Source organism: Pseudosulfitobacter sp. DSM 107133, from assembly GCF_022788695.1.
Taxonomy (GTDB): Bacteria; Pseudomonadota; Alphaproteobacteria; order Rhodobacterales; family Rhodobacteraceae; genus Pseudosulfitobacter.
This window is the reverse complement of record NZ_CP085154.1, coordinates 3,330,256-3,560,112: the sequence shown is the minus strand read 5'-3', so window position 1 is coordinate 3,560,112 and position 229,857 is coordinate 3,330,256. Positions and strand designations below refer to the sequence as shown.

The 229,857-nt window shown below is 61.4% G+C and carries 203 protein-coding genes, 5 tRNA genes, 3 rRNA genes, 2 pseudogenes and 1 riboswitch (2 of these 214 cut by a window edge); of the genes and pseudogenes, 94 read left to right on the top strand and 119 right to left on the bottom strand.

The genetic code is table 11. The features are described from left to right. From DSM107133_RS17670 to DSM107133_RS17650, 5 genes are all read right to left on the bottom strand, one after another. Window positions 1-883, bottom strand: the 5' portion of a protein-coding gene (locus DSM107133_RS17670) for a flagellar basal body P-ring protein FlgI (RefSeq protein WP_114291722.1). Its footprint begins 218 nt before the window's first position; 883 of the gene's 1,101 nt are visible here — the first part of the coding sequence; the start codon lies at window positions 881-883; its stop codon lies off the left edge, out of view. Next, window positions 880-1,884 (bottom strand): flagellin, encoded by a 1,005-nt coding sequence (locus tag DSM107133_RS17665; RefSeq protein ID WP_114291721.1) that lies wholly within the window; start codon window positions 1,882-1,884, stop codon window positions 880-882. The genes DSM107133_RS17670 and DSM107133_RS17665 overlap by 4 nt, the downstream gene beginning before the upstream one ends. A gap of 3 nt (window positions 1,885-1,887) precedes the next feature. Further along, a complete protein-coding gene (gene flgK, locus DSM107133_RS17660; protein WP_114291720.1) occupies window positions 1,888-3,342 on the bottom strand; it encodes a flagellar hook-associated protein FlgK in 1,455 nt (484 codons plus the stop codon). A 32-nt stretch (window positions 3,343-3,374) separates the two neighbouring features. Continuing rightward, a complete protein-coding gene (locus DSM107133_RS17655; protein WP_205387738.1) occupies window positions 3,375-4,673 on the bottom strand; it encodes a flagellar hook-basal body complex protein in 1,299 nt (432 codons plus the stop codon). Between the two features lie 111 nt (window positions 4,674-4,784). Next, the gene (locus DSM107133_RS17650; RefSeq protein WP_114291719.1) at window positions 4,785-5,591 is read right to left on the bottom strand and encodes a flagellar motor protein MotB; all 807 of its coding nucleotides are present in this window, start codon (window positions 5,589-5,591) and stop codon (window positions 4,785-4,787) included. A 159-nt stretch (window positions 5,592-5,750) separates the two neighbouring features. Here DSM107133_RS17650 and DSM107133_RS17645 point away from each other — a divergent pair, with 159 nt between their 5' ends. Further along, on the top strand, window positions 5,751-6,971 hold the full coding sequence (locus DSM107133_RS17645) for an MFS transporter (RefSeq protein WP_114291718.1): 1,221 nt from the start codon (window positions 5,751-5,753) through the stop codon (window positions 6,969-6,971). Here the strand turns inward: DSM107133_RS17645 and DSM107133_RS17640 are convergent. Then, window positions 6,968-7,897: a rhodanese-related sulfurtransferase gene (locus tag DSM107133_RS17640; protein WP_114291717.1), complete on the bottom strand. Its 930-nt coding sequence runs from the start codon at window positions 7,895-7,897 to the stop codon at window positions 6,968-6,970. The genes DSM107133_RS17645 and DSM107133_RS17640 overlap by 4 nt on opposite strands. 107 nt (window positions 7,898-8,004) lie before the next feature. On the opposite strand from DSM107133_RS17640, the gene DSM107133_RS17635 reads away from it, so the two are divergent. The 3 genes from DSM107133_RS17635 (at window position 8,005) to pncB (ending at window position 10,838) form a co-directional block, all read left to right on the top strand. Beyond that, window positions 8,005-8,880, top strand: a complete 876-nt coding sequence (locus tag DSM107133_RS17635; RefSeq protein ID WP_162791941.1) for an alpha/beta fold hydrolase — start codon at window positions 8,005-8,007, stop codon at window positions 8,878-8,880. Next, complete coding sequence (pncA, locus tag DSM107133_RS17630) at window positions 8,877-9,476, top strand: bifunctional nicotinamidase/pyrazinamidase (protein WP_114291715.1); 600 nt, start codon at window positions 8,877-8,879, stop codon at window positions 9,474-9,476. The genes DSM107133_RS17635 and pncA overlap by 4 nt, the downstream gene beginning before the upstream one ends. Before the next feature lie 69 nt (window positions 9,477-9,545). After that, window positions 9,546-10,838 (top strand): nicotinate phosphoribosyltransferase, encoded by a 1,293-nt coding sequence (pncB, locus tag DSM107133_RS17625; protein ID WP_114291851.1) that lies wholly within the window; start codon window positions 9,546-9,548, stop codon window positions 10,836-10,838. Here the strand turns inward: pncB and DSM107133_RS17620 are convergent. Together DSM107133_RS17620 and arfB are read right to left on the bottom strand one after the other, a co-directional pair. Beyond that, a complete protein-coding gene (locus tag DSM107133_RS17620) occupies window positions 10,835-11,725 on the bottom strand; it encodes a DMT family transporter (protein ID WP_240310353.1) in 891 nt (296 codons plus the stop codon). The two genes, pncB and DSM107133_RS17620, sit on opposite strands and share 4 nt — an antisense overlap. Window positions 11,726-11,790: 65 nt before the next feature. Next, window positions 11,791-12,210, bottom strand: coding sequence for an alternative ribosome rescue aminoacyl-tRNA hydrolase ArfB (gene arfB, locus DSM107133_RS17615; protein ID WP_114291714.1), 420 nt, complete (start codon window positions 12,208-12,210; stop codon window positions 11,791-11,793). 72 nt (window positions 12,211-12,282) lie between these two features. On the opposite strand from arfB, the gene DSM107133_RS17610 reads away from it, so the two are divergent. Next, complete coding sequence (locus DSM107133_RS17610) at window positions 12,283-12,669, top strand: STAS/SEC14 domain-containing protein (protein ID WP_114291713.1); 387 nt, start codon at window positions 12,283-12,285, stop codon at window positions 12,667-12,669. Between the two features lie 245 nt (window positions 12,670-12,914). Here DSM107133_RS17610 and DSM107133_RS17605 read toward each other — a convergent pair whose 3' ends face one another. The 5 genes from DSM107133_RS17605 to DSM107133_RS17585 form a co-directional block, all read right to left on the bottom strand. Continuing rightward, window positions 12,915-13,526, bottom strand: a complete 612-nt coding sequence (locus tag DSM107133_RS17605; protein WP_114291712.1) for a queuosine precursor transporter — start codon at window positions 13,524-13,526, stop codon at window positions 12,915-12,917. A 90-nt stretch (window positions 13,527-13,616) separates the two neighbouring features. After that, window positions 13,617-14,453 carry an esterase-like activity of phytase family protein gene (locus DSM107133_RS17600; protein ID WP_114291711.1) on the bottom strand — a complete coding sequence of 279 codons (837 nt, stop codon included), beginning with the start codon at window positions 14,451-14,453 and terminating at the stop codon, window positions 13,617-13,619. Next, window positions 14,426-15,343 (bottom strand): penicillin-insensitive murein endopeptidase, encoded by a 918-nt coding sequence (mepA, locus tag DSM107133_RS17595; protein WP_114291710.1) that lies wholly within the window; start codon window positions 15,341-15,343, stop codon window positions 14,426-14,428. The genes DSM107133_RS17600 and mepA overlap by 28 nt, the downstream gene beginning before the upstream one ends. Next, the gene (locus DSM107133_RS17590) at window positions 15,343-16,713 is read right to left on the bottom strand and encodes an MFS transporter (RefSeq protein WP_114291709.1); all 1,371 of its coding nucleotides are present in this window, start codon (window positions 16,711-16,713) and stop codon (window positions 15,343-15,345) included. The genes mepA and DSM107133_RS17590 overlap by 1 nt, the downstream gene beginning before the upstream one ends. A gap of 66 nt (window positions 16,714-16,779) precedes the next feature. Then, window positions 16,780-17,337 carry an acyl-CoA thioesterase gene (locus DSM107133_RS17585; RefSeq protein WP_114291708.1) on the bottom strand — a complete coding sequence of 186 codons (558 nt, stop codon included), beginning with the start codon at window positions 17,335-17,337 and terminating at the stop codon, window positions 16,780-16,782. A gap of 123 nt (window positions 17,338-17,460) precedes the next feature. On the opposite strand from DSM107133_RS17585, the gene DSM107133_RS17580 reads away from it, so the two are divergent. Together DSM107133_RS17580 and recQ are read left to right on the top strand one after the other, a co-directional pair. Next, entirely contained in the window at window positions 17,461-17,751 is a 291-nt protein-coding gene (locus tag DSM107133_RS17580) for a YggT family protein (RefSeq protein WP_114291707.1), read from the top strand. A 141-nt stretch (window positions 17,752-17,892) separates the two neighbouring features. After that, window positions 17,893-19,935, top strand: a complete 2,043-nt coding sequence (gene recQ / locus DSM107133_RS17575; protein WP_114291706.1) for a DNA helicase RecQ — start codon at window positions 17,893-17,895, stop codon at window positions 19,933-19,935. Here recQ and DSM107133_RS17570 read toward each other — a convergent pair. After that, complete coding sequence (locus tag DSM107133_RS17570; RefSeq protein WP_114291705.1) at window positions 19,932-20,543, bottom strand: glutathione S-transferase family protein; 612 nt, start codon at window positions 20,541-20,543, stop codon at window positions 19,932-19,934. The two genes, recQ and DSM107133_RS17570, sit on opposite strands and share 4 nt — an antisense overlap. 144 nt (window positions 20,544-20,687) lie before the next feature. Here DSM107133_RS17570 and yaaA point away from each other — a divergent pair, with 144 nt between their 5' ends. Next, a complete protein-coding gene (gene yaaA / locus DSM107133_RS17565) occupies window positions 20,688-21,461 on the top strand; it encodes a peroxide stress protein YaaA (RefSeq protein WP_114291704.1) in 774 nt (257 codons plus the stop codon). A gap of 6 nt (window positions 21,462-21,467) precedes the next feature. Here yaaA and DSM107133_RS17560 read toward each other — a convergent pair whose 3' ends face one another. Further along, complete coding sequence (locus DSM107133_RS17560; RefSeq protein ID WP_114291703.1) at window positions 21,468-23,651, bottom strand: response regulator; 2,184 nt, start codon at window positions 23,649-23,651, stop codon at window positions 21,468-21,470. A 148-nt stretch (window positions 23,652-23,799) separates the two neighbouring features. On the opposite strand from DSM107133_RS17560, the gene DSM107133_RS17555 reads away from it, so the two are divergent. Continuing rightward, window positions 23,800-29,211, top strand: coding sequence for an alpha-2-macroglobulin family protein (locus DSM107133_RS17555; RefSeq protein WP_114291702.1), 5,412 nt, complete (start codon window positions 23,800-23,802; stop codon window positions 29,209-29,211). Then, window positions 29,208-31,217, top strand: a complete 2,010-nt coding sequence (gene pbpC / locus DSM107133_RS17550; RefSeq protein WP_114291701.1) for a penicillin-binding protein 1C — start codon at window positions 29,208-29,210, stop codon at window positions 31,215-31,217. The genes DSM107133_RS17555 and pbpC overlap by 4 nt, the downstream gene beginning before the upstream one ends. 57 nt (window positions 31,218-31,274) lie before the next feature. Here pbpC and DSM107133_RS17545 read toward each other — a convergent pair whose 3' ends face one another. From DSM107133_RS17545 to DSM107133_RS17530, 4 genes are read right to left on the bottom strand one after another with little or no spacing between them, the layout of a single operon-like run. Continuing rightward, the gene (locus DSM107133_RS17545; RefSeq protein ID WP_114291700.1) at window positions 31,275-33,320 is read right to left on the bottom strand and encodes a hypothetical protein; all 2,046 of its coding nucleotides are present in this window, start codon (window positions 33,318-33,320) and stop codon (window positions 31,275-31,277) included. Continuing rightward, window positions 33,317-36,079 carry a DUF4159 domain-containing protein gene (locus DSM107133_RS17540; RefSeq protein WP_114291699.1) on the bottom strand — a complete coding sequence of 921 codons (2,763 nt, stop codon included), beginning with the start codon at window positions 36,077-36,079 and terminating at the stop codon, window positions 33,317-33,319. The genes DSM107133_RS17545 and DSM107133_RS17540 overlap by 4 nt, the downstream gene beginning before the upstream one ends. Next, window positions 36,076-36,963, bottom strand: a complete 888-nt coding sequence (locus DSM107133_RS17535; RefSeq protein ID WP_114291698.1) for a DUF58 domain-containing protein — start codon at window positions 36,961-36,963, stop codon at window positions 36,076-36,078. Before DSM107133_RS17535 ends, DSM107133_RS17540 begins: the two co-directional genes overlap by 4 nt. Next, a complete protein-coding gene (locus tag DSM107133_RS17530; protein WP_114291697.1) occupies window positions 36,960-37,964 on the bottom strand; it encodes a MoxR family ATPase in 1,005 nt (334 codons plus the stop codon). The genes DSM107133_RS17535 and DSM107133_RS17530 overlap by 4 nt, the downstream gene beginning before the upstream one ends. Window positions 37,965-38,055: 91 nt before the next feature. Here DSM107133_RS17530 and DSM107133_RS17525 point away from each other — a divergent pair, with 91 nt between their 5' ends. Together DSM107133_RS17525 and DSM107133_RS17520 are read left to right on the top strand one after the other, a co-directional pair. Then, window positions 38,056-38,631, top strand: a complete 576-nt coding sequence (locus DSM107133_RS17525) for a DUF1285 domain-containing protein (protein ID WP_114291696.1) — start codon at window positions 38,056-38,058, stop codon at window positions 38,629-38,631. A 51-nt stretch (window positions 38,632-38,682) separates the two neighbouring features. Beyond that, window positions 38,683-39,441: a TIM barrel protein gene (locus DSM107133_RS17520; protein ID WP_114291695.1), complete on the top strand. Its 759-nt coding sequence runs from the start codon at window positions 38,683-38,685 to the stop codon at window positions 39,439-39,441. Between the two features lie 12 nt (window positions 39,442-39,453). Here the strand turns inward: DSM107133_RS17520 and DSM107133_RS17515 are convergent, their stop codons facing one another. Further along, complete coding sequence (locus DSM107133_RS17515) at window positions 39,454-40,413, bottom strand: IS110 family transposase (protein ID WP_243253540.1); 960 nt, start codon at window positions 40,411-40,413, stop codon at window positions 39,454-39,456. 716 nt (window positions 40,414-41,129) lie between these two features. On the opposite strand from DSM107133_RS17515, the gene DSM107133_RS17510 reads away from it, so the two are divergent. Further along, a complete protein-coding gene (locus tag DSM107133_RS17510) occupies window positions 41,130-41,306 on the top strand; it encodes a DUF2798 domain-containing protein (protein ID WP_347568681.1) in 177 nt (58 codons plus the stop codon). On the opposite strand, the gene polA is transcribed toward DSM107133_RS17510, so the two are convergent. The 4 genes from polA to DSM107133_RS17490 form a co-directional block, all read right to left on the bottom strand. Then, window positions 41,303-44,101 carry a DNA polymerase I gene (polA, locus tag DSM107133_RS17505; protein ID WP_114292860.1) on the bottom strand — a complete coding sequence of 933 codons (2,799 nt, stop codon included), beginning with the start codon at window positions 44,099-44,101 and terminating at the stop codon, window positions 41,303-41,305. The two genes, DSM107133_RS17510 and polA, sit on opposite strands and share 4 nt — an antisense overlap. Window positions 44,102-44,186: 85 nt before the next feature. Continuing rightward, window positions 44,187-44,723: a DUF2459 domain-containing protein gene (locus DSM107133_RS17500; protein WP_240310477.1), complete on the bottom strand. Its 537-nt coding sequence runs from the start codon at window positions 44,721-44,723 to the stop codon at window positions 44,187-44,189. Window positions 44,724-44,836: 113 nt separating this feature from the next. Then, the gene (locus DSM107133_RS17495; protein WP_114292862.1) at window positions 44,837-45,016 is read right to left on the bottom strand and encodes a zinc-finger domain-containing protein; all 180 of its coding nucleotides are present in this window, start codon (window positions 45,014-45,016) and stop codon (window positions 44,837-44,839) included. Between the two features lie 66 nt (window positions 45,017-45,082). Continuing rightward, window positions 45,083-45,547, bottom strand: coding sequence for a DUF1203 domain-containing protein (locus DSM107133_RS17490; protein WP_114292863.1), 465 nt, complete (start codon window positions 45,545-45,547; stop codon window positions 45,083-45,085). Window positions 45,548-45,734: 187 nt separating this feature from the next. On the opposite strand from DSM107133_RS17490, the gene gpmI reads away from it, so the two are divergent. Genes gpmI through DSM107133_RS17475 form a run of 3 tightly spaced genes read left to right on the top strand, consistent with a single transcriptional unit; the run spans window position 45,735 to window position 49,711 of the window. Continuing rightward, window positions 45,735-47,246, top strand: coding sequence for a 2,3-bisphosphoglycerate-independent phosphoglycerate mutase (gene gpmI / locus DSM107133_RS17485; RefSeq protein ID WP_114292864.1), 1,512 nt, complete (start codon window positions 45,735-45,737; stop codon window positions 47,244-47,246). Beyond that, on the top strand, window positions 47,243-48,373 hold the full coding sequence (locus DSM107133_RS17480; protein ID WP_114292865.1) for a peptidoglycan DD-metalloendopeptidase family protein: 1,131 nt from the start codon (window positions 47,243-47,245) through the stop codon (window positions 48,371-48,373). Before gpmI ends, DSM107133_RS17480 begins: the two co-directional genes overlap by 4 nt. Window positions 48,374-48,379: 6 nt before the next feature. Beyond that, entirely contained in the window at window positions 48,380-49,711 is a 1,332-nt protein-coding gene (locus DSM107133_RS17475) for a S41 family peptidase (protein WP_114292866.1), read from the top strand. A gap of 142 nt (window positions 49,712-49,853) precedes the next feature. Here DSM107133_RS17475 and DSM107133_RS17470 read toward each other — a convergent pair whose 3' ends face one another. The 4 genes from DSM107133_RS17470 to ilvD all read right to left on the bottom strand — a co-directional run bounded on the left by DSM107133_RS17470 (window position 49,854) and on the right by ilvD (window position 53,460). Continuing rightward, entirely contained in the window at window positions 49,854-50,225 is a 372-nt protein-coding gene (locus tag DSM107133_RS17470; protein WP_114292867.1) for a hypothetical protein, read from the bottom strand. A gap of 15 nt (window positions 50,226-50,240) precedes the next feature. Next, on the bottom strand, window positions 50,241-50,963 hold the full coding sequence (locus tag DSM107133_RS17465) for a DUF6478 family protein (RefSeq protein WP_114293095.1): 723 nt from the start codon (window positions 50,961-50,963) through the stop codon (window positions 50,241-50,243). Between the two features lie 156 nt (window positions 50,964-51,119). Then, a complete protein-coding gene (locus DSM107133_RS17460) occupies window positions 51,120-51,674 on the bottom strand; it encodes a hypothetical protein (protein WP_114292868.1) in 555 nt (184 codons plus the stop codon). Window positions 51,675-51,696: 22 nt separating this feature from the next. Next, window positions 51,697-53,460, bottom strand: a complete 1,764-nt coding sequence (ilvD, locus tag DSM107133_RS17455) for a dihydroxy-acid dehydratase (RefSeq protein WP_114292869.1) — start codon at window positions 53,458-53,460, stop codon at window positions 51,697-51,699. A gap of 214 nt (window positions 53,461-53,674) precedes the next feature. Here ilvD and DSM107133_RS17450 point away from each other — a divergent pair, with 214 nt between their 5' ends. The 5 genes from DSM107133_RS17450 (at window position 53,675) to DSM107133_RS17430 (ending at window position 60,665) form a co-directional block, all read left to right on the top strand. Further along, window positions 53,675-56,773, top strand: a complete 3,099-nt coding sequence (locus DSM107133_RS17450) for an ABC transporter transmembrane domain-containing protein (protein WP_114293096.1) — start codon at window positions 53,675-53,677, stop codon at window positions 56,771-56,773. Then, entirely contained in the window at window positions 56,770-57,675 is a 906-nt protein-coding gene (locus DSM107133_RS17445) for a CPBP family intramembrane glutamic endopeptidase (protein ID WP_114292870.1), read from the top strand. Before DSM107133_RS17450 ends, DSM107133_RS17445 begins: the two co-directional genes overlap by 4 nt. Before the next feature lie 60 nt (window positions 57,676-57,735). Then, entirely contained in the window at window positions 57,736-58,707 is a 972-nt protein-coding gene (accD, locus tag DSM107133_RS17440; protein ID WP_114292871.1) for an acetyl-CoA carboxylase, carboxyltransferase subunit beta, read from the top strand. Beyond that, window positions 58,704-59,978, top strand: coding sequence for a folylpolyglutamate synthase/dihydrofolate synthase family protein (locus tag DSM107133_RS17435; RefSeq protein ID WP_114292872.1), 1,275 nt, complete (start codon window positions 58,704-58,706; stop codon window positions 59,976-59,978). The genes accD and DSM107133_RS17435 overlap by 4 nt, the downstream gene beginning before the upstream one ends. A 138-nt stretch (window positions 59,979-60,116) precedes the next feature. Continuing rightward, window positions 60,117-60,665 (top strand): hypothetical protein, encoded by a 549-nt coding sequence (locus DSM107133_RS17430; protein ID WP_114292873.1) that lies wholly within the window; start codon window positions 60,117-60,119, stop codon window positions 60,663-60,665. On the opposite strand, the gene zapE is transcribed toward DSM107133_RS17430, so the two are convergent. Then, window positions 60,650-61,717, bottom strand: a complete 1,068-nt coding sequence (zapE, locus tag DSM107133_RS17425) for a cell division protein ZapE (protein ID WP_114292874.1) — start codon at window positions 61,715-61,717, stop codon at window positions 60,650-60,652. The genes DSM107133_RS17430 and zapE overlap by 16 nt on opposite strands. A gap of 148 nt (window positions 61,718-61,865) precedes the next feature. Here zapE and DSM107133_RS17420 point away from each other — a divergent pair, with 148 nt between their 5' ends. Continuing rightward, the gene (locus DSM107133_RS17420; protein WP_114292875.1) at window positions 61,866-63,119 is read left to right on the top strand and encodes an MFS transporter; all 1,254 of its coding nucleotides are present in this window, start codon (window positions 61,866-61,868) and stop codon (window positions 63,117-63,119) included. Window positions 63,120-63,129: 10 nt separating this feature from the next. Here DSM107133_RS17420 and DSM107133_RS17415 read toward each other — a convergent pair whose 3' ends face one another. The 8 genes from DSM107133_RS17415 to mbfA all read right to left on the bottom strand — a co-directional run bounded on the left by DSM107133_RS17415 (window position 63,130) and on the right by mbfA (window position 70,384). Beyond that, complete coding sequence (locus tag DSM107133_RS17415) at window positions 63,130-64,053, bottom strand: alpha/beta hydrolase (RefSeq protein ID WP_345889587.1); 924 nt, start codon at window positions 64,051-64,053, stop codon at window positions 63,130-63,132. After that, the gene (locus DSM107133_RS17410; RefSeq protein ID WP_114292876.1) at window positions 64,050-64,970 is read right to left on the bottom strand and encodes an ornithine cyclodeaminase; all 921 of its coding nucleotides are present in this window, start codon (window positions 64,968-64,970) and stop codon (window positions 64,050-64,052) included. Before DSM107133_RS17410 ends, DSM107133_RS17415 begins: the two co-directional genes overlap by 4 nt. Then, window positions 64,967-65,587 (bottom strand): HAD family phosphatase, encoded by a 621-nt coding sequence (locus tag DSM107133_RS17405; protein ID WP_114292877.1) that lies wholly within the window; start codon window positions 65,585-65,587, stop codon window positions 64,967-64,969. Before DSM107133_RS17405 ends, DSM107133_RS17410 begins: the two co-directional genes overlap by 4 nt. A 47-nt stretch (window positions 65,588-65,634) precedes the next feature. Next, the gene (locus DSM107133_RS17400; RefSeq protein WP_114292878.1) at window positions 65,635-66,084 is read right to left on the bottom strand and encodes a YaiI/YqxD family protein; all 450 of its coding nucleotides are present in this window, start codon (window positions 66,082-66,084) and stop codon (window positions 65,635-65,637) included. Then, complete coding sequence (gene sthA / locus DSM107133_RS17395; protein ID WP_114292879.1) at window positions 66,081-67,505, bottom strand: Si-specific NAD(P)(+) transhydrogenase; 1,425 nt, start codon at window positions 67,503-67,505, stop codon at window positions 66,081-66,083. Before sthA ends, DSM107133_RS17400 begins: the two co-directional genes overlap by 4 nt. A gap of 8 nt (window positions 67,506-67,513) precedes the next feature. Next, entirely contained in the window at window positions 67,514-68,347 is an 834-nt protein-coding gene (gene fghA, locus DSM107133_RS17390) for an S-formylglutathione hydrolase (protein ID WP_114292880.1), read from the bottom strand. Between the two features lie 98 nt (window positions 68,348-68,445). Continuing rightward, window positions 68,446-69,375, bottom strand: coding sequence for an AEC family transporter (locus DSM107133_RS17385; protein WP_114292881.1), 930 nt, complete (start codon window positions 69,373-69,375; stop codon window positions 68,446-68,448). A 34-nt stretch (window positions 69,376-69,409) separates the two neighbouring features. After that, the gene (gene mbfA, locus DSM107133_RS17380; protein ID WP_114292882.1) at window positions 69,410-70,384 is read right to left on the bottom strand and encodes an iron exporter MbfA; all 975 of its coding nucleotides are present in this window, start codon (window positions 70,382-70,384) and stop codon (window positions 69,410-69,412) included. Between the two features lie 146 nt (window positions 70,385-70,530). Between mbfA and DSM107133_RS17375 the strand changes: the two genes are divergently transcribed. After that, entirely contained in the window at window positions 70,531-71,148 is a 618-nt protein-coding gene (locus DSM107133_RS17375; RefSeq protein ID WP_114293098.1) for a TetR/AcrR family transcriptional regulator, read from the top strand. Window positions 71,149-71,166: 18 nt separating this feature from the next. Here the strand turns inward: DSM107133_RS17375 and paaK are convergent, their stop codons facing one another. Both paaK and paaI read right to left on the bottom strand, forming a co-directional pair. Beyond that, window positions 71,167-72,468 (bottom strand): phenylacetate--CoA ligase PaaK, encoded by a 1,302-nt coding sequence (gene paaK, locus DSM107133_RS17370; RefSeq protein WP_114292883.1) that lies wholly within the window; start codon window positions 72,466-72,468, stop codon window positions 71,167-71,169. Next, on the bottom strand, window positions 72,465-72,905 hold the full coding sequence (paaI, locus tag DSM107133_RS17365) for a hydroxyphenylacetyl-CoA thioesterase PaaI (protein ID WP_114292884.1): 441 nt from the start codon (window positions 72,903-72,905) through the stop codon (window positions 72,465-72,467). Before paaI ends, paaK begins: the two co-directional genes overlap by 4 nt. Before the next feature lie 114 nt (window positions 72,906-73,019). Here paaI and DSM107133_RS17360 point away from each other — a divergent pair, with 114 nt between their 5' ends. Then, the gene (locus DSM107133_RS17360; RefSeq protein WP_114292885.1) at window positions 73,020-73,367 is read left to right on the top strand and encodes a DUF2794 domain-containing protein; all 348 of its coding nucleotides are present in this window, start codon (window positions 73,020-73,022) and stop codon (window positions 73,365-73,367) included. Between the two features lie 86 nt (window positions 73,368-73,453). On the opposite strand, the gene DSM107133_RS17355 is transcribed toward DSM107133_RS17360, so the two are convergent. The 3 genes from DSM107133_RS17355 to DSM107133_RS17345 all read right to left on the bottom strand — a co-directional run bounded on the left by DSM107133_RS17355 (window position 73,454) and on the right by DSM107133_RS17345 (window position 76,071). Then, on the bottom strand, window positions 73,454-74,233 hold the full coding sequence (locus DSM107133_RS17355; protein WP_114292886.1) for an NlpC/P60 family protein: 780 nt from the start codon (window positions 74,231-74,233) through the stop codon (window positions 73,454-73,456). Then, window positions 74,230-75,621 carry a leucyl aminopeptidase family protein gene (locus DSM107133_RS17350; RefSeq protein ID WP_114292887.1) on the bottom strand — a complete coding sequence of 464 codons (1,392 nt, stop codon included), beginning with the start codon at window positions 75,619-75,621 and terminating at the stop codon, window positions 74,230-74,232. The genes DSM107133_RS17355 and DSM107133_RS17350 overlap by 4 nt, the downstream gene beginning before the upstream one ends. A gap of 69 nt (window positions 75,622-75,690) precedes the next feature. Next, window positions 75,691-76,071, bottom strand: a complete 381-nt coding sequence (locus tag DSM107133_RS17345) for a hypothetical protein (protein WP_114292888.1) — start codon at window positions 76,069-76,071, stop codon at window positions 75,691-75,693. Window positions 76,072-76,245: 174 nt separating this feature from the next. Between DSM107133_RS17345 and DSM107133_RS17340 the strand changes: the two genes are divergently transcribed. Next, complete coding sequence (locus DSM107133_RS17340; protein WP_114292889.1) at window positions 76,246-76,905, top strand: carbonic anhydrase; 660 nt, start codon at window positions 76,246-76,248, stop codon at window positions 76,903-76,905. Window positions 76,906-77,538: 633 nt separating this feature from the next. Here DSM107133_RS17340 and DSM107133_RS17335 read toward each other — a convergent pair. The 3 genes from DSM107133_RS17335 to DSM107133_RS17325 all read right to left on the bottom strand — a co-directional run bounded on the left by DSM107133_RS17335 (window position 77,539) and on the right by DSM107133_RS17325 (window position 81,561). After that, entirely contained in the window at window positions 77,539-79,182 is a 1,644-nt protein-coding gene (locus DSM107133_RS17335; protein WP_114292890.1) for a DUF4139 domain-containing protein, read from the bottom strand. A 107-nt stretch (window positions 79,183-79,289) separates the two neighbouring features. After that, window positions 79,290-80,312 (bottom strand): aspartate-semialdehyde dehydrogenase, encoded by a 1,023-nt coding sequence (locus DSM107133_RS17330; protein WP_114292891.1) that lies wholly within the window; start codon window positions 80,310-80,312, stop codon window positions 79,290-79,292. A gap of 76 nt (window positions 80,313-80,388) precedes the next feature. Continuing rightward, entirely contained in the window at window positions 80,389-81,561 is a 1,173-nt protein-coding gene (locus DSM107133_RS17325; RefSeq protein ID WP_114292892.1) for an MFS transporter, read from the bottom strand. 107 nt (window positions 81,562-81,668) lie between these two features. Here DSM107133_RS17325 and DSM107133_RS17320 point away from each other — a divergent pair, with 107 nt between their 5' ends. Continuing rightward, window positions 81,669-82,808, top strand: coding sequence for a DUF3095 domain-containing protein (locus DSM107133_RS17320; protein WP_114292893.1), 1,140 nt, complete (start codon window positions 81,669-81,671; stop codon window positions 82,806-82,808). A gap of 51 nt (window positions 82,809-82,859) precedes the next feature. On the opposite strand, the gene DSM107133_RS17315 is transcribed toward DSM107133_RS17320, so the two are convergent. From DSM107133_RS17315 to DSM107133_RS17305, 3 genes are all read right to left on the bottom strand, one after another. Then, window positions 82,860-83,627 carry an HpcH/HpaI aldolase/citrate lyase family protein gene (locus DSM107133_RS17315; RefSeq protein ID WP_114292894.1) on the bottom strand — a complete coding sequence of 256 codons (768 nt, stop codon included), beginning with the start codon at window positions 83,625-83,627 and terminating at the stop codon, window positions 82,860-82,862. Window positions 83,628-83,701: 74 nt separating this feature from the next. Next, window positions 83,702-84,406, bottom strand: coding sequence for a hypothetical protein (locus tag DSM107133_RS17310; protein WP_205387789.1), 705 nt, complete (start codon window positions 84,404-84,406; stop codon window positions 83,702-83,704). After that, window positions 84,378-84,665, bottom strand: coding sequence for a hypothetical protein (locus tag DSM107133_RS17305; protein WP_114292896.1), 288 nt, complete (start codon window positions 84,663-84,665; stop codon window positions 84,378-84,380). The genes DSM107133_RS17310 and DSM107133_RS17305 overlap by 29 nt, the downstream gene beginning before the upstream one ends. 183 nt (window positions 84,666-84,848) lie before the next feature. On the opposite strand from DSM107133_RS17305, the gene DSM107133_RS17300 reads away from it, so the two are divergent. From DSM107133_RS17300 to DSM107133_RS17290, 3 genes are all read left to right on the top strand, one after another. Beyond that, window positions 84,849-85,421, top strand: a complete 573-nt coding sequence (locus DSM107133_RS17300; protein ID WP_114292897.1) for a hypothetical protein — start codon at window positions 84,849-84,851, stop codon at window positions 85,419-85,421. 188 nt (window positions 85,422-85,609) lie between these two features. After that, window positions 85,610-86,212 carry a ribonuclease HII gene (locus tag DSM107133_RS17295; protein WP_114292898.1) on the top strand — a complete coding sequence of 201 codons (603 nt, stop codon included), beginning with the start codon at window positions 85,610-85,612 and terminating at the stop codon, window positions 86,210-86,212. Window positions 86,213-86,312: 100 nt separating this feature from the next. Then, entirely contained in the window at window positions 86,313-87,413 is a 1,101-nt protein-coding gene (locus tag DSM107133_RS17290) for a site-specific DNA-methyltransferase (protein ID WP_114292899.1), read from the top strand. 137 nt (window positions 87,414-87,550) lie between these two features. Here DSM107133_RS17290 and DSM107133_RS17285 read toward each other — a convergent pair whose 3' ends face one another. Both DSM107133_RS17285 and mutY read right to left on the bottom strand, forming a co-directional pair. After that, entirely contained in the window at window positions 87,551-88,699 is a 1,149-nt protein-coding gene (locus DSM107133_RS17285) for an alkane 1-monooxygenase (protein WP_205387790.1), read from the bottom strand. Between the two features lie 68 nt (window positions 88,700-88,767). Continuing rightward, window positions 88,768-89,811, bottom strand: coding sequence for an A/G-specific adenine glycosylase (mutY, locus tag DSM107133_RS17280; RefSeq protein ID WP_114292900.1), 1,044 nt, complete (start codon window positions 89,809-89,811; stop codon window positions 88,768-88,770). 85 nt (window positions 89,812-89,896) lie between these two features. On the opposite strand from mutY, the gene DSM107133_RS17275 reads away from it, so the two are divergent. From DSM107133_RS17275 to DSM107133_RS17265, 3 genes are read left to right on the top strand one after another with little or no spacing between them, the layout of a single operon-like run. Then, a complete protein-coding gene (locus DSM107133_RS17275; protein ID WP_114293100.1) occupies window positions 89,897-90,403 on the top strand; it encodes a DciA family protein in 507 nt (168 codons plus the stop codon). Between the two features lie 12 nt (window positions 90,404-90,415). Beyond that, window positions 90,416-91,096: a DsbA family protein gene (locus DSM107133_RS17270; RefSeq protein ID WP_114292901.1), complete on the top strand. Its 681-nt coding sequence runs from the start codon at window positions 90,416-90,418 to the stop codon at window positions 91,094-91,096. Beyond that, a complete protein-coding gene (locus DSM107133_RS17265; RefSeq protein ID WP_114292902.1) occupies window positions 91,096-92,217 on the top strand; it encodes a CaiB/BaiF CoA-transferase family protein in 1,122 nt (373 codons plus the stop codon). The genes DSM107133_RS17270 and DSM107133_RS17265 overlap by 1 nt, the downstream gene beginning before the upstream one ends. Before the next feature lie 52 nt (window positions 92,218-92,269). Here the strand turns inward: DSM107133_RS17265 and lpxK are convergent, their stop codons facing one another. The 5 genes from lpxK to DSM107133_RS17240 all read right to left on the bottom strand — a co-directional run bounded on the left by lpxK (window position 92,270) and on the right by DSM107133_RS17240 (window position 96,920). After that, window positions 92,270-93,253 (bottom strand): tetraacyldisaccharide 4'-kinase, encoded by a 984-nt coding sequence (gene lpxK / locus DSM107133_RS17260; RefSeq protein ID WP_205387791.1) that lies wholly within the window; start codon window positions 93,251-93,253, stop codon window positions 92,270-92,272. Then, complete coding sequence (locus DSM107133_RS17255; protein WP_114292904.1) at window positions 93,253-94,470, bottom strand: glycosyltransferase N-terminal domain-containing protein; 1,218 nt, start codon at window positions 94,468-94,470, stop codon at window positions 93,253-93,255. The genes lpxK and DSM107133_RS17255 overlap by 1 nt, the downstream gene beginning before the upstream one ends. Before the next feature lie 9 nt (window positions 94,471-94,479). After that, a complete protein-coding gene (locus DSM107133_RS17250; RefSeq protein WP_114292905.1) occupies window positions 94,480-94,722 on the bottom strand; it encodes a DUF4170 domain-containing protein in 243 nt (80 codons plus the stop codon). A gap of 79 nt (window positions 94,723-94,801) precedes the next feature. Then, window positions 94,802-95,587: a 3'(2'),5'-bisphosphate nucleotidase CysQ gene (locus tag DSM107133_RS17245; RefSeq protein ID WP_114292906.1), complete on the bottom strand. Its 786-nt coding sequence runs from the start codon at window positions 95,585-95,587 to the stop codon at window positions 94,802-94,804. After that, a complete protein-coding gene (locus DSM107133_RS17240; protein WP_114292907.1) occupies window positions 95,574-96,920 on the bottom strand; it encodes a metallopeptidase TldD-related protein in 1,347 nt (448 codons plus the stop codon). Before DSM107133_RS17240 ends, DSM107133_RS17245 begins: the two co-directional genes overlap by 14 nt. Window positions 96,921-97,197: 277 nt before the next feature. Between DSM107133_RS17240 and DSM107133_RS17235 the strand changes: the two genes are divergently transcribed. From DSM107133_RS17235 to DSM107133_RS17220, 4 genes and pseudogenes are all read left to right on the top strand, one after another. After that, complete coding sequence (locus DSM107133_RS17235; protein WP_162791998.1) at window positions 97,198-97,452, top strand: PepSY domain-containing protein; 255 nt, start codon at window positions 97,198-97,200, stop codon at window positions 97,450-97,452. 2 nt (window positions 97,453-97,454) lie between these two features. Next, window positions 97,455-98,030 (top strand): cytochrome b/b6 domain-containing protein, encoded by a 576-nt coding sequence (locus DSM107133_RS17230; protein WP_240310478.1) that lies wholly within the window; start codon window positions 97,455-97,457, stop codon window positions 98,028-98,030. Beyond that, window positions 98,027-98,566, top strand: coding sequence for a LuxR C-terminal-related transcriptional regulator (locus DSM107133_RS17225; protein WP_114292909.1), 540 nt, complete (start codon window positions 98,027-98,029; stop codon window positions 98,564-98,566). Before DSM107133_RS17230 ends, DSM107133_RS17225 begins: the two co-directional genes overlap by 4 nt. Window positions 98,567-98,633: 67 nt before the next feature. Beyond that, window positions 98,634-99,409: pseudogene (locus DSM107133_RS17220) on the top strand (IS5 family transposase). A gap of 109 nt (window positions 99,410-99,518) precedes the next feature. Here DSM107133_RS17220 and DSM107133_RS17215 read toward each other — a convergent pair. Beyond that, entirely contained in the window at window positions 99,519-101,051 is a 1,533-nt protein-coding gene (locus tag DSM107133_RS17215) for a DUF2125 domain-containing protein (RefSeq protein WP_114294208.1), read from the bottom strand. A gap of 159 nt (window positions 101,052-101,210) precedes the next feature. On the opposite strand from DSM107133_RS17215, the gene DSM107133_RS17210 reads away from it, so the two are divergent. The 3 genes from DSM107133_RS17210 (at window position 101,211) to DSM107133_RS17200 (ending at window position 103,918) form a co-directional block, all read left to right on the top strand. Beyond that, entirely contained in the window at window positions 101,211-101,960 is a 750-nt protein-coding gene (locus DSM107133_RS17210) for an SDR family oxidoreductase (protein ID WP_114294209.1), read from the top strand. Then, complete coding sequence (locus DSM107133_RS17205) at window positions 101,957-102,571, top strand: enoyl-CoA hydratase/isomerase family protein (protein WP_114294210.1); 615 nt, start codon at window positions 101,957-101,959, stop codon at window positions 102,569-102,571. Before DSM107133_RS17210 ends, DSM107133_RS17205 begins: the two co-directional genes overlap by 4 nt. A 150-nt stretch (window positions 102,572-102,721) precedes the next feature. After that, window positions 102,722-103,918, top strand: coding sequence for a TIGR03862 family flavoprotein (locus tag DSM107133_RS17200; RefSeq protein ID WP_114294211.1), 1,197 nt, complete (start codon window positions 102,722-102,724; stop codon window positions 103,916-103,918). A gap of 306 nt (window positions 103,919-104,224) precedes the next feature. Here the strand turns inward: DSM107133_RS17200 and DSM107133_RS17195 are convergent, their stop codons facing one another. The 5 genes from DSM107133_RS17195 to DSM107133_RS17175 all read right to left on the bottom strand — a co-directional run bounded on the left by DSM107133_RS17195 (window position 104,225) and on the right by DSM107133_RS17175 (window position 109,112). Next, window positions 104,225-104,992: a 5-oxoprolinase subunit PxpA gene (locus tag DSM107133_RS17195; RefSeq protein ID WP_114294212.1), complete on the bottom strand. Its 768-nt coding sequence runs from the start codon at window positions 104,990-104,992 to the stop codon at window positions 104,225-104,227. 12 nt (window positions 104,993-105,004) lie between these two features. Then, on the bottom strand, window positions 105,005-106,024 hold the full coding sequence (locus DSM107133_RS17190) for a biotin-dependent carboxyltransferase family protein (protein WP_114294213.1): 1,020 nt from the start codon (window positions 106,022-106,024) through the stop codon (window positions 105,005-105,007). After that, window positions 106,021-106,761, bottom strand: a complete 741-nt coding sequence (locus DSM107133_RS17185) for a carboxyltransferase domain-containing protein (RefSeq protein ID WP_114294214.1) — start codon at window positions 106,759-106,761, stop codon at window positions 106,021-106,023. Before DSM107133_RS17185 ends, DSM107133_RS17190 begins: the two co-directional genes overlap by 4 nt. A 108-nt stretch (window positions 106,762-106,869) precedes the next feature. Then, on the bottom strand, window positions 106,870-108,084 hold the full coding sequence (locus tag DSM107133_RS17180) for a crosslink repair DNA glycosylase YcaQ family protein (protein WP_114294215.1): 1,215 nt from the start codon (window positions 108,082-108,084) through the stop codon (window positions 106,870-106,872). Next, window positions 108,081-109,112: a LacI family DNA-binding transcriptional regulator gene (locus DSM107133_RS17175; RefSeq protein WP_114294252.1), complete on the bottom strand. Its 1,032-nt coding sequence runs from the start codon at window positions 109,110-109,112 to the stop codon at window positions 108,081-108,083. Before DSM107133_RS17175 ends, DSM107133_RS17180 begins: the two co-directional genes overlap by 4 nt. Before the next feature lie 114 nt (window positions 109,113-109,226). On the opposite strand from DSM107133_RS17175, the gene DSM107133_RS17170 reads away from it, so the two are divergent. Next, window positions 109,227-109,303 (top strand) — tRNA-Arg (locus DSM107133_RS17170). Between the two features lie 212 nt (window positions 109,304-109,515). Beyond that, window positions 109,516-111,960, top strand: coding sequence for an AMP-binding protein (locus DSM107133_RS17165; protein WP_114294216.1), 2,445 nt, complete (start codon window positions 109,516-109,518; stop codon window positions 111,958-111,960). On the opposite strand, the gene DSM107133_RS17160 is transcribed toward DSM107133_RS17165, so the two are convergent. The 11 genes from DSM107133_RS17160 to cbiE form a co-directional block, all read right to left on the bottom strand. Next, complete coding sequence (locus DSM107133_RS17160; RefSeq protein ID WP_114294217.1) at window positions 111,949-112,686, bottom strand: peptidase; 738 nt, start codon at window positions 112,684-112,686, stop codon at window positions 111,949-111,951. The genes DSM107133_RS17165 and DSM107133_RS17160 overlap by 12 nt on opposite strands. A gap of 34 nt (window positions 112,687-112,720) precedes the next feature. Then, window positions 112,721-113,518 carry a transglutaminase family protein gene (locus DSM107133_RS17155; RefSeq protein WP_114294218.1) on the bottom strand — a complete coding sequence of 266 codons (798 nt, stop codon included), beginning with the start codon at window positions 113,516-113,518 and terminating at the stop codon, window positions 112,721-112,723. A gap of 20 nt (window positions 113,519-113,538) precedes the next feature. After that, the gene (locus tag DSM107133_RS17150; RefSeq protein ID WP_114294219.1) at window positions 113,539-114,480 is read right to left on the bottom strand and encodes an alpha-E domain-containing protein; all 942 of its coding nucleotides are present in this window, start codon (window positions 114,478-114,480) and stop codon (window positions 113,539-113,541) included. 1 nt (window position 114,481) lies between these two features. Further along, entirely contained in the window at window positions 114,482-115,906 is a 1,425-nt protein-coding gene (locus tag DSM107133_RS17145; protein ID WP_114294220.1) for a circularly permuted type 2 ATP-grasp protein, read from the bottom strand. Window positions 115,907-116,038: 132 nt separating this feature from the next. After that, window positions 116,039-116,815: a precorrin-6A synthase (deacetylating) gene (gene cobF / locus DSM107133_RS17140; protein WP_114294221.1), complete on the bottom strand. Its 777-nt coding sequence runs from the start codon at window positions 116,813-116,815 to the stop codon at window positions 116,039-116,041. Between the two features lie 58 nt (window positions 116,816-116,873). Next, window positions 116,874-117,557 carry an energy-coupling factor ABC transporter permease gene (locus DSM107133_RS17135; protein WP_114294222.1) on the bottom strand — a complete coding sequence of 228 codons (684 nt, stop codon included), beginning with the start codon at window positions 117,555-117,557 and terminating at the stop codon, window positions 116,874-116,876. Window positions 117,558-117,663: 106 nt separating this feature from the next. After that, entirely contained in the window at window positions 117,664-118,389 is a 726-nt protein-coding gene (gene cobA / locus DSM107133_RS17130; protein ID WP_114294223.1) for a uroporphyrinogen-III C-methyltransferase, read from the bottom strand. Next, window positions 118,386-119,702 carry a cobyrinate a,c-diamide synthase gene (locus DSM107133_RS17125; RefSeq protein ID WP_114294224.1) on the bottom strand — a complete coding sequence of 439 codons (1,317 nt, stop codon included), beginning with the start codon at window positions 119,700-119,702 and terminating at the stop codon, window positions 118,386-118,388. Before DSM107133_RS17125 ends, cobA begins: the two co-directional genes overlap by 4 nt. Then, a complete protein-coding gene (gene cobM / locus DSM107133_RS17120; RefSeq protein ID WP_114294225.1) occupies window positions 119,699-120,484 on the bottom strand; it encodes a precorrin-4 C(11)-methyltransferase in 786 nt (261 codons plus the stop codon). Before cobM ends, DSM107133_RS17125 begins: the two co-directional genes overlap by 4 nt. Continuing rightward, a complete protein-coding gene (locus DSM107133_RS17115; protein ID WP_114294226.1) occupies window positions 120,481-120,840 on the bottom strand; it encodes a cobalamin biosynthesis protein in 360 nt (119 codons plus the stop codon). Before DSM107133_RS17115 ends, cobM begins: the two co-directional genes overlap by 4 nt. After that, window positions 120,837-122,036: a precorrin-6y C5,15-methyltransferase (decarboxylating) subunit CbiE gene (gene cbiE, locus DSM107133_RS17110; RefSeq protein ID WP_114294227.1), complete on the bottom strand. Its 1,200-nt coding sequence runs from the start codon at window positions 122,034-122,036 to the stop codon at window positions 120,837-120,839. The genes DSM107133_RS17115 and cbiE overlap by 4 nt, the downstream gene beginning before the upstream one ends. A 1-nt stretch (window position 122,037) precedes the next feature. On the opposite strand from cbiE, the gene DSM107133_RS17105 reads away from it, so the two are divergent. Beyond that, window positions 122,038-122,784, top strand: coding sequence for a cobalt-precorrin-6A reductase (locus DSM107133_RS17105; RefSeq protein ID WP_205387849.1), 747 nt, complete (start codon window positions 122,038-122,040; stop codon window positions 122,782-122,784). Here the strand turns inward: DSM107133_RS17105 and cobJ are convergent. The 8 genes from cobJ to DSM107133_RS17065 form a co-directional block, all read right to left on the bottom strand. Continuing rightward, window positions 122,760-123,497 carry a precorrin-3B C(17)-methyltransferase gene (cobJ, locus tag DSM107133_RS17100; protein ID WP_114294229.1) on the bottom strand — a complete coding sequence of 246 codons (738 nt, stop codon included), beginning with the start codon at window positions 123,495-123,497 and terminating at the stop codon, window positions 122,760-122,762. The two genes, DSM107133_RS17105 and cobJ, sit on opposite strands and share 25 nt — an antisense overlap. Then, entirely contained in the window at window positions 123,494-124,210 is a 717-nt protein-coding gene (locus tag DSM107133_RS17095; protein ID WP_114294230.1) for a precorrin-2 C(20)-methyltransferase, read from the bottom strand. The genes cobJ and DSM107133_RS17095 overlap by 4 nt, the downstream gene beginning before the upstream one ends. Window positions 124,211-124,212: 2 nt before the next feature. Next, complete coding sequence (locus DSM107133_RS17090) at window positions 124,213-124,842, bottom strand: precorrin-8X methylmutase (RefSeq protein WP_114294232.1); 630 nt, start codon at window positions 124,840-124,842, stop codon at window positions 124,213-124,215. Then, complete coding sequence (gene cobG / locus DSM107133_RS17085) at window positions 124,842-125,984, bottom strand: precorrin-3B synthase (protein ID WP_114294233.1); 1,143 nt, start codon at window positions 125,982-125,984, stop codon at window positions 124,842-124,844. The genes DSM107133_RS17090 and cobG overlap by 1 nt, the downstream gene beginning before the upstream one ends. Continuing rightward, entirely contained in the window at window positions 125,981-129,235 is a 3,255-nt protein-coding gene (gene cobN, locus DSM107133_RS17080; RefSeq protein WP_114294235.1) for a cobaltochelatase subunit CobN, read from the bottom strand. Before cobN ends, cobG begins: the two co-directional genes overlap by 4 nt. Window positions 129,236-129,241: 6 nt before the next feature. Further along, window positions 129,242-130,276, bottom strand: a complete 1,035-nt coding sequence (gene cobW / locus DSM107133_RS17075) for a cobalamin biosynthesis protein CobW (RefSeq protein ID WP_114294237.1) — start codon at window positions 130,274-130,276, stop codon at window positions 129,242-129,244. Then, window positions 130,273-130,653 carry a DUF1636 domain-containing protein gene (locus DSM107133_RS17070; protein ID WP_114294239.1) on the bottom strand — a complete coding sequence of 127 codons (381 nt, stop codon included), beginning with the start codon at window positions 130,651-130,653 and terminating at the stop codon, window positions 130,273-130,275. Before DSM107133_RS17070 ends, cobW begins: the two co-directional genes overlap by 4 nt. A 94-nt stretch (window positions 130,654-130,747) precedes the next feature. Then, window positions 130,748-130,965: riboswitch (cobalamin riboswitch) on the bottom strand. Between the two features lie 111 nt (window positions 130,966-131,076). Beyond that, window positions 131,077-131,886, bottom strand: coding sequence for an IclR family transcriptional regulator (locus DSM107133_RS17065; protein ID WP_114294240.1), 810 nt, complete (start codon window positions 131,884-131,886; stop codon window positions 131,077-131,079). Window positions 131,887-132,017: 131 nt separating this feature from the next. Here DSM107133_RS17065 and DSM107133_RS17060 point away from each other — a divergent pair, with 131 nt between their 5' ends. From DSM107133_RS17060 to DSM107133_RS17000, 13 genes are all read left to right on the top strand, one after another. Then, window positions 132,018-133,562 carry a M81 family metallopeptidase gene (locus tag DSM107133_RS17060; RefSeq protein ID WP_114294242.1) on the top strand — a complete coding sequence of 515 codons (1,545 nt, stop codon included), beginning with the start codon at window positions 132,018-132,020 and terminating at the stop codon, window positions 133,560-133,562. A gap of 55 nt (window positions 133,563-133,617) precedes the next feature. After that, window positions 133,618-135,207, top strand: coding sequence for an ABC transporter substrate-binding protein (locus DSM107133_RS17055; RefSeq protein ID WP_240310582.1), 1,590 nt, complete (start codon window positions 133,618-133,620; stop codon window positions 135,205-135,207). A gap of 95 nt (window positions 135,208-135,302) precedes the next feature. Beyond that, on the top strand, window positions 135,303-136,244 hold the full coding sequence (locus DSM107133_RS17050) for an ABC transporter permease (protein WP_028957835.1): 942 nt from the start codon (window positions 135,303-135,305) through the stop codon (window positions 136,242-136,244). A 1-nt stretch (window position 136,245) separates the two neighbouring features. Further along, window positions 136,246-137,133, top strand: coding sequence for an ABC transporter permease (locus DSM107133_RS17045; protein ID WP_114294245.1), 888 nt, complete (start codon window positions 136,246-136,248; stop codon window positions 137,131-137,133). Between the two features lies 1 nt (window position 137,134). Further along, window positions 137,135-138,820, top strand: coding sequence for an ABC transporter ATP-binding protein (locus DSM107133_RS17040; RefSeq protein WP_114294247.1), 1,686 nt, complete (start codon window positions 137,135-137,137; stop codon window positions 138,818-138,820). After that, window positions 138,817-139,983 carry a M20 aminoacylase family protein gene (locus DSM107133_RS17035; protein ID WP_114294249.1) on the top strand — a complete coding sequence of 389 codons (1,167 nt, stop codon included), beginning with the start codon at window positions 138,817-138,819 and terminating at the stop codon, window positions 139,981-139,983. Before DSM107133_RS17040 ends, DSM107133_RS17035 begins: the two co-directional genes overlap by 4 nt. Before the next feature lie 58 nt (window positions 139,984-140,041). Continuing rightward, complete coding sequence (locus tag DSM107133_RS17030; protein ID WP_114294251.1) at window positions 140,042-141,181, top strand: M20/M25/M40 family metallo-hydrolase; 1,140 nt, start codon at window positions 140,042-140,044, stop codon at window positions 141,179-141,181. A 785-nt stretch (window positions 141,182-141,966) separates the two neighbouring features. Next, window positions 141,967-143,428, top strand: a 16S ribosomal RNA gene (locus tag DSM107133_RS17025). Between the two features lie 256 nt (window positions 143,429-143,684). Beyond that, a tRNA-Ile gene (locus tag DSM107133_RS17020) sits at window positions 143,685-143,761 on the top strand. Between the two features lie 20 nt (window positions 143,762-143,781). Continuing rightward, window positions 143,782-143,857 (top strand) — tRNA-Ala (locus tag DSM107133_RS17015). 513 nt (window positions 143,858-144,370) lie between these two features. Then, window positions 144,371-147,246, top strand: a 23S ribosomal RNA gene (locus DSM107133_RS17010). Between the two features lie 150 nt (window positions 147,247-147,396). Continuing rightward, window positions 147,397-147,511, top strand: a 5S ribosomal RNA gene (gene rrf / locus DSM107133_RS17005). The 16S, 23S and 5S rRNA genes sit together here with 3 tRNA genes alongside, the layout of an rRNA operon. A gap of 57 nt (window positions 147,512-147,568) precedes the next feature. Beyond that, window positions 147,569-147,645: transfer RNA gene (locus DSM107133_RS17000), tRNA-Met, on the top strand. 259 nt (window positions 147,646-147,904) lie between these two features. Here the strand turns inward: DSM107133_RS17000 and DSM107133_RS16995 are convergent. Next, window positions 147,905-148,480, bottom strand: a complete 576-nt coding sequence (locus tag DSM107133_RS16995) for an IS630 family transposase (protein ID WP_162792061.1) — start codon at window positions 148,478-148,480, stop codon at window positions 147,905-147,907. Then, window positions 148,477-148,674 (bottom strand): hypothetical protein, encoded by a 198-nt coding sequence (locus DSM107133_RS16990; protein WP_114294110.1) that lies wholly within the window; start codon window positions 148,672-148,674, stop codon window positions 148,477-148,479. Before DSM107133_RS16990 ends, DSM107133_RS16995 begins: the two co-directional genes overlap by 4 nt. Here DSM107133_RS16990 and DSM107133_RS16985 point away from each other — a divergent pair. The 9 genes from DSM107133_RS16985 (at window position 148,668) to DSM107133_RS16945 (ending at window position 157,379) form a co-directional block, all read left to right on the top strand. Beyond that, a complete protein-coding gene (locus DSM107133_RS16985) occupies window positions 148,668-148,952 on the top strand; it encodes a hypothetical protein (protein ID WP_162792062.1) in 285 nt (94 codons plus the stop codon). The genes DSM107133_RS16990 and DSM107133_RS16985 overlap by 7 nt on opposite strands. A gap of 80 nt (window positions 148,953-149,032) precedes the next feature. Then, window positions 149,033-149,356 carry a transposase gene (locus tag DSM107133_RS16980; protein ID WP_162792063.1) on the top strand — a complete coding sequence of 108 codons (324 nt, stop codon included), beginning with the start codon at window positions 149,033-149,035 and terminating at the stop codon, window positions 149,354-149,356. Continuing rightward, entirely contained in the window at window positions 149,353-149,697 is a 345-nt protein-coding gene (tnpB, locus tag DSM107133_RS16975) for an IS66 family insertion sequence element accessory protein TnpB (protein ID WP_114294112.1), read from the top strand. The genes DSM107133_RS16980 and tnpB overlap by 4 nt, the downstream gene beginning before the upstream one ends. Before the next feature lie 85 nt (window positions 149,698-149,782). Beyond that, window positions 149,783-151,378: an IS66 family transposase gene (locus DSM107133_RS16970; protein ID WP_114294113.1), complete on the top strand. Its 1,596-nt coding sequence runs from the start codon at window positions 149,783-149,785 to the stop codon at window positions 151,376-151,378. Between the two features lie 70 nt (window positions 151,379-151,448). Then, a complete protein-coding gene (locus DSM107133_RS16965; RefSeq protein ID WP_114294126.1) occupies window positions 151,449-152,171 on the top strand; it encodes a hypothetical protein in 723 nt (240 codons plus the stop codon). 101 nt (window positions 152,172-152,272) lie between these two features. Further along, on the top strand, window positions 152,273-154,345 hold the full coding sequence (locus tag DSM107133_RS16960; protein WP_162792064.1) for a hypothetical protein: 2,073 nt from the start codon (window positions 152,273-152,275) through the stop codon (window positions 154,343-154,345). Between the two features lie 73 nt (window positions 154,346-154,418). Continuing rightward, the gene (locus tag DSM107133_RS16955) at window positions 154,419-155,000 is read left to right on the top strand and encodes a hypothetical protein (RefSeq protein ID WP_114294129.1); all 582 of its coding nucleotides are present in this window, start codon (window positions 154,419-154,421) and stop codon (window positions 154,998-155,000) included. A 181-nt stretch (window positions 155,001-155,181) separates the two neighbouring features. Further along, complete coding sequence (locus DSM107133_RS16950; protein ID WP_114294130.1) at window positions 155,182-155,781, top strand: hypothetical protein; 600 nt, start codon at window positions 155,182-155,184, stop codon at window positions 155,779-155,781. A gap of 17 nt (window positions 155,782-155,798) precedes the next feature. Next, on the top strand, window positions 155,799-157,379 hold the full coding sequence (locus DSM107133_RS16945; RefSeq protein ID WP_114294131.1) for a hypothetical protein: 1,581 nt from the start codon (window positions 155,799-155,801) through the stop codon (window positions 157,377-157,379). A gap of 213 nt (window positions 157,380-157,592) precedes the next feature. Here DSM107133_RS16945 and DSM107133_RS16940 read toward each other — a convergent pair whose 3' ends face one another. The 6 genes from DSM107133_RS16940 to DSM107133_RS16915 all read right to left on the bottom strand — a co-directional run bounded on the left by DSM107133_RS16940 (window position 157,593) and on the right by DSM107133_RS16915 (window position 162,434). Beyond that, window positions 157,593-157,784 (bottom strand): hypothetical protein, encoded by a 192-nt coding sequence (locus tag DSM107133_RS16940; protein ID WP_114294132.1) that lies wholly within the window; start codon window positions 157,782-157,784, stop codon window positions 157,593-157,595. Continuing rightward, complete coding sequence (locus DSM107133_RS16935) at window positions 157,774-158,427, bottom strand: TIGR02594 family protein (protein WP_114294133.1); 654 nt, start codon at window positions 158,425-158,427, stop codon at window positions 157,774-157,776. Before DSM107133_RS16935 ends, DSM107133_RS16940 begins: the two co-directional genes overlap by 11 nt. A gap of 85 nt (window positions 158,428-158,512) precedes the next feature. Beyond that, complete coding sequence (locus tag DSM107133_RS16930; RefSeq protein ID WP_114294134.1) at window positions 158,513-158,821, bottom strand: hypothetical protein; 309 nt, start codon at window positions 158,819-158,821, stop codon at window positions 158,513-158,515. An 11-nt stretch (window positions 158,822-158,832) separates the two neighbouring features. Then, window positions 158,833-160,899: a phage tail protein gene (locus DSM107133_RS16925; RefSeq protein WP_240310572.1), complete on the bottom strand. Its 2,067-nt coding sequence runs from the start codon at window positions 160,897-160,899 to the stop codon at window positions 158,833-158,835. Window positions 160,900-161,022: 123 nt separating this feature from the next. After that, a complete protein-coding gene (locus DSM107133_RS16920; protein WP_114294135.1) occupies window positions 161,023-161,691 on the bottom strand; it encodes a hypothetical protein in 669 nt (222 codons plus the stop codon). Beyond that, window positions 161,688-162,434 carry a DNA methyltransferase gene (locus tag DSM107133_RS16915; protein WP_240310573.1) on the bottom strand — a complete coding sequence of 249 codons (747 nt, stop codon included), beginning with the start codon at window positions 162,432-162,434 and terminating at the stop codon, window positions 161,688-161,690. The genes DSM107133_RS16920 and DSM107133_RS16915 overlap by 4 nt, the downstream gene beginning before the upstream one ends. Window positions 162,435-162,438: 4 nt before the next feature. On the opposite strand from DSM107133_RS16915, the gene DSM107133_RS16910 reads away from it, so the two are divergent. After that, window positions 162,439-162,939 (top strand): hypothetical protein, encoded by a 501-nt coding sequence (locus tag DSM107133_RS16910; RefSeq protein ID WP_240310574.1) that lies wholly within the window; start codon window positions 162,439-162,441, stop codon window positions 162,937-162,939. Between the two features lie 11 nt (window positions 162,940-162,950). Here DSM107133_RS16910 and DSM107133_RS16905 read toward each other — a convergent pair whose 3' ends face one another. Next, the gene (locus DSM107133_RS16905; RefSeq protein WP_240310575.1) at window positions 162,951-163,925 is read right to left on the bottom strand and encodes a helix-turn-helix domain-containing protein; all 975 of its coding nucleotides are present in this window, start codon (window positions 163,923-163,925) and stop codon (window positions 162,951-162,953) included. A gap of 35 nt (window positions 163,926-163,960) precedes the next feature. On the opposite strand from DSM107133_RS16905, the pseudogene DSM107133_RS16900 reads away from it, so the two are divergent. Beyond that, window positions 163,961-164,857: pseudogene (locus DSM107133_RS16900) on the top strand (site-specific integrase); the annotation flags it as partial. Window positions 164,858-164,870: 13 nt separating this feature from the next. On the opposite strand, the gene DSM107133_RS16895 reads toward DSM107133_RS16900, so the two are convergent. Beyond that, window positions 164,871-165,470 carry a hypothetical protein gene (locus tag DSM107133_RS16895; protein WP_114294138.1) on the bottom strand — a complete coding sequence of 200 codons (600 nt, stop codon included), beginning with the start codon at window positions 165,468-165,470 and terminating at the stop codon, window positions 164,871-164,873. Between the two features lie 495 nt (window positions 165,471-165,965). Between DSM107133_RS16895 and DSM107133_RS16890 the strand changes: the two genes are divergently transcribed. Then, on the top strand, window positions 165,966-169,685 hold the full coding sequence (locus DSM107133_RS16890) for an AAA family ATPase (RefSeq protein ID WP_114294139.1): 3,720 nt from the start codon (window positions 165,966-165,968) through the stop codon (window positions 169,683-169,685). 426 nt (window positions 169,686-170,111) lie between these two features. Here the strand turns inward: DSM107133_RS16890 and DSM107133_RS16885 are convergent, their stop codons facing one another. Continuing rightward, window positions 170,112-170,666, bottom strand: a complete 555-nt coding sequence (locus DSM107133_RS16885) for an acyl-homoserine-lactone synthase (protein WP_243253597.1) — start codon at window positions 170,664-170,666, stop codon at window positions 170,112-170,114. Window positions 170,667-171,044: 378 nt separating this feature from the next. Between DSM107133_RS16885 and DSM107133_RS16880 the strand changes: the two genes are divergently transcribed. From DSM107133_RS16880 to DSM107133_RS16855, 6 genes are all read left to right on the top strand, one after another. Continuing rightward, on the top strand, window positions 171,045-172,421 hold the full coding sequence (locus DSM107133_RS16880; protein WP_114294175.1) for a HAMP domain-containing sensor histidine kinase: 1,377 nt from the start codon (window positions 171,045-171,047) through the stop codon (window positions 172,419-172,421). A gap of 237 nt (window positions 172,422-172,658) precedes the next feature. Next, window positions 172,659-173,783, top strand: a complete 1,125-nt coding sequence (locus tag DSM107133_RS16875; RefSeq protein ID WP_114294141.1) for a DUF3734 domain-containing protein — start codon at window positions 172,659-172,661, stop codon at window positions 173,781-173,783. Then, window positions 173,780-174,526: an acetoacetate decarboxylase gene (locus DSM107133_RS16870; RefSeq protein WP_114294142.1), complete on the top strand. Its 747-nt coding sequence runs from the start codon at window positions 173,780-173,782 to the stop codon at window positions 174,524-174,526. Before DSM107133_RS16875 ends, DSM107133_RS16870 begins: the two co-directional genes overlap by 4 nt. A 37-nt stretch (window positions 174,527-174,563) precedes the next feature. After that, window positions 174,564-175,346 carry a 3-hydroxybutyrate dehydrogenase gene (locus DSM107133_RS16865; RefSeq protein WP_114294143.1) on the top strand — a complete coding sequence of 261 codons (783 nt, stop codon included), beginning with the start codon at window positions 174,564-174,566 and terminating at the stop codon, window positions 175,344-175,346. A 42-nt stretch (window positions 175,347-175,388) separates the two neighbouring features. Beyond that, entirely contained in the window at window positions 175,389-175,904 is a 516-nt protein-coding gene (locus DSM107133_RS16860; protein ID WP_114294144.1) for a DUF1269 domain-containing protein, read from the top strand. Window positions 175,905-176,277: 373 nt separating this feature from the next. After that, on the top strand, window positions 176,278-176,871 hold the full coding sequence (locus DSM107133_RS16855; protein ID WP_162792066.1) for a PH domain-containing protein: 594 nt from the start codon (window positions 176,278-176,280) through the stop codon (window positions 176,869-176,871). A 334-nt stretch (window positions 176,872-177,205) separates the two neighbouring features. Here DSM107133_RS16855 and DSM107133_RS16850 read toward each other — a convergent pair whose 3' ends face one another. Both DSM107133_RS16850 and DSM107133_RS16845 read right to left on the bottom strand, forming a co-directional pair. Then, window positions 177,206-178,576 (bottom strand): HAMP domain-containing sensor histidine kinase, encoded by a 1,371-nt coding sequence (locus DSM107133_RS16850; protein ID WP_114294146.1) that lies wholly within the window; start codon window positions 178,574-178,576, stop codon window positions 177,206-177,208. Further along, window positions 178,563-179,240, bottom strand: a complete 678-nt coding sequence (locus tag DSM107133_RS16845) for a response regulator transcription factor (protein ID WP_114294147.1) — start codon at window positions 179,238-179,240, stop codon at window positions 178,563-178,565. Before DSM107133_RS16845 ends, DSM107133_RS16850 begins: the two co-directional genes overlap by 14 nt. Before the next feature lie 196 nt (window positions 179,241-179,436). Here DSM107133_RS16845 and DSM107133_RS16840 point away from each other — a divergent pair, with 196 nt between their 5' ends. Together DSM107133_RS16840 and DSM107133_RS16835 are read left to right on the top strand one after the other, a co-directional pair. Continuing rightward, a complete protein-coding gene (locus tag DSM107133_RS16840; protein WP_114294148.1) occupies window positions 179,437-179,982 on the top strand; it encodes a DUF308 domain-containing protein in 546 nt (181 codons plus the stop codon). A gap of 12 nt (window positions 179,983-179,994) precedes the next feature. After that, window positions 179,995-180,321: a DUF202 domain-containing protein gene (locus tag DSM107133_RS16835; RefSeq protein ID WP_114294149.1), complete on the top strand. Its 327-nt coding sequence runs from the start codon at window positions 179,995-179,997 to the stop codon at window positions 180,319-180,321. Window positions 180,322-180,351: 30 nt separating this feature from the next. Here DSM107133_RS16835 and DSM107133_RS16830 read toward each other — a convergent pair whose 3' ends face one another. Genes DSM107133_RS16830 through DSM107133_RS16820 form a run of 3 tightly spaced genes read right to left on the bottom strand, consistent with a single transcriptional unit; the run spans window position 180,352 to window position 182,926 of the window. Further along, window positions 180,352-180,849 carry a DUF2867 domain-containing protein gene (locus tag DSM107133_RS16830; protein ID WP_114294150.1) on the bottom strand — a complete coding sequence of 166 codons (498 nt, stop codon included), beginning with the start codon at window positions 180,847-180,849 and terminating at the stop codon, window positions 180,352-180,354. Then, window positions 180,846-181,319: a GNAT family N-acetyltransferase gene (locus tag DSM107133_RS16825; RefSeq protein ID WP_240310577.1), complete on the bottom strand. Its 474-nt coding sequence runs from the start codon at window positions 181,317-181,319 to the stop codon at window positions 180,846-180,848. Before DSM107133_RS16825 ends, DSM107133_RS16830 begins: the two co-directional genes overlap by 4 nt. 11 nt (window positions 181,320-181,330) lie before the next feature. Continuing rightward, complete coding sequence (locus tag DSM107133_RS16820; RefSeq protein WP_114294152.1) at window positions 181,331-182,926, bottom strand: gamma-glutamyltransferase family protein; 1,596 nt, start codon at window positions 182,924-182,926, stop codon at window positions 181,331-181,333. Between the two features lie 105 nt (window positions 182,927-183,031). Between DSM107133_RS16820 and DSM107133_RS16815 the strand changes: the two genes are divergently transcribed. Further along, window positions 183,032-183,715 carry a DUF1045 domain-containing protein gene (locus DSM107133_RS16815; protein ID WP_114294176.1) on the top strand — a complete coding sequence of 228 codons (684 nt, stop codon included), beginning with the start codon at window positions 183,032-183,034 and terminating at the stop codon, window positions 183,713-183,715. A 14-nt stretch (window positions 183,716-183,729) separates the two neighbouring features. Here DSM107133_RS16815 and DSM107133_RS16810 read toward each other — a convergent pair whose 3' ends face one another. Then, window positions 183,730-184,737: an LLM class flavin-dependent oxidoreductase gene (locus DSM107133_RS16810; RefSeq protein WP_114294153.1), complete on the bottom strand. Its 1,008-nt coding sequence runs from the start codon at window positions 184,735-184,737 to the stop codon at window positions 183,730-183,732. Between the two features lie 28 nt (window positions 184,738-184,765). Continuing rightward, window positions 184,766-186,091, bottom strand: a complete 1,326-nt coding sequence (locus DSM107133_RS16805; RefSeq protein ID WP_162792067.1) for an ATP-binding protein — start codon at window positions 186,089-186,091, stop codon at window positions 184,766-184,768. A 314-nt stretch (window positions 186,092-186,405) separates the two neighbouring features. Between DSM107133_RS16805 and DSM107133_RS16800 the strand changes: the two genes are divergently transcribed. After that, entirely contained in the window at window positions 186,406-188,154 is a 1,749-nt protein-coding gene (locus DSM107133_RS16800) for a sugar phosphorylase (protein WP_114294155.1), read from the top strand. A gap of 24 nt (window positions 188,155-188,178) precedes the next feature. On the opposite strand, the gene DSM107133_RS16795 is transcribed toward DSM107133_RS16800, so the two are convergent. Continuing rightward, on the bottom strand, window positions 188,179-188,535 hold the full coding sequence (locus DSM107133_RS16795; RefSeq protein ID WP_114294156.1) for a MerR family transcriptional regulator: 357 nt from the start codon (window positions 188,533-188,535) through the stop codon (window positions 188,179-188,181). 83 nt (window positions 188,536-188,618) lie between these two features. Here DSM107133_RS16795 and DSM107133_RS16790 point away from each other — a divergent pair, with 83 nt between their 5' ends. The 3 genes from DSM107133_RS16790 (at window position 188,619) to DSM107133_RS16780 (ending at window position 195,805) form a co-directional block, all read left to right on the top strand. Next, the gene (locus tag DSM107133_RS16790) at window positions 188,619-189,407 is read left to right on the top strand and encodes an alpha/beta hydrolase (RefSeq protein ID WP_114294157.1); all 789 of its coding nucleotides are present in this window, start codon (window positions 188,619-188,621) and stop codon (window positions 189,405-189,407) included. A gap of 294 nt (window positions 189,408-189,701) precedes the next feature. Continuing rightward, the gene (locus DSM107133_RS16785) at window positions 189,702-191,483 is read left to right on the top strand and encodes an autotransporter assembly complex family protein (protein WP_114294158.1); all 1,782 of its coding nucleotides are present in this window, start codon (window positions 189,702-189,704) and stop codon (window positions 191,481-191,483) included. Then, window positions 191,480-195,805 carry a translocation/assembly module TamB domain-containing protein gene (locus DSM107133_RS16780; protein ID WP_114294159.1) on the top strand — a complete coding sequence of 1,442 codons (4,326 nt, stop codon included), beginning with the start codon at window positions 191,480-191,482 and terminating at the stop codon, window positions 195,803-195,805. The genes DSM107133_RS16785 and DSM107133_RS16780 overlap by 4 nt, the downstream gene beginning before the upstream one ends. Before the next feature lie 71 nt (window positions 195,806-195,876). On the opposite strand, the gene DSM107133_RS16775 is transcribed toward DSM107133_RS16780, so the two are convergent. The 11 genes from DSM107133_RS16775 to DSM107133_RS16725 form a co-directional block, all read right to left on the bottom strand. Further along, a complete protein-coding gene (locus DSM107133_RS16775; RefSeq protein ID WP_114294160.1) occupies window positions 195,877-196,164 on the bottom strand; it encodes a YciI family protein in 288 nt (95 codons plus the stop codon). A gap of 12 nt (window positions 196,165-196,176) precedes the next feature. Continuing rightward, on the bottom strand, window positions 196,177-196,755 hold the full coding sequence (locus DSM107133_RS16770; RefSeq protein WP_114294161.1) for a TetR/AcrR family transcriptional regulator: 579 nt from the start codon (window positions 196,753-196,755) through the stop codon (window positions 196,177-196,179). A 94-nt stretch (window positions 196,756-196,849) separates the two neighbouring features. Continuing rightward, on the bottom strand, window positions 196,850-197,686 hold the full coding sequence (gene panC, locus DSM107133_RS16765) for a pantoate--beta-alanine ligase (protein WP_114294162.1): 837 nt from the start codon (window positions 197,684-197,686) through the stop codon (window positions 196,850-196,852). Then, window positions 197,686-198,510, bottom strand: a complete 825-nt coding sequence (gene panB, locus DSM107133_RS16760) for a 3-methyl-2-oxobutanoate hydroxymethyltransferase (protein WP_114294163.1) — start codon at window positions 198,508-198,510, stop codon at window positions 197,686-197,688. The genes panC and panB overlap by 1 nt, the downstream gene beginning before the upstream one ends. A gap of 107 nt (window positions 198,511-198,617) precedes the next feature. Then, the gene (nadC, locus tag DSM107133_RS16755) at window positions 198,618-199,469 is read right to left on the bottom strand and encodes a carboxylating nicotinate-nucleotide diphosphorylase (protein ID WP_114294164.1); all 852 of its coding nucleotides are present in this window, start codon (window positions 199,467-199,469) and stop codon (window positions 198,618-198,620) included. Continuing rightward, window positions 199,466-201,034, bottom strand: coding sequence for an L-aspartate oxidase (locus tag DSM107133_RS16750; RefSeq protein WP_114294165.1), 1,569 nt, complete (start codon window positions 201,032-201,034; stop codon window positions 199,466-199,468). Before DSM107133_RS16750 ends, nadC begins: the two co-directional genes overlap by 4 nt. Before the next feature lie 5 nt (window positions 201,035-201,039). After that, the gene (nadA, locus tag DSM107133_RS16745; RefSeq protein ID WP_114294166.1) at window positions 201,040-202,092 is read right to left on the bottom strand and encodes a quinolinate synthase NadA; all 1,053 of its coding nucleotides are present in this window, start codon (window positions 202,090-202,092) and stop codon (window positions 201,040-201,042) included. 179 nt (window positions 202,093-202,271) lie between these two features. Continuing rightward, window positions 202,272-202,553 carry a hypothetical protein gene (locus tag DSM107133_RS16740; RefSeq protein ID WP_114294177.1) on the bottom strand — a complete coding sequence of 94 codons (282 nt, stop codon included), beginning with the start codon at window positions 202,551-202,553 and terminating at the stop codon, window positions 202,272-202,274. A gap of 126 nt (window positions 202,554-202,679) precedes the next feature. Beyond that, window positions 202,680-203,012 (bottom strand): hypothetical protein, encoded by a 333-nt coding sequence (locus tag DSM107133_RS16735; protein ID WP_114294167.1) that lies wholly within the window; start codon window positions 203,010-203,012, stop codon window positions 202,680-202,682. Between the two features lie 120 nt (window positions 203,013-203,132). Then, window positions 203,133-203,471, bottom strand: coding sequence for a hypothetical protein (locus tag DSM107133_RS16730; protein WP_162792068.1), 339 nt, complete (start codon window positions 203,469-203,471; stop codon window positions 203,133-203,135). A gap of 267 nt (window positions 203,472-203,738) precedes the next feature. Further along, on the bottom strand, window positions 203,739-204,683 hold the full coding sequence (locus DSM107133_RS16725; protein WP_114291353.1) for an IS110 family transposase: 945 nt from the start codon (window positions 204,681-204,683) through the stop codon (window positions 203,739-203,741). Between the two features lie 460 nt (window positions 204,684-205,143). Between DSM107133_RS16725 and lysA the strand changes: the two genes are divergently transcribed. From lysA to DSM107133_RS16685, 8 genes are all read left to right on the top strand, one after another. Next, on the top strand, window positions 205,144-206,409 hold the full coding sequence (gene lysA / locus DSM107133_RS16720; protein ID WP_114293307.1) for a diaminopimelate decarboxylase: 1,266 nt from the start codon (window positions 205,144-205,146) through the stop codon (window positions 206,407-206,409). A gap of 52 nt (window positions 206,410-206,461) precedes the next feature. After that, entirely contained in the window at window positions 206,462-209,050 is a 2,589-nt protein-coding gene (locus tag DSM107133_RS16715) for a TIGR02302 family protein (RefSeq protein ID WP_114293306.1), read from the top strand. Window positions 209,051-209,490: 440 nt separating this feature from the next. Beyond that, entirely contained in the window at window positions 209,491-210,150 is a 660-nt protein-coding gene (locus DSM107133_RS16710; protein ID WP_114293305.1) for a DUF1629 domain-containing protein, read from the top strand. A gap of 981 nt (window positions 210,151-211,131) precedes the next feature. Beyond that, entirely contained in the window at window positions 211,132-211,944 is an 813-nt protein-coding gene (locus tag DSM107133_RS16705; RefSeq protein ID WP_114293303.1) for an alpha/beta hydrolase, read from the top strand. Between the two features lie 279 nt (window positions 211,945-212,223). Further along, the gene (locus DSM107133_RS16700; RefSeq protein ID WP_240310469.1) at window positions 212,224-213,261 is read left to right on the top strand and encodes an IS110 family transposase; all 1,038 of its coding nucleotides are present in this window, start codon (window positions 212,224-212,226) and stop codon (window positions 213,259-213,261) included. A 506-nt stretch (window positions 213,262-213,767) separates the two neighbouring features. Next, complete coding sequence (locus tag DSM107133_RS16695; protein WP_114292762.1) at window positions 213,768-214,592, top strand: TIGR04255 family protein; 825 nt, start codon at window positions 213,768-213,770, stop codon at window positions 214,590-214,592. After that, window positions 214,582-215,310 (top strand): hypothetical protein, encoded by a 729-nt coding sequence (locus DSM107133_RS16690; RefSeq protein WP_114292761.1) that lies wholly within the window; start codon window positions 214,582-214,584, stop codon window positions 215,308-215,310. Before DSM107133_RS16695 ends, DSM107133_RS16690 begins: the two co-directional genes overlap by 11 nt. Before the next feature lie 12 nt (window positions 215,311-215,322). Continuing rightward, window positions 215,323-216,180 carry a hypothetical protein gene (locus DSM107133_RS16685; RefSeq protein ID WP_114292760.1) on the top strand — a complete coding sequence of 286 codons (858 nt, stop codon included), beginning with the start codon at window positions 215,323-215,325 and terminating at the stop codon, window positions 216,178-216,180. A gap of 477 nt (window positions 216,181-216,657) precedes the next feature. Here the strand turns inward: DSM107133_RS16685 and DSM107133_RS16680 are convergent, their stop codons facing one another. Then, on the bottom strand, window positions 216,658-217,479 hold the full coding sequence (locus DSM107133_RS16680; protein ID WP_114292759.1) for a zinc-ribbon domain-containing protein: 822 nt from the start codon (window positions 217,477-217,479) through the stop codon (window positions 216,658-216,660). Window positions 217,480-217,641: 162 nt separating this feature from the next. Here DSM107133_RS16680 and DSM107133_RS16675 point away from each other — a divergent pair, with 162 nt between their 5' ends. The 4 genes from DSM107133_RS16675 to DSM107133_RS16660 are packed head-to-tail and all read left to right on the top strand — an operon-like array spanning window position 217,642 to window position 220,560. Next, window positions 217,642-218,319 (top strand): ATP-binding cassette domain-containing protein, encoded by a 678-nt coding sequence (locus tag DSM107133_RS16675; protein ID WP_114292758.1) that lies wholly within the window; start codon window positions 217,642-217,644, stop codon window positions 218,317-218,319. Continuing rightward, window positions 218,316-219,224, top strand: a complete 909-nt coding sequence (locus tag DSM107133_RS16670) for an FtsX-like permease family protein (protein WP_114292757.1) — start codon at window positions 218,316-218,318, stop codon at window positions 219,222-219,224. The genes DSM107133_RS16675 and DSM107133_RS16670 overlap by 4 nt, the downstream gene beginning before the upstream one ends. Beyond that, the gene (locus DSM107133_RS16665; RefSeq protein ID WP_114292756.1) at window positions 219,221-219,958 is read left to right on the top strand and encodes a lysophospholipid acyltransferase family protein; all 738 of its coding nucleotides are present in this window, start codon (window positions 219,221-219,223) and stop codon (window positions 219,956-219,958) included. Before DSM107133_RS16670 ends, DSM107133_RS16665 begins: the two co-directional genes overlap by 4 nt. Further along, the gene (locus DSM107133_RS16660; protein WP_114292755.1) at window positions 219,958-220,560 is read left to right on the top strand and encodes a pyridoxamine 5'-phosphate oxidase family protein; all 603 of its coding nucleotides are present in this window, start codon (window positions 219,958-219,960) and stop codon (window positions 220,558-220,560) included. The genes DSM107133_RS16665 and DSM107133_RS16660 overlap by 1 nt, the downstream gene beginning before the upstream one ends. 144 nt (window positions 220,561-220,704) lie before the next feature. On the opposite strand, the gene DSM107133_RS16655 is transcribed toward DSM107133_RS16660, so the two are convergent. The 4 genes from DSM107133_RS16655 to DSM107133_RS16640 all read right to left on the bottom strand — a co-directional run bounded on the left by DSM107133_RS16655 (window position 220,705) and on the right by DSM107133_RS16640 (window position 223,972). Then, window positions 220,705-220,781: transfer RNA gene (locus tag DSM107133_RS16655), tRNA-Pro, on the bottom strand. Then, window positions 220,759-221,745: a DMT family transporter gene (locus DSM107133_RS16650; protein ID WP_114292754.1), complete on the bottom strand. Its 987-nt coding sequence runs from the start codon at window positions 221,743-221,745 to the stop codon at window positions 220,759-220,761. Before DSM107133_RS16650 ends, DSM107133_RS16655 begins: the two co-directional genes overlap by 23 nt. Window positions 221,746-221,849: 104 nt before the next feature. Further along, window positions 221,850-222,956 carry a 3-isopropylmalate dehydrogenase gene (gene leuB, locus DSM107133_RS16645; RefSeq protein WP_114292753.1) on the bottom strand — a complete coding sequence of 369 codons (1,107 nt, stop codon included), beginning with the start codon at window positions 222,954-222,956 and terminating at the stop codon, window positions 221,850-221,852. 65 nt (window positions 222,957-223,021) lie between these two features. Beyond that, entirely contained in the window at window positions 223,022-223,972 is a 951-nt protein-coding gene (locus tag DSM107133_RS16640; RefSeq protein WP_240310471.1) for an endonuclease/exonuclease/phosphatase family protein, read from the bottom strand. Between DSM107133_RS16640 and DSM107133_RS16635 the strand changes: the two genes are divergently transcribed. Then, on the top strand, window positions 223,904-224,086 hold the full coding sequence (locus tag DSM107133_RS16635; protein WP_240310472.1) for a hypothetical protein: 183 nt from the start codon (window positions 223,904-223,906) through the stop codon (window positions 224,084-224,086). The genes DSM107133_RS16640 and DSM107133_RS16635 overlap by 69 nt on opposite strands. On the opposite strand, the gene DSM107133_RS16630 is transcribed toward DSM107133_RS16635, so the two are convergent. The 4 genes from DSM107133_RS16630 to leuC all read right to left on the bottom strand — a co-directional run bounded on the left by DSM107133_RS16630 (window position 224,074) and on the right by leuC (window position 228,184). Beyond that, a complete protein-coding gene (locus DSM107133_RS16630) occupies window positions 224,074-224,889 on the bottom strand; it encodes a hypothetical protein (protein ID WP_240310468.1) in 816 nt (271 codons plus the stop codon). The genes DSM107133_RS16635 and DSM107133_RS16630 overlap by 13 nt on opposite strands. Window positions 224,890-225,231: 342 nt before the next feature. Next, window positions 225,232-225,837, bottom strand: a complete 606-nt coding sequence (leuD, locus tag DSM107133_RS16625) for a 3-isopropylmalate dehydratase small subunit (RefSeq protein WP_114292751.1) — start codon at window positions 225,835-225,837, stop codon at window positions 225,232-225,234. An 11-nt stretch (window positions 225,838-225,848) separates the two neighbouring features. Next, window positions 225,849-226,664 carry a hypothetical protein gene (locus tag DSM107133_RS16620; RefSeq protein WP_114292750.1) on the bottom strand — a complete coding sequence of 272 codons (816 nt, stop codon included), beginning with the start codon at window positions 226,662-226,664 and terminating at the stop codon, window positions 225,849-225,851. Between the two features lie 104 nt (window positions 226,665-226,768). Then, complete coding sequence (gene leuC, locus DSM107133_RS16615) at window positions 226,769-228,184, bottom strand: 3-isopropylmalate dehydratase large subunit (protein ID WP_114292749.1); 1,416 nt, start codon at window positions 228,182-228,184, stop codon at window positions 226,769-226,771. Window positions 228,185-228,612: 428 nt separating this feature from the next. On the opposite strand from leuC, the gene DSM107133_RS16610 reads away from it, so the two are divergent. Further along, on the top strand, window positions 228,613-229,857 hold the 5' portion of the coding sequence (locus tag DSM107133_RS16610) for a mechanosensitive ion channel domain-containing protein (protein ID WP_240310470.1). Its footprint extends 72 nt past the window's final position; 1,245 of the gene's 1,317 nt are visible here — the first part of the coding sequence; its start codon is at window positions 228,613-228,615; its stop codon lies beyond the right edge, outside the window.

Here is a 229,857-nt window from a genome sequence, read left to right as displayed (position 1 = left end):
TTGGTTGTACGGCCAAAGGCGCCTCTTGAATGCGAAGAGTCAAATTGCCTTGTGACACTGCCACGCGCGAAATCCTGACATCCTCGCCCATAACGATCGTTCCCGAACGTTGGTCAACGACAACGCGGGCCTTGCGCTCGGGTTCGACCGTGATGTTCTCGATCCGCCCCAAAGCATGCGCAACAGACGCCATACGCGTTTGCGGGATGTTGAGTGAAACCGTGCCGCTGTCCAACATGAAGGCAACCGGGCGCCCAAAGTCCGAGTTGATGGCGCGTTCGATGCGCGCGGCAGTGGTAAAATCCGCATTTCGCAAAGCCAGACGCAGGCTGGTAAGCGTCGACAAATCAAAGTCAATTTCGCGTTCAACTCTTGCACCGGCGGGAATAACGCCAGCGGTGGGGACGCCTTGGGTCACATTCGCGCCATTTGCTTCGGCCACCACCCCCCCGGCAATAATTGTACCTTGTGCAACTGCATAAATCTCGCCGTCGGCAGCGTTCAACGGTGTCATGATCAAGGTTCCACCCAACAGGCTTTTGGCATCACCGATGGCAGAAACGGTCACATCAATCTGCCCGCCGGCCCGTGAAAAGGGCGGAAGCGCGGCTGTCACAAAGACAGCTGCGACATTCTTGGGGCGGAACTGTTCGCCGGTCACGTTGACGCCCAGCCGTTCCAGGATGTTGCTCATAATTTCTTCGGTAAAGGGCGCGTTGCGCAATCCGTCTCCCGAACCGTTCAGGCCGACCACCAAACCGTAACCGACCAGATCGTTGCCTCGCACACCATCAAATTCAACCAGATCCTTGATGCGCACGGGGCCCGCTGCGACGATGCCTGCCAGACAGAACCAAGAAACAAAGACAATCAGCCCTTTCATCGTATAAAGTTCAGCAAAGACAGTTCGGACAGGCGAACCGTGACAGAATACAGGCCTTGGAGACGAAATTGGACTTCCTCCAGTTTGGTGGCGGTTTCATAGGGATCGGCAGCCAACAGCGCACTGCGCGCGAATTCCAGCGAAGTTGCCTCAACCGCGTTACGGGCGCGAACATCTTCAATGCGTGACTGAGAAAACCCGACCTCAGCGCGCATTTTGGTCATTTGATCTTGAGAACCCAACAGATTTTGCCCAGCTTGGGCAATGACCGCACGTTGCACCGCGACATCCAAGGCAAGGCTTGGGTCAGAAGCTATGACCCCGATTGCAGTGTTCATCATCAGGTTGCGCAACACCGGATTGTCGGCGCGGATGTCGATGTTCAATCGGTCCTGATCCGACAAAACGAAGGGCGAAAGAGCGTTGTCAGATCCCTGATAGACGGCAGCGCGGAAACCCGCGGGATTGTCAAACCAGGCCTGAGCAGCTGCAAAAATATCGGAGGCCGTGGTTTGACCAGCGACCGCAGAGATCAGCCCCGTCAAGATGGCCTCTTCTGACACCAGCGGTGCGGTATCTGTCGCTGCGCCTGCGAACAAACTGCGGCCCCCGAAATCTACGTTCAGCGAAGACACAAGGTTGGCCAGATTCGCGCGCGAATCTGCCTCGACCTGGGGCAGGACAGTTTCTACTGCGCTGGTCGAGATTAGAAGCATCGTGTCGGACAGATCGCTGGAATTCGTCTGGATGCCATCCAGAATGTTTTGCACCGTTTCGGTGAATTGGGCGGCTTCTGTGGTGGCCACCTTGTAGCCCTCCAGCACGCGTACGTCGCGCTCGATGTCGCTCAGGTAGGAAAAATTTCCAGCGAGCACCGATTTGGTGTCGGCCACGCGGCCCGTGGACAGTTCTTGCGTCAGTCGGTGAATGTCGTTTTTTAATGCCGCCCCGCGGCGTTGTAGCATGAAGGATTGTGCGAGATCGCCAAGTGTCGTGTTCATGGTTCAAAGCCTCATCAGGATGTCCATCAGTTCATCGACGGTCTCGATGATCCGTGCATTCGCGGCATAGGCCTGTTCGATGACCATCAACCTCTGCAATTCTGCGTCTGTGTCGACGCCGTCCGCCAGCTCGCGCTGGATCAGTTCGTTTAGTTGGGTTGATGCAAAGCTGAGCCTCTGGTCGGCGAAGAGGCGGTCCGAGCCAACTTGAGAGGTCAGGCTGGCGGCAAGTCCCGCCAGGCTGAAGCTGCCAGCGCCAAAATTGCCCGAAGCAACAGGTTGCTTGAGATGCAGTGCATCGGTCATGGCTTGCAACAGCGACGCATTGCCGACTTCCCCTTGGGCCACGGCATTCACACCATCGCGCATGCGCCAGGATTCGCCGCCGGTGTCGGGGTCGACTGCGGCATGGATCGCAATACGCCCGGACAGACCAACTTCATTCAAGGAGTCAAAAACAACGCCCTGATCGGTGAACAGCCCCGGATCGCCGGGTGCGCGTGTGGTATCCTCTGATATGTTCTGAAACCGTTCGATCAAATCGCGGGCTAGTGCGTCCAGTTGGGTCTGCGCCTCGGGGGCCATTTCGTCACGAATTGCAAATTGCGCAATCAGACTACCGCCGCGCAGCGGGCTGGTTTCTGACCCTGTTGCGATGGCTTTGCCGTTAATCGTCAGCCCGGACAACGCGCCGGGGTCAATCTCCATGCCGGCGGCGACGCTATATGTGGGCTCAAAGCCGATCTCGGCGGCGGAGCCGTCCAGCAAAACCGCGCCGCCGGTTGAATAGATGGCAATCGCACCGTGCGCGCGGGACACCGTGCGCAGGGGGATCATTTGTGATAGCTGATCCACCAGTAGATCGCGGTGGTCTTGCAGGGCGGCATTGTCGCGTGCCCTGCCGCCTGACTTGGCAATCTGGCCGTTGATGGCCTGCAGTTGGGAAAGGAGATCGTTGGCGGTGTTCACTTGTATATCGATTTCACGATCTGCATGGGTGCGGTCGGCCTGAATGGCATCCGATGTTGCCTTCAGGGATTGCGCCAGCGACTTGGCCGCGATCACAACACCATCCAGTCGTTCCTGTGCATCGGGACGGCTGGCGGCTGTGATCAGCGTGTTTTCAAAGGTCGCGAGTCGACCGCTTAGGGAATAGGCAACATCCGGCGTTCCCAGCCTGTCCTCGAAGCCCGCCAGAAACCGGGTCATCGCATCGTTGCGGGCAAATTCCGCACTGCTCATCCTGCGGTCATGCAGCAGCGCGGAATCGGTGTGACGGACGACGCCGTTGACCTTAACGCCCCCCTGATCGCCCAACAAAGCAGCCGAGACATCCAGACTGCGGCGCCGGAACCCGGGTGTGCCGACGTTGGCGATATTTGATGCGACGAGCTCGGATTTGCGGCTGTTGGCATACAGGCCGGACAGTGCGTTGTTCAGGGCGCCGGTAAGGGACATGAAAGGCTCCGATCAGGGGGCGGGTGCTGCGTTTAGCGTTTGATATTCGTTGTTTCCTGCAACATTTCGTCGACTGTCTGGATAACCTTGGCGTTCGATGAATAGGCCCGCTGGGTGCGGATCATCTCGGTCAGTTCGGTTGCGACATCGACAGTCGATTCCTCACGGGCATAGGCTTTCAGGTCGCCCGTGGGGCCATCGCCCGCGTCCCACAAGAAATAGGGCCCGCTTTCAACAGAGGGTTTGTAGGTTTGCGAATCCAGGGCGATCAAGCCGCCGGGGTTGGGCATATCCACCAGCGGGATCTGGTACAGAACACTGGTCACGCCGCTGTCAAAGATCGCGTTGACATAGCCATTGGCGTCAACCTCGACCGAGATCATGTTGCCCACGGGGCTGCCGTCTTTGATGATCGAGATCGGTGCGAACGTGTCCGACAGCTGGACGATCCCCTGATTGTCGCCCAACGCGCCGATATCAAACGAAACCGGGCCGCTGCCGACGTCGACAATCACCTCGCCCGTTACCGGATCATATGCCCCGCCCGTCACGGTCGTTACCGATGCGATGGTGCCGCCATCGGCGCGTGTATCGTTGAAAGTCAGGACATATTCACCGACCACGGCATCATCCTGCGCGGAATCGCGCATGGTTATCGTCCATTCATTTGAACTGCCCGTGGCTGGAACGGTGGGGGTGAATTCCAGCGATACGCTTTGCGATGTGCCCAGGTTGTCAAAATACTCGACCGACAGGTTCTGCGTTGCGCCGGCTGATCCGGCAATGGTCGATGTGGCGGGCAGATTCAGGCCCAGCGACACCTGCGTGGTCGGATCGCCACTGAGATTCAGCGAGAACTGGATCGGCTCGAGCCCGTCATTGGTGTCGCGCGGAAATGACTGGAACGTACCATCGTTGTTGGCCGGCCACCCCATCAGCAACAGGCCGGATTCACTGGCCAGATAGCCATCTTCGTCCACTCGGAAAGAGCCGGTGGTGGTCAGCATCATTTCGGGTGCGCTGTCGCCGCCCACCACGCTTGCTTTTGCCGCGACGGGCAACATGCCGCGCCCGCGCACCGCAAGATCGGTGGCGTTCGACGTGCTGACCAGCGATCCGCTTTCGCTTATCAGCCGTTGCGAAGAAGCCCGCACGCCACCCGCAGTATAAGACACCCCCGAGTTGGACAGCACCAGCGAGTTGAAATCCGTGACCACGCGCTTGTATCCGAAAGTGCTGGAGTTCGCGATATTGTCCGAAATCGACCCCAGCCGCGTCGCATTGGACTGCAATCCCGCAATACCTGCGTTGAGCGAAGAAGAAATTGTCATGGATACGCCTTTCTGCTGCATCAGAACCAAGTTGATGCAACAGATAGGCGCGGTGTGCTTAACACAGCACTAACAGATAAAATCCGTTCTATTTGTCAAAGTGCCCGGCCGCTATCGCAGGAAGACCACTTTGATACGGTTGTTGCGGATATCCATCGGGTTCAGCGTTGCGGGATCGCGGTCGGCGTATCCTGTCACGCGTTTCACCCGCCCCGCCGCCAGGCCGGCATCGTCCAGCAAATGACGCATGATTGTTGCCTGTTCGGTCGACCGGTCCCAGACCTGAACATTGGCAACCACCACCGGCTGGGCAGGTACATGTGCGCCAACCGCGATGTCGTTTTTCACGGACCGCCCGGTTTGCACCAGCAAGGCCGCCAGTCGCTGCAGCAGGGGCGTCGCCTGTCCGGTTTGCGGATCGAACAGCGGTGCGTCAGGCATCGCGAACAACTCAACAACCAGACCTTCGTCCGTCAGCTTGGTAATGACGTGTTCCAGCTCGTTTTCCATGAGGGCAGATTCGCCGCCAAATCCCATAAGCTCGGATTCAAGCATCTTGAGTTCGGTGGTTTCGGCATCGTCCGTGCCTTCGGACCCGGTTGCCCGGCTTGCGACCACCACCGGACGCACACCGCTAAAGGGCAGCGCTTCTTCTGAAAACGTGCTGTCGCCGCCAAACGACCCGTCGCCGCCGCCCGACACCCGATTGATAGCGATCGTCGGCGTAAAGTAATCCGCGATCCCTTTGCGTTGCTTTTCTGTCGTCGCGTTCAACAACCACATCAACATAAAAAAGGCCATCATAGCGGTCACGAAGTCCGCATAAGCAACTTTCCAGGCACCACCATGATGCCCGCCGCCGCCTACGACCTTTTTACGTTTGATGATGATTGGCGCCGCATTGCTTTGCGCAGCCATGTCACTCACCCTTTTATTCACCCAAGTGCAGATTTATCAGCCAAGCCTTTCCAGCGGCTTAACAAACGTAATTGTAGGTAATACTTGCCCGCGGCCTGGCAGGTGTCGGCGGTTGCACCGGACCGCGAGTTCTGCGCTGATGCAAAAAAGGATTCAGGCATGGATGAAATGACGGTTCTGGACAGCAAATATTCGTGGACCCGGCTGTTGATCACGCTGGGCGTCGCGATGGTGGCCAATGTCGGCATGTGGGCGGTGATCATGATCATGCCTGCGCTTGAAGCGGAATTTGCGCTGACCCGTGCGCAGGCCTCCATGCCCTATACACTTACCATGGTCGGCTTTGCGCTGGGCAACTTTGCGATTGGCCGTGCGGTGGACCGGTTCGGCGTGACCGGATCACTGATCGGGGCGGCCCTGGGGATTGCTGCGGGCTATACTTTGGCCCTGTTCGCAACCTCGGTGTTCATGCTCAGCGCCGCGCAACTGTTGATCGGTCTGGCCTCGGCGGTAGGTTTTGGTCCGCTGATTGCGGATATCTCGCATTGGTTCATGCGCCGACGCGGCATAGCCGTGGGCATCGTTGCCAGCGGCAATTACCTGTCGGGCGCGATCTGGCCGATGGTGCTGGCCGGGCTGCTGGCCGACAGCGGCTGGCGCAGCGTTTACACGTTTCTGGCTGTGGTCACACTGGTCACCGTGATCCCGCTGGCACTGCTGCTGCGGCGTCGCATTCCTCAGGAGGCGCAGAACGCGGCACAGGCTGCATCGGACAGCAACGCCAAATCTGTGGGCCTGTCACCACGAAACCTTGCGCTGTTGCTGGGGCTGGCAGGCGTTGGCTGTTGCGTGGCGATGTCGATGCCGCAGGTGCATATTGTCAGCTATTGCGTCGATCTGGGCTATGGCCCGGTTGCTGGCGCGGAAATGCTGTCGTTGATGCTGCTGGGCGGGGTGTTCTCGCGGCTGGTATCGGGCATGGTCGCCGACCAGTTGGGCGGTGTGCGCACACTGTTGATCGGGTCGGGGCTGCAATGTCTGGCGCTGTTTTTCTACCTGCCTTCGGACGGGCTGGTTTCGCTTTATGTGGTGTCGCTGATCTTTGGTCTGTCGCAGGGCGGGATCGTGCCCAGCTATGCGCTGGTCGTGCGCGAATACATGCCTGCGCGGTCAGCTGGTGCCTGGGTCGGTTTTGTGTTGATGGCAACCATCGCAGGCATGGCGATCGGCGGTTGGATGTCGGGCTGGATCTATGACGTGACCGGAAGCTACCAGATGGCGTTCTGGAACGGCATTGCCTTTAACCTGTTGAACGTGGGCATCATGCTGTGGCTGTTGTCACGTTCGCGTCCACGCAAGCCCGGTTTAGTCGCGGCCTAAGCCTCACCCTTGCCCGTGACCATCGGCGCCGACAGATGATCGAAGCCGCGCGCACGGGCCAGTTCGATCTGGCGCTGACGCTCGCGGAACCGCGCCTTGTCGACCTCTGACGTCTCGTCGATGCACAGGTGACAACTGACGCCGGCCTCGTATTCGGGGCGCGCCTGATCGGCGGGCAACACGGGGCGGCGGCAGGCGTGGCACAGCATGTGCGGCCCAACCCGCAGCCCGTGGCCCACGCTGACCCGCCCATCAAAGACAAAGCAGTTGCCGCTCCATGTGCTGTCCTGCTCGGGCACCTCTTCAAGGTACTTCAGGATACCGCCCTTCAGGTGATAGACATCTTCTATCCCCTGACCCAACAGGAAGTTGGTCGATTTCTCGCAGCGGATGCCGCCGGTGCAGAACATCGCGATCTTCTTGTTGTGAAAGCGGTCCTTGTTGGCCTCCCACCAGGCGGGAAACTCGCCAAAGCTGGCGGTCTGCGGGTCAATTGCGCCGTCAAAAGTGCCAATCGCCACTTCGTAATCGTTGCGCGTGTCGATCACGGCAACATCGTCGCGGGTGATCAGTGCGTTCCAGTCGGCGGGGTTTACATAATGCCCCGTCCGCGCCGCCGGATCGACATCGGGCTGGCCCATCGTCACGATCTCGCGCTTCAGCCGCACCTTCATCTTGCCGAAGGGCGGCGTTTCGGACGTGCTTTCCTTCCACTCCAGCCCCGCGCAACCGGGCAGCGCGCGAATATGCGCCAGCACCGCGTCGATACCCGCGCGCGGGCCTGCGATGGTGCCGTTGATGCCTTCGCCCGCCAGCAGCAATGTGCCTTTGACCTCCTGGGCTATGCACAGGTCCAGCAAGGCAGGCTTGATCGCGTCCGGCGCATCGAAGCGGGTAAAGTGGTAAAGGGCAGCGATAATATACATGCCACGCCAAATACGCCTGACGTCGCGACCAGACAAGAGGCACGGTTGCCGCAGGCAGACGCCACGGCAGCGTTGACGCGCCCGTGCTTCGGCTGAACGCTGTGGACATGGACGAGATAACAGATTTCACAGGCCCGGGACGATTGCTGCGTGTCAGCGATGGCAGCGGCACGCCGGTGCTGATCTCGCACGGGACATTTTCCACCGCTGCGACGTGCCTGCCACTGGCACAGAAGATCGGCGCGGGGCGGCCCACCTATATCATTGAATGGCGCGGCAGGGACATTGGCGCGGGGCGGGTTCAGCACCTTGACTACACCGGGCTAGGCGATGGCGAAATGGCGCAGGCCATTGCCTATGTCGCACAACGACACGGGGCGGTGCATCTGGTGGCCCATTCCGGCGGAGGGCTGGCCATGGCAATGGCATTGGCGCGGCATGACCTGCGCGCCCGCGTCCGCAGTCTGTGCGTGATGGGTGCGCAGGCCACGCGGTTTTATGATGGGCCGTGGCGGTTTCGCATGACCATGCTGGCGCTGGCGCAGATCGGGCGCAGGCGTGGCTATTGGCCGGTGCGGCTGATCAATATCGGGCCGTGCAACGAGGCGTCGGGCATAATGGACGAATGGCTGGGCTGGAACCGCACCGGTGTGATCGGTGACACGCATGGCCCCCTGTCGCCGCGCCTTGCCGCGCAAAAGCTGCCGACGCTGGTGCTGGCGGGGGGCGGCGACCGGTTGATCGCCCCCGTCGCGGGCTGCCGCGATTTTGCGCAGATGTTCGGCCCGCAGGCGCAGCTGGAACTGTGTGGCACCGCCACAGGCTATCCCGAAGATTTCAACCATGCCCGCCTGATCCGCTCGCGCGCTGCAGCGCAAACGCTTTGGCCACGCATCGGCAAATGGCTGTCTGAACAGGACGCAAACATTGACCCGCCGCGGCCATCCGCCTACGCCATAGGGCAAACAGGAGACACCGTATGAGCCACACCCTGATCGTGATCGACGTCCAGAACGATTTCTGCCCCGGTGGCGCACTCGCCGTGGCCGAAGGCGATATGATCGTGCCCGGTATCAACGCGTTGATGGCATCTGCTGACGCCGTTGTGCTGACGCAAGACTGGCATCCGGCGGGGCATTCCTCATTTGCCGCGTCGCATGCAGGGCACGACCCTTTTGCGCTGATCCAGATGCCCTATGGCCCGCAGGTTTTGTGGCCCGACCACTGCATTCAGGGCAGCGACGGGGCGGCTTTCCACGCCGATCTGAACACCGACCGCGCCGATATGGTGATCCGCAAAGGCTTTAACCCCGCCATCGACAGCTATTCGGCGTTCTTCGAGAACGACCATAAGACGCCGACAGGGCTGGAAGGCTATTTGCGCACCCGTGGCATCGACCGAATAACGATGGTCGGTCTGGCCACTGATTTTTGCGTGAACTTCTCGGCGGTGGATGCGGCGAAGCTTGGTTTTGACGTAACCGTTCAGATGGATTTGTGCCGTGCCATTGATCTGGACGGTTCTCTGATCGCAGCGGTCGAGGCCATGAAAGCGGCGGGCGTGTCCCTAACCTCCTGAGGCACCAGCGCCCTTGCCACTGCCCAAGTCAACGGGCAAAACAGGCAAAGCAAACGGAGAATGCCCGAGATGGTCGACATCGCCACCCGCGTCTGGAATCACAAGTGGAAGATCGACCCGATCATCCGTTCTCTGATCGACACCGACTTTTACAAGCTGCTGATGTGTCAAAGCATCTTTCATAACAAGCCGGACACGCAGGTCACATTCTCGCTGATCAACCGCACCAAATCGGTGCCGCTGGCCGACCTGATCGACGAAGGCGAATTGCGCGAACAGCTTGACCATGTGCGGTCGCTGTCGCTGTCCCGCGGCGAAAGCACCTGGCTGCGGGGCAACACCTTCTACGGCAAACGCCAGATGTTCCGCTCTGATTTCATGGAATGGTTCGAAGGCCTGCGCCTGCCGCCCTACCATCTGGAACGCAAGGGCGACCAATACGAGCTGACGTTTGAGGGCAAATGGCACGAGGTCATGCTATGGGAAATCCCTGCGCTGGCAATCCTGATGGAACTGCGCGGCCGCGCGGTGCTGGATCGTATGGACCGTTTCGAGCTGCAAATCCTCTATGCGCGCGGCATGACCCGTGTTTGGGAAAAGATCGAGGCCCTGCGCGAGGTCGACGGTCTGGGCATCGCCGATTTTGGCACACGCCGCCGTCATTCGTTCCTGTGGCAGGACTGGTGTGTTCAGGCCATGCAGGAAGGTATGGGGGACAAGTTCACCGGCACCTCGAATTGCCTGATCGCCATGCACCGCGAACTGGAAGCCATCGGCACCAACGCGCATGAATTGCCGATGGTCTATGCTGCTTTGGCGGACACCGACGACGCGCTGTTCCGCGCGCCCTATGACGTGCTGTCCGACTGGCACGACGAACACGAAGGCAACCTGCGCATCATCCTGCCTGACACCTATGGCACCAGGGGCTTTCTCGAAAACGCTCCCGACTGGCTGGCCGGCTGGACCGGTATCCGCATCGACAGCGGCGATCCGGCGGCAGCGGCCGAAGTGGCCATCGACTGGTGGAAAAGCCGCGGCGAAGACCCGACGCAAAAGCGGGTGATCTTCTCGGACGGGCTGGACGTGGACAAGATCATCGCGCTGCACAAGCAGTTCAAGGGGCGGGTGCTGCCGTCGTTCGGCTGGGGCACGCTGCTGACCAACGACTTTCGCGGACTGGTGCCGGACGATGCGCTGGCGCCGTTCTCGCTGGTGTGCAAGGCAGTCTCGGCCAACGGACGCCCGACGGTCAAACTGTCGGACAACCCCAACAAGGCCATGGGCCCGCAGTCGGAAATTGACCGCTACAAGCGGGTGTTCGGTGTCGGGGATCAGGATAAGATCGAAGTGGTGGTTTAAGCCGCCTTCTTCCCTCGCTCCCGCCACACAATCAACAACCCGCCCGCCGCGATCAGGATCGCGCCGGGGAACAGGGCGTCCCACGGGGTCTCGCCAAAGAACAGCCAGCCCAGCAGGAACGCAAACGGGATGCCAAAGTAGGAAAACGGGGCAAGGTTCGCCTGTTCCGTCATGCGCTGGCTGACCACGATAATCAGCACTGCCGTGCCGCCGAATGCCCCCATCGCCATCAGCCAGGGGATATCCGGCAGCGCCACAGGGCTGAACCCGCCCAAGGCCAGCGCCAACAGCGTCGCCCCCACCATCGCCGCCGAATTGGAATAGAAACTGACCAAGGGGCTGGGCACATCCTCGTCGAACATCCGCGCGGTCACGGCGACCAGCGCATACATGAACGCAGCCCCAAGCGGATATAGCGCATCGGTTGAAAATGTATCACTGCCCGGCTGCATCACCAGCACCACACCGGCAAAGCCGATCATCACCGCACTCCATCGCACCCAGCCGACAACTTCGCCCAGCAACGGCACCGCCAGCGCGGTCATGAACAGCGCGTTGGCATAGGTGATGGTGGATGCTGTGGCGAATTCCATCCGTCCCAGCGACAGGTAGAAAAACAGCTGGGCAACGGTCACAATCGCCCCGCGCGACAGGGCCAGCTTCCACTGCCGTAGCTTGAAACTGCGTCCGGTTTCACGCCACTTCCGCGAAGTGGCCAAGGCGATCACTGCGGGGATCAGGCCAAAAATATTGCGCCATGCGCTCAACTCGGCGGCGGAATAGTCGGCAGAGAGCAGCTTGATAATCAGCCCCATGCCGTCGAACAGCGCAAGCGCAACAAGGCTGAGCACAATGGCAAGGCCGGTTTTGTCGGTGGCGCGTATCAACGGGGCTGACTCCTGTCAGGGGCGCGGATACCTAAGCCCAGAATTCCACCAATGACCAGCACGGGTCAGTCCGGATCGACCCGCCCGCGCAACGACTTGACCTCGCCGCGCACCTTTTTTTCCTTCAGCCGCCGCTTTTTCGATCCCAGTGTCGGGCGCGTGGCGATGCGGCGTTTGGGTTTGACCAGCGCGGCCTTGATCAGATCAACCAGCCGGTCGCGGGCAATGTCACGGTTACGGGCCTGGCTGCGGGTCTCTTCGCACTGGATGACCAGCGCGCCCTCGTTGGTCCAGCGCCGTCCGGCCAGCCGTTTCAGCCGGGTCTTGACCGGATCGGGCAAATTCGGGCTGCGCGCGGCTTCGAACCGCAACTCGACCGCCGAAGACACCTTGTTCACATTTTGCCCGCCGGGGCCCGAAGAGCGCACGAAAGTCTCGCTCAGTTCCCAGTCTTCGATGGCAATGGTGTCATTGATACGCAGCATGCACCCGTTATCGCATCGGAACGATCCGGCGGGAAGGGGCGTTTGTTCGTGAATCCCGCACAGGAGACCACCATGCTGAAACTGCCATCCCTGATCCAGATCGCCACCAACCGCGCCGATCTGTATGTCTTCCGTATCACCGGCGAAGTCAGCGCCGGGGATATGACGGCGCTTGCTGCTTATCTGAACGATGTTTTCGATCAGCCCGGCAAGGTGGATTTGATGCTGATCTTTGACCGCTACGATGGCACCGTAGCCACGGGTGCGCTGGGTTGGGAGACACTGAAATCCCGCCTGCGGGCTGTGTCGAACATAAATAAATATGTTGTCGTGGGCACGCCGGAACACACGTCTGAACTGGTCGAGGCAATGCACAGCATCCTACCCGTTGATGCCGAACCCTTTGATGCGGAAATCAGCGCATGGCGCTATCTGAACGCCAAAGCGGTTGCGGCCTGAACCGGTACGAAAAAGGGCCGCCTGACGTTTGCCAGCGGCCCTCTCGAAAGTTTCAGGAGGCGGGGTCGGTTAGACCAAATGGTCCACTTGGTGGATCACATCGCCAAGGGCTGCCCTAGCAGGCATTCCTCCAAGCTGTTCCGACACCTCTCTCCAATACCTTTCTGGACACTAGAGCACCTCCTTTCAATTGTTTCAGACACTTGCAGGTTGGCACGTCAGCGCGAATTGTCAAAACACTTTTTTCAAATAAAGTGACGGGTAATCGCCCGAAAAGGGATAAGTGCTGTCAAAGCAAGCAATAATTTTACCGACCAATCTGCAACTGCCAGCGAGATCCACAGCGGCACCACGGGGCCAAAACCCAACAAAGGCAGGGCTTCTGATGCCCAGGAAACATCGGTTGCAGGATGGATGAATGACAGCGCGCCTGAAAAGGCGATCGAGAAGAACAAAATCGTGTCAACACTGCTGCTGACCAGCGTCGATGCCAGCGGCGCGCGCCACCACGCTCCATTGCGCAGCGCCGAAAAAATAGCGACGTCCAGCAACTGCGCGGTCAGGAAGGCAACGCCCGAGGCCACGGCGATGCGAAACGTCACCAGCGGACCAAATTCGCCCATGATCTGTGTGCCGATCAGGCTGCAAATGACCCCAGCGACAAATCCGGCCAGCACAACCTTGCGGGCGGCGGGGGCGCCGTAGATGCGGTTCATGATATCGGTGACCAGAAAGGCCAGCGGATAGGTGAATGCGCCCCATGTCAGCCATTGGCCGAACAGGAACTGGACCAGAATGTTCGAGGCCACGACAATGGCGGCCATGGCAATGATGCCGGGTATATAGGCGCGATTCATGCTGTGTTCCGTTCTTACGAGGGTGCGGTGACTTGGCCCGCCACGATAGCAGAGGGGCGTTCCATAGGCCCAAGCGCACAATCGTGCAAGTTATTCTGTCAGCGTGAATTCGACCATTTGGTTGCTGAAAAACGTGTAAAAGTTGTCATCGGCCACCAAAGTCAGGTGGGTGACGCCCTGCGTATCCTGCCAAAGGCTGATACCTTCGAGGTTGCCGTAGGTGCCGGGTTCGGTGGTCAGCAACGTGGTTTCGGCCAGATCGGGAGCCGACAGGTCGAACCGCCGGATACGGCTGGCAAACCCGCGAAAGGACAGGCGGCGTTCCAGAAGATAGAACAGCCCGTCAGGCCCGAAATCCGCGCCCGTGGGCAGGAAATCACCGTCGCGTGGCAGAAAGGGGCCTTTGGTCCAGCTGTGGCCATCGAACTGGTAAACGGGAAAGGGCGTGCTGTCGTTGGCAGAGTGTTCGGGGACCGTTACAACGGTGCCATCCGGCGCCACGGCCAGCGCTTCAAGCGCACGATTTTTGTCCATGGTGTTGAAGTCGGGATGCCCGCGCGGGCGATCGAACCCGCCGGCGGCGCGCTCGACGGCAATTCCTGCGGGGCCTTCCATCGACACATAAAGCCGGCCCGCCGCGTCAACAGCCAGCCCTTCGGTGTCGCCCAGATCATCTGTGCGCCCGTCATCGATTGCGCTGGACACTTTGGCCGGTTCGCCAGAGCGGTCAAAGGCCACACGGAAAAGGTTGCCACGATCCGACAGCACCAGTGCTGTGGCACCGCCGTCGAACACTTCGATGGCGGACAGCCCGCCAAAGCCTTCCGACAGACGCGGCAGCGCAATCACGCCATCCAATGTCAGTGTCGGTTCAGCTTGAACGCAGGCCGCCGCGCATATCAGCGCGAGCGCAGAACGCCAGAGCATTGCTGGGGCAGATCGGCGACAGTCAGTTCGCGGCGCGGTTTCGGTTTGGGGGCATTGGGGTTTGGTGGCGGCGGATTCAGGATGTTGTTGACCCATTCCTGTGCATCGGCGCACCCATCACCGGCCGGTGGTGGCGTTTGGTCGACACAACCGCGCGCCCCCTTGGGACAGGCAAGCCGCACATGGAAATGATAGTGGTGACCATACCACGGGCGCACCTTGCGCAGCCACGACCGGTCGCCTTTCTCATCCTTGCACATCTGCACTTTGGCCCCCGGAAAGACAAAGATCCGCGCGGTGCGGCTGTCTTGGGCGGCGGCCTTGATGATCTCGTGGTGGGCGCGGGTCCATGATCCGTTGGTATAGGCGCCGCTGGCGCGGCGGGTCGAGATCGACGAGATGTTCTCGCGCTCGGCCACGCTAAGGTTCAGGTTGGCGGCGGGCAGCATCCAGATGTCGGCGTCCAGCCCGATCTGGTGGCTGCGATGCCCTGTCAACATGGGCCCGCCACGCGGCTGGCTCATGTCGCCGACGTAAATGCCGTTCCACCCCGGTTGCTGTGCGGCCTTGCGGCTGAGCTTTTGGATGAAATCAACCAGTTCGGGGTTGCCCCAGTTGCGGTTGCGCGACAGGCGCATCGCCTGCCATGTGGGTCCGGTTTCGGCCAGTTGCACCGATCCTGCGGCACAGCCCTTGGCATAGCTGCCATAGGCAGCCGCCGGTTGCTGCGAGCCGACCCGTTCGGCCCCAAAAGCTGCCTTGGCCGATCCGCGCAAAACGGCAGGATCAACGTCAGGCAGCGGCGTGCCGTCGATGTTGGTGTCTGATTGGCCACTGCATGCAGCGGTCACGACCATCAGGGCGGCAAAACACAAACGACGCAATAACATTACTCGACCTCTCCATCCGGTTTCACCCAGACTAGCATGATCAGTCCGATTGCAAAGAGCCCGATCAGCGGCGTGACGCCAAAGCGCTGGCTTCCGCTGACTTGCGAGGCAACGGCGATCAGCGCAGGGGCCAGAAACGTCGTGGCCTTGCCCGACAGCGCATAAAGACCAAAGGCTTCGGTCATCCGTTCGGAATTGCCCTGACGGGTCAGCATGTTGCGGCTGGCGCTTTGCAACACTCCACCCGCGGCCCCGATCAGCATCCCCGCCACATAGAACAGGATGTTGGGCAGGTTGGACCCTTCGGCAAGCTGGATGCCAAAAGCCGATGTGGGCGACAGCGACACGATCAGAATAGCGGTGCCCATCAGGATGAAGCAGCACAGGACAATCAGCGGCTTTGGTCCAAAAGCACGGTCGGCATAGCCGCCCAACCAACAGAACAGCGCGCCGCTTGTGGCTGACACGATACCGAAAATGCCCACCTCCATGATGCTCCAGTTCAGCACGCCCAGTGCATAGATGCCGCCAAAGGTGTACATCCCGTTCAACGCATCACGGTAGAACATCGACGATCCAAGATAGGCCAGCAGGCTGGGGTTTTGGGGCAGGGTTACCAGCGTTTGCTTCAGATCTTTCATGCCCTTACCGAATTTGTAGCGCAGCCTCGGTGTATTTGTGGGTGTTTCTTTGACCCACAAAAAGAACGGGATCATGAATACAGCAAACCAGATGGCGCTGAAGGGGCCGACAGCGCGCGTGTTCGCCTTGGTCGCGGGGTCCAGGCCGAATGGCGGCTCAAGACCAATCAGCGTGCGCCCGGAGTCTCCGCTCACGAACAGCAGCAGCATTAGCAGCAGTGATAAGATTCCGCCTACATAGCCAAAAGCAAAACCTGACCCAGAGTAAACGCCCAATTCTTCCTTGGGGCCAAGCGAAGGCATTAGGCTGTTGGTAAAGATCGTGGCGAACTCCATCCCGACCAGACCCAAGCCAAAAAAGAACAGCGCCCAGAGCACGGAAAAGTCCTGTGGTGCGGTCCACCACAGTGCGTAGGCACCAACAAAATACATTGCCGAAAACAGCCATATCCAGGGCATCCGGCGGCCTGAACTGTCGGCAATGCTGCCCAGAATCGGCGCGAGAACGGCAATGGATATGCCCGCCACGGTCAACCCATAGCCCCACAACGCCTGCGCCTGTGCCTTGGCTGCGGTCTCGGCCATGCCACCCGCCATCAACTGCGCGGCAGCAGTCTGGGCAAAGTAGGGGCCAAAGATAAACGTCAGCAGCATCGTGTTGTACGGCTGGCTGGCCCAGTCAAAGAAATACCAGCCCCAGATCCGCTTTTTCAGTGATACGTCAGCCATTTCCGTCCCCAGCCCAGTTGTTGCCGCGATTAGAAACAGGGCCGGAGGGCATAGGCAAGGAAAGGTTTACGCAGGGTGCGCAATCTCGTCCTGCATGGGGGGCCATGGACGTGTTGCTTCGGCGTCGATCCACGCTGCGATCCAGTCGGGAACCGGTGGGCTGACGGGGCTGTGCCCCAGCGCTTCGGCGGCGCGGGCGGGATTGATGGCGCGGCCATTCTCCAACAAGGCAGAGCGGTACAGCACATGGCTGGCGCATTCGCCGTTGGTCTTCCACATCGACTGCTCCAGATACATGAACCGGTCATCCCAGCACACCAGCCGTGATTTCATCGTGAACCGTTCGAACATGGTGATGCGGCGGCGATAGCGCACCGAAGCGCCGGCCATTGTCAGCGCCCATTTGTTCCTGAACAGAACCGCGACCAACCCGCCGCGCTGCGCCATCGCCAACCGGCCCAGATCATAGAGCGTCAGGGTGCGCCCGTTGTTCAGTTCGCCGAACATGTCGATGTCCCACGGCCAGCAGATATGCCGGCTGATATGAACGTCGTTGAAGTTGGCCAATGGCGGCAGCCGACGGGCCATCAGGATATCTTTGAACAGACGGACGAAGGGGAACATGGGCGTGGCTCCTTTTTGCCCTGTTCAGTGCAGCGTGGCCACGCTGTCAACCATCACCTCGCGGCAGACTTGCCCTTTTGCCGGCGCATGACTAGTTGAAGGGCAACCAAAGAGGTGAGTCCGATGCAATCGTTGTTCCAAATCCTGATGCTGCTGCTGAATATCGTGTGGTTCTTCATCATTGCCCATGTGGTGATGAGCTGGCTGATCAATTTCCAGGTGTTGAACCTGCGCCAGCCGGTCGTGGCGCAAATCTGGTACGGGCTGAACCGTTTGCTGGAGCCGGTCTATAGCCGCATCCGCCAAATCCTGCCGCCTATGGGGGGGCTGGATCTGGCGCCGCTGGTGCTGCTGGTTGGTGTCGCCGTGTTGCGGATCGTGCTGATGAACAACGCCGGTGCGTTTTACTATTAGGCGGGTTCGGGGGCTCTGCCCCCGGCGCTGCGCGCCGCCCCCGGGATTTTTTTGAACCAGAGAAGCAGCAGACCTTGTTCACGGAATCTTAGTGTGTGACTCTGCATCAAAAGAGCAGACAATTCACATCAAGGTTTCAATATGACAGGCGCTGCCACGCTTTTGTCCGAAGTTTTCGGCTTTGACGCTTTCCGTCCCGGGCAGGAAGAGATCGTGCATGCCGTGGCGAACGGCGAAAACGTGTTGGCCATCATGCCCACGGGTGGCGGCAAATCGTTGTGTTTCCAATTGCCTGCGCTGATGCGCGAGGGGGTCACGGTGGTGATTTCTCCCCTGATCGCCCTGATGCGCGACCAGGTGCGCGCGCTGCAAGAGGCGGGGGTGTCGGCGGGGGCGCTGACCTCGGGCAATACGCCCGAGGAAACCGATGCCGTGTGGGAGGCGCTGGAGCGCGGTGAGTTGAAGCTGCTGTATATGGCGCCCGAACGGCTGGCCGCAGGGTCGGCCATGGGCATGTTGCGCCGCATCGGCGTGTCGATGATCGCCGTGGACGAGGCCCATTGCGTCAGCCAGTGGGGTCATGATTTCCGCCCCGACTATCTGCGCATCGGCGAATTGCGCCGCACCCTGAACGTGCCGCTGGCGGCGTTTACAGCGACCGCCGACATCGAAACCCAGGCCGAGATCGTGCAAAAGCTGTTCGACGGGGAACCGCCGCGTGCCTTTTTGCGCGGGTTCGACCGGCCCAACATCCATCTGGCCTTTTCCGCCAAGGACGGGCCGCGGGCGCAAATCCTGAACTTTGCCGCCGCGCGCAAGGGACAGTCGGGCATCGTTTACTGCGGCACGCGGGCCAAGACCGAAACGCTGGCGCAGGCGCTGCGCGACGCGGGCCATGGTGCGATCCATTATCATGGCGGTATGGACGCCGAAGACCGCCGCATCGCCGAACGCCGGTTCCAGCAAGAGGACGGGTTGATCGTTGTCGCCACCGTCGCCTTTGGCATGGGCATCGACAAGCCCGACATCCGCTGGGTCGCCCACGCCGACCTGCCCAAAAGCATCGAGGCCTATTATCAGGAGATCGGCCGCGCGGGCCGTGATGGTGCCCCTGCCGAAACGCTGACCCTGTTCGGTCCCGATGACATCAAACTGCGCCGGTCGCAAATTGACGAGGGGTTGGCCCCGCCCGAACGCCGCGCTGCCGATCACGGGCGGCTGAACGCGCTGCTGGGTCTGGCCGAGGCGCTGGAGTGTCGGCGCAAGACGCTGCTGGGCTACTTTGGTGAAACCGACGTGACCTGTGGCAGTTGTGATCTCTGCGACAAGCCCGCCGAGGTGTTCGACGGCACAACGGCGGTGCGCAAGGCGCTGTCCGCGATGCTGCGCACGGACGAATGGTTCGGCGCGGGCCATCTGATCGATATCCTGCTGGGCAACCGCACCGACAAGATCGCGCAGCGCGGGCATGACAGCCTGCCGACCTATGGCGTTGGCAAGGAATACGACAAACGCCAGTGGCAGGCGGTCTTCCGGCAGATGATGGGCCACGACCTGATCCGCCCCGATCCCACCCGCCATGGCGCGCTGCGGATGACCGACGCGGCCCTGCCGATCCTGCGGGACGAAACCACGATCAACCTGCGCCGTGACAGCATCCGCAGCGCGGGCACCAACCGTCGGCCGGCGGTCAAGGAAATGGTGTCGGAAGAAGACGCGCCGCTGCTGAGCGCGCTCAAGGCGCAGCGCCGGGCGCTGGCCGAGGCAGCACGGGTGCCTGCCTATGTGATTTTCACGGACCGCACGCTGATCGAAATGGCCGAAACCCGCCCTGCCACGCTGGACGCGATGGCGGGGATCAGCGGTGTCGGGGCCAAGAAACTTGAACGCTATGGCGATACGTTCTTGCAGGTCATCAACGGCGCCGCAGAGGACGTGCACCCGACGCGGCGCAAACTGGCGGGGCGGCCTGCGGGAACGGTTTATGATCAGCTGATGGACGCGCAGGCGCAACTGGCGCGCGGGTCTGCGGGGACCGACAAGCCGCTAAGCTGTTCCGCCGCGCAACTGGCGAAGGTGGCGCAAATGCGCAGTGCCGACCCCCAAGCGCTGGAACGTCTGTTGGGTGAACGCCGCGCCGAAAGATTTGGCGCGGCGTTCCTGGCTGTGTTGTCCGAAGGTTAAGCAGCCGTTTCCAACAAATCGGCGTCATACTCTTTCATCATCTTGATCGACGGACGCGCGCCGCACCGTTCGATCCAGGCTGTGACCTGTGCATTATCGGGTGCGAATTCCGGCATGAACAGGAACGGCGACACCATCAGCAGATCAGCGGCACTATAGGTGTCACCCAACAGATAAGGCTGGTGTGCCAGCGTCCGGGCGAGACTGGCATAAAGCTCTTGAGGGCCGCGGAACGTGCTGTGAAAGGCGGGATGCTCGATCTGCGCGATATGGGCGACCATCACCGGTTCAAACACATTGCCGTAATAGGCCAGCCAGCTGAGGTAACTGCCCCGCCGCGCGTCACCGATTTGCACGCCCATCGGGTTGGCGAAAAGGTCGGTCAAATACAGGATAATCGCGTTTCTTTCGCGGATCAGGGTGCCGTCATGATCCAGAAAGGGCACCTTGCCTTCGGGATGGGGATTGGCCGGATCAGGGGTGCCGAATTGCCCCTGACGCACCAAACCGACAACGCGAATGTCGACCTGGTCAAGGACATCCATTTCGATCAACAGCTGGATGATCGAGGACGAGCGGGTGTTGGGGCCGTGATAGAGCGTGAGCATGGGAGTTCCTTTGGTCTTGTTTCAGTGTCATCGGGATAACGCAGGGTGGTGACAATTTCTGGCAGTACCTCGGTGGTCTTCCCGTGATCTGGACCTTCGCGTCCCATCGGATTAGGTCAGGTGCAAACCATAGGAGACAAACAGATGCTGGTTGTGATTTCGCCTGCCAAGCGGTTGGACTGGACCGAGAGCGACATGGACATGACTGCGCCCGCAATGCAGGAAGACGCGGTGCGGCTGGCCAGGACCGCGCGCAATCTGACCCTGGGCGATCTCAAGGCGCTGATGCATCTGTCGGACGATCTGGCCCGTCTGAACCGTGACCGGTTCCAAGCTTTTGCCGCTGATCCCGAAGCCGAGGCCCTGCGCCCTGCCGCGCTGGCATTTGCCGGCGACACCTATCAGGGGTTGGACGCGGCTTCGCTGGATGCAGACGAGATGGATTGGGCGCAAGAGCATCTGCGCATTCTGTCTGGGCTGTATGGAGTGTTGCGCCCGCGCGACGCGATCCAGCCCTATCGGCTTGAGATGGGCAGCCGCCTGAAGACGCGGCGGGGCAAAAATCTGTATGACTATTGGCGCGATGACCTGTCCAAGGCGTTGAATGCTCAGGCCGAAGCGGTAAACAGCGATGTTCTGGTGAACTGCGCCAGTCAGGAATATTTCGGTGCCGTCGCACTCAAGTCGTTAAAGCTGCGGGTGATTACACCGCAGTTCATGGAGGACAAAGGGCAGGGTCCGAAAATCGTCAGCTTTTTTGCCAAGAAAGCACGCGGCGCGATGGCGCGCTTTGTGGTGCAAAACCGGCTGACAGACCCCGCGACGCTGACAGGTTTCGACAGTGGCGGCTATGCTTATCAGCCCGATCTGTCCAAGCCGGACGCTCCCGTTTTTGTGCGCCCTTACCCTGAAACCTAAGCGGTTTCAGCTGGCCTGCGCCTGTTGGGAAAGGGGGGGCTGCACCCCCTCGGGACAGGCGGCCAGAACCTGATTTTCCAGCGCGTTCTTGCGCAGGGGTTTGGTCAGATAATGGTTCAGGCCCGCGGCCATGATTGTGGCTTCTTCCTCATCCATCGCATGTGCGGTCAGGGCCACCACGGGCACCGCGGTTCCGCTTTCGGCTTCCAGCGCGCGGATGGCGCGGGTGGCGTCCTTGCCGTCCATCTTGGGCATTGAAATATCCATAAAGACCAGATCGGGCGCGAAACTTTGGAACAGCGCCACGGCCTCCTCACCGTTGTTGGCGAATTGCAGGTCGATGTTCAGATGTGCCAGCATCTTGCGCAGCACAAGTTGGTTCGTCTTGTTGTCTTCGGCCGCCATCACGCGCATTTTGCGCAAGCTGGTTGCCTTCGGCTCGGGCATCTCGGCCTTGGGCGGTGCGATCGGGCCCAAGGTTTCCAGCATGGTGAACAATTCGCGGCGCGGCACCGGTTTTTGCATCAGGGCGTGCAGGTATTTGCGTGCGGGGTCACGGTCGGCGTAGCCGGGATTGGTGCTGAGCAGAATCACGGGCATCTGGTGGCCCGCGTTGTGGATTGCCTGTGCCAATTCCAGCCCGTCCATGTCGGGCATGTTGTGATCGGTCAACACCAGATCAATGCTGTCGTTCAACATTTGCAATGCCCCTGCGCCATCCTTGCACGATACCACGTTCAGCCCCAGCATCTGCATCTGACGCTCTAGAATCAAACGGTCGGCGGCAATGTCGTCCACCACCATCACGCGGTGCACCCCTTTGGGAATGGCAGGGTGGCGTGGCACCTCTTGCTCTGCGGTCTCAAGGTTCAGAGAAAAGCCGAAACACGAGCCCTGACCCTCTTCGCTGGTCACCCAGACCTTGCCTTCCATTAATTTCACCAGCCGTTGCGAAATGGCCAGCCCCAACCCGGTGCCGTCAAACTGGCGGTTCCGCTCGTTTTCGACCTGATTGAATTCACCGAATATGTGGTCGATCTTATCTGCGGGAATGCCAATGCCCGTGTCTTCGATGGCGATGTTCACCTGACCCATACCGCCCTGATCGGCGGGCACGCCGGTGACGCGCACCAAAACGTGACCCGCAGATGTGAACTTGACGGCATTGCCGATCAGATTGGTCAAAACCTGCCTGATCCGTCCGGGATCTCCGACAAAGCGGGTGGGCAGGAACAGGTCGTAATCCAGCAGAAGTTTAAGATCCTTTTCACGCGCGGCTGGCTGCAACAGCATGATAACCTCGTGAATACAGCGTTCCAGATCGAAGGGCTCCGGGTGCAGCGTCAGCTTTTCCGCCTCGATCTTGGAATAGTCCAGAACGTCGTTAATAATGGTCAACAACGCCTCGCCCGAATTGCGGATGGTATCGACATACAAACGCTGCTCTTCATTCAGGCCGGTGTCGGTCAACAGGTCTGCCATGCCGACCACACCGTTCATCGGGGTCCGTATTTCATGGCTCATATTGGCCAGAAATGCTGATTTGGCCCGGTTCGCGGATTCCGCCACTTCGCGGGCTTCCTTCAGCCGCGCCTCATAGACAACGGTAGCGGTGATATTCAGGCCCAGCGACACGATATCGCCACCGGGGCCACGGCGGTCGATCAGCTTGACATATTGATCGTTCCACAGCCGGATCGTTGTCGGTTCGGGATAGGGAGCCATCCACCGCTGCGTCATCATGGCGCGCCAGTCATCCGGGGCCATATCGCCGGTGTTCACGATCCCTTCGTCGGTCAATACTTGCAGGATGGTGATGTAGTTCACGCCGGGGCGGATCAATTCCATACCATCGAAAATCGTCAGGTAGGCGCGGTTTGCGGCCAGCATCTGGTTGGTGTCGTCAAAAAATGCAAAGCCGTCAGTCACGGTTTCAATGGAATGCCACAGCCGCCGCTCGGCCACTTCTACCTTGTGGTGGGCCACGCTGAGATCGGATTTGACGCGAATGTTTTCATCGCGCACGGTTGCAACCTCGGCACGGGTTTCGTCAATCTCGGCGCTCAGCTCCTGTGCATGGCGGTCCAGTTTGCGGCGCGCAGCGGCCAGTTCGGATTGCTTGAGCTCAAGCAGCCGTTCAGCGGCCAGCCGGCCACGCCGTTCTTCCGCCAGTTTGTTGGCCAGCGACATGGTGCCTCCGCATTGGTCCGAGTCAGAATCCGTTCGCCAACAGGTTTCGCCCATCAAGGTAAAGAGCGGCTTAAGTTCTGTAGGAATCGTTGCCAATGCAGGCGCGCGCGTGGCAACCTCGGGCCTTGTTAGGTCGGAGGATATTTTGATGACACGTTTTGTTTTGGTCTGTGCTGCTTTGATCTTTTCGTGGGTGACGTCCACGATGGCACAAGATGTTGTCCCCGATCATCGCTATGTCTATTCGCGCGACATAGATTTTTACGGTGCCGACCTGACGCCGCTTTTTGACACCACACAATCGGCCTGTACCAACGCCTGTGATGCCAACAGCGCCTGTGTCGGTTTTACATTCAACAGCCGGTCCAACGCCTGTTTCCCCAAATCCGCCCTGACCGAACGCAAGCCCTATGAGGGTGCCTTTTCCGCCGAACGCGTCGCGACCGACCCGCGTGTGTTGGCCCAACAGGCCGCGCGCGTCGCTGATCTGGCGTTTCTCGGCTCGGGTGATCTGGAGGCTGCACGCAGGCTGGCCGAGGGGTTTTCGATCCGCTTTGCGGTGAACGGGCGCAGCGCCGAGCAGCTTCTTGATGCCGCGTCCAAGGCGTTCGGGCAGAACAACCGTGTGACCGGAATGCGCTGGATGGGTGCCGCGCTGGCGCTGACCGACCGGGGTGATCTGTGGGAAAACTGGGCCTATCACGGCCTGCGCCTTGGCAATTCGGACCCGTCTGATTTTCGCCGCCAGTCCCGCCGCGAGGCGCTGCCCGCGACGATCAACGCCTATCTGCGTGCGGATGGTGCCGGAGCCCGCGCCGCCGCTCTGCAAGGCATGGCCGAAGCCCTTGAGGCACTGAACCGTGGCCGCGACATGATCCCGGCGCTGCGTCTGGCCTATGACATCCAGCCGCGCGACGACATTGACAGGGACCTTGAGGATGCGATCCGCAAATACGGGTTCCGCGTGGTCGAACACCGCGTGGACAACGATGCCGCCAGCCCGCGCATCTGCGCCGAGTTTTCCGAAGATCTGGCCGCTTCGGGCGTTGATTACGAACCTTTCGTGCGCGTGGCCGTGGACGGGCTGGTGGTTCAGGCCGAGGACCGCCAGCTGTGCCTGGACGGGGTTGAGCACGGCGCACGTTACGAGGTGACCTTTCGCAGCGGCCTGCCCGCCGCCAGCGGGGAAACGCTGGCCCGTGATGTCACGCTGAACCTTTATGTACGAGATCGCGCTCCTCTTGTACGTTTTCCGGGCCGCGCTTACGTGCTGCCGCGCAGTGCCGATGCGGCCCTGCCGATTGAAACCGTGAACATGCCGCAGGTTAATCTGGACCTGCGCCGCGTGTCCGACCGCAACCTGCTGCGTGCCATTCAGGAAAGCTATTTTGGCGCGCCGATGTCCTATTATCAGGATCGCCAGTTTGCCGACGAGATCGCCCAGGAGGTCTGGACCGGCACTGCCGAGGTTCAGAACGATCTGAACATCGACACCACCACCCGCCTGCCACTGGGCGACGCTTTGGCAGGGCAGCCCACCGGCATCTACGTTCTGACCGCCCGCCAGCCGGATGTCGAAGGCTATGACGCGGTGACGGCCAGCCAGTGGTTTGTGCTGACAGATCTGGGACTGTCCACATGGCAGGGCATCGACGGGCTGACCGTGTCGACCCGTTCTCTGGGCACGGCACAGGCGCAGGCGGGCGTGACCCTGACACTGGTGTCGCGGGCCAACGTGGTGCTGGGTCAGGTGACTTCGGGTGCCGACGGCTTTGCCACCTTTGATGCCGGTCTGGTGCGTGGCACCGGCGCATCCGCGCCTGCGCTGCTGGTGGCGCAGATCGGCAGCGACGAGAACCCCGAGGATATGGCGTTTCTGCCGCTGACCGATCCGGCATTCGATCTGTCCGACCGTGGCGTCGAGGGCCGTCCGCCCGCGCCGCCCATCGACACGTTCATGGCGACCGACCGTGGCGCCTATCGCGTGGGCGATGTGATCAACGTCACCGCGCTGACCCGTGACGGCACGGCGGATGCCATTCAGGGCCTGCCCCTGACTGCAATCCTGACCCGCCCCGATGGCGTGGAATACAGCCGCACGCTGTCCACCAACGCGCAGGCCGGGGGGCATGTGTTCAACCTGCCGCTGGGCACCGACGTGCCGCGCGGCGCGTGGCGGCTGGACCTGAAGTCCGATCTGGAGGCCGCGCCATTGGCCACCCAGACCGTTCTGGTCGAGGATTTCCTGCCCGAGCGCATCGACTTTGACCTGGCCCTGCCCGACGCGCCGCTGCGTCTGACGGACACGCCGCCCCTGAAAATCGACGCTCGGTATTTGTTTGGCGCGGCGGGGGCCAATCTGGCGATCGAAGGCGACGTGCGTGTGCTGCGCCGTGACGGTCTGGACGACTGGCCCGGCTACAGCTTTGGCCGCTACGACACCCGCTTTTCGGCGCGCACCCGCTTTCTGGACGCCGCCCGTACCGACGCGCAGGGCCTTGCGACCCTGCCGCTGGACCTGCCCGACGTGGACCCCGAAGGACAGCTGTTGCAAGCCCGCGTGACCGTGCGCGTGTCCGAAGGATCGGGCCGTCCGGTCGAACGCCAGATCACCGCCCCCATCGCGTCCGAGGGCGTGATGATCGGGATCAATCCCGCCTTTGACGATGTGCTGCCGGAAATGTCGAGCGCGCGCTTCGAGCTGATTGCGACCGAAGGGTCGCTGCCGGTGAAATGGACCGTGAACCGTGTCGAGACGCGGTATCAGTGGTATCAGATGTACGGCAACTGGAACTGGGAACCGACCACCCGCCGCATCCGCGTCGCCTCGGGCACCGCGACGCTGGGCCAGGATCCTGTACAGGTGCAGGCCGCGACCGAGTGGGGCGAATACGAGCTGGTGGTTGAGTCCACGGGCGCGCCCTATGTCGCGTCGTCGGTCAACTTCTACGCAGGCTGGTATGGCGCGGGCGAAGGCACCGACACGCCCGACCGTCTGGACCTGTCGCTGAACGCCGACAGCTTTGACGTGGGCGACACCGCGCAATTGCGTCTGGTCCCACGCTACGACGGCACGGCGCTGATCACCGTGGCGTCGAACCGCGTGATCGAACGCCGCGTCGTCGAGGTGACGGCGGGCGAAAACATCGTGCCGCTGACCGTGGGCGCGGATTGGGGTACGGGGGCTTATGTCACCGCGTCGGTCATCCGTCCGATGGACGTGCAGGCCGGGCAGAACCCGGCGCGCGCGCTGGGCGTGGCCCATGCCGCCGTGAACCCCGCGGCGCGGCAACTGGCGGTCAACGTGACCGCACCCGAGGCGGTGGACGGACAAAAAGGCAGCTTTGACGCGACAGTGCAGGTTGATGGCATCACCGCGGGCGAAACCGCCTTTGTCACGTTGGCGGCGGTTGATGTGGGCATCTTGAACCTGACGAACTATCAGGCCCCCGACCCGTCGGACCACTACTTCGGCCAGCGCCGTCTGGGTGTTGAAATGCGCGACGTCTACGGCCGTTTGATCGACGGCATGAACGGTGCGCTGGGCGTTGTCCGTTCGGGCGGTGATGCTGCCGGACTGGACGGGTTGCAATCGCCGCCGCCGACCGAGGAACTGATGTCATGGTTCACCGGCCCCGTGACTGTCGGTGCCGATGGTACGGCAACTGTCACCATCCCGCGCCCTGCGTTCAATGGCACGATCAAGCTGATGGCGGTTGCATGGTCCGCTTCCTCGGTCGGGCAGGCGCAAACCGATGTGCTGGCGCGTGATCCGGTCGTGGTCACAGCCGCCTTGCCCCGCTTCCTGGCCCCCGGCGACACCAGCCGCCTGTTGCTGGACGTGGTCCATGCGGAAGGACCGGCGGGGACCGTGCAACTGGCGCTGGCATCCGACGGGCTACAACTGGGCACCGCACCTGCATCGTTCGATCTGGCAGAGGGTGCAACGCAACGCATCACCGTTCCGCTGAGTGCATCGCAGGCGGGTGATTATGACGTCACCGTTACGCTCACGACGCCGGAAGGCAAAGTGCTGACAAAGGCGCTGGCGCTGGGCGTGCGGGTGACCGATCCCGAAACCGCCACCACGCGACGGTTCAGCCTTGGCGCGGGTGAGGTGTTTACCTTTGACGACAACGTGCTGGCAGGGCTGCAACCGGCCTCGGCACGGGCGACGCTGGCGGCGGGTCCGCTGGCGCGTTTTGACGTGCCGGGGCTGCTGACGCAGCTGGACCGTTATCCCTATGGCTGCACAGAGCAGGTCACCTCGGCGGCGCTGCCGCTGCTGTACCTCAGCGACTTTGCCCCTGCCGCAGGGATCACCGACCTGCCCAAGCGTATCAACGACGCGGTACGTCGGGTTCTGGCGCGGCAGGACAGCAACGGCGCCTTTGGCCTGTGGCGCGCGCAATCGGGTGAATTCTGGCTGGATGTCTATGTGACCGACTTCCTGACCCAGGCGCGGGCCAAGGGGTTTGTCGTGCCGGATCTGGCCTATGATCTGGCCATCGACAACCTGAAGAACCGCGTGAACTACGCCCCAGACTTTGACAATGGCGGCGAAGACATCGCCTATGCGCTGCTGGTTCTGGCGCGCAACGGGGCCGCGGCCATGGGCGATCTGCGGTATTACGCAGATACCAAGGGCGACGATTTCGGCACGCCGCTGGCCACCGCCCAACTGGGCGCGGCGCTGGCGATGTACGGCGACCAGCTGCGCGCGGACCAGTTGTTCGCCAAGGCCAGCGCGCAGATGGATCGAAGCGCGCGGGGAACGACGGGCTGGCGCTCGGACTTTGGTACGCCCTTGCGTGATGCCGCAGGTGTGCTGAAACTGGTGGCCCTGTCGGGCAGCAACGCCATCGACCGCGCTGCAGTGGCCGCGCGCATCGGCAACACCAGCCGCAGCCTGTCCACGCAAGAGGCGGCACAGGTGCTGATGGCGGCGCAGGCGCTGAACGAGGATACGGCCAACCCCGGCCTGACCGTCGACGACCAGCCTGCCAGCGGTCCGGTGATCCAGACGCTGGAGACCGGCGGCACCCCGCACAGCATCCGCAACGTGTCGGGTGCGCCGACGGACGTGACGTTGACCACCTACGGCGTGCCGCTGGTGGCGCCGGAGGCGGGCGGCTATGGCTATGCGATCAAGCGTGAGTACTACACGTTGCAGGGGGACCCGGCGGACGGCCCCTTTGCCGCGGGTGAACGGCGCGTGGTTGTGCTGACCATCCAACCGTTCGAGAAAGTGGGCGCGCGTCTGATCGTGGATGATGCGCTGCCTGCGGGGCTTGAGATCGACAACCCCAACCTGTTGCGCTCGGGTGACATTGGCGCGCTGGACTGGCTGAAGCTGGCCGACACGGAAACCGCACAGTTCCGCGCCGAACGCTTTGTGGCGGCGGTGGATCACCGTGGCGATGATGCGTTCCAGCTGGCCTATGTGGTGCGTGCGATCAGCCCGGGCGACTATCACCATCCGGCGGCGCTGGTGCAGGATATGTATCGCCCCGAGTACCGCGCCGTGACCGCAACGGGCCGCGTGACCGTCACGCCATGATCGGCGGACGCAGCCTGATTGCCTTGGCGCTGGGGCTGGCCCTGACGGCGGGCCTGCGCGATGCGCGGGACGATTGGGTTGCGGCCACGGTGTTGCCGCCAGTGCTGGCGGAAACCTCTGTCGAGGTGCGGGCGCGCGACGGCACGCTGCTGCGTGCCTATCCGGTCGAGGACGGGCGGCAGCGGCTGGCGGTGGCGCTGGCGGATGTCGATCCGACCTTTGTGCAGATGCTGATCGCCTACGAGGACAAACGCTTTGCCCGCCACAACGGCGTTGACCTGATGGCGCTGGTGCGGGCCGCGGGGCAGGCGGCGTGGAACGGTGATGTGGTGTCCGGCGGCTCGACCCTGACGATGCAGGTGGCGCGGTTGCTGGAAAACTCGGGGACCGGACGCTGGGCGGGCAAGCTGCGCCAGATGCGCGTGGCCTGGGCGCTGGAGCGGCGGCTGGACAAGGATCAGATCCTGACGCTGTACCTGCAACACGCGCCCTATGGCGGCGCGGTCGAGGGGATCCAGTCGGGCACCCGTGCATGGTTCGCCAAACCACCGAAACGTCTGACCCCGGCGGAATCGGCGCTGCTGATCGCCTTGCCCCAAGCACCCGAAGGCCGTCGACCCGACCGCCATCCGGCAGCGGCCCTTGCCGCCCGCGACCGCGTTCTGGCGCGTCTGGACCTGCCCGCAACCCACGCGCCGGTGCCCTTGCGCATGTCCGATATGCCGCGCCTTGCGCCGCATGTGGGGGATCATCTGGTGGCCACAGATCCGCTGACGGTGCGCCATGACACGACCCTGAACGCGCGCCTGCAAAGCGCGCTTGAGACGCTGGCCGCCCGCGTGGTGCGCGACCAGCCGCGCGGGGTGTCGACGGCGATACTGGTGGCGGATCACCAGACCGGAGAGATACTCGCCTCGGTCGGGTCGGCGGACTATGCGGATGGCGATGGCGCACAGGGGTTCGTCGACATGACCCGCGCCCTGCGCTCGCCCGGTTCGACGCTGAAACCTTTGATCTATGCGCTGGCCTTTGATCGCGGGCTGGCGCATCCCGAGACCATCATGCCCGACCGCCCGACCGCCTTTGGCACCTATGCACCGCAGAACTTTGACGGCATGTTTCGCGGTGACATCACAGCACGGCAGGCTTTGCAACTGTCGCTGAACATCCCGCCCGTAGCCCTGACCGAAGCGCTTGGCCCCGCCCGTCTGATGGCCGCCCTGCGCCGCAGCGGGGCAACGCCGGTGGTGCAGGGCCAGCCGGGGCTGGCGGTGGCGCTGGGGGGTGTCGGGCTGACGCTGGGCGATCTGGTTCAGCTTTACGCGGCACTGGCCGAAGGCGGCGCGGGTCCGCGCTTGCATCTGGAGGCCGCAGCGCCAGAGGCGCCCTTGGCCCGCCTCGTGGGGCGTGCAGCGGCGTGGCAGGTGGGCGACATCCTGTCGGATATCCCGCCGCCAGCGGGGGCGGGTGTGACGGGACTGGCCTATAAGACCGGCACCTCCTACGGGCACCGCGATGCGTGGGCGGTGGGCTATGACGGGCGGCATGTGATCGGAGTGTGGATGGGGCGGCCGGATGGCACGCCGGTGCCAGGCGCCTTTGGCGGCGGGCTGGCGGCACCGGTGCTGTTCGAGGCCTTTGGCCGCCTGAAATCCACCCGCGATCCTTTGCCGCCACCACCGCCAGAGACATTGATCGTGCCCACCGCCCGCCTGCCGCAGCCGTTGCAACGCTTTGATGCGCGCTTTGGCGCGGTGCGTTCGGCGGATACGCTGACCGTGGCCTTTCCCCCCGGCGGCGCGGTGCTGGCGGGGGGTGACGGGCTGACGGTGAAGATGCGGGGCGGGCAATTGCCGCTGACCGTCCTGCTGAACGGTGCGCCCGTGGTCGCAGGGTTGCGACAGCGCGAAGTGGCGCTGGCGCTGGACGGCGCCGGGTTCAGCCGGATTTCGGTGGTGGACGCGGCAGGGCAATCAGCCTCGGTCGAGATTGAAGTGGCGCGCTAGGGGCGCTGCCCCTCGGCCTGCGGCCTCACCCCGGAGTTTACCGGGCAAGATGAAGTGTCAGCGGCGACGGCCCTCGCGCAGCCATGCGGCGACGATGAACAGCGCGCTGAGCATCAGCACCAGCCAGCCAGGCAGCAGTGCCGTGGCGCGCACGTCGCGGGTTTCGAACGCATTGCGCGGGGTCAGGCCGATCCAGCCGCGTCCGGCGGCGGGGCGGCCTTCGCGGACGTTGCGAATGTCGGGCAGGCCGTCCTCCAGCAGCAGCGTGCCGCCGCGTGTGCTGTCTATGGCGGGCTGCAGCAGTTCGGCGGTGCCGACAGTGTTTATGAATTCGCGCGGGGCAGCGGGGCCAAGGCCGATGACGGCGCTTTGGTCACCGTTTTCCAGACGGTAGAGACCGATCTCGGGGCCCTGGTAATCCGCGATGAACTGGCCGGGGGCCACGTTGCGCAGGGTCAGTTCGGTCCTGGTGCCATCGGGGGCGGTGACGGTCACGGGGGGCACGGTATCGCTGAGAGTGCGGCGTTCGATCTGCATGGACTGACCGGTCGCCGTGGCGGTCAGCGCCTCTTCTTCCAGTTCCGGTTCTTTCATCATCCAGTGCGCCAGCCGGCGCAGCAGTTCCAGCTGCGGCCCGCCGCCTTCGTAGCCGCGCGACCACAGCCACGCGTGATCCGAGGCCAGCAGGGCAACGCGCCCCTCGCCGACGCGGTCCAGCACCAGAAGCGGGCGGTCGTCGATCCCCGACATCACCACGTTGCCGGAATTGGGTGTCACGTCGATCTGGCGCAACCAGCGGCCCCAGTCGCCACGCGACGGCAGGTTGGTGGTGACGGGGTGACGCTCGCCCAGTTCGGTCACCTTGGGGCGGTACGCCTCTTCGCGCACGCGGGCGGTGGGCACGGCGGGAATCACCGCCCCCAAAGGCGAGCGGAACAGGCTGTCAGCGGTGGCAAAATCCGGTCCGGCTGCAACCAGTACGGCCCCGCCCTTGCGCACATAATTGGCGACATTCTCCAGATAGAGCGCAGGCAGGATGCCGCGCCGCTTGTAGCGGTCAAAGATGATCAGGTCGAAGTCGTCGATCTTTTCCAGAAACAGCTCGCGCGTCGGGAAGGCGATCAGGCTCAGCTCTCCCACTGGCACGCCGTCTTGCTTGTCGGGCGGGCGCAGGATGGTGAAGTGGACCAGATCGACAGAGCTGTCGGATTTCAACAGGTTGCGCCATGTGCGCCCGCCTGCGTGCGGTTCGCCCGACACCAGCAGAACGCGCAGCCGGTCACGAACGCCGTTCATCTGGATCAGCGCGGTGTTGTTGCGCGGCGTCAGCTCGTCCTCTTTGGCTGGCGTGGTGAACTGGATCACGTTGCGCCCGCCGTGCGGCAGGGTCACGGGCAGGTCGATGTCCTGACCCACGGGGATGCGGAAGCGTTGGGCCTCTTCACCGTCAACGGAAATGTCCAGCTCCGCAAAGGGTTCGGACAGGGGGGCCGCACCCATATCCTCGATCCGCAGGGTCAGGGTGACCGGCTCCCCGATGATTGCGAAGGCAGGCGCGCCGACCACGGTCAGGCGGCGGTCCCAGTCGTCGGCAAAGCCCGATTGCAGCAGGTGCAGCGGTGCAGGCAGGGCCAGCGCCATATCAGCATCATGCACCTGTCCGTCAGATAGCGCGATGAGGCCGGCGACCCGTGCCTGCGGCTCTTCGGCCAGCGCGTCGGACAAGGCGCGCATCAGCATGGTGCCGCCGTCGCCCTCGGCGTCCGGCACGGTGATGCGGCGCACTTCGGTGTTGGGGCGTGCGGCCAGTTGCGCCTCAAGCGCGTCAGCAGCCTGTGCGGTCTGTTCGCTGCGCCCCGGCAGGCTTTGCGAGGCGCTGGTGTCTTCGGCCAGGATCACGATGTCGCTCAGCGGCGCGCGGTCCTCGACCTGGTAGGAAGGTTGCGCCAATGCGGCCAGCACCACCAGCGCCGCCGCCCCGCGCAAGGCCCAGCCGCGCAGGCCACGGACCAGCGCCAGCGTTACACCGGCCAGCGTGATGACGGCCAATACGGCCAGCCATGTCCACGGCAGCAGCGGGTCAAAGATCACGGTTCCGGTCATTGGCCCAGCCGATCCAGCAAGGCAGGCACATGGACCTGATCGCTTTTGTAATTGCCGGTCAGCACATGCATCACCAGATTGACGCCAAAGCGGTAGGCCAGTTCACGCTGGCGTTCCCCGCCAAAGCCGCGGCCCACGGGCAGCATCGGATTGCCAGCGCTATCAACCGCCCAGGCCCCCGCCCAGTCGTTGCCGCCGATCACCACCGGCGTGACCCCGTCGTTGAGGTTGCGGAACGGCATGCCTTCGACCTGTTCGGCACCGGGCGGCGCGGCCTCGGCCCAGACCTCGCGGCTGGTGTAGCGGCCGGGGAAGTCCTGCAGCAGGTAAAAGGTGCGGGTCAGCACGTGGTCGGCGGGCACCGGTTCCAGCGCCGGAATGTCCAGCGGCGCGGCCAGTTCCTGCAATTTGCGGCCATTGGGGCTGGCGGTGCCAAAGCCTGCGACATTGGCGTCGCGGGTGTCGAACAGGATCAGCCCGCCCGAGCGCAGATAGTCGTTCAGCCGCGCATAGGCCTCGGCAGAGGGGCGGGGCTGGTCGGGGGTGATGGGCCAGTAGAGCAGCGGGAAGAACGCCAGATCGTCGGTTTCAAGGTTCACGCCCATCGGCAGGGCAGGTTCGACCGAGGTGCGGAAATACAAGGTGTCGGACAGGCCCCGCAGGCCGGCCTGGGCGATCTCGTCCACATCGGCGTTTCCGGTCAGCACATGGGCCAGAACGACCTCGGATGTGGCCTCGATGGCGCGCTGGATGTCCTCGTTCTGGGCATCAGCGCCTTGCGGCACCATCAAGAGCAGCGCCAGTGCCGCCACCGCCCCACGGGTCGGTCCCAGTCGCCCGGACAAGGCCAGCGACGCCACCACATCCACTGCCAGCAGCAACAGCGCCAGCGCCATCAGCAGGCCGCCCAAGGCTTCGGGCGGGGCACTGCGAAATCCGGTCACGGCGACGCGGGCGGGCCAGACGGTCGGGGTAAGCACCGCATCGGTCGTCAGCACATTGCGCGCCAGAAAGCGGTCGTCCGAGGCGTAGATGCCCGGCAGCATTTGCGGCCCAAGCGGGGCATCGACCAGCGTGGGGCCTGCGATGCCGGGCAGGGTGCCTGCATCGCGCAGCATGCCATAGCCGTCCATCACCTGTTCGGGTTGCCAGATGGTGCCTTGCAGATCGGCAGCCTCGGGCGCTGTGCCGGCCGAGGACACGGCCAGCCGCTCCAGCATTTCCACGAACAGGCCCGACAGTGGCAGGGTGGACCATTCGGCATTGGCGGTCACATGAAACAGCACCACCTGCCCTTGGCCGATGCGTTTGCGGGTGACCAGCGGCGTGCCGTCGGACAGGTCGGCGATGACCGCTTCGGCCAGATCGGGGCCGGGCTGGGCCATCACTTGCGCGCTGACCCGCACGTCATCGGGGATGTTCAGGCCGAAAAACGGCGAGCTGTCGCGGAAGGGGGCCAGCGATTTGGGTTCGCCCCAGCTCATTGCGCCGCCAACGGCACGGCCACCGCTGCGCAGGCGCACGGGCATCAGCGGGTCGATGGCATCGCGGCTCACATCACTTGCGGCAAGATGCGGGCCGGCAAAGCGCAGCAACAGCCCGCCATTTTCGACCCAGGCGGCCAGATCGTCGGTTTCGCTGTCGGACAGAGTCGCCACATCTGCCAGCACGATCACGTCAGGGTTGGCGGGCAATACATCAGTCAGCGCGCCGTCGATCAGATCGGCAGTGGGGGCCAATGCCTGATGCAGGTAGTGCAACGGCGACAACAGCTCCAGCCCTTCACGGTCCGTGCGCCCCTCGATCAAGGCGACCTCGCGGCGGCGCAGACTGTCGTCGGTCAGGGTCAGCGCACCGGCACTGCGTCCGCCCTGAATTTCAAAGCGGGTGATGCGGGCGCGCAGTTCGGCGGGCAGGACCAGCGCAGTCTGTGCCTCGGTCGCGCCATCGGAAAATTCGGCCTGTGCGGTGGCCAGCGTGGTCGGGTTGCCCGCCGGATCGCGCCCTTGGGCCAGCACGGTAACGGCGCGTGCAGGGCCAGTGGCGGCACGCAGCGCGGTGAGTTGCACAGCCCCGTCCTCATAGGTGGCGGGTATCATGCCCAACGTGTTCTGGCCCGACTGGATCACTGTCAAAGGCCCCAGCGATTCCAGTGCAGAAAGCACGCGGTCTTGTCCGTCATAGGCCAGACTGTCACCGACCCAGACTGCGCTGTCGGCACCCGTTTGCGCGATCATGGCAACGGCCTGGTCTATCTGGGTGCTGTCGGGTTGCCACGGTTCGGGGCTCAACCCTGCAAGCCGCGCGGCCCATGAGTTCGCCGCTTGAAACACAGGCGTTTCGGGGCGGGTCAGTTGTAGCACGGCCACCGTGCGGGCATCCGCGGCGGCGCGTTCCAGTTCGCCTTGCAATGTTTCGATCACTTGCGGCCAGTGGGTGGCCCCGGCCCAAGTGCCGTCCAGTACCACCAGCAGCGGGCCGCTTTCACGCGCACGCTCGGTCTGTGGGTTCATCACGGGACCGGACAGGCCAAGGATCACCAGCGCCACGGCCAGCATCCGCAACAGCATCAACCACCAGGGCGTGCGGTCTGACACTGCGTTTGCATCGGTCAGCCCCAACAGCAGCGCAACACCGGGAAAACGCCGTCGGATCGGTGCGGGAGGAACCGCACGCAGGATCAGCCACAGGATCGGCAAAGCCGCCAGAGCCACCAGCAACCACGGTGCGGTAAATCCGATGCCACCCAGAACCGTCATGTGCGCACCATCACGGAACGGTCCATCGCCCGGTACAGCCACAACAGCGCCGATTGCGCGCTGCTGTCGGTGTGATGCACGCCATAGTGCCAGCCGGTCAGCGCACACAGGCGCTGAAGCTCGGCTTTGCGGGCGGCCAGACGTTCCAGATAGCGGTCGCGCAGGTCGTTCGCTTTCAGCGTTTCGTGCCGCAGAGTACCGCCGATGCTTTCAAAGATGGTCCGCCCGCGAAAGGGAAAGGCCTCTTCCGAGGGGTCCAGAACATGCATCAACACACCGCGCACACCGCGGTCGGCGGCCTTGGTCAATGCCAGTTGTACATCCCCCATGTCACCTAGGAAATCCGATACAAACAGGGCCTGCGCATGGGGGATCATCGCGCGGTGTTCGGGCGGGCTGTAATCGTCGTCGGCATCTTCTGACAGCATCTCGGCCAGTCGCAACACCTGCATCCGTCCGCGTCGTGGGGGCAGGCGCGTGCCGGTCAGCCCAACACGTTCGCCGCCGCGCACCAGCAGGATCGCCAGCGCCAGTGTCAGCGTCCGCGCCCGCTCGGCCTTGGTTGGCAGCGCGTCGGTGCTGGAAAAGCGCATCGACGCGCCCTGATCGCACCACAGCATCACCGATTGCGCGATCTGCCATTCGCGTTCGCGCACGAATTGCGTGTCGCCCATTGCGCTGCGGCGGTGGTCGATCATCCGGCGGCTGTCGCCCGCTTGCGCCGGGCGGTACTGCCAGAAATCATCACCCGTACCCGCACGCCTGCGTCCGTGATCGCCCAACAGGACGGCACCGGCCAGTTGCTCGGCACGGGCCAGCAGCGCCGGCAGGCGCGCGGCCTGGTCCTCGGCTGACTGGCGCAGGGTGATCGGGTCTGGCGTCACGCGGCGGCCCGACGGGACAGGCCCGCTGCGGTGGTTTCGATCAGGTCAACCAGGCTGTCGCCCCGCGCCCGTGCGGCAAAGTTCAGCGCCATCCGGTGGCTCAGCACGGGCCGCGCCATATCAACCACATCCTCGGCCGAGGGGGCCAGACGGCCATCCAGCAACGCCTTGGCGCGCACGGCCAGCATCAGCGCCTGCGACGCACGCGGACCGGGGCCCCATGCCACAGTTTCGCGCACCTGCGCTGTGGCATCAGGGGAATCGGGCCGGAAGGCGCGCACCAGATCAAGGATCATCTCGACGACGCTGTCACCCACCGGCATCCGCCGCAGCAACCGTTGTGCCGCCAGCAGTTCGCCGCCCGAGAACACGGGCACCGCTTGGGCCTCGGCCTCGCCGGTGGTGGCGATCAGGATGTCACGCTCGGTCGCGCGGTCGGGGTAGGCCACATCAATTTGCACAAGGAAGCGGTCAAGCTGTGCCTCGGGCAGGGGGTAGGTGCCTTCCTGCTCAATCGGGTTCTGCGTGGCCAGAACGTGAAAGGGGTTGCCAAGCGGGCGGTCTTCACCCGCGACGGTCACGGTTTTTTCCTGCATCGCCTGCAACAACGCCGACTGCGTGCGTGGCGAGGCGCGGTTGATTTCGTCCGCCATCAGCAATTGGCAAAAGACCGGTCCCGGCACAAAACGGAACGCGCGGCTGCCGTCGGCAGCGGTGTCCAGCACTTCGGAGCCCAGAATGTCGGCGGGCATCAGGTCGGGCGTGAACTGGATGCGGCTGCCGTCCAGACCCATCACCGTGCTGAGTGTTTCGACAAGCCGTGTCTTGCCAAGGCCGGGCAAACCGATCAGCAAGCCGTGGCCGCCGCACAACAGCGCCGTCAACGTCAGATCGACAACACGCGGCTGCCCGATGAACCGCCGTGTGATCGAGGCCTTGGCCTCGGCCAGCTTTTCACCCAACGCTTCGATCTCGGCCACCATGTTTTCGGCGTCACTCATGACATTTCACTCTCGCAGGTTATATTGCACTGTATGACAACGTATCGCGCAAACGCGAAATAGCAAAAGCCGGAAGGGGTAATTTCCAGTCATGAGCGGACAAAAAACCGTGACGCCCAACGCAGACAGTCTTGTTGCGTCGATAAAAGCGGCAAAAACACGCGGGTTGCCACCTGTTGACAAGTGGAACCCCGAATTTTGCGGCGATCTGGACATGCAAATCAAGCGCGACGGCACCTGGTTTTACCAAGGCACGCCCATCGGGCGGCCCGGACTGGTCAAAATGTTCGCATCGATTCTCAAGCGTGAAGGCGATGATTACTTTCTGGTCACGCCAGTCGAAAAGGTCGGGATCACCGTCGAGGACGCGCCATTTGTGGCCGTCGACTTTGACGCCGAGGGCGCGGGCAAGGACCAGGTGCTGACCTTTGTGACCAAGACCGACGACATCACGGTCGCAGGCCCCGACACGCCGATCCGCGTCGTGCGTGATGCTGATACCGGAGAGCCATCGCCCTATGTCCTTGTGCGTCGTAACCTTGAGGCGCTGATTGACCGCAAAAGCTTTTACCGGCTGGTTGATATTGGCACCCATCACGAGGGCTGGTTCGGCGTGTGGTCCAAAGGGGCGTTTTTTGGCATCATTCCGTCGGACGAATTGCCGTGATCCCGTGCTTTTGCACTTGGCGCGCAGTGAACTCTGCGGCAGCATGGACCTATGCCACGATTTGCCGCAAATTTGACACATTTATGGCCTGACTTGCCGTTCCTCGACCGCTTTGACGCGGCGGGGGAGGCGGGTTTCAAGGCCGTCGAAGTGCTGTTTCCCTATGATTTTCCCGCCGGGGATATCCAGCGCGCTTTGCGCCGCAACGGGCTGGACATGATCCTGATCAACGCGCCGCCGCCAAATTATACCGGCGGCGCGCGGGGTTTTGCAGCCATGGCGGGGCGCGAAGAGCGGTTTGCCTATGACATGCGCCGCGCCACGCGGTTTGCGCAGGCCTTGGGCGTGCGGTTCATTCATGTGATGGCAGGCGTGGCGCAGGGCGACGGGGCGCGTGCCGTGATGGTGGAAAACCTGAAACGCGCTTGCGATCTGGCGCCCAAGGGGCTGACCCTGACGCTGGAACCGCTGTGCCCTGCATCCGCGCCGGGCTATTTCCTGAACGACTTTGATCTGGCGGCGGGGATCATCGACGAAGTGGGTGCCGACAATCTGGCGCTGCAATGGGACAGCTACCATGCCCAGGAGATCAGCGGCGATGCGTTGGCCTCTTTTGCGGCGCTGCGCCCGATGATCCGCCACATCCAGATCGGGGACGCACCGGATCGCGCGCCGCCGGGGTCTGGCACGATTGATTTCGCGGCCCTGTTCCGCGCGATTGACGACAGCGGTTACGACGGCTGGGTGGCGGCAGAGTACACGCCGGGCGGGCCGACCGAAAAAACGCTGGGCTGGATGAAGCCGGTCTAGCAACTGTATTTCTCAAGCGAGTTGAGTAGTCCATTTCTGTCGACTTTTGCAAAGGGCGTTCACGATTGTCACAAGCTTTCTTGCGACGGCGGTGATTATCACTTTGTGTGGTTTTCCGGCTTCGCGAAGGCGGTCTGCGAACGGCTTCAGGACGGGATTGTGGTGACTGGCGACGAGCGCCGCCTGGAACATAACGTGTCGCAGCGGGCGCCGGCCGCCTCCGATAGCGCGCTTGCCCCGCATCGCGCCGCTGTCATGGGCAATGGGCGCAAGGCCTGTCAGCGCGGCGGCTTGTTCGCCCGTGATCTGGCCGAGTTCCGGCATTTCAGCGATCAACATCGTGCTGGCGACCGGGCCAATGCCGGGAACTGAACGCAAGATGGCAGCAGTCGTGGCAAGGCCTTCCTCTGAGGCGATGATCTGTTCGATCCGGACCTCAAGTCCTGCAATCTGGCGATCCAGTAGGTCTTTCAGGTCACCATCCATGACGTCGAACAGATCATCCGAACCCAGTTTCGCATGCGCCTTGATTTGCGCCAAAAGCCGTTTGCGTGTTTCGACGAGCTGACCACGCTTGGACACCAAAGCCCTGAGAAGACGTATCTTTTCATGCGGCAAGGTCCGCCCTGCATCAGGCCGAAAGGCCATGAACCGCGCGATAAGCTCCGCGTCGATCCTATCCGTTTTCGCCCGCGTGCCCCGGCTGGCGGCAAAGGCTTTGATTTGCGCGGGCGGCAGTTGCCTGGTCGCGACCCCTGCAACGTCGAGGGCCGACCACAGACGCCATTCCTGCCCCCCTGTGGCCTCAAAACAAACCAGCGCACAGGCTGACTTTGCCAGGGCGCCCACGCGCGCATGCCCGTCCTCGGAATTGGGCAATCGAAGTCTCTGATTGCTTGGCAGGCAATGAATGTCCAGCCAATCGCGGCTGACATCTATGCCAAGGATTGCGTCTCGTGTTATCCTGTTCATGTTCTCTTCCTTCTGATCCGTGGTCCAAGCTGGCCACAAGCAACTGTTCGAGATGGATGAAGAGAGACAGTGCTGGCTCGCTAGCAAACGTGGTCCCAGTTCAACTTGGGCCACAAGGCTCTGACGCCATACAACGTCCCGTCAGTGACCTCGGCCAAGGTCGCTGACGGGGGAACAATAACAGATCGGAGATACAGAAGGGTCTGGACCCATTAATCTTACGTTGTCAGTTTGACAGATTTTTCCGCAGACAAGCAGCATCTGTGCAGGAATAGTGGTTCTATTTCAAACGGATGCGCCGCCTCCTCTCGGGACATTGCTGCGCAATGCCCTGCCGGGCAATGGGCTGCGGGAAAATCCGTCAAACCCGTCACGCCGAAGGCGTGCCAATATTATTAGGCGCTCCTTCGGAGCGACGGGCGGCAATTTCACTTCATTTCAGTGGCTTGGGCCGCTTGCAAATAGAACCACTATTGGCAGCACGACCCAAACCACTGAAATTTCGCGAAATTGCCGCTGACGACGTAAGATTAATGGGTCCAGACCCTAAGGGGCGCTGCCCCTCGGCCTGCGGCCTCACCCTGGGATTTTTTGAACCAGAGAAGGGTGGACCGTTTCGGGGCATTATGGAAAATCTCTAAGTATTCTTCCCGAGAGGTCTGCCGATGATTCCCGCCCGATATGCCCACATCGTCTTTGGTTTTTGCCTTAGCGGGATGATGTCGCTGATTGTATCGGGCATCAGTATGCTGCGCGCCACCGAGGTTTGGTACGGGTTCTTTGGCCTCTGGATGGGCGCGTGGCTGACCAGTTGGGCCGTGGCCTTTCCGGTCGTGCTGTTCGTGGCCCCGCTGGCGCGGCGAATGGTGACGCGGATCACCGTTCAGCGTTAGTGCGCCTCGGCCCAGTTCGCGCCCTTGCCTGCGTCCACGGTCAGTTTCACATCCAGTTTCACCACCGGATCGGCGGCGTTTTCCATCACATTGCGCGCGGCGTCGATCAGCGAGTCTTCTGACCCGTTTTCGACCTCGAACAGCAGTTCATCGTGGACCTGCAACAGCATTGTCGCAGGGATGTCAGCGATGGCCACCGGCATACGGATCATCGCGCGGCGGATCACATCGGCAGCGGTGCCCTGAATCGGCGCGTTGATCGCGGCACGGGCGGCGAAACCGGCGCGGGGGCCTTTGCTGGCGATCTCGGGCGTGTGGATCTTGCGGCCGAACAGCGTTTGTACAAAGCCGTGCTCTTTGGCGAACGCCTTGGTGTCGTCCATATAGGTGCGGATGCCGGGGAAGCGTTCGAAATAGCGGTCGATGAACCCCTGCGCCTCGGCCCGCGGAATGCGCAGGTTGCGGGCCAGACCAAAGCCCGAGATGCCGTAGATGACGCCAAAGTTGATCGCTTTGGCCTGACGGCGGATGTCGGGTGTCATTTCGTCCAGCGGTACGTTGAACATTTCTGACGCGGTCAGCGCGTGAATGTCGATGCCGTCGGCAAAGGCCTGTTTCAGCTCGGGAATGTCCGCGATATGCGCCAGAATGCGCAGCTCGATCTGGGAATAGTCCAGCGCCACCAGCGTCTTGCCCTGTTCGGCAACAAAGGCCTCGCGGATGCGGCGGCCCTCTTCGCTGCGGATCGGGATGTTTTGCAGGTTGGGATCGGTCGAGGCCAGACGCCCGGTGGATGCCCCCGCGATGGAATAGGAGGTGTGCACCCGGCCTGTGTCGGGGTTGATGTGGTCCTGAAGCGCGTCTGTGTATGTCGATTTCAGCTTGCTGAGCTGACGCCAGTCCAGAATGCGGCGCGGGAAATCATGTTCGGTTGCAAGATCTTCAAGGATGTCGGCACCGGTGGAATATTTGCCATTCGCACCCTTCTTGCCGCCCTCAAGGCCCATGTCCTCGAACAGCACTTCGCCCACTTGCGCGGGGGAGCCGACATTGAACTTGCGCCCTGCCAGCTCGTAAATCTCGTCTTCCAGCCCGGCCATCTTTTGCGCAAAGGCGTTGGACATGCGGCTGAGCGTGTCGCGGTCAACCTTGATACCGGACCGTTCCATCGCGGCCAGCACCGGCACCAGCGGGCGTTCCAGTGTTTCGTACACCTTGGTCACGCCGACGCGGTGCAATTGCGGTTTCAGGGTCTGCCACAGCCGCAGGGTGATGTCGGCATCCTCGGCGGCATAGGCCACGGCCTTGTCCAGCGGCACGCGGTCAAAGGTGATCGCGGATTTACCGGAGCCCAGCAGCGGTTTGATCGGGATCGGCGTGTGCCCCAGATAGCGTTCCGACAGTGTGTCCATGCCGTGATTGTGCAGGCCCGCGTGCTGCGCATAGGACAGCAGCATCGTGTCGTCGATGGGGGCCACCGTAATGCCAAGCTGCGCGAAAATCTTGGCGTCATATTTCATGTTCTGCCCGATTTTCAGGACCGCAGGGTCCTCAAGCACTGGCGTCAGCATCTCAAGACACTGTTCCAGCGGCATCTGCCCCTCGGCCAGATCGTCCGAGCCGAACAGATCATCGGTGCCGCTGTCCTTGTGGATCAGCGGGATATAACAGGCCTGACCCGGATCGACGCAGAGCGAAATGCCGACCAGATCGGCGGTCATTTCATTCAGACCGGTGGTTTCCGTGTCGATGGCAACCCAGCCGCGTTCGCGGATGCGGTCGATCCAGACTTGCAGGCCGGCGGCGTCGCGGACGTGTTCGTAAGCGTCCGGGTTGAACGGCACGGTTTCGGCCTCGGGCATGTCGGCGGGGGCGGGGGTCTTGTCCTCGATCACCGGCGCTTCGACGTGCAGCGCCTCGGCGATGCGTTTGGACAGGGTGCGGAATTCCATCTCGGCCAGGAAGGCCAACAGCCGCTCAGGATCGGGGTCGCGCACTTCCAGATCGTCCAGCGTGAAGTCCAGCGGCGTGTTTTCGTCCAGTTGCACCAGATCACGGCTCAGACGGATCTGGTCGGCGTGGTCGATCAGGGTCTGACGGCGTTTGGGTTGTTTGATCTCTTCGGCGCGGGCCAGAAGCGTGTCCAGATCGCCGTATTCGTTGATCAGCAGCGCGGCGGTCTTGATGCCGATGCCGGGCGCGCCGGGCACGTTGTCGACGCTGTCACCCGCCAGTGCCTGCACATCGACGACGCGGTCGGGAAAGACGCCGAATTTCTCGAACACACCGTCGCGGTTGATGCTGCGGTTCTTCATCGCGTCCAGCATTTCGACGCCGTCGCCCACCAACTGCATCAGGTCCTTGTCGCTGCTGATGATGGTGCAGCGGCCCCCGGCGGCGCGGGCCTGCACGGCGAGCGTGGCGATGATGTCGTCGGCCTCGAACCCTTCTTTCTCCTCGCAGGCGATGTTGAACGCTTCGGTCGCGGTGCGGGTCAGGGGAATCTGCGGGCGCAGGTCCTCGGGCATGGCCTCGCGGTTGGCCTTGTACTGGTCGTACATATCATTGCGGAAGGTGTGGCTGCCCTTGTCAAAGATCACCGCAACGTGGGTCACGTCGCTGCCGGTGTTGCCCTCGACATAGCGCTGCAACATGTTGCAGAACCCCGCGACCGCGCCGATCGGCAGCCCGTCCGACTTGCGCGTCAGCGGCGGCAGGGCATGGTAGGCGCGAAAGATAAAGGCCGAGCCGTCGATCAGGTGCAGGTGGCACCCTTTTCCGAATTTTGATGACATCACACCCTCGCTGCAAACTTTGACCTTCTTGTGCCACAGGCGGACCACGGCTTCCAGATGGCGTGCTTGGTACGGGCGGAATTATTCAGGGCGCGGATTGATACAGCCAGTGTGACAGGCTGACCGACAGCGGCAGCGGCGTCCAGCGGCCAAAGCGCAGACCCGCGGCACGGATCATCTTTCCGACCCAGACGTTGCAGGTGCGCAAGGCGTCAAAGCGCCCTGCGGCAGGATAGAACAGGTCGGTTGCGTTAAAGCCGGGGGTGGCCAGCGGCGTGTCGGCGGTGAAAGTGGCACGCAGGGCTGTCAGAAAACGGGTATATTGCGCATCTGTCATGGCAAGGCTGCGCAGCTTCAGCGTTGGGGGAATTGCCCCGACAGCATCCAGCCGGATGACCGAACTGTCGCCAATCATACCACGCCACGCAGCGCGTGCGGTCACGTCGCCATAGGTGCCGACGGTGGTGTAAAAGTCATGCGCGCCCCAGCCGACCAACAGGTTTTGCGCCCCGTCCAGGTCCATCAACAGCGCCGCATCAGGCAGATCGGCAAAGGCTGCGCGTGTCGCGGCGTCCAGTGGCAGCACGAAATCGTAATGGATGGGGCCTGCGATCAACAGCACCTGATGGGTGGGCGGGTTGCTGTCAGCAATCTGCCCCGAAGGAAGCAGAGCACCGACAATCGCAGCACAGGGATAACTGAAGATCAGGACAAGCAGGGCAACGGCAAGCCGTTTCAGCTGTCGGCCTTGTGATCGGCGTGGACGTATTTGCAATCGCAATAGGGGCATTCGACCCAGCCCTTGTCGTGCGGAATTTGCAGCCAGACGCGCGGGTGGCCCAATGCGCCTTCCGAGCCGTCACAGGCCACGCGGTATTGTTCGACGATTTTGGTCTCGGGGGCTTGCAGGGTCATGGGCGTCCTCATCGGTCGGATAGTCGGGCCTTTATGGGCCACAAGGACACCCCCATGCAAGGGGGATCAGTCCCTGTCGATCCGTGCCTGATAGCAATTGTTGCGCGCGCTGCGGGCGTGGATATAGGCGACCTTTGGATCGGCAAAGATCGCGGCGATGCGCTGGTGCAACGCGGGCGTGGCGGTCACGCTGCCGGTGCCATAGACAATGCGATCGTCCGCGCCATAACCCTTGATCAGATAGTCTGGCGCGGTGCCCATGACCTCGGGCAGCGCAGTGCCACCTCCGCGCTCGCAGGTGTCTGCGCACAGAAAGATCGGCCCGACTTCTGCATAGGGATGTGTGCCCGCAAAAGGTTTGTACGCCAGCACCAGCATCCCCGCGCCTTTGGGCACATGGCGCAGGCAATGGCGGCAGGGGTTGCCTGCGCCGTCGGAAATCTGGCGCTCGGGCGGGTTGCCAAAGGCATCCGGCGCGCCTGCGCGGTAGGCCTCGACGATATCGGTGGGCAGGGCGGTGAATCTGGGCATTGGGCGTCTCCTATTGCTGCGCCTAAGGATTACCGGCGCATACCGCAGCGCATCGACCCGTTTCCTGCGCAATAACTGCTCGCAGGTCACATAGGGCAGTTCAATTCCGCCAATCCGGTGCAAAACGGTTCACCCCGACGGTGCGCTGCGTTAGAACGCCATCAAATAGTCACAAAGGCCACGCTTCATCATGTCCCCAAAACCCGTAGTACTGTGCATTCTCGATGGCTGGGGCCTGCGCGAAGACACCACTGGCAACGCGCCCGCGCTGGCGGATACGCCCACCTTTGACCGTATTATGGCGACCTGCCCCAATGCGACACTGATCACCCACGGGCCCGATGTGGGGCTGCCTTCGGGGCAGATGGGCAATTCGGAAGTGGGCCACACCAACATCGGCGCAGGCCGTGTGGTGGCGATGGATCTTGGCCAGATCGATCTGGCCATCGAAGACGGATCATTCTTTGAAAACAGTGCTTTGCAGGCATTCATCGGCGGGTTGAAAGACACGGGCGGCACGGCGCATCTGATGGGCGTGGTGTCGGATGGCGGGGTGCATGGCCACCTGACGCATATGCTCGCGGCAGCCAGGGCCTGTGCCGATGCGGGGCTGCCGGTGAAGATTCACGCACTGACCGACGGGCGCGATGTGGCGCCCAAATCAGCGCAGGGGTATTTCCGCACGTTGACCGAAGCACTGCCCGCAGGGGCCAGTATCGCCACTGTTACGGGGCGTTACTTTGCCATGGACCGCGACAACCGCTGGGATCGCGTGCAAAAGGCGTTCAACGCCATTGTGCATGGCAAGGGTAACGCGGCCACAGATGCTCAGGATGCCGTGGCGCAGGCCTATGCCGCCGACACCACCGATGAATTCATCCCTGCCACGGTGATCGGTGACTATGCCGGTGCGCGGGATGGCGACGGCGTGTTCTGCCTGAATTTCCGCGCCGACCGCGCCCGCGAGATCATGGCTGCCATCGGCGCACCGGATTTCGACGCCTTTGACGCAGGCACGCGGCCTGAATGGGCGGGACTGCTGGGCATGGCCGAGTATTCGGATCAGCACAACTTCTACATGCAGACCGCCTATCCCAAGCCTGCCATTGTGAACACGCTGGGCGCTTGGGTGGCACAGCACGGGCTGCGTCAGTACCGCATCGCGGAGACCGAAAAGTACCCCCATGTCACGTTCTTCCTGAACGGCGGCGTCGAGGTGCCGGCAGATGGCGAGGACCGCTATATGCCCAAAAGCCCCGACGTGCCGACCTATGACGTCCAGCCCGAGATGTCCTCAGAAGAAGTCACCGCCCATTTGGTGCAGGCCATCGGTGACGGTTATGATCTGATCGTGGTCAACTACGCCAACCCCGACATGGTCGGCCACACCGGTGATCTGGATGCTGCCATCGCCGCCTGCGAGGCCGTGGACCGTGGGTTGGCGCAGGTCGTGGCGGCGCTGGAAGCCGCAGGCGGCGCGATGATTGTGACGGCGGATCATGGCAATTGCGAAGTGATGATCGACCCCGAAACCGGCGGTCCACATACGGCGCACACGCTGAATCTGGTGCCGGTCGCCGTTGTGGGCGCCCAAGGCACGCTGCAAGGCGGCAGGCTGGCCGATCTGGCACCGACAGTGCTGCATCTGATGAGGCTGGAGCAGCCGGCAGAGATGACGGGGAGCAATCTGCTGAAATGATCCGCGCGCTTGTCCTTTTGGCCTGCCTATGGCCCGCTGCGCTGGTGGCACAGGACGGCACTGCGCTGGCCCGCGACGCAGGCGTGCAATTGCAAGAGGCCGCGGCGCAACTGGATGCAGCCGACAGCGCGCGCGACCGGATCAAGGCGCTGACGGCGACGATCAAAGCCTATGAAACCGGACTGGCCGCCATGCGCGACGGATTGCGCCGCGCGTCGTTGCGCGAAACGCAGCTGACACGGCAACTGGCGGCGCGCGACGGGGAAATCGCCAGCTTTCTGGGCACCTTGCAGACCATTGGCGCGACGCCATCGCCCACTTCCTTTCTGCATCCTGACGGGCCGACGGGCACCGCACGGGCCGGGATGCTGCTGGCCGAACTGACCCCGGCCCTGAACGCCCGCGCTAATGGGCTGCGCAACGATCTGGAAGACGTGCAGAACCTGCGCGCGATCCAGACACAGGCGACAGCGCAGATGCAAAAGGGGCTGAGCGAGGTCCAGACCGCCCGCACCGCGCTGTCACAGGCCATGGCCGAGCGCACCGACCTGCCGCGCCGCTTTACCGAAGATCCGGTGAACACTGCCATCCTGATCGAATCCTCGGAAACGCTTGATGCCTTTGCCTCGGGCGTGACCAATATTGCGGTGGATGAACATGCGGTCAGCCTGCCGGATCTTGAGGCGCGTATCGGTGACCTGGCGCTGCCTGCGCAGGGTCTGATCCTGCGCGGCGCGTACGAAGCGGATGCGGCGGGCATCGTCCGCCCCGGCATTCTGCTGGGCACCCGCCCCGGCGCGCTGGTCACCGCACCCACGGCGGCCACCGTGCGCTATCAGGGGCCGTTGCTGGACTTGGGGCAGGTGGTGATTCTCGAACCACAGCCCGATACGCTGTTTATTCTGGCCGGATTGGGCGCGGTATACGTCAAAACCGGTGAAGTGGTGGCCACAGATGCGCCGATCGGGCTGATGGGTGGACTTTCCGCCACGTCTGCGACAACTGAAATGTCACAGGAAGGTGAAGGCGCTGGCACTGCCCGTTCCGAAACGCTCTATATAGAAGTAAGACAAGACAACGTTCCGCAGGACCCCGCTTTGTGGTTCCGCCAAGGTAAGGATGGATAAAGTCTGATGAGAAAATTCGTAATGGCCGCACTGGGCGGCACATTGGCGGGTGTAATCGCCACGACGCAGATCGCAGGCCCCCTGCTGGCGCAAGAGGCGACGCGCAATTCCAGCGTATACGAGCAGCTTGATCTGTTTGGCGACATTTTCGAACGTATCCGTTCGCAATATGTCGAGGAAGTGGAGCCGTCTGAATTGATCGAGGCGGCGATTAACGGAATGCTGACCTCGCTTGATCCGCATTCGTCCTACCTGTCGCCCGAAGACGCAGACGCCATGCGCGTGCAGACGCGCGGCGAATTCGGTGGTCTGGGGATCGAGGTCACGCAGGAAGAGGGCTTTGTCAAAGTTGTCTCGCCCATTGACGGCACGCCCGCCGCCGAGGCTGGTATCGAAGCCGGTGACTTTATCACCCATGTCGATGGCGAAAGCGTTCTGGGCCTGACACTGGATGACGCCGTTGAAAAGATGCGCGGGCCGGTCGGGTCTGAAATCGTCATTACCGTGGTGCGCGAAGGCGAGCAGGATCCTTTTGACGTTTCGATCATCCGTGACACCATCGAATTGCAGGCCGTGCGCGCCAAGACCCAGGGTGAAACCGTTGTGCTGCGCATCACCACCTTTAATGACAAGACCTATCCCAACCTTGAAGAGAAACTGGCCGAAGAAGTCGAAAAGGCGGGTGGCATCGACAACGTAAACGGGTTTGTCATCGATCTGCGCAACAATCCGGGTGGTCTGCTGACGCAGGCGATCAAGGTCTCTGACGCCTTCCTGGAAAAAGGCGAGATCGTGTCGACCCGTGGCCGTCTTGCAGAGGATGGCGACCGGTTCAACGCCACGCCGGGCGATCTGGCGCAGGGCAAGCCGATTGTTGTTCTGATCAATGGCGGGTCGGCTTCGGCCTCTGAAATCGTTGCCGGCGCGTTGAAAGACCATCGCCGGGCGATCATTGTCGGCACCAAATCCTTTGGCAAAGGGTCGGTTCAAACTGTTATGCCCTTGCGCGGTGGCGGTGCGATGCGTCTGACGACGGCACGGTATTACACGCCGTCGGGCCGTTCGATCCAGTCGCTGGGCGTTAGCCCGGACATCATTGTGCAACAGCCACGCCGCAAGCCTGAAACCGAGGAAGAAGACGGTCCGCCCCTGCTGCGTTCCGAGGCCGACCTGCGTGGTGCGATTTCCAACGACAGTCTGACCGAGGATGAAATCCGCCAGATCGAGGAAGATCGTGCCAAGGCCGAAGCCGCGGCGGATTTGCGTAAAGAGGATTACCAGCTGGCCTATGCCATCGACATTCTCAAGGGCCTGACGGCACTGGCGCCCAAAGACTAAAAATTTCAGGGGCGGCGCTGATGCGTCGCCCTTTTTCCTTTTCGACCGGTGCTGTCATCCGTCGCGGATGACACAGGAATTTTCGTTAAATCCCCTTCTTTCCGTCACCTTTGGATTTCGGCCTGAGTCTAGGGTATGTGACCTAGGATGTTTCGACGCAATGGCGGCGAAACGCACGTTTGAGCATATCCAGCTCTGCGCGCAGCAGGCTCATTTCGGCGCGCATGTCATCGCCCAGCACTTCGCCTGCCATAAGATGAAAATACGCCAGCGTGCTGCCGTCATATGTGTCGCTAATCACAAAGGTCTGGACACCTTCGGAAATAGCCTCGGAAGGGATCGGCACCTGCAACAGCCAGTGGCCTTTTTCCGGGTCTTCGGTCAGCTGCACATCCGCCACGGGTTTGTCCAGAAGGTGCACGGCCAGCTGTGGCACCTCTGCATTTTGCGAGCTGACGACACCACGCCAGATGCCGTTGGATATCTTGGTGCCTGTGACGGTCAGATTGCTCATGAAATTGGCCTTTTGCTACAGGGCGGCGCGCGGGCGGCGCGAAAAGTTCAGGTCCCGCACGACCACCTGGTTCATCTGGGGGCCTTCAAAGATCAGGTCGATCCACACCTTTTCGACCCGCTTTTCATTCAGGTTGGAATAGGCCAGATCAAATTCAACCACGATCTCTTCTTCGCGCAGCGGCAGTTCGCGCACGATCTGTTCGGTGTTCGGCCCGTGTTTGATGTTCAGTCGCGCAAAGATCTCCAGCGGATTTTCCATCTCGACAATACAGGACATACGCAACAGGTGCGTGCGCCGCAGCCCGTTTGCGGCCGCGTCGGGCAGGTCCACAACCAGCGACAGGAACGATCCGTCAAAGCTGAAAACATCCATGCGCAAACCATAGGGCGCGATATCTTCCTCGCGGGTGTTGCGCAGCTGGCGCAGGGTCAGCTCGCTGAGTTTGCAGTCGTGAAACAGGGTGATTTCACTGCCCAGCATGGATTTGGTCTGAACCGACGAAAGCCCCGGCGTGTGCAACGGACCGCGCCACAGTTCAGGGCGCCAGGCCCAATCGGAATTGTGTGGTTTTGCAAAGCTGGTCGAGCCGATCACCGGCAAGGCCAGACGTTCATCGGCTATGAAGATCAACCTGTCGATATGCGCACGCATCAACCGCGCGCTGTTGCGCAGCTGGCGCAGGGTATGCAGGTTGACGCTGTGCGCATTGCGCGCGGCACGCGCCCAGCGACGCATGGTGCGCCTGTGCGACAAACGCTCGAACAAACTGATCTTGTTACTTGGCACGGGCCGTTTCGCCTCTGGGTCTGCTCTTTTGGGTATCTAACGAAAAGCTTTCAGTCAAATAAACCGCCAATCGTACATGTGGGGCGATTTTCAGAGCCTGTTGTATTATTCAGTCTCTGTTGCCCCCTGTACCGCCGCAGTGACCTGCCTGGCCGCTCGTGTCCGGGTGCGCTGCATCAGGCGGTTCAGCACGCGGCCACCTTCTCTGCCGGTGGCGCCGCTGTCTTCGGCACCGTAGATTGCCAGCCCGACCAGATGTGATCCGATTTGCCCGGCCCCGCGCCAATGTACTGCCGACAGTCCTTTGCGGCTGGGCGCCTGGCCTTGAACCCGCAACAAAACGGCGTCCTTGGTTTCGAGCTTGTCCAGTACCTTGCCATCTGAAAGTGCCGATTCCAGGCTCGCCGCAGAAATGGGCGCGACACCTGCCTGGGCTGTCGTCAGGCTGACTGTTATCAGGCCCAACGGCGCACCATAAGCGCCATCAGGGTCGCCCAAAGTGTCGCAACGTGCCAGCACTGCAAAGCTGGATTTCAGGCTGCGCCTGTCGATGCAAAAGCCTTCGGGGGCCACAAGGGTCAGCGCGCCTCTGGCCATCGGGGCTTCGCGCAGCGGCGCTTTGGTCGCGCCGCCGCCCACGTCACATCCTGCGAGGGCCATGAACCCCGCAAGGAGGACCCCTTTACAGGTCCCAGTATTCATGCCGCTCGAGCTTGGCGCCGGGGTGGGTAACCGCCCCTTTGTACGTCGACCCGACCAACTGCGCGTATTTCCACAGTGCGCCTGCACCATAGATCGTATCGCGTGGACCTTTCCATTCGGCTTTGCGCTCGGCCAGTTCGCCATCGCTCAGCGCGACGTTGATGCTTCCTTCGATGGCGTTGATGGTAATCACATCGCCATCTTTCAGGAATGCAATCGGCCCGCCATGCGCGGCCTCTGGCCCGACGTGACCCACGCAGAACCCGCGCGTTGCACCTGAAAAGCGGCCATCGGTGATCAAGGCCACCTTCTTGCCCATGCCCTGACCGGACAGCGCAGCCGTGGTCGCCAGCATTTCGCGCATCCCCGGACCGCCCGAGGGGCCCTCGTTGCGGATGACAAACACGTCGCCCTCTTCGTAGGTGCGGTTCTGCACCGCTTCAAAGGCATCCTGTTCACATTCGAACACGCGCGCAGGGCCGGTAAAGATCTGGTGCTGGGCTTCCATGCCCGCGACCTTCACGATGGCGCCTTCGGGGGCGATGTTGCCCTTGAGGCCGACAACGCCGCCGGTTTTGGTCAGCGGAGTCGAGATCGGGTAGATCACCTTGCCGTCCGCTTCCAGCGTGACCTTGTCCAGTTCCTCGCCGATGGAATAGCCCGTGGCGGTCATGCAATCCTCGTGGATCAGGCCTGCCTTGCGCAGTTCCTTCATCACGACAAAGATGCCGCCCGCTTCGTACAGATCCTTGGCCACATACTGACCGCCAGGCTTCAGGTCGACGAAATAGGGTGTCTCGCGGAAGATGTCACAGACGTCATCCAGGAAAAAGTCGATGCCCGCCTCGTGCGCCATGGCAGGCAGGTGCAGGCCCGCGTTGGTCGAACCGCCGGTGCAGGCCACGACACGCGCGGCGTTTTCCAGCGACTGACGGGTGACGATGTCACGGGCGCGGATGTTTTTCTCGATCAGGTTCATCACCGCAGCGCCTGACGCCTTGGCGTATTCATCGCGCGACTCGTACGGGGCAGGCATGCCTGACGAGTTGGGAAGTGCCAGACCGATGGCCTCGGACACGCAAGCCATGGTGTTGGCGGTGAACTGGCCACCACAGGCGCCGGCAGAGGGGCAGGCGACACGTTCGAGAATGGCCAGCTCGGCCTCGGTCATGGTGCCGTTTTGCTGGTGGCCGACCGCTTCGAACATGTCTTGCACGGTCAGGTCGCGGTCCAGGTATTCGGCAGGCACAGATGCGCCCGACGCAACGCGCCCCGGCAGGATCGACCCGCCATACAGGAACACCGACGGCACGTTCAGACGGATCATCGCCATCATCATGCCCGGCAGCGATTTGTCGCAACCGGCAAGGCCCACAAGCGCGTCATAGCAGTGACCGCGCATGGTCAGCTCGACCGTGTCGGCAATCGCCTCGCGCGAGGCCAGCGACGACCGCATGCCTTCGTGGCCCATCGCGATGCCGTCGGTGACGGTGATCGTGGTGAATTCACGCGGGGTGCCATAGGCGGATTTCACGCCCATCTTGACCGCTTGGGCCTGACGGTTCAGCGAAATGTTGCACGGGGCGGCTTCGTTCCAGCAGGTCGCGACGCCGACCAATGGCTGGTGAATCTCGTCCTCTGTCATGCCCATGGCATAGTAATACGACCGGTGCGGCGCCCGCTCGGGCCCCTCGGTCACATGACGGCTTGGCAATTTGGATTTGTCGAACTTGCCCTTGAGCATTTTGGCCTCCCGGTGAATGAGTTGTTCTTGCAATAACGGGCAGCGGATTGGGGCACAAGACGCAAGGCTGATAAGTGAAAGGCGTGTTTGCCATGAGAATGCACAGGACCGGGGCCGCCGGCGCACAATGGCGCTGCTTGATTTCGCCTGGTGCGGGACATACTTTGCCATACTGAAAGTCCCACACGCCCGCGCGGCATTATTAGGCGGGTCCATGGAACGCACTCTGTTCAGTTTTATCTGGAAATACTCGAAACGCGAACAGGTGCTGCTGCTTCTGGTTACGCTGGTCACCTTTCCGTTCCTGTACGCCACGCTGGAGCTGCCCAAGCGGATCATCAACGATGCCATCGGTGCCGATTCCGACGTCATCACCTATCTTGGTGTGGACATGCCGCAGGTTGTGTTCCTGCTGGTCCTGTGCGGCATCTATCTGGTGGCGGTGTTGGTACATGGCTTGCTGAAGATGCGCCTGAACACGATGAAGGGCATTGTGTCAGAGCGGATGCTGCGCCGGCTGCGGTATACGTTGATTGCACGCATGATGCGGTTCCCGCGCAGCTATTTCCGCACCACCTCACAGGGCGAACTGGTCAGCATGGTCACATCCGAGGCCGAGCCGATGGGCGGGCTGATGGGCGACGCTCTTGCGCAGCCGGTGTTTCAGGCGGGCCAGATGCTGATCATCGTGGTGTTCCTGTTTGCACAAAGCATCTGGTTCGGGCTGGCCGGTATCGCGCTGATCCCGTTGCAGGCGTGGCTGATCCCGATGCTGCAACGCCAGATCAACGTCCTGAACAAAGCGCGGATTGTCGAGGTGCGGGCCCTGTCATCCGAGATCGGAGAAAGCGCCGCAGGCGTCACCGATCTGCGCACCAATGGCGGCTGGCGTTACCGGCTGGCGCAGTTCACCGACCGGTTGGGGCGCTTGTTCGATATCCGCTATCGTATCTACCAGAAGAAATTCTTCATGAAGTTCCTGAACAACTTCATCACGCAGCTGACGCCGTTCTTTTTCTACTCGGTCGGCGGTTATCTGGCGATTAACGGGCAAATTTCGGTGGGTGCGCTGGTGGCCGCGCTTGCGGCCTACAAGGACCTGTCGAGCCCGTGGAAGGAACTGCTGACCTATTACAATCAGGTACAGGACATGTCGGTGCGCTGGGATGTGGTGATGGAGCGGTTCGCGCCCAAGGGCATGGTTGCCGCCGACAAGTTCGAAGGTGCGCCCAAGGTCATTCCACATCTGGATGGCAGCATCGTGCTGGACAACGTGACGGTGCGCGATAGCGATGGCAACGCAATTCTGGAGAACATCAACCTGACCATTCCGGCGGCCGCGCGCGTTGCCATCCAGGTCACCAATCAGAACGAGCGCACCGCGCTGGCCGAATTGCTGACCCGTGAAATGATGCCCACACGGGGACATGTGACCATGTCGGGGCACGATATGGCCGAATTGCATCAGGCCGTGATCGCCGCGCGCATCGGCTATGCCCATTCGCGGCCCTATCTGTTCGACGGCACCCTTGGTAGCAACCTTTTGATGCCGTTGATGACCAGCCCGCGCACCGTGTTGTGGGACCCCGGTCAAAAGGACGTGGCAGGTATCGAAGCCGCGCGCGCGGGCAACAGCACCGACAGTCTGGTGGCCGATTGGGTCGACCCGGAGTTGGCAGGGCTGACAGACCCCGACGAAATCCGCGCTTGGTGGTTCAAGCTGATCAAAGCCATCGGGATCGAGGATCAAGTGGTGCGGCGCATGATGGGGTCGAACATTGATGTCGCACAGCACCCCGCGCTGGCCGAAGCGATTGTTGCCCTGCGGCCCGAGGTTGAACGTCGCCTGACGGCCTCGGGTCTGGACGAGGCGGTAAACCGCTTTTCTCCCGACCGTTTCAACCCGTCGATGCCACTGGGGGGCAACCTTTTGTTCGCTGCCCCGCGCGTCAGCATCAGCCAGCAGGCATTGGTCGAGGAAGGCAGATTCCTGCATCTGGTCATTGAACAGGGTCTGGCCGAACAGGGCATCGCGATTTCGCAGACCCTGATAGAAACGCTGCTGCAAACCTTTGGCCGGGACGGCACAAACCACCCGCTGTTCACCGCTCTGGGGATCGAAGAAGAGATGTACGAGCGTCTGGCCGACATCGCCGAACGCCGGCGCGAACACGGAGATGTCGCGCTGAGTGAGGACGAATTTGCCCTGCTGCTGACGGTGCCCTTTGCTTTGACTGCCGAGCAGTTCGGTGCGGCATTCCCCGAAAGTTTCAAAGACGAAATCCTGAAGATTCGCCGTGAAAACGGCCCGTCACTGCGCGCATTGATGTCGGATATGTTCGTACCCATCGCGCCCGAGAACTATTTTCCGCGGCTGACAATATTGGAAAACGCCTTGTATGGGCGGGTGTCGGCTTTTGCAGGCGCACGGTTCAAGGACATTGAAATTCTGGTGTCCGAGGTGTTGGAAGAAAACGGGTTGCAGGGTCTCGTGGCCGAGACGATCTTTGACATTCCCACGGGTCTCGGCGGCATCAAAATCCCGACGGTTCTTCAGGAAAGGGTCGCCTTCAGCCGCGCGGCGATCAAGCGCCCCGATATTCTTGTGCTGGACCGCGCGCTGGCAAGTCACAACAGCGTCCAACGCAGCGCGGCACGCTCGGGTCTGCGTGACCTGCTACCCGCATCAACGCTGATTTTCATGGAGGAATCTTTCGAAAATCCAGATGCCTACGATCTTTTCGTCGAAATCCGTAACGGGCGGATTGACGGCATATTGGCCCATGACGCTGACGACGAAAGCGGCGCCGGCGCCGATGACCTGCGACACAAGCTGCAAGTGATCGCGCGCACCGAAATGTTTGGCCAGCTGGATTCGCGCAACCAGCGACTGCTGGCCTTTGCTGCACAATGGTATCCTGCCAAGGTCGGCCAGCGTGTGTTCTCTATGGATGAGGCTGCCGATGCGGCCTATCTGTGTGTCTCGGGTCAGGCATTGCTCAGCTACCGTGACGCGGATGGCCAGAGCCACCCGATCACCACAGTTCATCCCGGGCGCGTGATCGGCGATTTGTCGATCATCCTGAACGAACCGCGTCAGTCAGACCTGACCGCGACAACGGACTGTAATTTTCTGCGGCTGGGGGCAGAGGAGTTTCGTGCGGTCTATGAAAATGACACCGGTGTGTTGTTGCAATTGCTGCGCACCGTGGGGTCGCACCTGACCGGCGCGGCCGATCTGTTGCGCGATGCGCGCTTGGATGTGCCTGTGCCGCTTGGTCCTGTCGCGCCATCGCTTGAGGATGACGCATGATCCGATCGCCGGAAGCCTATGCACCGCATAAGGCGTTTATTGCCCCTGCGCGTGCTTACCCGCAGTTGTGGCGGCTGGTGCTGGGGCTGGTTTTGGGTGGGGCCGGATATTTTGCACTCAGCCAGCTTTACGTCACCTTGCTGCTGTCCTTTGTGCCACCTGAAAGCACAGCGCGGTTTTACGATGATCTGCAAAGCGGGGCCACGCCATCGGCGATGTTTTTACTGCTGTTCAGCTTTGGCTTGTTGATGCTGGTCCTGGGGCGGGTTCTGGTGGTGCTGCACCGTCGCCCGATGCTGTCGTTGCTTGGTCCATGGCGCGAATGCGCCGGACAATTCCGGCTGGCCCTGACGGCCATGGTGATGCTGTCAGTGGCGCTTTGGGTGCTGCCCCCGTGGGGGATGGAGCCGCCGCTGGTGCCAGAACTGCCCTTTGGGCGGTGGGCCGCATTGCTGCCGCTGTCTTTGCTGGCCGTTCTGGTGCAGGTCAGCGCCGAGGAACTTTTGTTTCGCGGATACATCCAGCAGCAGCTTGCCGCGCGGTTTGCATCGCCTCTGGTCTGGATGGCGATACCTTCAGCGCTGTTCGCTCTTGGCCACTACGCGCCCGAGACATCCGGCGAGAATGCCCTTTGGGTTGCCGCATGGGCGGGCATGTTTGGTTTGCTTATGGCGGACCTGACAGCGCGGTCGGGCACGCTGGGCCCTGCCATTGCCGTGCATTTCATCAACAACGTGATGGCAATGTTGTTCACGGCCATGCCTGACGACCTGTCGGGCCTGGCGCTTTATGTCATGCCTTTTGGCTTGGCAGACGAAGCCGCTGTCGCGCTATGGCTGCCCGTTGATTTTGCGATCATGCTGACCAGCTGGCTGGCTGTGCGACTTGCCTTGCGCCGTTGATTGCAATTGTCGGGCGCGGGCATTATCTGGGGGACCAACAGGCCAGCAGAAAGTGTACACATGAACTGGATCAACAACTACGTCCGGCCACGGATCAATTCGATTTTTTCGCGTCGCGAGACACCGGACAATCTGTGGACCAAATGCGATGAATGCGGCACCATGCTGTTCCACCGCGAGGTCAGTGACAATCTGAACGTCTGCACCAACTGCGGCCACCACATGAACATCACCCCGCGCGAGCGGTTCAAGGCGTTGTTTGACGGCGGTATTTTTTCGCAAGTCAGCGTGCCGACTCCCAATGCCGACCCGTTGCACTTTCGGGACCAGAAGAAATATCCCGACCGGATGAAGGCAGCCCAAAAGGCAACCGGCGAGGCCGAGGCGATGCTGGTCGCCACAGGAGAGATCGGACGCACGCCGATCGTGGCCTGTGCGCAGGACTTTACCTTTATGGCCGGGTCCATGGGCATGTATGTGGGCAACGCGATCATCGCCGCCGCCGAAGAAGCGGTCAAGCTCAAGCGCCCGCTGATTCTGTTTTCCGCCGCCGGTGGCGCGCGGATGCAGGAAGGTATCCTGTCGCTGATGCAGATGCCGCGCACCACGGTCGCCGTGCAGATGCTGAAAGAGGCGAACCTGCCCTATATCGTCGTGCTGACCCACCCGACCACGGGCGGCGTCACCGCGTCCTATGCGATGCTGGGCGATGTGCATATTGCCGAACCCAATGCGCTGATCTGCTTTGCCGGACCGCGCGTGATCGAACAGACCATCCGCGAAAAACTGCCCGAAGGGTTCCAGCGCGCCGAATACCTGCTGGATCATGGTATGCTGGACCGCGTGACACCGCGCACCGAAATGCGTGACGAGCTGATCAACATCACCCGCATGTTGCTGGGCCTGCCTCCCGCCGTTAAAGGCGACCTGCCGCCGCCCGAGCCAACGCCCGAGGCGAGTGTTAAAGCGCCCGAACCTGCCGCCGCGCCCAAGGCCGACGCCGCAGAAAAACCGGCGCCCGCGAAGAAATGACCGCACAAGGTTCGGATGTCATCCTGCAACGGATGATGGCGCTGCATCCCAAGATTATCGACCTGACGCTGGACCGTGTCTGGCGGCTGCTGGATGCGCTGGGCAATCCACAGAACGACCTGCCGCCGGTGATCCACATCGCAGGCACCAATGGCAAGGGGTCGACCCAGGCGATGATCCGCGCGGGGCTTGAGGCCGCGGGCAAACGTGTGCACGCCTACACTTCGCCGCATCTGGCGCGTTTTCACGAACGTATCCGGCTGGCGGGCGATCTGATCACCGAGGACGCGCTGAGCGCGGTTCTGGATGAATGCTATGCCGCCAACAATGGCGAAACGATCACCTATTTCGAGATCACCACCGTCGCGGCGATCCTGGCCTTTGCGCGCACCCCTGCGGATTACACCCTGCTTGAGGTGGGGTTGGGCGGACGTCTGGACGCCACCAATGTGATTGCAAAACCGGCGGTCACGGTGATTACCCCGGTCAGCATCGACCACCAGCAGTTTCTGGGCGACACTCTGGCCGAAATCGCGGGGGAAAAGGCCGGAATCATCAAGCGCGGCGTGCCCTGTGTGGTTGGCCCGCAGGAAGACGATGCGCTGGACGTGATCGAAGGCGTCGCCGCCCGTCTTGGCGCGCCGCTGATGGTCTATGGCCAGCACTGGCACATCGGGCCGGATCACGGGCGCATGGCCTTTCAGGACGAAAAAGGCTTGCTGGATTTGCCCCTGCCTAATCTGATCGGGGCGCATCAGGTTCAAAACGCCGGCGCCGCGCTGATGGTGCTGCGTGCGCTTGGCATGGACGAAGCAGCCTGCACCGCCGCTGTCACCAACGCGCAATGGCCCGCCCGGATGCAGCGTTTGCGCAGCGGCCCGCTGGCCGACCGCGCCGGCGCGGCTGAACTGTGGCTGGACGGCGGGCACAACCCCGCAGCAGGCGAGGCGCTGGCACAGGTTCTGGGGAATCTGCCCAAGCGTCCCACGCATCTGATTTGCGGCATGTTGAACACCAAGGACATTGGCGGCTATTTGCGCCCTCTGGCGGCCCATGTGGAGAGCCTGACGGCTGTGTCGATCCCCGGAGAGGCGAACACCCTGCCCGCCGAAACAACAGCCCAAGCCGCGACCAAAGCCGGTATGCAGGCCGGCACGGCGAGCGATGTGGCCGCGGCACTGGACGCAATCCTGACCGCGGACCCCGAGGCACGGGTGCTGATCTGTGGATCGCTTTATCTGGCCGGAAATATCCTGCGCGAAAACGGCTGAAACCGCTGCTTACTTGCCACAGGGGCCGTGCATTCGCATTGGCCCATATTGACGTGAATCGGCCCATAGCCCTAGATGTGGTGCTATTAAGGCCGGATGGGCCTTCGCCCGAACCCGCCAGATTTTGAGAGCAGACCTATGGATCGCCGCAATTCAAGGGCGTCCGCCACGGATACGCAGCGCAAGCTGCGCCACGACGAACGGACACCTTTCCTGACAATACTGGCTATTGGCGTCGCTGGGGCTGCGATGGTGGCAGGGTTGGTGATGCTGCTGTTTTCGCAAGGGGCCATTGACGATAATGCCGCCATGGCATCCGGCACAGTGCAAGACTGGACCCCCGATGTCAGCCGCGCCGACGCGTCCTTGCTGGACCCGGAACCCGCAGTCTCGACGGCACGTCGTTTGCGCACGATGACAAATGCTACAGGTCAGCCTGTGGACCTGTCCCGCCTGACAGAACGGGTGCTGCACCGTTTCGGCTATACGCCGCGATCTGGCAAAGCCTTGCAGGCCGCTTTGCTGTCGGCGCTGTCCCAAGAGCAGTCAGACGCCTATATCGACACCTTGCTGAACATGGCCGCGCGGCGCAAAGAGTTTGTGGTTCCGGGACAATTGCGATTGGCAAATGGCCGGCTGGACACGGAAACGCTGCTGGCCACCCTGATAGACTACGCTTCGGACTGACCCCAGTCGGCGGCCATCATCTCGCGCAGACGCGATGCGGTGCGTTCGAATTCAAAGGTGCCTTCGCCCTCGACATACAGCATTTCAGGCATCGCGGCGGCGGATGCAATCAGCTTGACCCTGGCCTCGTACAGCGCGTCGATCAGGGTGACGAACCGCTTGGCCTCGTTGAAATTGTTGCGCGACAGGCGTGGAATGTTGTCGATCATCAGCACGCGCACCGCATCGGCGATCACCAGGTAATCGCCGGGCCCCAAGGGCTTGCCGCACAGATCATAGAACGGCGCGCGGGCGATCCCGCTGCGATAGGCGGGCAGTTCGACGTCGCGCCCTTTGATCCGCAGCACCAGCGGTTCCGATGCGCCGCCGGTCAGGTCGCGCCAGACCGCGTCCATGGTGGCGCGTGTTTCGGCTGAGATGGGGGTAAAGAACCGGTCTTCTCCAGCCAGCCGATCCTGACGATAATCGCGCGGGCTGACCATTTCGTGCACGACCATCTTTTCCTGAATCAAGGCAATGAACGGCAAGAACAATTGCCGGTTCAGCCCGTTTTCATACAGATCGTCGGGGTGGCGGTTCGATGTGGTGATGACACAAACGCCCGCTTCGAACAGGGCGCGGAACAGCCTGCCGACGATCATCGCATCGGTGATGTCGGTGATTTGCATCTCGTCAAAGGCCAGCAGCCGCACGCTTTCGGCCACCTTTTGTGCCACGGGCGCCACTGCATCCTCGACGCCGTTCTGGTGGGCTTCGTGAAGGGCAGCGTGAATTTCCTGCATAAAGGCATGAAAATGCACCCGCCGCGCCGGCACGTCGCCGAGGTGCTGCACAAACAGGTCCATGAGCATCGACTTGCCCCGTCCGACACCGCCCCACAGGTACAGCCCCTTGGGGGCTTCGGGGGTTTTGCGGAACCAGCCGGTTTTCACCGGCGTGTTCAAAGCCTGCTGGATGCGGTCAAACTGGTCCATCACCGCCAGTTGGGCAGGATCGGATTGCAATGTGCCGTCGGCGGTCAACTGCGCGTAAATGGTGCTGAAGTCGGTCATACCTTGGCTTAGCCGAGCACTTGCCCGTTGAAAAGCGCAGGGGCGCATCGCGTCACATCAAATTTCGTGACGTGACGACGAGAAATGCTGATTTGACCGCTGCCCGCAATTGCCTAGAGTTTGCGGACCTCGGAACCGGAGCTTTGACGTGACCACGCGCACCCCCCTCTTTACACCCGTCCTTTTGGTAGGCTGCTTTATCATCATGGTCAGCTTTGCTGTTCGTGCGTCGTTTGGCGTGTTCCAGATTCCCATCGCCGCGGAATTCGGCTGGCTGCGCACCGAATTTTCGCTGGCCATTGCGATTCAGAACCTTGCGTGGGGCGTTGGCCAACCGATTTTTGGCGCCATCGCTGAAAAGATCGGTGACCGCAAAGCCATCGTAATCGGGGCAGTGCTGTATGCCATCGGCCTGGTGCTGTCCGCCGGGTCGACCACGCCGCTTGAGCATCAGGCCTATGCCTGGCTGGTGGGCTTTGGCATCGCGGGCACGGGGTTTGGCGTGATTCTGGCCGTTGTCGGCCGGGCAGCCAGCGATGACAACCGGTCGATGTCGCTGGCCATTGCAACGGCGGCGGGCAGCGCGGGGCAGGTCTTTGGTGCGCCGGTGGCAGAATGGCTGCTGACGATGATGAGCTGGCAAATGGTGTTCATGGTCTTTGCTGCCGCGATCATGGCGATGCTGCTGACGCTGCCAATGATGCGCGCGCCGGTCACGGCGACCAGGGCCGAACTGGAAGAGAGCATGGGCCAGATCCTGATCAAGGCCTTTCGTGATCCGTCTTATACACTGATCTTTATGGGCTTTTTTAGTTGCGGCTATCAGCTGGGCTTTATCACCGCGCATTTTCCGGCCTTTGTGACCGAATTATGTGGCCCCATCCTGCCCGGTGGCGTGTTGCACAACATCGGTATCACCAGCACCTCGGCTTTGGGGGCGGTGGCGATTTCATTGATCGGGCTGGCCAATATCGCAGGCACGCTGACCGCGGGCTGGGCGGGCAAGCGGTATTCAAAGAAATACCTGTTGGCGGGCATCTACGTTGGTCGCACGGTGATTGCGGCGCTGTTCATCATGCTGCCAATCACACCGGTGACGGTGATCCTGTTCTCGGTCGGGATGGGCGCGCTTTGGCTGGCCACGGTGCCGCTGACCTCGGGGCTGGTCGCGCATATTTACGGGCTGCGGTATATGGGCACGCTCTATGGCATCATATTCTTCAGCCACCAGGTGGGCAGTTTTCTGGGTGTCTGGCTGGGGGGGCGGATGTACGACATTACCGGCAACTATACGATGGTCTGGTGGATCGGTGTCGGTGTCGGGGCATTCAGCGCCATCGTCCACTTGCCAATCCGCGAACGGGTGCTGCCGAACGGTCTGATGGCCAAGCCCGCCGTCTAGGATCAAGAGGCTAAAGCTTTGGCGGGTTGTCGCGGATGATGCGGATCACCTGATCCGCGTGTGTGTAGGTCAACGCATGTGTCGCGCCGTCGATTACCTCTTGGTGGGCGTTGCGGCTCCATTCGGCCAACATGCCGACGGATGACAGGTCGATCACCCTATCCTCGCGCCCCCAGATCGCCAGCACCGGAATGCCCGCGCGGTGGATGATCTGGTGTTCGGCCTTTTGAGTGCCCGCCAGCACACCGCGCAGGCTGGACAGAACAGCGGGCACAAAGCCGCGCCAGTTCAGTTCGGCCTGTTGCAAGGCGCCGATGTTTTCCACTTGGGACGGCGTTGCGGCCTCTGCCTTGACCCCTTTGCGCAATTGGCGCGGGAAAAAGGCGAGCATCATCCAGTCACCTATCAACGGCGTGTTCAGGATGAACCGGTTCAGCCGCGTGCGCACAAGGGTCATGCCCGCCGGGGCCAGCAGGATCAACTGGCGCACGCGGTCGGGGTGGCTTGCCGCAAACAATGTGGCAATCGCCCCGCCCATCGAATAGCCGATCAGCGTAATGTCATCCTGCACCCCTTCATGGGCCAGCAATTCCTCCAGCTCGGTCAGGTAAAACGCGTCGTCATGGGCCCCCTTGGGCCGGTCGGAATAGCCGCGCCCGTAGTGGTCGAAGATCAGAATGCGAAAGCCCAAAGCGGCCAGCCCGCGCGTCAGCCCGCCCCAGACATAGGACGAGGTGGTCAGCCCGTGAACACAGACGCAGACCGGCCCGCGCACCGGCCCAAGCCAGTCGTAATGCACCACACCCCCCGACAAGGTGGCGAATTTTCCTGGCGCGGTGCTGCGGGCCTTGGTGCCCATGCGCGGGCGGGTGCGCTCGATCAGCACCGGAAGAGCGATCAGGGCCGCCAGCAGGGTCAGCGCCCCATAGATCACGCGCCCGCCTTCCAGCGGTCAAGGATATAGCGGCTGGTCATCAGATCCAGATGTGCGCCGCCACCGTTCTTGAACAGGGTGATCTGGTCATCCGATGTGCGTTTGAAGGCATTGATGTCATAGTAGTCCGCCAGCAGGTCATCGCGGGTGATGGCCCCGCTTTCCAGTGGGATGTTGATTTCACCGATGTGGCCAATGGTGGTGTCGAAACTGTCAACAAAGACCCGCGATTTCTGCAAGGCGGCGTCGTCGACTTCGCGCATGTCGGGGCGATAGGCGCCGATCAGGTCAATGTGCTGGCCCGGTTGCAACCAGTCGCCCTTGATCAGCGGTTCAGTGGACATGGTGGCGCTGGTCACGATGTCGGCGGCGCGCACGGCTGTTTCCAGATCGTCCGCCACCTGCAAGCCGTCCACCTCTTGCGCCATCTTGTCGGCATTGGCGCGGGTGCGGTTCCAGACGGTAAAACGCGCATCGGGGAAGGCCGCGGAATAGGCCGCGTGCAGGCTGTGGCCGACGGTGCCCGCCCCCACGATCAGGATATTTTCGCTGTCGGGGCGGGCCAGACGGCGCGCGGCGGTCAGGCTGTCGCCTGCGGTTTTCCATTTGGTCACAAGGTGGAAATCGACAATTGCCTCAAGCGTGCCATCGGTGTCCGAATACAGCGTCACACCCCCGTTCACCATCGGTTTGCTGTTGGCCGGATTGCCCGGAAAGATCGTGGCCGATTTCACTGCGATCCCCAGCCCGTCGATCCAGGCAGACCGGTTCAGCAACGTGTCGGGACCCCGGTACAGGAAGGTATCGCCAATCTCGGCACGGGGCAGATTGTGGCCTGCGGCCAGCGCGTCGGTCAGGCCGATCCAGTCCAGCAGCGCCTCGCCTTCGGCAAAGGGGATGATGGGGATATGTGTCATCGCGCTTCCTCCTCGCTCAGCAACCCCTCTTGCACCAGCCGTGCGGCCCAGCCGTCGGAATTTTGAAACAGATGCGTGCGCCAGCCGCGCGCCGATGCGGCGGCGATATTGTCGGCGCGGTCGTCTGCAAAAATCAGCGCGTCGCCCGACAGGCCGCTGGCGTCTTCCAGCATCTGGTAAATCTGCGGGTCGGGTTTGATGACACCCATATGTCCCGAGATAAAGTCACGGTCGAATTCACGCAGGAACGGATAGACCCTGGCGGCGATATCATAGGTTTGAATGCCGAAATTGGTCAGCGAAAACACCGGCGTGCCCTTGGCCTGAAGCGCCTTCATCAAGCGCACCGAACGGTCGATTGCGGGCGAGGCCATGTCGATCCAGCGGTCGTGCCACATGCGAATTTCAGGGGCCCAGTCGGGGTTGGCATCGGCTGCTGTCATGACCGTGGTGGTGAAATCGGCCCCCTGATCAACCTTGTCGTTCATGCCGTGCAGGTCAACGTTGGCGAACATTTCGCGGCGGCGCTGGCCGCCGACTTCCCTGTCAAAGAAACGCTCGGGTTGCCATTCGATCAACACGTTTCCGATGTCGAATACGACAGCCTTGATGGTCATTTGTCTTGCCTTTCCCGCGCCGGTATCCGCTGCGGGACAAGGGCGCCTTATGTCTTTGCAGCGGCGCGTATCGCCCGCTCGAGTGCGTCCAGAAAACGTGAGCGGTCGGCCTTTGTAAAGCCTTTGCCGCCACCCTGGCGAAAGGGATCGGCGCTGCGCAGGTCTGTCATCAGATCGCGGGTGGCCAGCACGTTGCCGATGTTGGCCTGCGTCAGCGGTTCGCCGTTGTGTTTCAGCACCTGCGCGCCGGCTTCGACGCATTTGGCCGCCAGAGGAATGTCGCCTGTCACCACCACGTCACCGGGGCCTGCGCGATCGGCAATCCACATGTCGGCGACATCCGGCCCTTCGGGCACAATGACCGTTTCCACCAGCGGGTTCTGCGAGGGGCGCAGCCCGCCGTTGGACACCACGTACATTTTCAGCCGGTGGCGGGTGGCAACCCGTTCAGCCTCGGCTTTGACGGGGCAGGCGTCGGCGTCGATATACAGGCTCATTCGGTGCCCTTGCGCGGTGTTTTATACTGTTCAGGGATCGGCATCCGGTTAAAGGCGTCAAGACCCGCTATCTTGTAAGCCTCTGCCAGTGTTGGATAATTGAACGTGTTCTGCACGAAATAGTCGACTGTGCCTTTCAGGTTCAGCACCGCCTGCGCGATGTGGATCAGCTCGGTTGCCCCTTCCCCTACAATCTGCACGCCCAGCACGCGGCGGGTTTTCAGGCTGACCAGCATTTTCAACATGCCATGTTCCAGCCCCATGATGTGCCCGCGCGAGGTTTCACGCATCCGCGCGATGCCGACCTCATAGGCGATGCCGCGTTCCTGCATCTCTTCCTCGGACATGCCGCAGGTGCTGATTTCGGGAACGGAATAGATGCCATATGGAAACCACGGGCTTTCTTCCAGCGTCGGGGTGTCCAGCGCGTGACAGGCCGCAACGCGCCCCTGTTGCAACGAGGTCGACGCCAGCGAAGGGTGTCCGATCACATCGCCGGCTGCGTAAATATGCGGCACATTGGTCTGATAGGTCTTGCGGTCGACGTTCAAGCGTCCGCGATGATCGGTCTCCAGTCCCGCCGCAGCGGTGTTCAGCCGGTCGGTGGCCCCCATGCGCCCGGCGGCAAACAGCAGCATTTCAGCGCGCACATGGCGGCCATTGGACAAGCTGACCTCGATATGGGTGCCTGCATCTTCGATCTTGTCCACCGCCGCGCCCAGCCGCAGATCAACACCGTTATCGCGGATTTCGTGGGTGAATTCCTGAATTGTCGCGGTGTCGATGAAATCAAGGAAACTGTCGCGCGGCTCGACCAGCGTGACACGTACGTCCAGTGCGGCGAACATCGTGGCATATTCGACGCCGATGACGCCCGCGCCAATCACGATCAGACTGCGCGGAATTTCCTGCATGTCCAGAAAATCATCGCTGTCCACCACCGTGCGCCCGTTGAACGGCACATTGTCAGGCCGGTAGGTGCGGGTGCCGGTGGAAATCAGGTACTTGTCGGCGGTGATCTGGGTCTTTTCCCCGGCTTCGGTGTCCACCTCGATGGTATGCGGGTCAAGGAAGCGGGCCGCACCATGCAGTGTGTCGACGTGGTTGCGCGCGAACTGGTGTTCCAGCACATCCACCTCGTAATCCAGTGTCATGTGCAGCCGGGCGCGCAGGTCTTCGGCCCCGATATCCTGGCGGGCGCGATAGGACCGCCCGTAAAAGCTGCGCTCGCGCCAGCCGCTGAGGTTCAGCACTGTTTCGCGCAGGGTCTTGGACGGGATCGTGCCGGTATGCACCGACACCCCGCCCAGTCGGTCGCGCCGGTCGATGACCAGCACGCGGCGCTTCAGCTTGCCCGCCTGTATGGCGGCGGCCCGGCCCGCGGGGCCGGATCCGATGATAACGAGATCATAGTGCGACATGCGTGTCCTTAATCTGCGTAAAGAGCATCAGCGTGAAACGCCACATGATCCTCCATGAAGGTCGAGACGAAAAAGTAGCTGTGATCATAGCCCGGTTGCAGGCGCAGGGTGGCCTGCTGGCGACGTTTGGCAACCGCTTCCGCCAAGACTTCGGGTTTCAGCAGGTCAATGAACTGGTCTTTGGTGCCGGTGTCGACCAGAACGGGGCCGTCAAAGCCCTTTTCAGCCATCATCAGGCTGGCGTCATGGCGCGCCCAGGTGGATTCGTCATCACCCAGATAGGCCAACAATTGTTTGCGGCCCCACTCGCTGCCCGCCGGATTGCAGATCGGCGCAAAGGCCGAGACCGACCGGAAGCGCCCGGGCAGATTCATCGCCAGCGTCAGCGCCCCGTGGCCGCCCATCGAGTGGCCGGTGATGCCCTGGCGGTCCATGTCCACGGCAAAGTTCTCCTGAATCAGATCGGGCAGTTCTTTTGCAATATAGGTCCACATGTTGAAATTCGGTGACCAGGGCGCTTGCGTCGCATCCACATAAAAGCCGGCGCCCTTGCCCAGATCATAGGCGTCGTCGTCTGCCACGGCTTCACCGCGCGGCGAGGTGTCGGGGAACACCAGTGCGATGCCATGTTCTGCGGCCCATGTTTGTGCGCCTGCCTTGATCATGGCATTTTCGTGGGTGCAGGTTAGGCCGGACAGATACCACAGCACCGGCACGGGACCGTCGCGCGCTTCGAGCGGGAGGAACAGCCCGAACGTCATGTCGCAGCCGCACGCGTCGGATGTGTGGGAATAGACGCCTTGGGTGCCGCCAAAGCAGGCATTTTCGGAAATTGTTTTCATGTGTGTGCTCCTTTGAACGTTGGCGCATGGCTATCGGGTGTCAGCGCGGGCGGCAAGGACGGGTGCCTCCGGCGGGGATATTTGGTGCCAAAAGAACGTCAGGTTGCCGTGAGCCAGCCGATGACCAGCGAAACCGTGACAATGCTGACGGCGGTCGAGACGAGAATCGCCGCCGAGACGCGCTGGGGGGCGACGCCGTAGTGTTGTGCCAGTATGAAAATGTTGCCAGCCACCGGCAGGGCGGATGCCGAGATGATGACGGTGGCCGAGAATGTATCGACCGAGAACAGGAAGATGGCGGCAAAGGCCACAAAAGCAGGGTGCAGCACCAGTTTGCAAAAGCTGAGCCAGCCTGCGACCGACAACCTTTCGGCGGATTTGCTGGCCAGCGATGCGCCGATGGCGAACAGCGCGCAGGGCGTGGCGGCGCCACCAAGGATGCCCAGAAACTCGTTGAAAGGGTCGGGGATAGGGATGTGCAGGGCCGACCAGATGAAGCCAAGCGAAATGGCAACGATCATCGGGTTTTTCAGCAAGCCGATGGTGACGGCCTTGAAGATGCCCAATCTGAAGTGGCCCTCGCGGGCGGCCGTGATCAGGATCACGATAAGCGAGGAAAATACGATCAGGTCTACGGCCAGCGCCAGCACCACCGGACCAACCGCGGCTTCGCCCAGCAGCAATGTCAGCATGGGCACGCCCAGAAAGCCGGTGTTGCCGATCACCGCGCATTGGGCTTCGATGGCGGTGACCTCGGTGCTTTGTTTGCGCAGATAGCCGACCAGTGTTGCAATACCGTAGACGAACAAGGTGCCCCACAGATAGGCGGCCACCAGACGTCCGTTCCAGACCTCGGCGATGCCAAGGTTGGCCGAAAAGCGGAACAGCATGGCCGAGAGAGCAAAGTAGAACACGAATTTTGTCAGATAGGCCGTGGCTTCCTGACTGAAAAAACGCGCGCGCCCGGCCCAGTAACCCAGGCCGATCAGCGCGAAAAACGGCAACGTCTTGAGGAAGATGGCCAACATTGGACACAGGGATAACCTGCTGTTTGCTGGCTGTCTATCCGCTGCCGATCAAAACACCCGCGCCAAAGACCAAGGCGCCCCCGACAACCACCTGAAATGCAGCGCGCAGGAAGGGCGTTTCCATATAGGTTTTCTGAATCCACGCGATCGCCCACAGCTCGATGAACACCACCACAAAGGCCACCGTTGTGGCGGTCCAGAAGTCGGTGATCAGGTACGGCAGCGCATGACCCAGACCGCCCAGCGTGGTCATCACGCCCGCGGCAAGGCCACGCTTGATAGGCGATCCGCGCCCCGACAGCGCGCCATCGTCCGAGGCAGCCTCGGTAAAGCCCATCGAAATGCCTGCGCCGATGGATGCGGCCAGCCCCACCAGAAAGGTGGTCCAGGTGTTGTGTGTGGCAAAGGCGGTGGCAAAGATCGGTGCCAGCGTCGACACCGACCCATCCATCAATCCTGCCAGCCCCGGTTGTACCCATGTCAGGATAAACTGGCGGCGTTCAATATCGTTTTCAACGGTTTCCGCGCCTTGGGCAAGGTGCTGGTTGTGCAGGTCTTCGGCGGTGGTCTGGTGGCCGGCTTCGGCTGCGGCCAGATCGCCAAGCAGCTTGCGCGTGTCGGCGTCCCGTGTGCGGGCCGCGGCGGCAAGGTAGAACCGTTCGGCGTCTTTCTCCATCGCGGCGGCTTCTGTGCGGATACGCTCCAGCCCCAGATTGCGTGTCAGCCAGACGGGGCGGCGGGCGTAGAAACCCGAGACATGCTCGCGCCGGATCAGCGGGATCACCGGTCCAAAGCGGGCGCTGTGCAAGTCGATCAGACACTGGCGGTGGGTGTCTTCTTCGGCGGCCATTCCGTCAAAAACGGCCGCGCTGGCGGGGTATTCGGCACGCAGGCTTTCGGCGTAGCCCCTGTAAATTTGCGCGTCATCCTCTTCCGACGAGATTGCCAAAGCCAGAATCTCTTGTTCGTCCAGATCGCGGAACCGTTTGCGGGTAAGGTTAAAGCGCATGGGATGTCTTTCCAAAGGCAGTTTTAGAATGATTCTAATATATGGATCGTGTGCGCGTGCGCAAGTCAAAGCGTGGTGCAATCGGGATTGTGCTGTGCGAACCGGACCAACCCGTTTATACCTGTGTAACCCAATGGAAGAGTCACATGAGCACGCAAAACCCGTCCATTCGCAAAGGCCGCAAGTTTGAACAAGTGCTGGACGGTGCGCGGTCGGTTTTCCTGGTCGACGGGTTCGAAGGGGCAAGTGTGGATCAGATTGCCAAGGTGGCGGGCGTCTCCAAGGCGACGCTGTACAGTTATTTCCCCGACAAACGCCTGCTGTTCATGGAAGTCGCTGCGGGCGAATGTCGTCGTCAGTCGCAGGCGGCGGTGGATATGATCAATGTCTGCGGTCACCCGCGCGAGGTTCTGGATCAGGCGGCGCGACATCTGCTGCGCTTTCTGACCTCGACCTTTGGGCAGCAAATGTTCCGCATCTGTGTAGCAGAAAGCGAACGGTTTCCCGATTTGGGCCGACAGTTCTATGCGTCCGGCCCGATGGTGATGAAGGGCGAATTGATCCTTTATTTCGAGGGTGCCGTGGCGCGGGGCGAGTTGGCGATTGACGACATGCAACTGGCTGCCGACCAGTTTGGCGAACTGTGCAAGGCCGATATCTGGCCGCGTTTGATCTTTGGTGTGATCAGTACCGTGAGCGAGGCAGACATCGACCGCGTGGTAAGGGGCGCGGTCGAAATGTTTATGGCGCGCTACGGGGCCTGACCCCAAGCCGGTCACACCCTACCGCTTGTCGATGATCCGCGCCGCCTTGCCCTCGGATCGGACCACGCCGCCCACGTCGGACACCCGCACCTTGACCGAAATGCCGATGATCTGCTTGATCCGGTCCGACAGCGCTTTGGCGGCCGCGTCCCGTGCATCACCTTGCACCGTGTCATCCGCCGCTTCGGCCAGAACGCAAAGCTGGTCCATCCGTCCCGGCTTGGTCAGCTCGATCTGGAAGTGGGGGGCCAGTCCGGCGGTGGCCATCAGGCATTCCTCGATCTGGGTGGGGAACACGTTGACGCCGCGCAGGATGATCATGTCATCAGAGCGCCCCGTGATCTTTTCCATCCGCCGCATGCTGCGGGCTGTGCCCGGCAGCAGGCGCGTCAGATCGCGGGTGCGGTAACGGATGATCGGAAACGCCTCTTTGGTCAGCGAGGTAAAGACCAGCTCGCCCTGTTCGCCATCGGCCACCAGTTCGCCGGTCTCCGAGTTGATGACCTCGGGATAGAAGTGATCCTCCCAGATGTGCAGCCCGTCCTTGGTCTCGACGCATTCGTTGGCGACACCGGGTCCCATGATCTCGGACAGGCCGTAAATGTCGACGGCGTGCATATCGAAAGCATCCTCGATTTCGCGGCGCATGGCGTTGGTCCAGGGTTCGGCGCCAAAGATGCCGACCTTCATCGAGCAGTCGCGCGGGTCCAGACCTTGCGCGTTGAACTCGTCCAGAATCGACAACGCATAAGAAGGGGTGACAGTGATGCCGTCCGGTTTGAAATCCTCGATCAGGCGCACCTGACGCGGTGTCATGCCGCCCGAGATTGGCACGGTGGACAGGCCCAGTTTGTCCGCGCCCAGATGAATACCCAAACCGCCGGTGAACAGCCCGTAGCCATAGGCATTGTGCAACAGATCGCCGGGGCACAGGCCCGAGGCGCGCAGGCTGCGGGCGACGACGCTGCCCCAGACATCCAGATCGTTGCGGGTATAGCCGACAACAGTGGGCTGGCCCGTGGTGCCCGATGAGGCATGGATGCGCGAGACCTGTTCGCGCGGCACGGCGAACATGCCAAAGGGGTAATTGTCGCGCAGGTCCTGTTTCACGGTGAAGGGAAACTTGGACAGGTCCGAAAGGCTGCGCAGATCGTCGGGGTGTACGCCCGCCGCATCAAACGCCTTTTTGTAGTGCGCAACGTTCGTATAGGCGTGGTTCAGCGACCATTTGAGCCGCTCAAGCTGCAAGGCCGAGATTTCATCGCGCGAGGCGGTTTCGATCGGATCAAGGCTGGCCTTGTCCGGTGTCAGGTCTTTCATATGGTGCCCTCCTCCTCGGGGAAAATCTGGCCTTTGATCGTGCGCGACAGGCCGCGAAACAGCGCCAGCGTGGTGCCATCGCTGCCCGTCACGGTCACGTCATAGATGCCCGAACGCCCGGTACGCGATACTTCGGCCGCGCGGGCGGTCAACGTGTCACCCGCCTGACCCGGTGCGAGATAGGTGATCTGGTTCTGCTGGGCGACCGTGCGCTGGTTGTAGGTGTTGCAGGCAAAGGCAAAGGCGCTGTCGGCCAGCGTAAAGATATATCCGCCGTGGCAGATGCCATGCCCGTTCAGCATGGTATCGTTGACCGGCATGGTCAGCGTGGCCTGCCCCGGTGCGATTTCGGTGATGATCATCCCCAGCGACTGGCTGGCGGTATCGCCTTGCAGCATCTCGCGGGCACTGCGTTCGGCGCGGTCTTGCGGGGTCATGGATCACCTCGTGTTTCCAATTTTTCATATGTTGCCTGCATTCTGTAACGCTTTCAAGTCTGATGCTGTGCAACGGGGCTTGATTTGCGCGTGTTTCGGCGCAACTGTCATAGCATGACATTGCACAATCCGCCCCCCGTCAACTTGCGCGAGATGCCCAGCCCGCAAGTGGCGTTCCAGCGGCCCGAACTGGCGCTGATCCTGTCGCTGTACGGGCGGATGGTGGCGGCGGGCGAATGGCGTGATTACGGGATTTCATGCCTGCGCGAGGTTGCCGTGTTTTCGGTGTTCCGGCGCACCGCCGAACATCCGATGTATCGCATCGAAAAGCGCCCCAAGTTGCGCGGCAAGCAGGGGATGTACGCGGTGATTGGCATGGACGGTCAGATCTTGCGGCGTGGCGCGGATCTGAAGACCGTCTTGCGGGTGCTGGAACGCAAGCTGATCCGCGCGGTGGAGTGAGGCCGCACGCGTGTATGGGGGCGCTGCCCCCGGCGCTGTGCGCCTCCCCCGGAGTTTATTGGCAAGATGAATTCAGAGGCATGAAGTCAGAGGCGTTTGTGCGCAGTGCGCGGACCGTCTGATTTTTCGATACGGGCCAGCGCGTCGCTGATCGGCTCGAAGGTTGTGGCCATATGGTGGGCATTGGCATGGATCAGGGTATTGGCGTCATGGACCAGCGCGACGTGACCTTTCCAGAAGAACAGATCGTTGCGCTGGGGCGGGGTGCCTTCGGGCAGGGTGGTGCCAAGGTTGCGGGCCTGTTGGTCGCTGTCGCCGTCGCAGGGGATGTTGCAGGCCAGACAGGCGGCCTGAACAAGACCCGAACAGTCGATGCCGGTGCCTGAGTTGCCGCCCCACAGGTAAGGCGTTCCGAGGAAGAGCGCGGCGATGGCGGCGGGATCGTCGTGCCATTGGCCATCGGGCGCAATGTGCTGTTTGGGAATGAAACCTGCAGCGGTTTCGATGAACTTGGGGGTTTCGGAGAGGGCCGTAAGGCGACTGCCAAAGCTGATCGCTACGCGGTCGGGCGATTTCATGTCGGCGCGCGCGTAGGCGTGGCTGGCGCGGGCGATGATGCGGTGCGTCGGGGCCGTGGATGCGGCCAAAGCTGCTGTGGGCACGAAACCGATATAGCCGTCGCGCGCGGCGCGCACATAGCTGTGGCCGCCGAGGGCACCCAGTACCGTCACCGGATCGCCATAGATCAACTGCCGGTCGCGGATGCCGTTCGGCGCGTCCAGCAGATCGACAAGCGCCACGCCGATTTGGGCGGCTGCGGTGCTGTCGACCCATGCAGGGTTGGGCGTCGTGCGCCGGTCGGTCATAGTTTCAGTGCAGCAGGCAGCGCCGCAAGCAGCGCCCGCGTGCCTTGGCCCACGCCGCCCTTGGGACGCGCCGGTGCTTCGGACGGTTGCCAGCCGTAGATGTCGAAATGCATGTAGCGCGGCGTTTCGGTGACAAAGCGGCGCAGGAACAGCGCGGCGGTGATCGACCCTGCAAAGCCGCCCTTGGGCGCGTTGTCCAGATCGGCGATGCCGGGTTCGATTATCGCCTCGTAGGGGGCGTGGAACGGCATCCGCCAGACCGGATCGCTGACCGCCTCAGCGGCCTGTTCCAGCGCGGTGACCAGCGACAGATCGTCGACATAGTAGGGGGCCAGATCCGGCCCGACGGCGACACGGGCGGCACCGGTCAGCGTGGCCATCGACACGATCAGGTCAGGCTTGCCCTCATCCGCCAGCGCCAGCGCGTCGGCCAGCACCAGACGGCCCTCGGCGTCGGTGTTGTTGATCTCGACCGTCAGCCCCTTGCGCGAGGTCAGGATGTCCTGCGGGCGGAAGGCATTGCCTGCAACCGAATTTTCCACAGCGGGGATCAGCACGCGCAGCTGCAAAGGCAGCTTTAGCGCCATAATCATGCGGGCCAGCCCCAGAACGGCGGCGGCCCCGCCCATGTCTTTTTTCATCAGCCCCATCGACGCGCCGGGTTTCAGGTTCAGCCCGCCGGTGTCGAAACACACGCCTTTGCCCACAAGCGTCAGCTTTGGCCCCGCCGTGCCCCATGCCATATCGATCAGACGCGGTGCGCGGTCGGCGGCGCGGCCAACGGTGTGGACCATCGGGAAATTGTCGCGCAGCAGGTCGTCGCCTGTGGTGACCGTGATGGCGGCGCCAAAGTCATCTGCCACCTGTCGCGCTGCCGCTTCAAGATCAGGTGGGCCCATGTCGGATGCGGGTGTGTTTATCAGGTCGCGGGTCAGCGTCTCGCCCGCTGCGATGGCTTCGATGCGGGCGGCGTCGATGCCTTCGGGTGCCACCAACAGCGCACGCGCCGGAGCTTGGGCGCTATAGCGGTCGAAGCGGTACGAGGACAGCAGCCAGCCCAATGCCTCGGCCTCAAGCGCATCGGCGGACAGATCACCGCGCAGATCGTAGGTGCCCGCAGGCAGCTTGGGCAGCGCGGCGGACACATGAAAGCGCCCCCGCTGGCGATCGCGAGCGGTGCCATAGCCGACAGCAGCCATTTGCACGGTACCATCCATATCCGGGATCACCAGCGCCTGCCCGATCTTGCCGGTAAAGCCCGATGTTTCGGCCCATGCCTGTGCGGGCGCGTCCAGAGAGGCGACCCATTCAGAATAGGTGTCTTCGGAAACGACGATCAACGGAATCACGGTGTCGGTGCGGATGAACGTGGACTGGGTCAGGGGCATGTGCGCAACCTTATGAGAAGAGTGCGCACAACCTAGCGGGCCTGTCGCGGCCCGCAAGCCCCGGCTGTGTTAAAGTGTGATGTCCTGCAAATCCCAGACGGCGGTCAGCGATCCTTCGCCCGTGCGCATCAGCCGGTTTAACGTGGCAGCCAGCGCCACGCTGTCATTGCGGTCGATGCAATAGGTCACGTCGCCCGCAACCGATGCCAGCAGGTCCATGCCGATCTGTTCCGCGATAGCGATCAGCGAGCGGGCACTCTTGCGCAAACCGGCAAGGTCGTCGGCGCGAAACAGACGCTCGCAATGCGACATGCGCAACGCCAGTTCCTCCATGGCGCGGCACAATACGTCTTCGGCGCTGATCTCGCCCAGCTGCGCATACAGCGCCCCCAACTGGTCATTGTTAACGGCCACGGACTCGCGTGGATTGATCTGTGTTACATAGCTCATTTCTTGGTCACCCCTTTGTGGCCCCCACGGCCTGTGCGGAACATATGCGGATAGCTGTGTGTATTTGGTTGACGCCGGCGCGGCGCGCAGGACGATTATCTCTCGAAATTACGAACAATTCGCTGTATCGCCTGCAACACTTGCCCCAAGGCCCGCAGCGAAAGGACCGATAAGATGCACAATGTGAAACCACTGCCAAGCTATCTGTTGCAACGCTATAATGGTTGGAAAGCCACAGGTTATGCCGACAATCAGGCATGGTACAGGCGCCTGGCCGACGAAGGTCAACGCCCGCGCGCGATGATGATTTCGTGCTGTGACAGCCGCGTACATGTGACGTCGATCTTTGGCGCGGACCAAGGCGAATTCTTTATTCACCGCAATATCGCCAACCTTGTGCCGCCTTACGAACCCGATGGCGACCACCACGGCACGTCGGCCGCCGTTGAGTATGCGGTGACCGTGTTGAAGGTGGCGCATCTGATCGTGATGGGCCATTCGAACTGCGGCGGCGTAAAAGGCTGTATCGACATGTGTCAGGGCAAGGCGCCCGAGCTGGAAGAGAAAACCAGCTTTGTTGGCCGCTGGATGGACATTCTGCGCCCCAAATATGATCTGGTGGCAGATGAAACCGATCCGCAGGCACAGATCCAGCAGCTTGAAAAACATGCGGTCGTGGCGTCGCTGGAAAATCTGCTGACATTCCCGTTTGTTTCGGATCGTTTGAAATCGGGCGAACTGACGATGCATGGTCTGTGGATGGATATCGGCGAGGGCGGGTTGGAGTATTACAACCACCACGATCAGAAATTCCTGCCGGTTTCGACAATCTAAGACCGCCGAGAAGCAAGAAGCAGTGGCGCTCCCCCCGGAGCGTCACTGCTTGGAATGTTGGGTTCCATGCGTGTCCGGCCATTTCGGGGACTGCACCCGGCGGAGCAAATTGCAACCGCCGCAGTACCCTAGGCCCGACCTTGAACAGGCTGCGCTGGTCCACCCCTGAACCTGTATGGCAGCTGACAATCATCGTTTTTGATTGAAGGCATGTGAACTATGGTTCGAAAGCGCCCTGACTGTCAGGGCCTTTCACCAAGCGCGCTTTTGCGGCACTGGCTGGTCGGCTCCCCCCGGAGCCGCAGTGATTGTCGACTCCCCCCGGAGCCGCGTTATTCGGTGACCGTTTGCCCCGTGTCCCCACACGGGCGGTCGATGTCTGCTGATGTCCCCCCGCATCCCAATGCGTTACATCCGCTGACAGCTAAGACTATAGCGCGATATGTATTAAGGATTGTTTGCGCCAATCGTTAAACTGGACATGCAAATCGCACGTCCAGATTTAAGTCTATTAAAGACAGTGTCTTAAGGTGGATTTCATGGTGCAATTAATTGCATCCCGGCTGACCTGTCGGTCCCGAATGTCCTGTTCATGGTAAACAAGCCGGTAAGGTTTGCAGCAGCGACCCGCCATCAGCGCAGCACTTTCCCCTCGGGCCAGTTCATCTGCACATCCAGCGTCACATTTGATTCCGCACCGGGGGCCAATGTCATGTCCCACATCAAGATGCCCTTGCGGTCCTCATGGTCGGTGACCGTGGGGGCAGGCTGTGCGGACCAGTCGATCTCAAGGTCTTCCTGTTCGCTCACGGGGACGCGGTCAAACAGTTCTACGCGCCATGGTTTCGCACCGGTGTTTTCGATGTCGATGCGGGTGGCCTCGGTGATCTCGCTTGAACGCGAGATGATGCCCCGATCGCCTTCGTTGCGGTTCAGACGCACACGGTTCAGGCGCAGGGTTTCGATGGGGCCAAAGGCGATATCGACTTCTTCGCCGGGGGCGACGGGATCGAACCCGAACTGCCCGACCATCTGCCCGTCGACAAATGCCGTGGCATAGGCCGTGCCCAGCAGTTGCTCTTGCGTGGTGTTGGTCATGCGCGCCATGCGATAGGCGACACTGTCGTTCAGGGGGACAGCGCGGGCATAGACGTCGGGGGCAAAGTCGAGCCTGTCCAGCGCGATGCGCACCTCGTCGGCACCGTTGGCCACGCTGACCGGTTGCGAAAAGGCATATTGCACGCTGGGGCCGTCCAGCATGGCGACGGCGATTGCGGGCTCTTCCATGGCCACCGGTGCGGGGGCTGCCATGTCGGCGGCAGCGCCCATCACGGCTTCCGACCGGACGCGCGCTTTGGGGGTGGCCGGATCTTCGATGCGGCGCAAATCGGAATAGATCTCGCTGGGCCACGTCTGGCCGCTGGGGCGCACGGTGGCAAGGGTCAACGAAACGCCGCCCCAATCCTCACCGCTGGCCTGTCCCACGGCAGCCCCGCGTTCAAGCGCCAGCGCAGGTGTGTCGCCTGTGGTCAGACGCAGGTTGTAAACCGGATACCACGCGGCATTGTCCACCTGATAGCTGACTTCGATCTTGGCCGCGACTGCCGCCAGCGCGGTGGCGGTCAGGGTCAGGCGGGTGCGGTCCTGATCGGCGGTCAGCAGGGCATCCAGCGCGGCCTGCGCCTCGGCCACATCCTTGGCGCGGTCCTTGCGTTCTTCCATCAGGGTGCGGATCGACGTGCGCGCCTGTCCGGCGGCCTGACCCGCCACGAGGGTCTGATCCGCGATCATCTGCGCCAGCTCGCGCAGGGTCGCCACATCCATCGGCAGCGCCTCGGAGGTGCCAAGCGCGGTCAGGAAATCGGTCTGCGCCTTGGCCGCCTGCACGGCCACCTGCGCCAGTGCAATGCGGTCGTCCAACGCATTCAGCGCGGTTTCCGCTGCCTTCAGCGCATCGCGCGCTGCGGTGATTTCAGCGGTGTCCTGATCGGGGCCGGGGGGCTGGTTGCGGTCGCGGAACGACACCGATTGCAACTGCGCCCCTGCCAGCTTGACCGAGATGCGCGCCGGATCGACGTATTGCGGCAGGTCGGGCAGCACCAGATCATGTGTGCCTTGCGGCAGCGTCACCGTGGCGGTGCGCGTCACCTGTGCGCCACGGGGGTAGACGGTGACGGCGCTGGGCGCGCTGTCGACAGTCAGCGTGTCAGCCCACACAGCCAGCGGGGCAAGCAGGGCAGAAAGCGAAACGGCTGGGGCTAAAATGGCAAAGCGCATATCGGAGACCTTTTCAAAATCAATGCCCCCAGCGTGCAAAAGCAGCGCACAAAAGAAAAGGGGCGCGATGCAGCGCCCCTTGAAACCTGTACATATTTCGGCGGAATTCAGCCCTTTTTCAGGATCCGCTGGCCCAGCACTTCGGCGATCTGCACCGCGTTCAGGGCAGCACCCTTGCGCAGGTTGTCGCTGACGCACCACAGGTTCAGACCGTTGTCGATGGTGCTGTCCTGACGGATGCGGCTGATGAATGTGGCAAAGTCGCCGACGCATTCAACCGGCGTGACATAGCCGCCGTCTTCGCGCTTGTCGATCACCATGACACCGGGCGCTTCGCGCAGGATGTCGCGGGCTTCGTCCTCGTCCAGAAACTCTTCGAACTCGATGTTGATCGCTTCCGAGTGGCCGACAAAGACCGGAACCCGCACGCAGGTCGCTGTGACCTTGATCGACGGGTCGATGATCTTCTTGGTCTCTGCGACCATCTTCCACTCTTCCTTGGTCTCGCCCGAGTCCATGAAGACGTCGATGTGCGGGATCACGTTGAACGCAATCTGCTTGGTGAATTTGCGCGCAGGCTTGTCGTCGGTGGGATTGTAGATCGACTTGGTCTGGTCCCAAAGCTCGTCAATGCCCTCTTTGCCCGCACCCGAAACCGACTGGTAGGTGCTGACGACAACGCGCTTGATGCGTGCACGGTCGTGCAAAGGCTTCAGCGCCACGACCATCTGCGCGGTCGAGCAGTTGGGGTTGGCGATGATCTTGCGCTTGACGGCCAGTTCGATGGCTTCGGGGTTCACCTCGGGCACGATCAGCGGAATGTCGGCGTCGTAGCGATAGAGCGACGAGTTATCAATGACATAGCAGCCCGCTTTGGCCGCGATGGGTGCGTATTTCTTGGTGGCGTCCGACCCGACGGCAAACAGCGCAATGTCCCAACCCGTGAAATCGAACGTATCGAGATCCTTCGTCTTGAGTGTCTTGTCGCCAAAGCTGACCTCCGTGCCCAACGACTTGCGGCTGGCCAGAGCGGTGATTTCATCCACCGGAAACTGGCGCTCTGCCAGGATGTTCAGCATTTCGTGGCCCACGTTTCCGGTGGCGCCAACGACGACGACGCGATAACCCATTGCGATTCTCCATTTTTGGGTGCTTGGCGTCCATATACCGCTTGTTCCCCCGTTGAAAGGGGCACGGGTCCGGCTTTCAGGCGGTGTTGTCGCGGGAGAACAGGTAAATGGTCAAACCGGCGATCAAAGCCAGCCCGAAAAAGCCGAAAATAGCCGTATAGGGGGCGGTCACGTCGCCGCCCTGCGCCCCTGCGTGCAGCCGACCGGTGACAAATTGCATCAGCCCGACACCGCCGATGCCAAAGAGGTTCAGCAAGGTGACACCGCGCCCAGTCAGGTGGGGCGGTACAAAGCTGCGGCCATGGGCGACCATCATCGGGAACGATGCCCCGAACAGCCCCACGGCGCACATCAGGGCCACAGCGGTCCACATGCCGGGTTGCGGCATGGCCCACAACGCCAGCAGCGATGCCGCTGTCAGGGCACTGCCGCCAAAGTTCACCCACTTGCGGCTGCCCACCAGCCGGTCAAGCGGGCCATATATGACCACACCCGCGATCATCGCCAGCCCCATCAACAAGGTCGCCTGTCCGATCTGCGATTGGGTCGCGTCAAAGACATCGCGCAGATAGGGCCCGATCCACAGGCCCCGAATGGCACCGGCAGGGGCGTAATGCACAAACATCAGTGGCAGGATCAGCCACAGCACCGGCATCTTCAACAAATCCAGCACCGACCCACGCAAATCCGTTTCCAGCTTTTCGGGGTCGTGCACGGTCAGCGCCACGCCTATGGCCACGAGCGCCGAAAGCGTCGCCAGCCCGCCCATTGACGCCCGCCAGCCGATCATCTCGGCCGACAGGGTCATGGGATAAGAGGCGATCAGGTTGCCCACCGTGCCCACGCCCACCATCAACGCACCAAGCGTGGCGAATTGCAGGGGCGGGAATTCGCGGGCAAAGATGTAATAAGACGCCATCAGCACCGGCGAACAGCCGATCCCGATCAGCACCATCGCAATGTCGATATGAAGGGCGCTGGTGGCGACGGCAAACAACGCAGCCCCGCCGCCGCCGCCCACCAACAACAGTCCCGCAGCGGTCCGGCGCGGGCCAATGGTGTCCAGCGCCCAGCCAACAGGCAGCTGCATCGCGGCAAATGACAGGAACCAAAGCCCCGAGGCAAAGGCCAGATCTTCGGGCATGAGCCCCAGATCGCCCTGAAGCGGGCCGGCAAGCACCGCAAGAAAGGCGCGAAAGAACTGGCTTAGCACATAGGCCAGCGCCAGAAGAAACAGTCCGGTGCGCATGGCATGGCCTTTCAAGCTTTGGTGATGCTTGGTTACACGGACGGGCAGACCGTGCAAGAGTGCCGATAAGGGGGCCGCAGGCCCGATCCGCTAAAGCGAGACAGACAATGGACGAATTTTATGACCGCCTGCCGTTGCAAACCGCGTTCGGAACGCTGTCTGATCAGGCGCTTTATACCCCGTTGCCCGATGACTGGCTGGTGGGAACATCAGATATTGTCGGGTCTACCCAGGCTATTGCCCAGGGGCGCTATAAAACGGTGAACATGATTGGTGCGGCTGTGATCTCGGCGCAGATCAACGCGGCACAGGGGCGGGCCTTTCCGTTCGTGTTCGGGGGCGACGGTGCGGCCTTTGCCTGCCCTCCGCAACACGCCGAGGCGGCGCAGCGGGCGCTGGGTGCGGTGCGCTGCTGGGCCGGTGAAGAGTTCGACATGCAATTGCGCGTGGCCATGGTGCCGGTGTCGGTGATCCGCAACGCCGGGCGCGAGGTGGCCGTGGCGCGTTATCAGGCGGCTCAGGGTGTAGACTATGCGATGTTCACCGGCGGCGGTATCAGCTGGGCCGAGGCAGAGATGAAACGCGGACAGTTCGACCTGCCCCATGCACCTGCAGGCACCCAGCCTGACCTGACCGGCCTGTCCTGTCGCTGGAGCCAGATGAAGGCGCGCAACGGGCAGATCCTGTCAGTCTTGATCCAGCCGGAAGAGGGTGCAGATGACACAGCCGTCGCGGACTTGATCCGGGATGTGTTGAAGGTGGTCGGCGATCTGGAGCGCAACGGTCACCCCGCACCCGTCGACGGACCCGGTGCAGGCTGGCCACCCGCAGGCGCCGAGATGGAGGCCCGCGCGACCCATGGCAAAATGACCGTGGCCAAGCGCAAACGGCAAATCCTGTTCGAGAGCTTCCTGGCCTGGCTGCTGATCAGGACCGGCCTGAAAATCGGTGGCTTCGATGCGCGCAGCTATGCCCGCTCTGTCGGGGAGAATGCCGACTTTCGCAAATTTGACGACGGGTTGAAAATGACGCTGGATTGCGACGATGCGACGGCGGCACGTTTGGGTGAAATGCTTGAGGCGGCCCGCAAGGCCGGTACGATCCGCTATGGGCTGCACAGCCAAAGCGAGGCGATGATGACCTGCATCGTGCCCTCGATGATGCGCGACGATCACGTGCATTTCATCGACGGGGCAGCGGGCGGCTATACGCAGGCGGCGACTCAGATCAAGGGCGGCAGCGTCTGAGGCTGCCGCCGGATTTGGATATTTATAGCCAAAAGAAAGCTGGGATCGTGCCTATTTGACCCAGCGTTGCGCCGAGGCGCGGGCGGCATTTGCCAGCAGTGAGGCGTCGATGCCGACCGCGACAAAGCGCGCGCCCGCTTCGATCGCCGCGTTCAGCACGTCCTCGTCACTGCTGAGGATGCCGGGCGCCTTGCCTGCGGCAGAAATCCTACGGGTGGCGTCCAGGATGACCTCCATCACGTCGGGATGGCTGAGCTGGCCCATCTTGCCCAGATCGGCGGACAGGTCGGCGGGGCCGATGAACACGCCGTCAATGCCGTCGATGGTCAGGATTTCGTCCAGCGCCGCCAGACCAGCGCGGTTTTCCACCTGCACCAGCAGGCATGTCTGGTCGTCTGCTGTCTGGCCGTAATCGGGGATACCGCCAAAGCCCGCCGCGCGGGTGCTGGAATAGCCAACGCCACGATTGCCAAAAGGCGGATATTTCATCGCACGCACCAATTGGCGCGCCTGTTCGGCGCTTTCGACCATAGGCACCAGAACAGTTTGCGCGCCCACATCCAGAACCTGTTTGATCATCCACGTTTCACCCGCAGGCACACGCACGGCAGCATGGGAGGGCGATGCCTCAAGCGCCATCAGCTGGTTGCGGATGTTCGAGATGTCATAGGGTGTGTGTTCGCCGTCGATCAGCAGCCAGTCAAAGCCCGTGGTGCCCATCATCTCGGTGGTGTTGACAGTGCCAAGGCTGAGCCACGCGCCTATGACGGTCTCGCCGTTGGCGAGGGCTTGTTTGAATGTGTTGATCGGGGCTGGCATCGGTTTCTCCTCCGGGGTGTGTGCGCGGCGCACCTTAGGACGCGCCTTGCAGCATTTACCAGAGGCAGTTGGCGTCAGATCACCTTGATTACGTCCTTTCCCACGGCCAGCATATAGCCGCGCCGTGCGATGTTCTTGACCAGCAGTTCGCTGACGATCTGGTTGCCCAGCGTGTCGCGCAGACGTTTGATACGGGTGGCGCCGGCGGCCTCTTCGCAGTCGGATGCATCACGCCCCGAAATGATCGCTTCGATCTCGACGCCCGACAGCACATCGTCGTCCATGCGCGCCTCGGCCAGGATTGACATGGTTTCCATCGCCGCATCTGTCAGCTTGAAGCCAAGGTTGTTCAGGTAGACGGTGTTCTCCTCGCGGCTGATCAGCAGCGAATTCACCTCGATGCCCGCGCGCTCGATCTGCTTCAGGCTCCGCCCCATCACGACCAGCATCACCAGGAACACCAGCGCCGCCACCAGCATCGCGGTGGCAAAGGTCAGCAACACGAAGATGATGAACCGGTAGCTGGTCAGCGTGTCGGAAAAGGCGGTGCCCGATTGCGCGAGAATTTCCAGCAACTTGATTTCGGACTGGCTGGTCAGATCGGCGTTTTCGACAAAGATGCGCTCGACCTGTGCGTTAAAGGCACCGGCGTCGGGCAGGGTCAGGAACAGCACGATTGCGGCGGCCAGAAGCAGTGCGACAATCGCAGCGATTCCCCCCAGCACCAGCCGCTCGCCGGTCTGGCGCATTTCAGAAGCGGAGGAAATATTGTCCGGCACTGGATTTCCTTTGATCGAGGCCATCGGGGCCGAAAACAGACATGACCTGTAGCAACGTCCAGCCGCTGCCAGCAAGACGGTTCTTCAGCTCGGCCTGCGCCGCACCACGGTCGCAGGCGGAAACCTGCGCCACACCATAGTGCAGGCGCAGAGGGTTGTCCTTCTTTGCCTTGTAATCGGCAAAGCAGTCGGCGGCCTGGGCCGCGGCCGGTGCGGCCATCAGGGCGGCACAGGCAAGGGAAAGGAGAATGCGTTTCATAACACGACTGTGCGCTTTGTCCCCGCGATATTCAATAACAACAGGGGTTTCGGGGGGCTGATATTGGATAACAGCGGGCTGTTATTGTGTTGCGCAGGCCGTTGACCCCAACTTTGCTACACGGCCCGTCCAGTCTGGCAGGCCACCCCTTAAACGCATGACCCCATACGAAAGGAACACGCCATGCCGGTTTTCACACCACGGTCCCTGCACCGCAAGTTCATCGCCTTTGTCGCAGGCCTGTCTATTGCCATCACCGGATTTTCCGCGGTTCCCGCGGCTGCCGATCAAGATGACACCGCCCGCGCGCTGGCGGCCATTCTGGGTATCGCGATTGTAGGCGCGGCGATCCACGATGCCCGCAAGGACAAGGAACAGGTGACGCGCCATGACAGTTATCGTCCGGCGCAGCGGCGTGACAGCTATCGTCCGGCGCAGCGGCGTGACAGCTATCGTCCGGCGCAGCGTCGCGACGATCGACACCATGCGCGTCCCGGCTATGGCCATGTGCAGCCGCGTCCGCTGCCGCCGCGCGCCGACAATCGCAAACTGCTGCCGCAGGCCTGCCTGCAAACGTTCCAGACCCGCCGCGGTCAGGTGAACGGGTTCGGTGAACAGTGCCTGTCGCGCAATTACAGCTTTACCAACCGCCTGCCACAGGACTGCGCCCTGCGCGTGCGCACGCGGCACGGACACGGCCGTGGCTACGAGGCGCGATGCCTGCGCCAGTACGGCTACAAATTGGCCCGTCGCTAACAAAGGCGGTGTCATGACCGGGGACGGGTCCCTGTGTCCGGTCAAACTTGGGGGAAGGTGTTCGGGCACCTTCCCCCTTTTTGCATCCGAGGCTCTGTCCTTGCGGTTTGCGCCATGTTTTGAAATGTGTGTTTTTCGCCTTCGGCGAGGATATTTAGAGCCAAAAGAAGCAAAAGGGGCAACAGACCATGCCGGATTTTTCATTCGAGCTTGAGATCGGTGGCCGTGTCGCCGGCGTGGACGAAGTGGGGCGCGGGCCGCTGGCGGGGCCGGTGGTGGCTGCCGCCGTGGTGCTGAACCCCGATGATATCCCCGAGGGGTTGAACGATTCAAAGGCGCTGAGCGCCAGGCGGCGCGAATCTCTTTATGGTGAACTGATGGCGCGGGCCGATGTGTCGCTGGGCAGTGCCTCGGTGGAAGAGATCGACGAACACAACATCTTGCGCGCTTCGCACATTGCCATGGTGCGGGCGATTTGTGGTCTGTCGGTGCCGCCCGACCATGTGCTGATCGACGGCAATATGGTGCCACGCGGGCTCAACCTGGCGGCGACCACTGTGGTCAAAGGCGATGCCCGGTCGCTGTCGATTGCGGCGGCGTCAATTGTTGCAAAATTCACGCGCGACACCCTGATGGTGGATTTGGCGCAACAGCATCCCGGCTATGGCTGGGAGACCAACATGGGTTATCCGTCCAAAAGCCACAAAGAGGCGCTGCGCAATATCGGTGTGACCCCACACCATAGACGTTCGTTCAAACCTGTACACAATATCTTGTATCAAGAGAAATAGTTAACCAATTGATTCAATAAAGAAATTGACCGCGAATCAGCTTTGACTCATCTTTGTCCACAACCAACGAGCCCAAAATGGGCCGCGGATAGAGGCAGATATGATGACAAAGACCAAGAGCGCCACGGCGCTGCCCTTGAATGAAATCATTGCGGGTGACTGCATTGATGTGATGAACAGCCTGCCGGCAGAGTCGGTGGATCTGATTTTTGCGGACCCGCCCTATAACCTGCAGTTGCGCGGCGACCTGCACCGGCCCGACAACTCCAAGGTGGATGCGGTTGACGATGCCTGGGACCAGTTCGACAGCTTTAAGGTGTATGACAAGTTCACCCGCGCCTGGCTGAAGGCCGCGCGGCGTCTGCTGAAACCCAACGGGGCGATCTGGGTCATTGGCAGCTATCACAACATTTTCCGCGTCGGCACGGCGTTGCAGGATGCGGGTTTCTGGATTCTTAACGACGTGGTCTGGCGCAAGTCGAACCCGATGCCGAACTTTCGCGGCAAGCGGTTCACCAACGCCCACGAGACGATGATCTGGGCCGGCAAGGACGAGGGCAGCAAATACACCTTCAACTACGAAGCGCTGAAAGCATTGAACGACGGCATCCAGATGCGCAGCGACTGGGTTCTGCCGATCTGCACGGGTCACGAACGTCTGAAAAACGACGAGGGCGACAAGGCGCATCCGACGCAAAAGCCTGAAAGCCTGCTGCACCGCCTGCTGGTCGGCTCGACCAACCCCGGTGATGTGGTTCTGGACCCGTTCTTTGGCACCGGCACCACCGGCGCTGTGGCCAAGATGCTGGGCCGTGAATTCATCGGGATCGAGCGGGAAGAGGCCTATCGCAAGGTGGCTGCGAAACGCATCGCTTCGGTGCGCAAGTTCGACCGTGATGCGCTGGCTGTCAGCACATCGAAACGTGCCGAACCGCGCGTGCCTTTTGGCCAGCTGGTCGAACGCGGCATGCTGCGCCCGGGCGAGCAATTGTATTCGATGAACAACCGTCACAAGGCCAAGGTGCGTGCCGATGGCACCTTGATCGGAGATGATGTCAAAGGGTCGATCCATCAGGTCGGTGCCCATCTTGAGGGCGCGCCCAGTTGCAACGGCTGGACCTATTGGTGCTTTAAACGCGAGGGCAAGATTGTGCCCATCGACGTGCTGCGCCAGCAGATCCGGTCCGAGATGCACGACTGATCCCTGCGGGGTCATACCACCACAGTTTTACCAACACCGCTGGTGCCCCCGCGACTGTCACCCATTGTCGCAATCACATGGGGCACTCACCTATGCCCCGCCTTTATGGCGGGGCCTTTTTGATTCTGTGGGTGTCGTTACCGCGGCTTTGGGTTGGTCGCCTTGTTATAGGCGCTCCAGTCGGTGATTTCGGGGTAATACATCTCGCGCCACGCCTGCACGCGCGGGTGCATGATGCGTTTCCAGACGCGCGGCACCATCGCGGCCATTGTCATCACCGGATAGCCATAGGGCAGTTGCGGCGCGTCGGCCTCGGTGTGGTTTTGCAACACGGGAAAGCGGCGGTCGGGTTTGTAGTGGTGGTCGGAATGGCGTTGCAGGTTGATCAACAGCCAGTTCGACGCGCGGTGGGTGGCGTTCCACGAATGGCGCGGGTGGACGTGTTCGTACTTGCCCTCGCCCAGATGTTTGCGTGTCAGCCCATAGTGTTCGATGTAATTGACCAGCTCAAGCTGCCAGACCGCGACACCTGCCTGCACCGCGAACAGGCCCAGACCGGCCCAGCCACCCAGCGCAAAAGCCAGCACGCAAAAGGTGCCTTGCAGATACCAGTATTTGAAAAACGGGTTCGACATATCGCTCCACGGCAAATTCCTGCGGGCCAGCATGTCTTTTTCCGCCCGCCAGGCGCTGATCAGCGATTGTTTTAGAACGCGGGGGTAAAAGCGGTAAAAGCTTTCGCCCATGCGCGCGGTGACCGTGTCGCGCGGGGTGGCGACATAGCGGTGGTGCACCAGCAGGTGTTCTGACCGGAAATGCGAATACAACACCATCGCCAGCAACACATCGGCGCACCAGCGTTCCAGCTTGGATTTCTGGTGCATTAATTCATGCGCATAGTTGATGCCCACGGTGCCCGTCATCGCGCCGACGCCAAAGAACAGCACCAGTTTTTCCAGCGTCCCCAGATGGTCGGCAGGGGCCACATACCAGATCAGCCCGAACAGGCTGAGGAATTGCAACGGTGCCCAGGCAATGGTGATGGCGCGATACCAGAACAGGTCGTCCTCGTCGGTGTCCGGGTCGGCATTGTCCGGGTCCAGTCCCACGGCGAAATCAAGTGCGACAAACAGGTACCATGTGAACACCGGCAACAGGATCACGGTCCAGCCGCCCGTGATGGCACAGGCCCATGCCAGCGGGATCATCAACACGGACATCGCGTAAGGCGCGGCGCGGGTCAGTTTGGCCATGTCGGCGGCGGGAATGTAGGAGGATGGTGTCATGATGCACACTCGGTGAGAGGGTTGTATGCACGCAACATAGCGCAAAGGGCGGATGAACCAAAGCGCGCTTATTGCCGTGTCAGATCAAAGGCTTTGCGCATCACGGTGGGCAGGTCCGAAGGGCCAAACTCGGCCCGGGTCAGAAAGCGGCCCCTGTCGGGGTCGGCATCGGTTTCGGCCAGCATCACGGTCAGGATCAGGTGAAAGTGCGTAAAGGTGTGGCGCACTTCGCCGCGCAGTTCGGACCAAGCGGCATCGACAGGTGGCGTGCCCGTGGGACGTTCAAGGCTGACATCGACCCAATCCGATCCGGGCCAGCCCAGCATGCCGCCCAGCAAGCCACGGTCGGGGCGGCGTTCCAGCAAATAGGCACCATCGGGACGGCGCGCGACATAGACGGTGCCATGGCGCACCGGTTTGGCCTTTTTCGGGGTCTTTTTGGGCAAATCGGGCGCGGTGCCGCGCTGGCGGGCAAGGCAGGGGTCGCGCCACGGGCAGATGCCACAGGCCGGTGATCTGGGGGTGCAGATGGTCGCGCCCAGATCCATCACCGCCTGGGCATAATCGCCGGGGCGTGCATCCGGTGTCAGTGCCGCGGCATGGTCCATCAGGATCGGCTTGGCCGCAGGCAGCGGCGTGTGCTCGTCATAAATCCGCGCCATCACCCGTTCGACGTTACCGTCCAGCACCGCATGGGGCAGGTCAAAGGCAATCGACGAAATGGCAGCGGCAGTATAGGGGCCGATCCCGGGCAGGGCCAGCAGTGCGGCATGATCGGCGGGAAACCGGCCACCGTGATTGGTCACAACCGCGCGCGCGCATTTCAACAGGTTCCGGGCGCGGGCATAGTAACCCAGCCCGGCCCATTCGGCCATCACGTCGCCATCTTCGGCGGCGGCCAGATCGGCGACGGTGGGCCAGCGGGTGGTGAAACGGGTGAAATAGTCGGTGACGGCTGCAACGGTGGTCTGTTGCAGCATCACTTCGGACAGCCAGACCGCATAGGGGTCGGGGCGCGCGCCGGCACGTTTGTCAGCAGGCGCAGTGCGCCACGGCATCACGCGGGCGTTTGTATCGTACCAGTCCAACAGGTCTTTGGAGAGTTCACGCAAGATTTATGCCCTTCCTGAACGGCTATCACTGGCAGTGGGCGCGCAAACCTTTATGATCTGCGCCAACCTTTGGGGGAACATAGTCATGGCGCGGCGTCCTGCCACCACAAAAGGGTTCAAACGAACCTCCAGCTTGCTCACGGGGCGGATCCGCACCGCCAGCGAAAGCCGTGGATTCGCCCAATCGCGCCTTTTGACCCATTGGGCCGAGGTGGTGGGCGACGATATTGCCGCCATCGCACATCCGGTCGAGGTCAGCTATGCCCGTGGTGGCATGGGGGCCACGCTGACACTGCTGACCACCGGCGCACAGGCTCCGATGCTGGAAATGCAAAAGGAACAGCTGCGCGCCAAGGTGAACAGCGTCTATGGCTACAACGCCATCGCCCGCATCCGTGTGACCCAAACCGCGCCCACCGGCTTTGCCGAAGGGCAGGTGGCCTTTGGCCATCGCAAGTTGGACGCGCCGAAAGAGATCGACCCCAGCCTGAAAGCCAGGGCCGTAGAGACAACCGCCCCCGTGGCCGATGAGGGCCTGCGGGCTGCGTTGGAACGCCTGGGCACCAATGTACTGACAAAAGCAAAACGCTAAGAGGTAAGTTTCATGAAAAGATTGATCGCAATTCTGGTCGCGGTGGTGGTCGTTGCCGGCGCGGGCTGGTATCTGATGGGCCGCAACACTGTCACCGAACTGGCAGGGACGCCGATCGGCTCCGCGAATGCAGAAGAGATCGACAGCAGCATCGACATTTCGGACATTCAGGACATGACGCAGGGCAACCCCGATGCGCCCGTCACCATGATCGAATACGCCAGCTACACCTGCCCGCACTGTGCCGCGTTCAACGCAGGCCCCTATAAGCAGCTGAAAAAAGATTACATCGACACCGGCAAGATCAACTTTATCTACCGCGAAGTCTATTTTGACGGCCCCGGCGTTTGGGCGTCGCTGATGGCGCGCTGCGCGGGTCCTGAAAAGTTCTTCGGTATTACCGATCTGCTGTATGCAAGCCAGTCGACATGGGCGAACGCAGGCGGGCGTGATCCGGTTGCCATTTCCGCCGAGCTGAAGAAAATCGGTCGCCTTGCAGGTATGGACGGGGATGCCATTGACGCCTGCATGCAGGACGAAGCACAGGCCAAGAAGATGGTGCAATGGTTCCAGGTGCACAGCACCGAGGATGAAATCACCGGCACGCCCAGCTTTGTGATCAACGGCAAAACCTACAGCAACATGCCCTATGACCAGATGAAAACACTGCTGGACGAAGCGGGCGCAAACTGATGACTGCGCCGCTCGCGGGTCTGAAAGTCGTTGAACTGGCACGCGTTCTGGCCGGCCCCTGGGCCGGTCAGACGCTGTCGGATCTTGGGGCCGAAGTCATCAAGGTCGAAGCTGCCGCAGGTGACGACACACGGCAATGGGGCCCGCCCTTTGTCACCCGCGATGAAGACGTGTCGGCTGCGTACTTTCACTCGACCAACAGGGGCAAGGCGTCGATCATCGTCGATCTGCGCACCGAAGAAGGCCAGAACCGCCTGAAAGCCTTGCTGGCAGACGCGGATATCATGATCGAGAACTTCAAGGTGGGCGGTCTGGCCAAATACGGGCTGGATTACGCTTCGTTGAAGGACGCGTTCCCCAAGCTGATCTATTGCTCGGTCACGGGATTCGGTCAGACCGGCCCCTATGCGCATCGTGCGGGCTATGATTTCATCATTCAGGGCATGTCGGGCCTGATGTCGATCACCGGCGAACCCGACGGCCAGCCGCAGAAATCCGGCGTTGCGATCACCGATATTTTCACCGGCGTCTATGCGACCACCGCCATTCTGGCGGCTGTGCACCAGCGCAGCCAGACGGGCAAGGGCCAGCAGATTGACATGGCCCTGCTGGATGTGGCGGTGGCGATCACCGCCAATCAGGCGATGAACTACCTGACCAGCGGCAAGGCACCGGGGCGCATGGGCAACGCGCATGTGAACCTGACGCCCTATCAGGTGTTCGACTGCGCCGATGGCCACATCATCATCGCCACCGGCAACGATGGCCAGTATCAGCGCCTGTGCCGTCTGCTGGGGCTGGAAGACATGGCAACCGCGCCCGAATTTTTGAAAAATTCGGACCGTATTGCGAACCGTGACGAGATGACCCGCAAGCTGACGGCTGCCACTGTGTTACGCGCACGGGATGATTTGCTGGCGGCCTGCGAGGCCGAAGGTGTGCCTGCGGGGCCGATCAACGATATGGCCGATGTGATGGCAGATCCGCAAGTCGTTGCACGCGGGATGCAGATCGAGCTGGACGGTGTGCCCGGAGTGCGCACGCCGATTGTATTTTCGGACGCCGAACTGTCGCTGCACCGGCCTGCACCCAAGCTGGGCGAAGACGACAAGCTGATGTGAGCGTGTCGGGGGGCGCACCCTCCGGCATTCTTTGAACGCCAGGGTCTAGGCCCTAGGGCCGTGGCAGCGCCTTGAGGCGGTTGTCGAGTTCCGAGGTGTCTTCGAAATGCAGGCGGACGGGCAGGGTGATGACCCGCGACCGGAACGCCGCAGGCAGGCGGGCGGCATCTTTTTCCGTGGTGACCAGTTGTGCGCCACGGGCGCGGGCGTCGGACTCCAGTCGTGACAGCAGGGCGGGCGACAGCGTCTGGTGATCGCCCAGCGGTTCGGCGTGCACGATGGTGGCGCCCAGTTCACGCAAGGTATCAAAGAACTTCTGCGGACGGCCAATCCCGGCAAAGGCAAAGACCGGCGTGTCGGTCCAGTCCATGCCGGTTTGCAGCGGTTTCAGCTCGGCGCGGATATGCGGCAAGGCAGTGTCTGGCTGGAAGGCGGCCTGATCCGCCGCGCCGCCGATGCTCAGCAGGATATCGGCGCGCGCCAGTCCTGCGGCGACGGGTTCGCGCAGCGGCCCCGCGGGCAGGCAGCGTTCATTGCCAAAGCCTGTGGCGGCGTCGACCACGACAATGCTGAGATCCTTAGCCAGCGCAGGGTTTTGCAACCCGTCATCCAGAATCACAACAGTCGCCCCTGCCTCTTGCGCGGCACGCCCACCAGCGGCGCGGTCGCGGGCAACCCAGACCTCGGCAAAGGCGGCCAGCAGCAGAGGCTCGTCCCCCACCTGTTTGGCGGTGTGTCGGGCGGGATCAACCCGCACCGGACCCGCAAGCGATCCGCCATAGCCGCGCGTGACAATATGTGGCGTGTGGTAAAGGTCGCGCAGCTTTTCGGCCACCGCGATCACTGTGGGGGTCTTGCCGGTGCCGCCTGCGTTGATGTTGCCGACGCAAACCACCGGAATGTCCAGCCGCGCAGGCGCGCCATTGGCCAGCCTGCGGGCCGTCGCGCGCGCATAGAGATGGCCCAGCGGCGCCAGCAGGCGGGCTTGCCACGCAGGGCGGTCGGGTGATGTGTTCCAGAAGTCGGGCGCGCGCATCAGTTAATTCCATCCTGCCGGGCATCCAGACTGTCGTTGACCAGATTGATAACGCGATCCATCGTTTCAGCCCCTTCGGTCACCACGTCCCAGCCTGCCATCGCCATCTTGGCGGCCTGATCCGGTGCAATCAGCCAGGTCACCGCCGCACCAAGGCTGTCGGCGTCGTTGACAATGCGGGCAGCACCGGCATTGGCCAGCCTGCGATAGGCATCCAGATGTTTGCCCACACTGGGACCATACAGAACAGCCGATCCCAAGGCCGCAGCGGCAAAAGGATCCTGCCCGCCCTGACCGGTTTCCAGCGATCCGCCCAGAAACGAGACCGGCGCGACGCGGAACCACAAACCGGCTTCGTCTGGCAGGTCGGCCAGCACAACCGACGTGTTGTCGTCGGGATAGTTGCCCTCGGACCAGCGCACCACCCGCTGTGCATCCAAAGCGCACAAGTTGGTCGCAAGCGCATCTGCGATGGAATCCTGCGGGTTCAGAATCAGCAACAGCCGGTGCGACAGGCGCTGGGCGCGGCGGTGGGCACTCAGAACGGTTGAAATTTCGGCAGCGGTGACACCGGCAGCAAACCAGACCGGGCGGCCCGACAAAGCCTGTGACAGATCGTCAACATCCTGTTGCGCGGCCGGCAGCGCCTGTCCGCCCGGCACCAGCGGCGCGGTGCGATCGGTTTTCGCGGCGGGTACACCCAGCTGTTTCATCCGCGCTTCGGCGGCGTCGCTGCGGGCCAGAATGGTATCGAAATGCGCCAGCAACTGACGCGGCACTTCGGTCAGCCAGCGGTCGCGGCGGGTGTCGAACCCGTCCGCTCCTGCATCCACCAGAAACATGGCACAGTCGGTTTTGGCCACGGCTTCGATCAGGTTGGGTTGCAGCGCACCCCATGCCCAGACCACCGCATCGGGTCGCCAGTGCGCAACAAAGGCAGCAGTCGATGCGGGGTGTTCCGGCGGCAGTGCTGCGGTCAACAAATCAGGCTCGTCACAGGGTTTGGGTTCGTCCGGTGCGGTCAGCAGCACGCTGAGCCCAAAACGCGCACCAATCAGGCGGCGGGCCAGATTGCGCACCCGCGCTTCGCTTCCCGGCTCGGCCGCGTGCAGCCACACCAGCTCACCCCACGGGCGCGGCGCATAGTCTGGCAGCTTTGGCGCGGGCCCGCGCCGGGTCAGGGCGCGGTAGGCCGCAAATCCCAGAGAGCGGGCCATAGCGGAGGGTTACCCCAGTTCTTCAGTGGGCGTGGCGGCGTTTTCCTCGTCGCGCAGGCGGTGGAGGTGCGCGATGTAATAGCGCATATGCGCGTTGTCGACCGTGCGCTGGGCCTCGTTCTTCCAGGCGTCGTAAGCGGCGGCATAGTTTGGAAAGATACCGACAATATGCAGGTCATCGACGTTCTTGAAGACGTTTTCGGACGGGGTCACAAGCTCGCCTCCGAAAACGAGGTGCAGGCGTTGGGTCATGGTATCTGTCCTTTGATCGGGCCGTTGATCGGGCATGGTGTCTGGCTGGCTATACTGTGCGCAAGGCTGTGCGGCCGGGTCAAGGTGGCGGCAGTAGGGCGGCGTGCAGGCCGGCATGCACCGCCGGGGTCGCGGCGATGATACCGTTCAGCGTCGGGTGCGGGTTGTTGAACTGCAAGGGCAGCCCTGTGCGGTCGCTGATAACGCCGCCGGCTTCAGTGACGATCAGCGCACCGGCGGCGATGTCCCATTCCCAGCTGTCGCGCAGGGTCAGCATACCGTCAAAGCGCCCCTCGGCAACCAGCGCCAGCCGATAGGCCAGCGACGGTCGGTGCCCGCGTTTCAGCGCAGGTGGAACGCCCGCGCGCCAATGATGCGGTTGCAGCGCGGGTTTGGTTGCCAGCACCGAACAGCCCTGCATCTGATCGGTTCCCGAAACACGCAGGGGGGCATCGTTCAGCGTTGCGCCCTGTCCTGAAGCCGCCGCATAAAGCTTGCCCAGTGCCGGAAGGTAGACAACAGCGGCGGTGATCTTTCGGGCCTGCGCCACGGCAATCGAATGCGCCCAGGTCTTGCTGCCTTCGACAAAGCTGCGGGTGCCGTCGATGGGGTCGATAATAAACACGGTGTCGCCGTCCAGCCGTGCCGCCGAGTCGTCGGTTTCTTCCGACAGCCAGCCGTAGCCGGGCCGTGCCGCGCGCAAGACGCTGGACAGCATGTCGTTGACGGCCAGATCGGCCTCGGTGACCGGACCGGCACCGTCGGGTTTGTCCCAGCGCTGCGTTGCCGGTCCCGCATAGCTGCAGGCGATGCGGCCGGCGATGCGTGCGGCGTCGATCAGAAGAGGAAGATCAGTTGCCGGCAAGGGTCATTCCCGGCACCAGCAGTGATGGCACAACACGGCTGAGGTGGGTGCGTGCGTCATTGGCGGGCACGATGGCACGCAGCATGTCGCGCAGGTTGCCCGCGATGGTGCATTCGTTGACGGCATGGGTGACTTCGCCGTTTTCAACCCACAGGCCGGCCGCGCCGCGGGAATAGTCGCCGGTGTTGGGGTTGATGGTCGAGCCGATCATCGAGGTGACCAACAGGCCGGTGCCCATGTCGCGGATCAGATCGTCGCGGCTGGCGGTGCCTTGGGTCAGCTCCACATTCCAGATGCTGGGCGACGGACCCGACGAGGTGCCACGCGCGGCGTTGCCGGTGGACGGCATGCCCAGCTTGCGGCCCGTTGCCAGATCCAGCGTCCAGCCGGTCAGCACGCCACCGTCCACGATGGCACGGCGGGTGGTCGGCAGCCCTTCGGCGTCAAAGGGACGCGAGGCCGAGCAGCGGGGGCGGTGGGGGTCTTCGATCAATGACAGGTCGTCGGGCAGGATTTTCTCGCCCAACGCCCCCAGCATCCACGACGACCCGCGCGCGATGGCGGCACCGTTGACGGCAGACAACAGGTGACCAATCAGGGTCGAAGAGACGCGTTCGTCAAACAGCACCGGATAGGTGCCGGTGCGCGGTTTGCGCGGGTTCAGGCGGGCGATGGCGCGTTCGGCGGCCTCGCGGCCAATCTCTTCGGGGCTGCGCAGGTCGGCCTGAAAGATGCGCCCGTCGCCGGAGTAATCCCGCTCCATCCCCGCGCCGGTGCCCGCGATGGCCACGCAACTGATCCCGCGATCGGTGCGCGCATAGCCACCGGCAGAACCGTTGCTGGCGGCAAAATGCACCTGCCGCGCTCCGTAGGCCGCCGAGGTTTGCGACACCTGGCTGATACCGTCCTGTTCCAGGGCTGCGGCCTCGCCGCGGCGGGCGTTGTCTTCCAGCGTGGCGGCGTCGGGTTCGGGCGACGGATCGGCCAGTTCCAGTACATCAACGTCCCAGTCTTGTACCAATTGTTCGGGATCGGCGAGGCCCGCATAGGCATCTTCGGGCGCTTCGCGTGCCATCGCCACCGCGCGCACGGCCATCTCGGAAATCGTCCGCTCGGAAATATCCGAGGCCGAGACATTCGCCACCCGCTGCCCGACAAAGACCCGCAGACCGATGTCCACGCCTTCGGACCGTTCCGCATGTTCCAGTGCGCCGGCCCGCACATCAACCGACACCGATGTGCCCTGAACCGCCATCGCGTCTGCCGCGTCGGCACCGGCTTTGGCGGCGGCTTTGAGCAATTGGTCGGTCAGGGCATCAAGGGAAGGGGTCATGAAATTCTCCGGCTGAATTGGGCATGAGGTAGCCTTCGCGCCCGCTGCGCACAAGGGGGCGGGCCGGATGCGCCAGAAAAAGACCCGGCAAAAGCGCGCGATGTCGTTGCATTGGGCAGAGGGGCAGAAGGGGCGGATTTCCGCTGTAAGCAGGCGCTTAAAAAGGCGGAATAAGCCGCTGGTCAATGGTGCAGCCGCCCCGACGCACTCAGATCGGGGCAAGACGACAACACCCGTTGCCGTCCCTGACAAACTGAAAACCGAAAATGAGGATACCATGCGTAAAATTGCTCTGATCGCCCTTATGGCCTTTGCCGCCCCTGCCTTTGCCGCCGACCTGACCGCCGACACCATGCTGGGCAAGTCGATGGATGAGGTGAAAACCACGCTGACCGACATGGGCTACGATGTGCGCAAAGCCGAGATGGAAGACGGAAACATCGAGGTCTATTTCGTCAAGGACGGCAAAATGGGCGAAGTCTATGTGGCCCCCGAAACCGGTGCGATCACCAAGCTTGACTGGAAGAACTGACCGTGTCGGTTGGTACGCAACTGGAAAGCGGGCGCGAAGGCGCCCGTGACATGGTCGTCTGGGACCCGCTGGTCCGGCTGATCCACTGGTCGCTGGCGCTGATGATCCTGCTGAACGGTGCCTTTACCGATGACGAGGGTATGGTTCACCAATGGGTGGGCTATGTGGCGCTTGGGCTGGTGGGCATACGTGTCGTCTGGGCCTTGATCGGACCACGACACGCACGGTTCGCGGCCTTTCCACCCAATCCGGTGCGGGCGCTGCGCTATCTCAAGGCTGTGCGGGCCGGGGATCGTACCGTGCATCTGTCACATAACCCGCTGGGCGCGCTGATGGTGTATAACCTGTGGCTGACGGTCATCGCGATGGGGGTGACCGGCTACATGATGACGACGCTGCGGTTCTTCGGCATTGATTGGGTGAAAGAGGCGCATGAATTGGCGTTCAACTGGCTTATGCTTTCCGTGGCGTTGCACGTGGCCGGTGTGGCGTTCGACACATGGCGATCCGGTGTCAATCTGGTGCGCGCCATGCTATTGGGACGCAAACGTATTCCCAAGGGAACAGCAGTGGAATGAAGCGACCCGCGCGGCCCGCAAAGGCAAAGGAACGACGCGCCACGGTGCTTGCGGGGGTGATCATCCTTCAGGCGCTGTGCGCGGCGTTTTTCATCGGTGACGTGCTGACCGACATGCGCGAGGGCGCGCATCTGAACCACGCTTTGCTGGCGGCGGAAAGTGTTGCCGCGATTGCACTGTCGGGCGGGGTGATTTTCCTGATGATCGAATTGCGCCGCTTGCTGAACCGTATGAGCGATATGGACACAGGGTTGAAAGTGGCACAGGGACAGTTGGCCGAGGTCATGGACGGCTTGTTCGACGACTGGAACCTGACAGCGGCCGAACGCGACATCGCCATCATGATCTGCAAAGGGCTGGACAATGACGAGATTGCCCGTGTCCGGCAGACGGCAGCTGGCACTGTGCGAGCGCAGGTGACCAGCGTTTATGCCAAATCCGGCGCGCACGGGCGCAGTCAGTTCGTCAGCCTGTTTCTGGATGAATTGATGTCGGGGGATTTCGGCGAGAGCTTGCCGCAGCCGCCGAAGCCCTAGGTCACATACCCATAAAAGGGATTCACAGACTTTAGAAAACGTGATTCACTTTCCGGCAAATGTGGAGGTGAGAATGGCACGTTTTGATTTGACAGATTTTGAATGGTCGGTGATCCAGCCGTTGCTGCCGACGAAGGTGCGCGGCAAGCCGCGTGTGGATGACCGGCGGGTTTTGAACGGCATCTTCTGGCGCTTGCGGACTGGTGCGCCCTGGGCAGACATTCCTGCCCGATACGGGCCGCATACGACCTGTGTGAACCGCTTCAACCGCTGGCGGCGTGCGGGCCACTGGGCGCGTATTCTTGAAGCAATATCAGAGGCATATGAGGGTGAGGTGCAAATGATTGACAGCTCCTCCATCCGGGTACACCAACAGGGCGCAAATGGCCCTAAAAAAGGGGGCGATCCGATTGCCTGGGTCGCTCAAGGGGCGGGCTGACAACGAAAATCCACGCTTTGGTGGACGCGCTTGGCCGCCCGATCCGGCTCATGCTGACGGCTGGGCAGGCCTATGATGGACACGCGGCAGAGCAGATGCTGGATCGACTGAAAGAAGGCTGCAGCGTGCTGGCGGATCGCGCCTATGACAGCAACGCGATCCGTGATTTGATCGCCAAACAGAAGGCGCAAGCCGTGATCCCTTCGATGCCGCAACGCAATCCTGTCATCGCGCATGATCGCGAGCGTTACAAAGCACGCAACGCAGTGGAGCGTTTCTTCAACAAACTCAAAAACTTCCGCGCGGTAGCAACAAGATATGACAAACGCGATGATAATTTCCTCGCATCCATACAACTCGCGTCAATCAGGATCTGGTTGCGAACTTATGAGTCGGTGACCTAGGGTTCAGACCCCAGACAACGATCGCCAATGCCGGTGTTGGGAACTGGCATTCGCAGCACAAAAAAGGGGCGGCACTTGCGCACCGCCCCCGATAAACTTGGGTGAGAATTTACTTCAACCGCTGGCCATTCGCCAGAACATGACCTGCGTCGTTGATCTCAAGCTTGGATTTCAGCGAATCCGGTGCGTCGCCGGGAACGGCAAACAAGGCCATCATCATTCGCGCACCCTGCGCCTGTTCTTCGGGCAACAGGCCCATCGCCACCAGTTTGTCCAGCAGACCGTTGCCGCCAGACAGTGTCAGGTCGATGCTGCCTGTGGGCTTGGGCATGCCGTCAAATGTTGTCATGTCGGTGTTGTCAAAGGTAAAGGCACCCGCACCGTTCAGCGCAGCACCAGCAGCCTCGACAGTCACGTCCTTGATCTCAAGCGCGTTCAGCTCGCCCGGCACTTCGTCAGAGTTTTCCATCGCGGCGGCAACCTTGGGGTCCAGGAAGTTGACCAGCAATTTGGCCTTGCCCGCCAGGTCGATGGCGATGGTGGCCGGATCACGCGGCAATTGCCCTTGCGGGTCGAACATGCCCCACAGAACGTCCGACATGGTGAACCCTTCCAGCGCCAGCTTCAGGCCAAAGTCCTGCTCGTCGTCGGATTTTTTGACCGGCATCATCATGCCAAAGGCCATGTTTTCCATGTTCAGATCAATCGGGATCGGCATTTGCGTCATCAGCGCCTGAATAATCAGGCCGGATTGCGAGCCGGAATAGGACAGCCCGTCGCCCGACATGGAGACCGCCAATGCGCCACCGGTCGACGAGGTGGTCATCTTGCCGCCGCCATCAGGGCCATCAAAGTTGCTGTCCGACGTTCCGTTCGTATAGGTGAATTCGCCAGTGAAACCGAAACCGGCATCAATCATCGCGTTCACGTCCGAGGGGTCTTCTACAGCCGGAATGTTGCCGCCGCCAGTAAAGGAAAGGCTTTCCAGACCGCCGGTGATCTTGGCCGCCCCGTCATCATCGGGGCTGGTGAACGCCATGTCATAGGTCACAGGACCTGTGGTCATGGTCTGGCTGACATTGCGCAGATCGCTTTGCACAATCCGCGATACGCCGCTCATGTCGGCCATTGTCACGTCAATTCGGGCAATGTCCGGCCCGATGGGCGTGTCGTCGACTGTCAGGCTGGACAGTTTTACGCCCATGCTGTCAGCGGAATAGGTATAGGTCATGTCATCGGGGTCACCGGTCACAACCATATCAAAGCCGGATTGCGTATAGTCGATGGCCAGATCAAAAGCCTCGCCAGTCGCAGGTTCGCCTGCGACGGTGATCTTGCTGACCGCAGGAATCTGCACCGACACGCTGCCATCACCGAAATCGGTAAAGGTCAGGCTGTCCATCACCAATGCGCTTTTGACGGTTTCGTCGTCCGCCGAAAAATCCATTTCCATGCGCACGTCTGACACAGTCAGGGTGTCGCCCGCGCCAGACTCGGTGCCTGTCACGGTATAGCCCATATCCCCCATGTAATCGCGCCAGTTGTTCCAGACATCGGCTGCGGTCAGATCGGCATATGCGGCAGTGGACCCAAGGCAAATGGCAAGGGCGGTGCTGCTGGAGTAGCGGGCAAAACGGGTCATGAAATGAATCCTCTAAGGGGCGGTTGAACGCAAAGATGCACTATCGTGTTGCAGGGGCCTTCGCGCGTCAAGGGGGAGGAGGGTCAGGATTCTCCCCACTGGACGCCGCCCCTGTTGCGCTCTACCCCTTGCAGCAAACAATCACGGGAGCCGGATGAGATGGACATGACAGGACAAGTGGTGATGATCACCGGCGCAAGCCGTGGCATCGGGGCCGAAACCGCGCGGATTTTCGCCGCTGCGGGGGCCAGGGTGGCGCTGCTGGCGCGCAGCGAGAACGATATTGCCGAACTGGCGGGCGAGATCGGCAATGCCGCGATGGCGATTCCCTGTGATGTCAGCCGCTATTGGGAGGTCGAGGCAGCGGTGAACGCCACGGTGAAAACCTTTGGCGGGCTCAACGTGCTGGTCAATAACGCAGGTGTGATCGAACCCATCGCCCATTTGATCGATGCCGACCCCGCCGAATGGTCCAAGGTGATCGACATCAATCTGGGCGGTGTCTTCAACGGGATGCGCGCGGCGGTGCCGGTGATGATCAAGGGCGGCGGCGGTTCGGTGCTGACCATCAGCTCGGGCGCGGCCCATGGTCCCGTCGAGGCCTGGAGCCACTATTGCGCGTCCAAGGCTGCCGTTCACATGCTGACTGCCTGTCTGGACAAGGAAAACGCCGCCGACGGCATTCGCGCCATGGGCCTGTCGCCGGGCACCGTTGCCACCCAAATGCAGCGCGAGATCAAGCAAAGCGGCGTTAACCCGGTCAGCCAGCTTGACTGGTCCGATCACATTCCCGCCGATTGGCCCGCGAAGGCGTTGTTGTGGATGTGTTCCAAGGATGCGGATGATTATTGCGGTCAGGAAATCTCGCTGCGCGATGAAGGCATCCGCGCCAGGGTCGGCCTGTCATGATCGAGCTGGACCAGCAGGGCGGCGTCTGGACTGTCACGATCAACCGCCCCGACAAGGCCAACTCTCTCACCCCCGAAATGCTGGCAGAACTGGCCGACATTGCACAAAGCGCTTCCGAGGCGCGGGTGCTGATCCTGACAGGAAGGGGCAAGGTGTTCAGCGCCGGTGCCGATCTGGACGCGGCGCGTGCGGGCATGGCCACCTCGCCCGATTGGGAACGGCTGTCGTCGGCCATCGCGCGGCTGCCGGGGCTGACCATCGCGGCGTTGAACGGTACGTTGGCGGGCGGCGCCACGGGCATGGCGCTGGCCTGTGATTTGCGCATTGCCGTGGCGGGGGCGAAATTCTTTTATCCGGTGATGAAACTGGGTTTCCTGCCGCAACCTTCCGATCCGGCACGGATGGCGGCACTGATCGGCCCCGCGCGCACCAAGCTGATCCTGATGGGCGGCCAGAAGATCGACGCCGAAACCGCGCTGGCTTTCGGCCTGATCGACCGCATCGTCGGCGCTGACGACCTTTTGCAAACCGCAAAAGACATCGCTGCCGACACACATGCCGCAGACCCTGCCATCGCCCACCAGATCAAGGTGATGTGTACCGTCGGCTAACCCTTCATCTTGCCAGGAAAACTCCGGGGGGGGGGCGCCAGCGCCGGGGGCAGAGCCCCCAAGGCTTTCCCGTTGGCGTATGTCTCGCAACGTGTATCGGACTTGATCCCGCACCCGCCGACAGGCAAGACGGGGTGTTCGCGAAAGGAAATGACTTTGCAACACGACCTGCCCACAAAAACCGCCGCCGTGATTGGCGCAGGTCCTGCGGGGCTGATGGCTGCCGAGGTTTTGGCCGCAGCGGGCGTGCGGGTCACGGTCTATGAGGCCAGGCCATCGGTGGGGCGCAAGTTCCTGATGGCGGGCAAGTCCGGGCTGAACCTGACGATGGACTCAGCCCTTGATGGCTTCTTGCCACACTACGGCGAAACCGCCGACACCCTGCGCCCGATCCTCGCGGCCTTCGACCCAGCTGCTGTGCAGGACTGGGCGCGCGGGCTGGGACAAGAGGTGTTTACCGGCTCTTCGGGCCGTGTATTCCCCCGCGCGATGAAGGCCTCGCCGCTGCTGCGGGCCTGGCTGGTGCGGCTGAACGACCTGGGCGTGCAGCTGCAAACACGCTGGCGCTGGACGGGATGGGACGGCGATGCGCTGGTCTTCGATCAGGGCCGTGTCACCGCAGATGTGACCGTTCTGGCGCTGGGCGGTGCCAGCTGGGCGCGGCTGGGAACTGACGGGGCATGGGCGGATATTCTGCAAGGTCAGGGGATCGCCGTGGCCCCGTTTGGTGCGGCCAATGCGGGGCTGCGGGTGGACTGGTCGGCACATATGTCGCCGCATTTCGGCCAGCCCATCAAAGCCGTCGCATGGCATGCTGGCGACACCACCTCGCGCGGCGAGGCGATCCTGTCGGCCAAGGGGCTGGAAGGCGGCGGTATCTATTCCATCGCCCGCGCGGTGCGCGAAGGGGCCAGTTTGAGCGTGGACCTGTTGCCGGACCAGAGCGTGCAACAGGTCGCTGAACGGCTGGACAAAAAGCGCGGCAAGGAAAGCCACGCCAACCACATCCGCAAAACCCTGAAGCTTGAGCCGCTGAAGCTGGCATTGGCACAGGAATGGGCGCGGCCATTGCCGCAGGTCCCGCAGGCCTTGGCCAGGGTGCTCAAGGCGCTGCCGGTGGCCCATGCCGGACTGCGCCCGATGGACGAGGCGATTTCGACCAGTGGCGGCCTGACCTTTGACGCAGTTGACGGGCATCTGATGCTCAGCGCCCGCCCGGGCATCTTTGCCGCTGGCGAAATGCTGGATTGGGAGGCCCCGACCGGCGGCTATCTGATCACCGCCTGCCTGGCGACGGGGCGCTGGGCCGCGCAGGGGGCCTTGGCGCACTTGCAACGCGCAGGCTGACAGCTCGCCCGCCACAAGGCGCGCGCCTAGGCTCTGGACCCATTAATTCTATATACTCAGTTTGACAGATTTTTTTCGCAGACAAGAAGCATTTGCGCAAGAATAGTGGTTCTATCTTAAGCAGATGCGCCGCAGGCTGCGGGAAAATCCGTCAAACCCGAAGGGCGGCAATTTCGCTTCATTTCAACGTCTTGGGTCGCTTGCAAATAGAACCACTATTGGCAGCACGACCCAAACCTTTGAAATTTCGCGAAATCGCCGCTGAGTATATAGAATTAATGGGTCCAGAGCCTAGGTGTCCAGACCCTAGGCTGTACGCCCAGCGAACTGGGTAACGGTAATATCAGCAGCTTCCAGAGTGTCGCGCACCGCAGCAGCAATCTGCACGGCAGTCGGTGTGTCGCCATGCAGGCAGATCGTGTCGATGGGGGTTTCGATGTGCTTGCCCGAATCGGTGATGATCGCCTGCGCCTTGACCATATCGACCATGCGCTGCCCTGCGACCTTGGGATCGTGGATCACCGCACCCGGGATCGAACGGTCAACCAGCGTGGCATCGTCGTTATAGGCACGGTCGGCAAAGATCTCGCAGGCGAACTTGCAGCCCAGGCTGCGCACGGCGCGTTCCTGTGCGGTGGCGGCCAGCACCATCACGATCAGGTTTTCATCGACCGACAGTGCCGCCTCGTAACAGGCGCGCGCCATGTCTTCGTCTTCGGATGTCATATTGCCCAATGCGCCGTGCAGTTTGACGTGGCGCACCTTGGCGCCCAATGCGGCGGCCATCCCCAGCGAGGCACCGACCTGACAACGGATCGAGTTTTGCAGCGATCCGGTGGGCATCTGGATACGGCGGCGGCCAAAGCCCTGAATGTCGGGAAAGCCGGGGTGCGACCCGATGCCGACCCCGTTTTGCAGTGCGATTCCCATCGTGGTGGCCATCACGTCAGGGTCGCCCGCATGGGCCCCGCAGGCGATGTTGGCAGAGGTGACAGTGGTCAGCAGGCTGGCGTCGTCGCCCATTTTCCAGGGGCCAAAGCTTTCGCCCATATCGGCGTTCAGATCCACTTGCATGGCGATGTTCCTTTATTCAAACGGGTCGGCCTGCGCCGAGATGGCCCCGCTGACCAGTTGGTAGGACAGCAGGTCGGATATGTCGTTGATGTCACGCACCAGCGGTTGCGCCTTGGCCGCCAGACCGGCGCGGGCTTTGGCGTCCTGTTGCTGGATCGTGACGGCCTCTTCCAGCGTGATGAACTGGAATGTGATCTGCCCGCCCGCAGGGGTCTGGGCCATGCGCGGCAGGTCGGCGGGGATGACCGTGCCGATGCGGGGATAGCCGCCAGTGGTCTGGCTTTCGCACATCAGCACAAAGGGCGTGCCGTCGCCGGTGATCTGGATGTCGCCCTGCACGATGACCTCGGACACGATGGTGCGCATCCCTTGGGCGGCAAAGCCGGTCCCGTCATGTTCCATGCGGATGCCCTGACGGTTGGCGCGGGGGTCACGCTTAAAGGACGTGGCCTCGAACCGGGCGCGTTCCTCGGGCGGGAAGTGGTTGGTTTGCACCGACGGGACGATGCGCACGGTGCCACCGTCGAACCGTTTGTCGCGGGGCAGATAGTACCCGGTGCGTGTGCCGGTGTCGGGCAGGGCGGGCAGGGTGTCCCCCTTGGCGATCAGCTTGCCCAGACCCGCGGACATATGGCCACCGCGCGCGCCCATGCGTACCGGCGCGTCAAAGCCGCCGCCGATGTGCAGATAGGCATAGCTGCCCGACCGTGCCGCCCCTATGGTCAGGCGTTGCCCTGCCTCCATCCGGTGTGCGGCGTTCCATGCGGCGCTGGCATCGTCGATGCGGGCGGTCATGTCAGCACCCGTCAGGGCGATGCGCAGAGGGGCGGTCGCCTCGAACACTCCGCCGACGCTGGCGATTTCCAGAACCGCGCAGTCGGGGGATTGTTTGAGCAGGGCAGCACCCTCGTGAACTGCCAGTGTGTCGATGGCGCCGCCACGGGTGAGGCCCGAGGCGATGTAGCCGGGACGTCCCAGATCCTGAAAGGCGGCGGCAGGGCCGATCTGGATGACCTTGAGGGCGGCGGTCATGGCAGTGCCTCCCACGTTGCACCGCCTGCGCCGTCAGCGTTGTTGGCAGCGATGGTATTGTAATCGGCGGGGGTCGTGGCGTGGAACAGCAGTTCGTCACCCGGCGACAGCGGGAAGGGCGTCTCGGACGTGGGCCGGAAGGTGTGGAATGCAGTCTGGCCCACATGCCGCCAGCCCGTTGGCGTGTCGTTCGAGAACAGGCACAGCTGGCGCACCGCAGCCACCAGTGCCCCGCGCGGGATGTTGGGGCTGAGCGTGCCCAGACGCGGGATGTTCCAATGTTCACCCAGCGTGCCCAGATAGGGCTGACCGGGGGCGAAACCGATGGTGATCACACGCATACGGGTGCTGGTCAGTTCAGCGACGGCATCCTGCGGTGACAGGCCTGCGGCCTCGGCGGCCTCGTCCAGTTGCGGGGCCAGATCGCCACCGAAAACCGCCGGAATGTGCCACAGCTTGCGCCCCTCGGGCAGGGGGGCCGCGAACCAGTCACGGGTGGCCAGCAGGTCGGTCAGCTGTTCGGTGATGGAGGCAGCCGAATGCTGCGCCAGATCGGTGCGGAAAAAGGCCGAGATCAGCGAGGTGGCGCTTTCGTGCACCCAGTCCCAGCCCTGGGCGTCGACAGCCGCGCGAAAGGCCAGCGCGGCACGGTTGGCGGTGTCGTCCAATGCTTCGGCAAAGGTGACGAGGACGCCTGACAGGCCGACGGTGTGAATCGTTGGATAGGTATTGGACATAAGCGGACACTACCCTTTCTTCACGCGGGTGCAATCTCTGTGATCGGGTCGGGGGCCAGCCCCCCGGCCTGCGGCCGTCCCCCGGAGTTTGACCGGCAAGATGAAGCACTAGAGCGGGTCGCGCAGCCAGCCGGACTCAAAGGCAGTCTGGCTGACCCCTGCGAGGTTCAGGATGCGGTTCAGTTCTGCTGCAAGCGCAGCGAGGCGCCCCTTGCCCCAGCGGGTGCCGCGTTCGGGCCAGAGGGCGCGGATCTTGAGTGTGTCATCGGTGCGAAAGGCCTTCATGTCGATGCGTCCCACCAGCCGGTCGCCTTCGAGGATGGGGAAGACGTAGTAGCCATAGGTGCGTTTGGGTTCCGGCACAAAAACCTCGATCCGGTAGTGAAAGCCGAACAGTTGCTCGGCACGTTTGCGGTCGCGCAAGGCGGGATCAAAGGGGCTGAGGATGCGCAGGCGCGGGCTGGGCGGGGAGTGGATCGCGGGATCGTGCGGCAGATCGGGGCGCGCATAGGCGGCGCGCAGGCTGCCATCGGCGTTTTGCACGTCGATGGGAATGATGGTGCCACGTGCGAGGGCTTGTTTGACCCAGGCCTGCGCCTCGGCGGGACGGATGTGACCCCAGAAGGCGGCCAGCTCGCTGTGCGAGGCGAAGCCAAGGCGGTCGAGGGCCTGTATGCAACACCAGTCGATGGTTTCCCCGGTGTCCGGCGCGTTGGCGGGATCGGCAAGCGCCGTGTCGATCACGCGCTCCGTCAGGTCATAGCGCTTCTGGAACCCGCTGCGCCCCGTGACAGCCAGCGCGCCCGAGCGCCACAGATATTCCAGCGCTGTCTTGGAAGGGTGCCAGTCCCACCACCCGCCCGAGCCCTTCTTTTCGTCGGTGCCCACATCCGATGACGAACACGCTCCGTTTTCGCGGATGTGGTCCAGCACCGTTTGATATTGTGCTTCGAAGCCTGCGCGGCGGTCCTTGCTCCACGCCTTTTTCAGGCGCTCTGCATCGCGGGAGCGGCGCATGTGCCAGTGGGGATAGAATTGAATGGGAATAACAGCCGCGTCATGCGTCCAGTGTTCGAACAGGGCGCGGTCGCGGCTGTACAAGGTTTCAAGTGCCTTTGGCCGGTAGCGGGGGCGACGTGCAAACAGAATCAGATCGTGCGCACGCGCGACGGTGTTGATACTGTCGAGTTGCACGAAACCCAGACGGGTGATCAACGATGCAAGAGCATCGCCCTGGCCAGGCCCTTGCGGGGTTTCGTGCAAGGCATGACGGTCCAGAAAGACCCGCCTTGCACTGGTGTTGCTTAGGACAGGCCGCGTCACGCGCGGCGGCGGCGCAACGTATCGCCAAGGCTGAGCTTGGGTGTGAGGGTGATTTTCTGCGGCTCGGTGGGGGCGCCCTCTTGTCCGTGGTCGCGGATGATCTCGGCAGCAGCCCGGCCAATCTCAAGGCGGCAGGCGTCCATTGTCGCCAGCTGGCGCGGCAGACCTTGCAGCAGTTCAACCCCGTTAAAGCCTGCCAGCCCGATCTGTCCGGGCACGTCGATGCCCTGGTCCAGCAGGTACAGCAGCCCGCCTGCGCCGATCATATCGTTGGAGTAATACAGAAAATCGAGGTCGGGGCTGCGATCCAGCATTGCCTTGGTCATCTCGCGGCCCTTCGCCAAAGCCGAACCACCTGAGTAGAACTCGCGATCCTCGATCTCGACACCAGCCTTGGCAAGGTGTTCGGTGAAGCCTTCGAACCGTTTGCGGGCACGGTGATCCAGCGGCATTTTGGTGCCCATGAAGCCGATGTGCTGATAGCCCTGCTTCAGGATCGCACGGGCCATTTCGGCACCTGCTCGACGGTGTGAAATGCCCACCATCGAATCGACGCATCGCCCGTCGGTGTCCATGATTTCGACCACGGGGATACCCGCGTTTGTCATCATGGCGCGCGCGGCTTCTGTATGTTCGAGCCCGGCGATGATCACACCCGAAGGGCGCCATGACAGCATTTCATACAGCACCCGCTCTTCTTTCTCGGGCAGATAATCGGTTACGCCCACGACCGCCTGCAACGGCGTTTCGTCAAGGATCTGATTGATGCCGGTCAGCACCTCGGGAAAAACCATGTTTCCCAGCGACGGAATAATCACCGCCACCAGATTGACCCGCTTCGAGGCCAGGGACCCTGCGATCTGGTTGGGCACATAGCCCAGCGTCGTGGCCGCCTCGAGCACCTTTTTGCGGGTCGCGTCGGACACGTCACCCCGATTGCGCAAGACGCGGCTGACGGTCATTTCGGAAACACCCGACGCTTCTGAGACGTCACGCAGGGTGAGGGGGCGTTGGGGGCGGTCAGTCACAAAAGCCATCCTGTTGTCATGTTCCCCTCAGTAAGCCCCAGCCGCACAAAAGGTGCAAGACTGCGCGGTCGTTTGGTGACAAAGCGTGTGAGAGGCGTTATGCGTCTGCGCGGCGGCCCCGTGGCTCAACTGGATAGAGCAGCCCCCTCCTAAGGGGCAGGTTGCAGGTTCGAATCCTGCCGGGGTCACCAAGTCAGCTCAAAATGTGCGGCTTTGGGTCAGAACTTTGAGAGATATAGCTCGATTGCAAATGCATCGGCGCGCTGCGTAACAGCTTTCGGTGGACTGAAGCCAGAGAGTCCAAATGAACATATTGTTCTACTTTGGGATCAACTTTGATTTGTAATGGGGTGCACTGAGATTCAAGGTAGCTTGGAGGCATAAGTTGCTGTACCAGACTCAAATGAGTTCATTTAAGCTCCAAGCCACTGCACTGGTTCGTAAAAACACGATTGCTTTCGTCGAAAACGTGTTCGCGTTATACGAGGCGCGGCGTCCGTTTGTCATTGTCTCGGACGAAGCGCAGGCCAGAAACCTGCCGGGTATCGAGATTGACCGCTGTATCGTTCCGGCCGAGCAATCTGGCTGGTTCGCTGCACAGCACGCCCTGATCCATGACGACCAGCCTGCGCAGGTCAGCTATACATCGGGGACCGAAGGACTGCCAAAGGGCATCCTTTTGACCTATGCAAATCTGGCCGACGCGACCGGGCGGGTTATCGATCAGATACAGATGACCTCGGAAATCCGCGAATATGTGGGGGTTCCGGCGACCTTCAGTTTTGGCATGGGGCGCTATCGGGCGGTCAGTGCCGTGGGTGGGCAGGCCTATCTGCCACCACGCGGGTTTGATCCGCTTGAGCTTGCGCGCATGCTGGCCGCAGGAGAGGTGAACGCCTTGTCGGTTGTGCCGACCCTGCTGCGCATTCTGCTGGCGGCGCCCGACACCATTGGTGATGCAGGCAAAAAGCTGCGCTGGATGGAAATCGGGTCGCAGCACATGACTGCGGACGAAAAGCGCGCGGTCAAGGCGCTGTTCCCGAACGCGGTGATTGTGCAGCACTATGGCCTGACCGAAGCGTCGCGCAGCACGTTTTTGCAGATTTCCGAGGTGGCAGATGATCTGCTGGACACTGTCGGGCGCCCCGTGGGGCAGACCGAGGTGGACCTTGGCGCGGACGGGCGTATTCGCATACGCGGGCCACATGTTGCAAAGTCTCGTGTTGACGCTGACGGGTTGACGGATTTGCAGGATGCGGATGGCTGGCTGCAAACCAACGATCTTGGACATATGCGCGATGGCTATCTGGTGTTCGCTGGCCGGGCCGATGACCTGATCAACTGCGGCGGCATGAAGATCGTGCCGGACCAGCTTGAGGAACGCATTCGCGCCCATCTGGAACCAGATGCACAGATCGCAGTTGCCAAAGTGCCCGACGACCAGCGGGGCGAGGGCGTGTTGGTTGCGGCGCAAACCGAACCTGCGGGTGTCGCCCGCGTGCGCGTCGCTGCGGTATCTGCGCTGCGCGAGATGGGTGTCGAGGCAGGCGGGGCACTGCACATCATGGCGGTGAACGCCATGCCCGTGACCGGCACCGGCAAGGTGCAGCGGGGGGTGTTGGCCGAACAGTTTGCCGCGCAGCAGGCCGAGGTGTCTGTCAGCGCAGAGGCTGCCACAAACGAAGTCAGCGATGTGCTTTCGCTGTTCCGGCACGAATTTCCCGGTCAGACGATCCGGCCCGAAGATACGTTTGAATCCCTTGGCGGGGATTCGCTGCACTATATCCAGTTCTCGCTGAGCTTTGAAAAACGCTTTGGCCAGCTGCCTGCGGATTGGGAAACGATGAGTGCTGCCGCGTTGCAAAGCCACGTTGGCGCAAACCGCAAGACGATCTGGCGGCGGCTTGAATCGGTTACGTTTACGCGGGCGTTCTTTATTGTCTGCATTGTTGCCTTGCACACCGATGCCTTTGTCTACAGCCCCAACTGGGGCGCGGCCTATTTTCTGGTGCTGTTGGCGGGCTATTCGGTTGCCCGTTTCCAGCTGCCCGAAATCATCCGCTCGGGCAGTGTTGCCACGCTGGTGGGCACCATCAAATATGTGGCGATTCCGACCGTGTTGATGGTTGCCCTGCTGCAAGTGGCCACCCAAAGGTTCGAGATTTTACCGCTGTTGCTGATCTCGAACCATCTGGATCCTGCCAATCTCAAGGGCTTCCTGTTCTATTTTGTTGAATTCTACATTCAATTGCTGGTGTTTGCTGCGGTGCTGTTTTCGATCCCGCCTGTGCGCGCAGCGTTCCGTTTGCGCCCGATGATCAGCGCGCTGGCCCTGCTGGCGTTTGTGGTTGTGCTTGACCGGTCGATCGAGGCGGTCTGGAATGGCGATTACAATTTCCACCGCACACCCTGGCACTATGGCTGGGCCTTTGCCCTTGGGATCGTCCTGGCATCTGCGAATGACCGGCGCGGCCGCTTTGTGGCGCTGGCTGTTTCGATACTGGCGGTTTGGGTCGCCTGGGGTTTCACCTCTGCGGCGTACTATGTCGGTGGTGGCTGTGCTATCGTCTTGTTTGTGCGGGCCTTTATCGTGCCTGCACCGGTCAAGACAATCGTGGGCGAAATCGCCGGGGCGTCGCTGTTTATCTATCTCAGTCACTACCAGATGATCAGCGTCGTGACCAAAGTGTTTGGCGAAAACAAGCCTTGGTTGACGCTGATTTCGTCCCTGATCGTCGGGGTGGTCCTGACCCATCTGTACGCCTGGTGCGCACGCAAGGTGATACAGCTTACAAACCCGACCCATGACAAAACCGGGCTGGGGCCAAGCGTCGGTTCAGGGCTTTAGCGTATAGCTGGGCAGTTGCAGGAACGCATCTTTCAGCGCATCGCCCCAGCCGCTTGAAATTGCCTGATAGACAGGGTCGGTGTCGTCAATGCGGGTTTGGGACATCGGTTGCAGGCTGTCGCGGTGATAGATCATCAGATCAAAAGGCAGGCCAACACTCAGGTTCGATTTCACTGTCGAATCAAAGGACACCAGCAACAGTTTTACCGCATCTTCAAAACTCATCTCGCGGTCGTAGGTCCGCACAAGGATCGGCTTGCCGTATTTGGTTTCACCAATCTGGAAGAATGGCGTGTCGTCGGTGATCTCGATAAAGTTGCCCTCGGGATAGATCAGGAAGATCGTCGGCTTGCCGGTGCCGATCTGCCCGCCAAGGATCACCGAGGCGCGAAACTGGTCCACGGCACCCTGACCATTGGGCGACGAATTCACGATCACCTCGTTCAGCGTGTCACCGACCAGACGGGCCACCTGAAACATGGTCGACTGGCGCAGGATCGAGGGGTCGCGTTCCTCGGTTGTTTTCGAGCGTTCTTCCAGCAGGCTGATCATTGCCTGTGTGGTGGCCAGATTGCCCGCTGTCATCAGAACGATGGACCGTTCGCCCGGCACCTCAAAGCTGAACATCTTGCGCGTCACGGCAAAGTTGTCGACGCCCGCGCTGGTGCGCGTGTCGGCCATAAAGACCAGACCTTTATCAAGCCGCATTCCGACGCAGTAAGTCATTTTGAGAAATCCAAAGCAGATTCGTTGCTTGTGATTACTGCTGCACCTGCAAAGACACAATCATCGATTCATCTGACGTGCCCATGCGCATGCCTTCTATGGGAGATGCTTCCTTTGCGTCACGGCCCAAAGCGATGCGGATATACCGTTCATCCGGCGAAATGCCGTTCGACACGTCAAAGCCGACCCAGCCCAGCGTGTCCAGATGCACTTCGGCCCAGGCGTGGCTGGCATCCTGATCCACCTGGTCGTCCATCATCAGATAGCCCGAGACATAGCGGGCAGGCAGGCCCGCCAGACGCGCCGCCGCGATGAAGATTTGCGCGTGGTCCTGGCACACGCCCTTGCCACCGGAAAGCGCCTCTTCGGCGGTGGTGTCGGCAGCGGTGTGGCCGGACTCATAGGGTACGGCCTCAAGGATCGCCGCAGACAGGGCGTGCAGCCCGGTCAGCATGTCGTCGTGTTTGTCCAGCGTGCTGGCAAAGGCCCTGATCTTGGGGCCGGCCTCGGTGGTCGTGGTTGGCATCCGCAACAGGTACAACGGTACGCGCCCGTAAACCTTGCCAAAGACGCCGTGGGTGTTTTCGGTGATGATGGTGCCGCGCGCGGTAATCTCAACCGCGTCACCTTCGGGGGTGATCGACACCAGATCGGTCTGGTTTCCATGATGGTCGAGGTAAGAGCATTCGATCTTGCCCCCGGTCACGGTCAGGTCCCAGTCCACGACAGATTGCATATGCGACGCCACCGGTCGCAGCCGGGTCTTTTGCAGCCCGTATATCACAGGTGCATCATAGGCGTAGCGGGTCGTATGCGTGACGTGCAATTGCAACTGAGGAATCCTGCCTGAGATTAATAATTGAAACGATAGTCTTTTTCGATCTGCGCGCCCAGTGCGCCGACATCCGAGATGATCGTGCCCAGAACATCATGCAGACCTTCTTCGATGATCGAATGGATGTCGCGGCCTTTCAACCGTGCTGCCAGCCGGTCGGCCATGTCATGCGACGGGCGGCGGTCGTTGTATTCTTCGGCCAGATAGTCGAGGTTTTCGACAATCTGGCCGGCGCAGAACGCCAGTGACCGGGGCATTCGCCGGTCCAGCACCAGAAAGTTGGCGATGTTGGTGGCGGTGTAGTCTTCCTCGACGGCCCAGCGGTACGAGCGGTGCGCCGAAACCGACCGCAGCAGGGTTTCCCACTGCACGTTGTCCATGCGGCTGCCCACCAGCGACGGAGAGGGCAGCAACGTGTAATATTTCACGTCGATGATCCGCGCGGTGCTGTCCATGCGTTCGATGAAGGTGCCCAGACGGCAGAAATCATAGATATCGTTGCGCAGCATGGTGCCATGCAACGCCCCGCGCACCAGCGCCGATTGCTGGCGGATGATCGACAGCACTTCTGGCAGGTCGGTATCTGGCACCGGATTTTTCAGCAGCTCGGTGATCAGCATCCACGTTTCGTTCACCGCCGACCACACTTCGGTGGTCAGCGCCGTGCGCACCAGCCGCGCATTGTCGCGGGCCTGCTTGACCACGGACAGAACCGACGACGGGTTGTCGGTGTCGCGCAGCAGATAGTCGATCACGTTGGTGCTGTTGAATGTCTTGTGTTTGGCGGTGAACCCTTGTTGGGCCGCCGAGGTGATAATCACCGATTTCCATTCGGTTTCGGTGTTTGTCGAGCGTGTCAAAGCGATGCGAAATCCGGCCTCGATCAAGCGGGCGTTGTTTTCAGCCCGCTCCAGACCCCGGAACATCCAGTACAGACCGCCTGCGGTTTTTCCCAGCATATCAGTCTTCCAATACCCAAGTGTCTTTGGTGCCGCCGCCCTGGCTTGAGTTCACCACCAGCGACCCTTCTTTCAGTGCAACCCGCGTCAGACCGCCGGGCGTGATGTTCACCCCGTCGGGCGACACCAGCGCAAAGGGGCGCAAATCAACGTGGCGCGGGGCCAGTCCGGCGTCGGTAAAGATTGGCACGGTGGACAGTGACAGCGTCGGCTGCGCGATATAGTTCGATGGCCGCGCTTTCAGTTTGGCGGCGAAATCCGCCAGTTCCTGCTTGCTGGCGGCGGGGCCGACCAGCATGCCATAGCCCCCCGATCCGTGCACTTCCTTCACAACCAGATCGGCCAGATTGTCGAGAACGTATTTCAGCGAATCGGCTTCGGAACAGCGGAAGGTTTGAACATTCTTCAGGATCGCCCGTTCGCCGGTGTAGAATTCCACGATCTCGGGCATGTAGCTGTAAATAGCCTTGTCGTCGGCAACCCCCGTGCCGGGCGCATTGGCGATGGTGATATTGCCCGCACGGTACACATCCATGATGCCCGGAACGCCCAGCATCGATTCAGGGTTGAACGTCAACGGATCAAGATATTCGTCATCGATCCGGCGATAGATCACGTCGATGACCTTGTGGCCTTCGGTCGTGCGCATGGCAATTCTGCCATCGACGATTCGCAGATCGTGGCCTTCGACCAGTTCCACGCCCATCTGGTCCGCCAGAAAGGAATGTTCGTAATAGGCCGAATTGTGAATGCCCGGTGTCAGAACCGCCACCGTGGGGCGGCCTTCGCAGCTGGACGGTGCACAGGCCGCCAGCGACCGGCGCAGGTTCTTGGGATAATCGCTGACCGGCTGCACCTTGATCTGGCTGAACAGCTCGGGGAACATCTGCAACATCGTCTCGCGGTTTTCCAGCATATAGCTGACGCCCGAGGGGGTGCGCGCGTTGTCTTCCAGGACGTAAAACTCGCCTTCGCCCGTGCAGACAAGGTCGGTGCCGACGATGTGGGTGTAAACGTCACCCGGCGGGGTGAAACCGATCATTTGCGGCAGAAACGCATCATTGTTCTGGATCAGTTCGATCGGAACAACACCAGCCCGCAGGATTTCCTGCCGGTTGTAGATATCATGCAGGAACGCGTTTACGGCGCGGACACGCTGGTCGATGCCGCGGCTCAGTTTGGACCACTCCGCCCCTGTCAGGATGCGCGGCACCAGATCGAACGGGATCAACCGTTCTTCGGCATCGGCCTGTCCGTAAACGTTAAAGGTAATGCCTGTGCGGCGGAAAAAGGCCTCGGCCTCTTGTGCTTTGCGGGACAGTCGCGCGGTGTCTTGCCGCGCGAACCATGCGTCATAATCAATATAGGGCGTGCGGACACTGTCCTGCCCCATCATCTCGCTGAAATGCTGGCTTTGTGATGTCATGGGTCAAGACTACATCTTTGTAAACAATGCGCAACAGGACCGTGATTTTGCGTTCTCGCGGCCACAATAGACGCCTAATTTTCAGGCACTTCACAAGTCATATTTGGTGCGCGACCAAACGCTTCCGTAGGGTCAGGCGCATTCCGGTTCAACGACATCGCGCCGCAGCAGGTAAATGTCCATGATCCACCCGTGATCTGCCCGCGCCTCGGCGCGCGTTGCGATGATTTTCGCAGTCACCTTATGCAGCGGCCCGCTAATGCGGATTTCATTTGGCATGCCGGCATAGGCACTCCACCAGATATCGGTTTGCGGCTGTTGCGGCAGCGACTGGAATGCATAGGTTCCGTCCAGCATCACGGCAACGGTGCGTGCGCCTGTGGGCCAGCCGTGTTGGCGCAATTGCCGTCCCGTGGTGATTGTCACGGCGTCACCGATGGTGTTCAGGGGAATGACATGTCCCGCGGTCAGGGCCTGCAATGACGTGATGCCCGGAATGATCTCGACCGAGAGCGGCAGAACCGTCTCAAGACGCTCGGCAATGCGCATGGTGCTGTCATACAGCGACGGGTCGCCCCAGACCAGAAACCCCACGCGCCCGCCATCCGGCAGGCCTGTGCGGATTTCATGCAGCCAGGCGTCGGCAATCGCATCGTGCCAGTCGTCCACTCCGTCGCGATACTGCGGGTTGTCCGCGTCGCGTTGCGGCAGGTCGAATTCGCGGATGTCGGGGCCGGGATCGTTCAGCACCTGCGCGCATATCTCGCGGCGCAAGGCGGCCAGATCGTCCTTTTGCGCGCCTTTGCGCGGGATCAGGATCAGATCGCAGCCGTTCAGCGCGTCGATGGCCTGAAGTGTCAGATGCTTCGGGTTTCCGGCGCCGATGCCGATCAGGGATAGGGTGTACATAGCTGTTTTCCGCAAATGCAAACGCGGCCCTGTTGCAAGGGCCGCGCTCTCGTGAGGCTCAGGATTTAGCCGACTGATGCAGACGAGCGGTGAACAACGGCCCGCCTGTCAGGTCGCGCGCCGTCTTGGCTGCGGCCAGAACGGCCAGATCGACCAGCGGCTCCAGCAGGATAACCAGCATATAGGCCGCGCCAAAGCTGAATGTCGCAGCCAGATTTTCAGCGCCAAAGCCCTGACCATACAACGCCCAGAACGCCACCCAGCCCACAACACCGGCCTGAAACGCTGTCGAAAGCGCCAGCGCCTGTGTGTATTTCAGATCAACATAGGCGGTGTCGGGCGCAATGATCCGTTTGGCCAGCGCAGCCACGGCAAACAGCGGCACCAGCAGCGTGGTCACGTTGATGAAATATTGCGGCAGATCGAAGGGGGCAAAGAACACGCCCTGTACCAGCAGGCCCAATGCCAGCCCGAAAGCGGCAGGCGCCGCCCCGAACAGCAGAAACAGGGTCGAGCCGAGGATCAGGTGTACTTCGCTGACCCCGACCGGATAGTGTGGCAGGATTTCGAAGAATGTCAGCGTCAGCAGCGTGGTAATGACGGTGCGCCCGACAAAGGCAAGAATGTTGCTTTGGCGAATGCTGTCGATGGCCGTTTTGGCCGCATAACCCGCAGCACCGGCAGCGGTGGCATAAGACAGCACGATCTTGGCGCCGTTCACGACTTCATGTTCGATATGCATATTTGGTCTCCCTGCCGTCGGTCCTGACGGCGTTTGGTTTGGCTTGCCCGCAACGGGCGTTGGACTTGCATTGTCATCCTATGGTGACATCTGGATTTTGGGTTTGTCACGTCTCCTGTTCTGTCAAAGGTCCGTAAAGAATAATGGCAGGCCCTGTCGCGCCTGCATCCTGCGCAAGGGCGGCAAGGGATGCAATCGTATGACGGCTCAGGGTTTGTGCGGGTGTCGACACGGCCTCGGCCAGCAGGGCGGGGGTGTCGGGGGGCAGGCCCGCATCCATCAGGCAGGCGGCAAAGGCCGGAAAGGTGCGGCGACCCATATAGACCACCGTGGTGGCTGTCGGATCGGCAAGCGCCGCCATGTTCAGATCCTGCGGCAAGGCTCCGGTCACGTCATGGCCGGTGACAAACTGCACGCGGCGCGCCGTCAGCCGACGCGTCAGCGGGATCATGGCCGCCGCCGCCGCGGACGAAGCCGCCGTGACGCCGGGCACGATTTCATAGGCCACCTTGGCGGCGTTCAACGCCGTCAACTCTTCTTCGAGCCGTCCGAATATCCCGGCATCTCCCGATTTCAGACGCACCACCTTTGCCCCGCTCAGGGCATAGTCGACCAGCAGACGGCTGACATGATCCTGACGCGGCGACGCACGCCCGGCGCGCTTGCCGACGGCGATCAGATCGGCATCGGGGCTGACATGGTCCAGTATTGGCCCCGAGGACAGGTCGTCGAACAGCACGACCTCGGCCGCTTGCAGGCGTTTGACAGCTTTGACCGTCAGCAACTCGGGGTCGCCCGGACCAGAAGACACAAAAGAGACAAATCCGCTCATGATGCCCCCGCGATCAGATGAAAGAAGGTGCCTGTGGCATTGCCCCGCCGCGATCCGGTTTCCGGCACAGCATCGCCGTTGGCGTCAACCACATGGGCCAGCGGCGTGTCGGGTTGCGACAGGATCGTGGAATAGTGGAACTCGTGCCCGCGCAGCCGTGCGCCTGTGGTCTGGCCACTGGCGGGCGTGTTCAGCGTGGCCAGTCGGTAGCCCAGATGCATCTTGCGGGTTTCATAGCTGGTTTCCAGCCCCAGAAGCCCCGCCATCTGGTGGCGCGTGCCGGTCTTGTCGATCAGCCCCGCGCCCATCGCCATATAGCCCCCGCACTCGCCGTGCACGGTGCGGGTTTGCGCGAAATCTTGCAGCCCGGCACGGAACCTGTCGGCGGCGGCCAGCCGTCCGGCGTGCAGCTCGGGATAGCCCCCGGGCAACCAGCAGATATCGGCGCTGTCGTCGGGGGCTTCATTGGCCAGCGGCGAAAACAGTTGCACCTCGGCCCCCGCGTGGCGCCAGTGGTCCAGAAGATGCGGGTAGATGAACGAAAACGCGGCATCCCGCGCCAGCGCGATCCGTTGCCCCGGTGGTGGGGGCAGGGTGTCGGTTCCGTCGGGAAACCCATGAGAGCGGGCCACACTGACCAGCAGATCAAGATCGACATGTGCTGTGATAAAGTCACCCGCCGCATCCAGCAGCGCCATCAGTTCCGGTTGTTCCTCGGCCTGAACCAGCCCCAGATGGCGTTCGGGCAGCGCCACGGATCCCTGACGGGGCAATGCACCCAGAACCGGAATGCCGACACGCTCCATGCCAAGGCGCAACAGATTTTCGTGGCGCGGGCTGGCCACTTTGTTCAACACCACACCTGCGATGTGGACGTCGGGCCGCATGGTCTTGAACCCCAGTGCCGTGGCCGCAGCTGATTGTGCCTGACCCGACACATCCAGCAACAAGATCACCGGCCAGCCTGTCAGCGCGGAGATATCGGCGCTGGCCCCGTTCGAGGTTTCGCCCGCCGAGGCCACCCCGTCAAACAGCCCCATCGACCCTTCGATCAGAGCAAGGTCACCACCGCGCGACGTTCCGATCAGGTCGGCGAGAACGCCTGCACCCATCGCCCATGTGTCCAGGTTGAAAGAGGCCCGCCCGCAGGCGGCGCGGTGAAAGCCGGGGTCGATATAATCGGGGCCGCTCTTGAACGGGCGCACATCGACGCCACGCTTGCTCAGCGCGTTCAGCAGGCCAAGCATCAGCGTGGTTTTTCCGGTGCCCGATGACGGCGCCGAGATCATGAGGCCTTTTGGAATCGGTTTCATGCGCTGCCCTCGGGAAAACGCGGGGTGGTGCCGACAGGGCGAAAGCGACGGTCGTAATCCGCAGCATAAAGACTGCTTTCGTCAAACCCTTCAGCGGCCAGTGCGCGCCCGACCAGCACCAGTGCGGTGCGCCCGCGTTCGCCCTCGGTCGCCTCAATGACGGTGCCCAGCGTTGCGCGCACAATGCGCTCGTCCGGCCAGCTGGCGCGCCAGACAATCGCGACGGGGCAATCCGCGCCGTAGAACGGGGTCAGCCTGTGCACCACATCCTCGACCACATGCACAGATAGATGAATTGCCAGTGTCGCCCCCGTGGCGGCGAAATTTTCCAGCGTCTCGTCCGCAGGCATGGCCGAAGCCCGCCCCGAGGTGCGCGTCAGCACCAGCGATTGCGCCACGCCCGGCAGGGTCAGCTCGGCCCCCAGCGCCGCCGCCGATGCGGCAAAGGCCGGAACGCCGGGGGTGATGTCATAGGAAATGTTCAATGCGCGCAGGCGGCGCAGTTGCTCGCCCATGGCGGACCAGACCGAAAGATCACCGGAATGCAACCGTGCCACGTCTTGTCCGGCATCGTCAGCGGCTTTGATCCGCGCAATGATGTCGTCCAGAGACATTGAGGCGGTGTTGATAATGTCCGCGCCCTCGGGGCAGTGGGCCAACAGCGCCTCGGGCACCAGTGACCCTGCATAAAGGCACACGGGACAAGCCGCGATCAGATCGCGCCCGCGCAGGGTAATCAGATCGGCGGCACCGGGGCCTGCGCCGATAAAGTGAACAGTCATGGTGTGGGTCCTTTTGCAATTGCGGCGGTGGCCATGCCATTGGGGCTGGTCACGCGTGAAATGGTCAAAGTTGCGCCCGCGCCGGCCGCGCGCAGGGCCACGGCTTCGGCAAGTGAGCCGGTTGCGAAACGGGCGATGATCCGGGTGGATTGCGTGGGGGTCTGGATGCCTGAAACATCCTGTTCCGGCACCAGGATCAGGGGTATGCCCATCTGCTGTGCCAGTTCGCTCAGGGGTGGCGTGGCCTTGGTGTCTAGCGCGGCCAGTCGGTCTGGCGTCACGCCTGCAAGGTCCAGAGCACAACGCAGGTCGGCCAGCGTGGCCTGTCGGCGTAATCCGATGCCTGCAACAATCATCGCACCACGCTCCATTGCACTTGCGGGCGGCTGGGGGTCCAGCCCCGCATTCGGCCCAGCGGCGTGGCCTGCGCCAGATCTATGCGCAACAATTGCCCGCCGTATTGTCCGTGCCAGCCCGTCAGCAGCGCCTGGCTTTCCAATGTGACGGCATTGGCCACCAGTCGTGTTTGCTCTGGCAGCATGTCCCACAGGTTGCTCAGCAGGTCGGCGTTGACGCCGCCGCCGATGAACACCGCATCGGGCACGGGCAGGTCGGCCAGCGCTGCGGGGGCGGTGCCCTCGACAATGGTGATCCGGTGGGACAGGCCAAATCGCGCTGCGTTCTCGCGGATGTTGGCACAGCGGTCGGCGCGGGGTTCCATGGCGATGGCGCGGGCATCTGCTGCGGCCAGTGCCCATTCCACCGATACCGAACCCGACCCTGCCCCGATATCCCACAGCCGTTGTCCGGCCCGCGGCGCAAGGGCGGCAAGGGTCAGCGCGCGCATGGGACCTTTGGTGATCTGGCCGTCATGCGCGAAAATGTCCGCTTCCCGACCCGCTGTCTGCGACAGGCCCGGCTTGCCACTTACGGCGATGCCCACCACCACAGGCGCGCCCACATCTGACAGGGTGAACTGTGCGGCTGTCCATGTCCGCACCCGTTCATGGGGGCCGCCCAGGGCCTCCATCACGATCAACTCGGATGCGCCGAACCCCTGCGCCGTCAGCCATGCGGCCATATCCGCCGCCGCCGGCCCGTCCCGCAGGGTGCACAGGATACGCCTGCCATTTGACAGGTGCGGCAGCAGCGTTTCAAACGGCGCGGCATGCAGGCCAAGGCTGGCAACCGTTTCCAACCGCCAGCCCAGCCGCGCCGCCGCCAGTGACAAGCAAGAGGGCGCAGGGAAGCAGCGCCATTCCGACGGATCAAGGTGTTGGGCCAATGTACCGCCAACCCCGTGCCAGAACGGATCGCCCGAGGCCAGAACCACAACCGCCCGCCCGCGCAGGGCCACGACAGGCGCAACCGAAAACGGCAGCGGCCAGACCTGCCCGCGCGCGCCTGCTTGGCACAGGGCAAGGTGGCGTTCTCCGCCAAAGACCTGCTCGGCATCCTCCAGCGCTTTTCGGCTTGCATCGCTCAGACCGCCAAGGCCATCTTCGCCCAGACCGATCAGGGTCAGCCACGGATCGCCAACAGGATCAGACATGATGCGTACCCTTATTCTTGGCGGCACGACCGAGGCATCGGAGCTGGCCCGTGCCCTGGCCGAACGCGGGGCTGATGCGCTGTTCAGCTATGCGGGCCGCACCGCTGTGCCGGTGGCACAGCCCCTGCCGACGCGGGTCGGTGGTTTTGGTGGCGTTGAGGGGCTGGCGCATTTCTTGCAGACGCAGGGTATCACCCGCGTCGTGGACGCAACCCATCCCTTTGCCGCGCAGATCAGCCGCAATGCGGTTGCTGCCTGTGCGGCTGCGAATGTTCCTCTGGTGGCCTTCCAGCGCCCGCCGTGGCGTGCCGGTGCCGGGGATGACTGGCGTCTGGTTGCTGATCTGGATGCGGCCGTGAACGCCCTGCCCGAAGCGCCGTCGCGGGTGTTTCTGGCGATTGGCAAGCAGAATCTGGACGCTTTTGCCGTCAAGCCCCAGCATCGCTATCTGCTGCGCCTTGTCGACCCGCCCGCACAGCCCTTGCCCCTGGCGCGGGCCGACGTTGTGATCGCCAGAGGGCCCTTTGATCTGGTCAAGGATCTGGCGCTGTTGGAACAGAACCGCATTGACCTGATCGTGGCCAAGAACGCGGGCGGTACGGGCGCGCAGGCCAAGCTGGACGCCGCGCGGGCGCTGGGCCTTCCGGTGGTGATGATCGACCGGCCCGCCGTACCGCCGCGCACCACGTTTTCCGGCGTCGCAGATGTGTTGCACTGGCTGGGTCATACCACCTGCCTTGGCGTATAGACATGTTGCCCGATCCGGCGCGTGTCGGCGTTGCCAACGATGATCACCGTGCGCATGTCCGCCATCTCGGGCGTGGCCTCTGATAGAGTCACGGTACGCAATTGCTCGGTCGGCTTGCTGACATCGCGGGCAAAGGAAATCAGCCGGTCGGGCCCGCACTCTTCCCTCAGGATTTTCAACGCTTCGGAGAACTGGTGCGGGCGGGCGTTTGAACGCGGGTTGTAGAATGCCATAGCAAATCCGGCCTGTGCGGCCAGACGCAGACGGGTTTCGATCAGCGACCACGGTTTGAGATTGTCCGAAAGGTTGATGGCGCAGAAATCATGGCCCAGCGGCGCACCCAGCCGGGCCGCCGCCGCCAGCATTGCGGTGATTCCGGGAAGGATGCGAATGTCGGTGTCCAGCCATTCCGCGGGTCCGTTTTCCAAGGCTTCGAACAGCGCCGAGGCCATGGCGAACACCCCCGGATCGCCCGAGGAGACAACCACCACGCGACGCCCCCCTGCCGCCAGTTCCAGCGCATGTGTTGCGCGGTCGACCTCGACACGGTTGTCGGTGGCATGCAGGGTCAGGCCGTCGCGGGGGGGCACGCGACGCACATAGGGAATATAGCCGATCACATCGGTGGCCTCGATCAGCACTGCGCGCACCTCGTCGGTCACCAGATCGTCACGACCGGGCCCCAGCCCTGCAACACGCACCCAGCCGCTCATGGTCGCCGCCCCTGTCCGTGTACAATGGCAATCGAGAAATAGGGCACCTCTGCGGGGGCGTCGGTCAGTTTTTGCACCGTCTGGTCACACATCGTTCCGCGTTCTACCAGCCAAGCCTGATCCAGCCGGCCAGCCGATCCAAGCGCGCGCTTCAGCTTGTCCAGATTGCGCCCGATCTTCATCACCACCAGCGCGTCTGTGTTGGCGGCGCGGGCGGCCAGTTCTTCTTCGCTTAGCGTGGCCATCAGCACAGTCATCACGTCATCACCCCAGGTGATGGGATGACCTGTTGCGGTCCAGCACCCCGACATGCCGGTGATGCCGGGCACAATCTCCATGTCGGCGCGCGCTTGCAGGCGGCTGTGCAGATGCATGAACGAGCCGTAGAAAAACGGATCCCCCTCGCACAGCACAATGACATCTTCGGTTTTTGACAGGTCCGTCAGCCGCATGGCCCAATCGTCGTAGAAAACAGATAGCTGGCGATTGTATTCGGGATCGCTGAAATGGATTTCTGTCGTGACCGGGTATTCCATCGCATGTTCGGTGGCCTGCGGTGAGATGATGTCGTCGACAATCGTGCGGGCCTGTCCGCGTCGACCGGGCTTGCGAAAATAGGCGACATGGCGTGCCGCCGAAATCAGACGGTGTGCCTTGACGCTCATCAACTCTGCGTCGCCGGGGCCCAGCCCCACGCAAATAACCTTGCCCATGTCTATTCCTTCCAGGTTGCCAGGGCGTTCACCGCCGCGACGGTGATGGCCGAACCGCCCAGACGGCCCTGCACGATCATCGACGGCACTGGCAGGTCCTGCATCAGCGCGTCTTTCGATTCCGCAGCGCCGACAAATCCCACAGGGCAGCCGATGATGGCCGCAGGGCGCGGGCAATCAGGGTCTTCAAGCATGTTCAGCAGGTGAAACAGCGCCGTGGGCGCATTGCCGATGGCCACCAGCGCGCCGTCCAGATGCGGGCGCCACAGTTCCAGCGCGGCGGCAGAGCGGGTGTTTTGCATCTCTTGGGCCAGCGCGGGAACGCTGGGATCACGCAGGGTGCAAATGATTTGGTTGTCAGCAGGCAGTCGGGTGCGGGTGATCCCTTCGGACACCATATGCGCGTCGCACAGGATCGGCGCACCATTGGCCAGTGCCGCGCGGGCGATCCGGGCCATGTCGGGGGAAAAGCGCACATGTTCCTCAAGCCCGACCATTCCGGCGGCATGGATCATCCGCACGGCAACACGTTCCTCGTCGGGCGTGAAACGGGCCAGATCGGCCTCGGCGCGGATGGTGGCAAAGCTTTCGGCGTAGATCGCCGCGCCATCGGTTTCGTAAGTGTGGGGCATTAAAGCATCCTGCTGAGAAGTTCGGGAAGGCGCAGGTTCGCGCCCTCGGGGCGGTCCGAGGCGCGACCGTTGCGGATCAGGTGAAAGCGGCCTTGGCTTTGTGCGGTCAGGGTTATGTCGGCGGGTGTCGGGTGGGCGCAGCCCTTGGCACAGCCCGAGATATGCAGGCTGCGGTTTTGCGCGGCTGGCAGAGCACGCGCGATTTCGGCGGCGACGTCGCGCGTGGACGACAGCCCCTGACGGCAGCCCGGCGCGCCGGTGCACACGCTGATGTTGCGGCGCGGGTCTGTCGGAGCGGTGATGAAACCGGGCAGGGTGCCGCTGGCTGCGGCCCCTTCGATCAGGATCATGCGCCAGGGGGTGAGCCGCAGGGGGCCAACCTCTGCCAGACGGGCGAAATCCTGTGCGGTGGTTTGCCCGAACGCCAGCCCGACCAATCGACCCGCCGCAGTTGCGCCGACGAGTGCCTGCGCAGTCGCAGGCAAGGGTCGCATCGTTGCATCGCGTGGCGCGCCAACGCGTGCGATGTGTGCGGCCATACGCCCGCGCCCTTCAACGACGCCGCCGGTTTGCACAAACCAATGCGCCAGCGACAGGGCCACCTGCGCGGCCGTTTCGGCGGTGACAGGACAGCCCGCTTCGGCCCCGTCGGCGCGGCAGATCAGCCCCTTGTGCCCGCGCTCGATGCGAATGTCTGCCGAGACCTGCGACAGCATGGGGGAATCGCCACAATCCACCGCAAAGCCGAATTTCGATGGCAGGTCGGGCGCATCCGGCTGTGCAAGCGCATCATGCAGGTCCAGGGCGATGCGGTGGCTTTCGTCCTGTTGCGCCCAGAACGGAGTCAGCACGATGTTGCGGCGGGCTTCCGTGGCGACATCTGCGTCGATCAGGTCAAGCGCGCGCAGCCCGTCCATCAGCTCTGGATAGGTGTCCGCCTGCACGCCGCGCAATTGCAGGTTGGCACGGGCCGACAGGTCGATCATGCCGTTGCCGCAGGCCTGCGACAGCTGTGCAATCTCGCGGGTCTGTACCGGTGTCAGCCGCCCCAAAGGCACGCGCAGGCGCACAACAAGCCCGTCGCCGGATTGCATCGGTCGCAAGGCGCCGGGGCACCAGCCAAAGACATCCGGCGCGCTCATGCCTCTGCCCCCATCCGGGCCAGAATCGAGTTGCGGCGCGATGTCCACAGCCCGGCGTCCTTCACCGCGTCGAACCGCGTCCGCAAGGCCGCCAGTGCCTGCGGGTTGGCCGTTTCCATGAAGTCGACCAGATCGTCACGGCCCAAGGTTGCCTCGAACACCAGATCGAACAGGTGGTCAGGCACGACGCCGGCCAGATGCGCAAATGCGGCCAGATGGTCCACTGTCGCCGCAATCTCGGCAGCCCCGCGAAACCCGTGCGCCATCATGCCGGTGGCCCAGTCGGGGTTGGCCGCGCGGGCGCGCACGACGCGGGCCAGTTCCTCGGTCAGGGTGCGGGCGCGGGGGGCGTCGGGGCGGATGGCGTCCAGATGGTACAGCGCGGGGGCCTTGCCCAAGCGGGCCATCGCGGCGGCAAAGCCTGCCTCGTGCGCGGCATAGTCGGCGGCCATCAGCACATCGGTTTCCGGCAGGTCCTGCAAATGCACAAAGCTGTCGGCCCGCGACAGCTGAGCCTCAAGTTCGGGGCGGGCAAAGGCGATGTCGCCCTGCGCGTCGATGGCATAGGACGAGGCGGCCAGCCATGCTTCGCCGGCCTGTTCGCGGGCGGTGTCGGAATAATCCTCGATGTCGCTGCCGATCCCCAGCCCGTAAGAGCCGGGACGCGGGCCGAACACGCGCGGGGTTGCGGTGAGGTAGGGATTGTCTGCAAGCGTCTCGTCACGCTCGGCCAGCCGGCCCGCCGCCGTTTCGAACATCTGGGCCAGACCGGGAAACATGTCGCGGAACAGGCCCGACACCCGCAGGGTCACGTCAATACGGGGCCGGTTCAGCAGGGCCAGCGGCAGGATTTCAAACCCGTTCACCCGTTCGCTGTTGTCGTCCCAGCGCGGCACAAGGCCCGCCAGATGCAGGGCCATGGCAAACTCCTCGCCCGCCGTGCGGATCGTGGCCGAGCCCCACATGTCGATCACCAGCCCCTTGGGCCAGTCACCCTGATCCTGCAAATGCTTGCGCAGCAGCTCCTCGGCCAGTTTCACGCCCTGTGCATGGGCCGCGCGCGACGGCACCGCACGCGGGTCGGTGGTGAACAGGTTGCGCCCTGTCGGCAGTACGTCGCTGCGGCCCCGATAGGGCGAGCCGGACGGCCCCGGAGGCACGAACCGACCTGCCAGCCCGGCCAGCAAGCCGTCGATTTCCGCATTGCCATGATCGCCGGTGCCAAAGACATGCAGGCCTTCGCCGTACTGGCTTTCCTTGATGTCGCAGACAAAGCGGTCGATTCGGGTCAGCGCTTCGGCGGGGCTGGCGCCTTGATCCAGTCCCAGATCGGCCTCGACCCCGCGCCCCCGGGCTTCGGCGCGGATATCGGCAATCAGCCGGTCGCGGCGGGCGGGGTCCAGACCGTCGGCGGTGGAATATTCGTCCAGCAGCATTTCAAGCCGCCCCAGCGTGTCGGGCAGGTGGCTGGTGGCAAGCGGGGGTGGCATGTGTCCGATGGTGACCGCGCCAATCCGGCGCTTGGCCTGCGCGGCCTCGCCGGGGTCGTTGACGATAAAGGGGTAGAACACAGGTGTCTTGCCGATCAGCGCCTCGGGCCAGCAGTGGTCCGACAGGGCGACGGATTTACCGGGCAGCCATTCCAGCGTGCCATGCGCGCCCATGTGAACCACGGCGTCCACCTGTTGCTGAAGCCAGAGGTAAAAGGCGACATAGCCGTGGCGTGGTGTGCGGCTCAGGTCATGATAATCGTCATCTCGCTGGGCGACCGCGCCGCGTTCGGGTTGCAGCGCGATCAGGGCCTTGCCGTCAAGGAAGGCGGGAAAGTGGAACGCGCCGTCGGTGAATGTGGCGTCGTGCTCAGGTGCGCCCCAAGCGGCGCTCAGGTTGTCTTGCAGCGCGTGCGGCAGGGTATTCAGCGCCCTGAGGTAGTCGGCCAGCGGCCAGCGGATCGTCTGGCTGTCCAAGCGTTGCGCCAAAGCGGTGGCATCGCCCAGCTCAGCGGCCCGAATGTCATATCCCGCCTGTTCCAGAGAGGCCGCCAGCGTGCAGACCGATTGCAGCGCGTCCAGACCGACCGCATGGGCCAGTTGCCACGGCTTGCCGGGATAGGTGGACAGCACCAGCCCCAATGTTTTCTGCGCGGGTGCGCGGGTCGACAGGTGATGCAGCGCCAGCACGCGGTCGGCCACTGCCGCGACGCGCGCAGGATCGGCGCGGTGGGCAAAGCGGCTGTATTCCAGCGCATCGTCGCGTTTGCCGGGTTGTTTGAAACTGACGACACCCGCGAACAGGCGGCCATCGACTTCGGGCAACACCACATGCATGGCCAGATCGGCGGGGGACAACCCGCGTGCGCCATCCTGCCAATCCCGTTTGCGCGCGGTGGACAGAGCCACTTGCACCACAGGGCAACCGGCGGCGTTCAGGGGTGAAGGCGTGGCATCACCGCTTTGCGCTGAAAAGGCAGTGGCGTTGATGATGATGGCGGGTTTCAGGCGGTCGATCTGCGTCGCGATCCACGGCGCCGTGTCGCCTTTGAGGCTGGGGGCGAACAGGCCGAAGGTTTGAAATCCGCGCGCTTCCAGTGCCGCAATCAGCGCATCCACCGGATCGGTGTCGGCGGCGGTCAGATAAGAGCGATAAAAGGCAACGAGTGCCAACGGGCGGTCATTGCGTTGGGGATCGGGGACAACGCCGAGGTCCGGGCGATAGAACCCGGCCTGCGGCACGGTTTTGGCCCCTTGAACGGGGCCTGCATACAGCTCTGCCGCCAATGCAAGCTGCGCAAGGGCCGCTTGTGCCGCCACCGCTCCGCCGGTGTCGCACAAATGTTGTAGCCGCCGCAGGGTCGATACCGGCAGGGTCGACAGTTCATCCAGCCGCGCATCGGGCCGCCCGTCGGCGGGCAGCACGGCCAGCGCGATGTTCTGACGGCGCGCCATGTCCTGAAGCGTGGCCAGACCGTAGGGCCAATAGCTTTCGCCGCCGATCAGGCGGACCAGCACGGCCCTGGCCCCTTGCAGGGTCTGTTCGGCGTAGGTGTCGACCGACAGCGGGTGTTGCAAGGCCACCAGATTGGCCAGCCGCAGGGGGGGCAATCCGCCCCGCGCACGGTGCCAACCTGCCGCGAAAGCCCCCAGATCGCTGTCGGAAAATGACAGAACGATCAGGTCAGCCGGACTTTGCCCCAGATCCTGCGGCATGGCGCTTTGGTCCAGCCCGTGGCTTTCGCGAAAGATGACGTGCATCGGGTATCAGACTCCCAGAACAGCGCGGATGGCTGCGGGGTTGATGTTGTCGTGCTCGGCAATCACCACCAGTTGACTGCGGCGCGGCGCATCACCCCACGGACGGTCGAACTGGCTGCGCAAGCGTTCGCAGACAGCCTGCACCAAAAGCCGCATGGGCTTGCCCGCGACGGCCACATACCCTTTGATCCGCAGGATGTTATGTTCGCGTGCCAGGCGCAGTATCGCCGCTTCCAGCGCTGCCACATCCGCAACTTCGCCCATGTCGATCACGATGCTTTCGAAATCGTCATGTTCGTGGTCGTCATGGCCATCATGATGGCTGGGGCGAGCGTCCAGATCGTTTTCGGCAGCGGCCCCCAGACCCAGCACAACGCGCGGGTCGATCACACCGTCAGTCATCGCCAGAATGGGCAGCTTGCGCGGCGATTCCGCCTCGATCACCCTGCGGGCGGCGGCGACGCCTTCGGGGCCGGCCAGATCGGCCTTGGACAGCAGCACGATGTCGGCGCAGGCGATCTGGTCCTCAAAGACTTCGGACAACGGCGTCTCGTGGTCCAGGCTTTGGTCGGCCTCGCGTTGGGCCTGTACCGCATCCAGATCGGGGGCGAACTGTCCCTTGGCGACAGCCTCGGCGTCGGCCAGCGCAATCACGCCGTCCACAGTGATCCGCGACCGGATTGCGGGCCATTCAAAGGCTTTCAACAGCGGTTTCGGCAATGCCAGCCCCGAGGTTTCGATCAGGATGTGATCGGGCGTCCGGGGCAGGGCCATCAGCGCCTCGATGGTGGGAATAAAGTCGTCGGCAACCGTGCAGCAGATGCAGCCGTTGGCCAGCTCGACAATGTTTTCAGCGGGGCAATTCTCGTCAGCGCAGGTTTTCAGAATGTCGCCATCCACACCCGCCGTGCCAAATTCGTTGACCAGCACCGCCAGACGTTTGCCGCCGTGGTTCTGCATCAGGTGGCGGATCAGTGTGGTTTTGCCCGCGCCCAGAAAGCCGGTGACAATGGTGACGGGGATTTTGGTAAGGTCGCTCATAGCGGCTGCTCCTGTGGGGGAATGCGGGCAATGGATTGTTTGCGGAACACCTGCGGGCGTTCGCGCCAGGGCACGATGCCGTCGGCGGTGGCGGCATAGGCCACGATCCCGTCGCGGATGTCCGGAAGGTGGGTGTCGGGGTCAAGATCGCCGTAGACATAGGTCCAGCGGTCGGCGCCACCTGACAGGATCAGCGAACAGCCGCGCGAACAGGCCGAAAGACATTCGGCACCCCGCAGGCGCACGCCGTCGGGCAGCGTGTCAGACAATGCATCGAACAGACGCTGGCCGGGGCGCAGCCCTTCACCGGTGTCGATCTGTCCTGCCTTGCAGGTCGTGCATATGGTGACGGTAACCGGGTCTTTTGCGCGCGTCATGTCTTCCCTCGTATTTCAATGGCGAAACAGGGGAAGGCCAGCAGGGAACGACATGCGAACAGCGTCCATCGCCGGTCGCGAAACACCCCGTTCGCCCGTTACAAACTACGCTGGCAGGTCTCCCGGCTTGCGGATTTTGGGCGCTTGGCCCAGCGATCCACCACCTTCCCAGCTATCAGGCCAGTGGTCAGCAGATCTATCCGGTCACGGTCGCGGGGGCGGCAGCGCTTTGCCTGCGCCCCTTTCGGGCCGTGGGCGTATCGCATTCCCTCTTCGCCTGTAAAAACAGGAACCAACGTGCGCCATGCATTCGTGATTTACCTGTGGCTGTCAAGCAAGGGAATGCAGGTGTCGCGCCATAGTTTCCAAAATTCTTACTAAACCGCTGAAATAAAACGACAGTATTCTCAACCCTTGAGTGTACTACAAGCTGCCCACAATGGCGCGGGCGGCCTCGATTGCGACGGGTGCGGATTGGCGCACAAATTCCTCGGGTGTCCATTCCGCCAGCGATGCGGCAACATGGATCGCGCCAAGCGGCCTGCCATCACGCCCGGTAATGGCGACCCCGATCGCAACCTCGCCCAGCACATATTCCTCGGTGACCATCGCGTAACCATTGCGGCGGGCCGTGCTGATACTGTCGATGATTTCATCCGGTTCGGTCCGGGTTTTCGACGTGTAGGGCTGCAATGGTGTGCGCAGGATAATGTCGCGTGCCGCGTCGTCGGGCAGCGCCGACAATACAGCGCGCCCGCCGGCGGTGCAAAATGTCGGAATGCTGTGCCCGACCAGGGTGGCGAAAAAGGTCTCGCGCTTGCTTTGTATCCGCAGGGCATAGATCAGGCGGGTTTCGTCAAACAGGCTTAGATCGACACGTTCGGGAATGGTTTTGCGCAGTTCCAGCAGCACCGGCGTGGCCTTTTGCACAACGGGGTCCATGCGCAGTACATCCAGCGTGTGGTCCAGCAGGCGCAACCCGGGCAAATAGCCCCGATCATCGGCGCTGCGCCGGATATAGCCCAATTTGACCAGCGTATGCACCAGACGTTGCGCCGCCGACCGGTCGATGCCGGCGCGCTGGGCGATGTGCGACAAGCTAAGGGGACCGTCGGCGCGGTGAAATGCGCCCAGCACCTGCATGGCGCGCGCCGCAGAGCGGACAAACAGCCGGTCTTCGTCTGCATGAAAATTGGTCGCTTTGGGTGAATCCGATCTGAGAATGCCGGGCATCAAATACCTCTTGTTGACGTGCGTGGAGAATCGCTCTTATGGTTGTGGTACGATATATATGTATCGTTCTGCAATACACCGCGAAAACCCTTCCCCTTCAGGCGCCGGTTTCGCAAAACAATGGAGTTTCCATGAAAGTTGCCTTGGCTGGCTTTCTTCACGAAACGAATACCTTCGCACCCGACCCGGCGGATATGACCGCGTTTCTGGAGGGCGGGGGCTATGTCCCGTTGGTGCGCGGGGCGGATATGGCCGGGGCCGTTCATGGGGTGAACCTTGGCATTTCCGGCGCGTTCTCGACGGCGGCAGCGCTGGGTTGGGACGTGGTTCCGGTGCTTTGGGCGGGTGCCATTCCGTCCGCGCATGTGACGCAGGATGCGTTTGAACAGATCCTTGCAGAGATCGTGCAGGGCATAGGGGCGGCGGGGCCGCTGGACGGCGTGTTTCTTGATCTTCACGGCGCGATGGTCGCTGAACACCATGATGACGGCGAAGGTGAAATTCTGCGCCGCGTCCGGGCGGTCGTGGGGCCGGATGTGCCGATTGCCGTTGCGCTGGACCTGCATGGCAATATCTCACAGGCCAGTGTGGATGCGGTCGATGTTCTGGTGGGTTTTCGCACCTATCCGCATGTGGATATGGCCGCCACGGGGGCGACGGCCGCGGGTTTGCTGGACAGGTTGATGCGCACGGGCGTGCGTCCGGCCAAGGCGTTCCGGCACATGTCCTATCTGGTGCCGATCCCGTTTCAGACCACCGATATGCACCCTGCGCGCGGGCTGTATGCGGGGCTGGACGCGGTCGAGGTGGATGGCGTGTTGACGGCTTCGCTGTTCATGGGGTTCCCGGCGGCGGATATTCCCGATTGCGGCCCCTGTGCCATCGCATTTGCCACCACACAACAGGCCGCTGACCACGCCGCCGATGCCATCGCCGCCGCCTACGAGGCCGCCGAGGCTGATTTCGACAACGTTACGTTCCTGCCGGACGCCGCGGTGGCCTATGCGCAAGCCGCGGCAGGCGGGGACGGTCCTGTTGTCATAGCCGACACGCAGGACAATCCCGGTGCGGGCGGTGTCTCGGCCACGACGGGGCTGTTGCGCGCGTTGATAGATGCGAATGCACAGAATGCAGCGATCGGGCTGATCGTTGATCCCGAAACCGTGCGGCTGGCACATGCGTCTGGGAAAGGGACAACAGCCCGGTTTTGCATCGGCGGCCATCCCGCCCTGCCCGACATCGCAGCGGTCGAGACTGACGCACTGGTCGAGTGCCTGTCCGACGGCAAGGTTCATGCGACAGGCCCCTACTACGGTGGCACGCACCTGAACCTTGGCCCCTCTGCCTGCCTGCGCATCGGCGGCGTGCGGGTGGTGGTCACCAGCCGCATTGCCCAGATGGCCGACCGCGAGATGTTCCGCTTTGCCGGTGTCACCCCCGAGGATCAGGCGATTCTGGTGGTCAAGAGTTCAACTCATTTCCGGGCCGATTTTGCACCCATCGCACGCGAAATCATCGTGGCCTGTGCGCCCGGTCCGATGCCGTTCAATCCTGCCGATCTGCCGTTCACGCGGCTGCGCGACGGATTGCGGCTGTGCCCCAACGGTCCCGTTTTCAAGACCGCAAGCGCCGAAACGGCGCGCCCCGATCACGGCAGAACGGGTGCCGCGATCTAAAATCACCAAACGAAATCCAACAAGGGAATCCAAAATGCTGACTTTAAGATCTGCTATGAAAACCACGCGCGGCCTTGCTGCGGCTTTGGCGGCTGGCACCGCCCTGATGGCCCCCGGTGCCTTGCTGGCACAAGACGACGAAAAAACGCTGACAGCCGTCATGCATTCGGGCCTGCGGGTGCTTGATCCGGTTATCACCACTGCGCACATTACGCGCGACCACGCCTATATGATCTATGACGTGCTGACAGCCGTGGACGAAAACTTTGCCCCGCAGCCGCAAATGGCAAGCTGGGAAGTATCGGACGACGGTCTGGTCTATACCTTTACGCTGCGCGACGGTCTGCTGTTCCACGATGGCGCGCCTGTGACCGGTGCCGATGTTGTTGCCTCGCTGAACCGTTGGGGCAAGCGCGACTCGGGCGGGCAGTTGATCTTTGACGTGACCGACAGCCTTGAAGCGACGGATGACAAAACTGTCGTCTGGACCCTGAGCGAACCTTTCGCGCCCCTGCTGGACGTGATCTCCAAACAGTCGGCGGTGCCGCCGTTCATCATGCCGGCGCGTGTCGCGGCGACGTCGCCCGACGAGACCATCACCGAATATATCGGTTCCGGTCCCTTCGTCTTTAATGCCGAAGAATATGAACCCGGCGTGTCGGTCACTTACGAGAAATTCGACGACTATGTGCCACGTTCCGAACCCGCATCTTGGATGGCGGGCGGCAAGGTCGTGAACGTCGACAAGGTCGTATGGACCACGATGCCCGACTCGCTGACCGCGATCAACGCGCTGTCGGCTGGCGAAATCGACTATCTTGAGCAGGTGCAGATCGACCTGCTGCCGATCCTCAGCGCGAATCCCGATGTCACCGTCGAAAAGCGTGACCAGTTGGGCTATGTCGCCGTGGGCCGCCCCAACTTCCTGCTGCCACCCTTCGACAACCAGTTGATCCGTCAGGCGGCCATGGCCGCGCTGGATCAGGAATCGATGCTGGCGACCATGCAGGGCGATCCCGAATACTATAACGTCTGTGGTGCGATCTTCGGTTGCTCGACTCCGCTGGGCAGCGAAGCCGGGTCCGAGGACCTGACCGGTGGGGCCAACATCGAAAAGGCTCAGGCGCTGCTGAAAGAGGCAGGCTATGACGGGACCCCCATCACGTTGATGGCGCCGACCGATGTGGTCAGCCTGATCAACCAGCCCGTTGTGGCGGCGCAAGCCCTGCGCGAAGCGGGCTTTGAGGTCGATCTGCAATCCATGGACTGGCAGTCGGTTGTGCAACGTCGCGCCCAACAGAACCCGGTCAGCGAAGGCGGCTGGAACCTGTTCTTCACCAACTGGATGGTGCCGGAAATCTCTGATCCGCTGATCAACGTGATGGTCAACGGGCGCGGGGATGACGCATGGTTCGGCTGGCCGACAGACCCCGAGATCGAAGAGCTGCGTGCAGCCTTTGTGGCCGCCCCTGATGCCGCCGCGCAAAAAGAGGTCGCGGAGAAAATCCAGGAACACGTCATGACGAACGTCAACTATTTCATGATGGGCGAATACCTGATCCCGCAGGCGCGTCGGAACACCATCCAGAACATGCTGCCCTCCCCGGTGCCGGTGTTCTGGAACGTGACCAAAGAAGCTGAATAAGCGCAACCAAGGGGCGCGCGGCAGCGTGCGCCCCTTTCCTTGTTACATCGTGCGCCTGACGCATCCCGCCCGACCAACCCCAAGGAGCATCCCGCATGTTCGTCTATATACTTAAGCGCGTGCTGGCCACGATCCCGGTGATGGTGATTGTCGCCATTTTCGTGTTCCTGCTGCTGCGCCTGACGCCGGGTGATCCGGCTGCGATCCTTGCCGGAGATGCGGCCACGCCTGCGCAACTTGAACGCATCCGCGACAGTCTGGGTCTGAACGACCCGCTGCTGACGCAATTCATGACATGGATGGGACAGTTGGCGCGGGGCGATCTGGGCACGTCGCTGTTGTCGAACACTTCGGTGGCCGGAATGGTCGGGGCCCGGCTGGGGCCGACCATCAACATCGCGCTGATGACCATCGTGATTTCGGTCCTGCTGGCCGTGCCGATGGGCGTGATTGCCGCATGGCGTCACCGCACATGGGTCGATTTTCTGGTCATGTCCTTTTCGGTTCTGGGCTTTTCGGTGCCGGTCTTTGTGATCGGCTATATCCTGATCCAGATCTTTGCGATCGACCTGCGCTGGGTGCCGGTGCAGGGGTACAAGGCCCCCTCGGAAGGGTTCGGCGCTTTCTTCAGCCGCGCGATCCTGCCGTCGCTGACGCTGGCCACGATCTATATCGCGCTGATTGCACGGATGACCCGCGCCTCGATGCTGGAAGTGCTGGGCGAAGACTATATCCGCACCGCCCGCGCCAAGGGTGTGCGTGAAAACGTCGTGCTGTTCCGCCACGCGCTGCGCAACGCCGCCGTGCCGATCCTGACGATCATCGGCACCGGTTTCGCGCTGCTGATCTCGGGCGTGGTGGTGACCGAAAGCGTGTTCAACATCCCCGGCATCGGGCGGTTGACCGTCGATGCCATTCTGGCGCGCGACTATCCGGTGATCCAGGCGATGATCCTGCTGACGGCGGGCATCTATGTGATGGTCAACCTGCTGGTTGATATCTCTTATTCATTCTTCGACCCAAGGATCAGGTACTGACATGGCCGAACTTCCCCAATCCCGACAGAGTGCCTTTCACGTGATTACCGGCTTGTTTTCGCTGCCCGCAGGAGCGCGCGTGGGCGTCGGTCCGATCCTTGCTGCCGCGATCCTTGTGGTGATCGTGATGGCCGCCCTGCTGGCACCGCTTTATGTGCCCTACGATCCGCTGGCGATGAACGCGATGGCGCGGCTGAAGCCGCCATCGTCGGAATTTCTGCTGGGCACAGATCCCTATGGCCGCGACATCTTTAGCCGCGTGATGACCGGCGGGCGCGTGTCGTTGCTGATCGGCATCGGGGCGGCAGCGGTCAGCGTGGCCGTGGGGCTGATGATCGGCCTTGTGGCGGGTTATTTCCGCACCGCCGACAGCATCATCATGCGGATCATGGACAGCCTGATGGCCATTCCTGCGATCCTGCTGGCGATTGCGCTGGTGGCATTGAACGGGCCCAGTCTGGGGTCGGTCATTATCGCGATCACAGTGCCCGAGGTGCCGCGCGTGGTGCGGCTGGTGCGTTCGGTCGTGCTGTCTGCGCGTGAGGAACCCTATGTCGAGGCGGCCATCGCGCTGGGCTCGTCGATGCCGAAAATCCTGATGCAGCACCTGATGCCCAACACCTTTGCCCCGCTGATCGTGCAGGGCACCTATATTTGCGCCTCTGCGATCCTGATCGAGGCGATCCTCAGTTTTCTCGGCGCGGGCGTGTCGACGGAAATCCCCACCTGGGGCAACATCATGGCCGAAGGGCGCAGCTATTTCCAGATCAAGCCGGGGCTGATCTTCTGGCCGGGGTTGATGCTGTCGCTGTGCATTCTGGCGATCAACCTGTTGGGCGACACCGCGCGCGACCTGCTGGATCCACGCCTGAAAAAGCGGGAGGGATAAGATGGACTTCAAATCCAAAGACTTCAGCGACGCCAAACGCGTTCTCAAACTGCGCAAGCTCAGTGTCGGCCTGACCGGGCGACCCGACGCCGATCCGGTCCTGAACGGGATTGATCTGGATATTCGCGCGGGAGAAACCCACTGCCTTGTGGGTGAAAGTGGCTCGGGCAAGTCGGTGACCTCGCTGGCGGTGATGGGTCTGTTGCCCAAGGATGCGCTGGAAATTCAGGGCGGATTGATCGAACTGGAAGGCGCCGAGATCACCAATGCCAAGCCTGCGCAGATGCGCGAGTTGCGGGCGCGGCGGATCGCGATGATCTTTCAGGAACCGATGACGGCGCTGAACCCCGTGCTGCGGGTGGGTGAGCAGATCGAAGAAGTGCTGAACATGCACACTGATATGTCGCGCGCCGAGGCCAGGAAACGCACCATCGACATGATGGAGCAGGTGCACCTGCCCGATGTGGAGCGTATCTATTCGGCCTTTCCGCACCAGCTTTCGGGCGGGCAGCGTCAGCGTATCATGATCGCGATGGCCCTGATCCTTGATCCCGACCTGCTGATCGCGGACGAGCCGACAACGGCGCTGGACGTGACCACGCAGTTGCAGATCCTCAAGCTGATCTCGGAAATGCAGGAACGCCATGGCACCGCGGTGTTGTTCATCACGCACGATATGGGCGTGGTGGCGGAAATCGCTGACACCGTTAGCGTGATGCAAAAGGGCCGGATCGTCGAACGCGCGCCCATCCGCGATCTGCTGACCGATCCGAAGGAAGATTACACCCGCGCACTTCTGGCAGCGGTGCCCAACCTTGCCCCGCGCGCACCGCGCGCCGGGGGTGCGATAGGCGATGTGATCAAGGTGGCTGGTCTTGAAATGACCTATGGCGGTTCCGGGTTCTTTCGCAAATCCGCAGGGGTCAAGGCGGCGCAGGATGTGAATTTTACCATCGCACCCGGCCGGACGCTGGGCATTGTTGGTGAAAGCGGATCAGGCAAGTCCACCGTGGCGCGCTGCGTCATGCGGTTGATTGATCCGACAGGCGGGCAAGTGACCGTGGCAGGCAAGGAGATTGCCACGCTCAGCCGCCGCCAGTTGCAGCCGCACCGCAAACATTTCCAGATCGTGTTTCAAGACCCCTACCGGTCACTGAACCCGCGCTGGACCGTGGCGCGCAGCCTGTGCGAGGGGCCGATCAACTTTGGCACCCCACGCGACGCGGCCATGACCCATGCCGCCGAACTGCTTGAGCTGGTGAACCTGCCGCGCGATGCGCTGGATCGGTATCCGCACCAGTTTTCAGGCGGGCAACGCCAGCGGCTTGCCATCGCGCGCGCCGTGGCGATGAAGCCCGACCTGCTGGTCGCGGACGAGGCGGTGTCGGCGCTGGATGTCAGCGTGCAGGCGCAGGTGCTGGACCTGCTGGATGACGTGCAGGACCGCTTTGGCATTGCGATGCTGTTCATCACCCACGACCTGCGCGTCGCGGCGCAAATCTGTGACGAGGTTTTGGTGATGCAAAAAGGAAAGGTTGTCGAACACGGCCCGGCGGGCGATGTTCTGGCCAACCCAAGCCACGACTACACCCGCAACCTGATCGAGGCGGCACCGGGCCGCCACTGGGACTTTGCCAATTTCCGCGCGCTGGATAGCATGCGCGCACCACAAGGAGCCACAACATGAGCGTACTCCCCAAAATCGAAGCCTTCGCAGATGAGCTGACCGAAATCCGTCACGATTTTCATGCGCATCCCGAACTGGGGTTCGAGGAAACCCGCACCTCGGCCATCGTGGCAGAGAAGCTGCGCGCTTACGGAGTGGATGAGGTGCATGAGGGTCTGGGCGGCACCGGTGTTGTCGGCCTGATTAAGGGGCAGGGCGGTGGCAACCGCCGCGTCGGTCTGCGCGCCGACATGGATGCGCTGCCGATTGAAGAGGCGTCTGGTGTTGCCTACAGCTCGACCAATCCGGGGCGTATGCATGCTTGCGGCCACGACGGGCACACCACCATGCTGCTGGGCGCTGCCCGCTATCTGGCCGAAACCCGCGATTTCGACGGCACCGTGGTGCTGATCTTTCAGCCCGCCGAAGAAGGTCTGGGCGGCGCGCGCCGTATGATCGAAGAGGGATTGTTCGAGAAATTCCCCTGTGACGAAATCTACGGAATGCACAACGACCCGAATTCGGAACCGGGCGTGGTCAGCGTGACGCCGGGACCCGCCATGGCCGGGGCCAGCTTTTTCGACATCACGATCACCGGCACGGGCAGCCACGCCGCCGCCCCGCACCAGTCGAAAGACCCGATCGTGATCGGTACGGCGCTGGTGCAGCAGTTGCAATCAGTGGTCAGCCGAAATGCCCCACCGACCAAGCCTCTGGTGCTGTCGGTGACCAAGTTCAATTCCGGCTCGGCCTATAACGTCGTGCCCGGGTCCGCGACCATCGCGGGTACCATCCGCTATTTCCACGACGACGTGATCGAGATGGCCGAAAGCCGTATGCGCGAGCTGTGCGAAGGCATGGCGCTGGCTTACGGGGTCAAGATCGACGTGGACCTGCGCAATGTCTTTGACGTGCTGATGAACGACCCCGACCTGTCCACCGCCTATGTGGCTGCGGCTGCGGGAGTGGTCGGCGAGGATATGGCCTCGGAAGGCACCGAGCAGGCGACAGGGTCCGAAGACTTTGCCGACATGCTCAAGGTGGTGCCGGGCGCCTATTGCCGTGTGGGCCATGCGGGCAGCATCCCGCTGCACAATCCGGCCTTTGTGCTGGACGATGCCATCCTGCCGGTCGGCGCGTCCATCTATGCCCGCATCGTCGAGACCCGCCTGCCCAAGGTCTGAGGCGCTACACTATTTACAACAACAACCGGTGCACTGCCGCCGGACCGGAGGAGACACCATGACCAACCCGCTCGATCTGCCCTTTGATGCCGACGAAATGCTGGCAGGACTGAAACCCTGGATCGAAACCGAAAGCCCCACCTTTGACGCCGCTGCCGTCAACCGGATGATGGACGTGGTCCAGCACGATCTGGCGGCACTGGGCGCGCGGGTCGAGCGTATTCCTGGCCGGATGGGGCTGGGCGACAGCGTGCGCGCCACCATGCCCCACCCAAAGGCCGGGGAAGGCGGTATCCTGTTGCTGGGCCACCTTGATACGGTCCACCCTGTTGGCACGCTGACACAGCTTCCGTTCAAGCGTGAGGGTAGCATCTGCTATGGTCCCGGCCTGATGGACATGAAGGGCGGCAACTATGTCTTTCTGGATGCGCTGCGCAAACTGCTGGCCGCAGGCGTTGAAACGCCGCTGCCGGTCACGGTCCTGTTTACACCGGACGAAGAGATCGGCACGCCCTCGACCCGCGAGTTGATCGAAACCGAGGCCAAGCGGCACAAATACATCCTTGTCCCCGAACCGGCCCGCCCGGACGGCGGTGCCGTGATCGGGCGCTATGCGATTGCACGGTTCAACCTGCAAACCCGCGGCAAACCCAGCCACGCGGGTTGGGCGCTGGCCGAAGGCCGCTCGGCGATTTCCGAAATGGCAAAGTCGGTGGCGGTGATCGAGGGTATGACCACTGACGACTGCACGTTCTCGCTGGGAGTGTTCCATGCGGGCCAGTGGGTGAACTGCGTATCGTCCTTTTGCGACGCCGAAGTGCTGTCCATGGCCAAGACGCAGGAGCTGCTCGACGAGGGGGTGGCCAGGATGATGGCACTGAACTCGGATACGGGCGACGTGATCATGGAAGTGAAGCGCGGCGTGACCCGCCCTGTGTGGGAACCAAACCAGCCGGGCACCATGGCAATGCTGAAGCTGGCACAAGAGATTGCAGGCGAGATCGGTTTTGAAATGTCGGGGGCCTCGGCAGGTGGCGGCTCGGACGGCAACTTTACCGGCTTTCTGGGTCTGCCCACGCTGGATTCGATCGGGGTGCGCGGCAAGGGTCTGCACACGCTGACCGAACACATCGAGATCGACAGCCTGGTCGAACGCGCCAAGCTGGCGGCAGCCCTTTATTGCCGTCTGGGCGCCTGAGGGCGGCCGTACAGTTCCGGACACTTTATGTACAACAGTCGCCTGCACAGCCGTGCGGGCGACGGGCAGACAGCTTGATCTGCCATGCGATTGCCTCCCGATGCGGTGCGATTCCCCCGAAATCCCGAAAAAGCCGGTGCTGCGCATATGAATCGGCCGAGACTCGGACCGGATCGAGCCGGTGAATCACAGATTGCAGGAGATTCCCGCCGGAATGCCGTCTCCGGGGCTGGCGAATGGCGCTGGTTTCTGAAGGGGAGCAAGAAAATCACTTGCGTAAACTATTGTTATTAAATGGTTTTGTCGAAAAATTCAGAAAACTGTCATATTGTTGAAAAAAGGGGTTGCGGGTATTGGGAGTTAGACTTAGAACCCCCTTCACCGGCGGCGCAGTGATGCACCAACGGGGCGCCAGACGGGCCGGAGCGGAGACGCGGTGGCAACGAGGCGGAAGTAAAAACAGAGATAGAGCAGGCGGGGCGCGCCAAGAAGTTAGGGCGCATCACGGTTTGTTTTTGTCTCTACGCTCTTTGAAATTGATAATATCTGAAGAGATATGTGGGCGGTTTGGTTCATTCGATGGATCAACGTCTGTATATCGCGCTCTTAGGGAATGGGATTTATCTCGCTACCGATTATAGAGTGTCAGCTTCACTGTTTGTACGGCTTCTGGTTACTTTGGTAACTGAAGCACAACAAACAGAAAAGACGCCTGTATCATTCAGTAAGTGGTGCAGGTCGATGTGCAGAGGTTCGACGTCAAGGATAAGCAAGCAATTGCTTTTCAACTTGAGAGTTTGATCCTGGCTCAGAACGAACGCTGGCGGCAGGCCTAACACATGCAAGTCGAGCGCACCCTTCGGGGCGAGCGGCGGACGGGTTAGTAACGCGTGGGAATGTACCCTTCTCTATGGAATAGCCTCGGGAAACTGAGAGTAATACCATATACGCCCTTCGGGGGAAAGATTTATCGGAGAAGGATCAGCCCGCGTAAGATTAGATAGTTGGTGGGGTAATGGCCTACCAAGTCTACGATCTTTAGCTGGTTTTAGAGGATGATCAGCAACACTGGGACTGAGACACGGCCCAGACTCCTACGGGAGGCAGCAGTGGGGAATCTTAGACAATGGGCGCAAGCCTGATCTAGCCATGCCGCGTGTGTGATGAAGGCCTTAGGGTCGTAAAGCACTTTCGCCAGGGATGATAATGACAGTACCTGGTAAAGAAACCCCGGCTAACTCCGTGCCAGCAGCCGCGGTAATACGGAGGGGGTTAGCGTTGTTCGGAATTACTGGGCGTAAAGCGCACGTAGGCGGATCAGAAAGTTGGGGGTGAAATCCCAGGGCTCAACCCTGGAACTGCCTCCAAAACTCCTGGTCTTGAGTTCGAGAGAGGTGAGTGGAATTCCGAGTGTAGAGGTGAAATTCGTAGATATTCGGAGGAACACCAGTGGCGAAGGCGGCTCACTGGCTCGATACTGACGCTGAGGTGCGAAAGTGTGGGGAGCAAACAGGATTAGATACCCTGGTAGTCCACACCGTAAACGATGAATGCCAGTCGTCGGGCAGTATACTGTTCGGTGACACACCTAACGGATTAAGCATTCCGCCTGGGGAGTACGGTCGCAAGATTAAAACTCAAAGGAATTGACGGGGGCCCGCACAAGCGGTGGAGCATGTGGTTTAATTCGAAGCAACGCGCAGAACCTTACCAACCCTTGACATCCTAGGACAACTCCAGAGATGGAGCCTTCCTTCGGGACCTAGTGACAGGTGCTGCATGGCTGTCGTCAGCTCGTGTCGTGAGATGTTCGGTTAAGTCCGGCAACGAGCGCAACCCACATCTTTAGTTGCCAGCAGTTCGGCTGGGCACTCTAAAGAAACTGCCCGTGATAAGCGGGAGGAAGGTGTGGATGACGTCAAGTCCTCATGGCCCTTACGGGTTGGGCTACACACGTGCTACAATGGCATCTACAGTGGGTTAATCCCCAAAAGATGTCTCAGTTCGGATTGGGGTCTGCAACTCGACCCCATGAAGTCGGAATCGCTAGTAATCGCGTAACAGCATGACGCGGTGAATACGTTCCCGGGCCTTGTACACACCGCCCGTCACACCATGGGAGTTGGTTCTACCCGACGGCCGTGCGCCAACCTTTCGAGGAGGCAGCGGACCACGGTAGGATCAGCGACTGGGGTGAAGTCGTAACAAGGTAGCCGTAGGGGAACCTGCGGCTGGATCACCTCCTTTCTAAGGATGTTTCTAGTATCTCGAGCTTGCTCTTGATCGTGAAACACTTAGCAGGACAGCAAACAAAGCTGTCCACATTGAAGGCATCGCAAGATGACCTTTCGGACCGAGCCGTCCTCATATCTCTTCAGGAAATCGCGGCAGCAGCCGTTACCGGCAGCTGTCAGGTGACATAACCACTGAGTGCTGCTTACGGGCATTGCGTTGCAATACCCTGTCGCACACGGGTTTTGTTTTGCTCTGCAAAACGAAAACCGGGTCGGTAGCTCAGGTGGTTAGAGCGCACGCCTGATAAGCGTGAGGTCGGAGGTTCAAGTCCTCCTCGACCCACCAGTATCCCGAAAGGGTTAGATGGGGCCTTAGCTCAGCTGGGAGAGCGCCTGATTTGCATTCAGGAGGTCAGGAGTTCGATCCTCCTAGGCTCCACCATTACTTGGTAGAACACATCTTCAAGCATTCGTTGAATGTTTGAACGTCTGTTCTGCAGACGAGGATGCCAATTCCAACAGGAATTGCATCCGATTGACATCGTATAGAGAGATACAAGTTACTTTGAGAGCAATCTTGAAGTAACAACAACACCGTTTGATCGCCATAAGTAAGTGGATGATCTCGGGTTGGTGCTTGCGCCTTCGGGTTCAAGCGAGCGTTTGCATGGACTGTTTCCTCGGTCCCCCAGGCGTCTGCCATCCGAAACGAACGATGTTGTCCAAGTCAAGTACACTAACCAGAACGGTTCTGCTCATGTCCTGCACGGATCGTGAGCAACCAAGAGCCGTTCATTGTCAGCATGCCACAAACATGCTGGCGGGAAAAAGTATACTTTTGATCCCAGGAGAAGATCGGGTTTAGTTACCAGCTGCCCGGTCGCGATTGACGCAAAGGTCCTCAAGTCGCCGCAAGGCTACGGGTCGGCCTTCAAGTCTTTCTTTTTCTGGATCAAATCAAGCGCGAAAAGGGCGTTTGGTGAATGCCTTGGCAGTAAGAGGCGATGAAAGACGTGATACTCTGCGATAAGTCATGGGGAGCTGAGAATAAGCTTTGATCCATGAATTTCTGAATGGGGCAACCCACCTGATACTGTGTTATTTATCCTACCAGAAGAATGGTTATGCGGGGTTCGTCCTCAAGTAGCCCTCCGGGCGGTAGGACAAAATAATACGGTAAACCAGGTATTTCTAGACTGAATACATAGGTTTAGAAAAGCAAACCCGGGGAACTGAAACATCTAAGTACCCGGAGGAAAGGAAATCAATTGATACTCCCCTAGTAGCGGCGAGCGAACGGGGACCAGCCGAGCCTTGAATGTGAATAGAATGGTCTGGAAAGGCCAACCATAGTGGGTGACAGTCCCGTATATGAAGCACGATAGGACGTATTAAGTAGGGCGGAACACGTGAAATTCTGTCTGAAGATCGGAGGACCACCTTCGAAGGCTAAGTACTCCTTACTGACCGATAGTGAACCAGTACCGTGAGGGAAAGGTGAAAAGCACCCCGACGAGGGGAGTGAAACAGTACCTGAAACCGAACGCCTACAATCAGTTGGAGGGCCCTTGAGGCCTGACAGCGTACCTTTTGTATAATGGGTCATCGACTTGGTCTCACGAGCAAGCTTAAGCCGTTAGGTGTAGGCGCAGCGAAAGCGAGTCTTAATAGGGCGTCGAGTTCGTGGGATCAGACCCGAAACCGAGTGATCTAGGCATGACCAGGATGAAGGTAAGGTAACACTTACTGGAGGTCCGAACCCACACCTGTTGAAAAAGGTCGGGATGAGTTGTGCCTAGGGGTGAAAGGCCAATCAAACTCGGAGATAGCTGGTTCTCTGCGAAATCTATTTAGGTAGAGCGTCATCCGAATACCCTCGGGGGTAGAGCACTGGATGGGTAATGGGGCCCCACAGGCTTACTGATCCTAACCAAACTCCGAATACCGAGGAGTACTAGATGGCAGACACACGGCGAATGCTAACGTCCGTCGTGAAGAGGGAAACAACCCTGACCTACAGCTAAGGCCCCTAATTCATGGCTAAGTGGGAAAGCAGGTGGGACGACCAAAACAACCAGGAAGTTGGCTTAGAAGCAGCCATCTTTTAAAGATAGCGTAACAGCTCACTGGTCTAATCAAGTTGTCCTGCGGCGAAGATGTAACGGGGCTCAAGCCATGAGCCGAAGCTTAGGATGCACTTAGTGCATGGTAGCAGAGCGTAGTGTGACATAACTCCATGTCTCCTTAACCACTTCGGTGGGATTGGAGACGCGGAGTTTTCTGTGAAGCCGGCGCGTGAGCGATCCGGTGGAGAGATCACTAGTGAGAATGATGACATGAGTAGCGACAAAGGGAGTGAGAGACTCCCTCGCCGAAAGTCCAAGGGTTCCTGCTTAAAGCTAATCTGAGCAGGGTAAGCCGACCCCTAAGGCGAGGCCGAAAGGCGTAGTCGATGGGAACCAGGTTAATATTCCTGGGCCAGATGGAAGTGACGGATCTCGAAGGTAGTTCATCCTTATCGGATTGAATGGGCTGCTGAGAGGTTCCTGGAAATAGCTCCATCGCTAGATCGTACCCTAAACCGACACAGGTGGACTGGTAGAGAATACCAAGGCGCTTGAGAGAACTATGTTGAAGGAACTCGGCAAAATACCTCCGTAAGTTCGCGAGAAGGAGGCCCGGTTTCTAGGCAACTAGAGGCTGGGGGCACAAACCAGGGGGTGGCGACTGTTTATTAAAAACACAGGGCTCTGCGAAGTCGTAAGACGACGTATAGGGTCTGACGCCTGCCCGGTGCCTGAAGGTTAAAAGGAGGGGTGAGAGCTCTGAATTGAAGCCCAGGTAAACGGCGGCCGTAACTATAACGGTCCTAAGGTAGCGAAATTCCTTGTCGGGTAAGTTCCGACCTGCACGAATGGCGTAACGACTTCCCCGCTGTCTCCAACATAGACTCAGCGAAATTGAATTACCTGTCAAGATGCAGGTTTCCCGCGGTTAGACGGAAAGACCCCGTGCACCTTTACTACAGCTTCACACTGGCAATAGGTCAGGCATGTGCAGGATAGGTGGTAGGCTTTGAAGCAGGGACGCTAGTCCTTGTGGAGCCACCCTTGAGATACCACCCTTGCCTCGCTTGTTGTCTAACCGCGGTCCGTTATCCGGATCCGGGACCCTGTGTGGCGGGTAGTTTGACTGGGGCGGTCGCCTCCTAAAGCGTAACGGAGGCGCGCGAAGGTTGGCTCAGAGCGGTCGGAAATCGCTCGTTGAGTGCAATGGCAGAAGCCAGCCTGACTGCGAGACTGACAAGTCGAGCAGAGTCGAAAGACGGCCATAGTGATCCGGTGGTCCCAAGTGGGAGGGCCATCGCTCAACGGATAAAAGGTACGCCGGGGATAACAGGCTGATACTGCCCAAGAGTCCATATCGACGGCAGTGTTTGGCACCTCGATGTCGGCTCATCTCATCCTGGGGCTGGAGCAGGTCCCAAGGGTACGGCTGTTCGCCGTTTAAAGAGGTACGTGAGCTGGGTTTAGAACGTCGTGAGACAGTTCGGTCCCTATCTTCCGTGGGTGTAGGATACTTGAGAGGAGTTGCCCCTAGTACGAGAGGACCGGGGTGAACGATCCACTGGTGGACCAGTTGTCGTGCCAACGGCAGTGCTGGGTAGCTATGATCGGACAGGATAACCGCTGAAGGCATCTAAGCGGGAAGCCCCCCTCAAAACAAGGTATCCCTGAGAGCCGAGGTAGACCACCTCGTCGATAGGCCAGAGATGTAAGTGCGGTAACGCATTCAGTTGACTGGTACTAATTGCTCGATAGGCTTGATTTGATCCAGTAGAAGAAAGACTTCACACATAACACTGTGAATGAAACTTCGAACGACAATCAAAAGCATACACATCAGAATAGATGTACTTGGACTTGGACAGATGTTGTGATTTTACCTTCGGTAAAATCACAACGTAGAGGTTTTTCTTGGTTTGGTGATCATAGCGCAAGCAAAACACCCAGCCCCATCCCGAACCTGGCAGTTAAGTGCTGTAGCGCCGATGGTACTGCGTCTTAAGACGTGGGAGAGTAGGTCATTGCCAAACCTAGTAAAACCTCTACAAATCGTATCTCTCTAAACGATCCAACCAAAAACCATCTGGCGCGGGATGGAGCAGCCCGGTAGCTCGTCAGGCTCATAACCTGAAGGTCGTAGGTTCAAATCCTACTCCCGCAACCAAAAAACACCGCTAAATCAAACGCAAAAACCCGACTTAATCAGTCGGGTTTTTGCGTTTGCACGCTACATCAACGCCACATCAACACTGGACCAGAAAATCCGCAACGGCGTGCGTTCGCGGGCAGCGACAGGCGTTCGCGGGTAAACAGCGTATCTCACCGTCACCAAAGGCAGGAGACCGCGGTGGACTGCTTATCGCTTGTAAGCGGGAAGGACACCCCGTGGGTTAATGGCGGCGCTGGTCTAAAGCATTTCTAATTTAACCTGAGGCATATCCGGCAGCCTGAAAGTAGTTTGTACACTCCTGCGGGGAGTACATTGCGCAGATTTCGCCAAGGGCTTCGAACACCGAGGTGAATGATCGCGCACTGATGCGTCTGAGGTGAGCCTTCAATTTGGAGAAAGCCAACTCAATCGGGTTCAGGTCTGGCGAATATGGCGGCAGATAGAGGAACCAGCATCCATGAGCCTTGAGCGCCGCAGCGGCTTCTTTGTTGTGATGCGTCGCGAGGTTGTCGAGAACCACGGCTGTGCCTGGCGCGATCTCAGGGATCAGGACCTTTTGCACATAGGCCGCGAAGGCAGGACCATCCATCGCGCCTTTGATCACCCAAGGTGCGATCAGAGACTCTTGTGTTAGCCCCGCAATCAGGGTTTGGGTTCCCCAACTGCCGAAGGGCGCATCCATCGTCAGGCGTTCGCCACGCGGGGCCCAGCCGCGCAGCCGGGCGAGGTTCGTTTTGACCGCTGTTTCATCAAGAAAGACAACGCGTTCCGGCATCCGCGCAATGGCTGGCAAACGGTGTGTGAACCAGTCCTCACGTCGTCGCCTCACCTTGGCACGGTGACGTTCGGTAGCGACCAGTGACTTTTTTTGTGCGTGAACCCGAGACGCTTTAGCAGATGCCCGATAGCAGAGTGCTGGACCTGCAGTCCGGTTGCATCAGCAAGCGCATCACGCAGCTCAAACAGTGTGATATCAGGGTCTTGAGCAATCAACTCTTCGAAAAAACCAACATGGGGTGCCAATTTTCCTGACCCTTTTGGACGACCCTGTACGGCAGGATCAGCCCGGCCCGTCGTTTGGATCTGATGCCGCCACCGGGCGCCCGTTGCTGGCGACAGCTTCAAGCGTGCTGCCGCCGCTCGCCCGCTTAACCCTTCCTCAATATATCTCTGAAACCGCGCACGTAGCGCTGATGGCAAAGGTGCTGACATTGTTCATCCTCCCAAACAGGATGAATCACAATCAGGCCAGTTTGGGAATCCCCAGCGATTCAGGTTTTGTTAGAAACGCTTTAGGGTAGGCTTTTGGCGATGATCTGATCGCCGAGGTTCCATGTCTACGACTAGTTCTACGCCTATGCCTGCGACTGGTAGCTTACAGTTGATCGAGGCTGTGACGGAGCGGCTTGACGGTGCGCCAATCGGCGAGCGGCGCCGGTGGTCTGATGAGTTCAAGGAGAGGGCCGTTGCCGCGGCGCTGGAGCCGGGCGTGAACGTTTCAGCGCTGGCCCGCCGTCTGGGGATTTCGCCACCGCAACTGTTTGGTTGGCGCAAGGCTTTCCTGAAGAAGCAGACCCATGATATTGCTCCCGCCGCATCTGTGCCGATGGTGGAGATCTTAGTGGGAGGTGTCGTCATCCGTGTCAGCCCTGATCTCGACGAGGCTGCGTTGCGCCGGATCCTGCGTGCGGTGCGCTCAGTATGATCCCCTCCGGCGTGAAGGTCTTTCTGGCGAGCCATCCGGTAGACTTCCGTAAGGGACCCGACAGCCTTCTGTCGTTGGTGCGCGATGCTGGCCAAGACCCGTTCAGCGGCGCGCTTTATGTGTTCCGTGCGAAGCGCGCAGACCGGATCAAGATCGTCTGGTGGGACGGCAGCGGCGTCTGCCTTTATGCGAAGCGTCTCGAGAAATCTGCGTTCTGCTGGCCGCGTATCGGGCATGTCCGGGTCCAGCTCAACCACGCCCAGCTCATGGCGCTTGTGGATGGTCTGGACTGGAAGCGGGTGCGTCCCATGGCGGTAAGAACGCCAGTATTTGCTGGATAATCCGGCTGCGGCAAAGTGAATCAACTGCCCCTTGGGCGCGGATATCCTGCGGCATGGCTGGCCAGGATGTGCTATCTCCAATGCCATGAGCGCCGATGATCTTTCCCTCCCTGATGACATGGACCAGCTGAAGTCCATGGTCCGCGCCATGGCTGCGCAGGCGTCGCGCGCGGATGCGCTGGAGCGTGAGATAGAGACGCTCAAGGCCCGCAATGCGGATGCCGACGAGCGGATCAAACGGCTGATGCAGATCCTGAAGGCTTATGATCGGGCGCGGTTCGGACGACGCTCCGAGAAGCTCGGTTCTGCCGCGGCGGATGATGAGGGTGCGCAACAGGCTTTCCTTTTTGAGGAGATCGAAACGGGTATCTCGACGCTGCGGGCGGAGGTTGGCACGGGCCAGGCCGCACAGCACAAGCGGGCCTCCCGGCCACGCAAGGGCTTTCCGCCGCATCTGGAGCGCGTCGAAGTGGTGATCGAGCCTGAGGATCTGCCGGAGCACGCGGGCAAGCAAAAGGTGCTGATCGGTGAGGACGTGTCCGAACGTCTGGATGTGATCCCGGCGAAGTTCCGGGTGATCGTCACGCGCCGCCCCAAATACACGTTCAAAGGCTGGGACGGTGTCATTCAGGCTCTGGCCCCGGCGCATATCATCGAGAGTGGACTGCCGACCGAGGCGTTGCTGGCGCAGATCGCGGTCTCGAAATACGCCGATGGCCTGCCGCTCTATCGTCAGGAGGGGATCTATGCCCGTGATGGCGTGGAGCTAGACCGACGGCTGATGGCGCAGTGGATGGGCCGGACAGGTTTTGAGCTGGATATCCTCGCAGACCATGTCCTGAGCGAGATCCTGAAAGGGGACAGGGTCTTCGCGGATGAGACCAGCCTGCCGACCCTCGCCCCCGGCACCGGCAGCACAAAAAAGGCCTGGCTCTGGGCCTATGCCCGCGATGACAGCACCTTTGGTGGAAGTGGTCCGCCCATGGTGGCCTATCGCTTTGAGGACAGCCGGTCTGGCGATTGTGTGCGGCGGCATCTCGCAGGGTATCGTGGTATCCTGCAGGTGGACGGTTATGCCGCCTACAACAAGCTCACGCGCAAGGGCGGAGGCAATGACGGCCCGCTGCTCGCTGGATGCTGGGCACACAGCCGACGGCGGTTCTATGAACTCCATATTGCCGGGGACAGCCAAGTCGCCACCACTACGGTCGAGCGCATGGCAGATCTCTGGAAGCTTGAGGCTGATGTGCGAGGTCAAAGCCCTGAAGCCCGCGCTGTCGCACGGCAGGCTGTCTCGGCTCCGATCGTCGCGGAAATGTTCGCACTCTGGGAGCAAACCCTGCCGCGTATCTCGGACAAGTCGAAGCTGGCAGAAGCGCTGCGCTATGCCATGACGCGTCGCGACATTTTCGAGCGCTTCCTGAGTGACGGCCGCATCGAGCTAGATTCCAACATCGTCGAGCGCGCCATCAGGCCCCAGACAATCACGAGGAAAAACAGCCTGTTTGCGGGATCTGATGGCGGAGGTTGCACTTGGGCCACTATCGCCACTCTACTGCAGACCTGCAAGATGAACAGTGTCGACCCAGTCGCGTGGCTGACCCAGACCTTGGAGCGCATCGCCAACCAGTGGCCGCGCGCCGAAATCCACTCCCTCATGCCTTGGAATTACAAGGCCTAACGGCCTCAGCTTGTCGCTTACTATCGCTTTGCATCTGGTCCGGCAAAAAATCCCGTGGCAGCATCGCGCCATGATCATCTTCCGCCCCCTGTCTGATGACGATCCCGCCCTTGCATACTCCCCGCTTCTGCGAGCCGCGCTGCTGACGCTGCAGTATGCCCAGGACCATGGGGCCATCGGGTTGACCCAAACGAAAGCCTTCAAGCGCGTCTTCGTCCATTGGGCGGTGGAACACTTTGACTGGCCCGGTTCAAGCGCGCTCGAGATTTTCCGCTATAACAAGGTCATCAATGAATACGAATTCCCGCCGCTCGAGGTGCTGCACTACGTGTTGATCACCTTGCGCCTCGGGCGGCACTTCAAGCGCGAGTTCCGCCTGACCAAGCGTGGGGCAGAACTGGCACAGGCCCCAGCGCAGTTGTTTGCTGAACTCATCCCGTTCTACGTCCTCCAGATCGATCATGCATCCTACGCCCGCTTTGAAGAGCGCCCCTTCGGCAAATGGGATGTCTGGATGAATGTCATCAACGTCGAGGCCGACCATGACACCACCGAGCGGGCGCTGTTCGCGGCGTTCTATGGCGAAGAGCATGATTGGGACAATGCCGGTTGGCGGGAGATGGCCGAGTTCTCCTCCTGCGTCCTGCGCCCGCTTGAATGGGCCGGATTGCTTGTCCAAACCCGAGAAGAGCGCGAGAATAAGTATGTGCACCACGTGAACAAGAGGCCATTGTGGCGCGCCGCCCTGAAGTTGGACACAGACGAAATGTTGCAGCCGGTTGCCTTCGAGTAGGGAGTCGGAGCGTCTTGCAACACCAAATAAATTGACAGTTTCTAAACCAAGAGTGACAACTACCAGCTACCCGAATGCTGAACGGAAAAGATTAAGTTATAATGAAATTCGATGGATATGATCGAGATAGCGGAAAACTGGCGAAGTACATAGATGGAACCTGTATCGCGCCTAGGCTAGTTGAAATTCGTGCAGATTTCGCGCGCAGCGAAGCATTGCGACATTTTTTCGACGCGAAGGAGGCGAGCGACTTCTATTTTGAAGATCTGCTGAACAGTTTTGTCGCACTTGCTCTGTACCCAGTGAATTTTGCAGTCTTTGTTGAAGATGGTGATCGGCTCGTCCAAAAATGCCATTTCTGCCTTGATCAGAAACATGAAGACAATTTCAATGCTGATTTAGAGAAGCTTGACAAAACGATTGGCGATCCTCGTGACACGCCGTTTTTCCGTCTCTTCCCCGACTTGCTGGAGGGTCCGCGGCACTTCATTGTAATTTATCATATGGACACGAAGAAATCGGTTTCGACGCTCGTACGCTCTGGAAGTTCTTGCTTTCCACTAACCCGTCAGGATGAACAGGATCAAAGGTTTGATCCTTCTCTTCCTGTGATTCAGACAGCCGATCAATATATTGCAAGTTGTGCAGATTATTTCTTTCAGTTTAAATGGGACGTTTTCACTAGTAATTTCGCCGAACAGGCTGGGTTATATCTTGCTCGCTCGCTGGAAAGACTGTCTGCAGACCATCAAGATTGGAACGTCCGTGCACAACAGGTGGCGGAGTTCCTCGACTCAACATCATTCCCGGACCTCAGCCCTGACGGCACACCAGAGGATGATCCGCGACCAAACCATGAATGGTGGAAAAATCGGCTAAATGGTACGTTTCGAACAGTTCTGCACGACACGCGAGGTGGCATCTCATTGGTGACCTCCATGATGCAGGAGAAGAGCGCACCGCAACAAAAAGAGGACCCCGGGAGTTACCCACCAAATATGTTTCTGGCGTTCAGAACGTTTTCAAGAGATGTTGATAAGGCTCGACATCGCTTCAACGCTGAGAAGCAAGGCTACCTTTATGACACTTCATTTCTTGTACCAGATGACCTTCGAAGAAACTTCTCCCTTATTTTGGGAAAAATCAGACATGATGGCGAAAATGCTCGGGCAAAAGTTGATGCGGGAGATGCCGTAAGTTTCGCCGATGCATATGAAGGTCCTAACGCTACAAGGCGGCTATATCGTAACATAACACTTGGTGATGATGCTGACACCAGAACGGCTAAAACGCTAAGGATCTTAGATGATGATTTTTGGAACCTGATAAGCGAAGACAAGGGCGTAGATCAGTGTATCCGCATTCTGGAAAGTTGGGTTGGGTCCAAGGTACGAAGTCTTGTGGATCCCGTGTACCATACCGGGCTGATTCATACGAATCACCTGTTTGAGTTGGGCGGTCTAGACCGGCTGGGACAGCTGGGAGCCATGGACATTGGCGCAATGTCCGACGTACCTGAAAATTGCTGGGACGATGTGCGCAGAGTAACCATATTCTACTATGTTCTCTCAGAGATGATGGGATGGGCCGGAACAAACAAGGCCTTCGAGCCATCCAATCTCGCCGCTGTACTTATCCCTATTCGAATGCGTGGGTCAGTATGGGGTGTAACGATTCACGGTGTCTATACACCAGATTATGAAACAATCTTCGCCGACCAAAGGTATTGGCAAGGATGTTTTAAACTCATGACCGATCACCGACAGAAAAATTCTCAACTTTTTGACCGATATCTGTGGGGGCTGGCCGAGCAACTTGTAGTAGATTTATTCCTCCGGTTCTTTCCTCCACAGTTGCGCTATGGGGCTGGCGATTTCAAAGCTGCGATAGATGATATCAACAATGAATTGCTGTGCGCTATGCGATATTCTCCGTTTGCATTTCCTAAGTTTGAAGAAGCGAAAGAACAGCCAACCCATGAAAACCACGTGAGTTTTTCGCCACACAATACTACGCGTCATTGGTTGATGTGGGAGATTGTAGACAATCCTTTCTTTACGGCACGACAGTCTTGGGACAAACGGGCAACGCGGAACTTTGTGCAGGTTGTCGCCTACGCCATCCTGAGTTCGATGGATAAACGGGCGTCAGAGAAAACGTCGCTGGTTCGATGACACGAGTAGCTTGCAAACTTCCGCAAATGAGGGCAGATACTGTGCTCAACTGAGAATCAAGAGGTTAAACTTTATGCCCGGCGGAAAAAAAGCGACTTCGGTCGACGAAGATGTTCTTGGAACTGAGCAGCTTCTTGAGGATGATTCCGCGGAGATTTTGCGCCAGAGTGACCGCTTTCGAACAGTAAGGCGGTTGGTCGACTTGTTTAGCTACCTCGAAATTTCGAGAGAAGATACTGAGATCCTCGAGAACGCCCTTTTAAATGCCCAAACCGACCGACGTAAGAGCGATCCGCAGCAGAACGCCTCCATTATGCCCTACCTTGTTAGATCCTTGGCTCAAAATGGTGTTGTTGAGCGCGAAACCGACGGTTCGATTCCTGACTTGAGTGAAGCGCCGCGGGATAGTTTTCGCGGCGTAAATGTTGATGGCGATGCGTTTGAATATCTTTTGAAGACTTATGGTGCGTGGCTTCAGGATGGAAAGAAGTGTCTGGATCGCCCGTCAGCAACGCAGTTGGATGGGAAGCTCGTCAAAGCACTTCAGCAAAAATATACGCGCAATAGGCGCTCTATGCCTCCGCTATCTGAGGTATTTCCAACGGTGACGGAAGCGCGCGCGATCCGTGAAAAGTTCGGCATCGCTGGGCTTTAGTGCGGCCATCATCTTTTATTGCTCATATGAGCAATAAAAGATTGCTCACCCATGGTTAATGCGATACTAACACCCTTAGGGTCGTGTATCGAACTCGACCTGACCCAAGGGTAAAGCCGCGCGGATCAGTTTGTGGTCGCAGCGTGACCGGCCACGCCCTTCGAAGGAAAGGGCGTGCGCGATGACGGACCGACAGCATCTTTCTAGAACTAAAAGTGGCCTTTTGGTGATGCTTGATCGTCAGGGCCAATTCAGCACCGTTGACAGAGTCAGCATTCGTCGTCGCAGCTATCACGATGACACATCAACTTTTCTAGGTGACCCGGTTGATGATGAACGTGGCCAAGACTGCTCTGTCTTCCCACGCTGGTTTGTGTTCCCACTCGAGGGCCCCAGTGATCCGAACCTAGCTAGGACCGACGACGCAGTTGAGACGGCGAACCCCGAAAAGCGCGATATCAACTCGTACTGGATTGCAAAGCGTCTGATTATTCCCGTTGGCTTCGCGGTGCTATTCGTACTTTATCTGACCGTTCGTTCCGCTTCGATCGAGTCGATCAAAACGGAGACTGATCCAGCCTTCTTCAAATTCAAATGTACACTCCTCGATTTGGAAGCCCGGGTGATGGGCGACGATCCAACACGCGCGATGCTGGTGCGCCACGGTTGCAAGTGGGTCGAAGCACCATCCGCTGCGGTAAGCCACCCGACGCGAGGACCAGCAAACCTACACACAAATGTGCTGCCGCGCGAGTCTGACAGCGATCCCCATTTCCAATAAATCTGAAGGATGAAGCGATGAAAAACCATACTTCTGTCGATCCGCATGATGAAGGACGAAGCATCGTGGCTACGTTGCCGAGCGCGATCTTTTGGACTGCGTCTACTGGCCTAACCGGCTACGGTGTCTTCCAATCCATCCGCCAAAGCATTGAAAATGATCCCATAGCCATTTTGATTTCGCTCGCCACGACCAGTGCATTGACTTTTACTGCTTTCAATCTTTTTCGTCATGCTGGTTCCCAACTTGGTAAGGGGGCTAAGCCGTTGAGAGAATTGGCGGGTTATGTCGACCTAGACGCCGCACCGCGTTTTCGGAAGCTGGCATTGGTTTCGGGACTTCTCATACTGCTCATTTCAAGTTGGTTCTCATTCAGCTCCATGGTCTTCTTAAAATTCGGAGATGAGTTACAGCGAGGTATGAATGCCGAAGTACAAGCTTCATTGATTGCTCCAATCCGTGACTTGAGGACATCAGCTTTGCAGGTTGAACGTGAAAGCGCAGCACTTGCACGTGTGGCGATGCAAAGATCTCGAATCGAGGCGACTGATGGTGGGCAATGCGTTGCAAGCGGGCCGGGTGAAGGCCCTATCGCTCAGATGATTTCTGACCACGTTATATCCGCATCAGCTATCGCAGCGCAGGCGAAAGCCATAAGCGATGGAACTGATCTCGCTTTGGCCGCAATTACAAAGTCGACCAATCAGATGATGGTCGACGACGCCTACTCCAAAGCGCAAAATTTGTTGGCGAGTGACGGCCGCAACGACATCCTCAGGCAGGCGCAAGATTTACAACGCGGATACGCTGGTGCTGGTTTTGTACGTGGCTATGGTACAATATTTTGTCCAAGAGGGGCTGCATCGATGTTGCCCGCGTTGGACAGATTGGTGGCGGCCGCACAAGTAGACATTGACCTTCCAGCTAGCGCACCACGCTTTCAGAAAGCTTCCATTGTAGACTCGGCAACTTGGCAGCTGCGAGCGTTACTCACCTTCGGCGAAAATAGATTGCCTGGAGTCAACTATTGGTACCTTTTTGTGTTCGGCATTGTCGCATTGTTCCTTGATGGTGCAGGCGCATTTACCGCTCACCTGTCTGGTCTTCTTAGGGGGTCTCGCTTGACCACACGTGAAGCAAAGGCTCTCGAAACCTGTAGCGAAATAATGGAAGCATTGATTTGGGAGACTCCAGCGAGGTATCATCGAAGCACCACGGGCGATGTGATTCATGCGGATTTTGACACTGTACTTGTCATGCCGACTGAGGTTGAAGATAGCGAAGACGAAGCATTGCTTAGAGCAGCCCGGCGTTTTGTTTCAGCTTATGGACTTGAAGCCGATATTACCCGTACTGCGCGCAGCTTAAACGAACTGCCACCGTCCTTTCGTTACCTTCAGCGCCGTTTGGTGCGATTGGGTTTTGCAGGCGAAATGGTAGACATTTATCGCGGTACATCTGAAGCTTGGGACAAAGTCGCGGAACATCGCCGGACTCTGCGGATGTACTTCGGAAAAAGCGCGTTTGTGGCAAGAGGATCGGCCACAACTGGGAAGAGGGAGCAAAATGTTGCCGTGTTACCACTTCAATCCGTCTGACTAGTTAAAAACCGTGTTAGCCTTTGGTCGCCATTTGAACAATTAATTTGTTCTTTGATGGCGGCCAAAATCTTTCAATGAGTTTCGATCATCGATGACGATGAATAGCTAGCAACAGCGAGTAGTGATAAATCCACGGCACAGGCAACCTTTGTCTTCATTGGAGCCACTTATGGTCAAAGCGGTTAGTGACCGCTCCAATACTGGTTAAAACTATCGTGTCCGTTTGTCAGTGACTGACCAAACAACCGATCCGATGGTCAGCAGCGCACCGATGACGGGCTCGATTTCGGATTCCTGGGCATAGCCCTTCGCAACCAGCGCGGTGCCAGCAACGGTGAGAATTTGGCGAACAAGAGCTAGGATGGCTGGTTTCAGCATCGTGTTCTCCGGATCATATTTCATTGGTGGTTGAGAGGAGTTCGCCGGGCTTCATTGTCGGCAGGCACAGCAGGCGGGGTGGGTAAGTTGAGGGCCAGCGCGCACCGAAAAGGCGGGACTTAGCGATCCGGGCGACGGTGACGGCATCCGACTGGTTGCCGCCGAGCACGTAGAAATGCGTATCGTCCTGTCCCATCGCGAAACCGACATGACCGCCAGACCCGCGCTCGAAGACCAGCACCGCGCCAGTGATCGGCTGGACTTCCCGCCCGAACAGCAGCCAGTTGCGCGCCCAGTAGGGATTTGTGCCCAGCGCGCCGAGCAGCGGTTCATCAGGCAGTCCCATGCGGATGCAGGTTTCCACGAAATCCCCGCACCAGGGGTTCTTGGACGGATCGCCAAGGGATCGCCCATCGCGTTTCAGCCAATCCATCAGCCAGGATCTGTCGCGGGCCTCATGACGGCCGAGGGCGGATTTTGCCTCGGTGATCCAAGGCAAAGGACCCGGCGGCGCGACAGATGCCGCACGACCGTTGGCGGCCAGCAGTGCTTTGATGGCGCGGGCGGTGCGCAGGCCCCAGAGGCCGTCGATGGCGCCGGGCGAATGGCCGAGTTTGTCGAGACCGCTTTGGATCAGGCGGATTGGTTCGCGGGTGTCGGTGTGCACGGGGAGTCTCCTTTCGCCCGTCGCCGGGCATCAAAAAACCCGCCTTGCGGGCGGGTCGGGTTGGATCGGGATGGTTGAGGGATGGTCAGTCGGTGCGGCCGCGCTGGAAGGCTTCGAACATCAGATCGCGCATGGCGCGGATATCGGTCTCGATACGTTCCAGCCGATCGGCATCGTCGTCGCGATCTTCGGCGCGCTGGCGATCGACGCGGTCGCGTTCCTGGCTGAGTTCGCGATCCAGACGGGCGAGCATGGCGTCGTTCGTGAAAGCCTTGCGCGTGACGGATGCCAAAAGTGCGATCGTCCCGCCGATCAGCGCGGTGACGGCGGCCCCAATCCCGTTGTCGCGCAGGGCCTCGGCGACCTCCTGCAGGAAGCTGGTTTTCTCAGTCATGGAGAGTCCTCTCAGAAGTCAGTTTCGACGTAGACGCCGGAGCAGTCGTAGGCGACGGCCGCAGCGGTCGCGCCGGTGTTCATGTAGTTGCGTGGGCTCAAAAGCTGGGTGGCGGCAGGCATGTCGGTGGTGATGGTGAACTCGACTGCAGTCCCACTGACCTCTTCAACCACCCGCAGGCCAACATCCGAGCCATTCGGGGAGGCCGCGATATAGAGCGACAAGACGATGGTGGTACTGGCCACCGGAAAGCTACTGCCCAGATCGGTCAGCGTTGGCGCGCCGCTACCATCGTTGTGCACCAGCTGCCAGTTCGTATGGGTGCCGCGCTGGAACCCGATACCGATGCAGTTGACCGCTGCCGCCAGTGTCAGTGTGGTCGCCAGCGCAGCAGTCGAGCCATAAAGGCCGAAGAACCCCATTCCGGTCGCCTGCAATGTCGTCATCGACAGCCGGTTGACGTAGCTCCATCCACCAAGCCCGTCGGCATTGCCGCGCCAGCAGACCCATCCGGCAGACCGTTCTTCAGCCACCGCATCCACTGTGGCGGCGCTGGTCACGCGCCAGCGGCGCATGCTGGTCGAGAGGTTGGTGGTGGTACTTAGCGTGCGCTTGACTGCACCGCCGTCGCGGATTTCCACCTCGTAGGCTTCACTGTCTTCCGCGAGGGGCACATCGCCAGCGCCCCAGGTATCAGCTGCCAGCGATCGCGACCGGCGCGTCCAGCGGATCGTCAGATCGCCGGGATTGCGAGCCGTCCGCCACGGCTGTTCGACATGGCCCACTGAAAACGGCCGCAGCCCAGCGCCCTCGGGCGTGAACGTGGTGGCGACAAAGGTCTCGTCACTGACTGGCTTAGACGCCGGGCCAGTGCGCCAGTTCCATGGCAACCCGAGATCGGCTTCGGAAATCGGCAGGGTGGCAAGGGCCGTATCCAGCACCACCACCCGCGCGCCGGTGGCCACGACGCCAACGATTGCGTGTTCGGTGCCGCGCTGGCCGCGCAGCAGCCGGGTCAGGCGATAGCGGCCGGGCGCGATCAACTCGGCTGTGCCTGCCTGGATGATTTCCCAGTGCCCAGCGCCGGTCTCGACGGTCAGAGCATTCGCCCCGCCCAGCAATGCGATGTCTGTGACGCTCTCGAGGGTACCGGAATAGAGATCGATGACTAACGCATTGCCGAGATCGAACCTCGAGACCGGCCCCGCATAGAAGTCAGCTGCGAGCACGCCCATCCGCGCCCGCGTGCCGAAGGTGGTCAGCAGGGCAAAGCCGTCAGTGGCGGCGCTGCGGTAGACGGCGATCTCACCGGGCCATGGTTTGGCATGGGCTGCAACCATGGGGCGATGCGCAGGTTGATCCTCGCGCAGCTGCGGCAGGTCCAAGAACACGACGTCCGGAGCGCCAAAGACTGTGGGCGTTGACAAGGACGCTGGGCGGGGTTCGCCGGGTGGCAGATCATAGACTGCCCGATCCTGACGCACCGCATCGACGCTGCGCAGGTCGGAGTCAGCGATGGACACGAGCCGCATTTCCGTCAGACGGCCATCATGATCGAACAGGATCACATCGCAAGGATCCAGCGCCAGGCTTGAAGGCGGCAAGCGGAACACAGCACTTTCCCGACCAACCCACGCTTCCATCAGCGCGCGACGGCAGCGGCGCTCTGCTTCTTCGGGTGGCACAGCGATAGGGAACGCCTCGGAAGCGATGCGGGTGGTATCCACGGTGATGCGCCGCGCTTCGACCTGCGCTGCGTCATAGTCCTCGTCTGCCCGCGCGACCTGCCACTTCAGCGCCTGCGGCAGTTCGGTTTCCTGCGCCCGGGTCAGTTCCATGACGTCGCCTTGCGCCGATGATGGTGCCACCATGCTGTCGGGGGCAATTGTCAGACTGGCAATGCGGCCGCGCATCAGAAACTTGATCCTTCCCTCACTCTCGACCGCATCGAAGCCGAAGTGCCGGGCCAAGGTACTGATCGACGCGCGCGGGGCTTCCAGAGCCGAGATCACATAACCTTCGACCGCACCCCAGAGGCCGGAGACGTCGATCAGTTCCTCGGGCATTCCGGCCCGCAAGCAGAGCTGTCGGACGAGGGCCGCCAGCGAGACCGCGCCCAGCCGCCCGGTCAGCCAGTGACCCAGCCGCCAGTTCGGCCCGTCGGTCCAGACATCAGTCAGTTCAGGAAAGAACGGATAGCCTCAATGCTTGTGTGAGCGTTGCCATGGCCGCAACTTCGGCATCGCTGCCATCACCTCGATATCTCGCAGCATGCGCCCTACCACCAACCCATCCCGCACCCAATCCAGCGCCTTCCACCAATCTTCATATCCGCGACGAGCGGACTCAATCTGCTCGGGGTGAGGCCGCCAGGTTACCGGGCAGGCCAAAACCTCGACCGTGCGCCATTTGCCTCGCGTTAGCACCCGTTCGGTGCCAACCACCACCGTCGTTGACCGCTCGCCGTGCTGATTACGCTTGGTCTCCACGGGCACACATCGCGGCACCACCCTTGGCATCCAGTCAGGGGTCAGTCCTGCGCGGGCCAGTTCCGCCACGCGGATCGCCATGCGGATGCCACCGAGGCTGTCGGGCATCCCGGCGACGGTGGCGGCAATTACTTCGGCGTCGGCATGGGTGTAGCTGCCCATCTTGTGCTGACCGCCGTCAACCTTGCAGCCCAACGCCCCACGCTGCATCAAAACGTACTCGAGACCGAACCCAAAGCCTTCCTCAACCACATCTTTCGGCGGGGGCAGTTCCAGCTGCGCCTTTTCCACCCGAAACGCCCATTCCAGCGCCGCCTGCACGCCCAGCGCACGTTTGATCCGACCGACGCTCGCGCTGCCGATCCGTCCCTGCATGCTCATGGCAGCAATCCTTCAAAGAGGTTCATTTGGGTTGGGCTCGTCGGTCCCTCGCTCGGCCGCCATATCCATGGGCCCGAGGCCATGGGCAGCCGCGAGAGTGCGCCACGCATGTGCTGCTGCCAGTGGGTGAACTCCGTTTCCGAGCAGGCGCAGAGCGCGTGCCCGATGGGCCAGCCCATCAGCCATCCGACGAAGAGCGGGTTCAGCCGCCGTCGTGATCGGCCCTTCAGGATCCGCCGTGAGACGACGCGCCCATGCGAGGCAATCATCGAAGCCCAGAGCGGGCGCGAGATCGGGGCGTGCAGTAAGGACTGCCGACCACCTGGCATGATCGCCGGGTCCGGGTGGATGAAGCCCTGTTCGGCCCGGTAATGCAGGATATCCATCCGGGACTTCCCATCCGCCCGGGTCACGCTGGCCGAGCTGCTGCCCTTCCAGTTCTGCGCGGCCGGTGTCGGCCACTGGATCGCCTGAGCGCTCAGCTTCGGCTCGCCCCGGCTGTTGATCTTGCCGCGCAGCCGGTCCACCTGATCGTCCGCAACGGGGGTCTGCCATTGCGCCGCCTGGGCTGGCAGTGGTGGCGTCCCGCCCGAGCCATAGCTCTGGCCTGGCCCGCCCTTCGCGCCATCCGTCGCTTTCGGCGTTGACCAGTTGGTGATGCACAGCGCCAGCGCCTCGGCCTTGCGGGTAAAGTCGCTGTTCCCGGCCGGGTTGTAACTGGCGGTGCCGGGATGCAGGCTCATCGGTGTGGGCCAGGATGAAGATGCGCTGCCGCTGGTGCGGCGCGCCGACTTCTGCCGCACTGAACAGGCCCGCCGCAGGCGTGTAACCCATTGCCCAAAGCTCTCGCAGCACGGTTTCAAGGCCGAGACTGACGTGCCCGGAGACATTCTCAACGAAGACCCATTCGGGGTTGCATTCGCAGATGACACGGGCGACCTCGGGCCAGAGGTGCCGGGGATCGTCGGCACCGCCGCGTTTGCCAGCGGCGCTGAACGGCTGGCAGGGATATCCGGCGAGGACGATGTCGAAGGCACCGCGGAAGGGGTGGGCATCGAAGCTATGCAGGTCGTCCCAGATCGGCGCGGGCGCGAAATATCCTGCGCGCTGGGCGGCGATGAGGACGGAGCGGGGCCAGTCCTCCCAGTCGACAAATGCGCGGGTGTGGAAACCGGGCTCGGCGAGCATAAGAGCCAAATCAAGGCCTCCGCCGCCTGCGCAGAGGGACAATCCGTGCCGGGGACGTGACACCATGCCATTCACACCACTCCCCGCATCCGTAGGCGTTCTGGGGTGACGAGCCCGCGTGCCAGCATCAATCCGCACATGGCGGTGCTGATCATGTTTTGGGGCAGGTATTCGTCTGAGTTCACCTTCGCCGCATAGAACGTCGCCGTTTCATCGGGGCTGGGCCGTGGTTTGCTTTGGGCTTTGCTTCTGCCTTTGGCTTTCACGGAATTGGCAGCCGCCTGGGCATCGTGCCTTGCGGCGCGTTCCATGAACCGGTCGAGGGCTTTGGGCCCGTCGGGCGGATTGGGGTGATCGCGACGCGTTTCGGTGGCGACTTCGATGATCCGATCCTCGGAGAGCCCGAGGTCGTCGATCCAGCGGTGCACATGGGTTCTGGCTGGCGCTCCCTGCCACCAGGCAGGCAGGCTGGCATTTGCGGCAAAGCCCAGCGAGTTCAGAAGATTTGCGATGAACAAATCAAAATCAGCCTCGCGCGCAGCCGCGTCCTCCTCCTTCTTTACTGATTGACTTAGTGGTTCTCTTACAAGGTTAGTGTCCGGATTCCGGACACGGCTTTGGCCCTTTTCCGGACACGGGTCGGTGTAAAATCCGGACACGGCTTTTGGGTGGGTCCCGTGTCCGAAATCTGGACACGGATCAGCCGCGCCAGGTGCATCGAGACCGCATGTGCCCGTGTCATCGCCGATTTTCACCACGCCTGCGTTTCCGTGTCCGATTTCCGGACCCGGCACCACATCAGCCGGTGTGAAGCCGCGCTCAAATCCCAGGATGTAGCGGGTGGGCAGCTGGCGCTTGGTCACCGGATCGATCCGGGGCACGCGGCGCAACAGGCCTCCTGCCTCGAGCTGGCGGAGGTGATCGTTCAGCGTCGAGCGGCTGATCTCGCAATCGTGGGCCAGCCGCACCTGTGACGGGAAGCAGCCAAAGTCCGGGTTGAACCGGTCGCAAAGATGCCAGAGCACGATTTTGGTGGTGGGTTTCAACCCGCGCTGCTTGATGGCCCAATTGGTGGCGTCAGCGTGAGACCAAACGTGAGGCACCGCGCGTCACGGACCTGATCGAACGCTACTGCGCCGAGCATCTGCCAAAGCTGTCGGACCGCAGCGCGGCCGACCAGCGATCCGCGCTGGCAAAACTTGTGGCACCCGTCTGGGGCCGGAAACTGGTGACGGAAATCACGCAGACCGACGTCGACAAGCTGCTGACCAAGATCGCTGCGGGCCGGGCCCGCCCGCATAAGGACAAGCCAAACAACCGGGCGCGCAAATTGCAGCCCGCAAAACCTACCCCGGTGCGCGCCAACCGCATAGGGGAAGTCCTGCGCAAGATGTTCACGCTGGCCGTCCAATGGGGGTGGTGCGTGGACAACCCCGCCCAGCGCTTCCATCGGCGCATCGAAACCCCGCGCGAGCGGTTTCTGTCGCAAGAGGAAATTGCCAGTCTCGCCGCAGCCCTTGATGCTGCGGAAGATCGCCGCGCCGCCGACATCATCCGCATGTGCATGCTGACCGGAGCCCGGCTGGGCGAGGTGCGACAGTCGCGGTTTGAACAGTTCAACCTCGAACACATGAGCTGGTCGAAGCCGCCCGCCATGACGAAACAGCGCCGAGCGCATCGCGTGCCGATCTCGGACGAAACCGCAGCTATCGTGCGGCAGCGCCAGCTTCTGGTGCCGCGTGGCACGCCGTGGTTATTCCCAGGCGATGTGCCCGGCCAGCCGGTGCAAGAGGTGCGCCGGTTCTGGGCGCAGATCCAGAAGACGTGCGGACTGTCTGACGTGCATATCCACGACTTACGCCACACCTTCGCCTCGCTGCTGGTCAGTGGGGGCGCGTCACTGGAAATGATCGGCAAGCTGCTGGGCCACAGTCAGATGCAGACGACCCTGCGCTATGCGCACCTGATGGACTCGCCGCGAACCCGAATCATCACGCATCCTCCCGCCGCACGGCTTTCCATATTGGTGTGATCCGCCGCCGAATGCTGCGGCTGTCGGGCATCTTCTTGCCGTCCGTCTGATCCGCGAACCATTCCTGCATCTCGGCGACCAGTTCGGCTTGGGTTGGGGGAAATCCGTGGTCGTGAATACGCAAGATCAGGGCAACCATCATCCCCTCCCAATCGTAGGATGTTGCGGCACCCGGCCCCGATGCCACGCGCCGAACCATGTCGTTTTCTTCCTCGAATGCATGGACCTCCTCAGCCAAGATCATCATGTCAGCGATTGCGACGGGGATGCCGCCAGCTGGCTCTGTGATCAGCAGCCAGTCCTGGCGGCCCAGAGGCTGAATGCGGCGCATGACGCCTTCAGAAGGGCCAGTGCCACACCGGCGGAACAGCGGGAGCAATTCCATCGGGGACAGGACGACCTTGCCAGCAACGATGTCCTCGCCGCAGCTGACAGCTGCGATCCCGGTCAGGATCTGAAATCTGCCCGTATCGGCCCAACCCGCGATATCTGCGATGTTACAACCCCAGCGCGCGGAGGCCTCGTGAAGGGTGAAAAACACGCGGGGCGGCAGGGCCATGATCGATACATCCTCATCTGGACAGAGGACGAGCCGTACTCAAACCGCCTGCTGCCCGCGCCGGGAAGGCGCAGAGTAAGTATGATCGGAGACAACGCCGTTCAGAGCGCCAAAGCGCTGCGACCTTGTCCAAAGTGCCATTCCGATAGACCTGTTATGCTTTTGGTTGAGGACTGCTCTCCCCACACGTGCAGATTGCATCGGGCTTAGATTCGGAGCAAGAGGGGGGGACGAAAGTCGCTGTGGATAAATCCAAATTTCGAAATATTGGAGCTTCAAGCAAATTGGGAGGCATTGAGCCACGATGGTATCTTCGATGAAAGAGCTGACGTCGGCCACCAGCGATGAATAGCGCAAGGTGGCAAGCGAACCCAAACAATCCGAAGTTGAAATTATCTCTAGTAGTCGGTTGTCGCCTAGGTGCATTTTGTAATCGTAGAGGCTAGCCTCGAGGAAAACCTTTAGAATCTTTTAAATGCGGGAATCTTTCTAGCCATGACCACCCATCTTTCGGCTCGCCTCACTTGGCATGACACTGGCTGGAATGGCCGCATCTGTTCAGCTCCCGGTCTCAATTCCGCATGTATGGAGCACGAGCATGTTCGCGAGGGCCGCGATTTGAATGTCGAGGTGCCGAATTCGGGATGTGAGCTTTCCCGACTCTTGGGAACGACTGGGTACATGCCACCTTGCGCGCGTGACGCCAACACCTTCGGACACCAAACGTACATGATCCGCCACAACGACCCAGTTCCAGGTCGTGCCCTGCCTTCGGTCGATGAAGAAATACCTGCGTTTTCGATTTGTCCAACGCCATATCGATGGATGCTAGAGGCCAGCTTTCGGGATATCGTTGAAGACGAAAATTTGCTGATCCGTGGCCCAGTGTCTGCAACGCCCGGAACTTGGGTACAGGAGGACGACCGCCAACGAGCTTTGCTAGATCGCTTTTGGGGCAAGCTTGATGCTGGTGCTTCACTCGTCTTTTTCTACTGCAATCGAGGCAATGCCGTTGATGACGATGCGAACCGATTGATCGTTGGCGTCTCGCGTATTATGGAGGTTGCCGAGCCTAGTTTTTTTGGGGCGAGCAGCAAAATCCCAGGGCGCTTTCCGGTGTGGTCGCGCCGGTTGACGCATGACCATCAGAATGGTGGTGTCCGGATCCCTTACCAAGAGTATATTGCGGCGGGTCTTGATGTTGAAACGATCACATGCCGCCCGCCGCGCGACCTCTTGTTGCCATTCTCCTATGTCGCCGAGCACCTTAGCGACGGGCAGGCTGTGTCAGCTCTTCTAGCGATCATTTCGATCGTTGAACGTCTGCAGTCTGATCAAGCTAGCGGTCAAGGCGTGCCTGGAGACTGGGGTGGTGCGCTGGAATGGTTGAACAGCGCCCTTGATGAGGTATGGGCGGGCCGGGGTGCGTATCCTGGCATGGGTGCACTACTTCGCCATTTGGGCTACGAACGTGGCGTTGCCTATCATGCGACCGTTTTGCGCGACATCGAGCGACGTGGTGTTGACCCATGGGAGCACCTTAGCGGTGTTCTGGAGCGCCGTATTTCGGCGGAGGCAGGGCACGAAGAGGGCCTCGCTCGTGCAGCTGCAGAATGGCAGAAGCAAAAGCCGTCCCGACAGCTCCTTGAGCTTCTCGTTCAGTTCGAACTGACCAGCGACCAGTTTTCCGGAATCGCCAATGCCGCAGTTCGCAAAGAGCGTGGCATCGAGGCCTCCAACGAGGCGATCATCGAGAATCCCTACTGCCTTTATGAACAGGACTTTGGAACTGACAAAAGTGCTCCTGTGGGGCTAGAGGTCATTGACCAAGGTATGTTGCCGGAGGGGGAGGCAGCGCACTTTCGCAAAAATCCACCATTGGCACGAAATGATCGCCGACGCGTGCGGGCAGTAATGCGATCTGTTCTCAGGGATGCGGCTGATAGTGGCGATACAATTCTTCCACTCGAAACGCTCATCACGCGAACCATGGCGCATTTTCCCGAGTCTAGACGCTGCAATCCTGACCTTGAAGTCGTCTGGGACTCCGACGACCGACAGTTCTACGATAAGATTATCTGGTTCAAATCAATCGACACGCCTGCGACATGGCACATTGAAACCGCCAGCTCCGAGAGCGGAGTCAGTATCCCTGATGAATTGTCAGAGTTGCAAGATGACCTAGGGGCAGCGGAACAGGACGACGGCGTAGTGCCGGAGCTGCGTCTTGTCGCCCTCAAGCGTGTGCGGCGCTGCGAGATCGAAATCGCGCAAGTCGTTCGTGAGCAGGTCGGTCGGCTAAAAGACCTCCCCGAGGCTGGACCTGACTGGGGCGTCATCCTGACAAAGCCAAAGACCGAGGGTGGGTTTGGCACTCCTGAGACAGCACGAGAAGCCAATGCGCTCACCGAAAAGACGGCTGCGCTGGAGACCCTTTATCGAAATCGCTTGAGTGTTTTGACTGGAGGAGCAGGTACGGGAAAGACATCGGTTCTTAAGGCCTTCCTAACAACACTTCGTGAGGTTGAGGGTCCTCGCAGTCTACTCTTGGCTGCTCCCACCGGAAAAGCGCGCGTCCGCCTGCAGACCGCTTCCGGCTATCGCGCCTCCACGATTCATCAAATCTTATGGGACGTTGGCCTTTTGGGAAGTAATTACAGGCTCTTAGATCAGCCGCTCAAAGGGAAGATGACATACGCGACCGTGGTAATCGACGAGAGTTCGATGCCATCGGTTGAACTTCTCGCGGCCCTATTCCGCGGAATCGCCACAAAGGCAATCATGCGGTTGATCTTCGTCGGAGACGTGTTCCAATTGCCGCCGATTGGTCCTGGGCGGCCCTTCCTTGATATTTTACGGTGGCTGCGAAAAGAACATCCTAGCTGCATTGCGGAACTCGAAACATGCATGCGTGTCGAGAGTGTCGATGGCGAAGAGATGGTTAGTTCCGGTCTGCGTCTGGCTGCTGGGTATCGCGACGAGAGTGGGCCGGGGGATGACGAAATCATCGCACGTGCCGCTCGGTGCCAGAATATTGGCGACTTGTCACTATTGGCATGGGAGGATCACGACGATCTATTGGTCAAGATCGACCAGGCCCTCAATATGATCGGCATTGCTCCCGGTGATAACTCTGCGTTTGACGCATCGCTCGGCATCACGACAAAGGATTGGAAGCACTCTGAATCTTGGCAAATCCTGACTCCAACGCGTATCCACGCTTTTGGAGCCGCTGAGATCAACCGAGTGATACATGATAGGTATCGCGCGCGCGAAATTGGCAATGCCACTAATCCGTACGGACGATTGCCCGGTCCAATGGGCGATCAGGGCATAGTTATTCGTGACAAAGTGATGCAGGTCGTCAACCAACCAAAGTGGCTTCCCAAGGACTCCAAAGGCTTGCGTTTTGTAGCCAACGGCGAGATCGGCCTTGTTACCCAGTCTTGGAAGAAGAAAAGCAAAGACGATTTCGATAAGATGTTTGTGGCCTTTTCCACCCAACCGGAAGCCGAGTACCGCTATGGGAAGTCTGAGGTGAAAGATGGTCTCGAACTTGCTTACGCTCTAACTGTCCATAAAGCACAGGGAAGTGACTTTGGGACGGCTATCGTAGTTCTGCCTCGGAAGGCAGCAACGTTGTCTCGTGAGTTACTTTACACAGCTCTTACCCGCTTCCGAGATCGTCTCGTCGTGTTGGTCGAACGAGACACAGCTGTTCTCGACCAGATGCGAAATCCTATTTACTCCGAGACCGCCCGGCGGAGCACGTTCATGTTTGATCTGCTGATAGGTGATACTGCTGGCGACTTGCAACTACCAGACCGCTACAGGCCGGAAGGACTGATCCATCGCGCTCAAGACGGAACTCCGATGCGATCCAAGAGTGAGGTTATAGTGTATGAAGTACTGAGCGGTCTGGGACTAGCGCCTGTTTACGAGCAACGGCTTTATTCGCAGGGAAGTGAAACTGATTACTGCTTGCCCGACTTCACAATTCAGCATGGAGGGAAAACGTGGTATTGGGAACATCTCGGAATGCTGAACCGGCCTCAGTATCGCGAGGATTGGATCCGCAAGGAGGCTTGGTATCATCGGAACGGTTTTGCGGATCGGCTCTTAACTTCGAAAGACCATGAAGGTGGTCCTGGTGGCATACTTTACGCAGATGAAGTGCGCTCTCTGGCGCGCGATAGAATTCTTGGTACAGCATGAAGGGTCAGGACAAGACGGAGTTTAGGTCCCTTTTTGCTTACAATGATTCAGCGGCGCATTGGACGACCTACATCAACGCTACATCAACCTGCGACTGAATGTTTCACGCTGGTTTTGCAGGTTTATCCGGGCGAATGCTGGTGAGCGAAGGGATAGAAATCGTGCCTGTTCAAAGACTTATCGTGCAAGTGACTGATAATGATCAGTTATTGGAAACGCATGCTTCAAGGCTCATAACCTGAAGGTCGTAGGTTCAAATCCTACTCCCGCAACCAAAATTACAAAACATTATCAATACGCTAACAGCCGCTCTCAGGGCGGTTTTTTGTTTCTGGCGTGCCGAAAACCCGTGCGACACCTTCCCTAAAGATTACAAGTGGTTACGAGCATCTGCACAGTAATTTTGGCCAGCTCGCCCCTATGCCGTCACGATGCGGTGGCGGTTGGCATCTGGTCCCAGTCAACTGCCGAACTCACGTTCATGATTGCGGCTTGGGTGTTGTCGCCGCTGATGTGCAGCTTGGGGCCCATCGGAACTGCGCTGTATCCCAGCCGCGTCATCCAGCGCTGGAAAATGGCAGGCACGATGCCGATGACAAATTTTGCACCCTGCGCATTGGCCGAACGCGCCATAGCGTTCATCAGCTTCAACTGGATCAGCATCCGCCGCTCGGCAGAAACATCCTGGGCGATGAACAAACGTGTCGCTTCGATGACGTGCGGGGCAACGGGTGCTTCTTCGTATAGCACTGTTTCCGGAATGTCCTGAATAAGCCCGCGCTGCGCGTCCCGCAGCATATAGCTGTAGCAGCCGCAGTGCGCAGTGGTCGGCAGCAGCCTGACACCCGCCAGAACACGCCCGAATTCATGCACGACCACGGCCGAGCTTTCGGGCGTATCGTATTGATCGAATTCCATGCCGTCCGTATTGGGAAGATCCCATTTCTTGTGGTCGATAAAGACCCGTTTCCGGGCCCGCAGAAAATCGACATACAGCTCACCAAAGCGGTGCTGGTTTGTTACCGAAATGGTTGTTTCTGCAATTCTGCCAGAACTGTCATTATGCGCGTCGATGTTCTTGAACTGGGACTTGCGCGTGTAAGATCGGTCAGTCCCACCCGCTTTCTCGGGTGTTTGCGGGCGCAGTCCGGGGAATTTTGCCGCTGACGACCCCATTTTAGCAGACGTTTCCATCTTGGCCTGATACCCTCAGAAGTGTGTGTATATCTTATATACAACTAATACGATTAGCCCACATTTCCGCCACTATACTGACAATTTTTAACGCTAAATTGGCTTTGTTGATTTTTCTGCAACAATGATGGGCGTGCCGGACAGGCTCGGAACCGAAATATGGAGATGACCAAGATCGCTGCTCCCGATACGCAAGTAAGGCTGCGGACTGCCGTGACGTGGGCGGATCGGCACCGGCTGAAGGATTATGCCGAGGTCGGGCAGAAGCTGTTCGTGCAGCGTATCGTCATCTATTCGGCGGCGATCCTGCTGACCGGGTTTTACTATGACTGGACCACCGCGGCCTTTTATTATGCCGCGGTATGGTTCTGCGAAGCCTATGATGGCATAGTCTTTCGTCGCATCCTGACGCGTCAGTCCATGACCCCGCGCGCCTTTCGCAAGGACATGAGCAGGCTTTACATCGGCACGGTTCTCAGCGCGCTTACCATCAGTTTTTTCTGCATTGCGATTGCAACGCTACAGGGCAACGAGGGTGGCCATTTCTTCCCGCTGTTCATGCTTGTCTCGGCGTCTATCTTCGCAGCCATGAACAATCACCATTTCCTGCTGGTGCTGGGAATACGGCTGGCCATCTATGTGACAGCCATCCTGTTCATCCCGATTCGCGATGTCTGGATCGTTAACCCTCCATTGTCCTCCGAAATCTGGATGAGCCTGTTCACGGTGGTTTTCGTCCTTGGATTCATTGTTGAACTGGCCAGAAATTTTCTGGTTGGCTATAACGCACAGCTGGATCGGCGCATCGAGCTGGAAACCGAGCACAAGCGTGCGCTGGCGGCCTATGAGGCCAAAACGCGCTTTCTGGCCACGGTCAGCCACGAATTGCGCACGCCCCTGACCTCTATCAAAGGTGCCCTGGACATCATCAATTCCGGTGTGCTGGGCGAAGCGCCTGCCAAAATGCAGCGATTGCTTGAAATGGCCGGACGCAACAGCGACCGGCTGGGCGATCTTGTCGGAGACCTTCTGTTCCTCCAGTCCTCGGATGCGGGGCGCATGGTCTTGAACCTCGAACGGCTTGATCTGGCGGTCCTTTCACAAGGCGCCGTCGAGCAAACCCTCCCCTATGCGCAACGCATGGGGGTGTCGATCCATGCCGATGTCGCGCCCGGCAAGTTCTGGATTGAAGCTGATCAAAAACGGGTCGAACAGGTTCTGCTGAACCTGTTGTCAAATGCGGCCAAGTTTTCCAGGGAAGGTGGCGAAGTGCAGGTTGCAATCGTGTCCTTTGAAGATCAGGTGCGCCTGACGGTGAAAGATCAGGGTATCGGTATCCCCGATGGTTGCGAGGGGCAGATCTTTGAAGAGTTCTTCCAGCTCGACAGTCAGGATGATCGCAAGTTCGAAGGCACAGGGCTGGGGCTTAGCATCTCGAAACGTATCGTCGAGGCCCACGGCGGCCAGATCAGCTATGAAAGCACGATCGGCGTCGGAACCACCTTTATGGTGGATTTCGCTTCTGCCGACCCGCTGGCCTGATCCGCGCAATCGCAGTGCAGGTCCTTTCTTGGGCGAATCGCCAGTCTGCATTCCGGCGCTGAAACCCCGGCATTATGTGGCAACAATGTGGCTGGCAGCCGCTGCGCCCTGATCCCCTGCCTCTGCGGGTTTCATACATTTATGTAAGTTTCACACAAACTGGGGGATCACCCCGCCCGTCATAACAGGCTCAACACCTGTCGCTGATTCACGCGGCAGCAGTTGGAGTTGAGTGTTATGGCACAGATCAAAGAACACACCGTGCTTGTCCTGCAAGGCGGCGGGGCACTGGGCGCCTATCAGGCCGGTGCCTATGCCGCATTGTCCGCAACGGGGCAGGAACCCGACTGGGTGGCGGGCATTTCCATCGGTGCAATCAACGCCGCGCTGATTTGCGGGAACGCACCGGGCAACCGCGTGGCGGCGCTGCGTAACTTTTGGGGGCGTGTCAGCGCGCGCCTGCCCGCGCCAATCTGGGATACCGGCCCCCTTGGCCGGATGCTCTATGGTGAAGCGGCTGCCGCTGCCGTCATGGCCACCGGCGTGCCGGGGTTTTTCAAACCGCGCTACGCGACCGCATTCTTGCCCGATACACCCAACGCCGCAATCAGCGTCTACGACACCTCCCCGCTGCGCGACACGTTGCTGGAGTGTGTCGATTTCGACTATCTGAACACCCAAGGCCCGCGTCTGAGCGTCGGGGCGGTAGATGTTGAAACCGCGAACTTTGTCTATTTCGACAGCGCCAAAACGCAGATCACCCCCGAACACATCATGGCCAGCGGTGCCTTGCCCCCCGGATTTGCCCCCGTGGAAATCGACGGGCGCAGCTATTGGGATGGCGGGCTGGTATCGAATACGCCGCTGCAATTTGTCATGGACAATCTGGGCCGCGATCCGGCGTTGATTTTCCAGATGGACCTGTTCAGCGCCCGCGACGCGGTGCCTGCCACGCTGGCAGATGTGGCGCAGCGCCAAAAGGATATCCAGTATTCCAGCCGCACCCGTCTGACCACCGACCGCTATCGCCAGTTGCACAGCATCCGAATGGCGGCCAACCGGCTTGCCGCCCAACTGCCCAAAGACCTGCGCGACAATCCCGACCTGCGCGCGCTTCAGGCCACAGGCCCAGCATGTCCGATCACGCTGGTCGAACTGATCCACCGCAAACAAGGCTTTGAAGGCAGCGCCAAGGATTACGAGTTCTCGCGCCTGTCCATGACCCAGCACTGGGACGCAGGCGAACAGGACGTGCAGCGCACCCTGTCGCACCAAGACTGGCACAGCCGCGTTGCAGGTCAGGACGGTTTGCAGCTGTTCGATCTGGGCGCACCAACCCCATCCAAAGGAGACAGAAAATGAAAATCACCGACGTCACCGCCCAGGCTTTCTCGATGCCGCTGACCAGCCCGTCCTATCCGCGTGGTCCCTACCGCTTTGTGAACCGCGAATTTCTGATCATCACTTACCGCACAGACATCGATGCCCTGCGCGCGGTGGTGCCGGAACCGCTGGAAGTGACCGACCCGCTTGTCAAATTCGAGTTTATCCGAATGCCCGATTCAACCGGATTTGGCGACTACACGGAATCCGGTCAAGTGATCCCTGTTAGCTACAAGGGGCAAAAAGGCGGCTATGTGCATGGCATGTACCTGAACGACGACGCCCCGATTGCCGGCGGGCGCGAAATCTGGGGCTTTCCCAAAAAGCTGGCCGAGCCGGCGCTGCGCGTCGAAAGCGAAACGCTGGTGGGCACGCTGGACATGGGATCGGTGCGCGTGGCCACCGGCACCATGGGCTATAAGCATCGCCCGCTGGACCATGACGCGGTGCTGCAAAGCCTGCGCGCGCCCAGCTTCCTGCTCAAGATCATCCCCCATGTCGATTGCACCCCGCGCATCTGCGAACTGGTGCGCTACTACATGACCGATCTCACCCTGAAAGGCGCGTGGGAAGGTCCCGCCGCGCTCGATCTGCACGCACATGCGCTGGCGCCTGTCTCGGACCTGCCTGTGCGCGAGGTTGTCGGCGCGGTGCATCTGGTGGCTGACCTGACGCTGGGGCTGGGCGAGGTCGTGCATGATTATCTCGATCCCGCCCGCTGAACTCCTCTTAACCTCCTGACCAAAAGGAACCGGAACCATGAACCTCAAAGACAAAATCTGCATCATCACCGGCGCGGCCAGCGGCATCGGCCTTGGCATCGCCAAACGCTATGTGGCCGACGGCGCGCGTGTCGTCATTGCCGACCTCAAGCTGGACGTGGCCGAAAAAGTGGCCCAAGAGCTGACCGCCCGGGGCCCCGGCAAGGCGATGGCGGTGGAAATGAACGTCACCGATGAAAAACAGGTGAACGATGGCGTAGCCAAGGTGGTCAAGGCATGGGGCGGCGTCGATGTGCTGGTGTCCAATGCGGGCATCCAGATCGTGCACCCCTTGCAGGATTTCCCCTTTGACGAATGGAAAAAGCTGCTGTCGATCCACCTCGACGGCGCGTTCCTGACCTCCAAGGCCTGCCTGCCACACATGTACAAAGCCGGGGGCGGGTCGATCATCTTCATGGGCTCGGTCCACTCGAAAGAAGCCTCGCCGTTGAAATCGGCCTATGTCACCGCCAAACACGGTCTGTTGGGGCTGGCCCGCGTGATCGCCAAGGAGGGCGGCGACAAAGGCGTGCGCGCCAATGTGATCTGCCCCGGCTTTGTCAAAACCCCGCTGGTCGAAAAACAGATCCCCGAACAGGCCCGCGACCTTGGGATCTCCGAGCAAGAGGTCGTCGACAAGGTCATGCTGGGCGAAACCGTGGACAAGGAATTTACCACCGTCGAAGACGTGGCCGATGTGGCCTGGGTCTTTGCCGCCTTCCCGACCAATGCGCTGACAGGCCAGTCGCTGAACGTCAGCCACGGCTGGTCGATGACCTGACGGGATGGCCCGCCGAAACTCTGAAACCCAAGGAGAAAGACAATGAACGAACTTATCGTCATCGGGTATGACACCCCCGAAACCGCCGAAACCGCCCGCACCGAGCTGTTTGGCATGTCCCGCGAATATCTTGTCGATGTGGCCGACGCCGTCGTTGCCACAGCCGATGCAGATGGCAAGATCAAGCTGAACCAGATGGTCAACACCTGGACCGTCGGGGCCACCGGCGGTGCCTTTTGGGGGCTGTTGGTGGGGCTTTTGTTCTTCAACCCTCTGCTGGGCGTCGCCGTGGGCGCAGGGGCAGGGGCGCTGTCGGGCGCCTTGGCCGATTACGGCATCAACGACGGCTTTATGAAAGATGTCGCCACTGTGCTGCAACCGGGGCAGGCGGCCCTGTTCATGATGATGCGCACCGAAGCCAGCGACCGTGTGGTCAAACGTCTGGGCATCAAGGGCGGGCACATCATCCGCACCAACCTTGACCGCAGCAAGGAAGACCACCTGCGCCGCGTCTTTAACGAAACCCACGCAGGGATCAGCGAAGACACCGCTGCCTGAGTGTAGCCGACGATGGCCCGACAGGTCCGCCCTGTCGGGCCATTGTGTTGCGCAATAGGGGCGCAAGTCGGAGCATGGTTCAAACTGCTGCAAACTCCACTTCGGAGGGCCGTTCAACAAAGGGTGGTTTTTGGACGGATGAAAATCCCAAAGCGGACGCGGGTTGTGAGGCACATGGATGTCCGGTGAGCGGGACAAAGGGTGAATTCGCTGCGGCTGTGCGGATGTCCGCATTCGGTTGCAAATGCACTGTCAGATCTATGCAACCTATTGAACCGCAGTCGGTTTTCGGTAAGTTGTTGACAAGAACGGGGTGGCACAAGCTAGCATTCGCCCTCGACTGGCATTTTTTATAATTGGCTTAGGAATGAAAATGAATAATTTGGAGCAATATCAATCACTAACTGGACAAGGCGATTGGGCGGGAATATTTGAACTTAACGGACTCAAAATAGATACTTTCGGCACCAAGAAAGAACTCAAGGTTCTCGGAGAGTACCTGCAAGAAGACGAAGTCGTGTTTGCCTTGGTATCGGGCGTAATGACTCAAAGCGAAACGTCAAACGATTTTGATTTTGGGGCAAATACTTGGGTCGCCGCTTTGACCAGCGAACGCATATTGTGCCTAGATCATGCGATGTTGTCTTCTTCCGTCGATACTCAGAGCATACGGTTAAATCGGGTACAAGCCGTTTCAGCTTCACAAGGGTGGGTATTGGGGAAGATCACAATCGATATTGGCGCAAGGCTGGTCGTTATTGATAACTGTGTGAAATCAGACGTGAAAATCTTTGCAGAGCTGGCAAATCAACTTATTAGAGAAAAAGAAGAGACGGCAACACCTCCATCTTCGGCGATGATTTCCGTAGCTGACGAAATTGGGAAGTTAAATGAACTGCACAAAAGCGGTATTCTGACCGATGGTGAATTCTCAGAAGCCAAAGCAAAGTTAATTGCCAAACTTTAGAACTGTGTCAGGACCCATGCCCAGATAGCCTGTGCGAAACTACCTAGCTTAGCTGAGCGCTCCCATACAATAGCAGTCACTCGTGCACGATGCAGCATCAGCTTGTTTGGGCTTGTTCCCGCCATCCGCCGCACTGCGCACCAACAACCGCTTTTGGGAAAGTCATCCCTCGCCCTGCCCTTCCAAAAACGCTCGTTATTGACACACCCGCAAAATACCTTGTTTGATGCTGCCACAAACCCCCTTCAAAACCCAAGATGTTGTTGAAGGTTATTGGCGCGTATGGGCGCCGACATCCGCACAGCATGCGGCATTGGCGAACGTCATCTGACCCTCAGCACGCGTGCGTAACCCTATCGATCACAGGAACAAACGCCACCGCCACCCGCAGCCCCGGCGCATTGTCGGCTAGCGTGATTGTGGCCCCGTGCCGGTCGGCCACGCTTTTGACCAGCGTCAGCCCCAGACCGTTGCCACCCGTGCTGCGGGCCTGTTCGGCGCGGAAAAACGCATCGAACACCCGCGCCTGATCCGCCTTGGCGATGCCGGGGCCGGTGTCTGCCACCTCGATCAGGGGGCCTTGGGCCGTGTCGGACAAACGCAGCGTGATGTGGGTGTCGTCGCGCCCGTGGGTGACGGCGTTTTGCAGCAGGTTGGCCAGCATCTGCGTCAACATCCGCGCGTCGCCGCGCACGTCCAAACGCGCGGCCTCTGGCAGCTCCAGCGTCATGGTCTGCCCGCTTTCCTCGGCCACCACCTGATAGGTTTCGGCAATGTCGCGCACCAGTGCGACCAGATCCACCTGCTGTGGCTGGAATACCCCCTGATCGGCATCAATGCGCGCGATCCGCAGAATCGCATCGAAAATGCCGTTCAGATTGGTCAGCTCGACATGGATGTCTTCCAGCGTGGCCTGCGGCAGATGGCCCTGCTCGGCCTGCATCAGCGCATGTTCCATCCCCAGCAAGGAACGCGCCAGCGGGCGTTTCAGATCATGCGAAATGGCAACGGCACTGGCCCGCGTTTCGGCCATCAGAGCCGACAGGCGGTCAAGCTGGTCGTTCATGGTCTGGGCGATCCGGTCGACCTGATCGTTTGCTGCGGCCACCGGCAGACGCACATCGGTTTCCCCGCCTGCAAAGCGCTGCAAGGCCCGTCCCATCTGCTCCAGCTTGCCCTGTACGCTGCGGCTGGTCAGATACCCCAGCGCGACAAAGGCCAGCGCCAGAAGCGCCCCGATACTCATCAGCGTGCGGATGAAAATGAATTCGACCCGCTGCAAGGGTGCCAGCGCCTCGCCGATGACAAAGCGATGGCTGCCGATCTGCTCTGCGCGCAGGTAATAGGGTTCGCTTTGCCCCTCGGCACCGGTGGGCACCTGCCGCACATGCCAGCCCGCAACCGGCATCGACAAATCGAAACCTCCGCCAATCCGGGTGTCGCTGGCATCACGCACGCTCAGCACTTCGGCCCGCGACGCGGTTTTGCCCAGATACGCGGCCACCGCCGCATCGCCCCCCTGTGAATAGATCGAACGGTACATCCCGATCACCGGTTCCGCCCGCGCGCGCACCTGCCCGTATTGCTCCTCTTGCAAATAGCGGTAGCCGGCAACCGCCGTCAGCACGAATACGATGGCCAGCACCAGCGTCGCATAGACGGTGACGCGAAACGCCCCGCCGGAAAAGACGTTACCGCGGTCCATGCATCGAATATCCGGTGTTGCGCATGGTGTGGATCAAGGCCACGTCAAACGGTTTGTCCACCTTGGATCGCAGGCGGCTGATGTGGGTTTCGACCACGCTGGTGTTGGGGTCAAAGTTGAAATTCCACACCTTTTCCAGCAGCATCGTGCGCGTCACCACACGCCCCGCGTTGCGCATCAGGATTTCCAGCAAGGCAAATTCCTTGGTCTGCAATTCGATCAGCTGGTGCTGGCGCTGCGCGGTGCGCGCCAGCAGGTCCAGCGTCAGGTCATGCACCACCAGTTCGGTCTGGCTGACATGATCGGTGCGCCGCCGTGTCAGCGCCAGCACGCGTGCCAGCAGTTCCGAAAAATGAAACGGCTTGGCCAGGTAATCATCGGCCCCCGCCTGCAAACCTTCCACGCGGTTGTCCACGTCGCTGAGGGCGGTCAGCATCAGCACCGGCATGTTCTTGCCCGCCGCGCGCAGCGCCTTCAGCACGCTCAGCCCGTCCATGCCCGGCATCATCCGGTCCAGCACCGCCACCTCGCAATCATTGTACATGCAATAGCTCAGCGCATCGCGCCCGTCCGACACATGATCGACACTGTGCCCGTTTTCTTCAAAACCGGTGATGACAAATTTGGCGACAGCGGCGTCGTCTTCGGCAAGCAGGATTTTCATAAGGGCCATGGTTCCGTGGGGCTGCGCATCCGGCTGGCGCGCTGTTTGTGATCCGGTGCCCCGATCATCGACAAGCAGGTTAAGATAGACAAGCCTGCAACGGGTTTCTTAACAATAAGTAAGGTTCGCACAAGGGTGGGGCCTGTTGCGATAGCTATCTGGATGTTGCGCAATATGCCCTTTCAAGGAGAACACCATGCCCGATCTGTCCCCCCATCCGACCACACGTCGAACCCCCTACAAGACCTTTCGCACCGTGGGCATCGTCTTTGCCCTGCTCGGGGTGCTTGCCATCGCCGTCCCTGCCGCCGCCACGGTGATTGTTGAACAGCTTGTCGCATGGCTGATGCTGTTCTGGGGCATCGCGGGCCTGTTGTTTGCCCGCTCGTTCAAGGCATTCTCGGAATGGAAGATCGTCGCTGCAGGCTTTGTCGTTGTGGCGCTGGTCGGGCTGTTTTTCCTGTTATCGCCGGGCATGGGGGCTGCGTTCATGACAGCGCTGCTGATCGCCGTGTTCCTGATGGAGGGCATCCTGTCGATCCTGCTGGGCCTCAGGATGAGCGGCCAGATCGCCCATTGGCAATGGATCGTCGCCAGCGGCGCCTGTTCGTTCCTGCTGGGGGCGGTCATTCTGTCCCAGTGGCCCCAGACCGCGAACTGGATCGTCGGTTTTCTGGTCGGCCTGAACTTCCTCAGCACCGGCATTGCCATGTTGCTGGTCGCGCGGGCGGCCAAACCCTAAGAAAGGCCCACCATGATCGAACGCTACAGCGACCACGCCTCGAACGAACGCACTTTTCTGGCATGGGTGCGCACCGTCATTGCCATCGAAGGCTTTGGACTGGCCGCGGCCCGTCTGGGCGATGTTCAGGCGGGGCTGTGGTCGGGTGTGCTGATGCTGGCCTCGGGGGCGCTGGTGATTGTGCTGGCGTTCCTGCGTATGCGCCATGTCCGGCGCAACATCGCGTCGGCCGAGCTGGTCGATGATACGGCGCTGACCGCAGATGCCTTTCTGCTGGTACTGATCGTGGCGCTGTTCACCCTGATCGCCGCCTTTGGTGTCCACGTCACCCCGCGATGATGCTCCCCCACAGGGGGGCTGCCGTTCGGCTCACACAGACAGATCGTGCCGCAACCGCCCCAGCATGCCGCGCACGATCCAGCGGTGGGCGATGCCGACAGGGATCATATACAGATGTCCGAACAGGTTATGCACCCGCACCGACGATGTCACCGTGGCGGTGGGGCCAGAGGTTGAAACCGTCGTTGAAATGCAGGTCATGACGTCCAGATGCCGGTCGCGCTCGGTCAGGACCAGACAGGTGTCATCGACATATTCCACCAGAAAGAAATCCAGATGGTCCCCGACATGAACCTGCGCGGCCCGCCGACCGCTAAACCCGCCAATGCGCTTGACACCAAACAGCGATGAAATCGCATCACGCACCCGAAACGCGATTTTCAGCAGCGGCTGGGGGTGGGACATGATGACATTCCAGGCCTCCAGCGCACTGGCCTGTCTGGCCAGATCAACGCTCTGGCTGTCGAAATAGTCCAGCGTCGATACCGGCGCGAGAACACGCATATTGCCGTCCGCAAGCTGGATCATTGGGGCCTCTCCAAAGATTTCGACATCTTGTAGTTCACCAGCGCCGTGCCGTTCCTGACCACCACCTGTTCGGTGTCCACACGCCATCCCATGCGTGCAAAAAACGGCCTGGCCTTTTTGCTGGCCTCGGTGGTCAGCTGTGCAATGCCTTCTGTGCGCGCCTGCTTTTCGATCCGCGCGTACAGCGCGCGCCCGACGCCGTGCCCTGCCAGCGCCGCTTTGACAAAGGCCAGGTCGATATAGCCCTCTGCGTCCAGTGTCATGAAGCCGCCCAGAACGCCGTCGGCCTCTGCCGCAAAACCCGATATGTCCGCAAACCTCTTGCGCCAGCGCGCGGGGTCGGGGGCATCCCCTGCCCAGGCCCTGCGCTGTTCAACCGAATACACATCGGCGGTGCCGTTGTGTACCGCGTCAAAAAAGACCGCGGCGGCCGCTTCCCCGTCTTCGGGGGTCAATGTCCTGATGTGCATCTGCATCGGCCCTAGAACCCCACCGCCGCACCATCCTTGCGCGGATCCGATCCGCCGGCATAACCGCCGCCCTTCAGCCGGTGGATCAGCTGCGCCCCGCCAAAGCCGAACGCGTTGTCCGGTGCCTCCAGCGTGATGTCGTGACCCATGTCGCGCAGGGCTTGCAGCGTTGCGGCGGGCAGGGTGGTTTCGCAGGCCACGCCCAGCCCTTCGGTCACCCGCCAACGCGGCGCATCGGCGGCCATCTGCGGATCGTTGCCCCACAGCTGCGTGCGCAGCACCATCTGAACATGCCCCTGCGCCTGCATCGGCCCACCCATCACGCCAAAGCTCATGCGCGGCCCTTCCGGCCCCATCAGGAACGCCGGAATAATCGTGTGAAACGGCCGCTTGCCACCCGCCACCACATTCGGGTGGCCGGGGTCCAGCACAAATCCCGCGCCCCGGTTTTGCAGCGCAACGCCTGTGCCCGGCACCACCACGCCCGACCCGAACCCCGCATAGTTCGACTGGATGAACGACACCATCATCCCCGAGGCATCCGCCGCCGTCAGATAGACCGTGCCGCCCCGCTTGGGCGCGCCCGCACCAAAATCCTGCGCCCGCGCCGGATCAATCAGCGCCGCGCGGGCGGCAAGATAGCCCGCGTCCAGCATGTCCTGCGCGGTAACATCCACCATATGCGCAGGGTCGGCCACATGGGCTTCGGCATCGCGCAGTGCCAGCTTCATTGCCTCGATCTGCAAATGCAGCGCCTGCGGGTCGTCAGCGCCCATGTCGCGGATCGCCGTGTGCGACAGGATGCCCAGCCCCATCAGCGCCGCAATGCCCTGCCCGTTGGGCGGGATCTCGTGCAGCACCGCGTCGTCAAAGGCTGTGCTGATGGTGCCACACCAGTCGGGCCGGTGGCCGGCCAGATCCGCAAGGCTCAGCGCCGCATCGTGCTGTTTGGCATAGGCGACGATTTCTTGGGCAATTTCGCCCTCGTAGAACGCCTTTCCTTTGGTCTCGGCAATCGCCCGCAGGGTGCGCGCATGGCCCGGCGCGCGAAACCGCTCGCCTGCCTGCGGGGCGCGGCCCTGGGGCAAAAAGGTCTCGGCAAATCCGGGCTGGTGGGCCAGTTCCTCGGCGGCCCGCGCCCAAAGTGCAGCAATCACCGGTGACACCGCAAAACCGTCCTCGGCATGGCGGATGGCCGGCACAAACAGATCACCAAAGGGCAGGCGTCCGAACCGTTCGGACAGGGCCACCCATGACGACACCGCACCCGGCACCGTGACACTTTCCCAACCGCGATAGGGCATGTCGACATGACCCGCGAACCGTTCGGGCGTCCAGTTGGCGGGCGACCGGCCCGAGGCGTTCAGCCCGTGCAATTCCTGCCCGTCCCACAGAATGGCAAAGGCATCAGACCCCAGCCCGTTGCCGGTGGGCTCCAGCACCGTCAGCGCGATCGCTGTCGCCAGCGCCGCATCCACCGCATTGCCACCCTGCGCCAGCATCGCCAGCCCCGCCTGCGCGGCCAGCGGTTGCGATGTGACCACCATATTGTCCGCCAGCACCGCCGAGCGGCGCGAAGGATAGGGGTGAAGGGTGCGGATCTGCATCAGATGTCCTCTCAATGGCTGCGCACAGATGTGGCATGCACCGGCGGCCTTGGCAAATCATGCGGCATTTGCCATCTGTCGGGCAGCGCGCAGGAAAGGCAGCCCATGTACCACCGCTATGCGATCTACGTCACCGCCGACCCCGACAGCGCCTTGGCCCGTTTCGGGGCTGCGTGGCTGGGCTGGGACAGCGCCACGGGCCAGCCTGTCGCGCAGCCCGAAGTGGCGGGGCTGGACATGCCTGCGATCACTGCTGCGCCGCACCCCTATGGCTTTCACGGCACCGTCAAACCCCCCTTCCGGCTGTCGGACGGCACCACGCCCGATGCGTTGCTGGCCGATCTGACGGCGCTGTGCGCGAACCTGCCCGCGGTGACGCTGGCGGGGCTGGAACTGGCGCGGCTGGGCGGGTTCTTTGCCCTCGTACCACAGGGCGACAGCCCCGCGCTGGCCGATATGGCAGCACAGGTGGTGCAGGGGCTGGACAGCCACCGCGCCCCCCCGACCGGGGCCGAAATGGAAAAGCGCCGCGCCGCCCGCCTGAACCCGCAGCAAGAGGCGCATTTGCAGCGCTGGGGCTATCCCTATGTGATGGACCAGTTCCGCTATCACATGACCCTGACCGGACGGCTGGACGCCGACACCCGCGAGACGGCAAAGACAGCCTTGACCACGCGGATTGCCGCTTTGCCACTGTCCCCCTTCAGCATCGACGCCCTGACCCTGCTGGGGCAGGACGATGCGGGACGCTTCCACCAGATCGCCCGCCTGCCGCTCAGCGGCGGCTGACAGGGGCCTGACGTTCAGGCAGGCTCGCTCACCCCTTGCAAGCTGCGCAGCGCCTCGGCGGCAATCTCGAACGACCGCACCCGCGCGGCGTGATCGTGGATCATGCCCGTCACCATCAATTCGTCCGGCTGGTGGGCGTCGATGATCCGCGCCAACCCGTCGCGCACCTGCGCGGGCGTGCCCTGGGCCGAACAGGACATCGCCTGCTGAACGCCCGCCATCACCTGCGGCGGGATCTGGTCCGCGACGTTCTCGACCGGACGGGGCAGCTTGCCCGGACGCCCGGTGCGCAGCCGCGCAAAGGCCAGCAATTGCGACGACCGCAAATAGGCGGCCTCGGCCTCGGTTTCGGCCCCGCACACACCGGCAGCCACGATCACATAGGGCGCATCCAGCCACTCTGACGGCTTGAAATCGCGCCGGTAGATCGCCAGCGCCTCCTCCAGCATCGCGGGCGCGAAATGCGAGGCAAAGGCATAGGGCAGCCCGAAATGCGCCGCCAGCTGTGCGCCGTACAGGGACGAGCCCAGAATCCACACCGGCACCTTGGTGCCTTCGCCGGGAAAGGCACGCACAGCCGCGCTGCCATCGCCGTCGGCCATATAGCCGATCAGCTCGGCGACATCCTGCGGAAAACTGTCTTCGGGTGCCATGTAGCGGCGCAGCGCCCGCGCCGTCGCCATGTCGGTGCCGGGCGCACGCCCCAGCCCCAGATCAATCCGGTCGGGGTAAAGCGTTGCCAGCGTGCCAAACTGCTCGGCCACCATCAGCGGCGCATGGTTGGGCAGCATGATCCCGCCCGCCCCGACACGCATCCGCGCCGTGGCCCCGGCGACATGTCCGATCACCACGGCGGTTGCCGCACTGGCGATGCCGGGCATGTTGTGATGTTCCGCCAGCCAATAGCGGTGATAGCCCGCCACTTCGGCAGCCTGCGCCAGCTTGACGGTATTGGCCAAAGCATCGGCGGCGGTGGACCCTTCGGGCACGGGGGACAGATCAAGAAGCGAGAAGTGGTGCATGTCAGTGAAACCTTTCGTTGGCCTCAATCTAGGTGCCCAGGGGGTCCGCACCAACCTCTGCACCGGATTTAACGAGTGGCAGCAGGATCGAGACCGTTGTTCCGCGCGCGCCGGACTGGATCAGCAGACCCCCGCAAAAGCTTTCTGTGATGGAATGAACCATGGCCAGACCCAGTCCGGTGCCTTTGCCTTCGGGCTTGGTGGTGAACATCGGTTCGATCACCGACTCCTCGATGTTTTTGGGAATGCCGTGGCCGGTGTCCCGCACATGAAAGCTGACATAGTGTCCCGCGGGCAGGACACGCCCGCCCGCAACGTTCAGGCGCGAGACCAGCGTGACCTCACGCACCCCGACATCCATGGTGCCACCTTCGGGCATTGCGTCATTTGCATTGATTACCAAATTCAGGATCGCCGTGACCAACTGCCTGCGATCCGCGCGGACAAGCGTGGGGTGCGGCAGCAGGTGGATATTCATTTCAACCTGGCGCGACACCAGACGCCGGGCCAGAAGGTCCAGATCCTGCAACGGCGCATTGGCATCAAGGTTGACCAGCCGCAGCGGCGTTCTGCGGGCAAAAATCAGCAACTCGTTCACGATGGATGCGGCCTGCACACTGGCGGCCTGTGCCGCGGCCAGACAGGCGGCCCGCTCTTTGGAGTCTTCCAGTTCTTCGTACAGTTCCAGACTGCTGGTGATGACGGTCAGATGGTTGTTGAAATCATGGGCGATGCCACCGGCCATCTGCCCGATTGCCGCCAGCTTCTGCCCCTGTGTGGCGCTGTCCTGTGCTGCGCGTTCCGCCAGCCTCATTTGCCGGGTCTGCAACAAAGACTGTGCGAAATACCCCCCAAGCGCCATCCAGCTGACCACCAGCCCGACCTGGGCCAATGTGCTGTCGAACTCGGCAAGCACTTTGACCAGAACGATGGTCAGCGTTGCCCAGATCACCACAATCTCGCCGACAATGGAGAACATGCACACGTCGTCTCGCCGTATCAGATAGACCAGAATACACCCGAACAATGCCGCCCCGATCAGAACAAGCGCGCGGTCCTGCTGGCTGGCCATCCAGGCGGGGGCCCATAGAAAACTGACCAACACGACCAGAAACAGCACCTGCGCAATACGCAGCTCGGTCAGGGTTGCAGCTTCGGTCCGGCTGCGCAGATACAGGTAATAAGCCAGATGCGCGGTGGCGAAACTGCTGATCCACAGAATAGCATAGGGTTGATGGGCATAGCTCGACAACATCACACTGCCCAGAGCAATTCCGAACAGGCGCATCAGCCATTCAGGAATATCCGAATACTCCAGGGCGCGCAGGCGCGTGATTTCTGTGATCGGTTTCATTCTGGGCAATGTACAGGCAAAAGGCCAAAGGTCATCGGTAAATCCGTATTCGCGCACCTGATGTATCGCTTTGGCAGATGTGAATTCCCATGCCTGATGACCCAGCGTCAAGCAAGCGCAAATTGCACAAACAACATGCCAGAAAAATAGGCGTCGGGCTTGGTATTTGCGCATTCAGGGGACGTTTGCTTGCACCTGACCAAGCAGGCTTCATAATCGGGCGACAGGAGCACAGCAATCCGGCGAGACACACCAGGGTGCGCATGTCCTGCGATACCCCGCAGGCGTAAAACCAAGACCGAAAGCGTTAAGCCATGACCCAAAGCAGCCCGTCCCTCAGCCAAAGGCTGCACGTCCTTGTCCAGCAGATCTATCCCGAACTTGATGCAACGATCCTCTCCAGCCTGATCATCGACGCCTTTTGGCCCGAAGGCACCGAGCGCCGCAAGCGGGGGCGGGTGCGCGGCAATTCCCTGTGGTCCGAGAGGGACGCGCTGGTGATAACCTATGGCAATTCGATCGTTGATGGCGCACACAAGCCGCTGGATTTGCTGAACGATTTTCTGCACCGCTACCTGCGTGGCGCGCTGAACAGTGTGCATATCCTGCCGTTCTTTCCCTATACGTCCGATGACGGCTTTGCGGTGTCCGATTTTCGCAGCGTGAACCCGCAACTGGGCGACTGGGCCGACATCAACCGCATTGCCCGCGATTTCAAACTGATGTCCGACCTGGTGCTCAACCACGTCTCAAGCCAGGGCAACTGGTTCAACGCCTACCGGCAGGGGCAGGAACCCTACGACAAGTTCTTTTTCGAAGCCGACCCCTCCGACGACCTCGGCATGGTCGTGCGCCCGCGCACCACACCGCTGCTGCGCCGCGTCGACACCACGAACGGGGTGCGCCATGTCTGGTGCACCTTCAGCCATGACCAGATCGACCTGGATTTCCGCAACCCCGAGGTACTGCTGGAATTCCTGCGCATCATCCGCCTGCATGTGGACAACGGGGTCGAGATTATCCGGCTCGATGCGGTGGCCTTCCTGTGGAAGGAAATCGGCTCGCCCTCGATCCACCTGCCGCAAACGCACGCAGTTGTGCAATTGATGCGCCTGCTGTGCGATTTTGCCCGCGAAAAGATCATCCTGCTGACCGAAACCAACGTGCCCAAGGCCGAAAACCTCAGCTATTTCGGGCAGGGCAACGAAGCGCACGCGATCTACAATTTTCCACTGCCGCCGCTGATCCTGCACGCGATGATGTCCGGCTCGGCGCAACACCTGCGCCGCTGGCAGCGCGGGATGCCACCCGCACCGATGGGCTGTGCCTATCTGAACTTCACCGCCAGCCACGACGGGATCGGAATGCGCCCCGCCGAAGGGCTGTTGCCCGAACATGAGAAACAACAGGTCATCGACACGGTGCGCGCCATCGGCGGGTTGGTGTCCATGCGCACCCTGCCCGATGGGGGAGAAAGCCCCTATGAGCTGAACACCACCTTTTACGCCGCGATGGAACGCACGTTCAAAGGCGCCGACCAGTATCATTTCGAACGGTTCATCTGTTCGCAAACCATCGTCATGTCGCTCGAAGGCATCCCGGCCTTTTACATCCATTCGCTGCTGGCCACGCCCAACGATCACGAAGCCGTTGAACACCGCGGCATGAACCGCGCCATCAACCGCCACCGCTGGGACTATCCGGCCCTGCGCGCCCTGCTGGACGACGACACCAGCCCACAGGCCCGCGTGCTGGGCGCGCTGGAACAGCGGCTGAAACTGCGCGCCCGCCAGACCGCATTCCACCCCAACGCCACCCAGTTTACCGTAAACATGGGCGATGACCGCATCTTTGGTGTCTGGCGGCAAAGTCTGGACCGGCATCAGTCAATCTTTGCCCTGCACAACATCAGCGACGAGACGGTGACGATGTCCTCCGAGGTACTGAACCTGATCGAGGACGTGGCCTGGACCGACCTGCTGTCGGGCGAAGATGTCGACCCGCTGGCCCCGCAGATCACGCTGGCCCCCTATCAATGCCGCTGGATCAGCAACCGCGCCTAGGATCAACGGGTCCTGCCCCCGCACTCACAGGTGCGCCGACATCTCTTTGTAATAGGTGCCCAGCATGTCACGGCTTTCGCGGATTTCCCGGAGTTTCCCGTCCAGCACCTGCATTTCCTGCCGCATTGCGGCCATCAGGTCGGGGCAGGGGGGCAATATCGGCCCCGCGCTGCGCAGGCAGGGCAGAAACCGGCGGATGAACTCAAGCTTCAACCCTGCGTCGTTCAGCATCCGTATGGCGTTGACGATCTGCACGTCCGCCGCGTCATAATCACGATACCCCGAATTGCGCCGCGCCGGCGTGAGCAAACCCTCTTGTTCGTAATAGCGCAGCATGCGCACGGAAACGCCGGTGCGCCCGGACAGTTCTCCTATTTGCATCTTGCCTCCGATATCTCTTGACCCTGACAGTACTGTCAGGGCTTAGGACTTGTCGCGACTCAACGCAAGAAAGGAGTTGCACTATGCATTTTGCGACATTTGAAGGCAGGAAAATTGCCTATCGTAAGGACGGAACAGGCCCGGCGCTGTTGCTGGTTCACGGCACCGGCGGGGATGGGGGCAGCAATTGGGAAGAGGTGACACAAGAGCTGGCAAAGGACTACACCGTCGTGCGCCCCGATTATGCGGGTTCGGGCGCAACCGAAGATGACGGAAGGGTGCTGACGGTGGATTACCTGGCGGCCCAGATCATGGCCGTCGCCACCCATGCGGGCCTTACGCAGTTTGCCCTTGCCGGGTTCTCTCTGGGGGCGGCCGTCGCCGTGCATGTCGCAGCACAATGGCCGGAGCGCATCAGCAACCTGATCCTGCTTGCAGGGTTCGCAAGCGCCGATCCGCGCCTGAAGATCGAGATGGAGCTTTGGCGTACCCTGATCGCCACGAACCCCCGCGCGATGGCGCAGGTGATCCTGCTGACCGGCTTCAGCCCCGATACGCTTTCGTCCTGGGGATCTGACGGTGTGGCGCAGGCCCTTCAGGATCTCGACACAACGATGGACTGGAAGGGCATGGCGCGTCAGGTGGAACTGGATCTGGTGCTGGATGTCAGTGCCGCGCTGGGTAAGATCAGCGCCCCTGCGCTGGTGATCGGCGCAACTTACGACCACATGGTGCCGCCCGCGCATTCACGCGCCCTTGCGGCTGCGATTGACGGCGCAACCTATGCCGAACTGCCCACCGGCCACCTCGCCCCCATGGAACGGCCCGATCTGACAGCAGCGCAGATCAGAGGCTTTTTGCAACGCTCCTGAAAAGCCTTTGAAAACAAAAGCGGCGCGCCCCAACCGGCGCGTCGTGCAAAACCACCCGGAGCGATCGGCGAAATTGCGCCGCCACTTGCGAAGTTGCCTCGTGCCCCGCACGGACTAGTTTACCATCCTGTGAGGCATGTCGCAGCCCATCCTGTGAAGCATGTCGCAGCAACGTGACGCGAAACGTTGCGAATATCGGATGGTGACCCGCGTGGCCGTTGGTTATGGTCGTCTCAAACGCACTGCCAGAATGTGGTTATTGAAATCGTGACGCAATTTTTCCTCAAAAGAACCATGGCAGCGGTCTCTGCCCTGCTTTGTCTTGGTGTGGCCCTGCCGACATCCGCATTGGAAATCGGCAGCTTTACCGTTGCAAGCAGCGACAAGAAGCTGCGCGAGGCGCTCGAACAGGCGTCGCTGACCGTGGCGGCGGCGGACAACCCCGAAACCACTCCGCGCGCAGCCCTGGCGGCAGCCGGGGCCGATTATGCCCGTCTGGTGCGCACACTTTATGCGATGGGCTATTACAGCGGTGTCGTGAACATCAAACTCGATGGCCGCGAGGCCGCGTCGATCCCCACGTTCAACGTGCCCGCGCAGATCAGTCAAGCCACGATTACCGTCAACCCCGGCCCGCTATTCAGCCTCGGTCAGGCCCGGATTGCCCCGCTGGCCCCCGGTGACACACCCCCTGACGATTTCCGTACAGGTGCCCCCGCGCGCAGCACCGTCTTGCAGGAAACCGTCGACAGCGGCGTTGCGGGCTGGCGCAATGCAGGCCATGCCAAGGTCGCCCTGTCGCAACAAAGCGTCACCGCCAACCATGCACAAAACACGCTGGCGGTCCGGCTGGGGCTGGCACCTGGGCCGCGCGTGACCTTTGGCCGTCTGGTACAGACCAATGACAGCGCCGTGCGCGCCGACCGCATCGCCCGTATCGCAGGCTTTCCCGAGGGCGCGGTTTTCTCGCCCGCAGAACTTGAAACCGTCGCCAAACGCCTGCGCCGCACCGGTGCGTTTTCCTCGGTGTCCCTGACCGAGGCCGAAACCCTGCGCAACGGCAACGTGCTGGATGTGCCGCTGGCGCTGGTCGATGCCAAGCCCCGCCGCTTCGGCTTTGGCGCGGAAATCTCGTCGACCGAGGGGCTGACCCTGTCCAGCTACTGGATGCACCGCAACCTGCTGGGCGGTGCCGAACGGCTGCGCGTTGACGGTGAAATATCGGGCATCGGCGGCCAGTCGGGCGGGGTGGATTACAGTCTGGGCGCGCGGCTGAACAGCCCGGCCTTTTTCGGCACCGACACCGACGGCTTTGTCTACGGTTCGATCTCGGACGAAACCGAAGAGAATTACGACCTGCAACAGGCCCGCTTCGGCGTCGGCGCATCGCGCATCTATTCCGACCATTTTCAGGCCGAAGTGGCGCTGGAGCTGCGCTATGAGGTCACCAATGACGACTTTTACGGCGAACGCAGCTTTTTGTTCCTGAACGCGCCCCTGTCGGCCACATGGGACCACCGCGACGACATTCTGAACCCGACGGGCGGCTACTATCTCAAGGCCGAGGCGATGCCCTTTGTGCGGCTGGACGAAACCGACGTCGGCGCGCGGTTCTTTGCAGACGGGCGGATTTTCCGCGCGGTCGGGCAAGAGAAAAGGCTGGTCTTTGCCGGGCGTGTGCAGGTCGGGTCGACCGTCGGGGCCGATCTGGCCGATCTGCCGCCCGACTTCCTGTTCTTCTCGGGCGGGGGCGGCACTGTGCGTGGACAACCCTATCAATCGCTGGGCGTCGATCTGGGCGGCACCGACCTGTCGGGGGGCAAATCCTTTGTGGGCCTGTCGGGCGAAGTGCGCGCCTCGATCACCGACACCATCGGTCTGGTCGGCTTTGTCGATGCGGGTTTCATCTCGGCGGACGGGCTGTTTGCCGATGCGGGTGACTGGCACGCCGGGGCGGGTCTGGGCCTGCGCTATAACACGGGCATCGGCCCGATCCGGCTGGACGTGGCGGCCCCCGTGGGCGGTGACACGGGGGACGGAGTGCAATTTTACGTTGGTATTGGACAGTCGTTTTGAAACATTTCCTGCTTATCCTTGCGGCCACCCTGATGCTGTGCCTTCCGGGCGTTTCCTCGGCGCAATCTGACGATCGCGGCTATTTGCAGGCCTTCCTCGAAGACAGCCTGTCTGGCGCGGGCCGTCAGGTGCGCATCATCGGCTTCGAAGGCGCGCTCAGCTCGCAGGTGTCCATACAGGAACTGACCATTGCCGACGACGAAGGCATCTGGCTGACGCTGAAAGACGTGGTGCTGGACTGGAGCCGCGCCGCCCTGCTGACCGGCCGACTCGAGGTGAACGAACTGTCCGTGGCCGAGGTGCTGCTGCCGCGCAAACCCGTGCCTTCCGACAGCATCGACGTGCCCGCCCCGGAAGCATCGGGCCGCTTTTCCATCCCGGATTTGCCCGTGTCCATAAACATCAACGCCATCAAGGCCGGCCGCGTCGACATCGGCGCGGCGCTCTTTGGCGAGGCGGCGGTGATCTCGCTCAGCGGCTCGGCCCGGCTGGCAGACGGCGAAGGCACCGCCAATGTCGATATCAACCGCATCGACGCAACCAGGGGCGACGTGACCCTTGCCGCCAGCTATGCCAATGAAACCGGCGTGCTGGACCTGAATTTGACCGTCTCCGAAGACAGCGGCGGCATCGTCTCGACCCTGCTGACCCTGCCGGGTGATCCGTCGGTTGACCTGACCATCGCGGGCGCCGGCCCGCTGGATGATTTCACCGCCGACATCACGCTGGCCACCGATGACACCCCGCGCCTTGACGGGTCCGTGTCGCTCAAAGGCACCCCCTCCGACGCAGCGCCGACGACCGCCGAAGACGGCACCGTTATCACCCCGCCCCTTGACCGCAGCTTTGTGCTGGATCTGGGCGGTGACATCGCGCCGGTCTTTGCGCCGCGTTATGGCGCGTTCTTTGGCGACAATATCACGCTGAAATCCTCGGGCACCCTCTTTGGCGATGGCCGCCTGACGCTGGAAAGCCTTGATCTGGACACCCGCGCGCTGACCCTGACAGGCAACGTCGCGCTGGGCGCGGACGGCTGGCCGTCGGTCATCGTGCTGGACGGGCGCATCGCAGATGCCGACGGCACGCCGGTGTTGTTGCCCCTGCCGGGCGAGCAGACCCAGATCGACACTGCCACGCTGGCCGTGCGCTTTGATGCGGCCACGGGCGCGGGCTGGGATGCCACCATCGCTGTTGCGGGGCTGGACCAGCCAACCCTGAAACTGGACCGCGTGCAGTTGCAAGGCAATGGCACCCTGACACAGGGTGATGCTGGACAGGTTGGCGGCGTGCAGGGCAAACTGACCTATGCCGCTCAGGGGATCGCGCTGACCGACACCGCACTGGCCCAGGCCGTCGGCCCGCGCATCGACGGCGGCCTGATCATCGACTGGACCAAAGGCGCACCGCTGGCCCTGCGCGACATCGACCTGTCGGGGGCCGACTACGGGCTGACAGGGCTGGTGCAGCTTGACGGGCTGACTGACGATCTGAACCTGTCCGTCGCGGGGGACATGACCCTGACTGCCGCCGACCTGTCGCGGTTTGCGCTGGTGTCGGGGCAGGATCTGCAAGGCGCCACCAAATTCGACAGCAGGTTTACCTTTGCGCCGCTGTCGGGGGCGTTCGACGTGGCCTTGAACGGCACCGCCACCGATCTGGCCGTGGGCATCCCGCAGGCCGACCCGCTGATCGCCGGCCAAAGCCGTCTGTCCCTCAGCGCGCAGCGCGACGAAACCGGCACCCGTATCGAGAATTTCGAAATTGCCACCAACCAGATCAACGCCACCGTCAGCGGCACCCTATCCTCTGACGCAAGCGATCTGAAGGTGGCGGCACGGGTCAACGAAACCTCCCTGATCCAGCCGGGGCTGAACGGCCCCTCAACGCTGAATGGCACGATCCGGCAAGCGGGCAGCGACGTGACCGTTGACGTGCGCGCCACCGGACCGGGCGGGGCCGATGTGACTGTCGACGGCACGCTGGCGCTGGTCGACGGCACATTGGGGCGCATTAATGCAGAGGTGACAGGCGCGCTACAATCCCTTGCACCCTATGCCACGCTGGCCAACCGCCCGCTGTCCGGTGCCGCCAATGTGACGGCGCAGGGCTGGGTTGATCTGCGCGATTATACCTTTGATCTGAAAACCGACCTGACCGGCCAGAACCTGTCCGCCGGTATCCCCCAGCTTGACGGTCTGCTGCGCGGCCCCAGCACGCTGAACGTGGTGGCACAGCGCGACGGGACCACCACCAATATCGACAGCTTCACGCTGACCACCGACCACATCACCGCCCGCGTCAACGGCACGCTGGGCCGCGCCGACAGCGCCCTGCGCGTGGACGCGCGGGTGCCCGACACCGCGGTGGTGGCACCCGGCCTGTCGGGCGCGGCCACGCTGAACGGCACCCTGCGCCAGACCGGCACCGACTGGGCCGCCGACATGCGCGCCACGGGTCCGGGCCGCGCCGACGTGCGCGTGACCGGCACCGTCCCTGTGGTCGACGGCGCGCCCCGGCGCATCACCGCGACCGTTCAGGGCGCGGTGCAATCGCTGTCACCCTATTCCGCACTTGCGGGCCGGTCGCTGGGCGGCGCGGCGAATGTGAACGCAACGGGTTGGTTCGATCCGCGTGACAACACCTTTGACCTTTCCACCGATGTCAGCGGGCAGAACCTGGGGCTGGGCATCGCAGAGGTCGACCAGCTGCTGCGCGGCGCCAGCACACTTGATCTGGCTGCCCACAAGGCCGCCGACCAGCCGCTGATCGTGGACCGGCTGAACCTGAAAACGCTGCAAGTGCAGGCCGACGTGACCGCCACAACCACCGACGCGGGGGCCAGGCTGAACTTTGACGCCAGCCTGCGCGACATCGGCCTGTTTGCAGACGGCATCAACGGCCCCGCCACCGCCAAGGGCACCGCCGAGCAGGTGGGCACCAACTGGCGCGTCAACATCGACGCCACCGGCCCCCAGGGCACCACCGCCAGCCTGCGCGGACAGGTCGCCACCGACGCCAGCAGCGCCAACATCGACGTGACTGGGGCGGCCCCCGTGGGGCTGGCCAACACCTTTATCGCGCCCAAAATCGCCGCCGGTCAGGCACGGTTCGACCTGTCGCTGAACGGACCGCTGGCCCTGTCCTCGCTCTCGGGGCGCATCTCGACCGAGGCCGCCCGTCTGGTGCTGCCCGAACAAAGCATCACGCTGGCCCCCATCGTCACCACGGTCAGCCTGTCGGGCGGGCGCGCCACCCTTGATGTCACCGCCACGGTCTCGACCGGCGGGACCATCCGTGTCACCGGACCCGTCGGGCTTGATGCGCCCAACACGGCCGATCTGGCAATTACGCTTTCGCGTGTCCGCGTGACCGACCCCAAGCTCTATGAAACCACCATCGACGGGCGCGCCACGGTCAGCGGAGCGTTGACAGGGGGGGCGGCGATCAAGGCAGACCTGACCTTGGCCAACACCGAAATCCGCGTGCCCGAAGGCGGTGCCGAAACCGCGCCGGTGCTGGAAGGGCTGAAACACATCAGCGAACCCGCCGCCGTGCGCGCCACCCGCGCCCGCGCAGGCCTGATCGAAGAGACTGGCGCAGCCTCTGGCAGCAGCGGCGGTGGCGGCGTTGCCTATCCCATCGACATCACCCTGAACGCACCGGCGCGGATCTTCGTGCGCGGGCGCGGTCTCGAAGCGGAACTGGGTGGCAAATTGCGCCTGACCGGCACCACCGCCAATGTGGTGCCAATCGGCCGCTTTGACCTGATCCGGGGCCGCTTTGACATCCTGACCAAACGGCTGACCCTCTCCGAAGGCTCGGCACAGCTTCAGGGTGGATTCGATCCCTATATCCGCTTTGTGGCCGACACCACCGCGTCGGACGGCACCATTCGCATCATCGTCGAAGGTCTTGCCTCGGAACCCGAAATCACCTTTACCTCGTCCCCCGAAAAGCCTCAGGACGAAATTCTGGCGCAACTGCTGTTCGGGCGCGACCTGTCCAAGATCACGCCCCTGCAAGCGGTCCAGCTTGCCGCTGCCGTGCGCACGCTGGCGGGCAAGGGCGGCGGCCTGCTGAACAGCATCCGCGAACGGTTCGGGCTGGATGATCTGGACATTGTCACCGATGAAAACGGCGAAACCGGCGCACGCGTCGGCAAATACCTGACCGACAACATCTATACCGATGTCACCGTGGGGGCAGGCGGCGGGGCCGAAGTGAACCTGAACCTCACGATCTCGCCGTCACTGACCGCGCGGGGCAGTGTAACATCGACGGGCGAAACCGGCCTTGGGGTGTTCTTCGAGCGGGATTACTAGGGGGCTTGCGCAGGGCAGGGCACGTCCGGGTATGCTCGAAAAACCTAGGGTCCAGACCCTGGGGGCGACCCTTACCCCGCCAAAACCGCCAGCGCAGGCGCGGTTTTCTTCACGTCCACCTCGATAATCTCCGCCGTCGCCACACCGTTCACCACAAACGGGTCGGCGTCGATGCGGTCTTGCAGGGTGGCGCGGGGTTCACCTGTTGCCAGAATGGCCCCACCGGCTGCGGGCACCAGACTGCCGACACATTGAAACACACCGGCGGCAAAGCCCTGTGCGATCCAGTCGTTAAGCGCGGCCATGAATTCGGGCGCGGCGGCCTTGTTGGTCGAAAACTTCAAAAGAACGATGAACACCTGTGTTTCCTTTCATGAATGCGTCTGGCCCACCACCAGCCCGTGCAGCCAGCTTTCCAGTGCCGCGACCTCGGCCCGCAGAAACGCCTCGTCCTGAAAGGTCGAGGCCATCACCGCAATCCCTTGCGAGCGGCCAAGAACATGCAAAGCCAGCGCCCCGGCCCTGTCAGCGTGGCCAAGGGCAGCGAACTGCCAGGCCAGCCAGTCGCGGAACAGCGCGAAAATCCCGGCGGCGCGGCCCCGTGCCAGATGGTCCAGTTTGGACAGCTCGCTGTTCAACGTCCCGACGGGGCAGCCAAATGCCATGATCTTGGCCCGGTTGGCGATCAGGATGCGGATAAACGAGATGATCCGCGCATCGGGGGCGGCATCAGCCTCCCAATCCTCCAGCATCGCCTGCGTGGCGGCCAGCCTGCGGGTGATGACAGCGTCCAGAATATCATCCTTGGTCTTGAAATGATGATAGAAATTGCCGCGCGAAATCCCGACCGCGGCGGCAATATCGGCAAATGAGGTGGCCTCGAACCCGCGTTCATAGAACAGGGTGTCGGCCCGTTCTTCGATCCGTTCGCGTGTCGATGGCTTTGGCATGGCGGGGTCCTGTGTGGCGTGGTGAATCATTAGGACATTTGTCCTAGCCGGTCAACATGCCAGAACCCGACCCAAGGCCCTCAGCCGCAAGCCCTCAAACCGGTACGTTGTCGATCAGCCGCACACCCTCAAGCCATGCCGCTACCAGCAGACGCCCCGGCGCGCTGGGGGTTTCCAGCGGGGCAAGGTCGCTGTCACGCCGGTATTCAAGGTAATCGACCGGCCCGAAACCGGCCTGCTCCAACCGCGTGCGCGCGGCGCTCAGCGCTTGCGATGCAGGCGTGCCGGCCACAATCGCGCCAGCGGCGGCGCGCAGCGCGCTGTGGATGTCGCTGGCGCGTCGGCGCGCCGCATCGTCAAGGCGCAGGTTGCGCGACGACATCGCCAGCCCGTCCACCTCGCGATAGGTGGCGCAGCCGACGATCTCGACCGGAATATCCAGGTCGGTGACCAGACGGCGCACCACTTTCAGTTGCTGGTAATCCTTCTCCCCGAAAAACGCGAAATCCGCATCGGTTTGCAGCAGCAGCTTGGTCACCACCGTCGCCACGCCATCAAAATGGCCGGGCCGGTCGCCGCCGCACAGCCCGTCGCTGACACCGCCGACCGAAATCGTGGTGGCAAAGCCGTCGGGGTACATCTCTTCTGGGTCGGGCACATACAGCACATCCACCGCGAAGGGGGCCAGCTTTTGCGCGTCGTCCTCTTCGGTGCGCGGATACTTGGCCAGATCCTCGGCGTTGTTGAACTGGCGCGGGTTCACGAACAGCGTCACGATCACCCGGTCGGTGCGCGCCTTGGCGGCTTCCACGAGGCTCAGATGCCCCGGATGCAGCGCCCCCATGGTCGGCACCACCCCAATGCTCTGGTCACTGCCGCGCCAGCTGCGGGTCAGGGCGCGCAAGGCCGCCTTGGTACGGATGATCTGCATCAGGTCGCTCCTGCATCGGTAAACACATGTTCGGCTGCGGGGAACCGGCGCGCGCGCACCTCTTCCGCATAGGCCTGCACCGCCGCCGTGGCATCACCCGCCAGATCGGCATAGCGTTTCACAAACTTGGGTTTGAAATCGGCAAACAGGCCCAGCATGTCGTCGATCACCAGAATCTGCCCGTCGCAGCCCGCCGATGCACCAATTCCCACCGTGGGAATGTCGATCTCGGCGGTGATCTGGTCGGACAGGGCCGCAGGCACCTTTTCCAGCACCACCGAAAACGCCCCCGCCTCGGTCACGGCGCGGGCATCGTCGCGGATGCGTGCAGCGTCGTCGCCCTTGCCCTGCACCTTGTAGCCGCCCAGCGTGTTCACCGATTGCGGCGTCAGCCCGATATGGCCCATCACCGGAATGCCGCGCTGCACCAGAAAGCCTATGGTCCCGGCCATATGCCGCCCGCCTTCCAGCTTGACCGCGCCCGCGCCGGTTTCGGCCATGATCCGCACCGCGTTGCGCAGCGCCTGCTGCGGGCTTTCCTCGTAGCTGCCAAAGGGCATGTCCACCACCATCAGCGCATGTTCCACCCCGCGTGCCACCGCCTGACCGTGCAAGATCATCATCTCCATCGTCACCGACAGGGTGGACGGCATCCCGTGCAGCACCATGCCCACGCTGTCGCCCACCAGCACCACGTCGCATTGCGTGTCGGCAATCTTTGCCACCGGGGTGGTATAGGCCGTCAGGCAGACCAGCGGTGTGCCGCCTTTGCGGGCGCGAATGGCGGCAGCGTCCAGCGCTATAAGAGGGCGAGAAGTGCTCATGTCGATTGTCCTACCTCCGGTAAAGTCCCGCGCGTTTTAGGCGGATGGCGTGCATTGTGCAAGTGCAGCGTAATATTGTTGCGCAACGAGGGCGGTTTTGCGCCAGATTAAAAGTCCAGCCCTAAATCCAGCGTCTGCGCCGAATGGGTCAGCGCCCCGGACGATATGTAATCAACTCCGGTCGCGGCCACCTCGGCAATCCGCTCCAGCCGCATGTTGCCCGAAGCTTCCAGCGTGATCCGCCCCGCCGCCATCGCCACGGCCTCGCGCAGGGTCGGCGTGTCCATATTGTCCAGCAGCACCACATCCGCGCCGCCCTCATCCAGCACCTCGGCCAATTGGTCCAGCCGGTCGACCTCGATCTCGGTGCGGATCATATGCGACGCGCCCGCCTTGACCGCGCGCAGCACCGCGCGGATACCGCCCGCCGCCGCAATATGGTTGTCCTTGATCAGGATGGCGTCGGACAACGAGAACCGGTGATTGAACCCGCCGCCATGCAGCACCGCCTGCTTTTCCACCAGCCGCAGCCCCGGCGTGGTCTTGCGGGTGCAGGTGATGCGCGTCTGCGTGCCGGCCGTCGCGGCCACAAATTCCGCCGTCAGTGTCGCAATCCCGCTCAGCCGTCCGGCAAAGTTCAGCGCCACCCGTTCCCCCGACAGGATCGACGCCGCGTCACCCTCGATCTCCATCAGCAGGTCCCCGGCGGCAATGGCGCTGCCGTCGGGGCAATGACAGGTCACCACCAGCTGCGGATCAACCAGCCGGAACGCGATGCCCGCAATCTGCATCCCCGACACAACACCCGCCGCCCGCGCCCGCAGTTGCGCGCGGTATCTCGTGCCCGCAGGGATCACCGTGCGCGTGGTGATGTCGCCATAGGTGCCCAGATCCTCCATCAGCGCGGCACGGATCAGGGGTTCAAGGATCAGATCGGGCAGGTGGGGCAGTTGGGTCATACAGGGTCCGGTTCGGGTTGGGGGCGCAGGGCCAGCGCCTGCGTCAGGGTCATGCGCGAACGTGCGCCGGTTGTGCCATCGGTTTCGGGGAAATCGGCACGAAAATGGGCACCACGGCTTTCGGTCCGCCGCAACGCTGCGGCGGCGATCAGGGTCGCGGTGGCGGTCATGTTGTGCAGCACGGTGCTGGCGGGCTGTGCCGCCTCAACGGCGGCAATCTCGCGCAGGCAACGGGTCAGCCCGGCGGCATCGCGGATCACGCCCGCACCATCGGTCATGGCCTGACGCAACCGTGCCACCAGCGCAGGATCGGGCGGTGTGTCGGCGGCCAGCGCGGGCAGGGTCACAGGGGGTGCATCGGCCCACGGGCCCAGCCTCGCATCCAGATCCAGCGCACAGCGGCGCGCATAGACCAGCGCCTCAAGCAGCCCGTTCGACGCCAGCCGGTTGGCCCCGTGCAATCCGGTCGACGCCGCCTCGCCACAGACCCACAGCCCGCCCAGCGTGGCGCGCCCGCCCGCGTCGGTTTCGATCCCGCCCATGTGGTAATGCGCGGCTGCGGCCACGGGGATCGGCTGCGTCAGCGGATCAATCCCCGCCTGCGCACAGGCCCGCGCCACGGCTGGAAAATCGCGCAGCACCCGCGCACCAAGCGCCGCGCGCGTGTCCAGCATCGGCGCCAGCCCCGCTTGCGTCTGCGCATAAACACCGCGCGCCACAATATCGCGCGGGGCCAGTTCAGCATCAGGATGCAGCCCGACCATGAACCGCAGGCCGTCCCGGTTGACCAGAACCGCACCCTCGCCCCGCAAGGCCTCGGTCGCCAGCGGCGCAGGATCGGCCCCGCAGGCCACCGCCGTGGGGTGGAACTGCACGAATTCCGCATCCGCAATCACCGCACCGGCGCGCGCCGCCATGCCGATCACCTGCCCGCGAATGCGCGGCGGGTTCGTGGTCAGCGCATAGAGCCCGCCCGAGCCGCCCCCCGCCAGCAGACAGGCCGCGCCACGCAAGCGAATGGGTACACTCAAGCCCTCGTCACACCGCGCCACGTCCACAGCGGCAACGCGCCCGTCCTCACAGTGCAGGCCGACCGCCAGCACGCCCTCAAGCACCTGTATCGACGGCGTTGCACGCACTTCGGCAATCAGCGCGCGCATGATCTCGGCCCCCGCCTGATCGCCGCGCACCCGCACCACCCGCGCATAGCTGTGCGCCGCCTCGCGCGACATGATGTAACCGCCGTCCGCCGTGCGATCAAAAGGCGTGCCAAGCGCCGTCAGGTCCAGAATATGCGCCCGCGCCTCGGCAGTCACCTGTTCGGCCACGCCTGCGTCCACCGTGCCCGCCCCGGCCCGCACCGTGTCGGCGGCATGGGCACCGGCGCTGTCGGCGGCGTCCATCGCGGCCGCCACACCGCCCTGCGCCCAGGCCGAGCTGGCCCCTTCGCCCAAGCGTTCGGGCGAGATCATCAGAACCGGATGCGGCGCCAGCTTCAGCGCCGCATAAAGGGCACCCAGTCCGGCCCCGACAATGATGATGCGACCGGTGTCAATCTGCTGCATTGCGCTCAGTCAGCCTGTGCGCGCGACACGTCAATCATCCGCTGCACCGCCACCCGCGCGCGGTCGGCAACCTGCACGTCAACTTCAACCGCGCCCTGCATGCTGTGCAACGTCCACAGCACCTTTTCCAGGGTGATCTTCTTCATGAACGGGCACATGTTGCAGGGCCCGACAAAATCCACATCCGGCATCGCATTGGCAATGTTGGACCCCATCGAACATTCCGTCACCAACAGCGCCTTTTCAGGCCGCTCGCTGTTCACATAGTCGATGATCCCGCTGGTCGAGCCGGAGAAATCCGCCTCGGCAACCACATCGGGCGGGCATTCGGGGTGCGCGATGATCCGCGTTGTGGGCTCGGAGGCGCGGAAATCGCGCAGGTCCTGTGCGGTGAACTGTTCATGCACGATGCACGCCCCGTCCCACCACACGATCCGCTTGTGCGGCACGTCCTTGGCCACGTTCTGCGCCAGGTACTTGTCCGGCGTCATGATCACCGTGTCACTCTCCTGCGCCGCCACGATCTGCGCGGCATTGGACGAGGTACAGCAAATGTCCGACGCGGCTTTCACCTCGGCGGTGGTGTTCACATAGGTCACCACCGGCGCACCGGGATATTGCGCCCGCATCTCGGCAATGCCCGCGGCGGTGATGCTTTCGGCCAGCGAACAGCCCGCGTCCATGTCGGGGATCAGCACCGTCTTGGACGGGTTCAGGATTTTCGAGGTCTCGGCCATGAAGTGCACGCCGCATTGCACGATCACATCCGCCTCGACCTTGGTCGCCTCGATCGCCAGTTGCAGGCTGTCGCCCACCACGTCGGCAATGCCGTGGTAAATCTGCGGCGTCATGTAGTTGTGCGCCAGAATGACCGCATTGCGCTCTTTCTTCAGGGCGTTGATCGCCTTGATGTAGGGCGCGTAAATCGCGAAATCGGGGGGCGAAACCACGCGGTCCATACGCACGTAGATCTCGGGCATTTCGGCAGCGATATCGACGCTGGGGGCCAGATCGTAATGTTGGGCAAGTTCGGTGCCGATGGCAGTCAGGTCAAGCAATCTATGCGGCCTCTTGTCTATGCCGCCACAACACGCGGCGACCAGCCCCGGCTTGTTAGCCAACCGGGCCGGTGCTGTCCAGTCGCGTGCTTTACCTAAGGTCAATCTCGCGCGGCGCGGGAAACCTGTCAGGCCGCCGCCCTATGTCACAAGCCGCAGGTGCACCCAGAGCCCTGACCCTAGAATGCATCAAATTCGGGCACGTTGCCCAGCCGGACCAGAAAGGTCGGTTCGGAGACCTCGCCCGAGTCGGGGTCTTCGGTTACCGAATAGGCGTCGGCACCCGCGCAGGCATCCGAGCGGCTTTCGCGTTCGGCGCGTTCCTGGGCCTGTGCTGCCGAAGTGTATTGAAACTGCTTGTCAATTTGCAGACTGGTCTGCCCCGACCGCCCTGCTTTTTTCTCGATATAGGTCTGGCAGATATAGTGGACCTTGGCGGTCGATTTGGTGTCGTCGGTCATGGTGCGTCCTGAAATGGGGTTGGCAATGGTGGCCAAGGCTTGGCAGGGAAGATGCATCTTGTCGATGGGTCTTGTGACCCCTTCGACCCTGCGGATCGAAGGGGCCGTGTTCCGGTGCGCGGGCGGCTACTTGGGTTTTTTGCCGCCGATGGACAGGTCGTTCTTGCCCGACAGGGAATTGGCTGTGGCCAGAACCTTGGGCTTTTCCTGTTTGGGTTTCTTGGTCTCTTTATTGCCGCGCTTGCTGTTGTTGCCTTTGGCCATGGAATGTCCTTCCAAAATGCAGCGATCCGGTGCCACAATGGCAAGGGTTTGGCTGCGGTCGTTCACCGCGCCTGCATGAGGCGGCGCAGTGGTGTCCGGGACGGCAGCCTGGGCCGTCTCGGCATGTTTCAGGGCGGCGGCATCAATCGCGCGGTGCCGGCCGCGCGACACGGTTGTGACCGGTGATCCGAACATCGCATTCGCGGCGTCGTCATCTGCGGGCGTGTTGATCCCGGTCCGTTTCAGCCCCGGACCTCGAACGCATGAAAACCGTTCTGCCGGTCACAAGCCGCCTATTGGCCGCGCATTGGCCGCCTAGTAATTGTCTCGAAGGTGCAACTGGTTGTCCATCATCTCTGCAAGCCCGGCGAACAGCAGCGGGGCCGTTCCGGCTCCGAACTTTTCGATCCCGATGGACACACCCAGCGCCAGCTCGGGGTCAACGGATTCGCCCACCTCAAGCACTTGCATCTGATTGTCAGTAATCACCTTAACTTGCTCGCTTTCAAGCTCAATCTGTTGGTCGATACACAATAGATTGGTATCGGTGCTGCCCAGCAGCCGGCGCAACAGGCCTGTGCCGATGCCTGCGGCAGGGATCACCGCCATCGGCGCGCGGTTGAAGCCCCCCGGATTGGGGGTTGGACTGGCCACGAGAGCCTTGAAGAGACCGTGCGATACATTCGCAAGCGGACCTTGCTGCCATCCACCAAAGCCCGGAATCAAGGTGCGTAGCACCGCCGGCCTCTCGGTGTTCGCAAAGCGAACACCTGCCGGCAACACATTGCTTTGCAATGTGTGAGAGGCAGCGCCCGACCGCCCGTCACGCCAGAGGCGTGCCTGATAATATCGGCGCACCTTTGGTGCGACGGGCAGGCGCCAACCCCACCCACCAAGCCCGGAATCAAGTATCCGTCTTGGTCAAGGGTGTTTTGGTGTCCATTCTCTGTTTTCGCTTATGAGAGTGTTTGCGAGGATCAGGAGTTTTCGCATGAGGACGGCGAGCGCGACCTTGTGGGGTTTTCCGGCGGCTCTGAGGGCATCGTATTTCTGGCTCAGATCGGGGTTTCGCTTCATGGCGACGAGGGCGGGCATGAACAGGCTCTCGCGCAGGAGCCTGCGCCCGCCCTGGATGTGGGCCTTTCCGCTCCACTGACCGGACTGACACGTGATCGGCGCGAGACCTGCGAGCGCCGCGATCTGCTTTGACCCCAGAGTGCCGATCTCGGGGCATTCGCTGAGCAGCGCCCGTGCGGTGATGGCACCGATCCCGGGGATCGAGGTGAGAATGCCGATTGCCCTGGCGCGTTCCGGGCAATCGCGGTTTCGCCGTTCGATTTCGGCGTTAAGCCTGTCGATCTGGTGGTTGACCTGACGCAGGCGTGCCCGGGTCAGGCGGCGGGTCACGTCGAGCTGTTGCGTGCCAAGGCGGTTCATCAGCGCGGTACGATCCCGCACCAGCCCGGTGCGGGCGACATGCAACTCCTTGATTTCACGCTGTTTGGGGTCGGTTGGCTGGTCCGGAACCAGCTCCAGCGCGCGCCCCATGAGCGCGAGCATGCGGGCATCGACCGCGTCGGTCTTAGCGCGTGTGCCGTGGGCCTGCGCGAAGCGGCGGGCCTGCAGCGGGTTCACCTTGACGAGCGGCAGGCGGCCTGAGAAATGGCTCTCGAGGCGTCGGTGGTAGGGGCCGGTGGGCTCGAAGACCACGCGCTCCGGCGTTGTCTGCCCCAACCAGCGCTCGAAGGCGCGCAGGCCTGTCGCGGTATTGTCGAACCGGGCGTGGGTTGCGGTGCTGAGCCGGTGCGCGTCAAGATGCGCTTTCGAGATGTCGATGCCGATGGTATCGTTGATCATCTTCGTCATGTCCTTTGCTTGTCGTGCAGAGCCTGTGAGCTGCTGCGTATCCGTTCAGGCCTCATGCGAAGACGACGGGCGATCTCACTTGATTACGGTCCTCGAAGACCTGGCCGCAGACGATCCACCCGTCGCCGGTGCCTGCGATCCAAAAGGTGGCTGGCACCGGCTCCACCTTCGCAGAAGAGCCACGGAAAGTCTGAGACAAGGCACGAAGTGCCGCCGGGCAGCGCCCGACCGCCCCATGGGCGGGCGCTTCCTCACCGTGTTTCACCTCTTCATCCCCACGCCAAAGACGAGAAATAAAGTGGCGGCCACTGACGTCGCGATGCCCACCCGCGGTCGGGCGCCGCCCTGTGTGGCAAGGTCGCTCTGCCCTCTAACTGCCTTCCGCTGCGATCTGTACGTATATCCCCACCACACACAAACCACGATTGATCCCGCCCCCGCGCTGGATTAAGCGTCAGCCATGGATCATTTTCTTTACCGCGATGGCGTTCTGCACGCCGAGGACGTCCCCGTGGCCGACATTGCCGCCGCCGTGGGCACGCCGTTCTACGTCTATTCCACCGCCACCCTGCTGCGCCACTTCCGCCTGTTTGACGAGGCGCTTGAGGGCATGGACCACCTGGTCTGCTACGCGATGAAGGCCGCCAGCAATCAGGCGATCCTGAAAACGCTGGGCGATGCGGGCGCGGGCATGGACGTGGTCTCGGGCGGCGAATACCGCCGTGCGCGTGCCGCGGGCATCCCGGGCGAGCGGATCGTGTTCAGCGGCGTCGGCAAGACCGCCGACGAAATCCGCACGGCTCTGGAGGGCGGCATCCGCCAGTTCAACGTCGAATCCGAACCGGAAATGGAAGTGCTCAGTGCCGTCGCCACCAGCATGGGCAAAATCGCCCCCATCACCATCCGCGTGAACCCGGACGTCGACGCGAAAACCCACGCCAAGATCGCCACCGGCAAATCCGAGAACAAATTCGGCATCCCCATCGCCCGCGCCCGCGCCGTCTATGCCCACGCCGCCAGCCTTCCCGGTCTCGACGTGATCGGCATCGACGTGCACATCGGCAGCCAGCTCACCGATCTGGCCCCCTTCGAGGCCGCCTATCAAAAGGTCGCGGACCTGACCGAACAGCTGCGCGCCGACGGCCACAACATCCGCCGTCTGGATCTGGGCGGCGGCCTGGGCATCCCCTACGAGCGCACCAATGCCGCACCACCCCTGCCCACCGACTATGGCGCGATGGTCAAACGCACGCTGGGCCATCTGGACTGCGAGATCGAGATCGAACCGGGCCGGCTGATCGCGGGCAACGCGGGCCTGATGGTCAGCAAGGTGATCTATGTGAAATCCGGCGAAGGCCGCGATTTCCTGATCCTCGACGGCGCGATGAACGACCTGATCCGCCCCGCGATGTATGATGCCTATCACGACATCATCCCGCTGAACGAACCCGCACCGGGCACCGAACAGCAACCCTATGACATCGTCGGCCCCGTCTGCGAATCCGGCGACACCTTTGCCAAGCAGCGGATGATGCCACCGCTGTCCGCCGACGACCTTGTCGCCTTCCGCAGTGCGGGTGCTTATGGCGCGGTTATGAGCAGCGAGTACAATTCGCGCCCCCTGATCCCCGAAGTTCTGGTGAAAGGCGATCAATTCGCGGTTATCCGCCGACGACCAAGCTTTGAAGAAATGATAAATCGCGATACGATCCCCGAATGGGTGTGACCTGACCGCGTGACGGACTATGTCATACCCCAGCATGAGGTAACGTCGACACATGGCCAATTCATCCCGACCTGACGCGCCTGCGGGCCTGCGCGCCTTGCGCTGGCCCTTGCGGCTGACGTGGGCGGGGATGCTGGCCGAGAACCTGTCGCGTGCCCTGTGGCCCTTGCTGGCGGTGGTCTTTGCCGTGCTGGCGATGCTGATGCTGGGCCTCCAGGACATCGTGATGATCGAAGTGGTCTGGAGTGCGGCCGTGCTCAGCGGCCTCGCGGCCATCGCGGCGCTGGTCTATGCGTTTCGCTGGTTCCGCCTGCCGACGCGGGCACAGGCGCTGGCGCGGCTGGATGCCAGCCTGCCGGGGCGTCCCATTCAGGCGCTGATGGACGATCAGGCCATCGGTCAGGGCGATGCGGCATCGGCCGCCGTCTGGGCCGCACACCAGAAACGCATGGCAGACCGTGCCGCACAGGCCCGCGCGGTGCCGGGCGACCTGCGGGTGGCGCGCTTTGATCCCTTTGCCCTGCGCTATGTGGCCCTGCTGGCCTTTGTCATGGCGCTGCTCTTCGGGTCGATCTGGCGCGTCGGCTCGGTGGCCGAAATGACACCGGGTGGCGGTGCGCTGGCCACGGGGCCGGTCTGGGAAGGCTGGGCCGAAAGCCCGCGCTATACCGGACGGCCCACGATCTATCTGAACGACATTCCCGACGGTCCGCTGAACCTGCCTGCCGGCAGCCTGATCACCCTGCGTCTGTACGGCGAAGTGGGGGCGCTGACCGTTTCCGAAACCGTGTCGGGGCGCATCGGTGCCGTGCCGCCGGCCTCGGGGGCGGCGCATGACTTCAGCGTTGCGCAGGATGGCAGCATTTCGGTGAACGGCCCCGGCGGGCGCAGCTGGAACGTCGCCGTGATCCCCGACGACGCGCCGACGGTTCGAATACTGGACGACCCCGAAAGCGCCGCCCTGGGCGAAATGACCCTGCCGTTCGCGGCCACCGACGACTATGGCGTCGAAGCGGGCGAGGTGCGCATCGCGCTCGATCTGGACAATGTCACCCGCCGCTACGGGCTGACGCCCGCCCCCGAACAACGTCCCGAAATCGTCGTGCCGCTGCCCATGCCCATCGCCGGCGACCGCCGCAAGTTCGAGGAAAACTTTGTCGAGGATTTTTCGCAGCACCCCTGGGCCAACCTTCCCGTCACCATCACGCTCAGCGTTCTGGACGCCGCCGAACAGCAGACCCAATCCGCCACCCGCGAAATCACCCTGCCGGGCCGCCGCTTCTTCGACCCGCTGGCCGCAGCCATCATCGAAATGCGCCGCGATCTGCTGTGGAACCGGTCCAACGCCGAACGCAGCGCCCAGATCCTGCGCGCCGTCAGCTACAAACCCCAAGAGGTGTTTCGCAAGGAAACCCAGTATTTGCAGCTGCGTCAGGTCATTCGCACGCTAGAGACCTTGGCCCATTACGGCATCGACGATGACCGCCAGCAAGCCTTGGCCGACGATCTGTGGGATCTGGCCATCACGCTGGAAGAAGGCGATCTGGCCGATGCGCTGGAACGGATGCGGCAGGCGCAGGAACGGCTGGAACAGGCCATGCGCGAAGGTGCCTCCGAGGCGGAAATTGCCGAGCTGATGAACGATTTGCGCCGCGCCACCGAGGATTACCTCAAGCAATTGAGCCAGCAGGCGCAGCGCGAGGCTGAACAGAACGGCGACCCGCAGCAGGGCCAGCAGGACGGCATGCAGATGACACAGGACGATCTGCAAAAGATGATGGACCACATTCAGGACCTGATGGAACAGGGCCGCATGGCCGAAGCGCAGGAGGCGCTGAAAGAGCTTCAGGAAATGATGGAGAACATGCGCGTCACCCAGGGGCAGGGTCAGGACGGCCAAAGTGCCGGAGAGCGCGCGATGGAAGGTCTGTCCGAAACCCTGCGCGACCAGCAGGGGCTCAGCGACGAGGCATTCCGCGACCTGCAGGAACAGTTCAACCCCGACGCGCGGGCCGGTGAAAACCAGGGCAACCGCGGCCGCAGCGGTGGTCAGGGACAGGGGCAGGAGCATTCTCAGGGTGAAGGCGGCGAAGGTCAGGGCAGCGAAGGCGCGCAAAACGGCGACCAACAGGGCGACGGCCAAAGCGGCGGCTCGCTGGCCGACCGCCAGCAGGCGCTGCGCGATGAACTCAGCCGCCAGCAGGGCAACATGCCCGGTGCCGGCACCCCCGAAGGCGACGCCGCGCGCGAGGCGCTGGACCGCGCGGGCCGCGCCATGGAAGGGGCCGAAGACGCGCTGCGCGACGGCGACAACGCGGGGGCCATCGACAATCAGGCGCAGGCCATGGAAGCCCTGCGCGAAGGCATGCGCGCCTTGGGCGAAGCGATGGCGCAGGAAGAGGGCGACCGCCAGCCGGGGCAGGGCACCGCACAGGGCGACCGCCGCGCCGAGGCCCGCGACCCGCTGGGCCGCACACCGGGGGCCAATGGCGGCACCGGCACCGACGAGGGGCTGTTGCAAGGCGAAGACGTCTACCGCCGCGCCCGCGAACTGCTCGACGAAATCCGCCGCCGCTCGGCCCAAGGCGAACGCCCGCAGGTCGAACTGGACTATCTGGAACGCCTGCTGGACCGGTTCTGAGACGGGAGGGCCGAAAGGCAACAAGGGTCTTCACGAAGCATGTTGGCCCGTCCTGCGGGACAGATCCTCCTTTGACGATCGCACAGCAAGCTGCGCATCACCGGGCCGATGCGCGGCGGCCTTCGACCTTGGTTCGCGCAGGTGACAAGCGGCAAGGGTGCGAAGCGGACCTTCACCGCAGTCGCTGCTAGGGTCGGGAGCGCGGGACTTTGCTGTAGTTCGCCGCAGGCGCGAAATCTTGCGCGATAATGACGCAGCATCCGTCGAGGGAGGCGCAAACCGGTCATTCACTGGGTTGGTCACACATGGCAGCTTGCCGCGGGACCTGCGTTTCGACGAGCCTTTACACTGAAGGCATGATTGAAAAGACTGAATTTGAAGCCTTTACCATTCGCGCAACCTAAGGAACGGGGAATGGCAACTTATCGGGAGACGTGGAAATGGTGTATCATTTGGCCGGCGGCAACACGGATTATGATCCGACACTGAAGGGTTTGCCGTCCAATGCTTTTGTGGGCATGGACAGCAGTTTCACTGATGTCGCAGTGGCAGACACGACGGCCGATGGCGGTACACGGATCATGAAGTCGTCTTGGCATGTTGGGCGCCCGGTTTCGCCTGAAACCGTCCCGACGAAGGTGCGGCGCACCGGCCCGCCGGTCTCACGGGCCAAACTGCTGGATGTGAATAGCCAGACCGGAGCTCTGGACCTGGTCAGCCAGACCTTCAGGGACATAGTGGAAGAGTTCGAACCGGCGATACACCAGTTCTTTCCCGTCACATCTTACGACAGCAGGGGCAAAGAGGTCATCGGCGAAGGCTATTTTATGATCATCTGTCAACGCTTATCGACCTTGCACGATACTCTCTGCGTTCCGCCATTGGATGAAAGCGGCATGTACAACCGTTTTTCCGAAACGCATAAGGATCGCGATAAGAGTCTGGATCGGGTCGTCTTTTCGAAGGAAAAGATTGGTGATCATCATATGTGGCACGATAAATTCCTTGCCAGGCATTTTCTGTTTTCCAACGCCCTGACCGAGCGACTGTTCGCAGCAAATCTGACCGGTCTCGTTTCTTCCAAGTATGAAGAAGTCTGACAAATGGTTGGCATGGGGGTCCAGGCGCCGCGGGAATACTTACGCAACCAGATCCGAAGGACAGAGACGGATGGCTCTCACGGATGTGCTCTGACACAGACGCTGGGAGATGCGCTGTAACCGGTCATTCGTTTCGGTGAGTATTCAGGTCGGCTCACGGCCCGTCGCATCAGGCTGTCTATGTTGAAAGAGCAACACTTTCCTCCGTCCCGTTCGGTAGGTTTGAGCTCCAAGCCGACCTTCGCCGCATCGTGCATCGAAGTCCGGTGAGCGGGACAAAACGGCCACTCCCTGCGGATCGCTGAATGACAGCTTTGCTGACCCTAGTCATTTGCCAACAGCCGCTTCCTATGCGCCGCCACTTTATGCCGGTTGCCGCAAGTTGACATATTGCACCAACGGCGACCCCGCCCTCTTCCCGAATTCAAGAAGAACCAACTGCATCCTTCGCATTGGCGCAGTTTTGCCGCTTCGGGGGAACTGAGGAACCCTTCGACAAGCAGGACAAATCGGTCGACCCAGTAATGGCTATTGCTGCCGGTGGTTCTCCATCTGGCTGGAGTGGCGCTCAGATCCAAATGCGCGCGTCCCAGCGAAGACTTCAACTGAGCCTCAAACGTCTGGATGTCCCCGGACCCGGCTGTGGCATTGCCCAACGAGGAGGAAAGAACGCGGTGTGCAAGCTCCCGAAACCTGACGAGTGACTCTAGATCATCTTGCGATGGCGAGCTGCCGGCTGCGCCGTCATCCTCACTGCCGCTGGCCGTGAGCCAATCCAGCAGCGCGTCCGGTGACGTGATCAAATTGTGTGACCGCGACTTATCAGTGTCCCCAACGGTATTGAGGAAATCCAAGGCCATATGCCCCCCGACAAAACTGTCATCCGACCACATTGTAACCTCATATTCTAATTTACAGGTTACACACATTGCGGAATGATGTAACCACTTATCCATCATAAAGCATTACGGGAGAGTTGCCATGCTGTCGCTATCCGAACGTTACACTCACAACGGGCAATCCATTGCCTGGGGGAAAATGGGAACGGGCGATCCTCTTGTGCTGGTGCATGGGACGCCGTTCTCGTCACAGGTCTGGCGGCGGATCGCGCCCTTGTTGGCCCAACGATGGACCGTCTATTTCTTTGATTTGATCGGCTACGGCCTGTCCGAGAAGGCTGACAATCAGGATGTATCCCTGGCCGTGCAAAATGACCTCCTGACCGCCATGTTCAATCGCTGGGGTTTGGATCGCCCCGAAATCCTTTGCCATGATTTTGGAGGCGCAACCGCTTTGCGGGCCTATTATCTGAATGACCTGAGATATAAGCGCATGACGATCTTTGACCCGGTTGCGGTCGCCCCATGGGGATCGCCATTCGTGGCTCATGTCAGACAGTTCGAGGCTGCATTTGCAGGTCTTCCAGCCTATGCCCATGACGCGCTTTTACGGGCTTATTTGCAAAGCGCCGCGCACAAGGAACTCACAGAGGAAGCGCTACAGGTCTACATGAAACCTTGGCAGGGCGAAGCAGGGCAGCCGGCTTTCTATCGCCAGATCGCTCAGATGGATCAGAAATACACCGATGAGGTCGAAAGCCGGTATGCGTCACTGGAGTGTCCTACCACGTTGCTTTGGGGCGAAAAGGACGAGTGGATACCTCTGGAACGCGGCCACAAATTGGCGAGCATGTTGACTGCAGGGCAGATCACGGTGATCCCGGACGCCGGACATCTGGTTCAAGAGGACGCGCCAGAAGCCCTCGTCGCTGCTATGTTCCAGCATGGCCAATAGATTAAAAACGGACATTCATTGGGCGCTGCAGCATCCGGTAAAATGACCTCATACCTGCCGTTCGCGGCGTTCTGCATAGAGGATCGGTTGGTGGACAGCTCTGCCGCTGGAACGGCTCATGGTTGCGACCGCTCACAGTCCTTTCAAGGCCTTCTTGCAGGGCGCAGCATGTCGTCACGCATAGACAGGGACGGCGGGGAGCATGCGTAATTGGGCTGACCCTGCACTTTGGTCGAGCTCCCGATAGTATCACAGCATAGCTGTGAACAAGGGAGACAGATGATGGAATACTATGCTGGTTTAGATGTGTCGCTTCGGTCGTGTGCTTTGTGCATCGTCGATAGCAAAGGCAAGGTTTGGCTGGAGCGAGAGCTGCCATGCGAAGTTGCGGACATTGCTGCGTGCCTTGAAGCCTTTGATCACCCCGTTGAGCGCGTCGGTTTTGAAGCCGGTGCCTTGAGCCAGCATCTTTACTTTGGCTTACAATCCTTGGGCTTCGATATCGTCTGTATGGAGGCCCGCCAGGTGAATGCTGCCTTGTCAGCGATGCGGAACAAAACAGATAAGACCGATGCGAAAGGGATTGCGCAGATCCTACGCACTGGGTGGTTCAGTCCAGTACATATGAAAAGCCGCGAAGCTCATGGCCTTCGGGCGCTGCTTAGCACACGCAAGGCATTGCTGAAGAAGACGATCGACCTTGCAAACGAAGTGCGGGGTTTATTGAAGATCTTCGGGGTACGACTGCCCAGAACGGTAAAGCACGGTTCCTTCGACGCCCTCGTTCGACCTATGATTGAGATGGATGAAGTTCTCGCGCACGCGGTTCTTCCTTTACTTGATGCCCGTACGGTCCTCTTTCAAAACTATCTGGAACTGGATCGACGCGTGAAGCGCGCGGCATCGCAAGACGCGGTGTGCATGCGGATGATGACAGTGCCAGGTGTGGGACCTATTGCAGCTTTGACATTCAAAGCCGCAATTGATGACCCCAATAGATTCAAAAAATCCCGCACTGTCGCAGCGCATTTTGGTCTCACGCCGCGAAGATATCAGTCAGGTGAACACGATAACCCCGGCCGAATATCGAAGGCAGGAGACCGAGATGTTCGTGCAACGCTGTATGCTGCAGCCAACGCAATGTTGATGCGAACCATGGCAGGGTCGCAGATCAAATCATGGGGCATGCGATTGATGCGCACCAAAGGTCGCCGTCGCGCTGTAGTCGCTGTCGCACGCAAACTCGCTGTCTTACTGCATCGAATGTGGGCCGATGGCACAGAATTCCGTCAGGAACAGGCAGGAGGCACGGCATGATCTAAAAAACCCCCAACCAACCTGACGGGATCGTCCAATCCGGACGAGGTCTGTGGATGAAGACGAAAATGTCTGCTGCGCAACTTGAAGCGCGCCGGGAAGCAGGGCTCTCCACTACCAATCCGACACATGCATGCAGCGGTGCCATTCGAACACCAAAACAGACTGCGAAGAGAAGCGTGACCCGGATAAGCGATCACCGATCACATAGAACAAGGAAAACGAGCTTGACCCAGACACCCAATTAGAGAAGCGGACGTTCGCTGCGAAGCGCACGAATGGCTGCTGCGTCGTGTGCCAACGCCAAGCCACAGTATGGGCCGAGCCAACGCATCGGTTCGGCTGCATTGTGTCTGTTACTTCGGCTTGATGTTGCGGGCTGACCCACCTCACACTTGAGTAGCGTGCCGACCGTTAAACCAATCTTTACCTCCTGAAGGCTAGAAATTCTTGCTTCACACTCTACTTCATATGCTATATTCCGTTCAAAAAAGAGGGCGAACAACATGGCAGATCGTTGCGGCGACCCCCTCTTCGGGGAGGTTCCTGATCGTGTGCTCCTGAGCAACGCGCCCTTGGTGCGTGTGCTCGGGCAAGTGAAATTTCCTCGGATATCTAAGATCGCAGAAGAAAGCTACATCGCGGATTTCCAAGAGGCTATCCGTGACGAGTACCCACATTTTCAGAGCGACACGATCCAAGGCGTGGACATCGTCATCGACGGTAATGAGGTGAAGCACCGGCAAGTCACCACTGTTGTCTGGCGGTTCTTCGATGCACGCAGGGTGCTGCGTGTGTCTTTGGGGCCGGATGCGATCACTTTGGAAACGGCGAGCTATGTGTCCCGAGATGACTTCCTGTCTCGGTTCGAGTTCATTCTTGGGAAGCTCGTTGAGACTATTCGCCCTAAGCTGGTGCAGCGTGTCGGGTTTAGATACGTTGATCGTCTGCAGGACCCTGGCGACCTTGAAGTCATGTCGGATTTAATTCATCCAGAATTATTGAATGTCCTGCAATCAGGATTGGTCGAACACATCGACTTTTCCATGACCGAGATCACAGGCTCGACCAAAGAGGGTAAAATCATCGCTCGGTATGGCCTCGCGCCTCCCAAGTTCAGCCACGACGTCGAAATGGCACCGCCGGTTGATGTGAAAAGCTGGGTTCTCGACGTGGATTCCTACAGCACAAATTGTGAGGGGCAGATCTTTGATACCCAAATGCTGTGTGCCGAACTCGACAAGGTAGCTGCGCGCGCCTATGCTTTCTTCCGGTGGAGTGTGACTGAAAAATTCTTGGAACGTTTTGGGGTCAAGAGACATGCTGATTGAACGACTCTCCGCAGGCGCGGCATCCGCCGCGATCCTTTTCGCTCCCGCTGTGAATGGGGCAACTCGATTTGATGTGATGGATGAAACCGCACCCGAAGTGGCTGCACCGTTCTCGCATGGGCAGAGTTTCAAGGTGTTCGAGCGAGACATTCAAGCATTCGCCATGCGCCAAGAATACCTTGAAGGCAGCACTGCACTGAACATTCCAGTGTCTTTCTCCTTCGAGGACAACAATCGGACCGCGAACACTGCACCTGCCGAATTGGTCCACGAGCTTCGGCGGATTTCTGGACTAACATGGGCTCAGATTGCAGAGGTTTTCGAGGTGTCCGCGCGCGCTCCATATCATTGGGCGTCTGGAAAGGCTGTGTCCGCTGAAAACCATGAGCGCTTGGGGCAAGTCGTGACTGCTCTCAGGTTCATCGACAGAGGGTCATCCGAAGAGAACCGCAATCTGCTTCTGGGCAATGCGCAACCGGGGCAAACCTTCTTGGATTTGCTGTGTGGCGGTGAGTATGAACTTGTCCGCGCACTTGCAGGCAAAGGACTGGGCCGCCCGACCTTCGGACCTGCGTTGACCCAAGACGCCGAAAGGTTCAACGCGCCAAGACACTGGGGCGATAGCATCGAAGCATCGAGCAGAATGGACGAAACAGAAATCTTGCCGCTCAGTCAACCGAAGCTGCGGCGCGCAAAGGCACGTCGAAACAAGACATAAAGGAAGTGCCGGTTGACCGAGAAAACACCGGAGAGCGACGAAGTTTTTCTGGCTCGCCTTGCTGAATGGCAGCAAGGCGATTTCTCCCTTGATTGTGGCGACTTTCTGTTTCGCGACGTCTCAGAGCCGACAGATGAAGGCGAAGACGACGGAGGCGCAGTATTCGACTCCGAGACAGTCGGATTTGCTGTGATATCTCAGACTTGCGACGTGGCTCGGGAGTCAGAGCGCGTCCCGTATGTCTCTGTTTGCCCAATGGTCGTTGTCGACGCGAAACGTATTGGGGAGATTAAACGAGGCCAAGCACCTCGTTTCGGCTTTCTGTCCGCAACACCAGACGACGTAGTTGTCGATTTCTCTCGCACAATGAGCGTTTCAAAAGAGCTCCTTGTCTCTTGGGAGCGGCAACGCGGGTGCGAAGACGAAAGGCAGCAGCTCGAATTTGCTAGAGCACTTGAAACCTTCTTTGGCCGATTTGCTTTTCCAGATGCTTTCGTGGCATCGGTGGCGTCTTTGCGCAAAGCAATCCTTTCGAAATACTCGAAAGGCGAATCTGACCTCGGCAAAGCCGTTCGTTCTATTCGTGAGATCCGCGCATATCCTCACGCGAGTTGGTCAGATATGGCGGCAGTTCCAATCACCTTTATCGCGATACTTGAGGATGAAGGAAAACGCGAGTTGGCGGATCGCGAAGAGATCAGGAAGCAAATTTGGCCAAAGATCAGCGCTATTGATTGGAAAGGGCCATTCTCTCTGCACGAAGACGGTCTCCACATGGCCACGTTGGGTGATTTGACGGCTGCCGACTATCTGAACTCCTACCCTCTCGACGTAAACTCGCTGTCGTTCGCGCGACGGTACATCGCCTAGATCATCGTTTCGAGGTAGGCGACGCAACCCCGCTCCTTTTTTGGAAAGCTGCCGTTCGCAGCGCCTCATTCGAACTACCGCTTTGGGCCGTTCGCGCCCCTAGTTTACCGGTCAGAATACGACTTCGCACACCCCTCTCAAAAGCGCCTGCGACGTCCTCCCACCCCGGGCACGGCGGCGGGAATGGCCCTCTGCGGATCGTCAAAGCGACCCCGCAGGATTTGCGCTCACCCCTCAAAAATTGCCCGCTACATCGCATTAATTGCGTCGGGCATAGTGTCGCAGCACCACGGCCCATCGGCGTTTCGTACGCATCTGCCCCGAATATGTACAACACCGCCAAAACGGGCCGAAAACGCACCTTTCGGGCGGGCGTGTCTTGTACGGGATCGGTTGGAATATGTACGCAATCCGCCCCGACAGCGCCGCGCCGGCCGTCCGGTTAAACCACCGCACGCCGGGGTAACCCTGCCCGGATTACGACGCCGCCGTCGTGTCCAGCCACATCAGCAGGCCGGTCACCTGACTGTCCAGCCAGACCCGCGCCTGGTCTATCGTGCCGACAAAGCCGGTCATCACAGGCTCCAGCGCCGGCACCGCCGCGACGATCTGCGTGGCGTTGACATAGATCAGCACCAGCACCGCAACTATCAGTAAAGACGTGAAAAAACCGCGCCGGAACCCGCGTTTCTTGCGTTCGCGCACGGGGGCGTCGGGGGCCGGATCGCCCCTGGCAATCTGGCGGTCGCCGGTCGAGCGCAGGGTCGAGTTGATTTCTTCGATGTCGGGCAACAGGTCGCGGCGTGATCCGGCAGCCGCCGCAGTTGCTGCGGCGTCGCCGGCCCTGGTGTCTGCGGGCGGTTCCTCACCGCGCATCCGCGCCATCCGGTCACGCGCTTCGCGGGCACGGCGGGCGGCCTGTTGGTTCTGGCCATCCTCGTGGTCGCCGCTGTCTCCGCCGTCGTCCAATCCCAGATCAGGCTGGCTTTCCAGCGCTTCGCTTTCACGTACACGGGCTTCGGCTTCGGCCTCGGCACGCAGAATGTCTGATACCTTGGGGTCCAGCCTGCGCCGTGTCGGTTCCGGCGTTGGCACGCGCTCTTCCCCTTCGGCGGGCATGTCCTCGGGCACAGACAGGGGCGCGTCCGCGTCCTCCTCTGGCGCTTCGGGACTGTAATCGGGGTGATGTTGAAACCACGTCTGACCGCAATCAGAACATTGAACGTCACGACCGTCGGACGGAATAACCTCGTCCGGCACCTCGTATTGCGCATCGCAATTTGGACATATTAGCCGCATGGCGTGTCGCACCGCATAATTTCACCCGTTTCTTGCCCTGAAGCATAGGATATGGTGTTGAGGCTGCGCAGAAAAGTGCAATCTGCCCTTGACCCGTGTTGTAACGCGCATTGAAACCGCACCGATGCTAAGGCACAACAGGTGCATCAAGCGGGGTGAGACGTGATCGAGCTAGAAAATGTGGCGTATAGCTACGGCGGTGGGCAACTTTTGTCGGATATTTCCGTCAAACTTGCACCGGGGTCTTTCCATTTTCTGACCGGCCCGTCGGGTGCCGGCAAAACTACGCTGCTCAAGCTGTGTTACGGCGCATTGCTGCCCACATCGGGCACCGTCCGGTTGCTGGGCGCGGATGTGCAGTCGTTGCAGCGTGACGATATTGCGATGCTGCGCCGCCGGATCGGAGTGGTGCATCAGGAAGTGCAGTTTCTTGACCATCTGCCGGTGTCCGAAAACATCGGACTGCCGCTGACTGTATCAGGGCGCGGCAGTGAAGCCGAAGGCGCTGATCTGGCGGAATTGCTGGCCTGGGTCGGGCTGAGCGAACGCGCGGGGGGGCTGCCGCCGGAACTGTCGGGGGGCGAACGCCAACGCGCGGCGCTGGCGCGGGCTGTAATCATGTCGCCCGATGTGGTGCTGGCCGATGAACCCACGGGCAACGTCGATTGGGAAATGTCCCAGCGTCTGCTGCACCTGCTGATCGAGCTGAACCGAATGGGCAAGACCGTGTTGATCGCCACCCATGACCTGTCGCTGATCCGCGCCGCCAAGGCGCAGGTGCAGGCGCGGGTGCTGCGCATCGCCAACCGGCGTATCCAACTGGCGGGGGCGGATCTGTGAAGCTGAACCTTGATGCATTGAAATCGCTGACCCACAGTGATCGTCAGGCTGACCGCGTGGTGCCACCTTCGGGCTTTACCGCGCGGCTGACCGTGTTTGCAGCCGGGGCGATGGCGTTTCTGGCGGTGTTTGCGCTGGCGCTGTCGATGGCCACGGGGCGTCTGGCAAACCAATGGAGCACCGAGCTGGCCCGCACCGCGACCCTGCGGATCGTGGCTCCACTGGACCAGCGTGCGACCCAGACCGAGGCCGCGCTGGCGGTTTTGAAAACCACCGCCGGGGTCGAAAGCGCGCGCGCGCTGACAGACGAGGAACAATCGGCTTTGCTGGCCCCGTGGTTCGGCCCCGAGGTCTCGCTGGACGGATTGCCGGTGCCGCGCCTGATCGAGATTGTCGAAACCGGCGCGGGTATCGACGCGGCGGGCCTGCGGCTGCGGCTGTCTGCCGAGGTGCCGGGTGCGGTGCTGGACGATCACAGCCGCTGGCGTGCGCCGCTGGTCAAGGCCGCGTCGCGGCTGCGGCTGCTGGGCTGGATCGCCACGGCGCTGATTGTGACCACGGTTGCCGCGATGGTCACGCTGGCCGCACAGGCGGCGCTGGCGGCCAACGCGCAGGTGATCGCGGTGTTGCGTCTGGTCGGCGCCACCGACCGCTACATCGCCCAGGCCTTTATCCGCCGCTTTACGCTGCGCGCGCTGGCCGGATCGGCGGGTGGCGTTGTCGTGGGCGTGATGGCCGTGTTGCTGATGCCCTCGGGGGGCGATGAAATGTCGGGCTTTCTGACCGGGTTGCGGTTTCAGGGGCTGGGCTGGGTCGTGCCGTTCCTGATTCCGCCACTGACCGGTGTCGTGGCATTGGCGGCCACGGGCACCGCTGCCCGTCGCACATTGGAGAACCTGTCATGAACGCAATCCAATGGCTGCGCTCGCTGGTCTTTGTGGCCCAGATCTATCTGGCCATGCTGGTGGTTGGTATCGTCTTTGCCCCCTATGCCCTGTTCAGCCGTGACGGTGCGCGCATGGCCTGCAAAACCTGGTGCAAATGGGTGTTCTGGACGGCGCGCTGGATGGTTGGCATTCGCACCGAAGTGCGTGGCCCCATCCCCACAGGCGATGTTCTGATCGCCGCCAAGCACCAGTCGTTTCTGGACATCATGCTGATCTTTCATTCGGTGCCCAAGGGCAAGTTCATCATGAAACGCGAGATTCTGTGGACGCCGATCATCGGGCTTTATGCCAAGGGCATCGGCTGTATCCCCGTGGCGCGTGGCAAACGCGGGGCCGCGATCAAGCAGATGGTGCGCGACGTCGATGCGGGCCGGCTGGAGGCGGGTCAGTTGATCATCTATTCGCAAGGCACCCGCGTCGCACCGGGGGTCAAGGCTCCGTATAAGGTTGGCACCTCGGTTCTGTACAAGGAACTGGGCCAGCCCTGCGTGCCGGTGGCCACCAATGTGGGTGTGTTCTGGCCCCGCAAGGGGATCATGCGCAAGCCGGGTCTGGCGGTGGTCGAATTCATGCCCACCATGCCCGAGGGCTTGCCGCGTGAGGAATTTATGACGGTGTTGGAACAGACGGTCGAGGCGCGTTCGGACGCTTTGCTGCATGAAACGGGGTTTGCACAGGAAAGGCTGCGCTGATGCACTGGGTTGACTCGGAAAGCGATCTTGAGGCGCTTTATGGCGCGCCCGGACAGCCGGCATTGCGCAAGGTTTCGGATCACCTGACACCACTGTATCGCAAATGGATCATGGCCTCGCGGTTCTGTGTGCTGACCACCGTGGGCGCAGCAGGGACCGACGGCAGCCCGCGCGGGGACGACGGCCCCGTGGTGCTGGAACTGGACCCGCAGACGCTGGCCATGCCCGACTGGCGCGGAAACAACCGGCTGGATTCGCTGCGCAATATCGTGACGGACGGGCGCGTGTCGCTGATGTTCATGGTGCCGGGATCGAACACGGTGGTGCGGGTGAACGGGCAGGCGCGGCTGACAGACGACGCCGATTTGCGCGCGCGGTTTGCCGCGGGCAAGGCCACGCCCGCCACAGTGATCGTGATCCGTATTGCCGAGGTTTACACCCAATGCGCCCGCGCGGTGATGCGTGCCGACCTTTGGGCGCGCGATGACAGCGCAGGGCTGCCACGTCCGGGCGAGATACTGGCCGAGGTGACGGATGGGGCCGAGGGTGGTGCCGCCTATGACGCCGCGTGGCCCAAACGGGCGCGCGCGACGATGTGGTAGCCTGACGGTCAGGTCTATGCCGGGGGATGCGAAAAGGGCGCGCCTTCCTTCCGTTTGCAGCGATCTGCGCGAATGTCGGGTTTCCCATTTGGGTCAGTTGATGACGCAAGGATCAAACACAAAGTCTGTTCAAAATGGTGAAACTGGTCGGGCTGAGAGGATTCGAACCTCCGACCCCCTGCTCCCGAAGCAGGTGCGCTACCAGGCTGCGCCACAGCCCGACCGTGAGGTCGCGAGGTAGCGTCTTTGCCCCTGTTTGGCAAGTCTGAAATGGCAGGAGCGCCTGAAATCAGGGACGGCGGGCGGCGATCGGCGGCGTAATCGGCGCGCCCGGTTTTGCCCTGCTTCGCGAAAAACGATGTACAGACCCGAACCGATAATCAGGACTGCACCCAACAGGGTCGGCCCCTGCGGAAATTCGTCAAAGAACAGGACGCCGAACAATATGCCCCAGATCAGTTGCGAATATTGCATGGGGGCGACCAGTGCCGCTTCGCCGCGTTTGAATGCTTCGATCATGCACAGCATCGCCAAAAAGGAAAACAGCGCGACGATGGCCAGCCCGCCAAAGGCAGGTCCGCTGACGGGTTCAAAGGTGAATGGCATGACCGCGCCCAGCAGCACGATGATGCCCAGCATCGGATACAGGATCATCAGCGGCAGCCGCTCGGACCCGCCAATGCGACGCGACGAGATGTGAACCATCGCATTGCCGATGGCCGAGGCCAGAGCGGTAACATGTCCGATGTTCAACGTATTGGTGTCAGGGCGCAAGACCACCAGAACACCCGCCAGTCCCACCAGTACCGCCGTGGCACGCCGCCAGCGCAGCACTTCGCCCAGCAGCGGCACCGCCAGCAGGGTGACCAGCAGCGGCGCGGCGAACAGGATCGTATAGGCCTCGGCCAGGGGCAGCACCAGAAACGCATAAAACGCGCCCAGTGTGGCAAACATCACGGCCACCACGCGGATCGCCATCCACAGCGGATTGGCCGGGCGCAGGGTGCCGGGCGTGGTGTCGTGGATCAGCAGGAAGACGACATAGGGCAGGCCCAGCAAATAGGCGAAAAACGCAATTTGCACGGCAGGCAGGCTCGCGCCCAGTGCTTTGATGATCGCATCATGGGCCGAATAGATAAGACAGCCCAGCAGGGCGATCAGGATGCCTTGGATGTTGCGCGACATGAATGACCTCTTGGAACCTGCGACCGGATTGGCCTGAATTCTGAGGGTGTTCAAGAGGTCACCTGCGCGCCCGTTGCATAACAGGGGCGCGCAGGGTTTCCAGATTACAGCGAGGCGTCGAGCGCGGCCAGAATCGCATCACCCATGCCGGTGGTCGAAACGGGTGTGGCACCTTCTTCGCCCAGCAGGTCGGCCGTGCGCACGCCATCGGCCAGCACTTTTTCAATGGCGGCTTCCAGACGGTCGGCTTCGGCGCCCTGGTCAAAGCTGTAGCGCAGCGCCATCGCAAAGCTGAGGATACAGGCGATCGGGTTCGCCTTGCCCTGACCTGCGATGTCGGGGGCCGATCCGTGTACGGGTTCGTACATCGCTTTGGGGCGGCCATTGGCGTTTGGCGCACCCAGGCTGGCCGAAGGCAACATGCCCAGCGAGCCGGTCAGCATCGCGGCGCAATCCGACAGGATGTCACCGAACAGGTTGTCGGTGACGATCACGTCGAACTGCTTGGGCGCACGCACCAGCTGCATGGCGCCGTTGTCGGCGTACATATGGGTCAGCTCGACATCGGGGTAATCGGTGTCGCGCACTTTTTGCACGACTTCACGCCACAGGATGCCGCTTTCCATCACGTTGGCTTTTTCCATCGAACAGACTTTGTTGCCACGACGGCGGGCCAGTTCGAATGCCGAGCGCGCCACGCGGTCGATCTCGGATTCGGTATAGCGTTGGGTGTTGATGCCGACGCGTTCGTTGCCTTCTTCGATGATGCCGCGCGGTTCACCGAAATAGACGCCCGATGTCAGTTCGCGCACGATCATGATGTCCAGACCGGCCACGATGTCTTTCTTCAGCGACGAGAAATCGGCCAGCGCGTCAAAACACTGCGCGGGCCGCAGGTTGGAAAACAGGTCCATTTCCTTGCGCAGGCGCAGCAGGCCGCGTTCGGGCTTTACGCTGAAATCAAGCGTGTCGTATTTCGGCCCGCCCACGGCGCCCAGCAGCACGGCGTCGACTTGCAGCGCCTTGGCCATTGTGTCGTCGTGCAGCGGAGTGCCGTGCTTGTCATAGGCCGCGCCGCCGACAAGGTCTTCTTCCACGTCAAAGGCCAGATCGCGTTTTGCGCCGAACCAGTCGATGACACGTTTGACTTCGGTCATGACCTCGGGGCCGATGCCGTCCCCGGCAAGGATCAACAGGGATGGGTTCGACATGGGTTTTCTCCTTGGGAAATTGGGTTGCAAGGGGCCTAGCGCGGTGGCTTGCAAGCGTCAAGTTGTCAGCGTGTCAGGTCCACCCAGACCAGACGGTGACGGCTGGCTTTGGCCACGATCTGGGCCAGCGGGTCGGGATGGGCGGGCCAGATCACACCGCTGCCGCTGACCTGCCAGTCGGCCGAGGGCAGAACATAGTCGACGCGCAGGTTTCCGGGCGTCGGGTCGGCCCAGTCTGCGGTGTCTGTGGCATCGCCTGCGGCGGCGGCACCGGCGCTGGCGGGGGCCGTATCGGTCAGGCGCGGGTCGCTCAGCAACTGGCGCATGATCGCACGGTGCCCGTCGCCGGCGGCGGGGTCCAGATTGGCATCACCCAGCAATATATAGCGGTCTGGCGGAGGCGGTCCGAATGCGCCGTCCAGATAAAGCTGCCAGAACCGCGTCTCGTCGGCATTGCGCAGCCCGTTGCGGTCTTCGGGGCCGTCAAAGACGGGCGGCGTGGCGTGATAGGTCATCAAGGTGATGCGGCCGGTCTGCGGCACGTCGATGGGGACAACCCAATGGGCTGTCGTCGACAGGCGCTGTGCGGCCTGCGCTCGGGCGCTTGGGAACGGCCCCGCATCGGTGCGGGGCAGCGCGGCCCCCGGCAGGTCGGCCCACAGCAGGCCCGAGAAATCCTGCACCGCATCCCGGGCCACCGGATAGCGTGACAGGATCGCCATTCCGCCCTGACCCGAGAACGCCCCAAAGCCCTGTGCGTCGCGCGGCCCGCCCAGACGGCCATCGCCGTCCATGTCCAGCCCCGTGGGCATTCCGGTGTTGGGCCGCAGCGCCAACTGATGGGAATAATGCAGTCCGCGCGCATCCAGCGCTTTGACAAAGGCGGTCAGGGCCGCGCCGGTCAGGTCGTAATCGAACCCTTGCACCACCACGACATCGGCCTGCGCATGAACCAGCACCGCCAGTACAGCGTCAATTTGCGGATCCTTGCCGCCTGCGATGTCGCGCAGCAGCAGGCCGGGGCCTTTGCGGGCCAGTTCAGTGTTGTAAGTGGCAATGCGCAGGGTGTCGGCCTGCGCGGGAAGGGCCAGCAGCCCAAGGGCGCACAGCCAAAGTGTCAGGCGACCTGATAGTCGTTTTCTGCCTCGCGGGCATAGCTGCGCCGACGTTTTTCTTCGATCATCTCTGCGATCTTGCTCATGGCGATTCCGCGCATCATCAGGCTGGCAGGCAGAAAGGCCCATAGGGTCATCGTCCAGATCAGGGTTTGTGGCTCTTGCAATGTGATCGAGCCTATCACCACGGCGGCCAATTTGGCCACGGCGGGCAGCAGGAAAGGCAGCAAGAAACCCAGAACCATGTTGATCCGCGCATCGCGTTTCAGGCGGGCAAGGGCGTCGCCGCCTGCGGTCGGATCAAACAGCGGAAGGTTGACCCAAACGTTAAATGCCCCGTTGCGCGATGAGGGCCAGCCGAACATGCGCACCAGGACGACGAAAATCGCGACCGTCACTACGGCAAGCAAATAGCTGAGGCCGGCGGCGGCGCGCACAAGTTGCAGGGTTGTTTCGGGGGTGTCCACAGGCATGGCAAGGATCACCAGACGCACCGGAGAGAACGGAAAATCAAGCAGATTGCCCATCAGACGGGCAACCGAGGTCAGCGCCCCGGTCAACAAGGTTGGTTCGGTGCGGCCTGCGCAGATCACGGTCAGCAGGAACACAGCCACGAAAAACCCGCAAAACCGCAGACGGTTCAGCGGCGGTGCGTTGCGAAATTCAACAATGGACGGAAAATTCGAATTGTATTCGATAAAGACAAGAAAGGCGGCCAGCAGGGCGACAAGCAGGATGATCTGGGTGGTGTCAGCAGTAACGTCCGGCAACATCAGTGCCGGCGTGGCAATCATCAATGCCACCAAGAAACCGCGCATGGCGGCACCTGTCAGTCGTGCTATCACATTTCGTCCCCTTCAAACTGGCCAGTCGCGATTCGTTGCCGCGTACTTGTTCCAACTTGATCCCGCCGCAGAGAGCGGATTACCTCAACATACTGCAATTTGTGCCTTCTTTCGCCAACTGGCTCAAGTTCGCGTTAAAGGAAACGCAAACCTTAAGGCATTTTGTAGGTGGGGGTGGTGCCATCTTGCATCATAATTGTGTCGAGACTGAGGCGCTGCGGCACATATTGTGCACAATGCTTCTGCGCCACATAAAAAGGGCCGCAAGCGTTGCTTGCAGCCCTTGTGGTTTTACCAAATGTGAATTCAGCAGTTTCAGACCCAGGGGCGCTCGGCGTTGGATTTTGCCTCGTAGCTGGCGATCGAGTCTGCCTTGGCCATGGTCAGGCCGATGTCGTCCAGACCTTCCATCAGGCAATGTTTCTTGAACGGGTCGACATCAAACTTGATCACTTCGCCGTCCGACGTGGTCACGGTCTGGGCTTCAAGGTCGATGGTCATGCGCGCGTTCGCGCCTTTTTCAGCGTCTTTCATCAAAATGTCGACCTGCTCTTGGGGCAGGGCAATGGGCAGGATGCCGTTCTTGAAGCAGTTGTTGAAAAAGATGTCGGCGAAGCTGGGCGCGATGACGCAGCGAATGCCAAAGTCCTTGATCGCCCAGGGCGCGTGCTCGCGGCTGGAACCGCAGCCAAAGTTATCGCCGGCCACCAGCACTTCGGCGTTACGATAGGCGTCTTTGTTCAGTACGAAATCAGGGATTTCATTGCGGTCGTCGTCATAGCGCATCTCGTCGAACAGGTTTACGCCAAGTCCCGTGCGTTTGATCGTCTTCAGGAAGTTCTTGGGAATAATCATGTCGGTGTCGATGTTGATCATCGGCATCGGGGCCGCGATCCCTGTGATTGTTTCGAACTTGTCCATGTCTGGTGTCCTTATGTTTGTCTAAAGGGTTTGCCGCCAAAGTCGTGGTGGACCTGGGTGGCGATGTTGGCAATGAAAGATCCCTCAAAGGGGATGCTGCGACGGTGTGCTGCGCGGATGCGACTGGCGTACAGGTGGATGCATTGCGTGTCGTCGTGCAGCCATCCGTCCACGCCGCCGTGCGGGTTAAAGTAGACGTCGGCCATCGACCAATGCACCGGATTGAGAACGTGGCGCGGCAGCGCCTGTTCGATCTCGCCGGTTTCACCCAACGCCCAGGTCAGGGCCTGCGGACCAAAAACGGGGGGCACCAGCTTGGCGGCACCCAGCAGTCGCTCGCCCGCAGGCATGGCCTGGATCTTTTTGCGATGCGCCCGCTTCAGCCATGGCGGAACAAAGTCGGGATCGTTCAGCCGGTCCAGCAGCAGGGTCAGCGCTGGGCTGTCTTTGGGCAGGCGCACCACGGCATTGTTCACCGTGGTGGGCGATTCGTATCCGACCAGATAGCCGTCTTTCGGCGTCATAGGCCGGTAGCACAGGCAATCCGTGTCCACCCAGGTAAGGTCGGTGTCCTGCACCATGTGCAGGCGAAACAGGTCGGCAAAGACCGTGGGCGTGACCCGTTCCATCAACGCGTCCGAGTAGTGATAGACCTCGGACGCATGGCGCAGCGTGACACCGTTGATCTGCGGATCAGGCAGGTCGTGGGTGTGAAACAGGGTCACGGAATGACCGTGATGGGCAAAGCTGCGCAGGGCCAGAATATCCAGCCAGCGCAATTCTGTCCCGACCCAAAGCGAGCCGATAGGGGTATCGGCGGCGCTCATGTTCGGGCCGTGTCCTGTTCCGGGTGAAGGCGGGGCATCACGCAAGGGCTTCCTTTGGCGGGTGGCGCGGTGGCCCCGTCTGAAACGGGGCACCGCGCACGGGCTTACATCAGGTCGCGCACGTCGGTCAGGCGGCCTGTGATTGCCGCCGCCGCCGCCATCGCGGGTGACATCAGGTGGGTGCGTCCGCCCCGGCCCTGACGGCCCTCGAAGTTGCGGTTGGATGTGGCGGCGCAGCGTTCGCCGGGGCTCAGCTGGTCGGGGTTCATCGCCAGACACATCGAGCACCCTGCCAGACGCCATTCAAAGCCGGCCTCTTTGAAGATGTCTGCCAGACCTTCTTCTTCGGCCTGTGCGCGGACCAGACCCGAGCCGGGCACGATCATCGCGCGCAGTCCGTCATTGATCTTCTTGCCCTTCAGGATCGCTGCCGCAGCCCGCAAATCTTCAATGCGGCCGTTGGTGCACGAGCCGATAAAGACGGTGTCGATTTCGACCTCGCTCAGCGGTGTGCCCGGTGTCAGGCCCATATAGTCCAGCGACCGTTGTGCCGCGTCGACCTTGCCACCTTTGAAATCGCTGGCCGAGGGCACGTTGGCCGTGATCGGCAGCACATCCTCGGGCGAGGTGCCCCAGGTGACGACGGGGGCGATGTCTTCGCCCTTGAGCGTGATGACCTTGTCCCAGTGCGCATCATCGTCCGAGAACAGGGTTTTCCACCATGCGACGGCGGCTTCCCACTCTGCGCCCTTGGGGGCGTGAGGGCGGCCCATGCAATATTCATAGGTCTTCTCGTCGGGCGCGATGATGCCTGCGCGCGCGCCGCCTTCGATCGCCATGTTGCAGACGGTCATGCGGCCTTCCATCGACAGATCACGGATCGCTTCGCCGCAATATTCGATGACATAGCCGGTGCCGCCGGCGGTGCCGGTGACGCCGATGACCGACAGGGTGATGTCCTTGGCCGTAACACCGGGGCGCAGTTTGCCGGTGATCTCGACCTTCATGTTTTTCGATTTCTGCTGGATCAGCGTTTGCGTCGCCAGAACGTGTTCAACTTCGGATGTGCCGATGCCGTGGGCCAGTGCGCCGAATGCACCGTGGGTCGCCGTGTGGCTGTCGCCACACACAACGGTCATGCCGGGCAGGGTCCAGCCCTGTTCGGGGCCGACGATGTGCACGATGCCCTGACGCACGTCGGACACGGGGTAATAATGAATGCCAAAGTCCTTGGCGTTCTTGTCCAGCGCTTCGACCTGAATGCGGCTTTCTTCGTTCATGCCGCCGTTGGCACGGTCCAGCGTGGTGGGCACGTTGTGGTCAGGCACAGCGATGGTTTGCTCGGGCTTGCGCACGGTGCGGTTCGTCATGCGCAGACCTTCAAAGGCCTGCGGGCTGGTCACTTCGTGAACCAGGTGGCGGTCGATATAAAGCAGGCAGGTGCCGTCGTCGGCCTCGTGGGCGACGTGGGCATCCCAGATCTTGTCATAGAGTGTCTTGGCGGATTTTGTGGGGGACATGAGGGACCTCTCCCGTATTTTGAATGCAGAAATGTCGTGGGGTTTCGGGCGCGCGCGACTTTATAGTCGCGCCAGCACCGCGTGGGTCGCCCCGAAGAAGCGTTCGCGCAGACGTGCGCGGTCGTCGATGTCAAAAAGACGTATCATGCGCGCAGAGATACGCCTTTGACCCTTGTGGCGCAAGGTGGACGTGGGAAAAGTGACATGGCCCCGCGCGGCCCGGCTTTCTGCGCGCAGGCGCTTCTTCAAAAGGTGGTGCGTTACAACGCGTTTGGCTTGCGCGCGTATAAGTCTAAGTGCAACCATACCATCCAACGCAGGGAGTGCGCATGGAGACGACCACCGAGACCGGGACAGCGTTCGGGCTGGATTTGCTTGCAGCCATCGAGACATCAGCGGGAACGATTTATGCGTTTCTTGTCAGTCTGATGCAGCCCGGCTGGCGGCTTTATCAGGTTCTGATAATCGTGGCGCTCGCGCTTTTGTGCTATGGGCTGCACAAATTCTCGGGGCGTTTGTTGCAGAATTGGGTCCGTTCGCGTGAAGGCTGGAAGGCCTGGCAGCTGCGTATGGTTGTGCAGATACGCCGCCGGTTGGGATTGCTGTGGTATGCGCTGCTGGGCTGGTCGCTTTGGCTGGTGATGCAGGAAATCACATGGCCGTCGCGGTCCTATCTGATCGGGCTGGCGGCGACTCTGGCGACGGCCTGGGCGTTCATCGGATTTTCGGCGCGATTGGTGCGCAACCGGTTTTTACGGCGGGTGGTGACGTGGGGCCTGTGGATCTATGTCACGCTGTTCTACCTCAATATCTCGGATGAAGTTTCGGCGTTTCTGGACCGCATGGCGATCTCGGTCGGAGATTTCCGGCTGTCATTGCTGACGCTGATCGTCGCCGCCGTTGTCATCGGCGTGCTGTTTACGATGGCGCGGCTGGTCAGCAACACGACCGCCGCGACGATCCGCAAGAACGAGGACATCAGTCCCTCGATGCAGGTGCTTGCGGTCAAGGCCGTACAGATCGGCCTGTATGGCTTTGCCTTTTTCGCGGGGATCAAGGCGGTGGGCATCGACCTGACCGGTCTTGCGGTACTGACCGGTGCCATCGGTGTGGGTCTGGGTTTTGGTCTGCAAAAGGTCATCTCGAATCTTGTCTCGGGCGTGATCATTCTGCTGGACAAGTCGATCAAGCCGGGGGACGTGATCAGCCTTGGCGATACCTTTGGCTGGATTCAGACACTGGGCGCGCGCTATGCGTCTGTGGTGACGCGGGATGGCAAGGAATACCTGATCCCGAACGAAGACCTGATTACCGGGCAGGTGGTGAACTGGTCGCATTCCAACGACTTCGTGCGTTTGGATATCTATTTTGGCACCTCTTACGACGATGATCCGCATCAGGTGCGCAAGCTGGCCATCGAGGCCGCCAAAAGCGCCGACCGCGTGCTAAGTCACCGCCCGCCGGTCTGTCATGTGGTGGGATTTGGCGACAGCAGCGTGGATTACATCCTGCGGTTCTGGATCAAGGACCCCACCGGGGGGCTGACCAATATTCGCGGCAATGTGTATCTGGCGCTGTGGGACATCTTCAAGGAACACGGCGTGTCGATCCCCTTCCCGCAACGCGAAGTGCGCATGCTGGGCGGGGCCCCGATGCAGGACGAAGGCATGGCA

Bases quoted from the DNA above. Each gene is read 5' to 3' on its own strand.
- DSM107133_RS17665 (WP_114291721.1), bottom strand. From the start codon at position 1,884: ATGAACACGACACTTGGCGATCTCGCACAATCCTTCATGCTACAACGC.
- flgK (WP_114291720.1), bottom strand. From the start codon at position 3,342: ATGTCCCTTACCGGCGCCCTGAACAACGCACTGTCCGGCCTGTATGCC.
- DSM107133_RS17655 (WP_205387738.1), bottom strand. From the start codon at position 4,673: ATGACAATTTCTTCTTCGCTCAACGCAGGTATTGCGGGATTGCAGTCC.
- DSM107133_RS17650 (WP_114291719.1), bottom strand. From the start codon at position 5,591: ATGGCTGCGCAAAGCAATGCGGCGCCAATCATCATCAAACGTAAAAAG.
- DSM107133_RS17645 (WP_114291718.1), top strand. From the start codon at position 5,751: ATGGATGAAATGACGGTTCTGGACAGCAAATATTCGTGGACCCGGCTG.
- DSM107133_RS17640 (WP_114291717.1), bottom strand. From the start codon at position 7,897: ATGTATATTATCGCTGCCCTTTACCACTTTACCCGCTTCGATGCGCCG.
- DSM107133_RS17635 (WP_162791941.1), top strand. From the start codon at position 8,005: ATGGACGAGATAACAGATTTCACAGGCCCGGGACGATTGCTGCGTGTC.
- pncA (WP_114291715.1), top strand. From the start codon at position 8,877: ATGAGCCACACCCTGATCGTGATCGACGTCCAGAACGATTTCTGCCCC.
- pncB (WP_114291851.1), top strand. From the start codon at position 9,546: ATGGTCGACATCGCCACCCGCGTCTGGAATCACAAGTGGAAGATCGAC.
- arfB (WP_114291714.1), bottom strand. From the start codon at position 12,210: ATGCTGCGTATCAATGACACCATTGCCATCGAAGACTGGGAACTGAGC.
- DSM107133_RS17610 (WP_114291713.1), top strand. From the start codon at position 12,283: ATGCTGAAACTGCCATCCCTGATCCAGATCGCCACCAACCGCGCCGAT.
- DSM107133_RS17605 (WP_114291712.1), bottom strand. From the start codon at position 13,526: ATGAATCGCGCCTATATACCCGGCATCATTGCCATGGCCGCCATTGTC.
- DSM107133_RS17600 (WP_114291711.1), bottom strand. From the start codon at position 14,453: ATGCTCTGGCGTTCTGCGCTCGCGCTGATATGCGCGGCGGCCTGCGTT.
- mepA (WP_114291710.1), bottom strand. From the start codon at position 15,343: ATGTTATTGCGTCGTTTGTGTTTTGCCGCCCTGATGGTCGTGACCGCT.
- DSM107133_RS17590 (WP_114291709.1), bottom strand. From the start codon at position 16,713: ATGGCTGACGTATCACTGAAAAAGCGGATCTGGGGCTGGTATTTCTTT.
- DSM107133_RS17585 (WP_114291708.1), bottom strand. From the start codon at position 17,337: ATGTTCCCCTTCGTCCGTCTGTTCAAAGATATCCTGATGGCCCGTCGG.
- DSM107133_RS17580 (WP_114291707.1), top strand. From the start codon at position 17,461: ATGCAATCGTTGTTCCAAATCCTGATGCTGCTGCTGAATATCGTGTGG.
- recQ (WP_114291706.1), top strand. From the start codon at position 17,893: ATGACAGGCGCTGCCACGCTTTTGTCCGAAGTTTTCGGCTTTGACGCT.
- DSM107133_RS17570 (WP_114291705.1), bottom strand. From the start codon at position 20,543: ATGCTCACGCTCTATCACGGCCCCAACACCCGCTCGTCCTCGATCATC.
- yaaA (WP_114291704.1), top strand. From the start codon at position 20,688: ATGCTGGTTGTGATTTCGCCTGCCAAGCGGTTGGACTGGACCGAGAGC.
- DSM107133_RS17560 (WP_114291703.1), bottom strand. From the start codon at position 23,651: ATGTCGCTGGCCAACAAACTGGCGGAAGAACGGCGTGGCCGGCTGGCC.
- DSM107133_RS17555 (WP_114291702.1), top strand. From the start codon at position 23,800: ATGACACGTTTTGTTTTGGTCTGTGCTGCTTTGATCTTTTCGTGGGTG.
- pbpC (WP_114291701.1), top strand. From the start codon at position 29,208: ATGATCGGCGGACGCAGCCTGATTGCCTTGGCGCTGGGGCTGGCCCTG.
- DSM107133_RS17545 (WP_114291700.1), bottom strand. From the start codon at position 33,320: ATGACCGGAACCGTGATCTTTGACCCGCTGCTGCCGTGGACATGGCTG.
- DSM107133_RS17540 (WP_114291699.1), bottom strand. From the start codon at position 36,079: ATGACGGTTCTGGGTGGCATCGGATTTACCGCACCGTGGTTGCTGGTG.
- DSM107133_RS17530 (WP_114291697.1), bottom strand. From the start codon at position 37,964: ATGAGTGACGCCGAAAACATGGTGGCCGAGATCGAAGCGTTGGGTGAA.
- DSM107133_RS17525 (WP_114291696.1), top strand. From the start codon at position 38,056: ATGAGCGGACAAAAAACCGTGACGCCCAACGCAGACAGTCTTGTTGCG.
- DSM107133_RS17520 (WP_114291695.1), top strand. From the start codon at position 38,683: ATGCCACGATTTGCCGCAAATTTGACACATTTATGGCCTGACTTGCCG.
- DSM107133_RS17515 (WP_243253540.1), bottom strand. From the start codon at position 40,413: ATGAACAGGATAACACGAGACGCAATCCTTGGCATAGATGTCAGCCGC.
- DSM107133_RS17510 (WP_347568681.1), top strand. From the start codon at position 41,130: ATGATGTCGCTGATTGTATCGGGCATCAGTATGCTGCGCGCCACCGAG.
- polA (WP_114292860.1), bottom strand. From the start codon at position 44,101: ATGTCATCAAAATTCGGAAAAGGGTGCCACCTGCACCTGATCGACGGC.
- DSM107133_RS17495 (WP_114292862.1), bottom strand. From the start codon at position 45,016: ATGACCCTGCAAGCCCCCGAGACCAAAATCGTCGAACAATACCGCGTG.
- DSM107133_RS17490 (WP_114292863.1), bottom strand. From the start codon at position 45,547: ATGCCCAGATTCACCGCCCTGCCCACCGATATCGTCGAGGCCTACCGC.
- DSM107133_RS17480 (WP_114292865.1), top strand. From the start codon at position 47,243: ATGATCCGCGCGCTTGTCCTTTTGGCCTGCCTATGGCCCGCTGCGCTG.
- DSM107133_RS17475 (WP_114292866.1), top strand. From the start codon at position 48,380: ATGAGAAAATTCGTAATGGCCGCACTGGGCGGCACATTGGCGGGTGTA.
- DSM107133_RS17470 (WP_114292867.1), bottom strand. From the start codon at position 50,225: ATGAGCAATCTGACCGTCACAGGCACCAAGATATCCAACGGCATCTGG.
- DSM107133_RS17465 (WP_114293095.1), bottom strand. From the start codon at position 50,963: ATGCGTCGCTGGGCGCGTGCCGCGCGCAATGCGCACAGCGTCAACCTG.
- DSM107133_RS17460 (WP_114292868.1), bottom strand. From the start codon at position 51,674: ATGGCCCTCGCAGGATGTGACGTGGGCGGCGGCGCGACCAAAGCGCCG.
- ilvD (WP_114292869.1), bottom strand. From the start codon at position 53,460: ATGCTCAAGGGCAAGTTCGACAAATCCAAATTGCCAAGCCGTCATGTG.
- DSM107133_RS17450 (WP_114293096.1), top strand. From the start codon at position 53,675: ATGGAACGCACTCTGTTCAGTTTTATCTGGAAATACTCGAAACGCGAA.
- DSM107133_RS17445 (WP_114292870.1), top strand. From the start codon at position 56,770: ATGATCCGATCGCCGGAAGCCTATGCACCGCATAAGGCGTTTATTGCC.
- accD (WP_114292871.1), top strand. From the start codon at position 57,736: ATGAACTGGATCAACAACTACGTCCGGCCACGGATCAATTCGATTTTT.
- DSM107133_RS17435 (WP_114292872.1), top strand. From the start codon at position 58,704: ATGACCGCACAAGGTTCGGATGTCATCCTGCAACGGATGATGGCGCTG.
- DSM107133_RS17430 (WP_114292873.1), top strand. From the start codon at position 60,117: ATGGATCGCCGCAATTCAAGGGCGTCCGCCACGGATACGCAGCGCAAG.
- zapE (WP_114292874.1), bottom strand. From the start codon at position 61,717: ATGACCGACTTCAGCACCATTTACGCGCAGTTGACCGCCGACGGCACA.
- DSM107133_RS17410 (WP_114292876.1), bottom strand. From the start codon at position 64,970: ATGACACATATCCCCATCATCCCCTTTGCCGAAGGCGAGGCGCTGCTG.
- DSM107133_RS17405 (WP_114292877.1), bottom strand. From the start codon at position 65,587: ATGACCATCAAGGCTGTCGTATTCGACATCGGAAACGTGTTGATCGAA.
- DSM107133_RS17400 (WP_114292878.1), bottom strand. From the start codon at position 66,084: ATGAGCCTGTATATCGACGCCGACGCCTGCCCCGTCAAAGCCGAGGCT.
- sthA (WP_114292879.1), bottom strand. From the start codon at position 67,505: ATGTCGCACTATGATCTCGTTATCATCGGATCCGGCCCCGCGGGCCGG.
- fghA (WP_114292880.1), bottom strand. From the start codon at position 68,347: ATGAAAACAATTTCCGAAAATGCCTGCTTTGGCGGCACCCAAGGCGTC.
- DSM107133_RS17385 (WP_114292881.1), bottom strand. From the start codon at position 69,375: ATGTTGGCCATCTTCCTCAAGACGTTGCCGTTTTTCGCGCTGATCGGC.
- mbfA (WP_114292882.1), bottom strand. From the start codon at position 70,384: ATGCGCTTTAACCTTACCCGCAAACGGTTCCGCGATCTGGACGAACAA.
- DSM107133_RS17375 (WP_114293098.1), top strand. From the start codon at position 70,531: ATGAGCACGCAAAACCCGTCCATTCGCAAAGGCCGCAAGTTTGAACAA.
- paaK (WP_114292883.1), bottom strand. From the start codon at position 72,468: ATGAAAGACCTGACACCGGACAAGGCCAGCCTTGATCCGATCGAAACC.
- paaI (WP_114292884.1), bottom strand. From the start codon at position 72,905: ATGACCCCGCAAGACCGCGCCGAACGCAGTGCCCGCGAGATGCTGCAA.
- DSM107133_RS17360 (WP_114292885.1), top strand. From the start codon at position 73,020: ATGACATTGCACAATCCGCCCCCCGTCAACTTGCGCGAGATGCCCAGC.
- DSM107133_RS17355 (WP_114292886.1), bottom strand. From the start codon at position 74,233: ATGACCGACCGGCGCACGACGCCCAACCCTGCATGGGTCGACAGCACC.
- DSM107133_RS17350 (WP_114292887.1), bottom strand. From the start codon at position 75,621: ATGCCCCTGACCCAGTCCACGTTCATCCGCACCGACACCGTGATTCCG.
- DSM107133_RS17345 (WP_114292888.1), bottom strand. From the start codon at position 76,071: ATGAGCTATGTAACACAGATCAATCCACGCGAGTCCGTGGCCGTTAAC.
- DSM107133_RS17340 (WP_114292889.1), top strand. From the start codon at position 76,246: ATGCACAATGTGAAACCACTGCCAAGCTATCTGTTGCAACGCTATAAT.
- DSM107133_RS17335 (WP_114292890.1), bottom strand. From the start codon at position 79,182: ATGCGCTTTGCCATTTTAGCCCCAGCCGTTTCGCTTTCTGCCCTGCTT.
- DSM107133_RS17330 (WP_114292891.1), bottom strand. From the start codon at position 80,312: ATGGGTTATCGCGTCGTCGTCGTTGGCGCCACCGGAAACGTGGGCCAC.
- DSM107133_RS17325 (WP_114292892.1), bottom strand. From the start codon at position 81,561: ATGCGCACCGGACTGTTTCTTCTGGCGCTGGCCTATGTGCTAAGCCAG.
- DSM107133_RS17320 (WP_114292893.1), top strand. From the start codon at position 81,669: ATGGACGAATTTTATGACCGCCTGCCGTTGCAAACCGCGTTCGGAACG.
- DSM107133_RS17315 (WP_114292894.1), bottom strand. From the start codon at position 83,627: ATGCCAGCCCCGATCAACACATTCAAACAAGCCCTCGCCAACGGCGAG.
- DSM107133_RS17305 (WP_114292896.1), bottom strand. From the start codon at position 84,665: ATGAAACGCATTCTCCTTTCCCTTGCCTGTGCCGCCCTGATGGCCGCA.
- DSM107133_RS17300 (WP_114292897.1), top strand. From the start codon at position 84,849: ATGCCGGTTTTCACACCACGGTCCCTGCACCGCAAGTTCATCGCCTTT.
- DSM107133_RS17295 (WP_114292898.1), top strand. From the start codon at position 85,610: ATGCCGGATTTTTCATTCGAGCTTGAGATCGGTGGCCGTGTCGCCGGC.
- DSM107133_RS17290 (WP_114292899.1), top strand. From the start codon at position 86,313: ATGATGACAAAGACCAAGAGCGCCACGGCGCTGCCCTTGAATGAAATC.
- DSM107133_RS17285 (WP_205387790.1), bottom strand. From the start codon at position 88,699: ATGACACCATCCTCCTACATTCCCGCCGCCGACATGGCCAAACTGACC.
- DSM107133_RS17275 (WP_114293100.1), top strand. From the start codon at position 89,897: ATGGCGCGGCGTCCTGCCACCACAAAAGGGTTCAAACGAACCTCCAGC.
- DSM107133_RS17270 (WP_114292901.1), top strand. From the start codon at position 90,416: ATGAAAAGATTGATCGCAATTCTGGTCGCGGTGGTGGTCGTTGCCGGC.
- DSM107133_RS17265 (WP_114292902.1), top strand. From the start codon at position 91,096: ATGACTGCGCCGCTCGCGGGTCTGAAAGTCGTTGAACTGGCACGCGTT.
- lpxK (WP_205387791.1), bottom strand. From the start codon at position 93,253: ATGCGCGCGCCCGACTTCTGGAACACATCACCCGACCGCCCTGCGTGG.
- DSM107133_RS17255 (WP_114292904.1), bottom strand. From the start codon at position 94,470: ATGGCCCGCTCTCTGGGATTTGCGGCCTACCGCGCCCTGACCCGGCGC.
- DSM107133_RS17250 (WP_114292905.1), bottom strand. From the start codon at position 94,722: ATGACCCAACGCCTGCACCTCGTTTTCGGAGGCGAGCTTGTGACCCCG.
- DSM107133_RS17240 (WP_114292907.1), bottom strand. From the start codon at position 96,920: ATGACCCCTTCCCTTGATGCCCTGACCGACCAATTGCTCAAAGCCGCC.
- DSM107133_RS17235 (WP_162791998.1), top strand. From the start codon at position 97,198: ATGCGTAAAATTGCTCTGATCGCCCTTATGGCCTTTGCCGCCCCTGCC.
- DSM107133_RS17225 (WP_114292909.1), top strand. From the start codon at position 98,027: ATGAAGCGACCCGCGCGGCCCGCAAAGGCAAAGGAACGACGCGCCACG.
- DSM107133_RS17215 (WP_114294208.1), bottom strand. From the start codon at position 101,051: ATGACCCGTTTTGCCCGCTACTCCAGCAGCACCGCCCTTGCCATTTGC.
- DSM107133_RS17210 (WP_114294209.1), top strand. From the start codon at position 101,211: ATGGACATGACAGGACAAGTGGTGATGATCACCGGCGCAAGCCGTGGC.
- DSM107133_RS17205 (WP_114294210.1), top strand. From the start codon at position 101,957: ATGATCGAGCTGGACCAGCAGGGCGGCGTCTGGACTGTCACGATCAAC.
- DSM107133_RS17200 (WP_114294211.1), top strand. From the start codon at position 102,722: ATGACTTTGCAACACGACCTGCCCACAAAAACCGCCGCCGTGATTGGC.
- DSM107133_RS17195 (WP_114294212.1), bottom strand. From the start codon at position 104,992: ATGCAAGTGGATCTGAACGCCGATATGGGCGAAAGCTTTGGCCCCTGG.
- DSM107133_RS17190 (WP_114294213.1), bottom strand. From the start codon at position 106,024: ATGACCGCCGCCCTCAAGGTCATCCAGATCGGCCCTGCCGCCGCCTTT.
- DSM107133_RS17185 (WP_114294214.1), bottom strand. From the start codon at position 106,761: ATGTCCAATACCTATCCAACGATTCACACCGTCGGCCTGTCAGGCGTC.
- DSM107133_RS17165 (WP_114294216.1), top strand. From the start codon at position 109,516: ATGAGTTCATTTAAGCTCCAAGCCACTGCACTGGTTCGTAAAAACACG.
- DSM107133_RS17160 (WP_114294217.1), bottom strand. From the start codon at position 112,686: ATGACTTACTGCGTCGGAATGCGGCTTGATAAAGGTCTGGTCTTTATG.
- DSM107133_RS17150 (WP_114294219.1), bottom strand. From the start codon at position 114,480: ATGCTGGGAAAAACCGCAGGCGGTCTGTACTGGATGTTCCGGGGTCTG.
- DSM107133_RS17145 (WP_114294220.1), bottom strand. From the start codon at position 115,906: ATGACATCACAAAGCCAGCATTTCAGCGAGATGATGGGGCAGGACAGT.
- cobF (WP_114294221.1), bottom strand. From the start codon at position 116,815: ATGTACACCCTATCCCTGATCGGCATCGGCGCCGGAAACCCGAAGCAT.
- DSM107133_RS17135 (WP_114294222.1), bottom strand. From the start codon at position 117,557: ATGCATATCGAACATGAAGTCGTGAACGGCGCCAAGATCGTGCTGTCT.
- cobA (WP_114294223.1), bottom strand. From the start codon at position 118,389: ATGAGCGGATTTGTCTCTTTTGTGTCTTCTGGTCCGGGCGACCCCGAG.
- DSM107133_RS17125 (WP_114294224.1), bottom strand. From the start codon at position 119,702: ATGAAACCGATTCCAAAAGGCCTCATGATCTCGGCGCCGTCATCGGGC.
- cobM (WP_114294225.1), bottom strand. From the start codon at position 120,484: ATGACTGTTCACTTTATCGGCGCAGGCCCCGGTGCCGCCGATCTGATT.
- DSM107133_RS17115 (WP_114294226.1), bottom strand. From the start codon at position 120,840: ATGATTGTTGCAGGCATCGGATTACGCCGACAGGCCACGCTGGCCGAC.
- cbiE (WP_114294227.1), bottom strand. From the start codon at position 122,036: ATGTCTGATCCTGTTGGCGATCCGTGGCTGACCCTGATCGGTCTGGGC.
- DSM107133_RS17105 (WP_205387849.1), top strand. From the start codon at position 122,038: ATGCGTACCCTTATTCTTGGCGGCACGACCGAGGCATCGGAGCTGGCC.
- cobJ (WP_114294229.1), bottom strand. From the start codon at position 123,497: ATGAGCGGCTGGGTGCGTGTTGCAGGGCTGGGGCCCGGTCGTGACGAT.
- DSM107133_RS17095 (WP_114294230.1), bottom strand. From the start codon at position 124,210: ATGGGCAAGGTTATTTGCGTGGGGCTGGGCCCCGGCGACGCAGAGTTG.
- DSM107133_RS17090 (WP_114294232.1), bottom strand. From the start codon at position 124,842: ATGCCCCACACTTACGAAACCGATGGCGCGGCGATCTACGCCGAAAGC.
- cobG (WP_114294233.1), bottom strand. From the start codon at position 125,984: ATGAGCGCGCCGGATGTCTTTGGCTGGTGCCCCGGCGCCTTGCGACCG.
- cobN (WP_114294235.1), bottom strand. From the start codon at position 129,235: ATGCACGTCATCTTTCGCGAAAGCCACGGGCTGGACCAAAGCGCCATG.
- cobW (WP_114294237.1), bottom strand. From the start codon at position 130,276: ATGAGCGACCTTACCAAAATCCCCGTCACCATTGTCACCGGCTTTCTG.
- DSM107133_RS17070 (WP_114294239.1), bottom strand. From the start codon at position 130,653: ATGACGCGCGCAAAAGACCCGGTTACCGTCACCATATGCACGACCTGC.
- DSM107133_RS17065 (WP_114294240.1), bottom strand. From the start codon at position 131,886: ATGCCCGGCATTCTCAGATCGGATTCACCCAAAGCGACCAATTTTCAT.
- DSM107133_RS17060 (WP_114294242.1), top strand. From the start codon at position 132,018: ATGAAAGTTGCCTTGGCTGGCTTTCTTCACGAAACGAATACCTTCGCA.
- DSM107133_RS17055 (WP_240310582.1), top strand. From the start codon at position 133,618: ATGAAAACCACGCGCGGCCTTGCTGCGGCTTTGGCGGCTGGCACCGCC.
- DSM107133_RS17050 (WP_028957835.1), top strand. From the start codon at position 135,303: ATGTTCGTCTATATACTTAAGCGCGTGCTGGCCACGATCCCGGTGATG.
- DSM107133_RS17045 (WP_114294245.1), top strand. From the start codon at position 136,246: ATGGCCGAACTTCCCCAATCCCGACAGAGTGCCTTTCACGTGATTACC.
- DSM107133_RS17040 (WP_114294247.1), top strand. From the start codon at position 137,135: ATGGACTTCAAATCCAAAGACTTCAGCGACGCCAAACGCGTTCTCAAA.
- DSM107133_RS17035 (WP_114294249.1), top strand. From the start codon at position 138,817: ATGAGCGTACTCCCCAAAATCGAAGCCTTCGCAGATGAGCTGACCGAA.
- DSM107133_RS17030 (WP_114294251.1), top strand. From the start codon at position 140,042: ATGACCAACCCGCTCGATCTGCCCTTTGATGCCGACGAAATGCTGGCA.
- tnpB (WP_114294112.1), top strand. From the start codon at position 149,353: ATGATCCCCTCCGGCGTGAAGGTCTTTCTGGCGAGCCATCCGGTAGAC.
- DSM107133_RS16970 (WP_114294113.1), top strand. From the start codon at position 149,783: ATGAGCGCCGATGATCTTTCCCTCCCTGATGACATGGACCAGCTGAAG.
- DSM107133_RS16965 (WP_114294126.1), top strand. From the start codon at position 151,449: ATGATCATCTTCCGCCCCCTGTCTGATGACGATCCCGCCCTTGCATAC.
- DSM107133_RS16960 (WP_162792064.1), top strand. From the start codon at position 152,273: ATGAAATTCGATGGATATGATCGAGATAGCGGAAAACTGGCGAAGTAC.
- DSM107133_RS16955 (WP_114294129.1), top strand. From the start codon at position 154,419: ATGCCCGGCGGAAAAAAAGCGACTTCGGTCGACGAAGATGTTCTTGGA.
- DSM107133_RS16950 (WP_114294130.1), top strand. From the start codon at position 155,182: ATGACGGACCGACAGCATCTTTCTAGAACTAAAAGTGGCCTTTTGGTG.
- DSM107133_RS16945 (WP_114294131.1), top strand. From the start codon at position 155,799: ATGAAAAACCATACTTCTGTCGATCCGCATGATGAAGGACGAAGCATC.
- DSM107133_RS16940 (WP_114294132.1), bottom strand. From the start codon at position 157,784: ATGAAATATGATCCGGAGAACACGATGCTGAAACCAGCCATCCTAGCT.
- DSM107133_RS16930 (WP_114294134.1), bottom strand. From the start codon at position 158,821: ATGACTGAGAAAACCAGCTTCCTGCAGGAGGTCGCCGAGGCCCTGCGC.
- DSM107133_RS16920 (WP_114294135.1), bottom strand. From the start codon at position 161,691: ATGAGCATGCAGGGACGGATCGGCAGCGCGAGCGTCGGTCGGATCAAA.
- DSM107133_RS16915 (WP_240310573.1), bottom strand. From the start codon at position 162,434: ATGAGCCTGCATCCCGGCACCGCCAGTTACAACCCGGCCGGGAACAGC.
- DSM107133_RS16895 (WP_114294138.1), bottom strand. From the start codon at position 165,470: ATGGCCCTGCCGCCCCGCGTGTTTTTCACCCTTCACGAGGCCTCCGCG.
- DSM107133_RS16890 (WP_114294139.1), top strand. From the start codon at position 165,966: ATGACCACCCATCTTTCGGCTCGCCTCACTTGGCATGACACTGGCTGG.
- DSM107133_RS16880 (WP_114294175.1), top strand. From the start codon at position 171,045: ATGACCAAGATCGCTGCTCCCGATACGCAAGTAAGGCTGCGGACTGCC.
- DSM107133_RS16875 (WP_114294141.1), top strand. From the start codon at position 172,659: ATGGCACAGATCAAAGAACACACCGTGCTTGTCCTGCAAGGCGGCGGG.
- DSM107133_RS16870 (WP_114294142.1), top strand. From the start codon at position 173,780: ATGAAAATCACCGACGTCACCGCCCAGGCTTTCTCGATGCCGCTGACC.
- DSM107133_RS16865 (WP_114294143.1), top strand. From the start codon at position 174,564: ATGAACCTCAAAGACAAAATCTGCATCATCACCGGCGCGGCCAGCGGC.
- DSM107133_RS16860 (WP_114294144.1), top strand. From the start codon at position 175,389: ATGAACGAACTTATCGTCATCGGGTATGACACCCCCGAAACCGCCGAA.
- DSM107133_RS16855 (WP_162792066.1), top strand. From the start codon at position 176,278: ATGAATAATTTGGAGCAATATCAATCACTAACTGGACAAGGCGATTGG.
- DSM107133_RS16850 (WP_114294146.1), bottom strand. From the start codon at position 178,576: ATGGACCGCGGTAACGTCTTTTCCGGCGGGGCGTTTCGCGTCACCGTC.
- DSM107133_RS16845 (WP_114294147.1), bottom strand. From the start codon at position 179,240: ATGAAAATCCTGCTTGCCGAAGACGACGCCGCTGTCGCCAAATTTGTC.
- DSM107133_RS16840 (WP_114294148.1), top strand. From the start codon at position 179,437: ATGCCCGATCTGTCCCCCCATCCGACCACACGTCGAACCCCCTACAAG.
- DSM107133_RS16835 (WP_114294149.1), top strand. From the start codon at position 179,995: ATGATCGAACGCTACAGCGACCACGCCTCGAACGAACGCACTTTTCTG.
- DSM107133_RS16830 (WP_114294150.1), bottom strand. From the start codon at position 180,849: ATGATCCAGCTTGCGGACGGCAATATGCGTGTTCTCGCGCCGGTATCG.
- DSM107133_RS16825 (WP_240310577.1), bottom strand. From the start codon at position 181,319: ATGCACATCAGGACATTGACCCCCGAAGACGGGGAAGCGGCCGCCGCG.
- DSM107133_RS16820 (WP_114294152.1), bottom strand. From the start codon at position 182,926: ATGCAGATCCGCACCCTTCACCCCTATCCTTCGCGCCGCTCGGCGGTG.
- DSM107133_RS16815 (WP_114294176.1), top strand. From the start codon at position 183,032: ATGTACCACCGCTATGCGATCTACGTCACCGCCGACCCCGACAGCGCC.
- DSM107133_RS16810 (WP_114294153.1), bottom strand. From the start codon at position 184,737: ATGCACCACTTCTCGCTTCTTGATCTGTCCCCCGTGCCCGAAGGGTCC.
- DSM107133_RS16805 (WP_162792067.1), bottom strand. From the start codon at position 186,091: ATGAAACCGATCACAGAAATCACGCGCCTGCGCGCCCTGGAGTATTCG.
- DSM107133_RS16800 (WP_114294155.1), top strand. From the start codon at position 186,406: ATGACCCAAAGCAGCCCGTCCCTCAGCCAAAGGCTGCACGTCCTTGTC.
- DSM107133_RS16795 (WP_114294156.1), bottom strand. From the start codon at position 188,535: ATGCAAATAGGAGAACTGTCCGGGCGCACCGGCGTTTCCGTGCGCATG.
- DSM107133_RS16790 (WP_114294157.1), top strand. From the start codon at position 188,619: ATGCATTTTGCGACATTTGAAGGCAGGAAAATTGCCTATCGTAAGGAC.
- DSM107133_RS16785 (WP_114294158.1), top strand. From the start codon at position 189,702: ATGGCAGCGGTCTCTGCCCTGCTTTGTCTTGGTGTGGCCCTGCCGACA.
- DSM107133_RS16770 (WP_114294161.1), bottom strand. From the start codon at position 196,755: ATGCCAAAGCCATCGACACGCGAACGGATCGAAGAACGGGCCGACACC.
- panC (WP_114294162.1), bottom strand. From the start codon at position 197,686: ATGCAGATCATCCGTACCAAGGCGGCCTTGCGCGCCCTGACCCGCAGC.
- panB (WP_114294163.1), bottom strand. From the start codon at position 198,510: ATGAGCACTTCTCGCCCTCTTATAGCGCTGGACGCTGCCGCCATTCGC.
- nadC (WP_114294164.1), bottom strand. From the start codon at position 199,469: ATGACCCAACTGCCCCACCTGCCCGATCTGATCCTTGAACCCCTGATC.
- DSM107133_RS16750 (WP_114294165.1), bottom strand. From the start codon at position 201,034: ATGCAGCAGATTGACACCGGTCGCATCATCATTGTCGGGGCCGGACTG.
- DSM107133_RS16740 (WP_114294177.1), bottom strand. From the start codon at position 202,553: ATGACCGACGACACCAAATCGACCGCCAAGGTCCACTATATCTGCCAG.
- DSM107133_RS16735 (WP_114294167.1), bottom strand. From the start codon at position 203,012: ATGTTCGGATCACCGGTCACAACCGTGTCGCGCGGCCGGCACCGCGCG.
- DSM107133_RS16725 (WP_114291353.1), bottom strand. From the start codon at position 204,683: ATGACGAAGATGATCAACGATACCATCGGCATCGACATCTCGAAAGCG.
- lysA (WP_114293307.1), top strand. From the start codon at position 205,144: ATGGATCATTTTCTTTACCGCGATGGCGTTCTGCACGCCGAGGACGTC.
- DSM107133_RS16715 (WP_114293306.1), top strand. From the start codon at position 206,462: ATGGCCAATTCATCCCGACCTGACGCGCCTGCGGGCCTGCGCGCCTTG.
- DSM107133_RS16710 (WP_114293305.1), top strand. From the start codon at position 209,491: ATGGTGTATCATTTGGCCGGCGGCAACACGGATTATGATCCGACACTG.
- DSM107133_RS16705 (WP_114293303.1), top strand. From the start codon at position 211,132: ATGCTGTCGCTATCCGAACGTTACACTCACAACGGGCAATCCATTGCC.
- DSM107133_RS16700 (WP_240310469.1), top strand. From the start codon at position 212,224: ATGATGGAATACTATGCTGGTTTAGATGTGTCGCTTCGGTCGTGTGCT.
- DSM107133_RS16695 (WP_114292762.1), top strand. From the start codon at position 213,768: ATGGCAGATCGTTGCGGCGACCCCCTCTTCGGGGAGGTTCCTGATCGT.
- DSM107133_RS16690 (WP_114292761.1), top strand. From the start codon at position 214,582: ATGCTGATTGAACGACTCTCCGCAGGCGCGGCATCCGCCGCGATCCTT.
- DSM107133_RS16680 (WP_114292759.1), bottom strand. From the start codon at position 217,479: ATGCGGCTAATATGTCCAAATTGCGATGCGCAATACGAGGTGCCGGAC.
- DSM107133_RS16665 (WP_114292756.1), top strand. From the start codon at position 219,221: ATGAACGCAATCCAATGGCTGCGCTCGCTGGTCTTTGTGGCCCAGATC.
- DSM107133_RS16660 (WP_114292755.1), top strand. From the start codon at position 219,958: ATGCACTGGGTTGACTCGGAAAGCGATCTTGAGGCGCTTTATGGCGCG.
- DSM107133_RS16650 (WP_114292754.1), bottom strand. From the start codon at position 221,745: ATGTCGCGCAACATCCAAGGCATCCTGATCGCCCTGCTGGGCTGTCTT.
- leuB (WP_114292753.1), bottom strand. From the start codon at position 222,956: ATGTCGAACCCATCCCTGTTGATCCTTGCCGGGGACGGCATCGGCCCC.
- DSM107133_RS16635 (WP_240310472.1), top strand. From the start codon at position 223,904: ATGAACCAGCACCGCCAGTACAGCGTCAATTTGCGGATCCTTGCCGCC.
- DSM107133_RS16630 (WP_240310468.1), bottom strand. From the start codon at position 224,889: ATGCGCGGTTTCTTGGTGGCATTGATGATTGCCACGCCGGCACTGATG.
- leuD (WP_114292751.1), bottom strand. From the start codon at position 225,837: ATGGACAAGTTCGAAACAATCACAGGGATCGCGGCCCCGATGCCGATG.
- DSM107133_RS16620 (WP_114292750.1), bottom strand. From the start codon at position 226,664: ATGAGCGCCGCCGATACCCCTATCGGCTCGCTTTGGGTCGGGACAGAA.
- leuC (WP_114292749.1), bottom strand. From the start codon at position 228,184: ATGTCCCCCACAAAATCCGCCAAGACACTCTATGACAAGATCTGGGAT.